General features: G+C 59.3%; 225 protein-coding genes, 9 tRNA genes, 3 rRNA genes, 8 pseudogenes and 1 riboswitch (1 of these 246 running past the window's edge). Of the genes and pseudogenes, 166 read left to right on the top strand and 79 right to left on the bottom strand.

Going from position 1 to position 222,997, the window contains the following annotated elements; genetic code table 11:
* Nucleotides 1–100: 100 nt before the first annotated feature.
* On the top strand, nucleotides 101–988 hold the full coding sequence (locus P3S72_RS21340) for a ParA family protein (RefSeq protein ID WP_276194117.1): 888 nt from the start codon (nucleotides 101–103) through the stop codon (nucleotides 986–988).
* A pseudogene (locus P3S72_RS21335) lies at nucleotides 985–1,597 on the top strand (DnaB-like helicase C-terminal domain-containing protein); the annotation flags it as partial. The gene P3S72_RS21340 and the pseudogene P3S72_RS21335, both read left to right, overlap by 4 nt.
* A 146-nt stretch (nucleotides 1,598–1,743) precedes the next feature.
* On the opposite strand, the pseudogene P3S72_RS21330 reads toward P3S72_RS21335, so the two are convergent.
* Nucleotides 1,744–3,369 (bottom strand): annotated as a pseudogene (locus P3S72_RS21330) (conjugative transfer ATPase); the annotation flags it as partial.
* Nucleotides 3,370–3,401: 32 nt separating this feature from the next.
* Here P3S72_RS21330 and P3S72_RS21325 point away from each other — a divergent pair.
* Nucleotides 3,402–3,812, top strand: coding sequence for a hypothetical protein (locus tag P3S72_RS21325; protein WP_276194116.1), 411 nt, complete (start codon nucleotides 3,402–3,404; stop codon nucleotides 3,810–3,812).
* A gap of 3 nt (nucleotides 3,813–3,815) precedes the next feature.
* On the opposite strand, the gene P3S72_RS21320 is transcribed toward P3S72_RS21325, so the two are convergent.
* Nucleotides 3,816–4,978 (bottom strand): IS3 family transposase gene (locus tag P3S72_RS21320; protein ID WP_276194115.1). Its coding sequence is split into 2 segments (ribosomal slippage): nucleotides 3,816–4,723 and nucleotides 4,723–4,978, totalling 1,164 coding nucleotides; the frame shifts between segments, so codons are not numbered across the junction.
* Between the two features lie 246 nt (nucleotides 4,979–5,224).
* Here P3S72_RS21320 and P3S72_RS21315 point away from each other — a divergent pair.
* The 7 genes and pseudogenes from P3S72_RS21315 to P3S72_RS21285 all read left to right on the top strand — a co-directional run bounded on the left by P3S72_RS21315 (nucleotide 5,225) and on the right by P3S72_RS21285 (nucleotide 11,538).
* Nucleotides 5,225–5,629, top strand: coding sequence for a hypothetical protein (locus P3S72_RS21315; RefSeq protein WP_017845876.1), 405 nt, complete (start codon nucleotides 5,225–5,227; stop codon nucleotides 5,627–5,629).
* Nucleotides 5,630–5,853: 224 nt separating this feature from the next.
* Complete coding sequence (locus tag P3S72_RS21310; protein WP_276194114.1) at nucleotides 5,854–7,113, top strand: IS256 family transposase; 1,260 nt, start codon at nucleotides 5,854–5,856, stop codon at nucleotides 7,111–7,113.
* Between the two features lie 478 nt (nucleotides 7,114–7,591).
* Nucleotides 7,592–8,569, top strand: coding sequence for an IS5 family transposase (locus P3S72_RS21305; protein ID WP_250690870.1), 978 nt, complete (start codon nucleotides 7,592–7,594; stop codon nucleotides 8,567–8,569).
* A gap of 228 nt (nucleotides 8,570–8,797) precedes the next feature.
* Nucleotides 8,798–8,926 (top strand): annotated as a pseudogene (locus tag P3S72_RS21300) (hypothetical protein); the annotation flags it as partial.
* A 200-nt stretch (nucleotides 8,927–9,126) separates the two neighbouring features.
* Complete coding sequence (locus P3S72_RS21295; RefSeq protein WP_276194113.1) at nucleotides 9,127–9,933, top strand: isocitrate lyase/phosphoenolpyruvate mutase family protein; 807 nt, start codon at nucleotides 9,127–9,129, stop codon at nucleotides 9,931–9,933.
* A 108-nt stretch (nucleotides 9,934–10,041) separates the two neighbouring features.
* Nucleotides 10,042–11,133: a trifunctional transcriptional activator/DNA repair protein Ada/methylated-DNA--[protein]-cysteine S-methyltransferase gene (locus P3S72_RS21290; protein ID WP_276194112.1), complete on the top strand. Its 1,092-nt coding sequence runs from the start codon at nucleotides 10,042–10,044 to the stop codon at nucleotides 11,131–11,133.
* Between the two features lie 219 nt (nucleotides 11,134–11,352).
* Entirely contained in the window at nucleotides 11,353–11,538 is a 186-nt protein-coding gene (locus P3S72_RS21285; protein WP_019694382.1) for a ribbon-helix-helix protein, CopG family, read from the top strand.
* Between the two features lie 69 nt (nucleotides 11,539–11,607).
* Here the strand turns inward: P3S72_RS21285 and P3S72_RS21280 are convergent, their stop codons facing one another.
* Nucleotides 11,608–13,263: a SulP family inorganic anion transporter gene (locus P3S72_RS21280; protein ID WP_276194111.1), complete on the bottom strand. Its 1,656-nt coding sequence runs from the start codon at nucleotides 13,261–13,263 to the stop codon at nucleotides 11,608–11,610.
* A 141-nt stretch (nucleotides 13,264–13,404) separates the two neighbouring features.
* Here P3S72_RS21280 and P3S72_RS21275 point away from each other — a divergent pair, with 141 nt between their 5' ends.
* From P3S72_RS21275 to P3S72_RS21265, 3 genes are all read left to right on the top strand, one after another.
* Complete coding sequence (locus P3S72_RS21275) at nucleotides 13,405–13,635, top strand: hypothetical protein (protein WP_198717600.1); 231 nt, start codon at nucleotides 13,405–13,407, stop codon at nucleotides 13,633–13,635.
* Nucleotides 13,636–14,152: 517 nt separating this feature from the next.
* A complete protein-coding gene (locus P3S72_RS21270; protein ID WP_276194110.1) occupies nucleotides 14,153–15,397 on the top strand; it encodes a malic enzyme-like NAD(P)-binding protein in 1,245 nt (414 codons plus the stop codon).
* Nucleotides 15,398–15,960: 563 nt separating this feature from the next.
* Nucleotides 15,961–16,974, top strand: coding sequence for an isocitrate dehydrogenase (locus P3S72_RS21265; RefSeq protein ID WP_247398167.1), 1,014 nt, complete (start codon nucleotides 15,961–15,963; stop codon nucleotides 16,972–16,974).
* A gap of 277 nt (nucleotides 16,975–17,251) precedes the next feature.
* On the opposite strand, the gene P3S72_RS21260 is transcribed toward P3S72_RS21265, so the two are convergent.
* Complete coding sequence (locus P3S72_RS21260) at nucleotides 17,252–17,449, bottom strand: hypothetical protein (protein ID WP_247398169.1); 198 nt, start codon at nucleotides 17,447–17,449, stop codon at nucleotides 17,252–17,254.
* Nucleotides 17,450–17,472: 23 nt separating this feature from the next.
* Nucleotides 17,473–17,703: a hypothetical protein gene (locus tag P3S72_RS21255; RefSeq protein WP_017845892.1), complete on the bottom strand. Its 231-nt coding sequence runs from the start codon at nucleotides 17,701–17,703 to the stop codon at nucleotides 17,473–17,475.
* 384 nt (nucleotides 17,704–18,087) lie between these two features.
* Here P3S72_RS21255 and P3S72_RS21250 point away from each other — a divergent pair, with 384 nt between their 5' ends.
* On the top strand, nucleotides 18,088–18,372 hold the full coding sequence (locus P3S72_RS21250) for a hypothetical protein (protein ID WP_276194109.1): 285 nt from the start codon (nucleotides 18,088–18,090) through the stop codon (nucleotides 18,370–18,372).
* Between the two features lie 270 nt (nucleotides 18,373–18,642).
* Here the strand turns inward: P3S72_RS21250 and arsA are convergent, their stop codons facing one another.
* Nucleotides 18,643–20,409, bottom strand: coding sequence for an arsenical pump-driving ATPase (gene arsA, locus P3S72_RS21245; protein WP_276194108.1), 1,767 nt, complete (start codon nucleotides 20,407–20,409; stop codon nucleotides 18,643–18,645).
* A gap of 258 nt (nucleotides 20,410–20,667) precedes the next feature.
* Here arsA and P3S72_RS21240 point away from each other — a divergent pair, with 258 nt between their 5' ends.
* Nucleotides 20,668–21,465, top strand: coding sequence for a DNA/RNA non-specific endonuclease (locus P3S72_RS21240; RefSeq protein WP_276194107.1), 798 nt, complete (start codon nucleotides 20,668–20,670; stop codon nucleotides 21,463–21,465).
* A 25-nt stretch (nucleotides 21,466–21,490) separates the two neighbouring features.
* Here the strand turns inward: P3S72_RS21240 and dmeF are convergent, their stop codons facing one another.
* Nucleotides 21,491–22,423 carry a CDF family Co(II)/Ni(II) efflux transporter DmeF gene (gene dmeF / locus P3S72_RS21235; protein ID WP_276194106.1) on the bottom strand — a complete coding sequence of 311 codons (933 nt, stop codon included), beginning with the start codon at nucleotides 22,421–22,423 and terminating at the stop codon, nucleotides 21,491–21,493.
* Complete coding sequence (locus P3S72_RS21230) at nucleotides 22,420–22,695, bottom strand: metal/formaldehyde-sensitive transcriptional repressor (RefSeq protein ID WP_046382607.1); 276 nt, start codon at nucleotides 22,693–22,695, stop codon at nucleotides 22,420–22,422. The genes dmeF and P3S72_RS21230 overlap by 4 nt, the downstream gene beginning before the upstream one ends.
* A gap of 155 nt (nucleotides 22,696–22,850) precedes the next feature.
* On the opposite strand from P3S72_RS21230, the gene P3S72_RS21225 reads away from it, so the two are divergent.
* Nucleotides 22,851–24,062 (top strand): YeeE/YedE family protein, encoded by a 1,212-nt coding sequence (locus P3S72_RS21225; protein ID WP_276194105.1) that lies wholly within the window; start codon nucleotides 22,851–22,853, stop codon nucleotides 24,060–24,062.
* Nucleotides 24,063–24,317: 255 nt separating this feature from the next.
* Here the strand turns inward: P3S72_RS21225 and P3S72_RS21220 are convergent, their stop codons facing one another.
* From P3S72_RS21220 to P3S72_RS21200, 5 genes are all read right to left on the bottom strand, one after another.
* Nucleotides 24,318–26,339, bottom strand: coding sequence for an FIST N-terminal domain-containing protein (locus tag P3S72_RS21220; RefSeq protein WP_276194104.1), 2,022 nt, complete (start codon nucleotides 26,337–26,339; stop codon nucleotides 24,318–24,320).
* 267 nt (nucleotides 26,340–26,606) lie between these two features.
* Entirely contained in the window at nucleotides 26,607–26,963 is a 357-nt protein-coding gene (locus tag P3S72_RS21215; protein ID WP_276194103.1) for a VOC family protein, read from the bottom strand.
* A gap of 75 nt (nucleotides 26,964–27,038) precedes the next feature.
* Nucleotides 27,039–28,289, bottom strand: a complete 1,251-nt coding sequence (locus P3S72_RS21210; RefSeq protein WP_276194102.1) for an NAD(P)/FAD-dependent oxidoreductase — start codon at nucleotides 28,287–28,289, stop codon at nucleotides 27,039–27,041.
* 71 nt (nucleotides 28,290–28,360) lie between these two features.
* Nucleotides 28,361–28,810: a type II 3-dehydroquinate dehydratase gene (locus P3S72_RS21205; RefSeq protein WP_276194101.1), complete on the bottom strand. Its 450-nt coding sequence runs from the start codon at nucleotides 28,808–28,810 to the stop codon at nucleotides 28,361–28,363.
* 54 nt (nucleotides 28,811–28,864) lie between these two features.
* Nucleotides 28,865–29,287, bottom strand: coding sequence for a RidA family protein (locus P3S72_RS21200; protein WP_276194100.1), 423 nt, complete (start codon nucleotides 29,285–29,287; stop codon nucleotides 28,865–28,867).
* Nucleotides 29,288–29,483: 196 nt separating this feature from the next.
* Here P3S72_RS21200 and P3S72_RS21195 point away from each other — a divergent pair, with 196 nt between their 5' ends.
* The 9 genes from P3S72_RS21195 (at nucleotide 29,484) to P3S72_RS21155 (ending at nucleotide 39,723) form a co-directional block, all read left to right on the top strand.
* Nucleotides 29,484–30,458, top strand: a complete 975-nt coding sequence (locus P3S72_RS21195) for a LysR family transcriptional regulator (RefSeq protein WP_276194099.1) — start codon at nucleotides 29,484–29,486, stop codon at nucleotides 30,456–30,458.
* Nucleotides 30,459–30,782: 324 nt separating this feature from the next.
* Nucleotides 30,783–32,300, top strand: coding sequence for an amino acid ABC transporter permease/ATP-binding protein (locus P3S72_RS21190; protein ID WP_276194098.1), 1,518 nt, complete (start codon nucleotides 30,783–30,785; stop codon nucleotides 32,298–32,300).
* Nucleotides 32,301–32,326: 26 nt separating this feature from the next.
* Nucleotides 32,327–33,199 carry a phytanoyl-CoA dioxygenase family protein gene (locus P3S72_RS21185; RefSeq protein ID WP_276194097.1) on the top strand — a complete coding sequence of 291 codons (873 nt, stop codon included), beginning with the start codon at nucleotides 32,327–32,329 and terminating at the stop codon, nucleotides 33,197–33,199.
* Nucleotides 33,200–33,227: 28 nt separating this feature from the next.
* On the top strand, nucleotides 33,228–34,058 hold the full coding sequence (locus tag P3S72_RS21180) for an ABC transporter substrate-binding protein (RefSeq protein ID WP_276194096.1): 831 nt from the start codon (nucleotides 33,228–33,230) through the stop codon (nucleotides 34,056–34,058).
* 50 nt (nucleotides 34,059–34,108) lie between these two features.
* A complete protein-coding gene (locus tag P3S72_RS21175; protein WP_276194095.1) occupies nucleotides 34,109–34,840 on the top strand; it encodes a class II aldolase and adducin N-terminal domain-containing protein in 732 nt (243 codons plus the stop codon).
* 9 nt (nucleotides 34,841–34,849) lie between these two features.
* Nucleotides 34,850–35,527 (top strand): DUF1028 domain-containing protein, encoded by a 678-nt coding sequence (locus tag P3S72_RS21170; protein WP_276194094.1) that lies wholly within the window; start codon nucleotides 34,850–34,852, stop codon nucleotides 35,525–35,527.
* A complete protein-coding gene (argE, locus tag P3S72_RS21165) occupies nucleotides 35,524–36,675 on the top strand; it encodes an acetylornithine deacetylase (protein ID WP_276194093.1) in 1,152 nt (383 codons plus the stop codon). The genes P3S72_RS21170 and argE overlap by 4 nt, the downstream gene beginning before the upstream one ends.
* Before the next feature lie 38 nt (nucleotides 36,676–36,713).
* Entirely contained in the window at nucleotides 36,714–37,409 is a 696-nt protein-coding gene (locus tag P3S72_RS21160; protein ID WP_276194092.1) for a tRNA (adenine(22)-N(1))-methyltransferase TrmK, read from the top strand.
* Between the two features lie 256 nt (nucleotides 37,410–37,665).
* Nucleotides 37,666–39,723, top strand: a complete 2,058-nt coding sequence (locus P3S72_RS21155) for a methyl-accepting chemotaxis protein (protein WP_276194091.1) — start codon at nucleotides 37,666–37,668, stop codon at nucleotides 39,721–39,723.
* 190 nt (nucleotides 39,724–39,913) lie between these two features.
* Here P3S72_RS21155 and P3S72_RS21150 read toward each other — a convergent pair whose 3' ends face one another.
* Nucleotides 39,914–40,540: a glutathione S-transferase gene (locus tag P3S72_RS21150; RefSeq protein ID WP_247408184.1), complete on the bottom strand. Its 627-nt coding sequence runs from the start codon at nucleotides 40,538–40,540 to the stop codon at nucleotides 39,914–39,916.
* Nucleotides 40,541–40,604: 64 nt separating this feature from the next.
* Nucleotides 40,605–40,772: a DUF2986 domain-containing protein gene (locus P3S72_RS21145; protein ID WP_247408186.1), complete on the bottom strand. Its 168-nt coding sequence runs from the start codon at nucleotides 40,770–40,772 to the stop codon at nucleotides 40,605–40,607.
* A 206-nt stretch (nucleotides 40,773–40,978) separates the two neighbouring features.
* Between P3S72_RS21145 and P3S72_RS21140 the strand changes: the two genes are divergently transcribed.
* The 5 genes from P3S72_RS21140 to P3S72_RS21120 all read left to right on the top strand — a co-directional run bounded on the left by P3S72_RS21140 (nucleotide 40,979) and on the right by P3S72_RS21120 (nucleotide 47,765).
* The gene (locus P3S72_RS21140) at nucleotides 40,979–41,899 is read left to right on the top strand and encodes a DHH family phosphoesterase (RefSeq protein WP_276197971.1); all 921 of its coding nucleotides are present in this window, start codon (nucleotides 40,979–40,981) and stop codon (nucleotides 41,897–41,899) included.
* A 410-nt stretch (nucleotides 41,900–42,309) separates the two neighbouring features.
* Nucleotides 42,310–43,846: ribosomal RNA gene (locus P3S72_RS21135) — 16S ribosomal RNA — on the top strand.
* Nucleotides 43,847–44,126: 280 nt separating this feature from the next.
* Nucleotides 44,127–47,018: ribosomal RNA gene (locus tag P3S72_RS21130) — 23S ribosomal RNA — on the top strand.
* A gap of 157 nt (nucleotides 47,019–47,175) precedes the next feature.
* Nucleotides 47,176–47,291, top strand: a 5S ribosomal RNA gene (rrf, locus tag P3S72_RS21125).
* The 16S, 23S and 5S rRNA genes sit together here, the layout of an rRNA operon.
* A 240-nt stretch (nucleotides 47,292–47,531) precedes the next feature.
* The gene (locus tag P3S72_RS21120) at nucleotides 47,532–47,765 is read left to right on the top strand and encodes a hypothetical protein (RefSeq protein WP_017847731.1); all 234 of its coding nucleotides are present in this window, start codon (nucleotides 47,532–47,534) and stop codon (nucleotides 47,763–47,765) included.
* A gap of 54 nt (nucleotides 47,766–47,819) precedes the next feature.
* On the opposite strand, the gene chrA is transcribed toward P3S72_RS21120, so the two are convergent.
* Nucleotides 47,820–49,028, bottom strand: a complete 1,209-nt coding sequence (chrA, locus tag P3S72_RS21115) for a chromate efflux transporter (protein ID WP_276194090.1) — start codon at nucleotides 49,026–49,028, stop codon at nucleotides 47,820–47,822.
* 153 nt (nucleotides 49,029–49,181) lie between these two features.
* On the opposite strand from chrA, the gene P3S72_RS21110 reads away from it, so the two are divergent.
* Nucleotides 49,182–49,742, top strand: a complete 561-nt coding sequence (locus tag P3S72_RS21110) for a nucleotidyltransferase family protein (protein ID WP_276194089.1) — start codon at nucleotides 49,182–49,184, stop codon at nucleotides 49,740–49,742.
* 93 nt (nucleotides 49,743–49,835) lie between these two features.
* Here the strand turns inward: P3S72_RS21110 and P3S72_RS21105 are convergent, their stop codons facing one another.
* The 4 genes from P3S72_RS21105 to P3S72_RS21090 form a co-directional block, all read right to left on the bottom strand.
* The gene (locus P3S72_RS21105; protein ID WP_276194088.1) at nucleotides 49,836–50,603 is read right to left on the bottom strand and encodes an ABC transporter ATP-binding protein; all 768 of its coding nucleotides are present in this window, start codon (nucleotides 50,601–50,603) and stop codon (nucleotides 49,836–49,838) included.
* The gene (locus P3S72_RS21100; protein ID WP_276197970.1) at nucleotides 50,600–51,604 is read right to left on the bottom strand and encodes an iron ABC transporter permease; all 1,005 of its coding nucleotides are present in this window, start codon (nucleotides 51,602–51,604) and stop codon (nucleotides 50,600–50,602) included. The genes P3S72_RS21105 and P3S72_RS21100 overlap by 4 nt, the downstream gene beginning before the upstream one ends.
* An 8-nt stretch (nucleotides 51,605–51,612) precedes the next feature.
* Entirely contained in the window at nucleotides 51,613–52,623 is a 1,011-nt protein-coding gene (locus tag P3S72_RS21095) for an ABC transporter substrate-binding protein (protein WP_276194087.1), read from the bottom strand.
* A 113-nt stretch (nucleotides 52,624–52,736) separates the two neighbouring features.
* Nucleotides 52,737–52,932, bottom strand: a riboswitch (cobalamin riboswitch).
* Between the two features lie 35 nt (nucleotides 52,933–52,967).
* Nucleotides 52,968–53,897 (bottom strand): DNA/RNA non-specific endonuclease, encoded by a 930-nt coding sequence (locus P3S72_RS21090; RefSeq protein WP_276194086.1) that lies wholly within the window; start codon nucleotides 53,895–53,897, stop codon nucleotides 52,968–52,970.
* Between the two features lie 134 nt (nucleotides 53,898–54,031).
* Here P3S72_RS21090 and P3S72_RS21085 point away from each other — a divergent pair, with 134 nt between their 5' ends.
* Both P3S72_RS21085 and P3S72_RS21080 read left to right on the top strand, forming a co-directional pair.
* On the top strand, nucleotides 54,032–55,093 hold the full coding sequence (locus P3S72_RS21085) for a M4 family metallopeptidase (protein ID WP_276194085.1): 1,062 nt from the start codon (nucleotides 54,032–54,034) through the stop codon (nucleotides 55,091–55,093).
* 28 nt (nucleotides 55,094–55,121) lie between these two features.
* The gene (locus P3S72_RS21080; RefSeq protein WP_276194084.1) at nucleotides 55,122–55,427 is read left to right on the top strand and encodes a protealysin inhibitor emfourin; all 306 of its coding nucleotides are present in this window, start codon (nucleotides 55,122–55,124) and stop codon (nucleotides 55,425–55,427) included.
* A gap of 55 nt (nucleotides 55,428–55,482) precedes the next feature.
* On the opposite strand, the gene P3S72_RS21075 is transcribed toward P3S72_RS21080, so the two are convergent.
* Entirely contained in the window at nucleotides 55,483–56,874 is a 1,392-nt protein-coding gene (locus P3S72_RS21075) for an aldehyde dehydrogenase family protein (RefSeq protein ID WP_276194083.1), read from the bottom strand.
* Nucleotides 56,875–56,977: 103 nt separating this feature from the next.
* On the opposite strand from P3S72_RS21075, the gene P3S72_RS21070 reads away from it, so the two are divergent.
* Nucleotides 56,978–57,850, top strand: coding sequence for a LysR family transcriptional regulator (locus P3S72_RS21070; RefSeq protein WP_276194082.1), 873 nt, complete (start codon nucleotides 56,978–56,980; stop codon nucleotides 57,848–57,850).
* A 107-nt stretch (nucleotides 57,851–57,957) separates the two neighbouring features.
* On the opposite strand, the gene P3S72_RS21065 is transcribed toward P3S72_RS21070, so the two are convergent.
* Entirely contained in the window at nucleotides 57,958–58,167 is a 210-nt protein-coding gene (locus tag P3S72_RS21065; RefSeq protein WP_276194081.1) for a hypothetical protein, read from the bottom strand.
* 111 nt (nucleotides 58,168–58,278) lie between these two features.
* Nucleotides 58,279–59,475 carry an amino acid aminotransferase gene (locus P3S72_RS21060; RefSeq protein WP_276194080.1) on the bottom strand — a complete coding sequence of 399 codons (1,197 nt, stop codon included), beginning with the start codon at nucleotides 59,473–59,475 and terminating at the stop codon, nucleotides 58,279–58,281.
* A 345-nt stretch (nucleotides 59,476–59,820) separates the two neighbouring features.
* Here P3S72_RS21060 and uvrB point away from each other — a divergent pair, with 345 nt between their 5' ends.
* The gene (gene uvrB / locus P3S72_RS21055; RefSeq protein ID WP_247403098.1) at nucleotides 59,821–61,836 is read left to right on the top strand and encodes an excinuclease ABC subunit UvrB; all 2,016 of its coding nucleotides are present in this window, start codon (nucleotides 59,821–59,823) and stop codon (nucleotides 61,834–61,836) included.
* A gap of 120 nt (nucleotides 61,837–61,956) precedes the next feature.
* Here the strand turns inward: uvrB and P3S72_RS21050 are convergent, their stop codons facing one another.
* Both P3S72_RS21050 and P3S72_RS21045 read right to left on the bottom strand, forming a co-directional pair.
* On the bottom strand, nucleotides 61,957–63,447 hold the full coding sequence (locus P3S72_RS21050; RefSeq protein ID WP_276197969.1) for an MDR family MFS transporter: 1,491 nt from the start codon (nucleotides 63,445–63,447) through the stop codon (nucleotides 61,957–61,959).
* Nucleotides 63,448–63,496: 49 nt separating this feature from the next.
* Nucleotides 63,497–64,543 (bottom strand): HlyD family secretion protein, encoded by a 1,047-nt coding sequence (locus P3S72_RS21045; protein WP_276194079.1) that lies wholly within the window; start codon nucleotides 64,541–64,543, stop codon nucleotides 63,497–63,499.
* Between the two features lie 196 nt (nucleotides 64,544–64,739).
* On the opposite strand from P3S72_RS21045, the gene gltX reads away from it, so the two are divergent.
* From gltX to P3S72_RS20985, 12 genes are all read left to right on the top strand, one after another.
* The gene (gltX, locus tag P3S72_RS21040; RefSeq protein ID WP_247403104.1) at nucleotides 64,740–66,221 is read left to right on the top strand and encodes a glutamate--tRNA ligase; all 1,482 of its coding nucleotides are present in this window, start codon (nucleotides 64,740–64,742) and stop codon (nucleotides 66,219–66,221) included.
* 147 nt (nucleotides 66,222–66,368) lie between these two features.
* A tRNA-Ala gene (locus P3S72_RS21035) sits at nucleotides 66,369–66,444 on the top strand.
* A gap of 77 nt (nucleotides 66,445–66,521) precedes the next feature.
* Nucleotides 66,522–66,597: transfer RNA gene (locus P3S72_RS21030), tRNA-Glu, on the top strand.
* 50 nt (nucleotides 66,598–66,647) lie between these two features.
* Nucleotides 66,648–66,723 (top strand) — tRNA-Ala (locus P3S72_RS21025).
* Nucleotides 66,724–66,801: 78 nt separating this feature from the next.
* Nucleotides 66,802–66,877 (top strand) — tRNA-Glu (locus P3S72_RS21020).
* A 183-nt stretch (nucleotides 66,878–67,060) separates the two neighbouring features.
* Entirely contained in the window at nucleotides 67,061–67,600 is a 540-nt protein-coding gene (locus P3S72_RS21015; RefSeq protein WP_276194078.1) for a TetR/AcrR family transcriptional regulator, read from the top strand.
* Nucleotides 67,601–67,613: 13 nt separating this feature from the next.
* On the top strand, nucleotides 67,614–68,447 hold the full coding sequence (locus P3S72_RS21010; RefSeq protein WP_276194077.1) for an alpha/beta fold hydrolase: 834 nt from the start codon (nucleotides 67,614–67,616) through the stop codon (nucleotides 68,445–68,447).
* A gap of 38 nt (nucleotides 68,448–68,485) precedes the next feature.
* Complete coding sequence (locus P3S72_RS21005) at nucleotides 68,486–68,920, top strand: thioesterase family protein (RefSeq protein ID WP_276194076.1); 435 nt, start codon at nucleotides 68,486–68,488, stop codon at nucleotides 68,918–68,920.
* A 55-nt stretch (nucleotides 68,921–68,975) separates the two neighbouring features.
* Nucleotides 68,976–69,941: a tRNA-dihydrouridine synthase family protein gene (locus P3S72_RS21000; protein ID WP_276194075.1), complete on the top strand. Its 966-nt coding sequence runs from the start codon at nucleotides 68,976–68,978 to the stop codon at nucleotides 69,939–69,941.
* A 429-nt stretch (nucleotides 69,942–70,370) separates the two neighbouring features.
* Nucleotides 70,371–71,177, top strand: a complete 807-nt coding sequence (locus P3S72_RS20995; protein WP_276194074.1) for a hypothetical protein — start codon at nucleotides 70,371–70,373, stop codon at nucleotides 71,175–71,177.
* A gap of 125 nt (nucleotides 71,178–71,302) precedes the next feature.
* The gene (locus tag P3S72_RS20990; protein ID WP_276194073.1) at nucleotides 71,303–72,223 is read left to right on the top strand and encodes a hypothetical protein; all 921 of its coding nucleotides are present in this window, start codon (nucleotides 71,303–71,305) and stop codon (nucleotides 72,221–72,223) included.
* A gap of 93 nt (nucleotides 72,224–72,316) precedes the next feature.
* On the top strand, nucleotides 72,317–73,597 hold the full coding sequence (locus P3S72_RS20985) for a hypothetical protein (protein WP_276194072.1): 1,281 nt from the start codon (nucleotides 72,317–72,319) through the stop codon (nucleotides 73,595–73,597).
* 3 nt (nucleotides 73,598–73,600) lie between these two features.
* On the opposite strand, the gene P3S72_RS20980 is transcribed toward P3S72_RS20985, so the two are convergent.
* Together P3S72_RS20980 and P3S72_RS20975 are read right to left on the bottom strand one after the other, a co-directional pair.
* The gene (locus P3S72_RS20980; RefSeq protein ID WP_276194071.1) at nucleotides 73,601–76,879 is read right to left on the bottom strand and encodes an EAL domain-containing protein; all 3,279 of its coding nucleotides are present in this window, start codon (nucleotides 76,877–76,879) and stop codon (nucleotides 73,601–73,603) included.
* Between the two features lie 66 nt (nucleotides 76,880–76,945).
* Nucleotides 76,946–77,836, bottom strand: a complete 891-nt coding sequence (locus P3S72_RS20975) for a LysR family transcriptional regulator (RefSeq protein WP_276194070.1) — start codon at nucleotides 77,834–77,836, stop codon at nucleotides 76,946–76,948.
* A gap of 147 nt (nucleotides 77,837–77,983) precedes the next feature.
* Between P3S72_RS20975 and leuC the strand changes: the two genes are divergently transcribed.
* The 19 genes from leuC to P3S72_RS20880 all read left to right on the top strand — a co-directional run bounded on the left by leuC (nucleotide 77,984) and on the right by P3S72_RS20880 (nucleotide 96,960).
* The gene (leuC, locus tag P3S72_RS20970) at nucleotides 77,984–79,402 is read left to right on the top strand and encodes a 3-isopropylmalate dehydratase large subunit (RefSeq protein ID WP_276194069.1); all 1,419 of its coding nucleotides are present in this window, start codon (nucleotides 77,984–77,986) and stop codon (nucleotides 79,400–79,402) included.
* Nucleotides 79,403–79,412: 10 nt separating this feature from the next.
* Entirely contained in the window at nucleotides 79,413–80,057 is a 645-nt protein-coding gene (leuD, locus tag P3S72_RS20965) for a 3-isopropylmalate dehydratase small subunit (protein ID WP_094953214.1), read from the top strand.
* Nucleotides 80,058–80,210: 153 nt separating this feature from the next.
* Nucleotides 80,211–80,975 (top strand): class I SAM-dependent methyltransferase, encoded by a 765-nt coding sequence (locus P3S72_RS20960; protein WP_276194068.1) that lies wholly within the window; start codon nucleotides 80,211–80,213, stop codon nucleotides 80,973–80,975.
* Nucleotides 80,976–81,027: 52 nt separating this feature from the next.
* Nucleotides 81,028–82,110 (top strand): 3-isopropylmalate dehydrogenase, encoded by a 1,083-nt coding sequence (gene leuB / locus P3S72_RS20955; protein ID WP_276194067.1) that lies wholly within the window; start codon nucleotides 81,028–81,030, stop codon nucleotides 82,108–82,110.
* A gap of 64 nt (nucleotides 82,111–82,174) precedes the next feature.
* Nucleotides 82,175–83,287 carry an aspartate-semialdehyde dehydrogenase gene (gene asd / locus P3S72_RS20950; RefSeq protein WP_095146332.1) on the top strand — a complete coding sequence of 371 codons (1,113 nt, stop codon included), beginning with the start codon at nucleotides 82,175–82,177 and terminating at the stop codon, nucleotides 83,285–83,287.
* A gap of 249 nt (nucleotides 83,288–83,536) precedes the next feature.
* On the top strand, nucleotides 83,537–84,547 hold the full coding sequence (locus tag P3S72_RS20945) for an aspartate-semialdehyde dehydrogenase (RefSeq protein WP_276194066.1): 1,011 nt from the start codon (nucleotides 83,537–83,539) through the stop codon (nucleotides 84,545–84,547).
* 162 nt (nucleotides 84,548–84,709) lie between these two features.
* A complete protein-coding gene (locus P3S72_RS20940; protein WP_276194065.1) occupies nucleotides 84,710–87,265 on the top strand; it encodes a FimV/HubP family polar landmark protein in 2,556 nt (851 codons plus the stop codon).
* A gap of 158 nt (nucleotides 87,266–87,423) precedes the next feature.
* Entirely contained in the window at nucleotides 87,424–88,248 is an 825-nt protein-coding gene (truA, locus tag P3S72_RS20935; protein ID WP_276197968.1) for a tRNA pseudouridine(38-40) synthase TruA, read from the top strand.
* 64 nt (nucleotides 88,249–88,312) lie between these two features.
* Nucleotides 88,313–88,945: a phosphoribosylanthranilate isomerase gene (locus tag P3S72_RS20930; protein ID WP_276194064.1), complete on the top strand. Its 633-nt coding sequence runs from the start codon at nucleotides 88,313–88,315 to the stop codon at nucleotides 88,943–88,945.
* Nucleotides 88,946–89,189: 244 nt separating this feature from the next.
* Entirely contained in the window at nucleotides 89,190–90,110 is a 921-nt protein-coding gene (accD, locus tag P3S72_RS20925) for an acetyl-CoA carboxylase, carboxyltransferase subunit beta (protein ID WP_276194063.1), read from the top strand.
* Nucleotides 90,107–91,414, top strand: coding sequence for a bifunctional tetrahydrofolate synthase/dihydrofolate synthase (folC, locus tag P3S72_RS20920; protein ID WP_276194062.1), 1,308 nt, complete (start codon nucleotides 90,107–90,109; stop codon nucleotides 91,412–91,414). The genes accD and folC overlap by 4 nt, the downstream gene beginning before the upstream one ends.
* Entirely contained in the window at nucleotides 91,398–92,048 is a 651-nt protein-coding gene (locus tag P3S72_RS20915) for an SPOR domain-containing protein (protein ID WP_276194061.1), read from the top strand. The genes folC and P3S72_RS20915 overlap by 17 nt, the downstream gene beginning before the upstream one ends.
* A gap of 257 nt (nucleotides 92,049–92,305) precedes the next feature.
* Nucleotides 92,306–92,863, top strand: a complete 558-nt coding sequence (locus tag P3S72_RS20910) for a CvpA family protein (protein WP_247403593.1) — start codon at nucleotides 92,306–92,308, stop codon at nucleotides 92,861–92,863.
* A 41-nt stretch (nucleotides 92,864–92,904) separates the two neighbouring features.
* A complete protein-coding gene (gene purF / locus P3S72_RS20905; protein ID WP_276194060.1) occupies nucleotides 92,905–94,410 on the top strand; it encodes an amidophosphoribosyltransferase in 1,506 nt (501 codons plus the stop codon).
* 65 nt (nucleotides 94,411–94,475) lie between these two features.
* Nucleotides 94,476–95,687 carry an O-succinylhomoserine sulfhydrylase gene (locus P3S72_RS20900; protein ID WP_276194059.1) on the top strand — a complete coding sequence of 404 codons (1,212 nt, stop codon included), beginning with the start codon at nucleotides 94,476–94,478 and terminating at the stop codon, nucleotides 95,685–95,687.
* Nucleotides 95,688–95,698: 11 nt separating this feature from the next.
* The gene (locus P3S72_RS20895; RefSeq protein ID WP_276197967.1) at nucleotides 95,699–96,463 is read left to right on the top strand and encodes an SDR family oxidoreductase; all 765 of its coding nucleotides are present in this window, start codon (nucleotides 95,699–95,701) and stop codon (nucleotides 96,461–96,463) included.
* Between the two features lie 107 nt (nucleotides 96,464–96,570).
* A tRNA-Val gene (locus P3S72_RS20890) sits at nucleotides 96,571–96,646 on the top strand.
* Nucleotides 96,647–96,701: 55 nt separating this feature from the next.
* A tRNA-Asp gene (locus P3S72_RS20885) sits at nucleotides 96,702–96,778 on the top strand.
* A gap of 105 nt (nucleotides 96,779–96,883) precedes the next feature.
* Nucleotides 96,884–96,960: transfer RNA gene (locus P3S72_RS20880), tRNA-Asp, on the top strand.
* 236 nt (nucleotides 96,961–97,196) lie between these two features.
* Here the strand turns inward: P3S72_RS20880 and P3S72_RS20875 are convergent.
* On the bottom strand, nucleotides 97,197–98,480 hold the full coding sequence (locus P3S72_RS20875; protein ID WP_276194058.1) for an FAD-binding oxidoreductase: 1,284 nt from the start codon (nucleotides 98,478–98,480) through the stop codon (nucleotides 97,197–97,199).
* A 184-nt stretch (nucleotides 98,481–98,664) separates the two neighbouring features.
* Here P3S72_RS20875 and P3S72_RS20870 point away from each other — a divergent pair.
* From P3S72_RS20870 to P3S72_RS20855, 4 genes are all read left to right on the top strand, one after another.
* Nucleotides 98,665–98,741 (top strand) — tRNA-Val (locus tag P3S72_RS20870).
* A gap of 552 nt (nucleotides 98,742–99,293) precedes the next feature.
* The gene (locus P3S72_RS20865) at nucleotides 99,294–100,010 is read left to right on the top strand and encodes a DUF969 domain-containing protein (RefSeq protein ID WP_276194057.1); all 717 of its coding nucleotides are present in this window, start codon (nucleotides 99,294–99,296) and stop codon (nucleotides 100,008–100,010) included.
* The gene (locus P3S72_RS20860) at nucleotides 100,007–100,957 is read left to right on the top strand and encodes a DUF979 domain-containing protein (protein WP_276194056.1); all 951 of its coding nucleotides are present in this window, start codon (nucleotides 100,007–100,009) and stop codon (nucleotides 100,955–100,957) included. Before P3S72_RS20865 ends, P3S72_RS20860 begins: the two co-directional genes overlap by 4 nt.
* Before the next feature lie 195 nt (nucleotides 100,958–101,152).
* Nucleotides 101,153–101,830: an HAD-IA family hydrolase gene (locus tag P3S72_RS20855; protein WP_276194055.1), complete on the top strand. Its 678-nt coding sequence runs from the start codon at nucleotides 101,153–101,155 to the stop codon at nucleotides 101,828–101,830.
* Between the two features lie 18 nt (nucleotides 101,831–101,848).
* Here the strand turns inward: P3S72_RS20855 and P3S72_RS20850 are convergent, their stop codons facing one another.
* The 3 genes from P3S72_RS20850 to csrA (P3S72_RS20840) form a co-directional block, all read right to left on the bottom strand.
* Nucleotides 101,849–102,145: a hypothetical protein gene (locus P3S72_RS20850; protein ID WP_276194054.1), complete on the bottom strand. Its 297-nt coding sequence runs from the start codon at nucleotides 102,143–102,145 to the stop codon at nucleotides 101,849–101,851.
* 95 nt (nucleotides 102,146–102,240) lie between these two features.
* Nucleotides 102,241–102,504 carry a hypothetical protein gene (locus P3S72_RS20845; RefSeq protein WP_276194053.1) on the bottom strand — a complete coding sequence of 88 codons (264 nt, stop codon included), beginning with the start codon at nucleotides 102,502–102,504 and terminating at the stop codon, nucleotides 102,241–102,243.
* Between the two features lie 210 nt (nucleotides 102,505–102,714).
* Nucleotides 102,715–102,909 (bottom strand): carbon storage regulator CsrA, encoded by a 195-nt coding sequence (gene csrA / locus P3S72_RS20840; protein ID WP_003192511.1) that lies wholly within the window; start codon nucleotides 102,907–102,909, stop codon nucleotides 102,715–102,717.
* Nucleotides 102,910–103,156: 247 nt separating this feature from the next.
* Here csrA (P3S72_RS20840) and P3S72_RS20835 point away from each other — a divergent pair, with 247 nt between their 5' ends.
* Entirely contained in the window at nucleotides 103,157–103,537 is a 381-nt protein-coding gene (locus tag P3S72_RS20835) for an SPOR domain-containing protein (RefSeq protein WP_276194052.1), read from the top strand.
* A 43-nt stretch (nucleotides 103,538–103,580) separates the two neighbouring features.
* On the opposite strand, the gene P3S72_RS20830 is transcribed toward P3S72_RS20835, so the two are convergent.
* The 3 genes from P3S72_RS20830 to P3S72_RS20820 all read right to left on the bottom strand — a co-directional run bounded on the left by P3S72_RS20830 (nucleotide 103,581) and on the right by P3S72_RS20820 (nucleotide 105,808).
* A complete protein-coding gene (locus P3S72_RS20830; RefSeq protein WP_253397505.1) occupies nucleotides 103,581–104,273 on the bottom strand; it encodes an endonuclease I family protein in 693 nt (230 codons plus the stop codon).
* Between the two features lie 4 nt (nucleotides 104,274–104,277).
* Nucleotides 104,278–104,529 (bottom strand): DUF1654 domain-containing protein, encoded by a 252-nt coding sequence (locus P3S72_RS20825; protein WP_276194051.1) that lies wholly within the window; start codon nucleotides 104,527–104,529, stop codon nucleotides 104,278–104,280.
* 190 nt (nucleotides 104,530–104,719) lie between these two features.
* Entirely contained in the window at nucleotides 104,720–105,808 is a 1,089-nt protein-coding gene (locus P3S72_RS20820) for an asparaginase (RefSeq protein WP_276194050.1), read from the bottom strand.
* Nucleotides 105,809–106,371: 563 nt separating this feature from the next.
* Between P3S72_RS20820 and P3S72_RS20815 the strand changes: the two genes are divergently transcribed.
* Genes P3S72_RS20815 through P3S72_RS20785 form a run of 7 tightly spaced genes read left to right on the top strand, consistent with a single transcriptional unit; the run spans nucleotide 106,372 to nucleotide 113,339 of the window.
* Nucleotides 106,372–107,331: a sugar ABC transporter substrate-binding protein gene (locus tag P3S72_RS20815; protein ID WP_276194049.1), complete on the top strand. Its 960-nt coding sequence runs from the start codon at nucleotides 106,372–106,374 to the stop codon at nucleotides 107,329–107,331.
* Between the two features lie 57 nt (nucleotides 107,332–107,388).
* Nucleotides 107,389–108,942, top strand: coding sequence for a sugar ABC transporter ATP-binding protein (locus P3S72_RS20810; protein WP_276194048.1), 1,554 nt, complete (start codon nucleotides 107,389–107,391; stop codon nucleotides 108,940–108,942).
* Nucleotides 108,939–109,916, top strand: a complete 978-nt coding sequence (locus P3S72_RS20805) for an ABC transporter permease (protein WP_276194047.1) — start codon at nucleotides 108,939–108,941, stop codon at nucleotides 109,914–109,916. Before P3S72_RS20810 ends, P3S72_RS20805 begins: the two co-directional genes overlap by 4 nt.
* Before the next feature lie 3 nt (nucleotides 109,917–109,919).
* Nucleotides 109,920–110,942: a LacI family DNA-binding transcriptional regulator gene (locus P3S72_RS20800; RefSeq protein ID WP_276194046.1), complete on the top strand. Its 1,023-nt coding sequence runs from the start codon at nucleotides 109,920–109,922 to the stop codon at nucleotides 110,940–110,942.
* 23 nt (nucleotides 110,943–110,965) lie between these two features.
* A complete protein-coding gene (gene rbsK, locus P3S72_RS20795; RefSeq protein WP_276194045.1) occupies nucleotides 110,966–111,883 on the top strand; it encodes a ribokinase in 918 nt (305 codons plus the stop codon).
* A complete protein-coding gene (rbsD, locus tag P3S72_RS20790) occupies nucleotides 111,880–112,284 on the top strand; it encodes a D-ribose pyranase (RefSeq protein ID WP_276194044.1) in 405 nt (134 codons plus the stop codon). The genes rbsK and rbsD overlap by 4 nt, the downstream gene beginning before the upstream one ends.
* Before the next feature lie 26 nt (nucleotides 112,285–112,310).
* Nucleotides 112,311–113,339, top strand: coding sequence for a nucleoside hydrolase (locus P3S72_RS20785; protein ID WP_276194043.1), 1,029 nt, complete (start codon nucleotides 112,311–112,313; stop codon nucleotides 113,337–113,339).
* Between the two features lie 33 nt (nucleotides 113,340–113,372).
* Here P3S72_RS20785 and P3S72_RS20780 read toward each other — a convergent pair whose 3' ends face one another.
* Nucleotides 113,373–113,585, bottom strand: a complete 213-nt coding sequence (locus tag P3S72_RS20780; protein ID WP_247395793.1) for a hypothetical protein — start codon at nucleotides 113,583–113,585, stop codon at nucleotides 113,373–113,375.
* 172 nt (nucleotides 113,586–113,757) lie between these two features.
* On the opposite strand from P3S72_RS20780, the gene P3S72_RS20775 reads away from it, so the two are divergent.
* Nucleotides 113,758–114,066 carry a hypothetical protein gene (locus P3S72_RS20775; protein ID WP_276194042.1) on the top strand — a complete coding sequence of 103 codons (309 nt, stop codon included), beginning with the start codon at nucleotides 113,758–113,760 and terminating at the stop codon, nucleotides 114,064–114,066.
* Nucleotides 114,067–114,210: 144 nt separating this feature from the next.
* Nucleotides 114,211–114,531, top strand: coding sequence for an I78 family peptidase inhibitor (locus tag P3S72_RS20770; RefSeq protein WP_017847669.1), 321 nt, complete (start codon nucleotides 114,211–114,213; stop codon nucleotides 114,529–114,531).
* 72 nt (nucleotides 114,532–114,603) lie between these two features.
* On the opposite strand, the gene P3S72_RS20765 is transcribed toward P3S72_RS20770, so the two are convergent.
* Nucleotides 114,604–114,816 carry a cold-shock protein gene (locus P3S72_RS20765; protein WP_003234260.1) on the bottom strand — a complete coding sequence of 71 codons (213 nt, stop codon included), beginning with the start codon at nucleotides 114,814–114,816 and terminating at the stop codon, nucleotides 114,604–114,606.
* Nucleotides 114,817–115,105: 289 nt separating this feature from the next.
* Nucleotides 115,106–115,420: a hypothetical protein gene (locus P3S72_RS20760; RefSeq protein WP_276194041.1), complete on the bottom strand. Its 315-nt coding sequence runs from the start codon at nucleotides 115,418–115,420 to the stop codon at nucleotides 115,106–115,108.
* Between the two features lie 367 nt (nucleotides 115,421–115,787).
* Between P3S72_RS20760 and thrS the strand changes: the two genes are divergently transcribed.
* The 9 genes from thrS (at nucleotide 115,788) to P3S72_RS20715 (ending at nucleotide 123,243) form a co-directional block, all read left to right on the top strand.
* Complete coding sequence (gene thrS, locus P3S72_RS20755) at nucleotides 115,788–117,710, top strand: threonine--tRNA ligase (protein ID WP_276194040.1); 1,923 nt, start codon at nucleotides 115,788–115,790, stop codon at nucleotides 117,708–117,710.
* Nucleotides 117,710–118,261 carry a translation initiation factor IF-3 gene (gene infC, locus P3S72_RS20750; RefSeq protein WP_247395830.1) on the top strand — a complete coding sequence of 184 codons (552 nt, stop codon included), beginning with the start codon at nucleotides 117,710–117,712 and terminating at the stop codon, nucleotides 118,259–118,261. Before thrS ends, infC begins: the two co-directional genes overlap by 1 nt.
* Nucleotides 118,262–118,321: 60 nt before the next feature.
* Nucleotides 118,322–118,516: a 50S ribosomal protein L35 gene (rpmI, locus tag P3S72_RS20745; protein ID WP_002553160.1), complete on the top strand. Its 195-nt coding sequence runs from the start codon at nucleotides 118,322–118,324 to the stop codon at nucleotides 118,514–118,516.
* Nucleotides 118,517–118,545: 29 nt separating this feature from the next.
* Nucleotides 118,546–118,902 carry a 50S ribosomal protein L20 gene (gene rplT, locus P3S72_RS20740; RefSeq protein ID WP_003219940.1) on the top strand — a complete coding sequence of 119 codons (357 nt, stop codon included), beginning with the start codon at nucleotides 118,546–118,548 and terminating at the stop codon, nucleotides 118,900–118,902.
* Between the two features lie 109 nt (nucleotides 118,903–119,011).
* Complete coding sequence (gene pheS / locus P3S72_RS20735) at nucleotides 119,012–120,028, top strand: phenylalanine--tRNA ligase subunit alpha (RefSeq protein WP_276194039.1); 1,017 nt, start codon at nucleotides 119,012–119,014, stop codon at nucleotides 120,026–120,028.
* Between the two features lie 26 nt (nucleotides 120,029–120,054).
* The gene (gene pheT / locus P3S72_RS20730; protein WP_276194038.1) at nucleotides 120,055–122,433 is read left to right on the top strand and encodes a phenylalanine--tRNA ligase subunit beta; all 2,379 of its coding nucleotides are present in this window, start codon (nucleotides 120,055–120,057) and stop codon (nucleotides 122,431–122,433) included.
* Nucleotides 122,434–122,436: 3 nt separating this feature from the next.
* Entirely contained in the window at nucleotides 122,437–122,739 is a 303-nt protein-coding gene (gene ihfA / locus P3S72_RS20725; RefSeq protein ID WP_002553164.1) for an integration host factor subunit alpha, read from the top strand.
* The gene (locus tag P3S72_RS20720) at nucleotides 122,720–123,076 is read left to right on the top strand and encodes a MerR family transcriptional regulator (RefSeq protein WP_276193867.1); all 357 of its coding nucleotides are present in this window, start codon (nucleotides 122,720–122,722) and stop codon (nucleotides 123,074–123,076) included. The genes ihfA and P3S72_RS20720 overlap by 20 nt, the downstream gene beginning before the upstream one ends.
* A 90-nt stretch (nucleotides 123,077–123,166) precedes the next feature.
* A tRNA-Pro gene (locus P3S72_RS20715) sits at nucleotides 123,167–123,243 on the top strand.
* Nucleotides 123,244–123,332: 89 nt separating this feature from the next.
* Here the strand turns inward: P3S72_RS20715 and P3S72_RS20710 are convergent.
* The 10 genes and pseudogenes from P3S72_RS20710 to P3S72_RS20665 all read right to left on the bottom strand — a co-directional run bounded on the left by P3S72_RS20710 (nucleotide 123,333) and on the right by P3S72_RS20665 (nucleotide 128,574).
* Entirely contained in the window at nucleotides 123,333–124,445 is a 1,113-nt protein-coding gene (locus tag P3S72_RS20710; protein WP_276197966.1) for a phage integrase Arm DNA-binding domain-containing protein, read from the bottom strand.
* Nucleotides 124,445–124,657 carry a hypothetical protein gene (locus tag P3S72_RS20705; RefSeq protein WP_276193866.1) on the bottom strand — a complete coding sequence of 71 codons (213 nt, stop codon included), beginning with the start codon at nucleotides 124,655–124,657 and terminating at the stop codon, nucleotides 124,445–124,447. The genes P3S72_RS20710 and P3S72_RS20705 overlap by 1 nt, the downstream gene beginning before the upstream one ends.
* Before the next feature lie 31 nt (nucleotides 124,658–124,688).
* Nucleotides 124,689–124,856, bottom strand: a complete 168-nt coding sequence (locus P3S72_RS20700) for a hypothetical protein (RefSeq protein WP_276193865.1) — start codon at nucleotides 124,854–124,856, stop codon at nucleotides 124,689–124,691.
* Nucleotides 124,853–125,131, bottom strand: coding sequence for a hypothetical protein (locus P3S72_RS20695; RefSeq protein ID WP_276193864.1), 279 nt, complete (start codon nucleotides 125,129–125,131; stop codon nucleotides 124,853–124,855). Before P3S72_RS20695 ends, P3S72_RS20700 begins: the two co-directional genes overlap by 4 nt.
* Nucleotides 125,119–125,775 (bottom strand): hypothetical protein, encoded by a 657-nt coding sequence (locus tag P3S72_RS20690; RefSeq protein WP_276193863.1) that lies wholly within the window; start codon nucleotides 125,773–125,775, stop codon nucleotides 125,119–125,121. Before P3S72_RS20690 ends, P3S72_RS20695 begins: the two co-directional genes overlap by 13 nt.
* A 151-nt stretch (nucleotides 125,776–125,926) precedes the next feature.
* A pseudogene (gene csrA / locus P3S72_RS20685) lies at nucleotides 125,927–126,067 on the bottom strand (carbon storage regulator CsrA); the annotation flags it as partial.
* A gap of 54 nt (nucleotides 126,068–126,121) precedes the next feature.
* Nucleotides 126,122–126,949: an SPFH domain-containing protein gene (locus P3S72_RS20680; protein ID WP_276193862.1), complete on the bottom strand. Its 828-nt coding sequence runs from the start codon at nucleotides 126,947–126,949 to the stop codon at nucleotides 126,122–126,124.
* On the bottom strand, nucleotides 126,946–127,194 hold the full coding sequence (locus tag P3S72_RS20675; protein WP_169884217.1) for a hypothetical protein: 249 nt from the start codon (nucleotides 127,192–127,194) through the stop codon (nucleotides 126,946–126,948). Before P3S72_RS20675 ends, P3S72_RS20680 begins: the two co-directional genes overlap by 4 nt.
* 64 nt (nucleotides 127,195–127,258) lie before the next feature.
* Nucleotides 127,259–127,636, bottom strand: a complete 378-nt coding sequence (locus tag P3S72_RS20670; protein ID WP_276193860.1) for a LuxR C-terminal-related transcriptional regulator — start codon at nucleotides 127,634–127,636, stop codon at nucleotides 127,259–127,261.
* Between the two features lie 158 nt (nucleotides 127,637–127,794).
* Nucleotides 127,795–128,574 (bottom strand): S24 family peptidase, encoded by a 780-nt coding sequence (locus P3S72_RS20665; RefSeq protein ID WP_276193859.1) that lies wholly within the window; start codon nucleotides 128,572–128,574, stop codon nucleotides 127,795–127,797.
* 86 nt (nucleotides 128,575–128,660) lie between these two features.
* Between P3S72_RS20665 and P3S72_RS29595 the strand changes: the two genes are divergently transcribed.
* The 39 genes from P3S72_RS29595 to P3S72_RS20470 all read left to right on the top strand — a co-directional run bounded on the left by P3S72_RS29595 (nucleotide 128,661) and on the right by P3S72_RS20470 (nucleotide 159,326).
* Nucleotides 128,661–128,987 carry a Cro/CI family transcriptional regulator gene (locus tag P3S72_RS29595; RefSeq protein ID WP_346429960.1) on the top strand — a complete coding sequence of 109 codons (327 nt, stop codon included), beginning with the start codon at nucleotides 128,661–128,663 and terminating at the stop codon, nucleotides 128,985–128,987.
* Between the two features lie 486 nt (nucleotides 128,988–129,473).
* Nucleotides 129,474–129,791 carry a hypothetical protein gene (locus tag P3S72_RS20655; RefSeq protein ID WP_276193858.1) on the top strand — a complete coding sequence of 106 codons (318 nt, stop codon included), beginning with the start codon at nucleotides 129,474–129,476 and terminating at the stop codon, nucleotides 129,789–129,791.
* Nucleotides 129,788–130,126, top strand: coding sequence for a hypothetical protein (locus tag P3S72_RS20650; protein WP_276193857.1), 339 nt, complete (start codon nucleotides 129,788–129,790; stop codon nucleotides 130,124–130,126). The genes P3S72_RS20655 and P3S72_RS20650 overlap by 4 nt, the downstream gene beginning before the upstream one ends.
* A complete protein-coding gene (locus P3S72_RS29590; RefSeq protein WP_346429959.1) occupies nucleotides 130,123–130,593 on the top strand; it encodes a Cro/CI family transcriptional regulator in 471 nt (156 codons plus the stop codon). The genes P3S72_RS20650 and P3S72_RS29590 overlap by 4 nt, the downstream gene beginning before the upstream one ends.
* Nucleotides 130,590–131,339 carry a Rha family transcriptional regulator gene (locus P3S72_RS20640; RefSeq protein ID WP_276193856.1) on the top strand — a complete coding sequence of 250 codons (750 nt, stop codon included), beginning with the start codon at nucleotides 130,590–130,592 and terminating at the stop codon, nucleotides 131,337–131,339. Before P3S72_RS29590 ends, P3S72_RS20640 begins: the two co-directional genes overlap by 4 nt.
* Complete coding sequence (locus tag P3S72_RS20635) at nucleotides 131,336–131,926, top strand: hypothetical protein (RefSeq protein ID WP_276193855.1); 591 nt, start codon at nucleotides 131,336–131,338, stop codon at nucleotides 131,924–131,926. The genes P3S72_RS20640 and P3S72_RS20635 overlap by 4 nt, the downstream gene beginning before the upstream one ends.
* The gene (locus P3S72_RS20630; RefSeq protein ID WP_276193854.1) at nucleotides 131,923–132,150 is read left to right on the top strand and encodes a hypothetical protein; all 228 of its coding nucleotides are present in this window, start codon (nucleotides 131,923–131,925) and stop codon (nucleotides 132,148–132,150) included. Before P3S72_RS20635 ends, P3S72_RS20630 begins: the two co-directional genes overlap by 4 nt.
* The gene (locus P3S72_RS20625; RefSeq protein WP_276193853.1) at nucleotides 132,147–132,893 is read left to right on the top strand and encodes a hypothetical protein; all 747 of its coding nucleotides are present in this window, start codon (nucleotides 132,147–132,149) and stop codon (nucleotides 132,891–132,893) included. The genes P3S72_RS20630 and P3S72_RS20625 overlap by 4 nt, the downstream gene beginning before the upstream one ends.
* A complete protein-coding gene (locus P3S72_RS20620; protein ID WP_276193852.1) occupies nucleotides 132,880–133,701 on the top strand; it encodes an ATP-binding protein in 822 nt (273 codons plus the stop codon). The genes P3S72_RS20625 and P3S72_RS20620 overlap by 14 nt, the downstream gene beginning before the upstream one ends.
* A complete protein-coding gene (locus P3S72_RS20615) occupies nucleotides 133,698–135,134 on the top strand; it encodes a replicative DNA helicase (protein ID WP_276193851.1) in 1,437 nt (478 codons plus the stop codon). The genes P3S72_RS20620 and P3S72_RS20615 overlap by 4 nt, the downstream gene beginning before the upstream one ends.
* Before the next feature lie 158 nt (nucleotides 135,135–135,292).
* On the top strand, nucleotides 135,293–135,592 hold the full coding sequence (locus P3S72_RS20610) for a hypothetical protein (protein ID WP_276193850.1): 300 nt from the start codon (nucleotides 135,293–135,295) through the stop codon (nucleotides 135,590–135,592).
* On the top strand, nucleotides 135,589–136,137 hold the full coding sequence (locus P3S72_RS20605) for a hypothetical protein (protein ID WP_276193848.1): 549 nt from the start codon (nucleotides 135,589–135,591) through the stop codon (nucleotides 136,135–136,137). The genes P3S72_RS20610 and P3S72_RS20605 overlap by 4 nt, the downstream gene beginning before the upstream one ends.
* A 165-nt stretch (nucleotides 136,138–136,302) precedes the next feature.
* Nucleotides 136,303–137,220, top strand: coding sequence for a hypothetical protein (locus P3S72_RS20600; RefSeq protein WP_276193847.1), 918 nt, complete (start codon nucleotides 136,303–136,305; stop codon nucleotides 137,218–137,220).
* Nucleotides 137,221–137,436: 216 nt separating this feature from the next.
* Entirely contained in the window at nucleotides 137,437–137,769 is a 333-nt protein-coding gene (locus tag P3S72_RS20595; protein WP_276193846.1) for a phage holin, lambda family, read from the top strand.
* 74 nt (nucleotides 137,770–137,843) lie between these two features.
* Entirely contained in the window at nucleotides 137,844–138,581 is a 738-nt protein-coding gene (locus tag P3S72_RS20590) for a hypothetical protein (protein ID WP_276193845.1), read from the top strand.
* A 194-nt stretch (nucleotides 138,582–138,775) separates the two neighbouring features.
* On the top strand, nucleotides 138,776–139,327 hold the full coding sequence (locus P3S72_RS20585; protein WP_276197964.1) for a terminase small subunit: 552 nt from the start codon (nucleotides 138,776–138,778) through the stop codon (nucleotides 139,325–139,327).
* On the top strand, nucleotides 139,290–141,344 hold the full coding sequence (locus P3S72_RS20580; protein ID WP_276193843.1) for a terminase gpA endonuclease subunit: 2,055 nt from the start codon (nucleotides 139,290–139,292) through the stop codon (nucleotides 141,342–141,344). Before P3S72_RS20585 ends, P3S72_RS20580 begins: the two co-directional genes overlap by 38 nt.
* On the top strand, nucleotides 141,335–141,541 hold the full coding sequence (locus tag P3S72_RS20575; RefSeq protein WP_017848176.1) for a hypothetical protein: 207 nt from the start codon (nucleotides 141,335–141,337) through the stop codon (nucleotides 141,539–141,541). Before P3S72_RS20580 ends, P3S72_RS20575 begins: the two co-directional genes overlap by 10 nt.
* Nucleotides 141,538–143,073, top strand: a complete 1,536-nt coding sequence (locus P3S72_RS20570; protein ID WP_017848175.1) for a phage portal protein — start codon at nucleotides 141,538–141,540, stop codon at nucleotides 143,071–143,073. Before P3S72_RS20575 ends, P3S72_RS20570 begins: the two co-directional genes overlap by 4 nt.
* A complete protein-coding gene (locus P3S72_RS20565) occupies nucleotides 143,012–145,084 on the top strand; it encodes a ClpP-like prohead protease/major capsid protein fusion protein (protein ID WP_276193842.1) in 2,073 nt (690 codons plus the stop codon). Before P3S72_RS20570 ends, P3S72_RS20565 begins: the two co-directional genes overlap by 62 nt.
* Nucleotides 145,085–145,149: 65 nt before the next feature.
* Nucleotides 145,150–145,464 carry a hypothetical protein gene (locus tag P3S72_RS20560; RefSeq protein WP_017848173.1) on the top strand — a complete coding sequence of 105 codons (315 nt, stop codon included), beginning with the start codon at nucleotides 145,150–145,152 and terminating at the stop codon, nucleotides 145,462–145,464.
* Nucleotides 145,464–145,847, top strand: coding sequence for a hypothetical protein (locus P3S72_RS20555; protein ID WP_276193841.1), 384 nt, complete (start codon nucleotides 145,464–145,466; stop codon nucleotides 145,845–145,847). The genes P3S72_RS20560 and P3S72_RS20555 overlap by 1 nt, the downstream gene beginning before the upstream one ends.
* Entirely contained in the window at nucleotides 145,822–146,334 is a 513-nt protein-coding gene (locus tag P3S72_RS20550; RefSeq protein ID WP_276193840.1) for a hypothetical protein, read from the top strand. The genes P3S72_RS20555 and P3S72_RS20550 overlap by 26 nt, the downstream gene beginning before the upstream one ends.
* Nucleotides 146,331–146,936, top strand: coding sequence for a phage baseplate assembly protein V (locus tag P3S72_RS20545; RefSeq protein ID WP_276193839.1), 606 nt, complete (start codon nucleotides 146,331–146,333; stop codon nucleotides 146,934–146,936). The genes P3S72_RS20550 and P3S72_RS20545 overlap by 4 nt, the downstream gene beginning before the upstream one ends.
* 53 nt (nucleotides 146,937–146,989) lie before the next feature.
* Nucleotides 146,990–147,211 (top strand): hypothetical protein, encoded by a 222-nt coding sequence (locus tag P3S72_RS20540; protein ID WP_276193838.1) that lies wholly within the window; start codon nucleotides 146,990–146,992, stop codon nucleotides 147,209–147,211.
* A gap of 5 nt (nucleotides 147,212–147,216) precedes the next feature.
* Complete coding sequence (locus P3S72_RS20535; RefSeq protein WP_276193837.1) at nucleotides 147,217–147,543, top strand: GPW/gp25 family protein; 327 nt, start codon at nucleotides 147,217–147,219, stop codon at nucleotides 147,541–147,543.
* Nucleotides 147,540–148,439, top strand: a complete 900-nt coding sequence (locus P3S72_RS20530; protein WP_276193836.1) for a baseplate J/gp47 family protein — start codon at nucleotides 147,540–147,542, stop codon at nucleotides 148,437–148,439. Before P3S72_RS20535 ends, P3S72_RS20530 begins: the two co-directional genes overlap by 4 nt.
* On the top strand, nucleotides 148,417–149,022 hold the full coding sequence (locus P3S72_RS20525; protein ID WP_276193835.1) for a phage tail protein I: 606 nt from the start codon (nucleotides 148,417–148,419) through the stop codon (nucleotides 149,020–149,022). Before P3S72_RS20530 ends, P3S72_RS20525 begins: the two co-directional genes overlap by 23 nt.
* Nucleotides 149,019–150,809 carry a phage tail protein gene (locus P3S72_RS20520; RefSeq protein WP_276193834.1) on the top strand — a complete coding sequence of 597 codons (1,791 nt, stop codon included), beginning with the start codon at nucleotides 149,019–149,021 and terminating at the stop codon, nucleotides 150,807–150,809. The genes P3S72_RS20525 and P3S72_RS20520 overlap by 4 nt, the downstream gene beginning before the upstream one ends.
* A 10-nt stretch (nucleotides 150,810–150,819) precedes the next feature.
* Entirely contained in the window at nucleotides 150,820–151,206 is a 387-nt protein-coding gene (locus P3S72_RS20515) for a hypothetical protein (RefSeq protein ID WP_276193626.1), read from the top strand.
* Nucleotides 151,207–151,410: 204 nt separating this feature from the next.
* Entirely contained in the window at nucleotides 151,411–152,577 is a 1,167-nt protein-coding gene (locus tag P3S72_RS20510; RefSeq protein ID WP_276193833.1) for a phage tail sheath family protein, read from the top strand.
* Nucleotides 152,578–152,589: 12 nt separating this feature from the next.
* Entirely contained in the window at nucleotides 152,590–153,093 is a 504-nt protein-coding gene (locus P3S72_RS20505; RefSeq protein WP_276193832.1) for a phage major tail tube protein, read from the top strand.
* Between the two features lie 11 nt (nucleotides 153,094–153,104).
* On the top strand, nucleotides 153,105–153,416 hold the full coding sequence (locus tag P3S72_RS20500; RefSeq protein ID WP_276193831.1) for a phage tail assembly protein: 312 nt from the start codon (nucleotides 153,105–153,107) through the stop codon (nucleotides 153,414–153,416).
* A 148-nt stretch (nucleotides 153,417–153,564) separates the two neighbouring features.
* Nucleotides 153,565–156,054: a phage tail tape measure protein gene (locus tag P3S72_RS20495; RefSeq protein WP_276193830.1), complete on the top strand. Its 2,490-nt coding sequence runs from the start codon at nucleotides 153,565–153,567 to the stop codon at nucleotides 156,052–156,054.
* 9 nt (nucleotides 156,055–156,063) lie between these two features.
* The gene (locus P3S72_RS20490; protein WP_276193829.1) at nucleotides 156,064–156,909 is read left to right on the top strand and encodes a phage tail protein; all 846 of its coding nucleotides are present in this window, start codon (nucleotides 156,064–156,066) and stop codon (nucleotides 156,907–156,909) included.
* Nucleotides 156,884–157,090 carry a tail protein X gene (locus tag P3S72_RS20485; protein WP_276193828.1) on the top strand — a complete coding sequence of 69 codons (207 nt, stop codon included), beginning with the start codon at nucleotides 156,884–156,886 and terminating at the stop codon, nucleotides 157,088–157,090. Before P3S72_RS20490 ends, P3S72_RS20485 begins: the two co-directional genes overlap by 26 nt.
* 95 nt (nucleotides 157,091–157,185) lie before the next feature.
* Complete coding sequence (locus P3S72_RS20480) at nucleotides 157,186–158,235, top strand: contractile injection system protein, VgrG/Pvc8 family (RefSeq protein WP_276193827.1); 1,050 nt, start codon at nucleotides 157,186–157,188, stop codon at nucleotides 158,233–158,235.
* Between the two features lie 54 nt (nucleotides 158,236–158,289).
* Nucleotides 158,290–158,823, top strand: coding sequence for a glycoside hydrolase family 19 protein (locus tag P3S72_RS20475; protein WP_276193826.1), 534 nt, complete (start codon nucleotides 158,290–158,292; stop codon nucleotides 158,821–158,823).
* Nucleotides 158,820–159,326, top strand: a complete 507-nt coding sequence (locus tag P3S72_RS20470; RefSeq protein ID WP_276193825.1) for a lysis system i-spanin subunit Rz — start codon at nucleotides 158,820–158,822, stop codon at nucleotides 159,324–159,326. The genes P3S72_RS20475 and P3S72_RS20470 overlap by 4 nt, the downstream gene beginning before the upstream one ends.
* A 115-nt stretch (nucleotides 159,327–159,441) precedes the next feature.
* On the opposite strand, the gene P3S72_RS20465 is transcribed toward P3S72_RS20470, so the two are convergent.
* Nucleotides 159,442–159,756: a DUF3892 domain-containing protein gene (locus tag P3S72_RS20465; protein ID WP_276193824.1), complete on the bottom strand. Its 315-nt coding sequence runs from the start codon at nucleotides 159,754–159,756 to the stop codon at nucleotides 159,442–159,444.
* Nucleotides 159,757–160,018: 262 nt separating this feature from the next.
* On the opposite strand from P3S72_RS20465, the pseudogene P3S72_RS20460 reads away from it, so the two are divergent.
* A pseudogene (locus P3S72_RS20460) lies at nucleotides 160,019–160,213 on the top strand (hypothetical protein); the annotation flags it as partial.
* A gap of 65 nt (nucleotides 160,214–160,278) precedes the next feature.
* On the opposite strand, the gene P3S72_RS20455 reads toward P3S72_RS20460, so the two are convergent.
* The 9 genes and pseudogenes from P3S72_RS20455 to P3S72_RS20415 all read right to left on the bottom strand — a co-directional run.
* Complete coding sequence (locus P3S72_RS20455; protein WP_276193823.1) at nucleotides 160,279–160,476, bottom strand: AlpA family transcriptional regulator; 198 nt, start codon at nucleotides 160,474–160,476, stop codon at nucleotides 160,279–160,281.
* A 582-nt stretch (nucleotides 160,477–161,058) separates the two neighbouring features.
* Entirely contained in the window at nucleotides 161,059–161,319 is a 261-nt protein-coding gene (locus P3S72_RS20450; RefSeq protein ID WP_276193822.1) for a hypothetical protein, read from the bottom strand.
* A gap of 17 nt (nucleotides 161,320–161,336) precedes the next feature.
* Nucleotides 161,337–161,552: a hypothetical protein gene (locus P3S72_RS20445; RefSeq protein ID WP_276193821.1), complete on the bottom strand. Its 216-nt coding sequence runs from the start codon at nucleotides 161,550–161,552 to the stop codon at nucleotides 161,337–161,339.
* Nucleotides 161,553–161,649: 97 nt separating this feature from the next.
* On the bottom strand, nucleotides 161,650–162,021 hold the full coding sequence (locus P3S72_RS20440; RefSeq protein WP_276193820.1) for a hypothetical protein: 372 nt from the start codon (nucleotides 162,019–162,021) through the stop codon (nucleotides 161,650–161,652).
* Nucleotides 162,018–162,335, bottom strand: a complete 318-nt coding sequence (locus P3S72_RS20435; RefSeq protein WP_276193819.1) for a hypothetical protein — start codon at nucleotides 162,333–162,335, stop codon at nucleotides 162,018–162,020. Before P3S72_RS20435 ends, P3S72_RS20440 begins: the two co-directional genes overlap by 4 nt.
* Nucleotides 162,336–162,389: 54 nt before the next feature.
* Nucleotides 162,390–162,617: a hypothetical protein gene (locus P3S72_RS20430; RefSeq protein ID WP_276193818.1), complete on the bottom strand. Its 228-nt coding sequence runs from the start codon at nucleotides 162,615–162,617 to the stop codon at nucleotides 162,390–162,392.
* A gap of 151 nt (nucleotides 162,618–162,768) precedes the next feature.
* Nucleotides 162,769–163,050, bottom strand: coding sequence for a hypothetical protein (locus P3S72_RS20425; protein ID WP_276193817.1), 282 nt, complete (start codon nucleotides 163,048–163,050; stop codon nucleotides 162,769–162,771).
* Between the two features lie 351 nt (nucleotides 163,051–163,401).
* Nucleotides 163,402–163,627 (bottom strand): annotated as a pseudogene (locus tag P3S72_RS20420) (integrase); the annotation flags it as partial.
* Nucleotides 163,627–163,947 (bottom strand): annotated as a pseudogene (locus tag P3S72_RS20415) (site-specific integrase); the annotation flags it as partial. The pseudogenes P3S72_RS20420 and P3S72_RS20415, both read right to left, overlap by 1 nt.
* A 121-nt stretch (nucleotides 163,948–164,068) precedes the next feature.
* On the opposite strand from P3S72_RS20415, the gene P3S72_RS20410 reads away from it, so the two are divergent.
* The 9 genes from P3S72_RS20410 (at nucleotide 164,069) to P3S72_RS20370 (ending at nucleotide 171,804) form a co-directional block, all read left to right on the top strand.
* The gene (locus P3S72_RS20410; protein ID WP_276193816.1) at nucleotides 164,069–164,998 is read left to right on the top strand and encodes a LysR family transcriptional regulator; all 930 of its coding nucleotides are present in this window, start codon (nucleotides 164,069–164,071) and stop codon (nucleotides 164,996–164,998) included.
* A gap of 128 nt (nucleotides 164,999–165,126) precedes the next feature.
* On the top strand, nucleotides 165,127–165,621 hold the full coding sequence (locus P3S72_RS20405; RefSeq protein ID WP_169881656.1) for a hydroxyquinol 1,2-dioxygenase: 495 nt from the start codon (nucleotides 165,127–165,129) through the stop codon (nucleotides 165,619–165,621).
* A 51-nt stretch (nucleotides 165,622–165,672) separates the two neighbouring features.
* Complete coding sequence (locus tag P3S72_RS20400) at nucleotides 165,673–166,692, top strand: hydroxyquinol 1,2-dioxygenase (protein WP_169881655.1); 1,020 nt, start codon at nucleotides 165,673–165,675, stop codon at nucleotides 166,690–166,692.
* 89 nt (nucleotides 166,693–166,781) lie between these two features.
* Nucleotides 166,782–168,245, top strand: coding sequence for an aldehyde dehydrogenase family protein (locus tag P3S72_RS20395; protein WP_169881654.1), 1,464 nt, complete (start codon nucleotides 166,782–166,784; stop codon nucleotides 168,243–168,245).
* Between the two features lie 8 nt (nucleotides 168,246–168,253).
* Nucleotides 168,254–169,321 (top strand): maleylacetate reductase, encoded by a 1,068-nt coding sequence (locus P3S72_RS20390; RefSeq protein WP_232565888.1) that lies wholly within the window; start codon nucleotides 168,254–168,256, stop codon nucleotides 169,319–169,321.
* Nucleotides 169,322–169,355: 34 nt separating this feature from the next.
* A complete protein-coding gene (locus P3S72_RS20385) occupies nucleotides 169,356–170,228 on the top strand; it encodes a dioxygenase (protein WP_276193815.1) in 873 nt (290 codons plus the stop codon).
* A 3-nt stretch (nucleotides 170,229–170,231) separates the two neighbouring features.
* Nucleotides 170,232–170,543, top strand: coding sequence for a YciI family protein (locus P3S72_RS20380; protein WP_276193814.1), 312 nt, complete (start codon nucleotides 170,232–170,234; stop codon nucleotides 170,541–170,543).
* A gap of 2 nt (nucleotides 170,544–170,545) precedes the next feature.
* Complete coding sequence (locus tag P3S72_RS20375; protein ID WP_253397229.1) at nucleotides 170,546–170,887, top strand: Rieske 2Fe-2S domain-containing protein; 342 nt, start codon at nucleotides 170,546–170,548, stop codon at nucleotides 170,885–170,887.
* A gap of 140 nt (nucleotides 170,888–171,027) precedes the next feature.
* On the top strand, nucleotides 171,028–171,804 hold the full coding sequence (locus tag P3S72_RS20370) for a helix-turn-helix domain-containing protein (RefSeq protein WP_169881649.1): 777 nt from the start codon (nucleotides 171,028–171,030) through the stop codon (nucleotides 171,802–171,804).
* A gap of 63 nt (nucleotides 171,805–171,867) precedes the next feature.
* Here P3S72_RS20370 and P3S72_RS20365 read toward each other — a convergent pair whose 3' ends face one another.
* The 3 genes from P3S72_RS20365 to P3S72_RS20355 form a co-directional block, all read right to left on the bottom strand.
* Nucleotides 171,868–173,130, bottom strand: coding sequence for an MFS transporter (locus P3S72_RS20365; protein WP_346429968.1), 1,263 nt, complete (start codon nucleotides 173,128–173,130; stop codon nucleotides 171,868–171,870).
* 355 nt (nucleotides 173,131–173,485) lie between these two features.
* The gene (locus tag P3S72_RS20360) at nucleotides 173,486–174,121 is read right to left on the bottom strand and encodes an NAD(P)-binding domain-containing protein (RefSeq protein WP_276193813.1); all 636 of its coding nucleotides are present in this window, start codon (nucleotides 174,119–174,121) and stop codon (nucleotides 173,486–173,488) included.
* Nucleotides 174,122–174,163: 42 nt separating this feature from the next.
* A complete protein-coding gene (locus P3S72_RS20355; protein ID WP_276193812.1) occupies nucleotides 174,164–175,015 on the bottom strand; it encodes a fumarylacetoacetate hydrolase family protein in 852 nt (283 codons plus the stop codon).
* A gap of 358 nt (nucleotides 175,016–175,373) precedes the next feature.
* Here P3S72_RS20355 and P3S72_RS20350 point away from each other — a divergent pair, with 358 nt between their 5' ends.
* Nucleotides 175,374–175,667, top strand: coding sequence for a hypothetical protein (locus P3S72_RS20350; RefSeq protein ID WP_276193811.1), 294 nt, complete (start codon nucleotides 175,374–175,376; stop codon nucleotides 175,665–175,667).
* Nucleotides 175,664–176,161: a flavin reductase gene (locus tag P3S72_RS20345; RefSeq protein ID WP_169881644.1), complete on the top strand. Its 498-nt coding sequence runs from the start codon at nucleotides 175,664–175,666 to the stop codon at nucleotides 176,159–176,161. The genes P3S72_RS20350 and P3S72_RS20345 overlap by 4 nt, the downstream gene beginning before the upstream one ends.
* A gap of 123 nt (nucleotides 176,162–176,284) precedes the next feature.
* Here P3S72_RS20345 and P3S72_RS20340 read toward each other — a convergent pair whose 3' ends face one another.
* From P3S72_RS20340 to P3S72_RS20330, 3 genes are all read right to left on the bottom strand, one after another.
* Nucleotides 176,285–176,815, bottom strand: coding sequence for a carboxymuconolactone decarboxylase family protein (locus tag P3S72_RS20340; protein WP_232565886.1), 531 nt, complete (start codon nucleotides 176,813–176,815; stop codon nucleotides 176,285–176,287).
* 79 nt (nucleotides 176,816–176,894) lie between these two features.
* Nucleotides 176,895–177,674, bottom strand: a complete 780-nt coding sequence (locus tag P3S72_RS20335; protein ID WP_276193810.1) for an IclR family transcriptional regulator — start codon at nucleotides 177,672–177,674, stop codon at nucleotides 176,895–176,897.
* A 123-nt stretch (nucleotides 177,675–177,797) separates the two neighbouring features.
* Nucleotides 177,798–178,730: a fumarylacetoacetate hydrolase family protein gene (locus P3S72_RS20330; RefSeq protein WP_276193809.1), complete on the bottom strand. Its 933-nt coding sequence runs from the start codon at nucleotides 178,728–178,730 to the stop codon at nucleotides 177,798–177,800.
* Nucleotides 178,731–179,162: 432 nt separating this feature from the next.
* Here P3S72_RS20330 and P3S72_RS20325 point away from each other — a divergent pair, with 432 nt between their 5' ends.
* The 3 genes from P3S72_RS20325 (at nucleotide 179,163) to P3S72_RS20315 (ending at nucleotide 182,862) form a co-directional block, all read left to right on the top strand.
* A complete protein-coding gene (locus P3S72_RS20325) occupies nucleotides 179,163–180,575 on the top strand; it encodes an MmgE/PrpD family protein (RefSeq protein ID WP_276193808.1) in 1,413 nt (470 codons plus the stop codon).
* 48 nt (nucleotides 180,576–180,623) lie between these two features.
* On the top strand, nucleotides 180,624–182,135 hold the full coding sequence (locus P3S72_RS20320) for a bifunctional 3-(3-hydroxy-phenyl)propionate/3-hydroxycinnamic acid hydroxylase (RefSeq protein ID WP_276193807.1): 1,512 nt from the start codon (nucleotides 180,624–180,626) through the stop codon (nucleotides 182,133–182,135).
* 67 nt (nucleotides 182,136–182,202) lie between these two features.
* On the top strand, nucleotides 182,203–182,862 hold the full coding sequence (locus P3S72_RS20315) for an arylmalonate decarboxylase (protein WP_276193806.1): 660 nt from the start codon (nucleotides 182,203–182,205) through the stop codon (nucleotides 182,860–182,862).
* Nucleotides 182,863–182,992: 130 nt separating this feature from the next.
* On the opposite strand, the gene P3S72_RS20310 is transcribed toward P3S72_RS20315, so the two are convergent.
* Nucleotides 182,993–184,534: a carbohydrate porin gene (locus tag P3S72_RS20310; RefSeq protein WP_276193805.1), complete on the bottom strand. Its 1,542-nt coding sequence runs from the start codon at nucleotides 184,532–184,534 to the stop codon at nucleotides 182,993–182,995.
* A 394-nt stretch (nucleotides 184,535–184,928) separates the two neighbouring features.
* On the opposite strand from P3S72_RS20310, the gene P3S72_RS20305 reads away from it, so the two are divergent.
* On the top strand, nucleotides 184,929–185,360 hold the full coding sequence (locus P3S72_RS20305; RefSeq protein WP_276193804.1) for an SRPBCC family protein: 432 nt from the start codon (nucleotides 184,929–184,931) through the stop codon (nucleotides 185,358–185,360).
* A 120-nt stretch (nucleotides 185,361–185,480) separates the two neighbouring features.
* Here P3S72_RS20305 and P3S72_RS20300 read toward each other — a convergent pair whose 3' ends face one another.
* Nucleotides 185,481–186,266 carry a helix-turn-helix domain-containing protein gene (locus P3S72_RS20300; protein WP_276193803.1) on the bottom strand — a complete coding sequence of 262 codons (786 nt, stop codon included), beginning with the start codon at nucleotides 186,264–186,266 and terminating at the stop codon, nucleotides 185,481–185,483.
* Nucleotides 186,267–186,651: 385 nt separating this feature from the next.
* Here P3S72_RS20300 and P3S72_RS20295 point away from each other — a divergent pair, with 385 nt between their 5' ends.
* From P3S72_RS20295 to P3S72_RS20235, 13 genes are all read left to right on the top strand, one after another.
* Entirely contained in the window at nucleotides 186,652–187,914 is a 1,263-nt protein-coding gene (locus P3S72_RS20295) for an acyl-CoA dehydrogenase family protein (RefSeq protein WP_276193802.1), read from the top strand.
* Nucleotides 187,911–189,164, top strand: coding sequence for an acyl-CoA dehydrogenase family protein (locus tag P3S72_RS20290; RefSeq protein WP_276193801.1), 1,254 nt, complete (start codon nucleotides 187,911–187,913; stop codon nucleotides 189,162–189,164). Before P3S72_RS20295 ends, P3S72_RS20290 begins: the two co-directional genes overlap by 4 nt.
* Before the next feature lie 11 nt (nucleotides 189,165–189,175).
* The gene (locus tag P3S72_RS20285; RefSeq protein WP_276193800.1) at nucleotides 189,176–189,925 is read left to right on the top strand and encodes a carboxymuconolactone decarboxylase family protein; all 750 of its coding nucleotides are present in this window, start codon (nucleotides 189,176–189,178) and stop codon (nucleotides 189,923–189,925) included.
* Complete coding sequence (locus P3S72_RS20280) at nucleotides 189,922–190,647, top strand: dienelactone hydrolase family protein (protein WP_276193799.1); 726 nt, start codon at nucleotides 189,922–189,924, stop codon at nucleotides 190,645–190,647. Before P3S72_RS20285 ends, P3S72_RS20280 begins: the two co-directional genes overlap by 4 nt.
* Complete coding sequence (locus tag P3S72_RS20275) at nucleotides 190,647–191,477, top strand: SDR family oxidoreductase (protein ID WP_276193798.1); 831 nt, start codon at nucleotides 190,647–190,649, stop codon at nucleotides 191,475–191,477. The genes P3S72_RS20280 and P3S72_RS20275 overlap by 1 nt, the downstream gene beginning before the upstream one ends.
* Nucleotides 191,478–191,479: 2 nt before the next feature.
* On the top strand, nucleotides 191,480–192,034 hold the full coding sequence (locus P3S72_RS20270; protein ID WP_276193797.1) for a carboxymuconolactone decarboxylase family protein: 555 nt from the start codon (nucleotides 191,480–191,482) through the stop codon (nucleotides 192,032–192,034).
* Nucleotides 192,035–192,070: 36 nt separating this feature from the next.
* Nucleotides 192,071–192,619, top strand: a complete 549-nt coding sequence (locus P3S72_RS20265; protein WP_276193796.1) for a VOC family protein — start codon at nucleotides 192,071–192,073, stop codon at nucleotides 192,617–192,619.
* Nucleotides 192,620–192,732: 113 nt separating this feature from the next.
* A complete protein-coding gene (locus P3S72_RS20260) occupies nucleotides 192,733–193,887 on the top strand; it encodes a thiolase domain-containing protein (RefSeq protein WP_276193795.1) in 1,155 nt (384 codons plus the stop codon).
* Nucleotides 193,884–194,303, top strand: coding sequence for a Zn-ribbon domain-containing OB-fold protein (locus P3S72_RS20255; RefSeq protein WP_253397201.1), 420 nt, complete (start codon nucleotides 193,884–193,886; stop codon nucleotides 194,301–194,303). The genes P3S72_RS20260 and P3S72_RS20255 overlap by 4 nt, the downstream gene beginning before the upstream one ends.
* 5 nt (nucleotides 194,304–194,308) lie before the next feature.
* The gene (locus tag P3S72_RS20250) at nucleotides 194,309–195,712 is read left to right on the top strand and encodes a 3-oxoacid CoA-transferase (protein WP_276193794.1); all 1,404 of its coding nucleotides are present in this window, start codon (nucleotides 194,309–194,311) and stop codon (nucleotides 195,710–195,712) included.
* Between the two features lie 111 nt (nucleotides 195,713–195,823).
* Entirely contained in the window at nucleotides 195,824–197,206 is a 1,383-nt protein-coding gene (mdtD, locus tag P3S72_RS20245; protein ID WP_276193793.1) for a multidrug transporter subunit MdtD, read from the top strand.
* Nucleotides 197,207–197,472: 266 nt separating this feature from the next.
* Complete coding sequence (locus P3S72_RS20240) at nucleotides 197,473–198,075, top strand: alpha/beta fold hydrolase (protein ID WP_276193792.1); 603 nt, start codon at nucleotides 197,473–197,475, stop codon at nucleotides 198,073–198,075.
* Nucleotides 198,076–198,259: 184 nt separating this feature from the next.
* The gene (locus tag P3S72_RS20235; protein ID WP_276193791.1) at nucleotides 198,260–199,714 is read left to right on the top strand and encodes an amino acid permease; all 1,455 of its coding nucleotides are present in this window, start codon (nucleotides 198,260–198,262) and stop codon (nucleotides 199,712–199,714) included.
* A 146-nt stretch (nucleotides 199,715–199,860) separates the two neighbouring features.
* Here the strand turns inward: P3S72_RS20235 and P3S72_RS20230 are convergent, their stop codons facing one another.
* Entirely contained in the window at nucleotides 199,861–200,898 is a 1,038-nt protein-coding gene (locus P3S72_RS20230) for a LacI family DNA-binding transcriptional regulator (protein WP_276193790.1), read from the bottom strand.
* Between the two features lie 209 nt (nucleotides 200,899–201,107).
* Between P3S72_RS20230 and P3S72_RS20225 the strand changes: the two genes are divergently transcribed.
* Both P3S72_RS20225 and P3S72_RS20220 read left to right on the top strand, forming a co-directional pair.
* Nucleotides 201,108–202,439, top strand: coding sequence for an MFS transporter (locus tag P3S72_RS20225; protein ID WP_276193789.1), 1,332 nt, complete (start codon nucleotides 201,108–201,110; stop codon nucleotides 202,437–202,439).
* 13 nt (nucleotides 202,440–202,452) lie between these two features.
* Nucleotides 202,453–203,835, top strand: a complete 1,383-nt coding sequence (locus P3S72_RS20220; protein WP_276193788.1) for an amidase — start codon at nucleotides 202,453–202,455, stop codon at nucleotides 203,833–203,835.
* Here the strand turns inward: P3S72_RS20220 and P3S72_RS20215 are convergent.
* From P3S72_RS20215 to P3S72_RS20190, 6 genes are all read right to left on the bottom strand, one after another.
* Nucleotides 203,832–204,623, bottom strand: a complete 792-nt coding sequence (locus P3S72_RS20215; protein ID WP_276193787.1) for an amino acid ABC transporter ATP-binding protein — start codon at nucleotides 204,621–204,623, stop codon at nucleotides 203,832–203,834. The two genes, P3S72_RS20220 and P3S72_RS20215, sit on opposite strands and share 4 nt — an antisense overlap.
* A 17-nt stretch (nucleotides 204,624–204,640) precedes the next feature.
* Nucleotides 204,641–205,882, bottom strand: a complete 1,242-nt coding sequence (locus tag P3S72_RS20210) for an FAD-dependent oxidoreductase (protein WP_276193786.1) — start codon at nucleotides 205,880–205,882, stop codon at nucleotides 204,641–204,643.
* Nucleotides 205,883–205,932: 50 nt separating this feature from the next.
* Nucleotides 205,933–206,643 carry an ABC transporter permease subunit gene (locus tag P3S72_RS20205; RefSeq protein ID WP_247404188.1) on the bottom strand — a complete coding sequence of 237 codons (711 nt, stop codon included), beginning with the start codon at nucleotides 206,641–206,643 and terminating at the stop codon, nucleotides 205,933–205,935.
* Nucleotides 206,640–207,359, bottom strand: coding sequence for an ABC transporter permease subunit (locus P3S72_RS20200; RefSeq protein ID WP_247404186.1), 720 nt, complete (start codon nucleotides 207,357–207,359; stop codon nucleotides 206,640–206,642). The genes P3S72_RS20205 and P3S72_RS20200 overlap by 4 nt, the downstream gene beginning before the upstream one ends.
* Before the next feature lie 110 nt (nucleotides 207,360–207,469).
* Nucleotides 207,470–208,228 (bottom strand): transporter substrate-binding domain-containing protein, encoded by a 759-nt coding sequence (locus P3S72_RS20195; RefSeq protein ID WP_276193785.1) that lies wholly within the window; start codon nucleotides 208,226–208,228, stop codon nucleotides 207,470–207,472.
* 22 nt (nucleotides 208,229–208,250) lie between these two features.
* Nucleotides 208,251–209,132, bottom strand: a complete 882-nt coding sequence (locus P3S72_RS20190; protein WP_276193784.1) for a MurR/RpiR family transcriptional regulator — start codon at nucleotides 209,130–209,132, stop codon at nucleotides 208,251–208,253.
* A 147-nt stretch (nucleotides 209,133–209,279) separates the two neighbouring features.
* Between P3S72_RS20190 and P3S72_RS20185 the strand changes: the two genes are divergently transcribed.
* Nucleotides 209,280–210,314 carry an Ldh family oxidoreductase gene (locus P3S72_RS20185; RefSeq protein WP_276193783.1) on the top strand — a complete coding sequence of 345 codons (1,035 nt, stop codon included), beginning with the start codon at nucleotides 209,280–209,282 and terminating at the stop codon, nucleotides 210,312–210,314.
* Nucleotides 210,315–210,413: 99 nt separating this feature from the next.
* Here the strand turns inward: P3S72_RS20185 and P3S72_RS20180 are convergent, their stop codons facing one another.
* The 5 genes and pseudogenes from P3S72_RS20180 to P3S72_RS20160 form a co-directional block, all read right to left on the bottom strand.
* Nucleotides 210,414–211,970 (bottom strand): methyl-accepting chemotaxis protein, encoded by a 1,557-nt coding sequence (locus P3S72_RS20180; RefSeq protein ID WP_276193782.1) that lies wholly within the window; start codon nucleotides 211,968–211,970, stop codon nucleotides 210,414–210,416.
* An 809-nt stretch (nucleotides 211,971–212,779) separates the two neighbouring features.
* Nucleotides 212,780–212,971 (bottom strand): annotated as a pseudogene (locus P3S72_RS20175) (DUF6691 family protein); the annotation flags it as partial.
* 11 nt (nucleotides 212,972–212,982) lie between these two features.
* Nucleotides 212,983–213,786 (bottom strand): sulfite exporter TauE/SafE family protein, encoded by an 804-nt coding sequence (locus P3S72_RS20170; RefSeq protein WP_276193781.1) that lies wholly within the window; start codon nucleotides 213,784–213,786, stop codon nucleotides 212,983–212,985.
* A gap of 28 nt (nucleotides 213,787–213,814) precedes the next feature.
* A complete protein-coding gene (locus P3S72_RS20165) occupies nucleotides 213,815–215,485 on the bottom strand; it encodes a bifunctional protein tyrosine phosphatase family protein/NAD(P)/FAD-dependent oxidoreductase (protein ID WP_276193780.1) in 1,671 nt (556 codons plus the stop codon).
* 57 nt (nucleotides 215,486–215,542) lie between these two features.
* Nucleotides 215,543–216,421: an MBL fold metallo-hydrolase gene (locus tag P3S72_RS20160; protein ID WP_276193779.1), complete on the bottom strand. Its 879-nt coding sequence runs from the start codon at nucleotides 216,419–216,421 to the stop codon at nucleotides 215,543–215,545.
* A 243-nt stretch (nucleotides 216,422–216,664) separates the two neighbouring features.
* On the opposite strand from P3S72_RS20160, the gene P3S72_RS20155 reads away from it, so the two are divergent.
* From P3S72_RS20155 to P3S72_RS20130, 6 genes are all read left to right on the top strand, one after another.
* The gene (locus P3S72_RS20155; protein WP_276193778.1) at nucleotides 216,665–218,005 is read left to right on the top strand and encodes a sigma 54-interacting transcriptional regulator; all 1,341 of its coding nucleotides are present in this window, start codon (nucleotides 216,665–216,667) and stop codon (nucleotides 218,003–218,005) included.
* Nucleotides 218,006–218,163: 158 nt separating this feature from the next.
* Nucleotides 218,164–218,340 carry a cytochrome oxidase putative small subunit CydP gene (gene cydP / locus P3S72_RS20150; protein ID WP_253397168.1) on the top strand — a complete coding sequence of 59 codons (177 nt, stop codon included), beginning with the start codon at nucleotides 218,164–218,166 and terminating at the stop codon, nucleotides 218,338–218,340.
* Entirely contained in the window at nucleotides 218,337–219,908 is a 1,572-nt protein-coding gene (locus P3S72_RS20145; RefSeq protein ID WP_276193777.1) for a cytochrome ubiquinol oxidase subunit I, read from the top strand. The genes cydP and P3S72_RS20145 overlap by 4 nt, the downstream gene beginning before the upstream one ends.
* Nucleotides 219,901–221,037, top strand: a complete 1,137-nt coding sequence (gene cydB, locus P3S72_RS20140; RefSeq protein WP_276193776.1) for a cytochrome d ubiquinol oxidase subunit II — start codon at nucleotides 219,901–219,903, stop codon at nucleotides 221,035–221,037. The genes P3S72_RS20145 and cydB overlap by 8 nt, the downstream gene beginning before the upstream one ends.
* A 22-nt stretch (nucleotides 221,038–221,059) precedes the next feature.
* Nucleotides 221,060–221,182, top strand: a complete 123-nt coding sequence (gene cydX / locus P3S72_RS20135) for a cytochrome bd-I oxidase subunit CydX (RefSeq protein WP_276193775.1) — start codon at nucleotides 221,060–221,062, stop codon at nucleotides 221,180–221,182.
* A complete protein-coding gene (locus P3S72_RS20130) occupies nucleotides 221,179–221,466 on the top strand; it encodes a cyd operon YbgE family protein (RefSeq protein WP_276193774.1) in 288 nt (95 codons plus the stop codon). The genes cydX and P3S72_RS20130 overlap by 4 nt, the downstream gene beginning before the upstream one ends.
* A 125-nt stretch (nucleotides 221,467–221,591) precedes the next feature.
* On the opposite strand, the gene P3S72_RS20125 is transcribed toward P3S72_RS20130, so the two are convergent.
* Both P3S72_RS20125 and bamA read right to left on the bottom strand, forming a co-directional pair.
* Nucleotides 221,592–222,437, bottom strand: coding sequence for a lipopolysaccharide biosynthesis protein (locus P3S72_RS20125; protein ID WP_276193773.1), 846 nt, complete (start codon nucleotides 222,435–222,437; stop codon nucleotides 221,592–221,594).
* 177 nt (nucleotides 222,438–222,614) lie between these two features.
* On the bottom strand, nucleotides 222,615–222,997 hold the end of the coding sequence (bamA, locus tag P3S72_RS20120) for an outer membrane protein assembly factor BamA (RefSeq protein WP_276193772.1). 1,984 nt of this gene lie beyond the right edge of the window; 383 of the gene's 2,367 nt are visible here — the last part of the coding sequence; the start codon falls outside the window, past its right edge; the stop codon is at nucleotides 222,615–222,617.

Here is a 222,997-nt window from a genome sequence, read left to right as displayed (position 1 = left end):
TGCAGGCTTTTTTTTGCCTTGGATTTTTCCGGGGTGATCAAAGCGCACAGCGTGACCAGCATGAATGCGTCTCTAATCCTACGATTCAGAGGTAAATATCATGAAAGTCGCTGCAGTCGTTTCAACCAAAGGCGGGCCGGGTAAAACCACGGTCGGCGTCAATCTGGGCGCGTTCTGCGCCGATGCAGGGATCCGCACCCTGCTCATTGATCTGGATAATCAGCCGTCTCTGTCCTCGTTCTATGCGCTATCGCATGAGGCGCCTGGTGGAACCTATCAACTGATCGCGAATAACGAGACTCGGGCCGACCAGGTCATTTCGCAGACCTGCATTCCTAATCTCTCATTGATCCATTCCAATGATCCGTTCAATCAGCTGGGAAATTTGTTGCTCCATGCTGCTGACGGGCGCCTTCGTCTCAAGAATCTGCTGCCGGCTTTCGAGCAGGACTTTGATCTGATTCTGATCGATACCCAAGGAGCTCGCTCCATCGTGCTGGAGATGGCCTTGCTTGGGGCACAAATGGCTATTTCGCCCATCACCCCGGATATGCTGACTGCACGAGAGTTTCAGCGTGGAATGCTCCAGCTCTATCGAGATCTTGAGCCGTTGGCAGCGCTGGGTGCAGAGACGCCAATGTTGAATGTCGTGATCAACAAGCTTGATGCAACCAACGATGCAAACCTGATCTATCACACGCTGACCGAAACCTTTGCTGATCATCCGAAGGTCCAGATGATCCAGACCACGATCCCGGCGGCAGTGAGTTTTCGTCGGGCTGCCACAGAAGGTATTCCTGCACACCGACTGGAGTATCGCCTCCCGACTCACCGCCGTTCACCCACAGCATTCAAAGTCATCAAAGACCTCTCAATCGAGCTCTTTCCCGAATGGCGCTCGAAATTTGAAGCGCTGAACGAAGAGCGTCTGAGTCAGAACATATCGTTGTTATCGAATAGGGTGGCCTTGGGGAGAGCTGCGGTATGAGTCTCCTTGATCTAGCACCACCTCATTCGGTTGAGGCCGAGCAAGGCGTGATCGGTGGCCTGATGCTCGACAACTCCACATGGGACCTCATCGCGGACGTCCTCTCTGCGGACGATTTCTTCAGACGTGATCACCGCCTGATTTACCAGGCAATTGAGCAGCTCGCTTCACGCAGTTCACCTATCGACGTTGTCACTGTCCTTGGAGGTGGTTGAAAGGATCGACTACCACTTCAATGAGGGCGACAGCGTTACCGGCATTCCCAGTGGTTTGGATGCGATGGACCAAGTCACGGGTGGTTTTCAAGATGCCGACTTGATCGTCATTGCGGCGCGTCCTTCCATGGGGAAAACCAGCCTGGCACTTAGTGTCGTGGATGCCGCACTTCAACAGAAGCCAACCAACACGGTCCAGATCTACAGCCAGGAGATGCCGGCTCACGCCCTGATGTTTCGTTTGATTGCCATCCTGGGCGAGCTCAACCTGGCGAATTTGATGCGCGGTCAGTTACGGGATGAGGATTGGCCCAAGGTCATCGCGGCTGTAGGCCGCATCAACGAATACGGTGAGCGGCTCATCATTGATGACACTGCCAGCCTGACACCTGCACAGTCGTTTTTCGGCTTAACCGGGAGCAAATGAGCAGCGGCGAGTTTCTCTATGCATTGGCCTGTCGTATCGAAGGCTGGAAGGGCGTCGAAGTGTTACAGGTTCAGATGCCTGATCAGTGTTATGAGGCAGCTACCAGAGGCTCTTAGCGCATCCCTAACATCTTCAGTCAGAACCGTTCTGCTCTGCTCAGAGCAGGCTGTCGCTGAGTTGATGATGCACTGACGAATCATGCTGCGATCGGCACGGGTTAAACGCTGTTCTTCTTTCTCTTCGCCACCTGTAATCATCAGGCGTGCAGTAATTTCCAACTCGCCCAGGACATCGCGCTCATCGTCTTCGGTGTGCTCAACGTCATCCAGCTCTTCCGTATCCAGGATTTTAACCTGCGTGGGCGAATCAATCAGGCGATGGGCATCAGCGAAAGGGGCCAGGCTGACACCTGAACCAGGTGCCAATTTGACTCGATTAACCGTTAAGCCCAGGCCTTTGGCGAAGTCTGCAAACAATCCAAAGCTATTTCCTGCTTCGACAACAAAGAAGCGCGGCCGGTACACCGCAGTGACTTGATTGAGGATGTTGTTCAGGGTGGCTGACTTGCCGGCACCGGTGGGGCCGAACAAAAACAGGTGGGCATTCATCTGCCTGTCAAGGCTGTTAAGGGGATCGATCGTGATCGTCCCGCCGCCGCGATTGAAGAGTGTGATTCCCGGATGGCCGGTACCTTCGCTCCGGCCCCATACCGGCGCGAGGTTGGCGAGGTGCTGCGCGAACATCAGTTGCGTGTACCACTCACTGTTTTGCATGCCCGGGTTAAACACACAGGGCAGCCAACGCAGATAGCTATTCAGCGGTGCCACCTCATGCTCGTCACGTACAGGCTGAAGACCTGCATTGAGCATCACGTTGTGAAGCTGCAGGGTCCGCTCATCTAACTGCGCTATGTCCTTTCCTCGCAAGTAGAAAGCGACAGCGCCTCGGTAGAGTTTATGGGCACTGCCAATGTGCGAGCGGGCCCGTTGTACGTCTTCGCGGGTTTGTTCGGAGGCTAAGGTGTCGCCGACAGACTTACTGGCCAGATTGTTGAGGTGCGCTTCGAGCATGTCCTGTGGGTTGATTACCAGAGTGATACAGAGGGTGGTGTCTTCTGGCATTTGATCGAAGAGAGCGTTGGTCGCATCACCGCCTTTGGAGGTTTCGCCTGTCAGGTGCCCGGTCACGGGTGGAGAGCGCAGCCGATCCAGCACGACCACACGGTGTGGCATCTCATCCAGGTACCAGAGCCCTTGGCTAGCATCGGACCGAGGTTGCTCGAAGAACAGGCGCTGCGCAAAGTCTCTTCCACTGGCTAGCTCCAGCTCATCGCAGGAGTCGTTCTCTGGCAATGCCGCCAGTTGGTAGAAGGTCTTGCGCGCTTCTGGTGTGTCGCCCAAGAGGCGAGGATTGGGGTTGAGCCATCGCAGCAGCCAGTTGTGAATGCTTCCCTCGTTCATACGGCATGACTTGACCCCTGCGTTGCCGAGGCCTGCGGTAAGTCGATCGCAGATGCTGTTGAGGGCTTGCTCGCTGGACTGGCCGCGCCGAGAGGGCGTGCTTTTGCTACGGCGATACACGACCAACCGTACTTTGCGTATCTGCCCGCGCCAGGGAAGCTCGGTCACTGCGGTGTCTTCGAACAAACCACCGGGCTTGGAAATGGCCTGCAGATGTTGTTCGAACATCTGCAGGTAATACTCGGTGAAGGCGGTGCCTTGAGCACGAGGCTGTATGTACGCCTTCAGCTTGCTTAGGTAAAACCAATTGGGTGGGCCAGCAAACCTCAATTACTGGTGTTCAAGCCGTAGATATTCGCACCGAAAATCACACGCAGATTGATGGTGCATTGATCGCTGCGGATAACGGCAACCTCAAACTGGATACGGGCACGCTTGGGTTTAGCGATATTGCCGGTAAAGACAAAGAGCACGGTTACTACTTGAATGTAGGGGGTACCTACAATGCTGGTAGTAGTGGCGGGACAGCTCAGGACGCCAGTCAGACAGGTAAAGGCAAGGAAGGCGAGAGTGGCTGGAGCGTCAATGGCTGGAATTACGAGAAAGACCGTGAGCAGGTCGTCAGGGCTACCGTAGGTTCTGGCGAAATTATTGTCCGCGATGATAAAAATACGGGTGGAGATTCTACGCTAGGGCTTAATCGCGATACGAACAAAGTGTAGTGGTCAACTAATCCCGGACACGACGTTAAGTTTTTCCTCGGCCCGCGCTGGTGCCAACCCCTCGTTGAATTGGTGAGGCCGAATCCAGTTGTAGCGATGCATCAAAAAATGGCTGATATCGCGCTGTGCTTCCTGCGCAGTTCGATAGCCCACGGTCGGTATCCATTCTGTTTTCAAGCTGCGAAATACGCGCTCCATCGGTGCGTTATCCCAGCAGTTTCCTCGTCGACTCATGCTCTGGCGCATGCGGTATCGCCACAACCGCTGGCGAAAGAGTCGGCTTGCATATTGCGATCCTTGGTCCGAGTGGAATAGCAGATCCGAAGGCCTGCCACGCTGCTCGTAGGCCATATCCAACGCTTTGATCACCAGCTCAGCGTCTGGCTTTTCCGACAGCGCCCAACCCACGATCCGACGCATACAAAGATCCAAGACGACAGCCAGGTAATGCCACTTTCCTTGCGCCCAAATGTAGGTGATATCGCCGCACCAGACTTGATTGGGCGCTGCCACATCGAACTCGCGGTTCAATGTGTTCGGGATATCGAGTCTTTCTACTGTTGCTCGTTTGTAGGCATGGGAGCCGGGTTGTTTGCTGACTAAATCAAGCTCGCGCATCAAGCTACGCACTTTGAATCGACCGAGTTGCTCACCGTCTTCACGCATCAGCGACAGAATGCTACGACTGCCCGCAGAGCTGCGACTTTGCGAGAACAGCTCACTGACGCGACTACGTAATCGAAGCCGTTCAACATCGGGCGTGCGGCGCCGCAGGCGCTGGGCGTAGTAACACGAGCGAGTGACGTCAAACACCTTGCACAGCCAATCAACCGGCTCATGGGCGCTCAACTGGTCAATCAGCGCGAACGCTCGTGATCTTCCGACATCAAGAGCGCGGTAGCCTTTTTTAGTATTGATTTCTCTCGCTCAAGCCGAGCAATCCGGGCTTCCAGCTCCTGAATTTTTTGCTGCTCCGACGTCAGTGCCTTGCTCTGCGGAGTGATGCCTTTATGTTCTTTCTGAATCTGGTCAACCCAGCGGCGCAATGCCGACTCACCAATGCCGAGTGAACGGCTGGCTTCGATGTAGCTGTAGTTTTGTTTGAGCACAAGGTCGGCAGCCTCGCGCTTGAATTCAGCGGAAAAGGAACGGCGTTGTTTGGTCATCTGACACCTCGATCTGGCGAGCATTCTCGCCTAAATGGGTGTCCGGTTTCATTAGACCACTACAGAGTGCTGTTCGGGCTACCGGAAATGGCCCGGCGCTCGCGACTAGATCCGATGGTGCCTCGTTGCATCAAACGACAGTTAACGGTGTTAAAGTTGAGGTGATCAAGGTGGGGGATCGCGTTACTGCTGGCTATCCTTGTGGCAGAGGATGCACGGATCCAACGAAATTTTGATAGGTGAAATATGTTTAAAGAGTATGAATTTTTGCTGGATTCGATAGGGTCAGAAGATTATTGGTCGGATGTAGGTATTGATATCGCAGCCTCCAAAATCTCTCAGTTTGATAGTTTGAGTTGGGGTGAACTTGAGTATGCGCTTTCAGTGAAGTCTGAAATGTGGCGAGGTCGGTGCGCGGAGTCCCTTGGGGACTCGAATGATGAGCGGGCTCTGCGTATTCTGTTAGCGCTTCTAAAGGCTGAGGAGGAATCGGTTGTCATTCATGCAATTGAATCAATCGAATCAATTTTTTTAGCTGGCTATATTTTCGATAGGTCGCAGGCCATACTCGCTCTAAATGAGGGTTTTAAGGAAGGGAATCGAACGTTAAAGCTAATGAAGACTACATTGGCTAAGAAGTTAAGTGAGTAGTAATTGTGGAGAAAGGAAGAACGAGGTAGATGACGCGCAAATCCTAGTGCCGGTGCTCTATCTAGCCCGGGCCGACAATCGCCTCGCGCCGAGGGGCGGGTTGATCGCCGGTAACAATCCGAACCTGATAGCCGGTGAAGATCTGCTTAACGCCGGCGCGCCGTGTGCTACGGGACTGTCATAAATTTTGTGTTCGGGCATAACATTGCAGAAGAGGTGCATATATGCCGACCAAAAAGAAACCGGCCCGTGAGGCCCCGCGTGATCTTCCAACCATTCCCAAAGAGCTGATCGACCAGTTCGTCAGCGGTCCGATGAGTGCCGAAGCCATTCAGGATGCGTCGATGGCGTTCAAAAAGGCGCTGATCGAGCGAGCCCTTGGTGCCGAACTGGGTCACCACCTTGGCTATCCTCAGGGCGCGGAGCGCCCTGAGGAGTCGAGTAACCAGCGCAATGGCAAGAGCGGCAAAACGGTGCTCACCGATGACGGCCCGCTTCGCCTGGACATCCCCAGAGATCGCGATGGAAGTTTTGCGCCGATCCTGATCCCAAAACACGAACGCCGATTTACGGGCTTTGATGACAAGATCATTGCGATGTATGCCCGAGGCATGACGGTCCGTGAGATCCGTGCATTTCTATCCGAACAGTACGGAACAGAGGTCTCTCACGATTTCATCAGCTCAGTGACCGATGCGGTTTTAGACGAAGTCACTGCCTGGCAACAACGACCGCTTGAGCCGATGTACCCGGTGATTTTCTTCGATGCGTTGCGAGTCAAAATTCGCGACGAAGGTTTGGTTCGCAACAAGGCAATCTACCTGGCGCTGGGTGTCTTGCCGGATGGAACCCGAGACATCTTGGGCATTTGGATTGAAACAACCGAAGGTGCGAAGTTTTGGATGAAGGTCTTCAACGACCTCAAAACCCGAGGTGTCGAGGACGTCTTGATCGCAGTAACTGATGGCCTCAAAGGTATGCCTGAAGCGCTGAGCGCGGTATTTCCCGAGACGACGTTGCAGACCTGCATTGTGCATTTGATCCGTAACAGTCTTGATTACGCGCCTTGGGATAAGCGCCGCGAGCTGGCGAAAGCGTTGAAGCCGATCTATCAGGCACTCAACGCTGACGCCGCTGAACAAGCGCTGTTAGCCTTCGAAACCGGCCCTTGGGGCAAGCAATATCCAACGGTCGCAAAGGCCTGGAAGCGTGCGTGGGATCGAGTTATCCCCTTCTTCGTGTTTCCTCCGGCCATACGTAAAGTGATCTACACAACGAACGCCATCGAGAGTATCAACGCTCAGTTGCGCAAGATCATCAAGACCAGAGGCCATTTCCCAACGGACGATGCCGCGACGAAGCTAATCTGGTTGGGCTTACGCAATATCACCGCAAACTGGGGCAAGCCGGCACACGACTGGAAGAGTGCGATGAATCAATTTGCGATCTTGTATGGAGATCGATTTATCAGGCCGACCTGGTAAAACTACGGCCTGCCTAACGGCAGGCCGTTAACGGCCCGCACACAAAAAATCTGACACTCTCTGTGCTACCAATAACCTGTCGGCGAATTCCAGCAACGACCTTTCCAACAGCGGCCTGATCGGAATTTAAATAAAACTGTCGCCTTTATTCGGTCCCCAGTCCTCTTTATTCCGAACTGCTGAGGCCTTGAAGTCCGCCATGTGGAACTCGACCCGGTCATACACGCACTCGAGGCTGCACGACAACTGACAGCGGGCGCCTCCTTTTCCTACAGATCATTGCTTTGCCACGCTTTGACAACCCAATTCAACCCGACTAACTTTCGTGGCGTGCTGCGCTCATGCGGCTCACGCTATGCAGCAACCCTATATCTCCACCACGTTCTTCAGTGGCCCCGTTGCACCTAAGGAAACTCTGAAAAAGACTTCCAACTCTGGTGAAATACGCCTGTCCCACGAACTGAACGGTTGAGCCCCGATGAAGCAAATGTCTTTCGCTGATGCCGAGTACGCAGGCAAACGTAAGCAGACCCGCCGCGAGCGTTTCCTGATTGAGATGGATCAGGTTGTGCCCTGGAAAGGTCTGATTGCGTTGATCGAGCCGTACTATCCGAAGGGCGAAGGCGGTCGTCCGGCGTATCCGTTGATGGCCATGCTTCGGGTTCATCTGATGCAAAACTGGTTCGGCTACAGCGACCCGGCGATGGAAGAGTCCCTCTACGAAACCACGATTCTGCGCCAGTTTGCCGGGCTGCATTTGGATCGGATTCCGGATGAAACCACGATCCTCAACTTCCGCCGGCTGTTGGAAAAGCATGAGCTGGCCGGTGGTATTTTGCAGGTCATCAACGGCTATTTGTGTGATCGTGGTTTGCTGCTGCGCCAAGGTACAGTGGTCGATGCGACGATCATTCATGCACCCAGTTCGACCAAGAACGAGGACGGTAAACGCGACCCTGAAATGCACCAGACCAAGAAAGGAAATCAGTACTTTTTTGGGATGAAATCGCACATCGGTGTCGATGCGGAATCCGGTTTGGTGCATAGCGTAGTGGGCACGGCGGCGAATGTGGCGGACGTGACCCAGGTCGACCAGTTGCTGCATGGCGAGGAAACTTACGTCTCTGGCGATGCCGGTTACACCGGTGTAGAAAAGCGTCCCGAGCATCAGGATCGCGAGATGATCTGGTCGATTGCCGCGCGCCCAAGCAGCTATAAGAAGCATGCAAAAAAGAGCCTGATCGGTCGTGTGCGCCGCAAAATCGAATACGCGAAAGCACAAGTACGAGCCAAGGTTGAGCATCCATTCCGGGTAATCAAGCGCCAGTTTGGTTATACGAAAGTCCGCTTCCGAGGCTTGGTTAAAAACACTGCGCAGCAGACCACACTGTTTGCCTTGTCGAACCTGTGGATGATGCGAAAACGGCTGTTGAATGCAGGCGAGGTGCGCCTGTGATGCGGACAATGAGCCTTGAAAAGGTGCTATCTCGCAAAAAAACGCGAACTGAGAGGAGGAAAGGCCTGATTTCCGAGCAAGTCGGCGTTTTTTGAACCTAAAACAGCGAGGCCGTTAAAAACGGCTGCTTACTTCAGACCTTCCCTAACAGCTAGCAAATGACTGTTAATCATTGGGTCCCTGGTTCGAGTCCAGGTCGTGGAGCCAGATAGGGAAAAGCCTGCAGCGATGCAGGCTTTTTTTTGCCTTGGATTTGACCCAGCAACCCAAGGCGGGTCGGGTAAGACCACGGTTGGCGCCAATCTGGGCGGATTTTGCGCCGATGCAGGCATCCGCACACGGCTCATCGATCTTGATACCTGATCCCCGCGATAAGTGGATGTGTACGGCAACATCGTGCAGCAGACTTTAGAGGTGGGTATTCCGCGCTCTCTAGCCAGCAAAAAATCGTATTCGCTAGCACTCAAATCACTGTCGATTTCTCGGTGGAGACGTCGTTGTAGTCAGCTTACGATAGCGTGATCTGCACCTGTCTTCTCTCGCCGGGGTACTACTGAATGACGCGACTAAGTACGGTTTTCCGTAACCTTCACCAGGATAATTTGTTGGTACTTGCCAACGTGGGTGATGCCGGCAGCGCACGTATTGTCGAGAGCGTGGGGAGTAAGGCGGTAGCGACCAGCAGCGCCGCTGTGGCTTGGGCGAATGGTTACCAAGATGGTAATCAGCTTCCCCTGAAATTGTTGACTACTACAGTGGAGTCAATGGTTCGTGTGCTGACAGTACCCCTCACAGTCGATGTCGAAGGTGGCTACTCCGACGATCTTGAATCGGTTGCCAAAGTCATTGATTGCGTGGTTAGGGCTGGGGCCGTTGGAATCAACATTGAAGACGGTGCGGGGAGCATCGATCTGATTTTGCGAAAAATCGAAGTGGCAAAGAAGGTGGCAAGCACACGCGGGATCGATCTGTTCGTGAACGTACGAACTGACGTGTATCTCAGATGTTTGGTAGCACCAGAACGACAACTGGTAGAAACCATTTCCCGTGCATCGTTGTTTGAGCAAGCCGGTGCTGACGGCTTTTTTGCAGCTGCAATGGTTGAGGAGTACGACATTGCCACGCTGTGCGAGGCAACTAGATTACCTGTCAACCTGCTTTCTTGGAGCGGCCAACCAGAGATACATGAATTGGCGAGACTAGGCGTCAAACGACTAAGCGCAGGTTCCAGCATTGCTGAGTTCTTATTGGGTGCAAACAACGCGCTCGCCAAGAGTTTCTTGCGCACGGGAAGGCTTTTTGAGCACCCATTGGACGCATTTACATACAGCGATCTGAATGGCCTTATGGCAAAAACCAACTGAGCCAAGATTAATCATTCACGTATTAATCTGTGATCCGCCTGAAAATTGCCACTGTTTCCCACGTCTAAAAATGATGTTCACGCCCAATGCAGGATGAGGCTACGGTCTATGAGATCTTACAACAACGATCTTCCGCCCAGAGGCGAGATGGTCAGCGCGATGCTGTGTAGCGACAGCGCCTATGAGGGCGTTTTTTTTACGGCTGTCAAAACTACAGGTATCTTTTGCCGCCCTACGTGTGGAGCACGCAAGCCAAAACCCGAGAATGTAGAGTTTTTTTCGCAGGCGAACGAAGCTATGGCAGCAGGCTATCGGCCGTGCTTACGATGCAAGCCGTTGGATCTCGCAGCTACCGCGCCAGATTGGGTCAAGGGTCTACTAGCCTCTATATCTGCATCGCCTGATGCTCGCTGGAGTGATGCTGAACTAACTAAGCGTGGTATCGACCCGCTACGGTTACGCAGGTGGTTCAAACAAAATTTTGGTATGACTTTTCATACATGGATGCGTTCCAGAAGGCTCGGTATTGCCTTAGGTCGCATTGCTGTGGGCGAAACGCTGGATAACACGGCTTTTGACTTAGGGTACGAGTCATTAAGTGGCTTTAGAGATGCCTTCAAAAAAACATTTCAAATTTCCCCTGGCAAGTCGGCCGAAACGTCGCTCCTGCTATATCGCCATCTGACTACGCCATTGGGGCCGATGATTGCTATGGCAGAGGAGCGAGGTTTGGTGCTCCTCGAATTTCTTGACCGCCCGGCGCTCACTGCTGAGTTAAATGAATTGCGTGGGCGTTATGGGTATTCAATTGCACCGGGCGAGCATCCCCACATCAAGCAGATCGAAGTGCAGCTGAAACTTTATTTTGATGGAACGCTAAAAAAGTTTTCAGTACCGCTGCACATGCCAGGCAGTTCTTTTGACAGGCTTGTGTGGGCAGCGCTTCTAAAAATCGACTATGGAACCATTTCAACCTACGGTGCCGTCGCTGGGAGCATCGGCAAGCCAGGTGCAAGCCAAGCGGTGGGCAATGCAAATGGACACAATCGCCTGTCCATTGTCGTCCCCTGTCACCGTGTCATAGCGACAAATGGTGCGCTCGCCGGATATGGCGGCGGACAGCCACGGAAAGAGTTTTTACTGCGTTTGGAAAAAACTGCTTTGCAGATGACGCAGCAGCATGAATTCCTATTGAATTAGTTGCTAATCAGAATAAACGCAGACACAGCTACGCCTCAGATTGTCTTTCTGTAAGCATTCGGGAGCACTCCTTGGCGAGCGTCTGGTTGACCCGGTAATCCAGGCGCCCAACGTGATTTGCAGGAAGCCGTCTCACGTCTGGAAGCTAACCGGTGACAAATGAATGTCCGACTATTATAATTTGATTATCATTGATCGATTTAGGGTACAGGCCATTCCATGGAAAATAAGACTGCACGATTAACGGTGCTCATTGATCCCGTCAAGAAAAAAGCCCTTGAGGAGCTTTGTGCGTCTCAGGATCTGACGCCTTCTCAGGTCGTTCGTCAGCTTATTAGGGACTACCTGGAGACGCATGGCGTGTCCTACGCGACCAAAAGCAAAATTGCGGCCAATGGCAAATAATTCATCCCTGCATGAGCGGGCAAGACAAATGCCTGCTCATCGCGCCTCATTCACGCCTGCCCCTCACGTCTAGTCCTGGGTCTCGTTAGTCGGGACATGGCTGACCAGTGCGCCGCTGAAGTCAGCATGATAATGCTGTGAACCAAGCGCCTGAAGAATCCCTGCCTTGTCGAGCTTGCCAAGCACTTTCTCGTTGGCTTCGCACAGCTTTACGACAATGTTGCGTTTTTGCAGTTGCTCTATCACTTCGAGCAGCGTTTGCAGGCCCGTGATATCCATAAACGGCACTCGCTTCAGGCGAATAATCAACGTCTCGGGATCGGTGTGCGTTTGCGCCAAAGCACGCTCAAGGGTTTCTGCTGCGCCAAAGAAAAGGGGGCCCTCAATGGTGTAAACCAAAACACCGGTAGGAAGATGTGTATGCCCATTCATGCGCAACTCCACCTCCAGCTCTTTTTCGACCATGAGCTGTACCTCCACGGAGGAAGCCATACGACGCATAAATTGCAGCATGGCGAGAATGACCCCGATGTTCACGGCGATCGTCAGGTCACTGAAAACGGTCAGGCCGAAGGTGATTAAAAGGATGGCAACGTCTGCTTTGGGGGCTCGTTTGACCATGCGCTTGAAGTGCTTCAGTTCGCTCATGTTGTAAGCGACCACGAACAAGATCGCCGCCAGCGCGCAAAGTGGGATATCCGAAGCCAAAGGAGCCAAGAAGAAGATCAGCAGAATCAACGTGAGGGCGTGCGTAAACCCCGCGATTGGGCTATTGCCGCCATTACGGACGTTGGTTGCTGTTCGAGCGATCGCGCCTGTCGCAGCAAAGCCACCAAACAGCGGGGTAACCAGGTTGGCAATGCCTTGGCCGATTAACTCCTGATTGGAGTCATGTTTGGTGCCGGCCATCCCATCGGCGACAACCGCCGACAACAGTGACTCGATGGCCCCCAGCATTGCGATCGCAAACGCCGGGCCGATCAACTCAATGACCTGTGGCAGCGTTATTTGAGGAAGGCCTATTTTGGGAAGCCCTTGGGGAATGCCCCCAAAGGCACTCCCGATCGTGGCCACGCCGTCGAATTGAAAATAGGCATGCAATGCCGTCACCACGACCATGGCGATCAGGGGGCCAGGAACGCGCTTTACGCCGGGCAGTCTAGGTGTGAGGACCACCAGTGCCAGGCTCAGCAGGGCTAACAGTGTCGTGGGTACATGAAGGTTGGGGAATGCTTGGATGAGGTGCCACAGCCGCTCATGGAAATGCTCGCCACTGATTTTCGGCAAGCCCAAAAAGTCTTTCCATTGTCCAACCCAAATGATCACCCCGATGCCGGCAGTGAATCCAACAATAACGGGATCAGGGATGAACTTGATGAGTGCGCCAAGTTTGGTGATACCGAGCAGTAATAGAATTGCCCCGGCCATCATTGTTGCGACCTGCAAGCCATCAACGCCGTACTTGGCTGTCACGCTGGCCAGAATGACGATGAACGCCCCTGTGGGGCCAGCAATCTGAAGCCGGCTTCCGCCGAACAGCGAAACCAGCAAGCCACCCACAATGGCCGTGTAGATCCCCTGTTCTGGCTTGACGCCGGAGGCGATGGCAAATGCCATGGCCAAGGGCAGCGCTACGACGCCGACGATGACCCCCGAGACGATATTTCTAAGCCAATGTTCGCGCCCTAACAAGCCCGCTTTCCAAGCTTCTCGTATCGCAATCATGACTAGCCTCGTTCTGGTGGCATGTGCATACTATTCACACGATGTGATAATAGCAAAGCAATTGGTCTAGCCTCGGCACACCACCTGCGACGCTCTAGATTCAGTGTTCAGAGAGCTGGACCCTATGCCCGGAGACCCCGCATGAAACGCGAAGATGTCAAAACCAATCACGGGGAAGGCATGCACTTCGACACGCATGTGATAGCCAATCCGGCCAACACGCACGAGTGGATCATTCTGTTCAAAAAGGATGCAGGGAGGAGCTATTTTCTGGTTAATGACAATGAGGAAGTGGAGTCATTTGGACGCCTCGATGATCTGATCCATGAGCTTCGCGAGCTGGGTATCAAGTCCGCTGAAGTTCATTTCTGACAGCTGCACTCAGGAAGGTTGATCATGTCTGTAAAGATTGAGCGGTGTTAAAGAAAGAATCGATGCCCCCATCCTTTCCGCGAATTCACCCTGCCTCGCCTAACACGGATCAACACTGATCCGAACCAATGAGCCACGCCGACGCCCTTATGTAACCGGGTCAAGCACTCGCACGAGTGTCGAAGCGCGTGGGTCAGCGTCCAAGACGCAATGAGAAAACCCTGAATCCAGATGTGCCGCGCTTAGGTCGTGGCCCATTGGGTATTCGTGCGCGCAAAAAAATGGCCACACAAGGTGGCCTAAAACGGGTTCAAGCATAGGAGGGCGCGATTGGCCAAAAAATACAGGCCCGCCCTGAAGTCTTAGGGCCAATAGCGTTGGTCTGGCGCTGATAAACCCCTTCATCAGCAGCATTCAAACCGGCAATTTGATCCTGGTCTGTGGCTCAGGACCTCATTGTCTTGCATTATAATAGTGTTAACATAAAATTATAATCAACGTCTAATTAGGGGCTCGCATGACTACCGACTTCAAAAAGGCTGCATTGGATTACCATGAATTCCCAACCCCAGGAAAAATCGGCATTGCGCTGACCAAGCCTGCCGACACCGCCGCCCAGCTCGCACTGGCGTACAGCCCAGGCGTAGCCGAGCCCGTTCGCGAAATCGCGAGGGACCCGGAGAACGCCTATCGCTTTACCGGAAAAGGCAATCTGGTGGCCGTGATCACAAACGGTACGGCCATTTTGGGCCTCGGCAATCTAGGCCCCTTGGCCAGTAAGCCGGTCATGGAAGGCAAAGCGTTGCTGTTCAAACGGTTTGCCGGCATCGACTCGATCGATATCGAAGTCAATGCTGAGAGTTCCCAGGCCTTTATCGACACAGTCGTGCGTATTGCTGACACCTTTGGTGGCATCAATCTGGAAGACATCAAAGCCCCTGAGTGCTTTGAAATCGAAGAAGCCCTGATCGAACTGTGCAGCATCCCGGTCTTCCATGACGACCAACACGGCACCGCCATCGTCACCGCGGCCGGTATGCTCAATGCGCTGGAAATTCAGGGTAAAACGCTGGAGAACGCGAGAATCGTTTGCCTCGGCGCGGGTGCCGCAGCCACGGCCTGCATGCGCCTGCTGCTCAGTCTTGGCGCGCAAAAAAGCAATCTGTACATGGTCGATCGCACCGGTGTCATCCACTCCGCCCGCAAAGACCTCAACCAATACAAAGCACAATTTGTCAACGACGGTGGCCCGCTTACGCTGATGGAAGCCATGAGCGGTGCCGACGTGTTTGTGGGGCTATCTGGAGCCAATCTTCTTCCTGCGCAAGCGCTGGCGGCGATGGCTCCCAAGCCGATCGTGTTTGCCTGCTCAAACCCCGACCCTGAAATCAGCTACGAACTGGCCATGGCCACACGTGATGACCTGATCATGGCGACCGGCCGTTCTGACTACCCGAACCAAGTAAATAACGTTCTGGGCTTTCCGTTCATCTTTCGCGGGACCCTGGATGTTCGGGCAACCCGGATCAACGAAGCGATGAAAATTGCGGCAGTGGAAGCACTGCGCCAACTGGCCAAAGAGCCAACCCCTGTGGCAGTGCTGCAAGCATTCAATGTCGATAAGCTTGAGTTTGGGCGCGATTACATTCTCCCCAAAGCACTCGATGCTCGCCTGCTCGGCGCAATCGCCGGCGCAGTGGCCAAGGCCGCTATCGACACCGGCGTTGCGAAGCTGCATTACCCAACGCACTACCCGCTGTAAGCTGAGATCAATCAGGCTGATGTGCGGCAGTTGCACGACCTTTTGCGCGGTTGGCAACTGTCGCACTCAGTGTGCATCCAGCCGCCGCAGCGCCTGAATATCGACAGCCCACCATTTGCAAGATCATCCGTTCTTGAATGATCCGAGCCACAACTCGTCTTCCTTTTATGCCTGCCTAAACGCGACCTCGCCCTGCCACGCACAGGCGTTCTAAGACCTTTGTCTCATCGGGAAAACGCCGCTTTCCACCACGTGGAATTAGCATTGTATGTTAATGTTATGCGCGTCATCGGTGGAGCAAATGACTGCACGCTTGATCCGGGCGCTCGCTCGTAGCAGCCGCGTTCATGCCCGTTTTGTGCGACGCGAGAGCTGACACCCACTCAGGTCGCTCGTCAATTGATCCGTGATGACCTGCGCAGTCACGGCGCGGAGGATGACACACGGCACTCTGCCGCGGTGAAAGCCGTCAGACAGTCAATGCCTATCAGCAGACTCGTGACACCAGTCTCAATGCCCCCATCAAAACAGCAGGCTGACAAAGCGCTGTTAAGGAAGAGACCATGAGCAAAACCATCGCAATCATCAAGGGTGACGGCATCGGCCCCGAGATCATGCAAGCGACGCTACGCGTACTCGATGCCCTTGACTGCAATCTTCAGTATGACTTCGTTGAGGCCGGTTTGGAGGCCTTGCAGCAGCATGGGCAACTGATGCCGCCCGTGTCCATCGAGACGATCGCCAAACACGGTGTCGCACTCAAAGGCCCTCTGACCACGCCGATTGGCCGCGGCTTCTCCTCGATCAACGTTCACCTTCGCCGCCATTTCGATCTCTACGCCAACGTCCGACCGGCGATCAGTTTCCCTGGTACTCGTTCACGCTTCGAAGATATCGATATCATCACGGTGCGCGAAAATACCGAAGGGGCGTACTTGCCAGAAGGGCAAAGTATTTCTGAGGACGGCGAAGTTGCTCTGGCGAGCATTCGCGTAACGCGCACAGCCTCCGAACGCATCGTGCGGTACGCGTTCGAGCTGGCTCGTAGCAAAGGCCGTAAAAAAGTGACCGCGGTGCACAAGGCCAACATCATCAAGTCTTGCTCCGGGTTGTTCCTTGAGGTGGCGCGTGAAGTTGCGGCGGATTATCCGGAAATCGAATTCCACGAGATGATCGTCGACAACGCCTGTATGCAGTTGGTGATGAATCCCCATCAATTTGATGTCATCGTCACCACCAACCTGTTTGGCGACATCCTTTCAGACTTGTGCGCAGGCCTGGTCGGTGGCTTGGGTTTGGCGCCGGGGTCCAACATCGGCGCCGATGCGGCCATCTTCGAAGCGGTCCATGGCTCGGCGCCGGACATCGCCGGCAAGAACATCGCGAACCCATGCGCATTGTTGTTGGCTGCCGCAGACATGCTTGATTACCTGGGCATGGTGGACAAGGGGACACGCGTGCGTACCGCTATCCGCGCTGTTCTGGAAAACTCCCGTGATCAAGTGACAGCCGACATGGGCGGGGCCGGCACCACTGAGTCGTTCGCTGACGCCTTGGTGGCCTACGTGCGTGGCTAAATAGCGCATCAGGAATCACGCGCGTCGTCCGATTCGCCAGCTCACTACGAGCTGGCGATTTTCTGCGTGTGTTCTACGCTGACCTACCCCGAGGGCAGCCTGCCGGGCTAAATCTTCTTATGCCCCACGGGCCGATCCGGCCATCCCTCAGCGTTCTTGCACCGTCGAGCGCTGTGCAACATGAAAATCAATTTGACTGACTAAGTTCCACGGCGCGCTACGGAAGTAGCAATACTGTGTTGTCGTAACGTTAGCGTTAATAGAAATTCATTAAATATTATTGTTTGCTGCTATCGCGCTTGTCGGCGGACGACAATGTGCGAGGGAATGAGTGCGGGGCTTCAATACGCTCTTTTAGCTTTTCTGCGTAATCTTTTGCACCCTGCTCATTGCGAAATTGAATGCGCCTGGCTCCAATGCACACAGACCATAGCGGTTCACTCTGGCTAGACAGCTGCTCGATTTTGACGGACATGACGACACTCCAAGGAAAACAATTCAAAAGTGAATTTCAGCAACCTTGATACCGATTTCTCGCAGTTCATGAATCAAATCATCAAGGTACCGGAAGGGTTCGATTTCTTCGTTGTCATTGACTAGGAAGAAGCTTCTTCCTGCATCCTTTTTAAAGAAGACGATCCACTCCTGGGTGTTGGCCGGGTTGGCAATCAAATGGGTATCAAACTGAATGCCTTCAGCGTATTTGGTTTTTACGTCCTCACGTTTCATACGGGTCTCCAAGCGCTCACGTATTGCTGTTCTCATGCATGTATTTACCGCCCCGCAATTGATTAAAAGACCTCGCCCCTGTCTGAAGCAGGGGCGAGTCGATTGCCTTTCTATTATCATTGCATGATAATATTATGCACATATGAGCCGCTGGAGGCTAGTCATGAGCAGGATTGTCGAGGCACCTGAGCCACGAGGGGCCGAGGAGGTCCGCCCAAGGCGTGGCTTTAAAGGTGCACGACCCTGCGGCCGGTTTTGCGTGATTGTTGAAGACCCCATAGGGCGTCATGCGCAAAGGCTCCAGATGAGCGCCTCGCAACAGCGGATCGCCCTTGCTTTTGATGCAACGCGTAAGGTTTTTGAATTTTAAGGACGGCAGTCATCATGCGCAAAACAGCAATTGAGAAGCGCCTTCCGCTGAATGCTCCGACCCTGGAACCAGGGCAACGAGTATTGGTTTGCCATGAGCAATGCGTCGTCGTTCAGCAGCGAGAAACAAGAATCTATCAAGTTGTATTCGACTGCAAATCACCCAAAACGATTCGAATTTTTTGGGCCGAATATGAGTGGATTTTCATCGGCAGGCTTAAGCAGCACGCCGAGAAAGATCCGTCATTGGAAAGCTTTGTATCAACGCTAAGAGCGGGTCTAAAGACTGTCTGGCGATAAATACGGTTCTGATCGATAACCCGCCGGGCCAAATCCAGCACAGACGGGCCTACGTCTTGCTGCTGCCGTGCTTTGCATAAAGTACGAACTTGATTGGGATAATCGTAGGGATATAAATCAGCAGGGTCTCATTGCAAAACAGATGCTTGTTTATCTATTCGAGTCAGGGGCGTGCCAGACAGAGAAAAGCCTGCAGCGATGCAGGCTTTTTGGGGCCTGGGATTTGCTCCAGCAATCCAGGCGCACAGCATGAGTTCGCCGAGTATCGTTTCAGTCCAGCAGGCGCTTCAACCCGGCGACGCCAACCGGCGGCTCCGCCGTCCAGGGCACCACGATGACGGCATGCTGGGTTTCGTCGGCCACCCTCGCCATTTGTTTGCGCTCGCTATCCAGGCGTGCTCGCAGCAGCGGGTCTGTCGTATCGGTGGCCAGTAACGACTTATTGACCACCCAGGCAAACGGTTCGATGTTGGCCCTGCGTAAGTCATCCTGCAGCGCCGCCGCCTGAGACACCGGTGTGGCTTCGGGCAGCGTCACGAGAATGATTTTGGTGTAGTCCGCATCTTGCAGGCGCATCAGTGGCGTGACGATGTGGTCCGAGGCTTTGCCTTTGAATTCGCGAACCATCTGGCGGTGATAGGCGCCTGTGGCGTCCATCAGTAGCAGGGAGTGTCCCGTGGGAGCGGTGTCCAATACCACAAATGCGCTTCTGGCTTGAGCAACCACGCGGGAGAACGCGTGGAACACCGCGACCTCTTCGGTGCAGGGGGATCGCAGATCCTCGATGAGCAAGGCTATTTCGTCTTCCGTCATACCTGGCGCGCGGGAAGCGATGATCTTGTTCACGTATTTTTGGGTCTCGACCTTAGGGTCGATGCGGCCGACGCTGAGTCCCTGCACCTCGGCGTTGAGGGTTACCGCCAGATGTGCGGCAGGGTCTGTTGTACTCAGGTGCACGGACTTGCCATGCTGCACGAGGCCCAATGCGATGGCGGCGGCAATGGTGGTTTTGCCAACACCGCCTTTGCCCATGACCATGATCAAGCCGTGCTGGTCGTGAGCTAACTCGGCAATCAACTCCGAGAGTGCGTGATATTCCAGGCGTGCCGGTGCCGGTGCCGGGGTTGCAGTGCTGGCTCGGCGAGCAAGCTCCGGGGTCAGCAGTGCGCGAAGCGCGGGCAGGCCGACGGAGTCGACTGCCTTGAGTGGGATGTAGTCGGCTGAAAGCTGGCGCAGTGACGCGGGCATCTCGTCGAGCGCCTGCTGGCCTACGGACTCAATCGCCGCTGCGATCGGGTCATGCAAATTGCTGCGTTTAAACACCGCATTCACCACCAGGCGCTGGTTTTTCAGGCCCAACTCACGGAGCTCATCGCTGGAGCGTGCCGCCTCGCCGAGCGCGCCTTTATCAGGGCGGGTCACCAGTACAACAGTGGTCAGGGCTGGATCGTTGAGCGCCGCCAATGCCTGATTGAATAGCTGCTCCTGCATTTTCAAGCCCGAGTGCGGCCCCAAACATGACGCACAACGATCATTGCCCTTCAAAAAACCGCTCCACGCTTTTGGCAGGCTCAACAGTCTGAGCGTGTGCCCCGTGGGCGCGGTATCGAACACGATGTGGTCGTAGGCCGCGCTGCCCTGCGACAGCAGGTGCGAGAATTCATCGAAGGTTGCGATTTCAGTCGTGCATGCCCCTGAGAGTTGCTCGCGCACAAGCGCAATGTCTTGATCGCTGGCCTGGGCGCCCATTTGCTCGACAACCCGGGCCCGATAGTCAATGGCTGCGGTCCCTGGGTCGATATTGAGCACGGACATTCCAGGCACGTGCGGCACCGCGACAGGCTGATTGCTTAACTCAACGCCGAGCATCTCATCAAGGTTCGAGGCGGCGTCTGTGCTGACCAGCAGCACGTTCTTGCCTGCGTCAGCCAGTGCGATTGACACCGCGGTGGAGACCGACGTTTTGCCGACGCCGCCCTTGCCGGTGAAGAACATATATCGGGTGGGTTGATCGAGCAGTTTGAGGGTGGACTGCATGGCACGCTGACTCCCTTGCGGAGCATGACTGGGTATCGGAGTTTAGACCGGTGTTCAGAATCGCCAAGGTGGTCATATCAATCAAACGCTGATTTTTGCCGTCCATTGAGCGCAATTGTCTGTGCAGGAGGGCTGCAACTCGCGGCCCAAGCATAGAGCAGGGGCCGCCCTGCGGCACTAACCTGGTTTTTCACGGTCAACAGCCCCCGCACCACCGTCGGTGGTCATCCGTTTACCCTTACCAAAAAGATCTAAAGCATGCACTTACGCAACATTGCAGTCGGGTTGTCGGCCCTTGTTTTGCTCTCGACCGGGGCCCACGCCCGCAGCCTGCCCAACCTCTATACCGCCACTGAGCAACGCGCGTCCTTTGATGGCTGTGCCGATCTTTTTCCCGCCGCGAAACCCATCAACACCGCCACCGTGCCTGCTGGCATGCGCCCCCTGGCCCTGTGCTCGGACAATTTCGCGGTGCTCTATTCGCAGACCAGCAAGACGCCGCTGGTGGTGGTCGAGCGCCTGAATGCCGCGCAGTTGCAGGATGCCAAAGGTGAGGAACGCACCAATCTGTTCTACCCCGACCCGCGCATCCCTAAGGGTGGGCGCGCGGAGTTGAGTGACTACCGCAGCCAGCATCCGGCCGTCGACCGTGGCCACCAATCCCCGGCCGCCGACGCACCGAACGCCCATGCCATGGCACAGTCGTTTGCGCTGTCGAACATGGTGCCGCAAGACCCTGTCAACAACCGTAAGATCTGGAGCAAGGTCGAGGCGGATGTGCGCAAGTTCGCCAAGCGCGCCGGCGGCGATGTGTTTGTGTTCACCGGCCCGTTGTTCGACCCAGGCTACGGCACCATCGGCGACAACAAGGTCTGGGTGCCGACGCGCCTGTTCAAGCTGGTGTACGACGCCTCGTCGCAACGCGCCTGGGCTTACGTGCTGCCCAACGCGCAGACGCGTATCCAACGGCCGATGGACTATGATGCGTTCGTGAAGAGTACCGGGCTGAAGTTGCTCGGTAATCTTCCGGTCTCCGGGTCAGTCGGACGCTCGTAAGGGGGCGAGTCGCCCGGCGTCGTCGCTACGCTGCATCGAGCGTGCGAAACTCGACGGTGAGGTGACTCACTTCATGCACCGGTTTGAGGCGTTCGCGAATGCTGTCGGCATCCGCTGTGGCGTGGCCGACGACGCTCACGATTGCCGCATGCACACCTGGCCCTACCTGCCAGACGTGCAAGTCGGTAATCGTCGCGTCGCCCGCTTGTTCCACCAGTTCCCGGATCTCCGCCGCAACATGCACGTCGGTCTGGTCGAGCAGGACGCCGGCGGTCACGCCCATCAGGCTCCATGCCCAGCGTGCAATCACGATGGCGCCGACGATGCCCATCGCCGGGTCCAGCCAGACCCAACCCAGATACCGCCCCGCCAGCAACGCAGCGATCGCCAGCACCGAGGTCAGCGCATCGGCGAGCACATGCACGTAGGCGGATCTCAGGTTGTTATCGTGGCCATGGTGGCCGTGGGCATGCTCGTGGTCGTGGTCATGCCCGTGGTTATGACCGTGGCCGAGCAACAGCGCACTGACGATATTGACCACCAGCCCTACGATAGCAATCAGGGTTGCCGTCCCAAACTGCACCTCGGTCGGCTGCAGCAGGCGCATGATCGACTCGATGCCAATGCCCAGGGACACCAGCGCCAGGATCAGCGCCGAGGCAAAACCGCCCAGATCGCCGACCTTGCCGGTACCGAAGCTGAAGCGCGGGCTGGATGCGTGGCGCCGGGCATAGGCGTAGGCTGCGGCGGCGATGCCCAACGCACCCGCATGGGTGGCCATATGAAAACCGTCGGCCAGCAGGGCCATCGAACCGGTCAGGGCGCCGGCGGCGATTTCCGCGACCATCATCACTACCGTCAGCATCACCACCCATAAGGTGCGCTTGGCGTTTTCTTCGTGGGCCGCGCCGAGGAAGACATGCTTGTGGGTGTGACCGTGCGTGTGATCGAGGGTCATTTTGAGTACCGCCGAATGGCTTCAAGCAGCTCTTCTACGCCCTGGTTACGTTCTTCCTCGCTAAGGGATGGGGCCGCCACATGCGCCCTGGCATGTTCTTCGATGATTTCTTCCATCAAGCCGTTGATGGCGCCGCGTGTGGCGGCGACCAGGTGCAGGGTCTTGGCGCAATCGCTGTCCGATTCCAGTGCTCTTTCCACCGCTTGAATCTGACCGGCAATGCGTTTGACACGCTTGATCAGACTGTCTTTGTTTGCCGCTATATGGCTCACAATATACCCCCCCTACCTATAATTCGCGGATCATCGCATACCCCATCCCCCTATACAATCCTTCAGCTCGGATGCCGATTCCTCCGGAGACCGACCCCTCGGTTTATACTCGATGGCTTCGTAATCAAACCCCTTCAAACGAATTGAGATACCTCATGAGCACCTCTCTTTCCACAACCTCTGCGCGCAAGCCTGTCGCGCCCCTGGTGGCTTTTGCGCTGCTGGTGCTGGGCGCTGTGTTCCTGCACAACCTCGTCGGCACGCGCCAGGTGCTGTTTTTGGTCGTCGGCGCCGCGCTGGGTTTGACCCTGTACCACGCGGCCTTTGGCTTTACCTCGGCCTGGCGTGTGTTTATCAATGACCGGCGCGGCGCCGGTTTGCGTGCGCAAATGGTGATGCTGGCGATAGCGGTGTTGCTGTTCTTCCCGGCGCTGGGGGCGGGCACGTTGTTCGGCCAGCCGGTGGTCGGGCTGGTAGCGCCGGCCGGGGTGTCGGTGGTGTTCGGAGCGTTCATTTTTGGCATTGGCATGCAGTTGGGCGGCGGCTGTGCGTCGGGCACCCTGTTCACCGTGGGCGGCGGTAATGCGCGCATGTTGGTGACGCTGTTCTTCTTTATCTGTGGTTCGTTGATCGCCACGCACCATGTGGGCTGGTGGTTTGCACTGCCGGCGTTGCCGGCGACGTCCATCGTCAAAAGTTTCGGGGTCATGCCCGCGTTGCTTTTGAACCTGGCAGTGTTCGGCCTCATCGCAGCCGTCAGCGTGCGCTTGGAAAAAGCCCGTCATGGTCAACTGGAAGCCGGGGTGACCAGCGAGCACCGAGGCGTGCGCCGTTTTCTGCGTGGGCCCTGGCCCTTGGTGTGGGGTGCGATTGGCCTGGCCCTGCTCAATTACGCGACCCTGGCACTGGCCGGGCGACCGTGGGGCATTACCTCGGCGTTCGCGCTGTGGGGCGCCAAGGTGGCGAGCGGCCTGGGCGTGGAGGTGGGCAATTGGGCGTTCTGGCAAATACCGGGCAATGCCAAGGCCCTGGCCGCGCCGGTGTGGGAAGACATCACCAGCGTCATGGACATCGGCATCGTCCTCGGTGCGCTCCTGGCTGCCGGCCTGGCCGGGCGTTTCGCCCCCAGCCTGAACATCCCTGCGCGCTCGCTGGTGGCGGCGGTGATCGGTGGCCTGCTGCTCGGTTATGGCTCGCGCCTGGCCTACGGCTGCAACATCGGCGCGTACTTCAGCGGCATCGCCTCCGGCAGCCTGCATGGCTGGGTGTGGCTGGTGGCGGCGTTCATCGGCAATAGCGTCGGCGTGCGTCTGCGCCCTTTGTTCTTTGCCGGCGAGCGCCCGCAGGTGGCGTTGAGCGGATGCTGAGCGATTGTTTCCGGTGATGTGCACCTTGCGCTGGGTCGCTTTTTAGCCCCGATCTGTGCATTGAATTGCCTTCCGTGGCGCCAATAATCGGGCCCTGCAATCCCCCGAATCTTGAACGCTATACGGAAGGCACTGATGAGCGCCGCATCATAGCGGATGCCCAGCCAGATACTCGCGATCATCCCTGCACGCGAGCCCTCTGGCTGAACACTCTGTTCCTGCTACTCGAACATCCGAAGTCGACCCCATGCGGGCCTACGCATGCGTAAGCCCAGTCAGCGTATCCGCAATCGTCTTGGTCCGTTGCGCAGTCCCCTCTGTCGCACGGCTTGACGCCTCCAGTGCATCAAGCATTTCGCGCAAGGCACCGACGCCGCTGGACTGGTCTTCAATCTGCTGGGCAACACGCTGGATTTCGCCGGATAACAGGTCGATATCCACGCCGATTTCTGCGGCATTCTTGCGGGTGATTTCCGCCAGCTTGCGCACTTCGTCCGCCACCACCGCAAAACCCCGGCCCAGGTCGCCTGCACGCGCGGCTTCGATCGCTGCGTTGAGCGCCAGCAGGTTGGTCTGGCCGGCGATTTGTTGAATCACCTGCACAATCGACTGGATGCGCAAACTCGAACCGGCCAAGGTCCGCGCGCCGACCACGGCATCATCTGCCTGGCTGGACAAGCCCTCGACCGTCGCACCGGCTTTCGCAGACACGGTGTTCTGCTGGTCGATGGTGCCAACCAGTTCATCCATCGAGGCGTGCAACTCGCCGGAGTAATGCTTGATCTGCGAGGAGATTTCCGCGTGTTGACGTTCGGCCTGGGCCAACACCTGGCCCAGGTCCGCCAGGCCCTCGAACACCGGCAAAATATTGCTGTCCAGCCCGCGGGGATTCAGGGCGCCGCTGAAGTCATTGTTTTTGAACGCCGCAATCTGCTTGACCACTACATGGTTCAAGCCCGCCAGTTTATTCACCTGGCGACGTAGGAAGAAGGCTTTGAACTCGCCGTAGTGCGCAATGAAATTGTCCGCGTACTCGTCGCTGAAGCTGGCGCCCTTGGCCACCCGAAAGAAGAAAATTGCGGTCAGTGTCTGGTTCAGGTTCAAGCCCAGGATTTCACCAAAAGTCGACAGCCCTGCCAGCGGCACATCGCCAAACGTCCCGGCCATGCTGCCCAACTCGGTGGCGTTGTTCAGCCTGCGCAAAATGCAGTCATTAAGAATGCCCGCCACCGGCTGCCCGCCCTTGCCGCGCAGAAACTGTTCGTAGTCCACGCGGGTGGCCTCACGCAACGGCGTGCGTCGCACCATCACCAACTCCTCGCCGGGTGCCACGTCGCAATACAGTTGGACGATCTGGTGTTCATAGTCGATGCGTGCGATGGAGCGCACGAACAACTCACCGCCCACGCGGATGGCAAACGAGTAATCCGCCAACTTCGGTTCCAGCGCCTGGGGCGTGCAATTGAAGGCGTCACACAGCGCCTGCACCATGCTCTTGATATTGCCCGCGCTGTCGATCACCTGGTCAATCGTGCGGTCCTCTTCGGAGGCGGTCAGCACGCTGAAGGTCAAATCCGCCGGTTTGAAGTTCTGGCTTTTAAATACGCCATAACGCACATTCGCGGCGGTCTTCAGGAACACGATTTGTGCGTGGTTCTGGTAACTGCGCTGGCCGTCATGGATCAGCGTTTTCTGGAAATCCAGCTTGCCCCCGGCCGACCCGCCGACAAACAGGCAGGTGAAACGCCCCGATTCATACAGCGCCTCCATGAAAAACGACTCCGACGCCGACAACCCGTCGAACACCACATAGGCCAGCGTGTCGCGATGGTCGATCGGTGTGTGTACCTGCACGCGCTTGATATTGTTCGTCAGCTTGGCAATCCGCTCCTTCATGCCCATGCGCTTGCCGCCGCTGCGGATGTCTTCACACTCCAGCGGCACCATCACCACTTCGGCGGAAGCGATCAGGCTGTCGTCAAACAGCTGCAGCACAATCCGGTCCCAGCGCTCGCCGGTGGTGCAATACAGCGAATTCGCCGCGTTGCACAACTCGCCAGCGGAGGTACACAGGCTGATGCTGGTTTGCGGGAAGCGGCGCTTGAGCTTCGCGGCGACCTGGTCGATGTCCAGATGAGGGGAAATGAAACCGGTGATCAGCACCGGCGCGATGCGCAGGTTAGCCAATGAAGACTCCAGCTCATTGGCGGTGCAGGTGAGGGTGGCGGTGCCTTGTCGATCGGCCCGAGCTTTTTTTAGGAAGTTGAGTGGGTTCATGGCGACGGGCTCGATCCAGTGAGGGGACGCATGCAATAGGCTTGCGGCTAATAAGGTTATCGGCCGATGTGGCGGAGACTGGAGGAGGAGAAGCGCGGAGGCGGAGAGTTGACGAGGTGCAGGGGGCCAATTTTTACCGGCATTTACATCCGAACGGGTGGGTATCTCTGCACAACCCTGCAAGCACAGAAACAGCATAAAAGTGGGGAAGGAAAGTTTGCGCATGTATAAAACCATGCGCTCGCTCAATCGATAAAAGCTCAGTCTTTACGGTTGCGCTGTCCACACGGCCAGTTCATAGCCGTCAGGATCAATGAAGTGGAACCTGCTTCCACCGGGGAACGAAAAGGTTTCGCGGGAGATCACCGCGCCCGCAGCCTTGAGCCGCTGCTGTGCGTCCTCGAGATTGTCCGAATACAAGATGACTAAAGGACCGCCCGGCCGCACCGGCTCCCCCTCGGTGAAGCCACCGGTCAGCCGGCCATCGCTGAATTCGGTATAGGTCGGGCCGTAGTCGACGAACGTCCATCCGAACGCGTGGCCGTAGAACGTTTTGCTGCGGGCAATGTCGCTGACATTGAATTCAATATTGTCGATCTGTCGATCTTGACCACGAACGCTCATGGCTGCCTCCTTGGCGAATGTCCAAAGTGGCGATTGTAACGGATCGGTCGTTGAAGTGGCGCGGGGAGCAAGGCGCTAAGCCTTGCCATACGCCATGTACTCGTTCTGCAACACGATGTGATCTGCCACGTACTTCGCATCATGCCAAACCCCGTAGATAAACGACGACGCCCGGTTCACCAGATTCGGCAGGCCCAGGAAGTAGATCCCGCTCTGTGCCGAAATCCCGCGTTTGTGGAACGGTTCGCCGTTCTCGTCGAACGCATCGACCTTCAACCAGTTGAAGTCGAACTTGAAACCGGTGGCCCACAGAATCGTGGTCACGCCGGCTTCGGCCAGGTCCAGGCTGAGGATCGGGTCAAGCAGGCATTGCGGGTCGGGCAGCAGTTCCCAGGCTTGCGGTTCTTCGGGGAACGGCAAGCCGTTTGCCTCGATATAGGCATCGGCGTCGCGCAGTACCTCGAAGTACGCTCGATCCCCCTCTGCCACGTTGGCGGCCAGGCCAGGGGCGAAGGTCATGACGCCTGCGTTCCAGTGTTCAGTGGCGCCCACCAGGGTGATCCCTTGGTGTGCGAGGCGGCGGAAGTCGACGGTCTTACCGCCTTCGTAGCCGCTGACGGCAAAGGCTACGTGTTTTTTCTTCGGCTGGATTTTGACTTCGTCCCACAGGCCCAGGGCGCCGAGCCACCAGCAATAGTCGCGGCCGCGGTAGGCGCGGGGAGGGCGGTAGTGTTCGCCGACCGAGAGGTACACGGTTTTGCCGGCCTTTTGCAGTTCTTCGGCGATCTGCGAGCCGGAGGCACCGGCGCCGACCACCAGCACAGCGCCTTCGGGCAGTTGGCCCGGATTCTTGTAGGCGCAGGAATGCAACTGATGCAGCGGCGCGCTGGTGGGGACGATGTCCGGGATCGAGGGGCGTTGGAACGGCCCGGTGGCGGCCACCACGTTAGCGGCCTCGATCACGCCCGCCGAGGTGGTCACCTTGAAGCCGGGGCGACCGACATGGCGCTCCACTTGCAACACTTCGACGCCGGTACGCACCGGGGCGTTGAGCATCTCGACATAGGCTTGGAAGTAATCGGCCATGCGCTCCTTGGGCGGGAAGGCTTCGGGGGAGATGCCCTCGAATTTCAGGCTAGGAAAGCGGTCGTGCCAGGCCGGGCCGTTGGCGACCAGCGAGTCCCAGCGCTCCGAACGCCAGCGCTCGGCGATGCGGCTGCGCTCCAGCACGATATGCGGCACGCCCATCAGCGACAGGTGCTCGCTCATGGCGACGCCGGCCTGGCCTGCGCCGACTACCAAGGTGTTGATTGTTTCGACGGACATAGGCGTTTCCTGAAAAGTTAGAGGTTTATCTGCAACACCGCAGAGCCGCATTTGATCGATGATCGGCCTGCTCACTGCTGCGGCTCTTTGAGCAGCTCGGCCAGCGCCGTGAGTGCGAGTCGGTAACCCAGCGCGCCCAACCCGGCGACCACGCCGGTGGCGGCTTTGGACACGTAGGAGTGATGCCGGAAGCTCTCGCGCTTCCAGATATTGCTCATGTGCGCTTCGATGATCGGGCCGTCGAACGCCAGTAGCGCATCGAGGATCGGCACCGAGCTGTAGCTCAGTCCGGCGGCGTTGATCACGATGGCGTCGGCGTTCAGGCGGGCCTCTTGAATCCAGTCCACCAGCACGCCTTCATGGTTGCTCTGGCGAAAGTCCAGGGTCAGGCCCAACTCAGCGGCGTGGTCCTGGCAACACGCTTCGATGCTGGCGAAGCTGGCGCTGCCGTAGGTGCCGTGCTTGTCCAGCCCGTAGAGGTTGGCGTTGGGGCCATTGAGGAAGTACACGGTGTGGGGCATGGGGTTCTCCGGCTTGTTCCGCGAGGTGCAACACGACTTCGGCGTCGGCCGCCTTCATACGGTCCAATCGTCCGGCACCACGGCGATCACATCGATCTCCATCAACCACTCGGGTTGGCCCAGGCCGGAAATCACCAGCCCGGTGGAAATCGGGAACACGCCCTTGAGCCATTTGCCGACCTCCTGATACACCGGCTCGCGGTAGCGCGGGTCGATCAAATAGGTGGTGGTCTTGACGATATGGGACAGGTCGGAACCCGCCTCCTCAAGCAGTTGCTTGACGTTTTTCATCGCTTGTTCGGCCTGGGCGCGCGGGTCGCCGAGGCCGACCAGGTTGCCGTCGAAATCAGTGCCGATCTGGCCGCGCACATAGATGGTGTTGCCGGCGCGCACGGCCTGGCACAGGTCGTTGTCCAGCGTCTGGTTGGGGTAGGTCTGCTTTGTGTTGAACATGCGGATGCGGGTGTGGGTGGGCATGGCTGGCGACTCGTCGGAAGCGGGATGCAATCAGCTTCACATCGCCTGTTGCCGGGCGAAACCAGCATTTGTGCGGGGTAGTGCTTAGGAAAAACCGAAGCCCGTGCTGGTCATCGCCCTGCGCAGGCCCCGCGCCTATCCCGGCATGAACCCTGCAACACGCTGGGCATACAGTCATTACCGAGGTACAGGCCTGATGCTCAGTCGTATTACTCAGCGCCAACTGGAATATTTTGTCGCGTCGGGCGAGGCCGGCAGCATCAGTGCCGCCGCTGAACGCATCCATGTCTCCTCGCCGTCGATCTCGGCGGCGATCACTCATATGGAGGCTGAGCTGGGCATCCAGCTGTTTATCCGGCATCACGCCCAGGGCATTTCCCTGACGGCAGTGGGGCGTCTGGTGATGCAAGAAGCCAAGCAGATCATGGAACAGATGAGCAACCTCTACACCATCGCCTCGGAGTCATTGAACACCGTGCGCGGGCCGCTGCGGGTGGGCTGCCTGGAGTCGCTGGCGCCGATGATCACCCCCGAGTTGGTGTTTGGCTTTGGTCGCGCGTTTCCGGGCGTGCGCGTGACCCAGGCCGAGGGTAACCACGAGGAACTGCTGGAAAAACTGCGCAGTGGCGAGCTGGACATCGCCCTGACCTACGACCTGGTGACCAGCCCCGACATCGACTTCCAACCCCTGGCACACCTGCCGCCGTATGTGATGGTCGGCGAGTACCACCCGCTGGCGAGTCTGTCGGCGGTCAGCATGCAGGACCTGGAGGCGTACCCGGTGGTGCTGCTCGACACGCCCTGGAGCCGCGACTATTTCCTCAGCCTGTTTATGCAGGCGGGCACCACGCCGAACATCATCATGCGCTCCACCAACCTCGAAACGGTGCGCGCCATGGTCGGCAACGGGATCGGTTATTCCTTCGCGAATGCGCGGCCCAAATCGAACCTGTCCCAGGACGGTAAACGCGTGATCCGCCTGCGCCTGGCGGGCACGCACCGACCGATGAAGCTGGGCTACGCCACGGCGAGCAACACCCAGCTGTCACGCGTGGTGTCGGCGTTTGCCGAGCGCTGCCGGATGTTTGTGTCTGACCAGTACATCCCCGGCATGGCACCGCCGAGTTTTTTTGACCCGCATGCGGTGCGCTCGCTCAGCAGTGTGAGCTGAATTTGCACCAAAAGGTCGCGTGTTCGGCGCGGTGAGTTCAGGCGCGCACCCTTTCGGTCAGGTCATGCGGCCTATCCAATGTGGGAGGGGGCTTGCCCCCGATTGCACTGGGTCAGCTTGCTGATGTGTTGCTGATGCGCCGCTATCGGGGGCAAGCCCCCTCCCACATTGATTTTTGGTGGTTTCGAGGGCGGCGGCGGGCTGCGTAGGTTCTGCCTACCCAGTGGACCGGGTTTTACGAATTGACCCCAAGGGCCCGTCCCCACGACTCTGATTTCATTGATGCAGATCAATTTCCTTCTTTTGGGGCAGGGCACCGCGACGATGACATTCGACTGGAATTACACGTTTGGTCTGCTGGGCGACGCCGAGTTCTGGCGCGCGACGTGGACGGTGATCAAGCTCAGCACCTTGACCTGGGTCTTGAGCATCGGTTTGGGCTTTCTGCTGGCGCTGGCCAAGCAATCCAGGCATGGGCTGCTCAGCGTTCCCGCGCGTGGCTATATCTGGCTGTTTCGCAGCCTGCCGCTGTTGGTGCTGTTGATCTTTATCTACAACCTGCCGCAAGCGCTGCCCGGCACTTCGGCGATTCTGGCCGACCCGTTCTGGTCCGGCTTGCTGGCCCTGGTGATTTGCGAAACGGCGTATGTGGCCGAGATCCATCGCGGCGGTTTGCTCTCGATCCCCAAAGGCCAAGGCGAGGCGGCGCGGGCGTTGGGCTTGAAGTTTTTCGGCACCCAATGGCGCGTGGTGATCCCCCAGGCATTGCGGGTGGCGCTGCCGTCCCTGGCCAACGAATACATCTCCATCGTCAAGCTCACCTCCCTGGTGTCGGTGATCTCGCTCACCGAAATCCTGATGGTCGGCCAGCGCCTGTATTCGCAGAACTTCCTGGTGATCGAAACCATGGCGGCGGTGGCGTTCTTCTACGTGTTTATCGTCACCGTGTTCGACTTCCTGCTCAAACGCCTGGAGCGCTTTCTCGACGTCAACCAGCGCAATGTGTCGCGGGTTCCCGATGCGGCGGTGCTGGCCCTGGCCACACAACAACGGGTCGCGCTGCAACGTCCGGCCACCAGCGGGGCCCCGGCGCTGCAAGCCACGCGGCTGCACAAGGCCTACAACGACATCGAGGTGCTGGGCTCGGTCAACCTGCAGGTCCTGCCCGGTGAAGTGGTGTCGGTGATCGGGCCGTCGGGGTCGGGCAAAACCACCTTGATTCGCCTGCTCAACGGCCTGGAGCAACTGGACAACGGCGAGATCAAGATCAACGGCCAGCCGTTCATTCACCTGAACAAAACCGGCGCGCAGAAACCGCAGTACATCGAGCACGCCGAGCATCGCTTGAACATCGGCATGGTGTTCCAGAGCTTCAACCTGTTCCCGCACTTGAGCGTGCTCGACAACCTGCTGATGGCGCCGAAATACCACGGCCTGGGGCGCACCGACGAGCTCAAGCAACAGGCCTACGCGCTATTGCACAAGGTCGGCATGCTCGACCACGCCTGGAAGTACCCGCACCAACTCTCCGGCGGCCAGCAGCAACGCGTGGCCATCGCCCGCGCCCTGATGATGCGCCCGCAGATCATGCTGTTCGACGAGCCCACCTCGGCGCTCGACCCGGAGAAAGTCAACGAAGTGCTGCAGGTCATCGAAGCCTTGGCCGAGGAGGGCATCACCATGGTGATCGTCACCCACGAGATGAATTTCGCGTTCAAGGTCTCCGATCGCATCGTGTTCATGGAGAAGGGGCGTGTGGTCTGCGACGACACGCCCGCGGTATTGCGCAGCGGCCAGAACCCACGCGTGGAGGCGTTCCTCAAGGACGTCTCGCTGGCGTGACCCCTCTAACGTTCAGGAAACATAAAATGATCGAGCAAGATGAAATCGAGCAGTTCCGGCGCGACGGATACCTGGTGGTGGAAGGCGTGTTGTCGATGGACGAAGTGGCCGCGCTGCAGCACGACTTCGACCAGTGGGTAGAAGAAAGTCGCGGCCATGATCAGGGCTGGGGCACGACCGTGGATGGCCGCGCACGCTTTGATCTGGAGGGCGACCATCGCGCCGATCACCCGTCGCTGCGCCGGGTCAGCTCGCCCACCGAAATTTCCCCAGTGTATGAACGCGTGGCGTTGCATTCACGCATGGCGGCGATTTCCGCGCAGTTGATCGGCGCCAGCGGCGCACGCTTTCACCACAGCAAGATCAATTCGAAGTTGCCCCACACCGCGACCCAGGTGAAGTGGCACCAGGACTTTTTGTTCACGCCCCACAGCAACGACGACATCATCACCGCCTTGCTGATGGTCAGCGAAGTGACCCCGCAAAACGGCCCGCTGAATGTGATCCCCGGCAGCCATAAAGGCCCGCTGTGGTCGCACTGGCAGAACCAGCGTTTCACCGGTGCGGTGGACGACGCAGTGGTCGCGGAACACTGCCGGCAACCGATCGCCTGCTACGGCCCGGCCGGTTCCGTATGCTTCATGCACACCCGCTTGCTGCACGCCTCCAGCCCTAACGAGACCGAACTGCCGCGCACCCTGTTCATCAGCGTCTACGCCGCTGAAGACGCGCTGCCATTCGGCGAAAACCCTCTGCCCAGCGCACATGCCGGCCTGCTGGTGGCCGGTGAAGAAAGTGGCTTGATACGTTCCACGGACAACCAACTGCGCTTGCCGCAGAAACCCCGTGGTGCGTCTTTCTTCGTGCAACAGGCCGGACAAGATTCTGCCACTGCCTAACCTCCCAACTCCCTTGCAGGTATTGACCATGACAGCGTTTCGTAAAAGTGTTCGTCCCCTTGCCTTGTGCCTGCTGGGCGCAGCGGTTGCGATGACCTCGTTGGCGGCTTCGGCGTTCCAGCAGGACGGCAAGATCATCGCCGGTTCCGATGTGACGTTCTTCCCCTATGAATACATGGATAACAACAAGCCGGCGGGCTTCGATATCGAGTTCATGGACGGCCTGGGCAAGGTCATGGGGCGCAAGGTCGAGACCCTCGACACGCGCTTTCCCAACTTGATCACCGGCTTGCAGGCCGGGCGTTTCGATGTGACCAACTCGTCGATGTATATCACCGCCGAGCGGGTCAAGGTCATCGACATGATTCCCTACCTGAAAAGCGGCGAGTCGATCCTGACCCTCAAGGACAGTGCCTTCCAACCCAAGACCCCGGAAGAGTTCTGCGGCCACAAGATCGGTTCCATGGGGGCTACCTCGTGGCTGGCGCAGATGAACAAACTGTCGGCCGAGTACTGCGTGGCCAAAGGGTTGAAGCCGATCCAGATCAGCGAGTACAGCACCGACCCGCAAACCACCCAGGCGCTGCTGGCCCATGCGGTCGAAGCGCAGATCACCGACGCGGCCGTGGCCCGTGGCGTGATCGACAAACTGGGCAGCCGCGTGGTGATTTCGTCCGACGCCTTGATCTACCCGGTGCTGAACGGCTTCGGCGTGAAGAAGGGCAATGACACGGTCAAGCAGGCCTTGCTCGACGGCCTGGAGAAGTACCGCGCCACGCCGGAATACGCGGCCTTGCTCAAGAAGTACAACTTCGAGGCGCCCACCGATGCCGACCTTGCGGCGCTGATGCCCAAGTAAGCCTATTGCGCGGCCGCAGCCTTGCGGTCGCGCCCTGCGGAGACCGATCCATGGCGTTATCCCTCGAAGAACAGACGCGCATCGACCTGGCGGCGACCTTTCGCATCGTTGCCCACCTGGGCATGCACGAAGCGGTGGCCAACCACTTCAGCGCTGCCGTGTCGGCCGATGGTAAACAGTTTTTGCTCAACCCGAAGTGGAAGCACTTCTCGCGCATTCGCGCCAGCGACCTGCTGCTATTGAACGCCGACGACCCTGCCTGTGCCGACCACCCGAACGTGGACGCCACCGCCTGGTCGATCCATGGGCAGATCCACCGACTGCTGCCACACACCCGCGCCGTGTTGCACCTGCACCCGGTCTACACCACGGCGGTGGCGTGCCTGGCCAAGCCGCACATCCCGGCGATCGACCAGAACACCGCGCGCTATTTCAACCGCGTGGCGGTGGACGAACTCTATGGCGGCATGGCCGACACCGAAGCCGAAGGCGCACGCCTGGCCGGCTTGCTCGACGGCAAGAGCCGCCTGTTGATGGGCAACCATGGCGTGATGGTGACCGCCTCGTCCATCGGTGAAGCGTTCGACGATATCTGGACCCTGGAGCGCGCCTGCCAGATCCTTGTCACGGCGTGGTCCACCGGGCAGCCGTTGCGGGTGTTGTCCGATGAAGTGGCGGAAAAAACCGCGCGGGGCTGGGAAGGCATCACCGATTTCTCGCGCCGGCATTTTGAAGAAATGAAGCAAATGATGATCGACGCCGATGCGTCGGTGCTCGACTGAGGACGCCCTATGACCTTTTCCGTTGTCGCCCGCTGTGCCGAGACGGGCCAGTTGGGGATCGCTATCAGCTCGTCGAGCATCGCCGTGGGCGCGCGTTGCCCGTGGCTGCGCCCCGGTGTGGGCGCGGTGGCGTCGCAGAACATCACCCTGCCGAGCCTGGGTCCGCAGATTCTCGACCTGCTGGAGCAGGGCATGGCGCCGAGTGAGGCCGTGGCGGCGGTGTTTGCCGGGCAGGACCACCGCGACTATCGGCAGGTGACGGTGATCGATCGCCTGGGCCGCACCGCACATTTCAGTGGCTCGCAAACCCTTGGCATTCATGCGGCGCTGAGTGGCGAGCAATGCGTGGCGGCCGGGAACATGCTGGCCAATCCCGATGTGATCGCTGCGATGGTCGGTGCGTTCGAGAACGCCTCCGGGCATCTGGCCGACCGGCTGCTCGCCGCGATGCACGCAGGCCAGGCCCACGGCGGCGAAGCGGGGCCGGTGCATTCGGCGGCCCTTATGGTGGTCGATGATCTGCTGTGGCCCATCGTCAATCTGCGCGTGGACTGGGCCGACGCCGACCCGATTGGCGCCCTCGATCAGCTCTGGCAGGCCTATCGCGGGCAACTGCAAGACTACCTCGACCGCGCCCTCAACCCGCACATCGCGCCGGGCTATGCGGTGCCGGGAGATGACCGATGAGCCACAGCCGTGACCTGCTGGCGCAATTAGTGCGCTTCGACACCACCAGCCGCGAATCCAACCTCGCGCTGATCGACTTCGTGCGCACGTATTTGCAGGGCCACGGCGTCGCCTGTGAACTGGTGTTCAACGAACACAAGAACAAGGCCAACCTGCTGGCGACCATCGGCCCGGCGGATGTGCCTGGCATCGTGCTGTCCGGGCATACCGATGGGGTGCCGGTGGACGGCCAGCGCTGGAGCGTGGCGCCGTTCGACCTCACCGAAAAAGACGGCAAGTTGTACGGGCGTGGTACCGCCGACATGAAGGGCTATATCGCCTGTGTGCTGGCCTGTGTGCCGGTGCTGGTGCGGGCGTCGTTGCGTATGCCGGTGCATATCGCGCTGTCCTATGACGAAGAGGTGGGTTGCCTGGGTGTGCGTTCGTTGATCGAAAGGTTTCACGCGCAGCCGGTCAAGCCGTTGTTGTGTGTGATCGGCGAGCCCACCGAGCTCAAGCCGGTGCTGGGGCACAAAGGCAAATTGGCCGTGCGTTGCGACGTGCAGGGCGCGGCGTGTCATTCGGCTTATGCACCGTCAGGCGTCAACGCCATCGAATACGCGGCCTGCTTGATCCGAGAACTGGTGCGGCTCGGTGAGGAACTCAAGGCGCCGCAACTCCAGAACGCGGCGTTCGATCCGCCGTTTGCCACGGTGCAAACCGGCGTGATGAGCGGCGGCAAGGCGCTGAATATCGTCCCGCAGCAGTGCAGCTTTGATTTCGAAGTGCGCTCGCTGCCGACCCAGGACCCGTGGCAGGTGGCGCACCAGTTACGGTTGTATGCCGAGCAAACCCTGCTGCCGGCGATGCAGGCGGTGAGTGCGCAGTGCGCGATCGGCTTCAGTGAGTTGTCCAGCTATCCGGGGTTGGCGACTTCGTCGCAAAGCCAGGCGGCTGAGTGGGTCGCGCAGTTTTGCGGCTCGCAGGACTTCGGCACCGTCGCCTTCGGCAGCGAAGGCGGGCTGTTCGATCAGGCGGGGATTCCCACCGTGGTGTGCGGCCCGGGCAGCATGGAACAGGGGCACAAGGCGGATGAGTTCATCAGTCTGCAGCAACTGGATGCGTGTGATCGAATGCTGGAGCGGGTGGTGGAGTTTGTGCGTCAATAGCCTTCGCACTGACACTCGTGGTGAAGAAGGAACCGCAGTTGAACGAACACACATTGTCCATGCGCCTGGAGCGCGTAGCCGCGCATGTGCCGGCTGGGGCGCGGTTGGCGGATATCGGCTCCGACCATGGCTACCTGCCGGTGGCGTTGCTGCGTCGTGGCCTGATCGCGGCGGCGGTGGCGGGGGAGGTGGCCGCGACGCCATTCCAGGCGGCCGAGCGCACCGTGCGTGAGAATGGCCTGGAGCAACACGTCAGCGTGCGCCTGGCCGATGGCCTGGCAGCCATCACGGCTGCCGACGCGATCACCGCGATCAGCGTCTGCGGCATGGGCGGCGAGACGATCCGCAACATCCTCGACAGCGGCAAGGCACACCTCACCGGCCAAGAGCGCTTGATCCTGCAACCCAACGGCGGCGAGCAACCGCTGCGCCAATGGCTGATGGACAACGGTTACCGCATCCTGGTCGAAGAGTTGTTGCGGGAAAACCGCTTCTACTACGAAATCATCGTCGCTGAGCGCGCCGAACCGGTGGCGTACAGTGCCGAAGAGTTGTACTTCGGTCCGCTGCAGTTGCAGGCCCGCAGCCCGGCCTTCCTGGCCAAGTGGCAGCGCCTGCTGCGGCAAAAGCAGAAAACCCTGGCCAGTTTCGAGCAGGCTCGCCAGGCGGTGCCCCAGGCCAAGGTGCAAGAGGTCGCCCGGCAGGTGCAGTGGATCACCGCGTTGCTGGCGTGAGCTGGCCTTTCATTGCCGCACCGGGTTGATCGAACCCACTCGCTACTCGGTCGTTCCCTTGATTGAGTGCTTTCGCCCCATTTTCGAGCACTGCGCGCGGTTTTTTGCGTGCCGCACCGCCTATTCAGGGGCTCGCTAGTGGCGGCTCGTATCTTGCTTGGGCCTTCCCAATCAATGACATGGCACTTTGCCGTGATTCATTTCAAGGCTTCGTCCATCGTTGCCTCGCGTGGGTTGTTTTGGGGAGTAGTCGGCCATGCACAGTCTGTTGTCACCCGGTATCCGCCTGCTCGGACGTTTCGGCTTCGCCCGCAAATTCCAGATCCTGTTCATTCTGTTCATGCTGCCCCTGGTCGGGAGCCTCTGGATGATCGGGCTGGACTATCGCGACAAACTTGCGGTGATTTCCAGCGAAAAGTCCGGCGTTTCTCAACTACTGGCCCTGGACGCGTTAGATGGCCAATTGATTGCCCAGCGCAACCTCGCCTCGCGCTGGAAAGCGCTGGACCTGCTGCGTGAACCGACGCCCGCAGCCAAGGCGGCGATGGACAAGCTGGATACGAACAACCCGCTTATCCTGCAAAGCCTGCAAGCTCTGGGCGATGCGCTCAAACAACAGGGCGCGAGCGTCGACACCCTGGCGCGCTTCGACGCGTTGCAGGCAATGGTCAAGGGGATGGATGTGCAATCCCTGCGCACCGTGGGCTGGTGGCCGGACGGCTACGATCGCTTCACCTCGGCGCTGACCGCCATGCAAACCCTGCGCGAACAGATCACCCTCGACGCCGGCCTGATCCTCGACCCCTGGCTGGAGACTTATCTGCTAATGCAGATTTCCACCCAGCACACGCCGGACCTGATCGAGCGTATCGGCCGCATGGCCAGTATTGGTCAGTCGTCCATCGCCTCGGGGCAGTTCACGTTGCAAAGCCGCTTGCAGATGCGCGACCTGCGCGGCCGTATCGGCGATGCGCGAGACCAGTTGGTCAAGGCCGCTGCGTCGCTCAAGGCCAAACCATACCTCGGCCTGGAGCCCTGGACCGCGCAGTACGATAACAGCCTGCAACAACTGGACAGCGAGCTTAAAGTGCTCGACGACGGCGTGTTCGGTGGCACCATCAAACTCGACCCTGCCGGTTTCGAGCGCAGTGTCGACACGATGCTCGGCAGCCTGGGCGCGCTGCGCAACCAGTCGCTCCGCTCGCTGGATGCACGCCTGACCTATTACCACGATCGCGCCTTGCAGCAATTCATCCCCGTCGCGGCCATCTTCAGCCTGCTGGCCCTGGCGGCGCTCTACCTGTTCATGTGTCTGCAAGCCTCGATCCGTCGCAGTGCCAGCGGCATCACCACGCTGGCCCAGTCCCTGCGCGACGGCAACCTGTGCGTGGAAGTGGCTGTTGACGGCCGCGATGAACTGGCTGCGATCAGCGCCGCGCTCAACGTGGCGGTGGTGCAACTGCGTACCAGCCTGCTGGGCGTAAATCACGAGACTCAGCAGCTTGGTTCGGCGGTGCTCACGCTCAACTCGCAATCGGGCAGCACCCTCACCGACGTCGAAGACCAGCAATACCAGATCAGCCAGATCGCCGCAGCGGCTACGCAACTGGCCGCCACTTCCATGGGCGTCGCCAAAAGCTGTGAACAAGCCTCCGGTAGCGCCCAGCACACTCGACGCATCGCCGAAGACAGCAGCCGCGATAGCCAGCGCACCACGGCCAGCATCCAGCAACTCAACCGGCGCCTGACCGACACCGCCAACGCCCTGGAACAAGTGAGCCAACAGGGCCAGCAGATTCAGTCGGTGGTCGACACCATTCGTGGCATCGCCGAGCAAACCAACCTGCTGGCACTTAACGCCGCCATCGAAGCCGCGCGCGCCGGCGAACAGGGCAGGGGCTTTGCGGTGGTCGCTGATGAAGTGCGCAGCCTGTCGCAACGCACCCAGGCCTCCACCGCGCAAATCGCTAGCACCGTGGACAGCTTGCGTGCCACGGTCAGCCAGGCGGTCACACTGATGAGCGCCGCCTGCGCTCAGGCCCTGACCGACGCCGAGTCCGTCACCGGGCTGGGCACGCGGCTGGGCGAGATCGCCGGGGCGGTGCAGAACGTCACCGACACCCTGGCGCACATCGCGGCGGCGGTGGAAGAGCAGGCGACGACGGCGGATGAAGTGAGCGGCAATATCCAGCAGGTGGACCAGGCGGCGGGGCGCTTGCTCGATGGCGCGCGGGCGGTGAACCGGGCTGCGGATACGCTGAGCAAGGGGAGCCGCGCGTTGAGTGACAACACCGCACGTTTCCGCCTGAGCTGAGTGGGCTGCCGAGAGAGCTTTGCCGGGGGTAAACCCGTCCAAATGTGGGAGCTGTCGAGCTTCAGCGAGGCTGCGACAGGATCACCTCGGTGTGCCTGCTAAACCTCAGCGCCTGCATCGCAGCCTCGCTAAAGCTCGGCGGTGCCTGCAGGACGCCGGTTCAAGCACTCGCCAAAGGCCTCATCGCCCGTCACTTCGCAAACGCATACTCCCCACCCTGTTCCAGCGCCTTGCGATACGCCGGTCGCGCCTGGAACCGCTGCACCCACGCCGCCAGGTTCGGATACGCCTGCAACTTGCCCTGTGCGTTGGCGATTTCGCCGATAAAACTCATCTGAATATCCGCGCCACTTAATTCGTCACCCACCAGATACGGCGTGTGCGCCAGCGCATCGTTGAGATAACCCAGGTAATTGGCCACCTCGGACTCGATTCGCGGATGCAACGGCGCGCCGGCGTCACCCAGGAACCCGACGTACAGGTTGAGCATCAACGGCAGCATCGCCGAGCCTTCGGCGAAGTGCAGCCATTGCACGTACTCATCAAAGGCGGCGGTGCTTGGGTCCGGTTGCAGGCGGCCCGCACCGTGGCGACGGATCAGGTAATCGATGATCGCGGCGGACTCGATCACCACGCGCGAGCCGTCTTCAATTACCGGGGACTTGCCCAGCGGATGAACCGCCTTGAGTTCCGGCGGCGCCAGGTTGGTCTTCGGGTCACGCTGGTAACGCTTGATCTCGTAAGGCAGGCCGAGCTCTTCGAGCAGCCAGAGAATGCGCTGCGAGCGCGAGTTGTTGAGGTGGTGGACAGTGATCATGGGAACTCCGCTGGGCGAGAAGGGGCGAGGAACAGACTGCTACGCCGCTATAGAGTGCCTTGAATCAGGTTTCGTTGTCTGGGGAACTGCTGGCGTCCTGATCGGACCCCTCCGCCAGTTTCAAGCGGTCCGCTTTACTGACGTATTTATCTTTGCTTTTAGGTGCCAATTTGGCACTGGCCTTCTTTGCGTTGGCCTTTAATAGCTGATTGATCTTTTTACGACGGTTCATGATTGCTACTCAGCAGGTGAATGCCGGAATGATATCAGCTTGAAACAGTGAGCCACTGCAACCCGATGGCGTTCGAGGCAGGCGCTGTCGCTTGGCGGTAACGGCATAGGGGCCTGGGTGTCATATTTTATTCATGAGTGCGTCGGACACTCATGCGCGGTTTTCATTTTGGACAATGGATTTTAAGGAAAGCAATGTCGCACATCATGCGGGTCGTGACCTCCGGCTCCGCCTATCTGGATATCGACGCCTTCGCCTGCTGTATCGCCTACGCCGAGCTGTTGAACCATCAAGGTATCAATGCTCGTGCAGTCAGCAGCGCACCGCTCAATTTCAGCATCCCCAACACCCTACTCGACTGGCCCTCTGCCCTGGACAACTACTTGCCCGGTCCAGACGATGAATTTGTCCTGGTGGATGTCTGCGACCCTCACCACTTTGACCCGCTGGTGGTACTCGACCAAGTGGTCGAGGTGATCGATCACCATCCGGGCTTTGAAACCTACTGGGCGCAGACCCTGGGTACTGCCGCCGACATTCGCCCTATAGGCGCGGCGGCGACCCTGGTTTTTCTGCGCTGGGAAGCGGCAGGCCTGTTGCCGATGATCAGCCAACACAGTGCTGCCTTGCTGGCCACGGCAATCCTGGACAACACCCTCTATTTCACCGGGCAACTGACCACGCCGCAGGACCGGCGCGCCTATGAGTGCCTCGCACGGTGCGCGCGGCTGGCTGCGAATTGGCCCGAGCAGTATTTCGCCGAATGCCAGGCTGCGATCGAGTCCGACCTGATCGCAGCCCTGGCGGCTGACCTGAAACGGATGACCGTCACTGACCAACTGCCACACCTGTTCGCGCAGATGACGGTGTGGGACGCCGGGGCGCTGATACGGCGGCATCGGCCGGCGATTGCGCGCTGGCTTGCGGGGCAGGGGGACGATTGGATGTTGAACGCAATCAGCATCCGGGAGAGCAAGGGGTACTGGTTGGCGGAGGCGGTGGCCAGCCAGCAGAAGCTGAGCCAGCTACTGTCTATAGAGTGGCAGGAAGGAATCGCGGTGATCGAGCCGTCGTTGCAGCGTAAGGACCTGCTGAAGTTGGCGTTGTCGGCGTCATCCTTTCAATAATGTGCTCTACGACCTTGGAAGTTTGCAGCCTGACAGCCCAGGCTCCTGGGTAAGGAAAAGAATTTTCAGGCGGGGGTTGACCACGTAATTTAATCCTGTATTATTTGCCTCCCGCTAACGAGCAGTTCACTGCTGGTCTGGCTTAAGTGGTTGATTTCCTTAGTGAAATTAAAAACTTTTAAGGTTGCTACTTCGGGGGGTGTGCTGTAGAGTGCGCTCCTCGGTTGAGACGAAAGATCTTAACCAACCGCTCTTTAACAACTGAATCAAGCAATTCGTGTGGGTGCTTGTGGAGTCAGACTGATAGTCAACAAGATTATCAGCATCACAAGTTACTCCGCGAGAAATCAAAGATGTAACCAACGATTGCTGAGCCAAGTTTAGGGTTTCTTAAAAACCCAAAGATGTTTGAACTGAAGAGTTTGATCATGGCTCAGATTGAACGCTGGCGGCAGGCCTAACACATGCAAGTCGAGCGGTAGAGAGAAGCTTGCTTCTCTTGAGAGCGGCGGACGGGTGAGTAATGCCTAGGAATCTGCCTGGTAGTGGGGGATAACGTTCGGAAACGGACGCTAATACCGCATACGTCCTACGGGAGAAAGCAGGGGACCTTCGGGCCTTGCGCTATCAGATGAGCCTAGGTCGGATTAGCTAGTTGGTGAGGTAATGGCTCACCAAGGCAACGATCCGTAACTGGTCTGAGAGGATGATCAGTCACACTGGAACTGAGACACGGTCCAGACTCCTACGGGAGGCAGCAGTGGGGAATATTGGACAATGGGCGAAAGCCTGATCCAGCCATGCCGCGTGTGTGAAGAAGGTCTTCGGATTGTAAAGCACTTTAAGTTGGGAGGAAGAGCAGTTACCTAATACGTGATTGTTTTGACGTTACCGACAGAATAAGCACCGGCTAACTCTGTGCCAGCAGCCGCGGTAATACAGAGGGTGCAAGCGTTAATCGGAATTACTGGGCGTAAAGCGCGCGTAGGTGGTTAGTTAAGTTGGATGTGAAATCCCCGGGCTCAACCTGGGAACTGCATTCAAAACTGACTGACTAGAGTATGGTAGAGGGTGGTGGAATTTCCTGTGTAGCGGTGAAATGCGTAGATATAGGAAGGAACACCAGTGGCGAAGGCGACCACCTGGACTGATACTGACACTGAGGTGCGAAAGCGTGGGGAGCAAACAGGATTAGATACCCTGGTAGTCCACGCCGTAAACGATGTCAACTAGCCGTTGGGAGCCTTGAGCTCTTAGTGGCGCAGCTAACGCATTAAGTTGACCGCCTGGGGAGTACGGCCGCAAGGTTAAAACTCAAATGAATTGACGGGGGCCCGCACAAGCGGTGGAGCATGTGGTTTAATTCGAAGCAACGCGAAGAACCTTACCAGGCCTTGACATCCAATGAACTTTCTAGAGATAGATTGGTGCCTTCGGGAACATTGAGACAGGTGCTGCATGGCTGTCGTCAGCTCGTGTCGTGAGATGTTGGGTTAAGTCCCGTAACGAGCGCAACCCTTGTCCTTAGTTACCAGCACGTAATGGTGGGCACTCTAAGGAGACTGCCGGTGACAAACCGGAGGAAGGTGGGGATGACGTCAAGTCATCATGGCCCTTACGGCCTGGGCTACACACGTGCTACAATGGTCGGTACAGAGGGTTGCCAAGCCGCGAGGTGGAGCTAATCCCAGAAAACCGATCGTAGTCCGGATCGCAGTCTGCAACTCGACTGCGTGAAGTCGGAATCGCTAGTAATCGCGAATCAGAATGTCGCGGTGAATACGTTCCCGGGCCTTGTACACACCGCCCGTCACACCATGGGAGTGGGTTGCACCAGAAGTAGCTAGTCTAACCTTCGGGAGGACGGTTACCACGGTGTGATTCATGACTGGGGTGAAGTCGTAACAAGGTAGCCGTAGGGGAACCTGCGGCTGGATCACCTCCTTAATCGACGACATCAGCTGCTCCATAAGTTCCCACACGAATTGCTTGATTCATGCGTTTGTCAAAGTGCAGAGCTAACTATTCGAATCGAATAATTAGCTCTGATCTTTTTCAGAACCGTTCTTTAAAAATTTGGGTATGTGATAGAAAGATAGACTGAACGTTACTTTCACTGGTAGCGGATCAGGCTAAGGTAAAATTTGTGAGTTGCTCTTAATTGAGTATTATCGAATTTTCGGCGAATGTCGTCTTCACAGTATAACCAGATTGCTTGGGGTTATATGGTCAAGTGAAGAAGCGCATACGGTGGATGCCTTGGCAGTCAGAGGCGATGAAAGACGTGGTAGCCTGCGAAAAGCTTCGGGGAGTCGGCAAACAGACTTTGATCCGGAGATGTCTGAATGGGGGAACCCAGCCATCATAAGATGGTTACCTTACACTGAATACATAGGTGTAAGGGGCGAACCAGGGGAACTGAAACATCTAAGTACCCTGAGGAAAAGAAATCAACCGAGATTCCCTTAGTAGTGGCGAGCGAACGGGGACTAGCCCTTAAGTGGCTTTGAGATTAGCGGAACGCTCTGGAAAGTGCGGCCATAGTGGGTGATAGCCCTGTACGCGAAAATCTCTTAGTCATGAAATCGAGTAGGACGGAGCACGAGAAACTTTGTCTGAATATGGGGGGACCATCCTCCAAGGCTAAATACTACTGACTGACCGATAGTGAACTAGTACCGTGAGGGAAAGGCGAAAAGAACCCCGGAGAGGGGAGTGAAATAGATCCTGAAACCGTATGCGTACAAGCAGTGGGAGCCTACTTTGTTAGGTGACTGCGTACCTTTTGTATAATGGGTCAGCGACTTATTTTCAGTGGCGAGCTTAACCGAATAGGGGAGGCGTAGCGAAAGCGAGTCTTAATAGGGCGTCTAGTCGCTGGGAATAGACCCGAAACCGGGCGATCTATCCATGGGCAGGTTGAAGGTTGGGTAACACTAACTGGAGGACCGAACCGACTACCGTTGAAAAGTTAGCGGATGACCTGTGGATCGGAGTGAAAGGCTAATCAAGCTCGGAGATAGCTGGTTCTCCTCGAAAGCTATTTAGGTAGCGCCTCATGTATCACTGTAGGGGGTAGAGCACTGTTTCGGCTAGGGGGTCATCCCGACTTACCAAACCGATGCAAACTCCGAATACCTACAAGTGCCGAGCATGGGAGACACACGGCGGGTGCTAACGTCCGTCGTGAAAAGGGAAACAACCCAGACCGTCAGCTAAGGTCCCAAAGTTATGGTTAAGTGGGAAACGATGTGGGAAGGCTTAGACAGCTAGGAGGTTGGCTTAGAAGCAGCCACCCTTTAAAGAAAGCGTAATAGCTCACTAGTCGAGTCGGCCTGCGCGGAAGATGTAACGGGGCTCAAACCATACACCGAAGCTACGGGTATCACTTAGGTGATGCGGTAGAGGAGCGTTCTGTAAGCCTGTGAAGGTGAGTTGAGAAGCTTGCTGGAGGTATCAGAAGTGCGAATGCTGACATGAGTAACGATAATGGGTGTGAAAAACACCCACGCCGAAAGACCAAGGTTTCCTGCGCAACGTTAATCGACGCAGGGTTAGTCGGTCCCTAAGGCGAGGCTGAAAAGCGTAGTCGATGGAAAACAGGTTAATATTCCTGTACTTCTGGTTATTGCGATGGAGGGACGGAGAAGGCTAGGCCAGCTTGGCGTTGGTTGTCCAAGTTTAAGGTGGTAGGCTGGAATCTTAGGTAAATCCGGGATTCTAAGGCCGAGAGCTGATGACGAGTTAACTTTTAGTTAACGAAGTGGTTGATGCCATGCTTCCAAGAAAAGCTTCTAAGCTTCAGGTAACCAGGAACCGTACCCCAAACCGACACAGGTGGTTGGGTAGAGAATACCAAGGCGCTTGAGAGAACTCGGGTGAAGGAACTAGGCAAAATGGCACCGTAACTTCGGGAGAAGGTGCGCCGGTGAGGGTGAAGGACTTGCTCCGTAAGCTCATGCCGGTCGAAGATACCAGGCCGCTGCGACTGTTTATTAAAAACACAGCACTCTGCAAACACGAAAGTGGACGTATAGGGTGTGACGCCTGCCCGGTGCCGGAAGGTTAATTGATGGGGTTAGCTAACGCGAAGCTCTTGATCGAAGCCCCGGTAAACGGCGGCCGTAACTATAACGGTCCTAAGGTAGCGAAATTCCTTGTCGGGTAAGTTCCGACCTGCACGAATGGCGTAACGATGGCGGCGCTGTCTCCACCCGAGACTCAGTGAAATTGAAATCGCTGTGAAGATGCAGTGTATCCGCGGCTAGACGGAAAGACCCCGTGAACCTTTACTATAGCTTTGCACTGGACTTTGAATTTGCTTGTGTAGGATAGGTGGGAGGCTTTGAAGCGTGGACGCTAGTTCGCGTGGAGCCAACCTTGAAATACCACCCTGGCAACTTTGAGGTTCTAACTCAGGTCCGTTATCCGGATCGAGGACAGTGTATGGTGGGTAGTTTGACTGGGGCGGTCTCCTCCTAAAGAGTAACGGAGGAGTACGAAGGTGCGCTCAGACCGGTCGGAAATCGGTCGTAGAGTATAAAGGCAAAAGCGCGCTTGACTGCGAGACAGACACGTCGAGCAGGTACGAAAGTAGGTCTTAGTGATCCGGTGGTTCTGTATGGAAGGGCCATCGCTCAACGGATAAAAGGTACTCCGGGGATAACAGGCTGATACCGCCCAAGAGTTCATATCGACGGCGGTGTTTGGCACCTCGATGTCGGCTCATCACATCCTGGGGCTGAAGCCGGTCCCAAGGGTATGGCTGTTCGCCATTTAAAGTGGTACGCGAGCTGGGTTTAGAACGTCGTGAGACAGTTCGGTCCCTATCTGCCGTGGACGTTTGAGATTTGAGAGGGGCTGCTCCTAGTACGAGAGGACCGGAGTGGACGAACCTCTGGTGTTCCGGTTGTCACGCCAGTGGCATTGCCGGGTAGCTATGTTCGGAATAGATAACCGCTGAAAGCATCTAAGCGGGAAACTAGCCTCAAGATGAGATCTCACTGGGACCTTGAGTCCCCTGAAGGGCCGTCGAAGACTACGACGTTGATAGGTTGGGTGTGTAAGCGCTGTGAGGCGTTGAGCTAACCAATACTAATTGCCCGTGAGGCTTGACCATATAACACCCAAGCAATTTGACTACTCGAAAGAGCATCAGATTGCGGTGTGTGAAGACGAAACGAACCGAAAGTTCGAATCTCACAAAACACCGAAAGCTATCACATACCCAATTTGCTGAAGCGAGGCCAGCTGGCCACGACTCAGTACCCGAATTTCTTGACGACCATAGAGCATTGGAACCACCTGATCCCATCCCGAACTCAGCAGTGAAACGATGCATCGCCGATGGTAGTGTGGGGTTTCCCCATGTGAGAGTAGGTCATCGTCAAGATTAAATTCCAGAACCCCTGTTTGCTTACGCAGACAGGGGTTTTGTTTGTCTGCGGGAAAATATTCTCAGACTGGTACGGAGTTCCCGCTAGGTTGGCGCCAGCCTGAATCGTCCTTAAATCTGTCGACACTTGATGCCCGGTTTTGGGCCGAAAGCAGCCCCTTTCTTTCCAAACAGGTCTACCATGCCAGCCCGGGAGTGGTCCACGCGCTACCGTCCATTTTTCATAAAGGTACAGCAATGACCATCGACCAAATTTCCCTTCCCAAAGGTGTAGGCCCTCACGCCTCCAAGCTTCTCGACGCCATCACCGGCGCCTCGACCCACGAAGAACTCAACCGCGCCGGCGGCAAAGCTGAAGGTTTTGTCTTGGGGCTCGAGTCCACCAAGGCCATCAAAAGTCAAATCGCCGAGTCGTTGTATGTGGCTTACGACGACGCGGCGAGCAATCGCGCGAGTGAGTTGAAAGGCTAATCGTCAGTCGCCGAGGTCTTCGGACAGGTCGAGCAGCAAGGCACGGTGGACGCGTTACAGCGTAAGACTTAATAACCATCCCGCCGCGCCGCTTCCGGCAACCACCAGCCACGGTGGCAGCTTCCATACCATCAGCGCCACCAGGCCGATCAGGGCCAGGCCGAAATCCCGTGCGCTAAAGATCGCACTGGTCCACACCGGCTGGTACAGCGCCGCCAGCAACAGGCCAACTACTGCGGCGTTCACGCCCGCGAGGGCGGCCTGGGTGCGCGGGCTGTGCCGCAGGCTTTCCCAGAAGGGCAGCGCGCCCATCACCAGCAAAAACGACGGGGCGAAGATCGCCAGCAGGCAGAGCGTGCCGCCGAGCCAGCCGTTCGGGGGCTGGGTCATCGAGGCGCCGAGGAAGGCGGCGAAAGTGAACAGCGGGCCGGGCATGGCTTGGGCGGCGCCGTAGCCAGCGAGGAATACGTCGTTGCTCACCCACCCGGTGGGTACGACTTCGGCCTGCAGCAGCGGCAGCACCACGTGGCCGCCGCCGAATACCAGCGAGCCGCTGCGGTAGAAGGCGTCGGTCAGCGCCAGGCTCTGGTTGGGGATCAATTGGGCCAGGACCGGCAGGCCGGCCAGCACCAGCACAAACAGCGATAACCACATCGCCCCGGCACGGCGGCTGAGCGTCACGGGCAACGTATCGTGCGCAGCGGGCGGCGTGGGCTTGAACAGCAGCAGGCCAGCCACCGCCGCCGCGCCGATCACTGCCACCTGGCCCCACGCCGAGGTTTGCAGCAGGGCCGCGCAGGCGGCGAGCAGCATCAAGGTGATGCGCGCTGCGTCGGTACACAGGTTGCGCGCCATACCCCATACCGCTTGGGCGACCACGGCGACGGCCACTACCTTAAGGCCATGCAGCGCGCCGGTAGGAAGGACTGTGCTGTGTTGGGCAATGCCCAAGGCGAACAGGATCAGCACAATGGCGGACGGCAGCGTAAACCCCAACCACGCCGCTAGCGCCCCACCGTAGCCGGCCCGCGACAGGCCCAGCGCGATGCCCACCTGGCTGCTGGCCGGGCCGGGCAGGAATTGGCACAGTGCGACCAAATCCCCATAGCTGCGCTCGCTCAGCCAGCGGCGCCGAGTGACAAATTCGTCGCGAAAGTAACCCAGGTGCGCGATGGGGCCGCCGAAGGAGGTGAGCCCCAGGCGCAGAAAAATCAGAAACACCGACCAGGCGCTGGCGGGGTGATCCGTGGGGGAGTGGGCCAAGGTGGGTGTCTCGGTGAGGGGAATAGGGGGCGGCGTGTCGAGGCACCTTAGCGAATTTTGATGACGTGAAGAAGGGGTCGTTACGTGAAAGCGTAACCCGCGTTGTTGTACTGTTGGCTGCCCAGGACCGGCGACCATTACAAAGGATTGAACATGACATTGACCGTCGAAACCTTTCTCAAGCTGGCCATGGCCAACCCCATCAACGCCGAGATCACCGCGCGCCTGCCCGCTCTTGGTTTGAGCCAGTGCATGCTGACGGCGGGCTGTCTGTTCCAGGCCGTTTGGAATCATCAGTCGAATCTGCCTGCTGATCAGGTGGTGAAGGACTACGACGTTTTTTACTTCGATTCGGACCTTTCCTGGGAGGCTGAAGACGCGGTCATTCGCGCAGCGCAGCGGCTGTTCGAGGATTTGGACGTTGAAATTGAGGTAAAGAATCAGGCGCGCGTTCACCTGTGGTATGGCCAGCGGTTTGGCCGACCGTATCCGCAGTTGCGCTCGGCTCGCGACGGGATTGATCGTTACCTGGTGGCCGGGACGTGCATCGGGCTGGATGTGGCGACGGGTGAGGTGTATGCGCCGTTTGGTTTGACTGATATGGAGCAGGGCTTTCTCAGGATCAACCCCATCAATCCGCAGCCGGGGTTGTTTGAGCACAAGGCGCGCAGCTATCAGGCGCGGTGGCCTTGGCTCAGGATTGTCGAGAGTTAGCGATGCGAGCGCGCTGGTTCGGCAGGTGATGCGCGGTGATCCCTTCGCCGCCTCGCCGGGCTCGACAGCGCCGACATTTGAACGGCGTTGTTTTTAACAGCGCAACCGCAGAATCTGCGCCCCATCGAACGGGTCCGTCAGATAGTGCGCCTGCACCCCGAACGTGTCCTGCAGCCGCTGCGGTGTCAGCACTTCCAGTGGCTTGCCCAGCGCCACCAAGCGCCCGCGCTCCAGCACGGCCAGGCGATCACAGGTCAGCGCCTGGTTGAGGTCGTGCAAGGCGATCAAGGTCGTGACGGGCAACGCCTGCACCCCCTTCAAAATCGCCAGTTGATGCTGGATATCCAGGTGATTGGTCGGTTCATCCAACAACAGAATCTGCGGCCGTTGCGCCAGGGCGCGGGCGATGTGTACGCGTTGGCGTTCACCGCCGGAGAGGCTGCGCCAGGCGCGGTTGCTCAAGTGGGTGGCGTCCACGTCGTGCAGTGCCTGGCGCACGATGCGCTCGTCTGCCTCGGACCACGGGCTCAGCGCAGACAGCCACGGTGTGCGGCCCAAGGCGACAGCGTCGAACACGCGAATGGCATCGTCGGTGTCGGCCTGTTGTTCCACCACGGCCAGACGTTGTGCGATGGTGCGGCGGGACAGTTCGCTCAGACGCTCGCCACCGAGGCGCACTTCGCCATGGGCAGGAGTACGCAAACCGGCCAACAGTTTGAGCAAGGTGGATTTACCGGAGCCGTTCGGTCCGACAATCCCGAGGGTTTCGCCTGACGCCACCTCCAGGTGGATATCCCGCAGCAACTCGGCGTCGCGCACCTTGAAGCCCAACCCGGTGCAGCTCAACACTGGCGCACTCATCGAGCGTTTCTCCGGCCGATCAGAATCAGCGCAAACACCGGCGCGCCGACCAGTGCCGTGACCACGCCGACCGGAATCACCTGGCCCTTGATCAAGGTGCGCGACAGCACATCCGCCGCGATCAGAAATAGCGCGCCGCCCAACGCGCTGGCCGGCAGCAGGCGTGAGTGCCCGGTGCCGAGCAGCAGACGCACTGCATGGGGGATCACCAGCCCGACAAACCCGATAGAGCCGACAATCGACACCATCACCGCCGTGACCAATGCGGCGCAGCCCACCAGCACAAACTGCACGCGGCGCACCGGGATGCCGAGGGAGGCCGCCGAGTCGCTGCCGAAGGTGAACGCATCCAGCGCACGGCGATGCCACAGGCACACCGCCAACCCGGCGACCGCCACCGGCACCGCCAGCCACACCGACGGCCAACGCACACCGCTGAGGTTGCCCAGCAGCCAGAACAAAATGCCGCGCGCCTGTTCGGAGCTGGCCGACTTGGTGATCAGGAACGCAGTCAGCGCGTTGAACAGTTGCGAGCCAGCGATGCCCGCGAGGATGATCTGCCCGGTGCCGCTGGACGAACCGCTGGCCCGTGCGAGCAATATCACCAGCGCAAACGCCGCCATCGCCCCGGCAAATGCGCCGACGGATAGCGAAATCAAACCACCGCCGACGCCCATCAGCACCACCAGGACTGCGCCGGTCGAAGCACCGGCGCTGATGCCCAGCAGGTAAGGATCGGCCAAGGGGTTGCGCAACAACGACTGCAAAATCACCCCGCAGGTGGCCAGCCCCGCCCCGCACGCAGCGGCGACCAGGGTGCGGGTCAGGCGGTAGTTCCACACCACGCCTTCATCGATCGGGTCCAGCACGTAGCCGGCCGCCCACAGCTTGTTGGCCAGCACTTGGAGCACCACGTGTGGCGTGATGGCGGTTTCGCCGATGGCCACGCCGGCGAGCACGGCGATCAGCAGCAACGCCAGGGCAAGCACGGTTCGTATCAGGCTGGCGCTCATTTCGGCAGGTCGTAGCCGTCGATGGCCGTGGCCAGTTGTTCAAGGCCCTCGAAGGTGCGCACGCTGGCCTGCAGGGCCATGGCGTCGAGGATGATGATGCGGTTGTGTTTAACCGCGTCCATGTTGCGCGTCACCGGGTCGCTGCGCAGGAAGGCCAGCTTCTGTTCATGATCGTCAGCCGGGTAGCGGCGGCGGTCCATACGCGCGATCACCAGCACGGTGGGGTTGGCCTTGGCGATGGTTTCCCAGCCGACGGCGGGCCATTCCTCATCGGACTGCACCACGTTGCGCAGGCCGAGGGTTTGCAGCATGAACTCAGGGACGCCCTTGTGGCCGGCCACGTAGGGATCGCTGGCCATCTCGGCGCTGGAGAACCACACCAACGCGCTGGCCTGCTTGAGCCCCTTGCTGTGCACCGTGGCGACGGACTTGGCCAGGCGTGTCTTGAGTTCATCGTTGAGTTGCCGGCCGCGATCTTGTACGTCGAAAATCTCGGCCAGTTGGCGGATGCTCTTGTAGATCGTGTCGACACGGAATGGCTCCAGCCGCGTGCCGTCGGCGCCCACCCGGTTGTCCTTGCCTTCGCAGTCGGAGGGCAACAGGTAGGTGGCGATCTTCAACTCATGAAACTGCTCGCGGGTGCCCACCACGCCTTGCGGGCCGACCACCCATTCCAGCTCGGCCGCCACCAGTTGCGGGCGTTTGGCGATCACCGACTCGAAACTCGGTTCGTTATTGGCCAGGCGTTCGATGTTGTCGTTCAGCGCCTTGAATGGCGGCAACACGTTGTTGAACCACAGCGACGTGCCGACTACTTTATCGCCCACGCCGAGGGCATAGAGCATTTCGGTGGCAGCCTGGCCGATGGTCACGCTGCGGGCGGGCGCTTGCGCGAAGGTCAGGGTGCTGCCGCAGTTCTCCACCGTCAGCGGGTACTGAGTGGGGTTGGCTTGGGCCAGGGCACACAAGCCCAGCCCGGTGAGCAGGGCGATAACGCGTGGCAGCATGGGGCAATCTCCTTGAAGCCGTACCTGGAGCTGGGGATGTACGGTTCGGAAATACGCCCTCGACCGCTGCGGTTGAGGCAGGCAAGGATGTCCTTCCCGGACACCCCGCCGGTTAGTGATTTTGCTGGGCCGGCAGGTCTCCTGACTGATGCGTCGTCGCCACGCTCCGGCCTTCCCGGACGTGGTCCAGTGGCAGTGGGGGAGCAGGCTCGGCATCTACAGTTGCGGGGGCAGTTCCGATTGGCGCGATGTACCGCGCTTCGGATTCCCTATTAGTCCCGTTTGGGAACCGGCGCGGTATGGTAGTCGATCACGGCGAGGCGATATAGCCTTAGGTCGCCCGGTCAGAGACGAATATCTTCAGGGCCCTGGATCAGCGCTTCAATTCGCGTCCCCGTGGCGCGCTCTTCGTTGCTGAAACCGTCGTAGTCGTCCAGGTTGCCGAAGCGAATACCGGTCAATCGCTCTATCTGAATCACGCTGCGTTGGTAGGTTCTGAGCTGGCCGAACATGAGGTCGAGCTGACCCAGTTCACGGCTTTGGTCGATCATGTAGGCGCTGGCGGAGGGCTCGCCGTCGTCGCTGAGGTAGGCGACCACTTTCCAGAATGCCTTGGGGATTTTAACGCCCCGGTAAACACGGTCGTCGTCAGCCAGCACCGGGCCGGTAAACACCGTGGCCCGGGCTTTCCAGCGTTGAGTGTTATCGAGAATGTAGTCCTCGAGCTCCAGCCAGGTCTTCTGGTTGAACCCGCTCATCTGCGGTGAGCAGTTGGTGAAGTGGAAGGTGTCGGCATTGGCCGTGTTGGCGGCGTCGCCCCAGTTGGGGTCTTGTCGGCGTACCAGGTGACCGCGGTCCAGGCCATTGTTGGTGTAGAGCGCGTCGCCCACCTGTGCGCTGATGGGCAGGCGACCGTCGTAGGCCCAGGCGTCGTTGCTGCGGATGATATCCACATGCTGTCCGCCATCGATATTGGCGCCCACGTAGAGCGCCAGTCGCCTCGAGCGGGACATGGTAACTGAGAAATGCGTGTAGTCCAGGCGCAGCGGTTGTACGTCAGCCGCCAGGGCCTCATCCACCGTGGGCCATGGCACCACGAAGCGGTCGAGAAACGCTTCAGCGTAGCCGCCCCGGTCCTGCAGGTCCTTGGCCGCGGTGACGCGCACAGTCGCCGCCCTGGCCTCCATGAGGCTGGGGCTGGCCGCGATCAACGGGCGCAGATCGGCGAGCCGGGGGCGGCGCGAAAGGTCGATTTTGGCGGTGCGTGGGGGCATCGTAAGTTCCTCGCAGTCCTTGGATAAACGCTACTGCAGCATAGCTTCATGACAATTTGGGCCAAGCCGTCGCAGCATGACTATCCTTGAACGGTTACCCGGACGTTCACCACCCGCCAAAATGGAGCCAGCCAATGTGTGTTCGCCAGCATCGCAATCCGATTTTCTGCCTGATCCCGCCGTACATGCTCGACCAGATCGCCCGCAATGGCGATAAAGCGCAACGCGACGTCGCGTTACGGACAGGCGCCAAAGACAGCACGTTCCGTTCGTTGCGCATGGTTGCCGTGCCCTCCAAAGGGGCCGCCCATATGGCCCTGGCTATGGGCGCCGACAAACGGCGTTCGATCTACAGCGCCGAGGGCGCCGATAGCCTGCCGGGCAAGCTGATCCGTGGCGAAGGGCAACCTGCCAGTGGTGATGTCGCGGTGGACGAGGCCTATGACGGGTTGGGCGCCACGTTCGATTTTTTTGATCAGGTCTTCGACCGCAATTCCATTGACGACGCCGGTATGGCACTGGACGCGACGGTTCATTTTGGCCAGAGCTACAACAATGCGTTCTGGAATTCGAGCCAGATGGTGTTTGGTGATGGCGATCAGCAGCTATTCAACCGGTTCACGATCGCCCTTGATGTCATTGGCCATGAGTTGGCCCACGGTGTGACCGAGGATGAGGCCAAGTTGATGTATTTCAATCAATCCGGTGCGTTGAACGAGTCGCTGTCTGACGTGTTCGGTTCACTCATCAAGCAGTACGCGCTGCAGCAAAAGGCGCAAGATGCGGATTGGTTGATCGGCAAAGGGTTGTTTACCAAGCAAATCAAAGGCACTGCTTTGCGCTCGATGAAAGCGCCAGGCACCGCGTTTGATGACAAGCTGCTGGGCAAGGACCCTCAGCCTTGGCATATGGACGATTTCGTGCAGACCTATGAGGACAACGGCGGGGTGCATATCAATTCCGGCATTCCCAACCATGCGTTCTATCAGGTGGCCACGAAGATCGGCGGGTTTGCCTGGGAGCGCGCCGGGCGTATCTGGTATGACGCGCTGCGCGACTCGCGGTTGCGGCCGAACGCGGGGTTTCTGCGTTTCGCGCGCATCACCTACGACATCGCCGGCCGGCTGTACGGTGCTGACAAGGCTGAGCAGAAGGCGGTGAAGGAAGGCTGGAAAGCCGTGGGCATTAACGTCTGACAACCCGCCTGGGCGGTGAGGAGCAGCCATGCAAATTTCGATCAAGGAAATCGGTGGTCCGGCGTTTTTTCCGGGCCTGGCCCGACCGAACACCGTGGAACTGGAGAAGCTGCCCGAGCCGGACCAGCAAGAGTTGCGGCAACTGATCGAGGCTTCGCACTTCTTTCAGTTACCGCAAAGCACCGCGCCGGAACCCGGTAATCCAGGCCAGGTGCATTACACCTTGACCGTGACGGAAGGTGAGCGCGAGCACACAGTCTGTGTGCTCGCACCGGTGAAGTCACAGGCGCTGGACGGGCTGGTGCAGTGCCTGCGGCGGCATATTCGCTGTTGAGCCTGTTGCGCAGCCCAGTGGGGTCACACTCCCTTGCCACAGGGGTTGCTTTGGCTTACTTACGATCCAGCCATACCGTCTGCGCATTGCAGAATTCCCGCACGCCAAAGTGCGACAACTCGCGCCCAAAGCCGCTTTTCTTCACGCCGCCAAACGCCACCCGAGGGTCGGACACGCTGAAGGCGTTGACGAAGATCCCGCCGGTTTCGAGTTGGTTGGCGATATCGCGCGCTTTCGCCGAATCGCGGGTGAAGATGCTCGCGGTCAGGCCAAACTCGCTGTCGTTGGCCAGGGCCACGGCGTGGTCAGCGTCGCGGGCGCTGATGATGGAGGCGACGGGGCCGAACAGCTCCTGTTTGAACGAGGTCATCTGGTCGGTGACATCGGCCAGTACGGTCGGCGCGTAGTAGTTGCCGGCGCCGGGCACTTTGTTGCCGCCCAGCAGCAGGGTCGCGCCTTCTGCCAGGGTGGCCTGGACCTGGCCGTGCAGTTCGTCGCGCAGGTCGAAGCGGGCCATCGGGCCGAGGTAGGTGCTGGTCGAGGTCGGGTCGCCCATCACCAGTTGGCGGCAGGCTTCGACGAACTTGGCGGTGAACGCGTCCACCACGCCGGCTTCGATGATCAGACGCTTGGCGGCAGCGCAGACTTGACCGCTGTTCTGGAAACGGCCGATCACGGCAGCCTGGACGGCGGCGTCGAGGTCGGCGTCGTTGAGCACGATGAACGGGTCGCAGCCGCCCAGTTCGAGCACGCATTTCTTCAGCGCGGCACCGGCCTGGGAGCCGATAGCCATGCCGGCGCGCACGCTGCCGGTGAGAGTGACGGCGGCGATGCGTGGGTCGGCGATGGCTTTGGACACACCGTCCTGGGTCACGTTGAGCACTTCGAACAGGCCTTGCGCAAAGCCGGCTTTGTGGAACGCCGCTTTCATCAGGTAGGCGCTGCCCATCACGTTCGGCGCGTGTTTGAGTACGTAGGTGTTGCCGGCGAGCAGCGTCGGCACGGCGCCGCGCAGGACTTGCCACACCGGGAAGTTCCATGGCATCACGGCGAGGATTGGCCCCAGCGGGCGGTATTCGATATGCGCGGTGCCGTTATCCACCAGCGTCGGTTCCGGGGCGAGCATGGCGGGGCCGTGGGCGGCGTACCACTCGCTGAGTTGCGCGCATTTCTCGATTTCGGCGCGGGCCTGAGCGATGGGTTTGCCCATTTCCAGGGTGATCATCTGCGCCATCTCCTCGGCTTGATCACGCAGGGCTCCGGCCAGTGCCAGCAAACGCTCTGCGCGCTGGCTGACCGGCTGACGGCGCCAGGTGCGGAAGGCAGCGGTGGCACGGTCGAGGGCGGCGTCCAGTTGGGCCTCGCTTTCATACGGGTAACTGCCGAGCGTTTCGCCGGTGGCAGGGTTGATCGAGAGGGCGTGGGTCTGGTGAGTGATAGCGTGCATGGCACCGTCCTGCTGAAAGTTTGGATTGGAATCAGCGTAAGGGGCTATGTCTTTTCTGGAAAGTGAATAATATTAAGCAATATGTTCACGATTGGAGAATGATTTGGACCTGGTGCAGCTGGAAATCTTCAAGGCCGTTGCCGAGCAAGGCAGCATCAGCGCCGCCGCGCAGTTGATTCATCGGGTGCCGTCCAACCTGACCACGCGCATCAAGCAACTGGAGCAGGATCTCGGCGTGGAGCTGTTTATCCGCGAGAAGAGCCGCCTGCGCTTGTCGCCAGCCGGGTGGAACTTCCTCGGCTATGCGCGGCGCATTCTCGACTTGGTGCAGGAAGCCCGCGCGACGGTGGCGGGGGAGGAGCCCCAGGGCGCGTTTGCCCTGGGTTCGCTGGAAAGCACCGCAGCGGTGCGCATTCCTGCGTTACTGGCGGCGTATAACCAGAAGCACACCAAGGTCGAGTTGGACCTGAGTACCGGGCCATCCGGCACGATGATCGAAGGCGTGCTGTCAGGGCGCCTGGCGGCAGCGTTTGTCGATGGGCCGGTGTTGCATGCCACCCTGGAGGGCGTGGCGGTGTTCGAGGAGGAGATGGTGGTGATTGCACCGTTGCACCACGCGCCGATCACCCGCGGGCAGGATGTGAACGGGGAAAGCATCTATACCTTTCGCTCCAACTGTTCGTACCGGCACCACTTCGAGCGCTGGTTCTCACAGGACGGCGCGGTGCCGGGGCGGATTTTTGAGATGGAGTCTTACCACGGCATGCTTGCCTGCGTCAGCGCTGGGGCCGGCCTGGCGCTGATGCCGCGCAGCATGCTGGAAAGCATGCCGGGGTTTACCACGGTGAGTGTGTGGCCGCTGACGGACAGTTTCCGCCTGTTGCACACCTGGCTGATCTGGCGCCGGGGCACGGTGTCGCAGAGCCTTAACAGTTTTGTGCGGTTGCTGGAGGAACGCGCCCTGGAAACCCCATAAAACCAATGTGGGAGGGGGCTTGCCCCCGAAAGCGGTGGGTCAGCCAATACACCCATCACTGATACACCGCCTTCGCAGGCAAGCCCCCTCCCTCCTTTCGATCTTCATCAGCCGCCGAATTGCAGGGTACCCATCGCCAATTTGGCCATGATGGCTGTCGCACCCAATTGCACCAGCCACAGGGCCAGGCCACCGAGGAATACGCCGAGGGCTACTTGCAATACCAGGCTTTTCTGGCGCTTGGCTTGAGGCGCACGCGGGGTGAAGTGGTCCAGTTCATCGCGGTCGGCATGCAGGTCCAGGTCGTCGTTTCTCATAGGGGTCTCATAGCAAAGGGGCAGTCGGGGTTCAGTCTAGGGGAGCAGGGCGTTTTCTGACAGGCATTAAAAAGGGAAGCCGTAGCTTCCCTTCGTACAGCGCCGCCAGGGTTATAGAACCTGAACAATCGCCTTTGTTACCGCACCGATGTTCGCCTGGTTCAACGCCGCCACACAGATACGCCCGGTATCCAGCGCATAGATCCCAAACTCGGTGCGCAGGCGGGTGACTTGCTCAACGGTCAGGCCGGAGTAGGAGAACATCCCACGCTGGCGACCGACAAAGCTGAAGTCGTGGCCCGGCGCAGCCTTGGCCAGTTCGGCGACCATCTGCTCGCGCATGCCACGGATGCGCAGGCGCATTTCGGCCAGCTCGGCTTCCCACTTGGCGCGCAGCTCTGGGTTGTTCAGCACCGCAGCCACGATCGCCGCGCCGTGGGTCGGCGGGTTCGAGTAGTTGGTGCGGATCACACGCTTGACCTGGGACAGGATGCGCGCACTTTCTTCCTTGGATTCGCTGACGATCGACAGCGCGCCGACGCGTTCGCCGTACAGGGAGAACGACTTGGAGAACGAGCTCGATACAAAGAACGTCAGGCCCGATTCCGCGAACAGGCGCACCGCCGCAGCGTCTTCGTGAATGCCATCGCCAAAACCCTGGTAGGCCATGTCGAGGAACGGCACCAGGTTTTTCGCCTTGACCACGTCCAGCACTTGTTGCCAGTCGGCAGGGCTCAGGTCGACGCCGGTCGGGTTGTGGCAGCAGGCGTGCAATACCACGATGGACTGTGGCGGCAGGGCGTTGAGGTCTTCGAGCAGACCGGCACGGTTCACGTCGTGGGTGGCGGCGTCGTAGTAGCGGTAGGTCTGCACCGGGAAGCCGGCTTTTTCGAACAGCGCCTGGTGGTTTTCCCAGCTCGGGTCGCTGATGGCAACCACGGCATTGGGCAGCAGTTGCTTGAGGAAGTCAGCGCCGATCTTCAGTGCGCCGGTGCCGCCGACCGCTTGTGCGGTGATCACGCGGCCTGCGCTCAGCAGGGGCGAGTCAGCGCCGAACAGCAGCTTTTGCACGGCCTGGTCGTAGGCCACGATGCCGTCGATCGGCAGGTAGCCCCGGGCGGCGTGTTGCGCCACGCGAATGGCTTCCGCTTCGGCAACGGCACGCAAGAGCGGAATCTTCCCCTCTTCGTTGCAGTAAACGCCCACGCCAAGGTTGACCTTGGTGGTTCGTGTATCGGCGTTGAATGCTTCGTTGAGGCCCAGGATTGGATCGCGTGGTGCCATTTCGACAGCGGAGAACAGGCTCATTTTTGCGGCAGCTCTTTGGGGGAAAGGAGGGACGTGTCGCGCTCCAGCCGAATGCACTAGAGCGGTGCACAAACGGGGAGCTAGTATAGAGGCCATCACGGTCAAGGGCGACAACCGAAACGGCTTTTCGGCCAACTTTTTCGGTTTATTTGCCGACCGTTAGTCTTGATCCAGCCTTGAGCGTAGACGGCAGGTCGGACGATTGCCTTGAAACCCGACACATTAGCCACCACTTCTACAGCTATCATGGTTTTTTCCTGCAACCTGCGATGAGAATTCGCGGGTCGCTGAGTTTTTTTCGTCCTTGGTGGAGTGCAGCCGGGGGTGACTTGAAAGAGGTACGTTATGTCGGATTTCCAGCTCGTCACCCGCTTTGAACCCGCCGGCGATCAACCCGAAGCGATTCGCCAGATGGTCGAAGGCATCGAAGCCGGCTTGTCGCACCAGACGCTGCTCGGGGTGACCGGTTCGGGCAAGACATTCAGCATCGCCAACGTGATCGCGCAGATCAACCGCCCGACCCTGGTACTGGCACCGAACAAGACCCTGGCCGCGCAGTTGTATGGCGAGTTCAAGGCGTTCTTCCCGAACAACGCGGTGGAGTACTTCGTTTCCTACTACGACTACTACCAGCCCGAAGCCTATGTGCCGTCCTCCGATACCTTTATCGAGAAGGACGCATCGATCAACGACCACATCGAGCAGATGCGTCTGTCGGCGACCAAGGCGCTGCTGGAACGCAAGGACGCGATCATCGTCACCACGGTGTCGTGCATCTATGGCCTGGGCAGCCCGGAAACCTATCTGAAGATGGTGCTGCACGTTGACCGTGGTGACAAACTCGACCAGCGCGAACTGCTGCGTCGGCTGACGAGCCTGCAATACACCCGCAACGACATGGACTTCGCCCGCGCCACCTTCCGCGTGCGCGGCGATGTGATCGACATCTACCCGGCGGAGTCCGACCTGGAAGCGATCCGCATCGAGTTGTTCGACGATGAAGTCGAGAGCCTGTCGGCCTTCGACCCGTTGACCGGCGAAGTGATCCGCAAACTGCCGCGTTTCACCTTCTACCCCAAAAGCCACTACGTCACGCCGCGTGAAACCCTGATGGGCGCCGTCGAGGGCATCAAGGTCGAACTGGCCGAGCGCCTGGAGTACCTGCGCGCCAACAACAAGCTGGTGGAAGCCCAGCGCCTGGAGCAACGCACCCGCTTCGACCTGGAGATGATCCTGGAGCTGGGCTACTGCAACGGCATCGAAAACTACTCACGCTACCTCTCGGGTCGTGAATCCGGTGCGCCGCCGCCGACGCTCTACGACTACTTGCCGGACGACGCGCTGCTGGTGATCGACGAATCCCACGTCAGCGTGCCGCAAGTCGGCGCGATGTATAAGGGCGACCGTTCGCGCAAGGAAACCCTGGTGGAATACGGCTTCCGCCTGCCGTCGGCGCTGGACAACCGGCCGATGCGCTTCGACGAATGGGAACGCATCAGCCCGCAGACCATCTTCGTCTCGGCGACGCCCGGCAATTACGAGGCTGAGCATGCGGGGCGCGTGATCGAGCAACTGGTACGCCCGACCGGCCTGGTCGATCCGCAAATCGAAATCCGCCCGGCGTTGACCCAGGTCGACGACCTGCTCTCGGAAATCGGCAAGCGCGTGGCCCTGGAAGAGCGGGTACTGGTCACCACGCTGACCAAGCGCATGTCCGAAGATTTGACCGACTACCTGGCCGACCACGGCGTGCGCGTGCGCTACCTGCACTCGGACATCGACACCGTGGAGCGCGTGGAAATCATCCGCGACCTGCGCCTGGGTACTTTTGATGTACTGGTGGGGATCAACCTGCTGCGCGAAGGCCTGGACATGCCGGAAGTCTCGCTGGTGGCGATCCTCGATGCGGACAAGGAGGGCTTCCTGCGCTCCGAACGTTCGCTGATCCAGACCATCGGCCGTGCAGCGCGTAACCTCAATGGCCGGGCAATTCTCTACGCCGATCGCATCACCGGCTCCATGGAGCGGGCGATTGGCGAGACCGATCGCCGTCGCGACAAACAGATCGCCTTCAACCTGGCAAACGGCATTACGCCCAAGGGCGTGTTCAAGGACGTCGCCGACATCATGGAAGGCGCCACCGTGCCTGGCTCGCGCAGCAAGAAGCGCAAAGGCATGGCCAAGGCCGCCGAGGAAAGTGCCAAGTACGAAAACGAACTGCGTTCGCCGAGCGAGATCACCAAGCGTATCCGGCAGTTGGAAGAGAAAATGTACCAGTTGGCGCGGGATCTGGAATTCGAAGCGGCGGCGCAGACGCGGGATGAGATTGGTAAGTTGCGTGAGCGCTTGCTGGCAGTCTGATTGGTAGTGGCTGTACTGGCCTCATCGGGGGCAAGCCCCCTCCCACATTTGACCGCATTTCAACGTTGGAACCCGGTCAAATGTGGGAGGGAGCTTGCTCCCGATAGGCGCGACACGGTCTCAATGACTCTCCCCAGCTTTAAGCCCCGCCGGCAACGCCTTGGTCAACAAAACCGCGACCATACTCACCCCCAACGCCAGCCCCACGCAGTGAAACGCATCGTTGTAGGCCATGATCTGCGCCTGCTGGTGCGCAATCTCACTGAGTTTGCCCAGCGCCGCCGTTTGGTTGCCCAATTGCTCCGTCAGCGTCGCCAGCCGCTCCGCGACTTGGGGATTGGTCGGCACGATCGCCTCGCGTAAATAATCGAAATAGACCTTGGTGCGCGCATCCAGCAGGGTCGCCAGTAGCGCAATGCCGATAGCGCCGCCGAGGTTGCGCAGGATGTTGAACAGGCTTGAAGCCGAGCCTGCGTCCTGCGGCAGGATGTAGGCCGTGGCGATCAGCGAGATGGTCACCATGATCAACGGCTGCCCGAGGGCGCGGATGAGTTGGATCTGGTTGAACTGGCTGCCGGCAAAGTCCGGGTTGAGCACGCCCGAGGAAAAACTCGCCAGGCCGAACAGGCCGAATCCTAAGGCGCACAGCCATTTCGGCGACACATACTTCATCAGTTTCGGCACCAGCGGGATCAGGAACAGCTGGGGAACGCCCATCCACATGATCACTTCGCCGATCTGCAGCGCGTTGTAGTTCTGGATCTGCGCCAGGTACAGCGGCAGTAAATAGATCGAACCGTACAACCCGACACCCATGCCCAGGCTGGAAATGCTCGACAAGCCGAAGTTGCGATTGGCCAGGATGCCGAGGTTGATCAGCGGGTTGGGTTTGGACAGTTGCACAATCACGAAGGTGATCAGGCTCAGCAAGGCGACGCTGCCCAGGCTGACGATCAGGTTCGACTCGAGCCAGTCCTTGCGGTGGCCTTCTTCCAAGAATACCTGCAAGCAGCCCAGGCCGATGGCCATGCTGACGATGCCGGCGTAGTCGGTGCTTTTCAGCAGCTCCCAATGGGGCGCCTTTTTTTCCAGGCCGTAGAGCAGTCCGGCGATCATCAGCAGCCCGGGGGGCACGTTGATATAGAAGATGTATTCCCAGCCCCAGTTTTCCGTGAGCCAGCCGCCGATGGTCGGGCCGATGGACGGCGCGAAGGTGGCGGTCATGGCAAACATCGCCATGCCTTTGGCGCGGTGATGCTCGGGCAGCTTGATCAGGGTCAGGGTAAACGCCAGCGGGATCAGCGCGCCGCCGGTGAAGCCTTGCAGGGCGCGGAACACGATCATGCTTTCCAGGCTCCAGGCCATGGAGCACATCAGCGAGGCGATCAGGAATCCTATCGACACCCACACCGCCAGCCGCCGTGCCGAAAGCAACTGCACCAGCCAGGCGGTGAGGGGGATCATGATGATTTCGGCCACAAGGTAGGAGGTGGAAATCCACGATCCTTCTTCCAGGGTGGCTGACAGCGCGCCTTGGATGTCCTTGAGGGACGAGTTGGTGATCTGGATGTCGAGCACCGCCATGAAGGCGCCGAGCATCACGCTCATCACCGCGATCCAGTCGCGCCGGGTCGGTTCGCCGACCGGGCGCAGCAGTGGGTCACCGGCCATCAGGCTGGTCTTTGATGTTCACTTTGACGGTGACGGACATGCCGGGGCGGATCTTGCCCTTTAGCGGGTTATCCGCAGCAAACGTGAGTTTCACCGGAATCCGTTGTACGACTTTGGTGAAGTTGCCGGTGGCATTGTCCGGCGGCAACAGGCTGAACTGCGCCCCGGAGGCGGCGAACAGGCTGTCGACCCGCGCCTCGATCGGTGTATCGCTATAAGCATCGAAGGTCAGTTCGGCCTTTTGCCCGGGCTGCATATGGCCGATTTGGGTTTCCTTGAAGTTGGCCTGAATCCAGATGTCCTGGTCGGGGACGATCGACAGCAGGTAGGCGCCGGCTTGCACGTATTGGCCATTGCGCGCGGCGCGCTGGCCGACCAGGCCACTGATGGGCGCGTGGATTTCGCTGCGGGTCAGGTTCAGCTCGGCCTGGGCCAGGTCGGTTCTGGCGTTGGCGATCAGCGCGTCGAGGCGCTTGAGCTCGGCATTCAGGGCGTTGACCTGCTGGCGCTGGCCCTGCAGGTCGGCCTGGGCCATGGTCACTTGGGAGCGGGCGATGTGGTTGTCGGCGGAGAGGGTGGTTACCCGTTCTTCCGAGACGTAGCCGGGTTTGCGCAGGGTCTGGGCGCGGGACAGGTCGATCTGCGAACGGCCCAGGCTGGCCTGGCTGGACGCCACTTTGGCTTCGCCGGCGGCGATCAGGCTGGCTTGCTGGGTGAGCTTGCTCTGCGCCTGGGTACGCTCGGCTTCACGCATGGCGAGGGCGGCGTTGGCGCGGTCCACGGCGAGGTGGAAGTCGTCGTCTTCAAGCCTCACCAGCAGTTGGCCTTGTTGCACGTGCTCGTTATCACCGACCAGCACCTCGACAATTCGCGCGCCGAGTTGGCTGGAGACCCGGGTGATCTCGCCCTGTACGTAGGCGTTATCGGTGCTTTCGTAGAAGCGGCCCCTGAAGAACCACTGGGCGAAGAAACCCAGGGCGATCAGGCTCACGATCAATGCGAATATAAGCAGGCGGCGTTTCAGTGGGGCAGGCATGGGCGTGGCGTCTGTAACAAGAGGTAATGGAATATAACCAGCCAGCCAGTTGGCAAATAGCTATAGCGAGACTCCAGACCCAAACTTGGCCTATATGCCATGCTCGGTACGGAGGACGCTGGAGCCTAAGTGCCCATGGCTGTTACCATTCGCCCCTTGTTTTAATTTCAGTTATATCGCCCATTCGAGACCTGCCATGACCACCGTCCGCACGCGCATCGCGCCATCGCCTACCGGGGACCCCCACGTCGGCACTGCTTACATCGCCTTGTTCAACTACTGCTTTGCCAAGCAGCACGGCGGTGAATTCATCCTGCGGATCGAAGACACCGATCAACTGCGTTCGACCCGCGAGTCCGAACAGCAGATTTTCGATGCCCTGCGCTGGTTGGGCATCACCTGGTCGGAAGGCCCGGACGTCGGCGGCCCGCACGGCCCGTATCGCCAGAGCGAGCGCAGCGACATCTACAAGCAGTACACCCAGCAGTTGGTCGACATGGGCCATGCATTCCCTTGCTTCTGCACCAGCGAGGAACTGGACCAGATGCGCGCCGAGCAACAGGCCCGTGGCGAAACCCCGCGCTACGACGGCCGTGCGCTGCTGCTGTCCAAAGAAGAAGTGGCCGCACGCCTGGCTGCCGGCGAGCCCCATGTGATCCGCATGAAGGTGCCGAGCGAAGGCGTGTGCGTGGTGCCGGACATGTTGCGCGGTGACGTCGAGATCCCGTGGGATCGCATGGACATGCAAGTGCTGATGAAGACCGACGGCCTGCCGACGTACTTCCTGGCCAACGTGGTCGACGACCACCTGATGGGCATCACTCACGTGTTGCGCGGTGAAGAATGGCTGCCGTCGGCGCCGAAGCTGATCCTGCTCTACGAGTACTTTGGCTGGGAACAACCGCAACTGTGCTACATGCCGCTGCTGCGTAACCCGGACAAGAGCAAGCTGTCCAAGCGCAAGAACCCGACCTCGGTGACGTTCTATGAGCGCATGGGTTTCATGCCCGAAGCAATGCTCAACTACCTGGGGCGCATGGGCTGGTCGATGCCGGACGAGCGCGAGAAGTTCTCGCTGCAGGAAATGGTCGACAATTTCGACCTGTCACGCGTCTCGCTGGGCGGGCCGATCTTCGATATCGAGAAGCTGTCGTGGCTCAATGGCCAGTGGCTGCGCGACCTGCCAGTGGAAGCGTTTGCCAGCCGCATGCAGCAGTGGGCGTTGAACCCCGAGTACATGATGAAGATCGCACCGCTGGTGCAGGGCAGGGTGGAGACGTTCAGCCAGGTCGCACCGTTGGCCAGTTTCTTCTTTGCCGGTGGCGTGAACCCGGATGCGAAGCTGTTTGAGTCGAAGAAACTCTCCGGCGACCAGGTTCGCCAGTTGATGCAGTTGATCCTGTGGAAGCTCGAAAGCCTGCGCCAGTGGGAGAAGGACGCCATTACCGCGACGATCCAGGCGGTGGTCGAATCCCTGGAGCTGAAATTGCGCGATGCCATGCCGCTGATGTTTGCCGCGATCACCGGGCAGGCCAGTTCGGTGTCGGTACTCGATGCGATGGAAATCCTCGGTCCGGACCTCACGCGTTTCCGTCTGCGCCAAGCCCTTGATTTGCTTGGTGGTGTGTCGAAGAAAGAAAACAAAGAGTGGGAGAAGCTGCTGGGCGCTATTGCCTGAGTCAGCGCTTGTAGCGGCCAAACCCCGGTTTTTCGGGGTTTGGTTGGTAAGTGATTGTTATCCCGGCAAAAAACTTTGGAAATTGTTTAAAATAAATTTGACACGTTTCCAAAGCGCCATTAAGATTCGCCCCGTCCTCACCGATGAGGGGCTATAGCTCAGCTGGGAGAGCGCTTGCATGGCATGCAAGAGGTCAACGGTTCGATCCCGTTTAGCTCCACCAATTTACAGGTTCAAGGTCTGGCCACGCAGTACTTGAATCGATCAGTCTCAGCCTGATCAGTTGTATAGAAGGTTTGTGTCCCCTTCGTCTAGTGGCCTAGGACACCGCCCTTTCACGGCGGTAACAGGGGTTCGAGTCCCCTAGGGGACGCCAGTTTCAACAAGCAGTTCGCAAGGTCTGCTGCGCCGCGAGGCGAAAAATCCGGGGCTATAGCTCAGCTGGGAGAGCGCTTGCATGGCATGCAAGAGGTCAACGGTTCGATCCCGTTTAGCTCCACCAATTTACAGGTTCAAGGTTCTGGCCACGCAGTACTTGAATCGATCAGTCTCAGCCTGATCAGTTGTATAGAAGGTTTGTGTCCCCTTCGTCTAGTGGCCTAGGACACCGCCCTTTCACGGCGGTAACAGGGGTTCGAGTCCCCTAGGGGACGCCACGATTACCCGCTCTGCGGGATTTTTAAGGGTCATTCAATTATTGAATGGCCCTTTTGTTTGTCTGGCGTTTGGCCAATTCTCCTTTCTCTTGCCCATGCGGGCTTCTGACCAGTGGTTATGCCACTCGCTTGCGAAATATTATTATGGTTATAATATTAAATCCATGAGAGTCGGAGGCAACGATGAGCGATAAAAAAGCGCAAACCCGCGAACGTATCCTGCAGGCCGCCAGCGCCGCGTTGATCCAGCGTGGCCCGGCCGAGCCGAGCGTCGGTGAAGTCATGGGCGCGGCGGGGCTGACCGTCGGCGGTTTCTACGCGCACTTTGAAAGCAAGGATGCGCTGATGCTCGAAGCCTTCAGCCAATTGTTGGCCCAGCGCCGTGCATCGATTGACGACATGGATGCGCAACTCACCGGCGAAGAACGCCGCGCCTTGGTTGCGGCGTTCTACCTGTCGCGCAAGCACCGTGACTCCACGGCCAAGGCCTGCCCGATTCCGGCAACCGTGGGCGAGATGGCCCGCCTGCCGGACGCGTTTCGCCAAGTACTCAATGAGCATGTGGAGTTGATGGCAGCGCAACTGGCCGCCAGCCCGGAAGACACCGACAAGGCCCTGTCGGACATGGCCTTGATGGTCGGTGGGCTGGCATTGGCGCGTGCCCTGGGGTCGGGTGAATTGTCGGATCGTGTGTTGCGTGCCGCGAAGTCGGCCATACGTTAAGAGGGTTTGCAGAATGGGCGCATTGACCTGGATTCGTAGCGTCAACGGCACCTTGGGGCGCCTGGCGCCGCACACGGTGGCCAACACCATGCGGCGGGTCTTCATGACCCCACGGGATCTGCCGCCGCGTGAGTGGGAGTTGCCGCTGTTGGCGCACGCAGAGCGCATCACCTTGCGTTTTGGTCTGTCGGCGTTGCGCTGGGGCCAAGGCCCGGCGGTGCTGCTGATGCACGGTTGGGAAGGGCGGCCCACCCAGTTCGCCAGCCTGATCACCGCGCTGGTGGAGAACGGCTATTCGGTGATTGCCCTGGATGGCCCGGCTCACGGCCGTTCGCCGGGGCGTGAAGCCCACGTGCTGCTGTTTGCCCGCGCCATGCTTGAAGCGGCGGCCGAGCTGCCGCCGCTGCATGCGGTGGTCGGCCACTCTATGGGTGGCGCGAGTGCGATGCTGGCGGTGCAGTTGGGGCTGCGCACCGAAGCGCTGGTGAGCATTGCTGCGCCATCGCGCTTCCTTGATGTGCTGTGTGGGTTCGCCGGCATGGTCGGGTTGCCGTCGCGGGCGCGCTCGGCGTTTATCCAGGAGGTCGAGCTGACCCTGGGCATGCCGCTCAAGCATTTGGATGTGGCCCATTACCAGATGAACCTCCCCGGTCTGATCGTGCATGCCGAAGACGATACCTTCGTGCCGGTCAGCGCGTCCCAGGTCATCCACGACGCCTGGTTCGACAGCCGCCTGTTGCGCCTGGAGCAGGGCGGACACCAGCGAGTGCTGGCCGATCCCCGGGTGGTCGACGCGGTGCTGGCCCTGCTGGCGGGCTGCCGTTTACAGGCGCGCCAAACTGCCTGATACACTGCCCTGCCGACATCAATCGACTGGAGCAAGGCATGGGCTGGGATTTGGCAACGCCGTTTATCATCGATCTGCAGGTCGCCGCTGAGGATATCGACGGCCTGGGGCACGCCAATAACGCGGTGTACGTGTCCTGGCTGGAACGTTGTGCCTGGCGCCATTCCCAGCGCCTGGGGCTGGACCTCACCGAGTACCGGCGACTGGACCGCGCCATGGCCGTGGTACGCCATGAGATCGACTACCTGGCAGCGGCCTATGAAAGCGACGAGCTGCAACTGGCGACCTGGATCGTCGACTGGGACCAGCGCCTGAAAATGACCCGTCGTTTCCAGTTGGTACGCCCTCGCGACGGCGCGACCTTACTGCGCGCGCAAACCACCTTCGTCTGCATCGAACTGTCCAGCGGCAAGCCCAAGCGCATGCCGGCGGAGTTTCTCGACGGCTACGGCCCCGCCCTGACAGGGGGTTAACGGTTGCGACGGGAAACCCAGTAAACTGCGCCACGATTTTTGTTGAGTGTTTTCCATGCAAATTGCTTTAGCGCCCATGGAGGGGTTGGTCGACAACATCCTGCGGGACGTGTTGACCCGCGTGGGCGGTATCGACTGGTGCGTGACCGAATTTATCCGCGTCAACGACCGCCTCCTCACCCCGGCGTATTTCCATAAGCTCGCCCCGGAACTGCTGCACGGTGCCCACACCGCCGCTGGCGTGCCGCTGCGTGTGCAGTTGCTCGGTTCCGACCCGGTGTGCCTGGCGGAAAACGCGGCGCTGGCTTGCGAGTTGGGCTCGCAAGTGATCGACCTGAACTTCGGCTGCCCGGCCAAGACCGTCAACAAGTCGCGCGGCGGTGCGGTGCTGCTCAAGGAGCCGGAGTTGCTCAACCGCATCGTCGAGCATGTGCGTCGCGCGGTGCCGGCGCATATCCCGGTGACCGCCAAGATGCGCCTGGGCTTCGACAGCCCGGATGGCGCGCTGGTCTGCGCGACGGCCCTGGCAGAGGGTGGTGCGGCGCATATCGTCGTGCATGCGCGGACCAAAACCGATGGCTACAAGCCGCCGGCCCACTGGGAGTGGATTCCACGCGTGCAGGATGTGGTCAAGGTGCCGGTGTTTGCCAATGGCGATATCTGGAGTGTCGAAGACTGGAAGCGTTGCCGCGAAGTCAGCGGCGCCGAAGACATCATGCTCGGGCGCGGGCTGGTTGCGCGTCCGGATCTTGCGCGGCAGATCGCGGCGGCGCGGGCCGGTGAAGAGGTTGTGGCAATGACCTGGGCGCAAATGCAGCCGATGCTCCAGGACTTCTGGACCCAGTCGGTGGCGCAACTGACCGAACGTCAGGCACCCGGTCGGCTGAAGCAGTGGTTGGCAATGTTGACGCGCAATTATCCCGAGGCGGTGGAGTTGTTTACCGCAATGCGCCGCGAGACCGATTTGAAGCAGGTGAGTCGATTGCTGGGGATGGCCCATTCTGGTGAACCTGAGTCATAAGCTATAACACTTGAATGCCTTTAAAGTGCATTGCAACAGTGGATGAATGGGTGGGGTTTTTCAATAAAATGCTTCGTATCGAAAGATGCGGGGCATTTTGCGTTTATGGGGGTTGGAATATCACACTCGGCGGCTGCGCAGTGTCTAGGGTTGTATCGGTAAGTTGCGCAGAACAGGGTTTATTAGCGTGTGTGTCCCGTTAATGTTCGGCAGGGGTACTTGGGGTGCGGGTTTTTCTAAATGGCCATGAGGCAAAATCCGAAAGTTTGATTTGGTTTCCTTATATAAGTCGCGATTTCTGGAACTCGATGGCCTCACCTTCCACGAAAGTACGGACTGTGAAGCAGCGTGAGTTGCTTTCAGCCAAGAAAAACTCTCGCGTCTTTGGCCAATTAACTGAGCCGGGGCGTGCCAATAAGGAACTCGCTGATGTCTCTAACGATTAACCATTCGCCCTTCCTCAATGTTGATACAACCGCCACGGGGCGGCAGCCGTCATCTGCGTCGACAGCCATCCACCAATCGGGTACTTCTGTGGGCAACGCGCTTGCCACTCCTGTGGCGTTACGTCATGACCATTTCAACGTGGCGAACAATGCAATGACGATTGACGTAGGTGGCTTCTCGCGGTTGATTGACATGCTGGAGCAAGTCTTCAAAACCATGCGCGAGATATTGTCGGGGAAGAATAGTGCGCCTGGTGCATTCCCCACTCAGTATAAGCCGCTCGCCGCTCCAGTCGATGCGCGCCAACTGCCGGGACACTCTACATTGACGCTTGACCCGCGAGGGCAGCACGCTTTGTCGGTGTTACCGCACGTGCACAAATCCGGCGTCTCCGTGACCAAGGATGCCAATGCCAATGTGCAGGTGAATGTAAACGTCGGCCACTGTCCTTGCCCTGATACCAAGGCGCTTGCGAACAGCGAAGTGGTGCCGAGGGTGATGCCGTCTTTACCCCACGTCCCGCCCCTGCCCGAGACACTTCGCAAGCTTAACGTGATGCCGGAGCGTCACATTCACTCCCATGTCAGGCCGACCCCAAGTCCTGGCGTGATGCCCAGCCATGCGCATGGCGTCACTCCGCAACCGACTGTCCCCGTGGTTCCGCCGATTACGCCGCCGCCGCCGCTGCCGGATACGCCCGCCCCGGATGTCACCAGCCCTGGGCCGGCGGAAAGTCGATTTGATTCGAGGGACTGGCGCATCAGCCCCCGGTCACTGCGCCGGTCCTGACGTTATCAACCTCTTTTAATAAGAACGAATAGGGCGCGCACTTCTTTGAAGTTTAATGTTTCGGGAAGTGCACGCCAGTGGAGGCATGTATGTCGTGTTGTTCAATTAATAATATTGCGCGTGTCGTGGGTGTGCGTCAGTTACTTTCGGTTGATTCCAAGAGTGCAAAAAATGAACAATTGCCTCAATTCGACAGGGTCGTAAATGATCCGGCCTCTGGAAATAATCCCCGGCCGATAAATGCGCAGGATAACCGCGCTGGCGTGGCGAATAACTCAGATGCAGTCGATAAGTTAGTGACACTGTTCACGTCTTTTTTTACTCAATTAATCAGCCTGGTGTCTGATAAGAAAGATAAAGCCGTGCCGGATATAGCCCCGCCCCGACCTGAGGTCGCGCCGCGCGTGATGCCAGAGCCGGCGGCACCACAACCTGCGCCTGCTGCGAACATTGCTGGCCTTTCGAGAAAACGCAATGGTGCGAAGCCCGACAACATCTGGAGCGGCTTTCGCCAAGGACCGGATGGCAACTGTGTGACGGTGTCGGCCATCAAGGCGGCGATGTACCGGTTTGGCCAAAGCCCTACGGATATTTTCAAGGAAGTGAAAAAAACCGAGCGTGGCTATGAGGTGGTCATGCGCGATGGTGTATCGGTCAACCTGACGGACCGGGAGCTCACCGAAGGCGCGCGGGGGGCAAAATTTGTCGGACGTGACAAAGAGATGCTCAAGGATGCGGAGTTTCTCTTTGCGGTCAGTGCCAAGCGTGCCCAGAACGAAAACAACGATGGCAGGGCGGCGCGCAGTTTTAACGCGGCGATTCGCAGTCTGAATGATGGCGAGGATGAGAGGGGGGCGGGGGAGGGTTTGAAGCGGCTGGGGTTGAGCAAGCACATGAAGAAGGTTTCTGTGCGCGAACTCGCCAATGGGCAGTTGGGCATGTGCAATCGGGCCCAGCATTCGGTGGCGGTTATCAACGGCCGCGAAGAGCTGTGGGGCCGACAGGGAAAAGCCCCCACGCAGGGTGATGCCATAGCCCTAATGTGACGACGGTTGTTTTCAGTTCAGCGAACAGTGCAGCCAGTCTGAATCTGGCTGTCTGTTCGACAAATGATTTTTAAGGTGTCAGGAACTCAGTGCATGAATATCTCCACGGGTGGCCGTTCAATGAATGCAACAGCCCAGCAACGCGATGCTTTGCGCGTATTTCCGGTGAGGCCTGCAGGTGAAAAACCGGCTGATATCGCTTTGGCGTTCAACGCAACCGAGCGGCGGTTTGGCGAGAACTTTGATTGCAGCACCCACGCGGCCGTGATCAAGTTGATGATGGTGACGTTCGGTCAGCGCCCAGCCGCGATGTTTAATGAGTTAGTACCTTCGGGGGACGGGTACGACGTCACGATGAAGGATGAATTCAAGCTGCACCTGTCCCGCCAGGAGTTGCAGCAGGCGTCGCAGGCTTCACGCTTCGCGGGGGCAGACAGCGACGTGGTCAAGGATGCCAACTTTGTGTTTGCAGCGTTTGTTAAGCGCAAGCAACTGACCCAGGGGTATGCCACGTTTGAAGCCGCCTTGTCGAAGACGCTCGAGGGCGAGACTCCCCAGCGTTGTCTGCAGGGTATGGGGGTGTTCGGCCTGTCTCAGTTTGTTTCGGTGAGCGATATGGCCGGCCAGGGGGCGGTCGGTGTACTGGAAACCCATAACCGCGGGGCGGCGCTGGTGCGCGAGGGGGTCAGGCATGACCGTGGCGCTCCGCAAAAGGTGGATCGGGGTTACGGGTACATTTTGTTCAACGATCAAGCGTCGCCCTCGAGCAATCGCGACGCCGTCCCTGTGGTCCCGAGCATCCGGCCTGCGGACATCTGGAGTGGATTTTACCAAGGGGTAGAAGGCAATTGCGTCACGGTATCGGCGATCAAGGCGGCGATGATCCGGTTCGGGCGGGACCCCGGGGGGATCTATAAGCAGGTTCAAATCACCCCGGCCGGATATGACGTGGTCATGCGAGATTCCTTCCGGCTGCAACTGACCCACGAGGAAGTGCGCCAGGCCGCCGCCGAGTCGAACTTTTATGGCCGTAATCGGCAGTTGCTGGATGCCGCCCACTTTTTGTACGCGGTCAGCGCCAAACGCGCGCAGATCGAGAACAACGATTTTCGTGCCCGCGAGAGTTACACGGCGGCTCTGCATACCCTCAACGATGGTGAGTTCCCAGGCGAAGCGCTGCGCCGCCTCGGGTTGTTTGGCTACTTGCGTGAAAGTACGGTCGCAGAGTTGGCCAAGGGTGCGATCGGCACCCTGGCGGACAATGGGCATTCGGTGGCGGTGATCGATGGGGTGCTGGATTTCTATGGAGAAAAGCACGACTTGGCCTCATCGCGTTGGATGAATTCGGGGTTTCGGGCCCTGAAGCTGGTCTGAGCCTTAATCCAGCAATAGCCTGAACCCTTCTATCGGTAATGGGCGGCTGTGCAAATAGCCCTGGAATAAGTGGCAGCCCAACTTTTGCAGGAACGCCAGTTGCTCCGGGGTTTCGACGCCTTCGGCGATCACCTCCAGGTTCAAGCTGCGGGCCATGGCCACAATGGCGCGGATGATTTCGGCGTCGTTGGGGTCGTGGGTGGCATCGCGCACGAAGGACTGGTCGATCTTCAGCGCATCCACCGGCAAGCGCTTGAGGTAGGTGAGCGATGAGTAACCGGTGCCGAAGTCGTCCATTGCAAAACTGACGCCGAGCTTTTTCAGGCGAAGCATTTTGCTGATGGTGTCATCGAGGTTCTGGATCACGATGCCTTCGGTGATTTCCAGTTTCAGCAGGCTGTAAGGCAATGAATGCTGTTTGAGGCTGCGCTCGATCCGTTCGACAAAGTCGTTCTGGCGAAACTGCCGGGGGCTGATGTTCACGCACAGGCTGAAATTCTGCGGGTCCACCTTGCCTTCTTTGATCAACTGCTCGAAGGCGGCGCACGCTTCATCGAGTATCCAGGTGCCAACTTCGAGGATCAGGCCGCTGTCTTCCAGCACCTTGATGAATTCGGACGGCGCCTGCGCGCCCAGTTGCGGATGCTGCCAGCGCACCAGCGCCTCGGCGCCGACGATCTTATTGCCGCGCGCGTCCACCTGGGGCTGGTAATGCACGCTGAATTCGCCGCGTGCCAGGGCCAGGCGCAGGTCGGTTTCCATGCGCAGTCGTTCGCTGGCGGTTTTCTGCATGCTGTTGTGGAACATCTGCGTGGCGTTGCGCCCCGAATCCTTGGCCCGGTACAACGCGATGTCAGCACGTTTGAGCAAGTCGGCTGGGGTCGAGCCATGATCGGGGATCAGCGCCACGCCAATGCTCGGCGTGACCTGCAGGCGTTGGCCGTCCAGGAACATCGGTTCGGACAGCAATTCACGCAGGGTATCGGCCAGTTCCTGAACCTGGGCGCTGACTTCGGTGCGCGTGCCCTCCAGGCCGCTGAGCAGCACCACGAACTCATCGCCACCCAGGCGCGCCACCGTGTCTTCCATGCGCACACTGGCTTCCAGGCGTGCGGTGACGATTTTCAGCACGGTATCGCCCACCGGGTGGCCGAGGGAATCGTTGATGTGCTTGAAGTGGTCGAGGTCGAGAAACAGCAATGCACCGCGCAGGTTATGGCGCTTAAGCAGAGCGATCTGCTGGCTCAGGCGGTCCATCAGCAGCGCCCGGTTGGGCAGGTTGGTCAGCGGGTCGTGGTAGGCCAGGTGGCGGATCTGCGCCTGGGCATTTTTCAACAGGCTTACATCCCGTGCGGTCAGCAGCAGGCAGGGGGTTTCATTGAGGGTGATCGGCTCGACTGAAACCTCCACCGCCAGCACATCGCCGCGCTTGTTGTGCCAGAGCATTTCCAAATGGCGGATACGGCCTTTGAGTTGCAGTTCGGCCAGCAGCACCGCGCGTTGGTTTTCATCGGCCCAGATGCCGACCTGGTACAGCGTCAGGCCAATGACGTCTTCGGCGCGAAAACCGGTCAGGCGGCAGAAGCCGTCGTTCACCTCCACATAGCGGCCGGTGTCGTGTTCGGTGATGGAAATCGCGTCGGGGCTGGAATGAAAGGCCTTGGCGAATTTTTCTTCGCTGGCCTTCAGCGCGGCCTCCGAACGTTGCTGCTGGGTAATGTCGCGCAGGGTAGTGACGATGCACGGCTGGTCGCCGACCTTGATCAGACGGCTGGAAATCACGCAGGTCAGGGCCTGGCCGCTTTTGTGGTGCGCAACGATGGCCACGTTACTCAGCGCCTGGTCGCGAATCACCTGTTCAATGCGTTGCAGGCGCTGGCTCGACTCGTCCCACAGACCGATCTGTTCGGCGTTCATGTTGATCACTTCGGCGGCCGTCCAGCCAAAGGTCTGGGTGAACGCTGGGTTGATCTCGATGAACTCGCCGCTGTCCAGGCAGGTGACGCAGATCGGGTCGGGGCTGGCCTGGAACAGGCTGGCGAACTTTTCTTCGGAGGCGCTCAGGCGTTGTTCGCGCTCGACCTGGTCGGTGATGTCCAGCAGGGTGCCGGCCATGCGCAGCGGCGCGCCTCGCTCGTCGCGGTACAGGCGTGCGCGGCTTTCCAGGTAGCGCGAGCTGCCGTCTTCCAGTGGTACGCGGTAAGTCAGCTGATAGTTGCCGGCTGGGCCTTCGCGCAGGGTGCGATAGGCATTACGCATATTCTCACGCTCTTCCTTGGGCATGCCCTCGAAAAACGCTTCGAACGATTCATGGAACGCCTCGGACGGCAGGCCGTGCAGTTGGGCAGCGCGTGCTGAGCCGTAGAGCATGCCGGTGGGAATGTGCCAGTCCCAGGTGCCCAATTGCGCCGAGTCCAGGGCCAGGTCCAGGCGCTCTTGGCTGTCCTTTAAGGCTTGTTCGGCGTTTTTACGCTCGGTGGTGTCGAGAAAGGTGCTGATCAGGTAAGCCTCGCCCTCCAGTTCGACCTTCTGTGCGCAGAGCGTGCCGTCGTGGATCTGCCCGTTGCTGGCACAGAACTGGACTTCCATGGTGATGGGTTCACCCTTGCGCTGGGTGGCCTTGACCAGTTGCGCGCGTTGTTCGGGGTGGCGCCACAGGCCGAGGTCCAAGGTGGTGCGACCGATGGCGTCGGCGACCGGCCAGCCGAAGAGGATCTCGAAATACTGGTTGGCTTCGCTGATCAATCCGTCGGACTGGCGGGTGAGCAGGACCATGTTCGGGCACAGGTGAAACAGCGTGGCGAAGCGTTTTTCGGAGTGGCTGAGGGCGTGTTCGCGTTCGCGTTGGCGGGTGGTCTCGCGGATCACCCCGATCATGCGGCGCCGGCCGGCTTTGTCCGGTGCCAGGCTGCCATTGATTTCCAGCCAGTGCTGGCTGCCATCCGGCCACTGGATATGATGGTGCATGGCCTGCTCGAATGGCTCGCCGGCGACTATTGCGTGAAACGCGCGGACCACCCGGGCGCGGTCTTCCGGCGCGAGCAGGTCCAGGTAATCCAGATCCTTGGGCAATGGTTGGCGCGGGTCAAAACCGAACAGCGCCTGGGTGCCCCGTGACCAACTGATACGCCCGGTATCGATTTCCCAACACCACGCACCCAGCCGCGCAGCGTTAAGCGCTGCCAGCAGTTGCGGGGCGCTGTCCCAGCTTTGTTCCGCCTCTTTAGGGTCAAGGGCGTAAATGCGGGGTAGGGATGGCATTGGGTCGACGGGATTGGGCATTATCAAAAAGCCTTGGCTCGATGGGCGTTCGGCGCGGTTTTGCTCAGGCCTTGAGGCCGCACAGTTTCATGCCGGTGTCCCTGGCAGATCGACCTGTGCATCCAAAAGGCTCATAAAAGCCCGCGCAGCGTTCGACAGCGTCCTTTCGGTATGCACGATATAGCCTAGCTGGCGACTGAGTTGTATGCCTGGCAAAGCGATACTTGCCACTTGATCATCGAGCATGGTGCGCGGTAATACGCTCCACGCCAAGCCGATGGACACCATCATCTTGATGGTTTCCAGATAGTTTGTGCTCATCGCGATGTTCGGCGTGAGGCCCTGGGCCTCGAACAGGCGTCTGACAATGTGATGGGTAAACGTGTTGCCACCGGGGAAAACCGCCGGGTGCCCGGCGATGTCCACCAGGCTGACCGAGCCGGTGTGGGTCAGGCTGTGCTCGGGCGCAACTACGAAATCCAGGGGGTCGTCCCACACCGGGGTGGCGCGCACCAGGTTGTGCGGCTCGGGCGCCAGGGTGATCACCGCCACTTCGGCGCGGCCATGCAGGATCTCTTCGTAGGCCACTTCCGAGTCGAGAAACTGAATATCCAGCGCAACGTTGGGGTATTGCCGGGTGAAGGTGCGCAGGATCGGCGGCAGGCGATGCAGGCCGATATGGTGGCTGGTGGCCAATGTGAGACGCCCGCTGACTTCGCCGGTGAGGTTGGTGAGGGCGCGCCGGGTGTCGTCCAATACGTTGAGAATCTGATAGGCGCGCGGCAACAAGGCACGCCCGGCTTCGGTCAAGCCGACTTCACGGCCCAGGCGATCGAACAAACGCACCTTTAATTGTTGCTCCAGGCCGGCAATGCGTTTGCTGATGGCCGGTTGGGTCAGGTGCAGGCGCTCGCCGGCGCCGGAGAAGCTGCCGGTCTCGGCGATGGCGATAAAGGCATTGAGGTTGGCCAGGTCCATTGTGGTATTCCAGTTGGTAATCCAAAGCATAAAAAATATGAATTTGAGTTATTTAATGTAGCGCCATACCATCAGCCTCACAAGCCAAAGGGTTATTGAATGTCTCAAGACCCGGGGCATAGAAAGACCGCTGATGAGGACCGACTGATGGCCGGCAAAACGCTTTACGACAAGCTTTGGGATTCCCATGAAGTGAAACGGCGCGACGATGGCTCGTCGCTGATCTATATCGACCGTCACATCATCCATGAAGTGACCTCGCCCCAAGCGTTCGAAGGCCTGCGACTGGCCGGGCGTAAGCCTTGGCGCGTCGACTCGATCATCGCCACCCCGGACCACAACGTGCCGACCACCCCGGAGCGCAAGGGCGGGATCGACGCCATTATCGACACGGTGTCGCGTTTGCAGGTGCAAACCCTCGACGACTACTGCGACGAATATGGCATCACCGAATTCAAGATGAATGACGTGCGTCAGGGCATCGTTCACGTGATTGGCCCGGAGCAGGGTGCCACCTTGCCCGGCATGACCGTGGTCTGCGGCGACTCCCACACTTCCACCCACGGCGCGTTCGGTGCCCTGGCCCACGGCATCGGCACGTCCGAGGTGGAACATGTGTTCGCCACCCAGTGCCTGGTCGCCAAGAAAATGAAGAACATGCTGGTACGCGTCGAAGGCCAATTGCCGTTTGGCGTGACCGCCAAGGACATCGTGCTCGCCGTGATCGGCAAGATCGGCACCGCCGGCGGTAACGGCCATGCCATCGAATTCGCCGGCAGCGCCATTCGCGACCTGTCCGTCGAAGGCCGCATGACCATCTGCAACATGTCCATCGAAGCCGGTGCCCGCGTGGGCATGGTGGCGGCGGATGAAAAAACCGTCGAATACGTAAAAGGCCGTCCATTCGCTCCGAAAGGCGCCGACTGGGATACCGCCGTTGAGGCCTGGAAAGACCTGGTCTCCGATGCCGATGCCGTGTTTGACACCGTGGTTGAACTCGACGCCAGCCAGATCAAGCCGCAAGTCAGCTGGGGCACCTCGCCGGAAATGGTCTTGGCCGTCGACCAGAACGTGCCGGACCCGGCCAAGGAAACCGACCTGGTCAAGCGCGGTTCGATCGAGCGTGCCTTGAAGTACATGGGCTTGAAAGCCAACCAGGCGATCACCGACATTCAGTTGGATCGCGTGTTCATCGGTTCCTGCACCAACTCGCGGATCGAAGACCTGCGCGCCGCGGCGTTGATCGCCAAGGGCCGCAAAGTCGCCTCGACCATCAAGCAGGCCATCGTGGTGCCGGGTTCGGGCCTGGTGAAAGCCCAGGCCGAAGCGGAAGGCCTGGACAAGATCTTCCTCGAAGCCGGTTTTGAATGGCGTGAGCCGGGCTGCTCCATGTGCCTGGCGATGAACCCGGACCGCTTGGAGTCCGGCGAGCATTGCGCGTCGACCTCCAACCGTAACTTCGAAGGGCGTCAGGGCGCCGGTGGGCGTACCCACCTGGTCAGCCCGGCCATGGCCGCCGCCGCTGCCGTCAACGGTCGTTTCATCGACGTTCGCGAATTGATCTGAGGAATACCCGATGAGAGCTTTTACCCAACACACAGGTCTTGTCGCGCCGTTGGACCGTGCCAACGTGGACACTGACCAGATCATCCCCAAGCAGTTCTTGAAGTCGATCAAGCGCACCGGTTTCGGCCCTAACCTGTTCGACGAGTGGCGCTACCTGGACGTGGGCTACGCCTACCAGGACAACTCCAAGCGCCCGCTGAACAAGGACTTCGTGCTCAACGCCGAACGTTATCAGGGCGCCAGCGTGCTGCTGGCGCGGGAAAACTTCGGCTGCGGTTCCAGCCGCGAACACGCGCCGTGGGCCCTGGAAGAATATGGCTTTCGCAGCATCATCGCGCCGAGCTACGCCGACATCTTCTTCAACAACAGCTTCAAGAACGGCTTGCTGCCGATCATCTTGAGCGATGCCGAAGTGGACGAGCTGTTCAAGCAAGTCGAAGCCGATGTCGGCTACCAACTGACGGTTGACTTGGCTGCACAGACGGTGACCCGTCCGGACGGCAAGGTGTATCACTTTGAAGTCGATGCTTTCCGTAAGCACTGCCTGATCAACGGCCTGGACGACATCGGCCTGACCTTGCAGGACGGCGATGCGATTGCCGCGTTTGAAACCAAGCATCGGGCCAGCCAGCCTTGGTTGTTTCGCGACGCTTGATGTGATGTAGGCAGGACCGCCGCCATCGGGAGCAAGCTTCCTCCCACATGTTGAATTGTGAGCACGTTCAAATGTGGGAGGGGCGGTGCGACGATTCGACTTGCCCCCGATGGGGCCAGAACAAACACCACAAGGTCCATTGAGGAAACTCCCATGACCAAAGCCGCCCACACCCAAGTCGTGCAAAAACAATTCGGCGAGCAGGCCTCGGCCTACCTGAGCAGTGCCGTACACGCCCAAGGCACTGAATTCGCGCTGCTCCAGGCCGAACTGGCCGGGCACGGCGCTGCGCGACTGCTGGATTTGGGCTGCGGTGCCGGTCATGTCAGTTTCCATGTGGCGCCGCTGGTAAAAGAAGTGGTGGCCTACGACCTGTCCCAGCAGATGCTTGACGTGGTCGCCGCCGCTGCCGTGGACCGTGGCTTGGGCAATATCCGCACGGTACACGGCGCCGCTGAGCGCTTGCCGTTCGCCGACGGCGAATTCGACTTCGTGTTCAGCCGCTATTCGGCGCACCATTGGAGCGACCTCGGCCTGGCCCTGCGCGAAGTGCGCCGGGTGCTTAAGCCGGGTGGCGTGGCGGCGTTTGTCGATGTCTTGTCACCGGGTAGCCCGCTGTTGGACACTTACCTGCAAACCGTCGAAGTGCTGCGCGACACCAGCCACGTGCGCGATTACTCCGCCGCCGAATGGATGCGCCAGCTCAGCGAAGCCGGTCTGCATGTGCGCAACAGCAGCCGCCAGCGCCTGCGCCTGGAATACACCTCGTGGGTCGAGCGCATGCGCACGCCGCCGGTCTTGTGCGCGGCGATCCTTGAGCTGCAACAGGCGGTGGGCCAGGAAGTCCGCGATTACTATGAAATTCAAGCCGACGGCACCTTCAGCACCGACGTGCTGGTGGTTTGGGCCGAACGCTGAGTATTTTTCCCGACCTGCCTCTGGGCGGGCCGCACGATGAAATGAGGAACGCATGAGCAAGCAGATTCTGATTCTTCCAGGCGACGGTATTGGTCCGGAAATCATGGCCGAAGCGGTCAAAGTCCTGGAGTTGGCCAACACCAAGTACAACCTGGGCTTCGAATTGAGCCACGACGTGATCGGCGGCGCGGCCATCGACAAGCACGGCGTGCCCCTGGCCGACGAGACCCTGGACCGCGCCCGTGCTGCCGACGCCGTGCTGCTCGGCGCCGTGGGTGGCCCGAAATGGGACAAGATCGACCGTGACATTCGCCCTGAGCGCGGCCTGCTGAAGATCCGCGCGCAACTGGGCCTGTTCGGCAACCTGCGCCCGGCGATCCTCTACCCGCAACTGGCCGACGCGTCGAGCCTCAAGCCGGAAGTGGTGGCGGGCCTGGATATCCTGATCGTGCGCGAGCTGACCGGCGGTATCTACTTCGGCTCGCCGCGCGGTGTGCGCGAACTGCCAAATGGCGAGCGCCAGGCCTACGACACCCTGCCGTACAGCGAAAGCGAAATTCGCCGTATCGCCCGGGTCGGTTTCGACATGGCCCGCGTGCGTAGCAAGAAGATCTGCTCGGTCGATAAGGCCAACGTCCTGGCCTCCAGCCAGTTGTGGCGTGAAATCGTCGAGGAAGTCGCCAAAGACTACCCGGACGTCGAACTCAGCCACATGTACGTCGATAACGCCGCCATGCAATTGGTGCGCGCGCCGAAGCAGTTCGACGTGATCGTCACCGACAACCTGTTCGGCGACATCCTGTCCGACCAGGCGTCGATGCTCACCGGTTCCATCGGCATGCTGCCGTCGGCGTCCTTGGACACCAACAACAAGGGCATGTACGAGCCGTGCCACGGTTCGGCGCCGGACATCGCCGGCCAGGGCATTGCCAACCCGTTGGCGACTATTTTGTCGGTGTCGATGATGCTGCGTTACAGCTTCAACCTGAGCGACGCGGCGGATGCCATCGAGAAGGCCGTGAGCCTGGTGCTGGACCAGGGCTTGCGCACCGGCGACATCTGGTCGAAGGGTTGCACCAAAGTCGGTACGCAAGAAATGGGCGACGCAGTAGTCGCCGCGCTGCGGAATCTGTAATCTCTCGGGCCCGCTTGCAGTTGTTGCTGCAAGGCGGCCCACTTTTTAACAAGGTGTAGTTGCGATGAAACGTGTAGGTCTGATCGGTTGGCGCGGTATGGTCGGTTCCGTGCTCATGCAGCGGATGCTGGAAGAGCAGGATTTCGATCTTATTGAGCCGGTGTTTTTCACCACTTCGAACGTGGGCGGCCAAGGGCCGTCCGTGGGCAAGGATATTGCTCCGCTCAAGGACGCCTACAGCATTGAAGAGCTGAAAACTCTCGATGTGATTCTGACCTGCCAGGGTGGCGACTACACCAGCGAAGTCTTCCCCAAGCTGCGCGAAGCCGGCTGGCAGGGTTATTGGATCGACGCTGCATCCAGCCTGCGCATGCAGGACGATGCGGTGATCGTTCTCGATCCGGTCAACCGCAAGGTCATCGACCAGCAGCTCGACGCTGGCACCAAGAACTACATCGGTGGCAACTGCACCGTCAGCCTGATGCTGATGGGTCTGGGCGGCCTCTTCGAAGCCGGCCTGGTCGAGTGGATGAGCGCCATGACCTATCAGGCGGCGTCCGGCGCCGGCGCGCAGAACATGCGCGAACTGATCAAGCAGATGGGCGCGACCCACGCGGCCGTCGCCGATCAACTGGCCGACCCAGCCAGCGCGATCCTCGATATCGACCGCCGTGTGGCCGAAGCCATGCGCAGCGACGCGTACCCGACCGAGAACTTCGGCGTACCGTTGGCCGGTAGCCTGATCCCGTGGATCGACAAGGAACTGCCGAACGGCCAGAGCCGTGAAGAGTGGAAGGCCCAGGCCGAGACCAACAAGATCCTCGGTCGTTTCAAGAGCCCGATCCCGGTGGACGGCATCTGCGTGCGCATCGGCGCCATGCGCTGCCACAGCCAGGCGCTGACCATCAAGCTGAACAAAGACGTGCCGATCGCCGATATCGAAGGGCTGATCAGCCAGCACAACCCATGGGTCAAGCTGGTGCCGAACAGCCGCGACATCAGCATGCAGGAGCTGAGCCCGACCAAGGTCACCGGCACCCTGAATGTACCGGTGGGGCGTCTGCGCAAGCTGAACATGGGCACCCAATACCTGGGCGCGTTCACCGTCGGCGACCAACTGCTGTGGGGCGCGGCCGAACCGCTGCGCCGCATGCTGCGGATTCTGCTGGAGCGTTGATCGCGTAAGGCACTAAGAAAAACCCGCGACTGGTGACAGACGCGGGTTTTTTATTGTTCTTTCGGGCGCTATCGGGGGCAAGCCCCCTCCCACATTCGACCGAATTCCAACGTTGAAAGGCTGTTCACTGTGGGAGGGGGCTTGCCCCCGATAGCGCCGTCAGCTACACCGCAAGCCCCGGGCTAATTGCCTCACCCCCAGCCACCCGGTAAAGTGCCGCTCCCCCCCGCAATGCCCGAGGCAGCCCCCATGACCCAGACCTTTGATATCGCCGTGATCGGCGCCACCGGCAGCGTCGGTGAAACCCTGGTGCAGATCCTCGAAGAGCTGGCTTTCCCGGTGGGCACCCTGTATCTGCTGGCGGGCAGTAACTCTGCGGGCGCATCGGTGCCGTTCCGTGGCAAGAACGTGCGTGTGCGGGAAGTCGATGAGTTTGATTTCAGCAAGGCGCAACTGGCGTTTTTCGCGGCCGGCCCGGCGGTGACCCTGAGCTTCGCCCCGCGTGCCACGGCAGCCGGCTGTTCGGTGATTGATTTATCGGGCGCATTGCCGGCCGCGCAGGCGCCTCAGGTGGTGCCGGAAGCCAATGCCCATGTGCTCGAAGGTTTGAAAAAGCCGTTCCAACTCGGTAGCCCGAGCCCGTCCGCGACCAACCTGGCGGTGGTCCTGGCGCCGCTGCGCGGCGTGCTGGATATCCAGCATGTCAGCGTTACCGCCAACCTGGCAGTGTCTGCTCAGGGCCGTGAAGCGGTCAGCGAGTTGGCGCGCCAAACCGCCGAGCTGCTGAATGTGCGCCCCCTGGAGCCCAAATTCTTTGATCGGCAGATGGCGTTCAACCTGCTGGCACAAGTCGGCACGCCGGACGCCCAGGGTCATACAGAGCTGGAGAAACGCCTCGTACACGAACTGCGCGCCGTGCTGGAAACTCCTTTACTAAAGATTTCCGCAACTTGCGTTCAAGCCCCGGTGTTTTTTGGCGATAGCTTGACTGTGTCTTTGCAATTGGGCTCGCCGGTCGACCTCGCCGTCGTCAACCGCGTTCTCGACGCTGCAGCGAGTATCGAGCGGGTGGAGGAGGGGGATTACCCGACTGCCGTGGGCGATGCCGTCGGCCAGGATGTAGTCTACGTCGGCCGAGTGCGTGCGGGAGTGGACGATCCGGCGGAACTAAATCTGTGGTTGACGTCAGATAACGTGCGTAAAGGCGCCGCACTGAATGCGGTGCAGCTGGCGCAGTTGTTGATAAAAGGCCTTGTGTAAAAGATACTTGGCGGCAATTTGTAGATTGATTCTAACCAGGCGCTATGCTTGGCCCCAAGCAGGAACAGTTGCGCGTCGGTAACCTATCGGCTCGCCGTGCCTTATGGCAGCGGTTACCAACCTTCTCGCAGGCCGGGGAGTGTTCAAACAAAGGATGAGGCTATGGTTCAAGTTCGCAAACTGGTGTTAGCAATAGCGGCCGCCTCGGCGCTGTCCTCCGGTATGGCGCAGGCGCTGCAGCTTGGGGAGATGACCCTCAAGTCGAAGTTGAACCAGCCATTGTCGGTGGACATCGAATTGCTCGACGTCGGCGGCCTCACGGCCGCCGAGATCACCCCGAGCCTGGCATCGTCCCAGGCGTTTGTGGATGCGGGGGTCGATCGCCAGGCGTTCCTCAATGACCTGACGTTTACGCCGGTGATCAACCCGGCCGGGCGCAGTGTGGTGCGTGTCACGTCGAGCAAGCCGCTGCCTGATTCCTACGTGCGTTTCCTGCTGCAAGTGCAATGGCCGAATGGCCGCCTGATGCGTGACTACAGCGTGTTGCTCGACCCGGCCAAGTTCGACCCATCGACGCCGACCAACACCGCGGCCACGCCTCGTTTGAGCGCACCCGCAGTGAGCGTGCCCGCCCAGCACACCACCACGGCCCATGACACGCTGTGGGAAATCGCCGAAAAGCATCGCAATGGCGCTTCGGTGCAGCAGACCATGCTGGCGATCCAGGCGCTCAACCCTCACGCTTTTGTCGATGGCAACATCAACCGTCTGAAAACCGGTCGCGTGCTGCGCCTGCCGGATACCGTACAAAGCACGGCGCTGCCACAAACCAAAGCCATTGCCGAAGTGACCGCGCAGAACGCTGCCTGGCGCCAGGGCCGTCGCGCCGCGACCAATCAAGCGGCTGGCAAGCAGCAGCTGGACGCGACTAAGCGCACCCAGGCAGGCAATGCGCCAGCTAGCACCAATGCCAAGGACAGCTTGAGCCTGGTTTCGGCCGAAGCGGCCAAGAAGGGTGCGAAGGGTAAGTCGGGTGATGGCCGGGCCCTGGGCGACAAACTGGCGATGGCCCAGGAGCAGCTCGACACGACGCGCCGTGACAACGAAGAACTGAAAAGCCGCGCAGCAGACCTGCAGAGCCAGTTGGACAAGCTGCAAAAGCTGATCCAGCTCAAGAACGATCAACTGGCCAGGTTGCAGTCTGAAAAAGGCGCTCCGGCAGCCCAGGCAGCAGCGGTCATGCCTGCGCAGTTGGCTGGTGAGCCGCCCGCCACTGTGGTCGTGCCCGTCGAAGCGGCAGCCACTGCGGCCCCGGCGTCCGAGCCGATCAAGCCTGACGCAGTGCCTGCGACCAGCGAAGACAAATTCAACGAGCTGCTGACCAACCCGATCGTCCTCGGCGTCATTGGCGGTGCGGCTGGTCTGGTGGTGGTGTTGCTCCTGCTGTTGTGGGCACGTCATCGCAATGGCCGTCGCGCAGAAGAAAAGCACGTGCGCATGGCCCGCGCCCTGGCTGAAGAGCCGGAATTTACCTCGAACATCGACCTTGATCTGCCACCGGACAGCTTCGCTGGCCTGGAAGTGCCGGCACCGAACGTCACGTTGGCTGCCGCGCCTACGCCTACGCCGGCGCCTGTCGTCGCACCGGCTGCGGCGCCGAGCGTAGCCTCGGTGCTTGCGCCCCTGGCTGTCGCCGTAGCGCCGGAAAACGCCAATGATGCGCTGGTGCAGGCGCAGTCCCATATCGACCGCGGTCACTTGAACCAGGCGGCCGATGTATTGGAGCAAGCCATCAAGTACGAAACAAAGCGCAGCGACTTGCGCTTGAAACTGATGGAAGTCTACGGCCTGCAAAACGACAAGGACGGTTTCATCACCCAGGAGCGTCAACTGGTGGCCAATGGTGAAAACCATGCCCAGGTCGAGCAGCTCAAGTCGCGCTTCCCGGCCATGGCCGTGTTGGCAGCGGGGGTGAGTGCCGCCGTGGCCGCCGCTGCGCTGGACGCTCAATTCGTCAAGGATCTGATGGAAGATAAGCCGGCTTCCGTGCCGGAAGCTGAAGCAGAGGCGTTCGACACTGATTTCGATCTGAGCCTGGACGAGCTGGAGGCAGCTTCACCGGCAGCGGTGGACAATGCCGATCAGCAGACCTTCGAGGCGCTGCTGCAGCAAGAGACCGAAGCCAAGCCAGCCTCGGAAGACCTGTCGGACTTTGATCTCGACCTGCAGTTGGAGCCGCCGTCTTCCCAGTCCGATGACGACTTCCTTTCGGGGCTCGAAGATCAGATGAAGGATGTGTCGCCGGTCGAACCGCCGACCCTGACCCCGGCCGCCCTGGACGACCTCGACTTGCCGGAAGACTTCGACCTGTCCCTGGCCGACGAGCCGGAGGCCCCGGCGGCCCCGGCGGCCAAGCCCGATGCGTTCTCCTCGGAACTGGATGACGTCAACGCCGAACTCGATCGTCTGTCCCAGAGCCTGGAAAGTCCACCGATCGAACCGTCTTTCACCGCCGAAGATGCGGCGTTGGGTGGTGATGAGCCGGAGTTCGACTTCCTCTCCGGCACCGATGAAGTCGCCACCAAGCTGGACCTCGCCCAGGCCTATATCGACATGGGCGATGCGGATGGCGCGCGGGATATCCTTTCCGAAGTGCTGACCGAGGGTAGCGAAACCCAGCGCGGCGAAGCCAAGGAAATGCTTGGCCGACTGGCGTAATCGCCAAGGGTTAACCCAGACGGCGGCCTTCGGGTCGCCGTTTTACGTTGCCGCCACCAAACACATGGCGTCTGGGGCGCAGCGCCTTATAATGCCCGCCTTTGCGCAACTCATCAGGCTCTCAGTTCTTGGCAAATATAGATAACCCGGCTGCCGAAATGGCGGCTGCAGGCTTTTACCGCATCGCCCTGGGCGTGGAATACAAAGGTTCGCGCTATTGCGGCTGGCAGCGCCAGGCGTCCGGCGTGCTGACGGTGCAGGAAACCCTGGAAAAGGCCCTGTCCAAAGTCGCTGACTCGCCGGTTTCGCTGATGTGCGCCGGGCGCACCGACGCGGGCGTACACGCCTGCGGCCAGGTGGTGCACTTCGATACTCAGGCCGAGCGCTCGATGAAGGCGTGGGTGATGGGCGCTAATATCAATTTGCCCCATGACGTCAGTGTCAGTTGGGCGAAGGTCATGCCGGCGCATTTTCATGCGCGCTTCAAGGCTATCGCCCGGCGTTACCGCTATGTGATCTACAACGATCAGATCCGCCCGGCGCACCTCAACCAAGAAATCACCTGGAACCACCGCCCGCTGGATGCCGAGCGCATGGCCGAAGCCGCGCAGCACCTGGTTGGCGTCCACGATTTCAGCGCGTTCCGCGCCGGCCAGTGCCAGGCCAAGTCGCCGATCAAGGAAGTCCATCACCTGCGGGTCACGCGTCACGGCAAGATGATCGTGCTGGATATCCGCGCCGGGGCGTTCCTGCACCATATGGTACGCAACATTGCCGGTGTGCTGATGACCATCGGCACCGGCGAACGCCCGGTGGAGTGGGCCAAGGAAGTGCTGGAGAGCCGCATTCGCCGTACCGGCGGTGTCACGGCGCATCCGTTTGGCCTGTATCTGGTGGAGGTGGAGTATCGCGACGAGTTCGAGCTACCGCAGCGCTTCGTCGGGCCACACTTCCTCACCGGTTTCAGCGAACTTGACGGCTGACGCCCGGAAAAGCTTTTGTTACCATCCGGGACTTTCTCGGTTCAACCCCTGAGGTTTCTACGACATGTCAGCCGTTCGCAGCAAGATTTGTGGGATTACCCGCATAGAAGACGCGCTGGCGGCAGTCGAAGCGGGGGCGCACGCCATCGGTTTCGTGTTTTATGCCAAGAGCCCGCGGGCGGTGAATGTGCTGCAGGCGCGGGCGATCATCGCTGCGCTGCCGCCGTTTGTGACCACCGTGGGCTTGTTCGTCAACGCCAGCCGTTGCGAACTCAACGAAACCCTGGATGCTGTGCAACTGGACATGGTGCAGTTTCACGGCGATGAAACCCCTGACGAGTGCGAAAGCTACCAGCGCCCGTATATCAAGGCGTTGAGGGTCAAGGCCGGGGATGATATCGCGGGCGCCTGCGCTGCCTACACCAGCGCGCGCGGGATTCTGCTGGACACCTACGTCGAAGGTGTACCCGGCGGCACCGGCGAAGCCTTCGATTGGTCGCTGATCCCCGAGGGGTTGAGCAAACCGATCATCCTGGCCGGCGGGCTCACCCCCGCCAATGTCGCGGCGGCGATCGAGCAGGTTCGACCGTATGCCGTGGATGTCAGCGGTGGAGTAGAGCAGGGCAAGGGCATCAAGGATCACAGCAAGATTCGCGCTTTCTTGCAGGCTGTGCGCAACAGCAACGGCGCGATGTGACGGCTGGCAGTCTGCCGCCGTCCATAACTATCACTGTGTAAAACGGCCCGGTGCCGCCTGCGGGAGGCCCGGAAATGAAGTGGCAACCCTGCGCTGGCAGGTTGTCTGGAAGGCTGAGGATGCATGCGGGAAATGGCCGGTCGAACGTCTGACCCCGTCCAGCATGTGTCATTGCCACATATGAATTTAGCTCAAGGGCATACGCGGGGCTGTGTTCAAGCCACCGGTACTGGAGAAAGAAAGCATGAGCAACTGGTTAGTAGACAAACTGATCCCTTCGATCATGCGTTCCGAGGTGAAGAAAAGCTCGGTTCCTGAAGGTCTGTGGCACAAGTGCCCATCCTGCGACGCGGTGCTGTACCGCCCGGAGCTGGAAAAGACCCTGGACGTTTGCCCCAAGTGCAACCACCACATGCGTATCGGCGCTCGCGCCCGCATCGACATTTTTCTCGACGCCGACGGCCGTAACGAGCTGGGCGCCGACCTGGAACCGGTTGACCGCCTCAAGTTCCGCGACGGCAAGAAGTACAAGGATCGCCTGACCGCTGCTCAGAAGCAGACCGGTGAGAAGGACGCGCTGATTTCGATCAGCGGCAAGCTGCTGGGCATGCCGGTGGTGGTGTCGGCGTTTGAATTCTCCTTCATGGGGGGTTCCATGGGCGCCATCGTCGGTGAGCGTTTTGTGCGCGCTGCCAACTACGCCCTGGAAAACCGTTGCCCGATGATCTGCTTCTCCGCCTCCGGTGGTGCGCGCATGCAGGAAGCCCTGATCTCCCTGATGCAAATGGCCAAGACCTCCGCGGTGCTGGCGCGTCTGCGGGAAGAGGGTATCCCGTTCATCTCCGTGCTGACCGACCCGGTGTACGGTGGTGTGTCTGCCAGCCTGGCGATGCTGGGCGACGTGATCGTCGGCGAGCCCAAGGCCCTGATCGGCTTTGCCGGCCCGCGCGTCATCGAGCAGACCGTTCGTGAAAAACTGCCGGAAGGCTTCCAGCGCAGCGAATTCCTGCTGGAGCACGGCGCGATCGACATGATCATTGCCCGTGCCGAGCTGCGTCCACGCCTGGGTAGCCTGCTCGCGCAAATGATGGGCCTGCCGACGCCAGTCTACGTCGCGCCGAAGGTTGAACCGATCGTCGTGCCGCCGGTGCCTGCAAACCTATGACCCAACGTACCCTGGGCGAATGGCTCGCCTACCTTGAGCAGTTGCATCCGTGCGCCATCGACATGGGTCTGGAGCGCTCGCAACAGGTAGCGGCACGCCTCGGGTTGGGCCGTCCGGCGCCGCGAGTGATCACGGTGACCGGCACCAACGGCAAAGGCTCGACCTGTGCCTTTGTCGCAGCGCTGCTGCAGGCCCAAGGGCTGAGGGTCGGCGTGTACAGCTCGCCGCACCTGTTGCGCTACAACGAGCGAGTGCAACTCAATGGCGTCGAAGCCACTGACGAGCAACTTTGCGAAGCCTTTGCCGCGCTCGATGCCGGGCGCGGCGAGATTTCCCTGACGTACTTCGAGATGGGCACCCTGGCGGCGTTCTGGCTGTTCGAACGGGCGCACTTGGATGTGGTCGTGCTTGAAGTGGGCCTGGGCGGGCGTCTGGACACGGTCAACGTGGTGGATGCCGACCTGGCGCTGGTCACCAGCATTGGCGTCGACCATGTCGACTATCTGGGTGATACCCGTGAGTCCGTGGCCTATGAAAAGGCCGGGATCTTCCGTCAGGGCAGGCCTGCGCTGTGCGGTGACCTGGACCCGCCGCAGACGTTGCTGGACAAGGTGCGGGAGCTGGATTGCCCGTTCTTTCTGCGTGGGCGCGAGTTCAATCTTGAAGTGGGCGCTGAGCATTGGCAGTGGCGCGGGCGTGATGCGCGCGGCCAACTCGTGGAGCTGCATGACCTGCCGCTGCTGAACCTGCCGATGGAAAACGCCGCGCTCGCCCTGCAGGCCTATCTGCTGCTGGGCCTGCCGTGGGACCCTGCGCAGATTGCTCGTACATTGCTGGCTACGCGGATCGTCGGGCGCCTGGACCGCCGTGCTTTCGACTGGCAGGGCAAGCGCCTCAACCTGCTGCTGGATGTGGGTCACAACCCCCACGCCGCCGAATACCTGGCGCAACGCCTGTCGCGTACAGCGCCGGTCGGTCGCCGCCTGGCGGTGTTGGGCTTGCTGGCCGACAAGGATCTGGAGGGCGTCGTTGCGCCGTTGCTGGCGAATGTCCAGGCCTGGGCGGTTGCGCCCCTGGACACGCCGCGCAGCCGGCCGGCCGCTGAGCTTGAGGTTGCCTTGCAGAACCTTGGTGCGCGCGTGACGTCATATGCAAGCGTCACTGCGGCCCTTGAAGCGCAGTGTGCGGTTGCCACGCCCGATGACGAGATTCTGTTGTTCGGGTCATTTTATTGTGTTGCCGAGGCGCTCGAATGGTTGGCCCGGCGCTCCACGGAGGAAGCTGCACATGGCATTACTGGATAGCGCATACAAGCAGCGAATGGTCGGCGCCCTGGTGCTGGTGGCCTTGGCGGTGATTTTCCTGCCGATGCTGTTTTCCCGTCAGGATGAGCAGCGCCAGGTGGTTGTCGAGGCTCCGGCATCGCCCCAGGCGCCGGCAGTGCCTCAGGTACAGGTTGAGCCGGTGGTGGTGCCTGAGCCGCAGGCATTGCCTGAAGAGCCGGTGCCGACCGATGAGGACCTGGCCGCGCAACCGGCTCCGTCGATGCCGGTGCAGCCGAGTGTGCCTGTGGCCAAGCCGGCGCCCGCTGTCGCCGCCAAGCCTGCCGCGCCAGCGCCTGCGCCCAAGCCGGTCGCGCCGCAACCTGCCGCGCCGGGCAAACCGGACGTGGGGCAGAGCCGTATCGACCCGAATGGCCTGCCGATCAGTTGGTCGATCCAGCTGGCCAGCCTGGCCAATCGCGAAAGCGCCGAGGCCCTGCAGAAAAAACTGCGCAGCCAAGGTTACAACGCCTACATCCGCAGCGCCGATGGCAAGAATCGCGTGTTTATCGGACCGCTGATCGAGCGTGCCGAGGCAGACCGCCTGCGCGACTTGCTGGGTCGCCAGCAGAATCTCAATGGCTTTGTGGTGCGTTTCCAGCCTGAGCGCGGCTGAGTTCACGCCGATCTAGGCTTGGAATGCAGTCAAGTGTGGGAGGGGGCTTGCCCCCGATGGCGGTCGATCAGTATCGGTTGTGCTGACTGATCCACCGCCATCGGGAGCAAGCCCTCTCCCACTTTGGTTTTGTGTGGGGCTTGAAATGGGCTTGAATCGTCACAAACTATTGATTTGCAAAGCACCCGCAATCACCGCTTACCGATAGCCCGGCGCTCTGCTAAAATGCGCCGCCTTATCTGTCCGTAGGCTGCACCGTGCCATTTACCTGGGTTGATTGGGCGATCGTCGCAATCGTCGCCATCTCCGCTTTGATCAGTCTAAGCCGCGGCTTCGTAAAAGAAGCACTGTCGTTGCTGACCTGGATCATCGCAGGAGTCGTCGCCTGGATGTTCGGCGGTTCGCTGTCGGTCTACCTGAGCGGATACATCGAGACACCTTCGGCTCGCGTCATCGCGGGCTGCGCCATCATGTTCATCGCCACGCTGCTGGTGGGAGCAATGGTCAATTATCTTATTGGCGAGTTGATACGTGTCACCGGCCTCTCCGGGACCGATCGATTTCTCGGCATGGCCTTCGGCGCTGCGCGTGGCGCGTTGCTGGTGGTCGTGGCGGTCGGGCTATTGAGCCTGGGGCCGGTACAGCAGGATTCGTGGTGGCAGGAGTCGGTACTCGTGCCAAAATTTCTATTGGTTGCAGATTGGTCCAAGAACCTCATATTGGGGTGGAGCAGTCAGTGGCTGGCCAGCGGGATCAGCATGCCCGCTGATCTTCCGTTCAAGGAGCACCTCTTACCGGCCAAAACGCCTCAGTAAGCAGTGTTCAGTCAAGATTCATTAAGTAGGGGTTGCGTCGCATGTGTGGCATCGTCGGTATCGTCGGTAAGTCGAACGTCAATCAGGCGCTGTATGACGCGCTAACCGTCCTCCAGCACCGCGGCCAGGACGCTGCCGGTATTGTGACCAGCCACGACGGCCGGTTATTCCTGCGCAAGGATAATGGCCTGGTACGTGATGTGTTCCATCAACGTCACATGCAGCGCCTCGTCGGGCACATGGGCATTGGCCATGTGCGTTACCCGACTGCCGGTAGCTCGACCTCGGCCGAAGCTCAACCGTTTTACGTCAACTCGCCTTACGGCATCACCCTGGCGCACAACGGTAACCTGACCAACGTTGAACAACTGGCCAAGGAGATTTACGAATCTGACCTGCGTCACGTCAACACCAATTCCGACTCGGAAGTGCTGCTCAACGTGTTCGCTCACGAACTGGCCCAGCGCGGCAAGCTGCAGCCGACCGAAGAAGACGTGTTTGCCGCCGTGACCGACGTGCATAACCGTTGCGTCGGTGGTTACGCGGTAGTGGCCATGGTCACCGGGTACGGCATCGTCGGTTTCCGCGACCCGCACGGCATCCGCCCGATCGTGTTCGGCCAGCGTCACACCGACGAAGGCGTCGAGTACATGATCGCCTCCGAAAGCGTGTCCCTGGACGTGCTGGGCTTCACCCTGATCCGCGACCTGGCGCCGGGCGAAGCGGTGTACATCACCGAAGATGGCAAGCTGCATACTCGCCAGTGCGCTGTGGCACCGAAACTCACCCCGTGCATCTTCGAACACGTCTACCTGGCGCGTCCGGATTCGATCATCGACGGTGTTTCGGTGTACAAGGCGCGTCTGCGCATGGGCGAGAAGCTGGCCGACAAGATCATGCGCGAGCGCCCTCAGCACGATATCGACGTGGTGATCCCGATCCCGGACACCAGCCGTACCGCCGCGCTGGAGCTGGCCAACCACCTGGGCGTCAAGTTCCGCGAAGGCTTCGTCAAGAACCGCTACATCGGTCGCACGTTCATCATGCCTGGCCAGGCGGCGCGCAAGAAGTCGGTACGCCAGAAGCTCAACGCCATCGAGCTGGAATTTCGCGGCAAGAATGTGATGCTGGTGGATGACTCCATCGTGCGTGGCACCACCTGCAAGCAAATCATCCAGATGGCTCGCGAAGCCGGCGCCAAGAACGTCTACTTCTGCTCCGCAGCGCCCGCCGTGCGTTACCCGAACGTGTACGGCATCGACATGCCGAGCGCCCACGAACTGATCGCCCACAACCGCACGACCCAGGACGTGGCCGACCTGATCGGCGCCGATTGGCTGATCTATCAGGACCTTTCCGACCTGATCGAAGCGGTCGGCGGTGGCAAGGTCAAGATCGAGCAGTTCGACTGCGCGGTGTTCGACGGTAAATACGTGACCGGTGATGTCGATGAGGCTTACCTGAACAAGATCGAGCAGGCGCGCAACGACTCGTCGAAGATCAAGACCCAGGCGGTCAGCGCGATCATCGATCTGTACAACAACTGAGTAAACACCGGCCCTGAGGGGCCGGTTTTGTATCTTAAATAAAGAATTGAGTAAGGAGTCGCAGCATGAGTCAGGAATGGGATGCCGGTCGGTTGGACAGCGACCTCGATGGCGTAGCTTTCGATACCCTGGCTGTGCGCGCCGGCCAGCACCGAACGCCGGAAGGTGAGCACGGTGATCCGATGTTCTTCACCTCCAGCTACGTGTTCCGCACTGCTGCTGACGCCGCTGCGCGTTTTGCCGGTGAGGTGCCGGGCAACGTCTATTCCCGTTACACCAACCCGACCGTGCGCGCGTTCGAAGAGCGTATCGCCGCACTGGAAGGCGCTGAGCAGGCGGTCGCCACGGCGACCGGCATGGCGGCGATCCTGGCGGTGGTGATGAGCCTGTGCAGCGCTGGCGACCATGTGCTGGTGTCGCGCAGCGTGTTCGGTTCAACCATCAGTCTGTTCGAAAAGTATTTCAAGCGCTTCGGTATCGAAGTGGACTACGTGCCTTTGGCGGATCTTTGCGGCTGGGATGCGGCAATCAAAGCCAATACCAAGCTGCTGTTCGTCGAGTCGCCGTCCAACCCGCTGGCCGAGTTGGTGGATATCGCCGCGCTCTCGCAAGTGGCGCATGCCAAAGGCGCCATGCTGGTGGTCGACAACTGCTTCTGCACCCCGGCGCTGCAACAGCCGTTGAAGCTGGGCGCGGACGTTGTCGTGCATTCGGCGACCAAGTTCATCGACGGCCAGGGCCGTTGCATGGGTGGGGTGGTGGCAGGTCGCAGCGAGCAGATGAAAGAAGTGGTGGGGTTCTTGCGTACTGCTGGCCCGACCCTGAGCCCGTTCAATGCGTGGATCTTCCTCAAGGGCCTGGAAACCCTCAGCCTGCGGATGAAGGCCCATTGCGCCAATGCCCAGGCGCTGGCCGAGTGGCTGGAACAGCAGGACGGTATCGAGAAGGTTCATTACGCCGGTCTTAAGAGCCATCCGCAGCACGCGTTGGCCCAGCGCCAGCAGCGTGGCTTCGGCGCCGTGGTGAGTTTTGAAGTGAAAGGCGGCAAAGAGGGCGCCTGGCGCTTTATCGATGCGACGCGCCTGATCTCCATCACGGCCAACCTGGGTGACAGCAAGACCACCATTACCCACCCGAGCACGACGTCCCACGGTCGCTTGGCGCCACAGGAGCGTGAAGCGGCGGGCATTCGTGACAGCTTGATCCGCGTCGCGGTAGGGCTCGAAGACGTGGCTGACTTGCAGGCTGACCTGGCTCGCGGGCTGGCAGCCTTGTGATCGAGTGGGCCATTGACGCTGCTGCGGCCGGTAACGGGCGCGTCGCGCTGGTGACGGGTGCCGCCCGGGGCATTGGCCTGGGCATCGCTGCATGGCTGATCAGCGAGGGCTGGCAGGTGGTGTTGGCCGACCTGGACCGCGAGCGCGGCTCCACGGTGTCCAAGGTGCTCGGTGAGAATGCCTGGTTTATCACCATGGACGTGGCCGACGAGAAGCAAGTCGCCCAAGGCGTCGCCGAAGTGCTTGGGCAGTTCGGACGCCTGGATGCGTTGGTGTGCAATGCTGCAGTGGCTGACCCGCGTAATATCACCTTGGAAAGCCTCGATCTGGCCTCCTGGAATCGCGTGCTGGCGGTGAACCTCACCGGCCCGATGTTGCTGGCCAAGCACTGTGCGCCGTACCTGCGTGCCCATGGCGGTGCGATCGTCAACCTGGCGTCGACCCGGGCTCGGCAGTCGGAGCCGGACACCGAAGCCTACGCTGCGAGCAAGGGCGGCGTGCTGGCCCTGACGCACGCCTTGGCGATGAGTCTTGGCCCGGAAGTACGGGTCAACGCCGTCAGCCCTGGCTGGATCGATGCGCGTGATCCGGCAGCCCGTCGCGCAGAGCCGTTGACTGCCGCCGATCACGCCCAGCATCCGGCGGGTAGGGTTGGCACGGTGGAGGACGTGGCGGCGCTGGTGGCATGGTTGCTGTCGCGCCAGGCCGGCTTCGTCACCGGGCAAGAGTTTGTCGTGGACGGTGGCATGAGCAAGAAGATGATTTACAGCGAGTAGGGTGGGTAGCCGTCTTGAAGCAATTTTGTCTTTTTCAGAAAAACTTCAAGCAGACTATTGACTTAGGTCCGCTATCTGCGTAAATTTCGCGGCCTCAACGAAGCAAAGGGTGATTAGCTCAGCTGGGAGAGCATCTGCCTTACAAGCAGAGGGTCGGCGGTTCGATCCCGTCATCACCCACCACTTCTTGAGAGTTTTGCCTTTGGGCAAGACGCAACGTTAAAGGTTGCACCGACGCGCAGCGGTAGTTCAGTCGGTTAGAATACCGGCCTGTCACGCCGGGGGTCGCGGGTTCGAGTCCCGTCCGCTGCGCCATATTTTCCAGGTTCGACGTGTCGAGCTTGAGATTGAACAGCCAAGGCTGATCAATCAGATGTTTAAAGACGGTTGAGGGTTTACGCTCAGCCGGTCAAGCGATACGCAGCGGTAGTTCAGTCGGTTAGAATACCGGCCTGTCACGCCGGGGGTCGCGGGTTCGAGTCCCGTCCGCTGCGCCATATCTGCTTCAAGGCCCACTGAACGCCTTGCAGCACAAAGAAAGCCTTTGGCTATCTTTGATCCGATAGCAAAGACCCTGGTCGAAAGACCGGGGTTTTTTGTGTCTGCGATTTGGCTCTGATCAGCAGGTTTCTGCAAGCCGCCTCGATCCCCGTGGGAGCTGGCTTGCCTGCGATGGCATCGACTCGACCTCTTCATGAGTCCGCCGTGTCGGCATCCCAGGCAAGCCGCCCAATCAGAACCCCAGCTTATCCCGCAGCCCGTAATACCAGGCGCCCATCGCGGCAAACGGCGTGCGCAATAGCTGTCCGCCCGGGAACGGGTAGTGCGGCAGGTCGGCAAACGCGTCAAAACGCTCTGCCTGGCCTCGAAGGGCCTCCGCCAGTACTTTGCCCGCCAGGTGTGTGTACGTTACGCCGTGGCCGCTGCAGCCTTGGGAGTAATAGATGTTGTCGCCCAGGCGACCGACTTGCGGTAAGCGCGACAGGGTCAGTAGGAAATTGCCTGTCCAGGCGTAATCGATCTTTACGTCCTTGAGTTGCGGGAAAGCCTTGAGCATTTTTGGGCGGATGATCGCTTCGATATTCGCCGGGTCCCGCGCGCCATACACCACGCCACCGCCGAAGATCAGGCGCTTGTCGCTGGTAAGGCGGTAGTAGTCGAGTAGGTAGTTGCAGTCTTCGACGCAGTAGTCTTGCGGCAATAGGGTCTTGGCCAGCTCATCCCCCAGCGGCGCGGTGGTGATCACTTGTGTGCCGCACGGCATCGACTTGGCCGCCAGTTCTGGCACGAGGTTACCCAGGTAGGCATTGCCGGCGACAATGATGAACTTCGCCCGGACCTTGCCCTCGGCGGTGTGGACCACCGGGTTGGCGCCGCGCTCGATGCGCACTGCCGCCGACTGCTCATAAATCGTACCGCCGAGGGACTCCACGGCTGCCGCTTCGCCCAGTGCCAGGTTAAGCGGGTGAATATGCCCGCCGCTCATGTCCAGCAGGCCGCCGATGTAATTGTCACAGGCCACCACCTCGAGGATGCGCCGCTCATCCAGCAACTCCAGTTGCGTATGGCCGTAACGCTCCCACAGGCGCTTCTGCGACTCCAGGTGGTCCATGTGCTTGCTGTTCAGTGCGGCAAATACCCCGCCGTCCTTCAGGTCGCACTGGATCTGATACTTGGCCACCCGCTCGCGAATGATCTTGCCGCCCTCGAACGCCATTTGCCCCAGCAGTTGCGCTTGCTTCGGCCCGACGCTGCGCTCGATCACATCGATATCGCGGCTGTAGCTGTTGACGATCTGCCCGCCATTGCGGCCTGACGCGCCAAACCCCACCTTTGCCGCCTCCAGGACCGTCACGCGAAAACCGTTCTCCAGCAGAAACAGCGCGCTTGAGAGGCCGGTGTAGCCGGCACCAATCACGCAAACATCTGTTTCGACTTCACCTTGCAGTACTGGGCGAGGCGGAACCGCATTCGCGGACGCGGCGTAATACGACTGGGGGTAGGGCGTGTTCGCCATCCTGGAGCCTCTGTTTTATATTTTTTACGAGTGCCCGGATCCTACCTGAGTTGAAAATTGCCTGCCAGCCGCCCGAAAAATACGGATGTACTGACCGAAAATAAAAAATTCGCATATTCATAGGGTTAGCTGCAAAAAAGATGTTGACAGCCCTCCGGAATTCCGTAGAATGCCGCCTCACAGCAGGCACGTAGCTCAGTTGGTTAGAGCACCACCTTGACATGGTGGGGGTCGTTGGTTCGAGTCCAATCGCGCCTACCAAACAAAATCCGCTCTGCTGGGCGGTCTAGAAGGGCTCACCGAAAGGTGGGCCCTTTTTTGTTGTCTGGAATTTTTGGCACAGCTTCGCCACACCCGTTCACGACGGACGATGAAGCGGGCGATCAGAAGAAAAGCTGAGCCACCGCTAGCAGGCAGATGATTTGGACGAACATTTGGCCGAGAATCTCGCCATTGAACGTTTCCATATGTGTTTGTCCGGCGTACATAGGGCCTTGCCTCCCTGTCGGTAACATTACCGTGAGCAGCGGTGCACGAACCGTGCAGCTACTTTGTTGAGTGTAGTGGCTGAATGAGAATCTTCACGCCGGGCCGACACAAGGCAATCACTCACAAAATTTATTGGTTTGCAGCAACAATTTTTCTTGTTGGACACCTCCCGCCCCCAGGCAGCAAAGTTGCCGCCATCGACGCTCGACCTTCCAGGTCAACAATAAAAAACCGAGCCGACTGCACGCCACTTCCTGCTGTGAACCCTTTGTTCACATCCTGCTGTCATTGGCGCCGCAGCGCGCGTTAAAGGACCTCACCGCCATGCAAACTGTTGTGAACTTATGGCCGCTGATCGGCGTGCTTGTGATCGTAGTTGGCTTTGTCTTGCGCTTCAATCCGCTCTTGGTGGTCACCGCCGCCGCCATCGCCACCGGGTTGGCTGCCCATTTCCCGCTGGAAAAAATCCTCGCGACCATGGGCAATGGCTTTCTTCAGACTCGCGCCCTGCAATTGATCCTGTTATTGCCCCTGGCGGTGATCGGCTTGCTGGAACGCCATGGCTTGCGCCTGCATGCGCAGAACTGGATCGCGCGTTTTGAACGTGCCACGGTCGGGCGCTTGCTGATTATTTACCTGTTTGTGCGCGAGTCGACGGCGGCCATGGGGCTGACCAGTCTCGGCGGGCATCCGCAGATGGTGCGACCGCTGCTGGCGCCAATGGCTGAAGGTGCGGCGGAAAAACGCTACGGCAAACTGCCTGACAAGCAGCGTCACAAGGTGTTGGCGATGTGTGCAGCCACCGATAACGTCGGGCTGTTTTTTGGCGAAGACATCTTTGTCGCGTTTGGTGCGATTGCGTTGATGCACACCTTCCTGCTGGGTTTGGGGATTGATGTGGAGCCGCTGCACATTGCGGTGTGGGGCATTCCTACGGCGATCTGCGCCTTCATTATTCACGCGGTCCGCCTGCATCGGTTCGATCGACGATTGACCCGTGAGATGACCGCCGTCGCCACGCCAGTGGAGGCTGCGCAATGATCATTTCCATTCAATACTTGTACTGGCTGGCCGGTGTGTTGTTGCTGATCACTGCGGGCATGATCCTGCTCGATCGCAGCCACCCCAAGCGCTGGTCCAGCGCGTTGTTCTGGCTGTTGTTCGCCATTCCGTTCCTGGCGGGGGAGCGCTTGCCGTCGGTGGTGATCGGCGCGGGCGTAGTGGTCATGGCGTTGATCGCCGGTTTGGGTGGCGTGGGGCGTGGCACCCATGCCCAATTGCACGACAAGGCGTCTCGAGCGAGTGCCGGTCGCCTGGGCCACAAGTTGTTTATCCCGGCGCTGGCGATTCCCCTGGCTACGGTGATTGGCTCGGTCTTGCTCAAGCACACCGAGATCGGCGGCGTACCGTTGCTGGACCCGAAAAACACCACGTTCGTCTCTCTGGGGATCGGCTGCCTGATTGCCCTGGGCCTGGCCTGCTGGCTGACTCGCGATACGCCGGTGCAAGCCTTGCGCGAATCCCGTCGCCTCACCGAGGCCCTGGGTTGGGCCATGGTGCTGCCGCAGATGCTGGCAATGCTCGGGCTGCTGTTCAACGAGGCCGGGGTCGGCACTGCGGTTGCCCACGTCACCACCACTTACATCAACCTGGATTTCAAGTTGGTGGCGGTGATGGTTTACGTGCTGGGCATGGCGCTGTTTACGGTAATCATGGGTAACGGCTTTGCCGCGTTTCCGGTGATGACTGGCGGCGTCGGCGTGCCGGTGCTGGTCGGCATCTACGGTGGCAACCCGGCGGTGATGGCGGCGATCGGTATGTTTTCCGGCTATTGCGGTACGCTGATGACCCCGATGGCGGCCAACTACAATATTGTGCCGGCAGCGTTGCTGGAACTGCCGGACAAAAACGCGGTGATCAAGGCGCAGTTGCCGACCGCGTTGATGATGCTGGTGGTCAATATTGTCCTGCTTTATCTGTTGATGTGAGGTCAGGATGCACACCTTACTGCTGGCGGATTCAAGCCCTTCGCTCAAGAGCTCGTGAACCTGTCGTGGGACGCTATGCGGCAGTTGGGTCGCGTGCGCTGTCCCGCCGCCGGAGCTCTGCTGGCGTTTACAAGCACCGAGGTGATCCGTAGATTGCATCGGGCCTATTTTTGTCGCCTACAAGGAAGCCACGCCGTGTCCATCCCCGGTCCTGCTGTATTTGCCCAGCGTTACCGCGCCTTCCTGTTCGATATGGACGGCACCTTGCTCAACTCCATTGCGGCTGCAGAACGGGTGTGGAGTATCTGGGCTGAACGTCATGGCCTGGATGTGGCGGCGTTCCTGACCACCATTCATGGCGCCCGCGCGATCGATACGATCAAGCGTCAGGCGCTGCCCGGAGTCGACCCTGAGGCTGAGGCGCAATGGATCACCGAGGCTGAGCTGAATGATGTCGAAGGGGTCGTGGCGATTCCCGGCGCCGTGGCGTTCTTGAGCGGTGTGCCCGGTGATCAATGGGGGTTGGTGACGTCCGCTCCCAGGGAGTTGGCGCTACGGCGCCTGCAGGCGGCGGGCATCAGTCCGCCGGCTGTGTGGGTGACGGCCGAAGATGTCGACAACGGCAAGCCCGACCCCACCTGCTATGTGCTCGCCGCGCAGCGTCTGGGTGTCGCGGCCCAGGACTGCCTGGTGTTTGAAGATGCAACGGTGGGGATTCGAGCGGGGGAGGCGGCGGGCGCGGACGTGATGGTTGTGACTTCGACGCACCTGACCCTCATGGTGACGGCACATGCTTCGATCGACGGGTATGAACAGTTTCAGGTGCAGCGCGACGCTGAAGGCTTGCTGCGCGTCGAGCGCCGAATGGATTGAGAGGAAAGGCTGCGCCCACTACCGGCCCTGGCCTTCTTCGCAAGTGCTTGGTGCGCCGGGCACCTGCAACGGATAACTTTTCACCCCCTGGCGCGATAGCACCATCTCCCTGAGTATCTCGTTGGCAAGTCGGGCAATCGCTTCTTCGCCGCCATAGTGCGCGCGCACGATGCCGGTGATTGTGAAGTGGTCGGTGTTCGGGCCGCTGAGAATGGTTGAAAGGGTGCCGTCAGTATGCAATGTGCAGGCGACCTTATAGCTGGGTAAGCGTGATGCCAGTGCAGATTCGATTTGGGATTTGCTCAGGGTGTCCATCGGCTTCAGCGCCTTTCAACTGACCGGGCAAGGGCAAGCATAGGTGCTGGGGTGGGACTGTAAATACCGACGATCCGATAGCGAGGCATTGGCGATCAACGTGCAGTTCTCCGGTGTCCCCCCAGAGCCGCGCGCTGGCACATTTTGCGCTGCACGGTTTTCTGGATTGGCTTGAGGCAGAATACAAACAGGTAGCCGCCGAGCAACAGCGTCAAGTCCAGCCACGAGGGTACATCGGTGACGTAGATGCCTTTGATTTCGAATCTCAAACCGCATTCCAACCCCGCAAAGACGAACCCGATGAGCAGGGCGATCATCCAGGAACGGGCGGCAAAGGGTCGCTTCGTGATAGGCCTCATCGATGTGCTCCTGAGTGCACTCGTATGGCGGAAGAGGGTTTCACGAGATTCGGCCGCGAATCATGCAACAAGTTCCGGGCGTGATGACAGTTTCATCTTTCAGCGACGATGAAGGGGCGGGACACGCTGAGCGCGAAAACAACGCGAGCAGGCTAAAAGGGTTTTCGCCAGCCGTTACAGTGAACGAAAAGGCTGGCTACTGAAGGCGCTTCAAGGCGTCTGGTTTTTATCTGGCGCCGTAAGGCCAGCCTGGATGCGCTGGTAAATCTCCTCGCGATGCACGGCAACATCCTTAGGTGCATTGATGCCGATTCTTACTTGCTGGCCGCTGACGCCCAGAATGGTGATCGTAATGTCATCACCGATGTTTATGCTTTCACCAACTTTACGGGTGAGTATCAGCATGGACTTCTCCTTGATTACCTTTAAGGACACATGATTCAGACAGGGCAGGTGTCGGATGTGTGTAGCTTACTGCTAAGCGCTTCCCTGTGACTGCCTCTTTTAGGACGCAGAGAGGCGACATTAATTCCCATGGCGTCATCATACAGGTCTGCGATACATGATTCGCATTGTTTAAGCCAACGTTTATGACCGCCAGAATAGGCAGTGGATGATAAAGTTGCCTCTTTATCCTTAAAGGAGCAGGGCAGTGCGTAAAGTAGCGATGGCAATGGCGGTGTTGGCATTGGCCGGTTGCGGTGAAGGCAAGCGTGTCGAAGAGCCCAAGGCGCCGCCGGCCGTGACTGAAAGCCAGCCTCAAATCGGTGCGATTGCCGCCCAGGAATGGGACGTGCGCGTCGGCTCGCCGGACCACAAGTTGCAGGCGATCACCGACCTGACCGCCTGGTTGCTGGAGCATGGTTTCAATTTTTATATCGTGAAGGAAGACGGCAAGGACGTGGTGCTGTTGGGGCCATTTCCTACCAAGGCCGAGGCTGAAGCCAAGCAGGCCCTGCTTACGGAAAAGCTGGCCCGCGCCAAGAAAAACGACACCGAGTCGCAGGTCATCGAACACAAGGTCGCGCAGTAACCGGCAGATTGAGCGGGGAAATGCCGATTTCCCCCGCTCGTTTTCAGCCGCAGGCTTTTAGATTCACCGGGCCGACGAACTCATTGCCGCGCCCCATCACACAGGCCACCGTCTGATTGCGCTGGCGCTCCCAGGCCTGCACCGGATAGGTCTTGTTCCAGGCTTCGTACAGCTGACGATCCTGTTTCGACAGGCGCAAGCCGTATTGTTTGCTCATGTAAAAATACGTCCGTGCGATCATCCCGCGAATGGACGGGCGCGGCATGACCTTCTTGGCCTTGAAGTCGACCTGGGTCAGGCATGAGCCGTACTGTCCACTTTGCACCGGCAGCCAGCCAAAACTGAAGTTGTTCCGGTCGCCATTGACCTCGCCGATGCTCGGCACGAGGTTGTGCAGGTCGGCTTCGGCGCGTTTGAACACGTCGTCATGCCGCGTACAGTTCTTACGCCCGCCATTCTGCCAGCACTGGCGCTGATGCCCGATCTGCCAGGCCGGCACGATATGTTCCCACTCGATGCGCGCGGCGCGGTTAGCGTTTTTGCGCGGGATGTAGCCGCAGGCTTTCAGGTCCACGCGGTTGCCCGTGTATTTGCAGCCGCAATAGAACTCGGTGGATTGCGGTGCGTAGAGCTTCCAGGCGATTTTCTTGGCTTCGCTGAACGTTCGGGGCGCTTGGGCATGGGCAGTGACGGCAAAAAACAGGCAAAAAAACACAGCAGTAAAACGGACACTCATTGAATCAATCTTCCTTCGGCACAACCCAGAAAATCTGCACGCCACCGTCGTCCCGGTGAGCGAGTGTGACGTTGTCGTTCTCTGCAATTTCTTCCAGCAAGCGTTGCCATTCGTCCTCCGGCTCATCCGGCAGACGGAAGATCAAGGCCGCCTTGGCTTTCTGGGCGTTGGTCGAATTGATGATTTTTTGCACGCGAAGGGCCAAGCGTTCATAGGCGCCAGGCGGGGTTGGCACTGCGGAAGAGGATTTTGCCACGGCGGATTCCTTAATAAGCTGTACGTGCATACAGTATTTGACTGTGGGCGATTTCGCAACTGCTTAAAACTCAGCACGCTCGTCTGACAGCGATTTAGGCAAATTGATGTAGGGCGGGGAGGTGGGTAGCGGGAGTTCTACGGGGAAGCAGGGGCGAGCGAATCCGCCCCTGCACAGGTGTCACCAGGAATCAGTATTCCCAGAACATCCGTTGCAGCTCTTTGCTGTCCTGAGTCTTGGTCAGGGCAACCATCGCCAGGATCCGCGCTTTCTGCGGGTTCAGGTCATGGGCAGCCACCCAGTCATACTTGTCGTCAGGCTGTTCGGCGTTGCGCAGTACGAAACCGCCGGCATTCACGTGGGAAGAGCGAATGATCTGCACGCCTTGCTTGCGCAGTTCCTGCAGAGCCGGGACGACCTTGGAGGACACCGAGCCGTTGCCAGTGCCTGCGTAGATGATTGCTTTGGCGCCGGCCTGGGCCAGGGCCTTGGCAGCAGTGTCGCTCACGTTGCCGTAACCGTAGGCGATTTCGACGTCAGGCAGGCTCTTGATGGTCTTGATGTCGAATTCAGAATCCATGGTGTGGCGCTTGGCCGGCAGGCGGAACCAGTAGGATTTGCCTTCAACCACCATGCCCAACGGGCCCCATGGGCTCTTGAACGCTTCGGTCTTGATGTTGATCATCTTGCTGACATCGCGACCCGACTGGATCTCGTCGTTCATGGTCACCAGCACGCCCTTGCCGCGGGCATCCTTGCTGCCGGCGACGGCTACGGCGTTGTACAGGTTGAGCATGCCGTCTGCCGACATGGCGGTGCCTGGGCGCATGGAACCGACTACAACGATGGGCTTGTCGGTTTTTTCCACGAGGTTCAGGAAGTAAGCGGTTTCTTCCAGGGTGTCGGTGCCGTGGGTGATCACGATGCCGTCGACGTCCTTGCTGTCAGCCAGTTCGGCGACGCGGCGACCCAGTTGCAGCAGGTTTTCGTTGTTGATGCTTTCGGACGCAATTTGCATCACTTGCTCGCCGCGCACATTGGCGATCTGGCTAAGCTCAGGAACACCGGCGATCAATTGCTCGATGCCGACTTTGGCCGCCTGGTAAGTGGCGCTGTTAGCTGCGCTGGCGCCGGCACCGGCAATGGTGCCACCCGTGGCGAGGATTACCACGTTGGAGAGTTTGGCTTTGGTTTCGACGTCTTTTGCCTGAGCGGCAGCGGGGAACAGCAGCAGAAGGGCTAGGGCGCCCGGAACAATGGTCTTCAATGCAGATTTCATTATTTTTCTCTCTGGTTTTTGATGAGTGCGGTAGCAAGTTCATCTAGAGCGCTCGGGCGGTTCTGAACGCCTCGAGGTGCTGGGAGGGAGCAGGATTTGTACCAGCCTGAAACTGCCGGTCGTTATTATGCAACCTACTGATTTAATTAGTATTTAATTGGCGTGTAGAGTGGTTTGTCTAAACGATTGTCCGGCTTTCCGAACAAAGGGCGGGTGTTGCGTTCGGTTGTCCGAAAATAATGACGAGATAGTCGCGCGCGGTTTATGTCATCGGCGTCATGGGCTGTCGTTTTAGAAAACGATCCGGCGGCGGCGATGTTTAATAACCCAGCGTGACGGACGAGAGAGTAGGGGCTAGAGGGCTTGTAGGGAGGGCGGTTTTCTTCCGTTGACAAATCTCGACAAGGTTCTCATAGTTTGACTAACGCAAACGTTTGCGAGATGTTTCACGGGTACGCCCTGAACCTCTTGAAAGCTCGTATCAGTCACCCGGGTGGGAGGGCTGCCGAAGTGTTCTTCGGTGCAAGCGTTGCTCACAATAATCATAAGATCGGAGTGAACCCATGAAGCTGCCATTCGCTGGACGTCTTCTTGCTGTCGCTGTGCTTGCCGCCGCATCTGCTGCGCTGCCTTTCTCTTCTGCATTCGCCGATGACGCCGCCGCCAAACCCAAGGTCGGCCTGGTGATGAAGTCCCTTGCCAATGAGTTTTTCGTCACCATGCAAGAGGGCGCGAAGGACTACCAGAAGACCCACGCCGCTGATTTCGACATGATCACCAACGGTATCAAGAACGAAACCGATACCAGCGCGCAGATCGATATCGTCAACCAGATGATCCTCGCCAAAGTGAACGCCATCGTCATCGCGCCGGCTGACTCCAAGGCACTGGTCACCGTGCTGAAAAAAGCCTCCGATGCCGGCATCAAGGTCGTCAATATCGACAACCGCCTGGACCCGGGCGTGCTGAAAAGCAAAAACCTCGATATTCCCTTCGTCGGCCCGGACAACCGCAAGGGCTCCAAGCTGGTGGGTGATTACCTGGCCAAGCAACTGGCTGCGGGTGACAAGGTCGGCATCATCGAAGGCGTACCGACCACCACCAACGCGCAGCAGCGCACTGCAGGCTACAAGGATGCGATGGACGCGGCTGGCATGAAGATCGTCTCCACTCAATCCGGCAACTGGGAAATCGACCAGGGTCAGAAGGTCGCCTCTGCGATGCTGAGCGAATATCCGGACCTCAAGGCACTGTTGGCCGGTAACGACAACATGGCCCTGGGCGCTGTCTCCGCAGTGCGCGCGGCAGGCAAGGCCGGCAAGGTGCTGGTCGTGGGCTACGACAACATCGAAGCGATCAAGCCGATGCTGCAGGACGGCCGTGTCCTGGCGACAGCCGACCAGGCCGCCGCACAGCAGGCCGTGTTTGGTATCCAGAACGCGCTCAAGCTGGTCAAGGGTGAGAAGGTAGACGCTCAAGACGGCGCGATTGAAACCCCGGTCGAACTCGTCCTCAAGAAGTAATCCTGGCTGCACCCAACAGCGTCCGCTCGCCCTGAGCGGACGCCTGGAGATTTTCCTATGTCATCTTCCGCCCCGAACGCTGTCCTCTCGGTCAGCGGTATCGGTAAGACCTATGCCCAGCCGGTTCTATCCGACATCACCCTGACGCTCAATCGCGGGGAGGTGCTGGCGCTGACCGGTGAAAACGGCGCAGGCAAAAGTACCTTGTCGAAGATCATCGGCGGGCTGGTCACACCGACCACCGGGCACATGCAATTCAACGGTCAGGACTACCGCCCCGGCAGCCGCACCCAGGCCGAAGAGCTGGGCGTGCGCATGGTCATGCAGGAACTCAACCTGCTGCCGACGCTGACCGTTGCCGAAAACCTGTTCCTGGACAACCTGCCCAGCCACTGTGGCTGGATCAGCCGCAAGCAACTGCGTAGTGCGGCGATCGAAGCGATGGCACGGGTTGGCCTGGAGGCGATCGACCCGGACACGCTGGTCGGCAGCCTGGGCATCGGCCATCAGCAAATGGTCGAGATCGCCCGTAACCTGATCGGCGACTGCCATGTGCTGATCCTCGATGAACCCACGGCGATGTTGACCGCCCGTGAAGTCGAGATGCTGTTTGAGCAAATCACCCGCCTGCAGGCCAGAGGCGTGGCGATCATTTATATTTCGCATCGGCTCGAAGAGTTGGCCCGTGTCGCCCAACGCATTGCGGTACTGCGTGACGGCAAACTGGTCTGCGTCGAGCCGATGGCCAATTACAACAGCGAGCAACTGGTGACCTTGATGGTCGGTCGCGAGCTGGGCGAACACATTGACCTGGGGCCACGTACCATCGGCGGCCCTGCCTTGACGGTAAAAGGACTGACCCGCGCCGACAAAGTCCGCGACGTCTCCTTTGAAGTGCGTGCGGGCGAGATCTACGGCATCTCCGGCCTGATCGGCGCCGGCCGCACGGAATTGCTGCGCCTGATCTTCGGTGCCGACTTGGCCGACAGTGGCACCGTTGCCCTGGGGTCGCCGGCCCAAGTGGTCAGCATTCGCTCGCCGGTCGACGCGGTGGGTCACGGCATCGCCTTGATCACCGAAGACCGCAAGGGCGAAGGCCTGCTGCTGACGCAATCCATCAGCGCGAATATCTCCTTGGGCAACATGCCGGAAATTTCCGGCGGCGGTGTGGTAAATAGTCGCGACGAAACCGCTCTGGCCAAGCGTCAGATCGATGCCATGCGCATCCGCAGTTCCAGCCCGGCGCAATTGGTGTCCGAGCTGTCCGGCGGCAACCAGCAGAAAGTCGTGATTGGGCGCTGGCTGGAGCGCGACTGCTCGGTGATGCTGTTCGATGAGCCGACCCGCGGCATCGACGTGGGTGCCAAGTTCGACATTTATACGTTGCTCGGTGAATTGACCCGTCAGGGCAAAGCGCTGGTGGTGGTGTCCAGCGACCTGCGTGAGCTGATGTTGATCTGTGACCGCATCGGCGTGCTGTCTGCCGGGCGGTTGATCGAGACCTTCGAGCGCGACAGCTGGACCCAGGATGAATTGCTCGCCGCCGCCTTTGCTGGCTATCAGAAACGTGATGCGCTGCTCAACGACGCAGTGCTTAGGGATACCCCATGAAAACAACAACTTCGCCCGGTAAAACGGGTGGCAACTTTTACGGCATGGGCACCTACCTGGGGCTGGCGGGTGCGTTGCTGGCGATGATTGCGCTGTTCTCGGTGCTCAGCGATCACTTCCTGTCCTACGACACCTTCAGCACCCTGGCCAACCAGATCCCGGACCTGATGGTGCTGGCGGTGGGCATGACCTTCATCCTGATCATCGGCGGTATCGACCTGTCGGTGGGCTCGGTGCTGGCCCTGGCGGCGTCGGCGGTCAGCGTGGCGATTCTCAGCTGGGGCTGGAGCGTGTTGCCGGCCGCCGTGCTCGGCATGGGTTGCGCCGCGTTGGCCGGCACCATCACCGGTTCGATCACCGTGGCCTGGCGAATCCCGTCGTTTATTGTGTCCCTTGGTGTGCTGGAAATGGCGCGCGGCGTGGCGTACCAGATGACCGGTTCGCGCACGGCCTATATCGGAGACTCCTTTGCCTGGCTGTCCAACCCGATTGCCTTCGGGATTTCGCCTTCGTTCATTATCGCTTTGCTGGTGATCGCCGCCGCCCAATTGGTGTTGACCCGTACTGTATTCGGCCGTTACTTGATCGGTATCGGTACGAATGAAGAGGCTGTGCGTCTGGCTGGGATCAATCCCAAGCCTTACAAGATCCTGGTGTTTAGCCTGATGGGCCTGCTGGCCGGTGTCGCGGCGCTGTTCCAGATCTCGCGCCTGGAAGCGGCGGACCCGAATGCCGGGTCTGGTCTGGAGCTGCAAGTGATCGCGGCAGTGGTGATCGGCGGCACCAGCCTGATGGGCGGACGCGGCTCGGTGATCAGCACGTTTTTCGGTGTGTTGATTATTTCGGTGCTGGCGGCTGGCCTTGCGCAGATCGGTGCTACGGAACCCACCAAACGCATCATCACCGGTGCCGTGATCGTGATTGCCGTGGTCCTCGATACCTACCGCAGCCAACGCGCAAGTCGGCGAGGCTGAACCATGGCGACGATTAAGGATGTGGCAGCGCTTGCAGGTATTTCCTACACCACCGTGTCTCATGTAGTGAACAAGACGCGCCCAGTCAGCGAGCCGGTACGCCTCAAGGTGGAAGCCGCGATCAAGCAATTGGACTATGTGCCCAGTGCCGTGGCGCGTTCGCTCAAGGCCAAGACCACCGCCACCATCGGCCTGCTGGTGCCCAACAGCCTCAACCCGTATTTCGCCGAGCTGGCCCGGGGTATCGAGGACTATTGCGAGCGCAATGGCTATTGCGTGATCCTCTGCAACTCCGACGACGACGCGGAAAAACAACGCAGTTACTTGCGGGTGTTGCTGGAAAAGCGCGTCGACGGTTTGATCGTGACCTCGGTGGGCGGCGACGACAGCGGCCTTGCCGCGGGCTTGAGCGCGGTGCGCACGCCGATGGTGATCGTCGACCGGGCGCTGGATGGTATTGATGTCGACCAGGTGCGCATTGATCATGAGCAGGGCGCCTACTTGGCGACCCGACATTTACTTGAACTGGGCCATCGTGATATCGCCTGCATCGGCGGTCCCTGCCATACCCGCGTGGCACAAATGCGTCTGGCTGGGTATCACCGCGCTTTGCGCGAGGCGGGCGTCGATGTGGCGGCCAATCGCACCCAGGAAAGTGACTTCACCAGCATCGGCGGTTATGCCGCTGCGGTGAAGTTGCTGTCGGAAAACCCGCCGAGCGCGATTTTCGCGAGCAACGACATGATCGGTTTCGGCGTATTGCGTGCAGCGGCCGAGCGCAACATCCGCGTGCCGGGTGAATTGTCGGTGATCGGCTTCGATGATATTCAAATGGGCCGTTACGTGTACCCGGCGCTGACCACGGTCGGGCAGTCGATCGTGCAATTGGGCGAGACGGCGGCCGAGTTGTTACTGCGACGAATTGCGACCCCCCAACTGCCGATCGATCAACGCATCGTGACGCCAAGTATTGTCTTGCGTGAGTCGACGGCGCCACTCGCCGGTGTGTTCGCCCAATACCGCTGAACCGAATTGATGAGTACTGATGTATGCCAGCAAAAGTAGTGGTAGTAGGCAGCTTGAATATGGACCTGGTGACCCGTGCCAGTCGGTTGCCCCGCGCCGGTGAAACCCTGATAGGCCAGTCGTTCTCCACCGTCCCCGGTGGCAAGGGCGCCAACCAGGCCGTCGCGTCGGCGCGGCTGGGGGCCGAGGTTGCGATGATCGGTTGCGTCGGCACTGACGCCTACGGCGGCCAGTTGCGCGATGCGTTGCTGGTGGAAGGCATCGATTGCCAGGCTGTGAGCCGCGTCGACGGTTCCAGCGGCGTGGCGTTGATTGTGGTGGATGACAGTAGCCAGAATGCGATCGTGATCGTTGCCGGCAGTAACGGTGAGCTGATGCCCGCTTCGTTGCAGGCGGCTGACGCGGTGTTGCAGGCCGCCGACGTAATCGTCTGTCAGCTTGAAGTGCCGCTGGAGACCGTCGGGTATGCGCTCAAGCGCGGGCGTGAACTGGGTAAGACGATGATCCTCAATCCGGCCCCGGCCAGCGGTCCTTTACCGGCGCAGTGGTACGCCTCGATCGATTATCTGATCCCCAATGAAAGCGAAGCCACCGCCCTGAGCGGCGTGACGGTGGACTCCCTGGACAGCGCCAAGCTCGCCGCGATGCAGTTGATCAAGGCTGGCGCCGGTAAAGTCATCATCACCCTAGGTGCTCAGGGCGCACTGTTCAGCGACGGCAAGCATTTTGAGCATTTGCCCGCGCCAAAGGTCAAGGCGGTGGATACCACGGCTGCCGGTGACACGTTTGTCGGCGGCTTTGCCGCAGCGCTGGCCGATGGCAAAAGCGAAGCAGAGGCTATTCGTTTTGGCCAGGTGGCTGCCGCGCTGTCAGTCACCCGCGCGGGTGCGCAACCCTCCATTCCTACGCTGCACGACGTTCAAGGTTTTGTGTCCTCATGAAAAAGACACCGCTGCTCAATATTGCCCTGTCACGCCTGATCGCCTCCCTTGGTCATGGCGACATCCTGGTTATCGGTGATGCGGGCCTGCCCGTGCCGCCGGGCGTCGAGTTGATCGACCTGGCACTGACCCAGGGCATTCCCGACTTCATCAGCACCTTGCGCGTTGTGCTCAGTGAAATGCAGGTGGAAAACCATGTGCTGGCCGAAGAAATCCTGCTCAAGCAACCGCCGGCACTCAGTGTGCTCAACGCCCTGACCGACCAGGCGGCGCTCGGCGAGCGGCGTCTGGTCAGCCACGAAGCTTTCAAGCAATTGAGTCGCGGTGCGCGTGCCATTGTCCGCACAGGCGAGTGCCAACCTTATTGCAATATCGCGCTGGTGTCCGGCGTAACGTTCTAGAGTTCCCCAACGACAAGGAGTGTTTTATGCACCGTCGTCTTCCAACCCTGAAAAATCTGTTCCGGAGTGTTCTGCTTTTGTCCGCACTCACCGCAGCGAGCGCCCAAGCGGCGGAAAAAATCGACCTGATCATCGACACTGACCCAGGTGCCGACGATGTAGTGGCCTTGCTGTTTGCGATGGCTTCCCCGGAGGAGTTGAACATTCGGGCGCTGACCACCGTCGCCGGCAATGTGCGCCTGGACAAGACTTCGCGTAACGCGCGCCTGGCCCGTGAGTGGGCAGGGCGTGAGGATATCCCGGTGTATGCGGGCGCGCCGAAGCCGCTGCTGCGCACGCCGATCTACGCCGAAAATATCCACGGCAAGGAGGGCATCTCCGGTGTCGCCGTACACGAGCCGAAAAAATGCCTGGCCGAAGGCAATGCCGTTGATTACCTGATCAAGACCCTGAGCACCGCCAAGCCCCACAGTATCACCATCGCCATGCTTGGCCCGCAGACCAACCTGGCGCTGGCGCTGACCCAGGCGCCTGAAATCACCCAAGGTATCAAGGAAGTGGTGGTGATGGGGGGCGCGCACTTCAATGGCGGCAATATCACACCGGTGGCCGAGTTCAACCTGTTCGCCGACCCGGTCGCAGCCGAAATTGTGCTCAAGAGCGGCGTCAAGCTGACCTATCTGCCGTTGGACGTGACCCACAAGGTGCTGACCAGTGAGGCGCGCCTGAAGAAAATCGCCGACATCAAGAACAATGCGAGCAAAGTCGTCGGCGATATTCTCAATGAATACGTAAAGGGCGATATGGAGCACTACGGCATTCCTGGCGGCCCGGTGCACGACGCTACGGTCATCGCGTACCTGCTCAAGCCGTCGTTGTTCAGTGGGCGTCAGACCAATATGGTGGTGGACAGCCGCGAAGGACCGACCTTTGGCCAGACCATCGTCGATTGGTATGACGGACTGAAGCAGGAAAAGAATGTGTTCTGGGTTGAGAATGGCGACGCCCAAGGCTTTTTCGATCTGCTGACCGAGCGCCTGGCGCGCCTGAAGTAAGGTGATTGCCGGTCGGCGCTCGCTGGCCGGTTCTTATTCGCGCCCGGGGTTGTGGGCGCCCATGTGATTGGCCGGGTATTTCTCGAAAACCTGGCCAATGAACGCTTGCGCGGCCTGGGTGCCCAACTCCTTGACCAGCAGGTCGATACCGATGATCGCCAATTCTTCCGGGCTTCCGGGGCTGTAGGAGCTCTGCCCTTGGGGCCACTTGGCTTTGATGTCGGCTTGGAGCGTTACGGTGGTCATGGGGGGACTCGCGAGCAGGAAGTACGGGGTAATGCGCTAAAACGCGGTTCTTACTCCGGCAGTTAACCATTTTGTACGGCATTTGGCACTGCTACTTATGCATGAGGTATTTCGGAATGGGGCCGGCCGTGTGCGACACTGTCAGCCTGTTTTAATTGCCGGGGAACACCGCGTGCAGATCGACTTGAACAACCCCGAGAACCTGACACTGACCGCCGTGCGCCAACTGCTCGCCAGTGCCAGCGACGATGAACACACCCAATTGCGAGTCACCAGGGCTGGTATTGCCTACATTTCCTCCGGCGAGGCTGTCGGGGGAGTCGATATCGATGGGTTGCTGTTTCGCCTGGAAACCTGGGCCAAGGGCTCCGGCTACGTCGGAAATGTGGCCGCCAGCGATGAGGTCTGGGTCACGCAGATTTTCAATGCTTTGAAACAGAATTGGCCAAAACCGCCGTTTGACTACATCGATATCTACTGAATTCGTTCATATCTGGTGACGATTGACCGGGCGAATGCTTGCCCTGAGTCAGGCAGACTTGCCAGCGAGCGATTTACGTCTTGAAACCAATCCGCCTGACTGCTGTCGCACGATCTCTGTCCATTTTTTATCATAGGAGGCTTCATGCCTTGGAAGCTCGCATCATTCGGTACTTTGTTGGCAGCACTCGCGTTGGCGGGTTGCAGCACCCCGGGTACCTCTGAGCCAGCCAAAGACGCCGCCGTGACCGATGCAGGTCATAGCCGCTGTGAGGCGAAGGCCGCTGAGTTCACGATCGGCCAGAAAGCCTCGCCGCAGTTGCTGGAGCAGGCGCGTACCCGTGCCGGTGCGCAGAACGCCCGAATTCTCAAGCCTAACGATATGATCACCCTGGAATACCGTTCCGACCGCCTGAACCTGAACACCGACGACAATCTGGTGATCACCCGGGTCAATTGCGGCTGATAGCCACAGGCTTTTGCAGCGCCCATAAAAAACCCCGTCACATGGACGGGGTTTTTTTAGCTCAGCGGAGAATTACTCGCCGCGAACCTGTGCAGCTTGCATACCCTTTTGGCCTTTCTCAGCCACGAAGGAAACGGTTTGGCCTTCTTTCAGGCTTTTGAAACCGTCGCTTTCGATAGCTTTGAAGTGTACGAACAGGTCGTCACCGCCACCTTGAGGAGTGATGAAGCCGAAGCCTTTTTCATCGTTGAACCATTTAACGGTGCCGGTTTGGCGATTAGACATGGTGTATCTCCAAGAAACATATATTTTCAGTAGTGCTGTGCTGCTCAGGCCAACTGGGCACACAGGGCTATCATAGTCGAAATGTTCGGCTTGGGAGCCCCCCCAAGGCACTGTTTGCTAATCAATAGCCTTGGGTTTAGTCCTTCGGTTGGCTGAAAGCCCCAATCTACGGGGCTTGTGCTCGAAATATCAACTGGTAAAAAAAGCCGTAAAAGCTGCGTAATTTGTGCGAAATGGCAGTTTTAAGAGGGTTTTTACTGAAAAACTGCCATCCGAATCGCGGCGATTCTTAGTTTTTCTTCACGACTTTGCAGGACGAAATAGCCGCAACCGCTTTGTTTTTTAGCGGCTGGCTCGCGTTCTGGTTCGTCATGAGTTCCTTGATTTCCGCGGTGCTCAATTCGGCATTGATTTTGTCGGCGCCGCATTCGCAGTGTTCTTTGGCGGTTTTGGCGTCCACGTTCTGGCTGGCGGCTGAGCTGCAGTCATTCACGAACGCGTCCCTGGCACCCGCAGGCCAGTTCGAAGGGGCCGCTGCGTGTGCGCCAAGGGAGATAAGGGTAAGGGATGCTGCAAGCGCAAAAGTTGAGGAAAAACGCATCATTAAATGCTCCAAAGTCGTGAGGACGAACGGCGATTCTCGATGGGTTTGAGGGCCGGCGTACAGCCCAAGTTCACTTTTCCCTCTATAAAGGCGGGAATTTGTTATTACCTGCGGCGCTGCGGGCGCGATGACCGTTCATCTGTGCTAGCATCTTGCGCTTGGCTATTTCCGGGCGCGCCAAATGCCGCCTTGCCATGTTCCTTTTTTTTCCACTCCAGTCACTCTGGTTCGATCATCGGTTGGCCGAAAGGCTCCTGCCGCTGTAAGGCAGGCGTTCATCACTGAACGGCCTGGTATTGGATCTTGTACTGGCTCATCCCAACCCACGTGACCTTTGGTAGGGGTCACCACTAGGAGAGGAGGCGCCATGCCAACTATTACTCTTCCCGACGGCAGTCAACGTTCATTCGATCATTCGGTTTCCGTAGCCGAGGTCGCCGCATCCATTGGTGCCGGCTTGGCCAAAGCCACCGTGGCCGGCAAGGTCGACGGCAAGCTGGTCGACGCCAGCGACCTGATCACCACTGATGCCAGCCTGCAAATCATCACGCCCAAGGATCAAGAGGGGCTGGAGATCATTCGCCACTCTTGCGCGCACCTGATTGGCCACGCGGTCAAGCAGCTGTACCCGACGGCGAAAATGGTGATCGGTCCGGTCATTGACGAAGGCTTCTATTACGACATCGCCTACGAGCGTCCTTTTACTCCGGACGACTTGGCTGCGATCGAACAGCGCATGCACGCGCTGATCGAAAAAGATTACGACGTGATCAAGAAAGTCACGCCGCGCGCTGAAGTGATCGACGTGTTCACCGCCCGTGGCGAAGACTACAAGCTGCGCCTGGTGGAAGACATGCCGGACGAGCAGGCCATGGGCCTGTACTACCACGAAGAATACGTCGACATGTGCCGTGGCCCGCACGTGCCGAACACGCGTTTCCTCAAGTCGTTCAAGTTGACCAAACTGTCCGGCGCCTATTGGCGTGGCGACGCTAAGAACGAGCAGTTGCAGCGCATCTACGGCACTGCCTGGGCTGACAAGAAGCAGTTGGCCGCCTACGTCCAGCGCATCGAAGAGGCCGAGAAGCGCGACCATCGCAAGATCGGTAAGCGTTTGAACCTGTTCCACCTCCAGGAAGAAGCGCCGGGCATGGTGTTCTGGCACCCGAACGGCTGGACCCTGTACCAAGTGCTTGAGCAGTACATGCGCAAGGTTCAGCGCGAAAACGGCTACCTAGAGATCAAGACTCCCCAGGTCGTTGACCGCGGCCTGTGGGAGAAATCCGGGCACTGGGCCAACTACGCTGACAACATGTTCACTACGCAGTCGGAAAACCGCGACTACGCCATCAAGCCGATGAACTGCCCATGCCACGTGCAGGTGTTCAACCAGGGCTTGAAGAGCTACCGCGAGTTGCCGATGCGCCTGGCCGAGTTCGGTGCCTGCCATCGTAACGAGCCGTCGGGTGCGCTGCACGGCATCATGCGCGTGCGTGGCTTCACTCAGGACGACGCCCACATCTTCTGCACCGAAGAGCAGATGCAGGCCGAATCCGCTGCGTTCATTAAGCTGACCATGGACGTTTATCGCGATTTCGGCTTTACCGAAGTCGAAATGAAGCTGTCCACTCGTCCGGAAAAACGCGTCGGTTCAGATGAGCTGTGGGATCGCGCCGAAGCGGCACTGGCCGCTGCGCTAGACAACGCGGGCCTTGCGTATGATCTGCAGCCGGGTGAGGGCGCCTTCTACGGCCCGAAAATCGAGTTCTCGCTGAAAGATTGTCTTGGTCGTGTCTGGCAATGTGGTACTTTGCAGCTCGATTTTAACCTGCCGATCCGTCTGGGAGCCGAATACGTCTCCGAAGACAACAGCCGTAAACACCCGGTTATGCTGCACCGGGCGATCCTCGGCTCATTCGAACGGTTCGTCGGTATCCTGATCGAGCACTACGAGGGCGCATTCCCCGCGTGGTTGGCTCCGACCCAGGCAGTGATCATGAATATCACTGATAAACAGGCCGATTTTGCTGCTGAAGTTGAAAAAACTCTCAACGAAAGCGGATTTCGTGCCAAGTCCGACTTGAGAAATGAAAAGATCGGCTTTAAAATCCGCGAGCATACTTTGCTCAAGGTTCCCTATCTTTTGGTTATCGGAGATCGGGAAGTCGAGATGCAGACTGTCGCTGTGCGTACTCGTGAAGGTGCTGACCTGGGCTCGATGCCCGTCGCCCAGTTCGCTGAGTTCCTCGCGCAAGCGGTTTCCCGGCGTGGTCGCCCAGATTCGGAGTAATTACTATTAAGCGTGAAATGAGACAAGATAAACGAGCTGCACCGAAAGCCCCGATCAACGAGAATATCTCGGCACGCGAGGTTCGGTTAATTGGGGCTGAGGGTGAGCAGCTTGGGATTGTGTCAATTGAAGACGCGCTTCTTAAGGCTGAAGAAGCCAAGCTCGATTTGGTGGAGATTTCCGCCGATGCTATACCGCCTGTCTGCAAGCTGATGGACTACGGCAAATCGATCTTCGAGAAGAAGAAGCAGGTTGCCGCTGCCAAGAAAAACCAGAAGCAGATCCAGGTTAAAGAAATCAAGTTTCGTCCAGGGACGGAGGAAGGGGATTACCAGGTAAAACTGCGCAACCTGGTACGTTTCCTGAGTGATGGGGACAGGGCCAAGGTATCCTTGCGATTCCGCGGCCGTGAGATGGCCCACCAGGAGCTGGGGATGGAACTCCTCAAGCGGGTTGAAGCTGACCTGCTCGAGTACGGTTCGGTCGAACAGCATCCTAAGATGGAAGGACGCCAACTGATCATGGTCATCGCCCCGAAAAAGAAGAAGTAATCAATAGGGCACGGCAGGCCTTCTGATTATGTTTATCAACTGAATGCGGAGTATCCGAACATGCCAAAGATGAAGACTAAAAGTGGTGCTGCTAAGCGGTTTCTGAAAACTGCTAACGGTATCAAGCACAAGCACGCTTTCAAGAGCCACATCCTGACCAAAATGTCGACCAAGCGTAAGCGTCAACTGCGCGGTAGCAGCTTGCTGCATCCGTCTGACGTGGCAAAAGTCGAGCGCATGCTGCGCCTTCGTTAATTTTGGATCAAGAATAGAGGAAGTAACTCATGGCTCGTGTTAAGCGTGGCGTCATGGCCCGTAAGCGTCACAAAAAAATTCTGAAACTTGCTAAAGGCTACTACGGCGCGCGTTCACGCGTATTCCGTGTTGCCAAACAAGCGGTAATCAAGGCAGGCCAATACGCCTACCGTGACCGCCGTCAGAAAAAACGTCAGTTCCGCGCTCTGTGGATCGCTCGTATCAACGCTGGTGCTCGTGTTAACGGTCTGTCCTACAGCCGTTTCATTGCTGGCCTGAAAAAAGCGTCCATTGAGATCGACCGTAAGGTTCTGGCTGATCTGGCAGTGAACGAAAAAGCGGCGTTTGCTGCGATTGTCGAGAAAGCTAAAGCCACCTTGGCTTAAGTACCCCCGACAGTCACCCTGGGCTACTCCTGTGGCCCAAGGTGTTAAACGTCATAAATAGGGGAAGAGCCTTCAAGCTCTTCCCCTATTTTGTATCTGGAGTCTGTACATGGAAAACCTGGACGCGCTCGTCGCTCAAGCTCTTGAGGCTGTGCAAAGCGCTGAAGATATCAATGCCCTGGAGCAAATCCGGGTTCACTACCTTGGCAAAAAGGGTGAATTGACTCAGGTGATGAAGACCCTGGGGAATTTGCCGGCTGAAGAGCGTCCGCAAGTCGGAGCGCTGATCAACGTCGCCAAGGAGCGTGTCACAGAGGTTCTCAATGCGCGAAAGGCGTCGCTCGAGGAGGCCGAACTTGCGGCCAGGCTCGCCGCCGAGTCCATTGACGTGACCTTGCCTGGCCGTGGCCAGGCCTCGGGCGGTCTGCATCCGATCACCCGGACTCTGGAGCGTATCGAGCAGTTCTTCACCCATATCGGCTACGGCATCGCCGAAGGCCCTGAGGTCGAAGACGACTATCACAACTTCGAGGCGCTCAACATCCCAGGCCATCACCCGGCCCGGTCGATGCACGACACCTTCTATTTCAACGCGAACATGTTGTTGCGCACCCATACCTCGCCGGTACAGGTCCGCACCATGGAAGCGAACAAGCCGCCGATCCGCATTGTCTGCCCAGGCCGTGTGTACCGCAGCGACTCCGATATTACCCACTCGCCGATGTTCCACCAGGTCGAAGGCCTGCTGGTCGATCGCGATATCAATTTCGCCGACCTCAAAGGCACCATCGAAGAGTTCCTGCGGGTGTTCTTCGAGAAAGAGCTGGCGGTGCGTTTCCGTCCATCGTTCTTCCCGTTCACCGAGCCTTCCGCTGAAGTCGACATGGAATGCGTGATGTGCAGCGGTAAAGGCTGCCGCGTCTGTAAGCAGACCGGCTGGCTGGAAGTGATGGGCTGCGGCATGGTTCACCCCAACGTGCTGCGCATGTCCGGGATCGACCCGGAAGAGTTCTCGGGCTTTGCCTTCGGCATGGGCGTTGAGCGTCTGGCCATGCTGCGTTACGGCGTGAACGACTTGCGTCTGTTCTTCGACAACGACTTGCGGTTCCTCGCGCAATTTCGCTAGTCGTAACGAATCTTTAGGAGAGCAGGATGAAATTCAGTGAACAATGGCTGCGTGGCTGGGTAAGCCCGCAGGTAAGCCGCGACGAGCTGGTTGCTCGTCTGTCGATGGCCGGTCTTGAGGTCGATAGCGTTACTCCGGCCGCCGGCGTATTCAGCGGTGTGGTCGTGGGCGAGGTGCTGAGCACCGAGCAGCACCCCGATGCCGATAAATTGCGTGTGTGCCAGGTCAGCAATGGCACGGAGACGTTCCAGGTCGTGTGCGGAGCGCCCAATGTGCGCCCGGGCCTGAAGATTCCGTTCGCCATGATCGGCGCAGAACTGCCGGGCGATTTCAAGATCAAGAAGGCCAAGCTGCGTGGCGTTGAGTCAAACGGCATGCTGTGCTCCCAGGCGGAGCTGCAGGTGGGCGAGGGTAACGACGGCCTAATGGAGCTGCCGGCAGACGCGCCCGTGGGCCAGGACATTCGTGTCTACCTGGAACTGGAAGACGCCAGCATCGAGGTCGACCTAACCCCGAACCGCGGCGACTGCCTGTCCCTGGCGGGCCTGGCTCGTGAAGTAGGCGCGCTGTACAACGCTCCCGTCACCCGGCCGGTGGTTGCCGCAGTCGCTGCGGTGCATGATGAAGTGCGCCCGGTCGAAGTGCTGGCACCCAACGCTTGCCCGCGTTACCTGGGGCGTGTGATCCGTAACGTCGACCTGTCCAAGCCAACGCCGCTGTGGATGGTTGAGCGCCTGCGTCGTGCCGACGTGCGCAGCATCGACGCTGCCGTCGATATCACCAACTATGTGATGATTGAACTCGGCCAGCCGTTGCACGCGTTCGATCTCGCCGAAATCAATGGCGGCATCCGTGTGCGTATGGCGGAAGAGGGCGAGAAGCTGGTTCTGCTCGACGGCCAGGAAGTCAGCCTGCGTGCCGACACCTTGGTGATTGCTGACCATTCCCGCGCCCTGGCAATTGCCGGTGTGATGGGTGGCGAACACAGCGGTGTGTCCGCAACCACGCGTGACATCTTCCTTGAGAGCGCGTTCTTCGACCAGATCGCCATCGCTGGCAAGGCTCGCTCCTACGGCCTGCACACCGATGCGTCGCACCGCTACGAGCGTGGCGTTGACTGGAAACTGGCGCGTGAAGCCATGGAGCGCGCCACTGGTCTGCTGCTGGAAATCACCGGTGGCGAGGCGGGCCCGATCACTGAAACCGTCAGCGAACAATACCTGCCGTCGATTGCACCGATCACCCTGCGCGCCAAAAGCGTTGAGCAGATGCTCGGTCTGGTGATCGAGCCGGCTGAAATCGAGCGTCTGCTTTCGGCCCTCGGCCTGGGTATTGCTGTGGGTGAAGCCGGGCAGTGGCGCGTTGAAGTGCCAAGCCATCGTTTCGATATCAGCCTCGAAGTCGACCTGATCGAAGAACTGGCCCGTCTCTACGGCTACAACCGTCTGCCGGTTCGCTACCCGCAAGCGCGCCTGGCGCCGCAACCCAAGGCTGAAGCGCGCGCGCACCTGCCTGAACTGCGTCGTCTGCTGGTTGTCCGTGGCTATCAGGAAGCGGTGACCTACAGCTTCATCGATCCGAAGCAGTTCGAACTGTTCAACCCAGGCGTCGAGCCGCTGTTGTTGGCCAACCCGATCTCCAACGACATGGCCGCCATGCGTTCGTCGTTGTGGCCAGGCTTGGTGAAAGCGCTTTCCCACAACCTGAACCGCCAGCAAGACCGCGTGCGCATGTTCGAAAGTGGCCTGCGTTTCGTCGGCCAACTGGATGGCTTGAAGCAAGAGCCGATGCTCGCCGGTGTTGTTTGCGGCAGCCGCTTGCCGGAAGGTTGGGCCCAAGGCCGCGATGCGGTGGACTTCTTCGACGTTAAAGCTGACGTGGAAGCCGTATTGGGTTTTGCCGGAGCACTGAACGACTTCACGTTCGTGCCGGGCAGCCACCCGGCGCTGCACCCTGGCCAGACGGCGCGTATCGAGCGCGAAGGTCGCCTGGTGGGCTTCGTCGGCGCTCTTCACCCGGAACTGTCGAAAACCCTCGGTCTCGACCGTCCGGTCTTCGTTTTCGAACTGGTCCTGGCCGAAGTCGCTTCGGGCAAGATGCCGAAATTCAGCGAGCTGTCGCGCTTCCCTGAAGTACGTCGCGACCTGGCGTTGATCGCTGATCGCGAAGTGTCCGCCACGGCTGTTCTGGATGTAATCCGTGAAAATGCAGGCGAATGGCTGACGGACCTCAGGCTATTTGACGTTTATCAGGGTAAAGGTATTGATCCGCATAGAAAAAGCCTTGCAGTTGGCTTGACCTGGCAGCATCCATCGCGCACTCTTAATGACGATGAGGTGAATACCACGACACAAAATATCCTCACATCGCTCGAACAAAGGTTAAACGCCACGTTAAGGAAGTGACGTATGGGGGCTTTGACGAAAGCTGAGATGGCGGAACGTCTGTACGAAGAGTTGGGTCTGAACAAGCGCGAGGCCAAGGAATTGGTCGAGCTGTTTTTTGAAGAAATCAGACACGCTCTGGAAGACAACGAACAGGTCAAATTGTCCGGTTTCGGCAATTTTGACCTGCGGGACAAACGCCAGCGGCCTGGCCGCAATCCAAAAACGGGAGAAGAAATCCCGATCACGGCTCGCCGTGTGGTCACCTTTCGTCCAGGGCAGAAGTTGAAGGCCCGAGTTGAGGCTTATGCTGGAACCAAGTCATAACGACGAGCTCCCCGTCATCCCAGGCAAACGTTACTTCACCATCGGTGAAGTCAGCGAGCTCTGTGCGGTAAAGCCGCACGTGCTGCGCTATTGGGAGCAGGAGTTTCCTCAACTCAACCCCGTCAAACGCACCGGGAACCGTCGGTATTATCAGCGCCAGGATGTGCTGATGATCCGACAGATCCGTGCATTGCTATACGACCAGGGGTTCACCATAAGCGGCGCGCGCCAGCGCATGTCCGGTGATGAAGCCAAAGACGACACCACCCAATACAGGCAACTGATCCGCCAGATGATCTCCGAACTCGAAGATGTGCTGGTGGTTCTGAAGAAATAATTCAGGCTTTTAAAATACTTCCACATTTCAAAAGCTTGCGGTATATTCCTGATCGCTTCGTTGCGAAGCGAACCCAGTAACACGCCTAGTCGGGGCGTAGCGCAGTCCGGTAGCGCACTAGCATGGGGTGCTAGGGGTCGAGTGTTCGAATCACTCCGTCCCGACCATTATTCCTGAGTAAAATCAGACACTTAAGCCGATCATACAGATCGGCTTTTTTGCGCCTGCGCAAAACCCGCGCAAAACTTGCGCAAAACTACCCTGTGATTTCACTGATATTCAGGTCCGGAATGGCCTCGGCCCATATGATTTCATCGTGGTCTCTCTGATAGTTTTTGGTCATGCCCTCACTCGCATGCCCCGCGATTTTCTGCCCATCCTTTCCGGCTTTCTTGTACAGGTGCAGCGACAGCGCTCGCACCTCATGGAAGCCCGGCATCTCTTCTTCCTTCCATCCCGCGTAGCAGTTCGCCGCCTCCCTGGCCTCCTTGAATGCCCGCGTCAAATACCGCTCCTCAACCTTCGTCCAGTGGTCCTTTGTCTGTGCCTGCTTCTGTTTCAGCCGATCCGGTTTGCGGTGCACCAGGTACGGCGAGACGACATCGTCACGGCATCGGCTTATGACTGATTGAAATTCTGGAGTCACTCGAAAGCGAATCCAGGCCGCATCACTAGCCTTGGCTGTCTTCTTCTGGACGACGTACAGAAAACCCTCCCGCACCCCATCGAAGCGCATATCAAGGATGTCGGTCCGCCGCTGTGCAGTGATCAGGGCCAGGTCAATTGCGTTCTGCAGCCAGACTGGAGACTTCTCTCGGATAGCCTTAAGCCCATCGACGGTGTGGCGCTTGCGCAGCTTCTTCTCGATGCGGTTGATCGTGCTCGCGGCCGGGTTGTCTGGGCATAGGCCCTTCGCCGCAGCGTGATTGAAAATGTCCGTCAGGAGAGCGCGGCACTGGTTCGCCGTGCGCGGCGTGAGAGCATCCAGCATTTCCGCGACCATGCGGATCGAGATCTGATCGACGGCCTTTCCCTCGAATTGTCTTCGGAAGCGCCGGAAGTGAACTGCGTACAAGCCGAGCGTGCCTTTAGCCAGCTCGCGCGGCGGTAGTACGTCACGCTCGTAGGTATCGAGGAAAGTGGCAAACGACGCTGACGAGGCAGAGAGCACGGCGCCGACGAGGTCAGCACCGCGCATAAATTCCAGATTCAGTTGCTTGGCGGCGTCGATTGCCTTGATACGGTCGCCACCGAACTGGAACCACTTGCCGTCCGTTGGCCGGCGATACCGATAGGTGCCGCGCCGCGCGTCGTAGTAAAGGTTCTGCGGAAGGCTCTTGTTCGCAGCGTTGCGCGGCCGTGGCGACATCATGCAGCTCCTTTTAATACCATTGCGACAAGGTCGTTTCCCTTGGACGAGTTGAACGCTGTCCAATCAACGTACCAGAGTTTTCCGATTTGCTCGCCCGGCACCATGCCGTTGCGGATGTGGTTGCGAATTGCCTGGGAGCAGGGCGGGGTGCCGTTCTCACCCCAGCGTCGGCGCTGGAACTCACTAATTTTGATGAGTTCTTTTCGCATGCCTACCTCCCTCCGTTTTGCGATCTCATTCTTACCCATGGTCAGCACCTCGTAGGAAGTGATCAGCCAGTACGCGGCGAGCATCGATGCCGCACGATGCCGACATTGCGTAGATCTGGCCGAACGTGGTTTCCCGGCGCTGCAGGGCGTTGAACAGCTCAATCAGGCGCTGGCCCTTCGTACCGTTGCGGCGGCTCATAGCTGGAACCTCTCGTCACCTGGGGCTGGGGTGGCCTGCAAAGGCTGGTTTTTCGATGCCGAACTGGCCTGAGAGGCCCGGCCCGCGACGTTCGATGAGGTGGCCTGCTGCTGGTGCTGAAACGAACTGTCCGGCAGGCAACTGATCCCGGTGTTGTTCACGATCCAGCAGGTGACGCCGCGCGGGCTGTCGTGTTGCACGCTGATGACCTGCTCGCCGGCGGCGGCGGCCTGGCCGATGATCAGCAGCAGGGCTATGGTGATCAGTCGGCGCATGGGTGCAACTCCTCCAGGCGGGCCAGGCGCAGGGCGTTATCAATCTCCCGATCAAGCTCATCGCCGTCGAAATACTGGTCTCCACGCACCACCATGATGTCGTTGTCGGCATCCTCAATGCAGGAACGTTCACGCAGCCACTCGTAGCGTTTTGCGTTCGCCGCCATCCGCACGCGGTCGTCGATATGCATCGAATCGGTAGTTGCGGGATTCTCCGCAATTAAGCTCGACGACCCGAAGACCTCGGCAGATTTAACCTTGTCGAGCAGATCCCAGATGGCTTCCATCGCTTCTCGTGACTCAGTCCACATCTGTTCGCTTGGCTCGATGCCGTGACCCAGCGCCGCATCCAGACCGCCGCACTTGGTGTTGATGCGCACCAGCAGGTCGAACATCTCCTGAGCGTGCGCAGCAAGGTGAGCGGGCGCGCCGAGCGCTTCCTGCTGCAACTGGGCTTGCGTCTGGCGATCGTCACGCTCCTGGCCCAGCACCATCTGCAGGTCTTCGTCGCTGGCGCCGGCTATCACCGCCAGACCGCGACCGATGGACACAGGTGCGCCGAGCTGAACGAACGGCATGACTTGCTCGAGGGTGTCGCCTTCTTTGGCGCGCAGCACCAGGGTGATTCGATCAGTTGCTTGCATGGTTGCCGGCCTCCGTGGATGGCTTGGATTTTGCCGATTGTTCGGCCGCCAGCAGTTCGCGCCATTCGGCCTCAGTGCGGTTGGCATACAGCGGCTTGTCAGCGGCAGGCGCTACGGCAGGCGCCCGGACTTCACCAGCTTTGCGTATCGCGATCTCTTCTCTGTCCACCGACACGCCTTTCGGGGCGTCGATGCCCAGACGAACTTGCTGGCCCTGAACGCTGAGGACGGTGACGGCAATGTCGTTGCCGATGCGGATTACTTCGCCTGGCTTGCGGGTGAGGATCAACATAGTCCTACTCCTTGTTGGTGATGGGGTGGCGCAGCACCACCCCACGCAGGTCGGTTACTTGCCGATGCCAATGAATGGGGTGGCGGTGCCGCTGGTCATGTACACGGGCAGCTTCCCGTCCCACTTCTCAATGGCGTTCAGTTCAACCACGCCCGGGTTCTTGCGCAGCGCCTCGCCACGGATGTTCAGTGATTCGGCTTCGCCCTGGGCTTTGAGGATGGCTGCGTCCTTGTCGCCCTGGGCGGCGGCGCGCACCTTGGCTGCTTCGGCTTCGGTCTGGCGCAACTCGTTCTCGCGCTGCTGGGCCTTTTGGGTGGCGGTGATGCTGTTGTTCAGAGCCTCGACAACCTGCGGCGGCAACACGATCTCGCCATTGAGGTAGAGCGACTCGACCACGATCCCCTTGCTGTCAAAGTGCTGCTGGACCTGGGTTTCGATAGCCTTCAGGAATGCCTCTTTGCCCGGGCCGTACACCTCGGATGCCTTGACCTTCGAGCCGGCGTTATTGAAGGCATTGCGCACCACCTGCGGCACGTTCACCTGGATGATCTCGTCCATCGACTTGCGGTAGGTCTGGAATAGCAGGGGAGCAGCCCCGGGCTTGGCCCGCAGCGTGATGCCGATCGGCGCACTGATCGTCATCCCGTCGCGGTCCTGGAACTTGACCTGCTGCAGGTTGAAGTTCTGGGCGAACGTCGGGAACAGGAACAGCTCCTCGTTCGGCGTCAGCCACTTGTAGCCGACGGTGGCCTCGGTGGGCGCCACGCCCTTGTCACTGCCCATCAGGTTGACGATCACGCCGGTGTAGCCGGCTGGCACTTTCGAGCAGCCCGCCGTGATGGCGAGCAGGCACAGCATTGCAATGGCGGCAATCCGCTTCATTGGTCTTTCTCCGTGGTTTTGGCCGATTGGCCAGGTTTGGGTGTGGTGATATGTAGGTACAGGCAGGCGCTGGCGATCAGCCAAACGGCGGTGCCGAAGAAGCCACCGACGACATCGAGGTCGGAGCTGCTGCTGATTAGGTCGCGGGCAGCGAATAGCAGCCAGCCGGCGGAGGCGCTGATATAGATCAGGATCGACATCAGCACCTTGAACAACTGGAACGGGGTGATCGGTTTACGAGACATTCACTTTCTCCAGGCCGAACGAATCCCGGCCGCGTTGTTGGCTTTCGCGAAATTCAGGTTTTGGTTAGGCGGTTTGTACGGCCTCAATACGGCGGGCGGCCACGCGGGTTTCGATGCGGCGCTCTCCTGGACGGCGGATACGGTTCATATGGTCGTCAGTGATAGCGGCGTGACCGGTGAGGATTGCGCAAATCAGCACCACCATGTGGCGGGCAATGCCTCGGCAAAACAACTCAGTGGGAATTGCCGAGCGGCTGCTTACGCCGAGCTTGTAGAAAACGCGCTCGATGGATTTTTTGACGGTTCCGGGAGCGCAACCCACGACGCGGGCGATTTCCTTGTTAGCCAGGCCGGCGCAGACGGCGAGCGCAGCACGCAGCTCTTGTTCAGCAAGGACGCCGGTTGTTCCCTGCAGCTTGCCGAAGTTGATTATCGTGCTCATTCCCATCCCCACTGATACATTGCAATGGGATAAAATATAAGTGGATTTATATTTTCGTGCAAGAAGTATTTTTATAATTTGGCTTCGGTGATATTTTGCTGTTAGTCGGGCAATAAAAAAGCCCAGCAATGCTGGGCTTTCGCGTGCAGAGCGAGCTTTCAGAAAAAAGTGGCGCCCCAGAAAACCCTGCCCACCACCAAAATCTGGGACTTAATCACTTCTTCGTAGGAGTAGAATTCATCCGGATGCTCGGAGGAGTTGTAACTCCTGACCCTGATCCCGCCCCCTGGGAGTCGGTAAAGAACACGAACCTTAATCAGCCCCATGTGCTCGAAAACGTACATGTTTCCGTCCGCGATAATGGTATCCCCCATATCGGCTGCGACAGTGCTTCCGTCATTCAGTACCGGGCTCATTGCGTTGCCAGAAATGGCCACTGCAATGCTTTTGGCGTGGTCGACGCCCTGTTTTTTGAGGATGTCTTCGCTCAGGTGAACACTCGCGGTAGCGCTTACTTCGGCCTTCGTGCGGCCGGGAGTTTCGGGGTCATCGAACTCAATTAGGTAAGGGACTTCCACGTTGAGTAGAGAGTTTGATGGTGCGTATCGGCTGGCTGTCTTCAGGGCCTCAATTCTCTCGCGCATAGCAAAGTTTCTATGCGCATCTTCATCATGCTCGCCGGTGAATATCTCGTTCAGCACGGCATGAGTTAGCGCCGCCTGGTCTTCTGGCGCTTCCATTTCACCCTCGCCCGATTGCAGCCATAGGCTATTAACAGCACAAGCCTGCGCGATCTGAATAAGGTACGAAGACCTAAGCGTTTTACCAGACTCGAGTTGGCTGATGGCGGTCTGTGCAATGCCTACCTTCTCGGCAAGCATGGACTGGGTAAGGCCTGCTTTTGAGCGAGCGAGCTTGAGGCGTTCTGATAGATTCATGAATTTATCCTATAAGAAGACTTATGGGGTTGCAAAGAAGTTTGCTTCTGTGCAGTCTATAAAAAGACTTATCAGAGGCCTTCTTCATGGCTGAAAAAATCAGTGCGCTAATAAATTACTTCGGCAACCAGTCGAAGACTGGCGAAGCTTTGGGTGTCTCCCAGGCTACGGTTTCTTACTGGTTGTCAGGATCGCAACGGGTCGGTCCTGAAAAAGCACTTCTTGCAGAGTCCGTCACTCAGGGCGCCATTAAAGCCTCTTCGCTCTGCGACCTTATCGCTCAGGTCGAAGCTCGCCACAAGGTAGGCAAATCATCCGCTGAATTCCCAATTTCCGCACCTGGGCCTGATGGCTCTGTGAATCCATCCAGTACCCAGAGCAGCCATCTATCTAGTGTCGAGCAGGGTGGATGAAAGTTTCAGCATGCGAAAATTTTAAGTATTCCGCGCATGCGCGGAATACTCGGATTTTTGTGCGCTGTTCACGCCAAATTATGTGTCGATCGTGCCAGATTTACCAAAGGCCAACTTTTCTTTCCTTATCGGGGGCAGCCGCCCAGCACTACATAGATAAAGGCAGAAAATTTTGGAGATCTCAAATGATGTCGCATACCTGCACACAGAAACTCGACCCTCCTAGGACCCTCGCTTAATGGGTACCTTCCGGACCTGCACGTTTGCACTGCAAAAGGAAGGCCCTCTCCAGGGCCTGGTCAGCGACTTCCAATGGTTGGCTTTTGCCTGCCCAATGAAAAGGAACACGGCATGAGCCAGCACGCACCATCCCAGTTTTTGCTGTCTGGCTAAATCGCAGGCAACAAAAAGGCCCGCATTCGCGAGCCTTCTTAACCAGTCCACGGCAATGGACTTTTTTGAATCTTCGTTCTGGAGAACGATTTCATGCACCCAAAAAATAGCACCACCCAACAAACAGTGCAACTCCCGAAGCTCACGCCGTTCTCTTTTGGCGATGCTGGTTGCGAGATGTTCACCATCAAAGAAGGGGCCGACCTGATCGAAGGCCTCAAGATCGCAGCCGATATCTCTGACGGTATCAACCAGCTCTGTGGGCGCTTGTACGCTCAAATTAACGACGGCGAAATTGCTTATGTATCCGAAGTGCGTGCGCTTGGCTTCCTTGGCGAAGTGGTTTGCGCGCTTACTCGTTCGGCACAGGTCAGCCTCCAAAAGCAGCAAGATGCCGGAGGTTCACAATGAAGCCTCCAATGTGGAACCAGTTGCTGGTCGACGTCGAGCGCGAATTTCCAGCTTGCTCAGCAAAGGGCGCGAAACTCACGCCTGATCAGGTTGAGCGGCTTCAGGCCGTGGAAAACACCAACGATAACTTCCAGATCAGCACCCTGCACGGGGTGGCAGCCATCGGCGAACTTATCGCGCATGCGGCGAACCACAACGAACTTACCGACGAACTCGCAATGAGCGCTGGATGGCTTATCAATTCGTTGGCTCTTCTGTCGATGTCCATGGCCGATACCGGCGCTGCAGCCGCATACAAATTGCAAAACATCCCTCACCAGGGAGCAACCAAATGAACAATCCATTGCCAACCATGCAACAGGCAGCTCAAGAGGCTGAGTTTCAACTGCTTGCAGCCAAAGATCTTCTCGAGTGGCAGCACGCATTGATCAAGGCTATCCACCTTGACCACCTGCACGACGGCGGAAAAGGTATTGGCACCTTGTTTGAGGTGGCGAAGTACTTCAGCGATACCGGCTTCGGCGGAGTGTACAGCGCCATCGACCAATTCAAAGAGCTTGGCGAGACAGAGCCCGCGCCACGTTTTGAGATCGTGGAAAACGTGGCGCGTATTCCTTTGGCTGAATTCGCCAAGGGACGTCAACACATTGCGGCGCGCGAGCTCGGCGTGCAACAGGCCGCAATCAGCAAGGCGCTTCGAGTCGGCAGGGAGATATTCGTAATCCGTCACGCCGATGGCACGGTCACCGCCACAGAGGTTCGCCCCTTCCCATGTCTCACAGTTGAAGGTGGTGCCAAATGACCATCGTCATCATCAAAGACGGCGATGCCGTCACCACGACCCTCGCGATTGCCGAGGGAACCCTTAACGATCACGCCAGTGTGATTACGCTCACCCGAAAGTACCAGGTCGACCTGGAGGACTTCGGCTTGGTCAGATTTGAAATCCGACCAAGAGAGGTCGGCCAGCACGGCGGTGGTGACACCGAGTACGCGATTCTCAACGAGCCTCAATCCACGCTGTTGCTGACCTTCATGCGTAACACGGACATTGTCCGGGCCTTCAAGAAGAAGCTGGTGCGCGAGTTTTGGGAGATGGTCCAACAGCGCAACCAGCGTGCCCCGGCATTGCCCGCTGACTACATCGGCGCACTGGAACACCTGCTGGCCTCGAAGCGTGCAGAGCAACTGGCTATCGAGGAGCGCGACAACGCCGTTGCAACGAAAGCAGAGATCGGTTCGCGTCGGGAAGCGACGGCCATGGCCACCGCTTCGGCGGCTGTTAGGCAGGTGCAAAAACTCAAGGATGACCTTGGTCTCGGCACCCGGCAGGCAGCAGTGCTCGCCGTAGAAAAGGCTGTCGGCCGCAAGTTCGGCGTGTCCGGGTATGTGCCCCTACGCCGCTGGTGCAAGGCCCGAGGCATCACCGCCCCGAAGGTATTCCATCCCACTTTCGGCTTTGTCCTCTGCTGGCCCGCTGGCGCCTGGATGGACGCTTACCAAATTGACCTGGGTGACCTGTTTGGCGCCGACGGAGAACAAGCATGAGCAAAGTAATCGACTTTCCAAAGACTCCAACCGTGGAGGTTATCAACGAGGCCCTCTTCGAAAAGAACAACGATGCCGCCCTGTTGTTGAAGTGCTTCGAAGTAGTCAAGGACGCGCTGGAGGTCATTAGCGAGCCCGAGTACACCATCGAGAAAGAGGATGAAACGCACATAGATCTGTTCCGTGCGTTCTATGCGTTGAAGGTGCTGTTCCGGCGGAGGACGGGCCACGATGCAGACCAGGTTGCCAAAGACCATTTTGACGCAATGAGTCGTCACTTGCTGGGGGGGGAGCCGCGCCCTGAAAACAAAATCCCCGTCGTCGTGTACCCGGCCGAGTGCCTGCCGGACGAAGCGTTTGACGGCCTGACCGACCAGCAATTGGCTTGCGCAGCGTTCAACTACAGCGATCGCGTTCGCATCCTGATCATGGATCACACGCCGCACGCTTTGGCGTTGGACGAGGCACGCACTTTCTCCATTGATTCCACCACCGCACTCCGCCTGCTGGTGTTACGTCTGTCTGGTGGCTCAGTGGAAGCCATGGGTGCCGGGATTGGCCGCAGGCCAGGGGAGACTCTGCAATGACCATCCTCAACCCTCATGCCCAGCCCCAGGAGGCCCGCACAGCTCCGGTAATCGTCGGACCATGGCCGAGCTATGCCGCGTTCGCCGATCTGCCAGAACAGAAGCGGTGGGTGATGTACAGCGGCGCGAAGGCCCACCGCGAGATGCTGGAGCAGGCGGGCTTCGTGATGAGTGAGACCTATGACGACTTCGTTCGCCGTGTGACGCGGGAGCTCAACGTATGAGCATCATTCGCGCCCCTCGCCCGGAGGGGAATTTCTACCTGCTTAACAAATCGATCAGCGAAGACCAGCGCCTGAGCTGGGGCGCCCGGGGAATGCTGGTATTCCTCCTGGGCAAACCTGATCACTGGGAGGTGTCCACGCACCACCTCATTGCCCAGACCAAGGACTGCTTGGGCAAGGCCGCCGGGCGCGACGCGGTCAGGGGCTTGATCCGTGAGCTGGAACAGGCTGGATATCTGCAGATCACTTTGGAGCGAGCAGGGGGCGGTGAGTTCGGCGGTCGCTCCTACACCGTGTCGGAATCACCGGCGACGGATTATCCGGGCCCGGTAGAACCGTCGCCGGTAAATCCCCCCCTAGTAAGTATTGAAGGTAAGCAAGTACTGAATAAAGCAGCAAGTACTGAAAAACCTTTGGTCGACAAGGACCTGGCCGAAGCCTTCGAAGTGTTCTGGAAGCTGTACCCGAACAAGAAGTCGAAAAAGGACGCCCGCAAGGCATGGGAGAAGCTCAAGCCAAGCGCAGAACTTCGCCTGACGCTGATGACCGCACTGGGCAATCACCGGATTTCCCGCGACTGGACCAAGGATGACGGGCAATACGTGCCAATGGCGTCGACGTGGCTAAACGGTGAGCGCTGGACTGACGTGCTCAAGCCAGCCAATGGGAACACCTCAGCTCAGAGCGCTGTCCTCAGCGTGCCAACCCACACCCAGGAGATGTACCCCCATGACCGTTTCTAAATTCATCCTGGCGCCGGAATTGGCTGAAACCCGTGAAAGGTCGTGCGGCACTCCAGGGCACAACGCGTTCAAGCAGTCCCTGGTAGAGCAATTCGACGGATCTTGGAGCCTCAACACCTGCCCGGCCTGCCGCTGGCAAGCGCTGTACAACACGCCGAAGGGTAGCGATGACCATTTGCAGGCCGTTACTCAGGTTGCAGCTGAACACCTCAACAGCGCGCTCATAGCAACCGGCATCACGCCACGCTTTCGCAAGTGCAGCCTGAGCAGCTATGTCACTGGCGACGACAAGGCCAAGCAGCGTGCTCTGAGTATCTGCCGCAAGTATGCCGAGGGCTTCGAGGATCACCTGGCCGCTGGTCGCGCCTTGATGCTGATGGGCGAGATCGGTACCGGCAAGACGCACCTGGCCTGCGCAATTCTGCAGTGCATTGTCCGAAACCAAGGATTTTCCGGCTTGATCGTCACCGCCGAGTCGATCACCCAGGCCGTGACCGACAGCTTCCGCAACAACTCGGGGCCGTCCAAGACGGACCTGGTCAACGAATTGGCCTCTGTCGACTTGCTGGTGATCGACGAGGTAGGCGTGCACTCCGTGCGGCCGGGTAAGGACTTCACGCCCAGCCTGCTGCATGAGGTGATCGACCGCCGTTACCAATTGGTCAAGCCGACGATCCTGGTGAGCAATCAGAAACCGGATGATCTGCACAGCTTCATCGGCCCGCGCGCCGCCGACCGACTGCGTGAGAACGGCGGTCTGTTGGCGCCGTTCACCTGGAAGTCGGCACGTTCGGGAGGTTCCGCATGATGGGTTTTCCGGATGTCGCCGATTCCCCAGCGCCGTACCAGGATGTTCCCGACTCGTCGCTCTACAGCCATGAGGCGGAATACGCTCTTATTGGCAGCATGATTCAGCACCCCGATCTGATCGATGATGCCGGTGGAAAACTTTCTGTTGGGGATTTCCACCACCCGGCCTGCGCAGAGCTGTTCGAGGTTGTCTCAGGGCTCCGCTCCAGGGGGCGCGCGGTGGACGTTGTAACGATTTGCGAAGCTCGCCCACAACTGGCTGACGGTCAGAGCTCGCTGGCGGTCGCGGGGATTCTTGTGCAGAACACCCCCAGCGCGGCGAACTTTGATGAATACGGGAGGATCGTCAAGCAGCGCTCTGTCGCCCGTCGGGTTATCGCTGCTGCGAGAATCATGAGTCAGCGCCTGATTGACGGCGAACCGCTTGACGAGGTGATGAGCCAGGGCCAGCAGGCTTGGGTCTCGCTTGAGGCGGAAGGGCTCGACTCGCGCCGCCGGTACCGGTTCATCAAGGACATCCTGCCCGAGGCGATAGATGGCGTTGATCGCCGGTTCAATCGGACGGCAAGCCTTGGATTTGATACGGGCCTGCCGTCGTTGGACGAATTCATCCCTGGCATCTGTCCTGGTCACGTCGTGGTGGTGGCGGGAACGCCCGGCAGCGGCAAGACCACGTTGGGCCTTGGCATTGCCGAGCGTGTCGCCCTGGTCAAGAACGAGCCGGCGCTGGTGTTCTCGCTGGAAATGACGGACGTGGAACTGACCAACCGCTCGCTGTCCTCGGTCGGTAGCGTCCAGCTCAAGCACATCAGCGAAGGTCACTCGATGACCGACGCGGACTGGCCTGGCCTTACCTCGGCGGTGAACAAGCTGATGGATGCCCCGCTGATCATGTGCGACGACTCATCATTGACCCTGCGTGACATTCGGCAGATCTGCCGGACGGTGAAGCGCGAGCACGGCCTTGCATTCGTCGCCCTGGATTACATCGGACTGGTCAACGGCGAAAACAAGTCGTCGAGCCGATATGAAACGGTCACCGAGATCAGCAAAGGATTGAAGCGACTGGCAAAAGAGCTGGCGGTGCCCATCGTGGTGCTTGCCCAGCTCAATCGAGGTCCAAGCAGCCGCCCCAACAAGCGCCCGACCAAAAGCGATCTGCGCGACTCAGGGCAGATCGAGGCTGACGCCGATGTGGTGATCCTGGTTCACCGCGACGGTGAGTCCGACGCAGGCAAAGCCGGGGTTACCGAGTTAATCGTAGACAAGAACCGCCACGGCCCGACCGGCTCATGCCGCGTTCAGCACCAGGGTGCGTACCACCGATTTGTCGAGCTGATCGGCAACCCATATCCGTCAGAAGAAGAGGTCGAGATGGGCCGCCCGCTCGCCAGTCGCTTCAAGGGGAGGAAGAACGATGAGAAGTTCTGATCTGTTAGACCGGATCGCCCAAAGCTCTGGCGCCGAGCAGACAGGCGTTAGATTCCAATATTCACGTTTTCCGCTACAGCCCACGGATTGCGGCGCCTGCACCCCGCATCCACAAATAGTGTTTATGGAGGTTTGTAAAAGCCTCGGGAGTGCCGCAAATGAGTAACGTCACGGCGGCATTGCCGCGCAAAAGCATGCTGGAACATGAGCGCAGGTTCCTGAAGATCGCCGGCGACGGTCTGATCAAGGAGAAGATCGGTGGCGCTGCCGCAATGGCGTGCCTGTTGGATATGGTCGCCAGTTGGCACGCCACCCGGGTCAGTATCGAGTTTGGGGATTACTGCAAGCGCTGGGTGGCCGAGGGCAATGCCAAGAGCAAGTCGGCCGACAAGCTTTTGCGGAATATCCTCGGCTTGGACGACAACCCACCGCCACGCCGCATTCGGAGAGCTGCATGACTGTCTACCGATCAGCCGAGCACGGCATCATGCGTGCAATGAACGTCGACTCGATATCGCTCCACAAGGGCGCCGGGTGGCAGAACAAGTACAAGCCGGACGCATGGGAGGCTGAGCGCGCCGACAACCCGTGCCCCATGGATCGGTTCGACCAATTGACCCAGGACAGCATGACTCGGTCTCTATTGCGCCGGGTGTTGGCTGCCCAGCAGTGGCATGTCCTGGTCGCGCACTTCATGGTCGATTTGGACGGATCAACCCAGCAGCATCGTATGGCCGCTATCGCGTTCTTGGCCCGGTCAGCGCCAGGTAAGTCGCATCACCTGTTCAGGACGAAGTGCGTGACGGCCTGGGCAACACCGCGACTTCCCGAGGCATTCATGGTGCTGCACACCTGGGACAACGCAGAGCCGCCAACACCGGAGAAGACGCTGTATCGGTGGCGGTCGGATCTGCGCAAGTGGCTGGAGAGTGAGCGCGACACTGCGATCGCCTCGGCATGGGTGGTTCTCAGTGAGGCGGGGCTGATAGCAGAAGCTGCTTGACTGTCTGAGAAAATGAGAATTTAATACGCCACATTGCGGTTCTGCGTCTTTAGGATGCGAACACGAAAAGCCCGACCACTGAGTCGGGCTTTTTGTTGTGTTATTGATAGCTAAAGGCCTTCAGCGTGATGTAGATTCTCCCGGAATATTCAATGGAGTTTCCCGGTGAAGGACCAGTTAACGCTCGATCTCCCTATTTCGTTCTACTTCGAATCGGATGATCCGATTCCAATTGATGAAATAGTGGCCTCGCTTCTTGGGCTGCAGAAGCTAGCATCTAAGGTGCCCTTACTGGTCGGCAATCTCTGTGACACGGAGTATGAGGTTGATCTCGATAGTTTGAAGGTTGCGAAGATCGAGTCTGGTAGCCTGCTTGAAGTACTGGTGCTGACCCTGCTTTTTAGCTCTGCGGTCGACAAGGAAAGATGTATCCAGTGGCTCAATGAGACCAAAATGGGAAAATATGCGAAGTATGGCCTAGGAGGCCTTTTACTGCTGCTGCTTGCCAGTGAGTCAATCACTCTTTATGACACCTTCAAAGGTAAAGGTGGAGAGGGTGAGACACCTAGCATTCAGGCCAACAACAACATCCTCATCAATATCGGTAGCGAGGCTACAGGTGCCAGTGCTGCTGAATTGCGGACTGCCATTGACGGCGCCCTAACCGGCGACCGAAAAAAAATGGTGAGGGCTGCGTTGGATTTTGTCAGGCCTGCATCGGGCGAGGGCCGCGGAGGATTGCATGCAGGAGAAGAGGCAACAGGCGTTGTTTTTTCTCATCAAGCTGCGACGGACGCACCGGCGACGCCTGATTTTCGCGTAAAAGATACTGAAGTTGCGTTCACCAATACGAGGCTCGAAATCCGAGCGTTAGATCGAGATAAGCTGAATAGTGGTTGGAGAGGGACGCTACCCCAAGCCACCGGCGAGAAAAGACTTCCGCTCTACTTCGCTGAAGGTTTGGATATCGCCAAGGCGGTTACCCAAGAGTCTGTGCAAGCAGATGTCGAGGTTGTTATGTCGACCGATTTCAATCGGGGGATATTGATTCCCAAGAGCATCACAGTAACTAAAATCTACTGAGTGCTTCTTCACCACAGCTGGGCCATAGCGCGAGGTTTGGTGCTTGGAAAACATGCTAGAGCCCCGCCACTGTGCGGGGCTTTTGCTTTCTACAGTTCATCGAGCCTCGGCATTTGCCGGGGCTTTTTCGTTTTCGGCTCCACCACACCCATCGCTCCGAGCTGGGAGTGCTGCTGGAGCCGGATCTATTCGCTCCCCGAAAGGGAGGAACCTGAGATGCCGAACATGCCAGACAAGCCAGACACCTGGGCGATTGTGCTTGCGTGGTTTAGCCAGCATTCGCCAATCCTCTATGCGGCTGCGCTGTCCTGCGCCATGGCCGTCCTGCGTATCACATACGGCGGCGGTACGCGGCGCCAGATGCTGGTGGAGGGCGCGATCTGTGGCGGCCTTACCTTGACGATCATCAGCGGTCTGGACTTCTTCGGTCTGCCCCAGAGCATGGCCACCTTCGCAGGTGGTTGGGTTGGCTTCCTGGGCGTAGAGAAGATCCGGTCGATTGCTGACAGGGTGACTGACTTCAAGTTGCCCAGTCGCAAGGTCGATTAATCCGCGCCACGTTTTCGAGCGAGCCAAGTCGTGGCGCGAACACGTAGCCGGCTCAATCATTCGAAGGTGTCCGCATGTTCAAGATCGATTTAGGGTTGGATTCTGCCCCGGTCACTGCGGGCATGTTGGAACTTGAAAAAAAGCACCTTCCTTTTGTGGTGGCCCTGACCGCGACCCGGCTGGCCCAGCGGGTCAAGGAAGGCACCATTACGGTGATGCGGAAGCGCCTGGATCGGCCAACCCCGACCACGCTGAATAGTCTGTTTGTGAAGATGGCTACCAAACAGCGTGCCGCTGAAGTCTATTTCAAAGACTCGTGGGCATCTGGCGTTCCTGCCGACACTTACCTGCAGCAGGCGGTAAGCGGTGGGATGCGGCCCCATAAGCGTTTCGAGAAGTCGCTGATAGCGCGGGGCATCATGCGCAGCGGCCAATACGCGGTGCCTACCACGGCTTTTATGAATCAGTACGGCAACGTGTCACGCGGCACGATGCTGAAGATCCTTTCTGGCCTGGGGGCTGCTGAGTCAGCGCGGGGCTATCAGGCCAATGCCAGTGGCAGCGCCCGAAGTCGCCGCAAGGGCAACGCCCATCGCTTCTTTTCTGGCGAGGTCGACGGTACGCAAGGTGTGTGGGAGCGCAAGTCGATGGGCATGGGGGATGCAGTGCGGCCGGTATTCATCTTCGCTGACTCGGCCCCGCGATATCGCACCATCTTCCCGTTCTTCAAGATCGCCGAGAACATCGTGAAGGCCAACCGGGAAGAGGTGTTCGCTGGTGCCTGGGCTGATGCCATGGCTGGTGCGCGGTGATGTGGGTCGTCCGGGCGGGATCGTCAAAAAAGGTGAAAAAAGCCGGCTTTTTGTCGTTTTCTTCGACTTTTTGGCTTGACAGCCCCCTTGGGGGCAGAAACCAAAAGGTACTCCCGGACCCCAGCCCCTAAGGGGGTAATTCGGGCCCCGCCTTATCGCTATGTATGACCCTTTTCCAGAGGTTGGTTGTTGTTATGTCTTCCAAGATCACCACGATCACGCGGCAGCCGGGTTGGCTGAACAAGAAGAACATGGCCGACAGCCTTGGTATTTCGGTGCAGGCCTTTGATAAATGGGACGTCACAGCAGTAGCGAAGATCGGCCGCGAGTCGTTTTATGACGTCCGGTCGGTGCTGGATAACCGCCTGCAACACCAGACCGGCAAGCAACAACCTGGCGCCGAAGAAGTTGATCCGCTGATTGGTTACAAGATCGATTGCGAGCGTTTGCGTCTGACCCGAGAGCAGGCCGACGCCCAGGCACGCAAAAACAAGATCGGCGACAAGGAGCTTGTTCCGGTCGGTTTCATGATTTTTGCGCTGTCCAGCCTGTCGGCGCAGTTGGCCTCAACCCTGAACACCATTCCCAAGAGCGTGAAACGCAAACACCCCGATATCGCAGTGCGTCACCTTGATGCAGTCGAAACCGAAATTGCTGTTACGCGTAACGCTGCTGTTGGGTTGGCTGACCGCATACCGGAGCTTTTAGATGAGTACATCGCCACCGTGGATGAGACCACTGGTTGACGCTGTCCGGCGCGGGCTGAAAAGCCTTCAGAAAGATGCTCCCCTGACGGCCGTCGAGTGGGCAGATAAGTATTTTTATATGTCCTCGGAATCGTCCTACGGCGAAGGCAAATGGACAACAGAGGCCTTCCAAGTGCCCTTGCTCAACGCAATGGGCAATGACCTTATCGAAGAACTGAACCTGCTGAAGTCGGCGCGGGTTGGCTATACCAAGATGTTGGTGGCGAACATCGCCTACAAGATCGAACACAAGAAGCGCAGCGTCTGCATGTGGAGCCCGACCGACGACGACGCTAAAGACATCATGAAAAAGCACGTCGATCCGATGATTCGCGACGTGCCGGTGATCAAGGCTCTGGCGCCCTGGTGCGGAAAGAAACACGGCGACAACACCCAAGAATCCAAGGTGTTCGAAAACCGCAAGGTGCTTTGGTGGCTGGGCGGTACGGCCGGCGGTAACTACCGGGAGAAAAGCCCGGACGAGGTCGGCTATGACGAGCTGTCGAACTTTGATGAGGATATCGACGGCGAGGGTTCGCCGACCTTTCTGGGCGACAAGCGTCTAGAAGGGGCGACCTACCCAAAGTCAATTCGCGGTTCCACGCCAAAGCTGGCGGGCACCTGCCAGATCACCCGGGCGGCCGAGGAATCGGCGTACCTGATGCGCTTTCACATTCGCTGCCCGCACTGCCGAACTGAGCAGACGCTTAAGTGGGGCGGGCCGGATGAGCCGCTTGGCATCAAGTGGCTGAAGGACGATCGCGGCGAAGTCGTCAAGGCCTGGTATCTGTGCGAGTCCGGGCACGGCTGCACGTTCGAACATCACGAGATGATCGAGGCGTCACGTTCGGGCCGCTACATCTGCGAGAAAACCGGCATTTGGACGCGCGACAGCATGGAGTGGTTCGAGGCGGACGATACGCCGATCCGCACGCCGCGCCGTCTGACGTTCCATATCTGGACGGTGTACTCGACGTTTACGACCTGGGTAAAGATCGCCGACGAGCGGGTCAAGGCTGGCAAGGATCGGGGCAAGCTCAAGACGTTTACCAACACCACGCTGGGCGAGACGTGGGAAGAAGACCAGACCGAGAAAGTCGACTGGGAGCTGCTGCACGCGCGGCGTGAGGTTTACGCCGCCCAGGTGCCGCCGCGCGTTGTCGTGCTTACCGGTTCGATCGATACCCAAGATGACCGTTATGAGCTGCGTGTGTGGGGTTGGGGTGCCGGCGAAGAAGCGTGGTTGATTGACCGCGAAATTCTGTATGGCGATCCATCGAGCGCGGTTCTCAAGCGCAAAGTGGGGCGTGAGCTGCACCGCATGTATACACGTGCAGACGGTGCGGTCATGCGCGTCGAGCGTTGGTGCTGGGACTCCGGCGGCCACCACTCGGAAGCTGTTCGGGCTGAGAGCCGCAAGCATGGCGTGCATTGGGTGATCCCGATTTTCGGGGCCAGTACCTACGGCAAGCCAATTGCGAGCTTCCCGCGCCGCAAGGAAAAGAAGTCGAAAACCTACCTCACGGAAATCGGGACCGACAACGCCAAAGAGGTGATCTACAACCGCCTCAAGCTACAACCGGACGGCAATCGTCCGGTGCCGGGTCTGGTGCACTTTCCAGCAGATGACCTGATCTGTGACGGCGACGAGCTGAAGCAGCTCACCAGCGAAACTAAGAAATGGATCATGGCCCGAGGACGTCGCGTGCTTCGCTGGGATGCCAGCAAGAAGCGCAACGAGGCGCTCGACTGCTTTGTGTACGCCCTGGCGGCGTTGCGCATCTGCCAAGAGAAATTCGGCCTCGATCTGGAGTATCTGGCGCGTCAGAACTCGGCTTTGAGCGATGAGGGCGAGCCAGAGGATCAAGACGAGCAGGACGAGCCAGACGAAGCGATCGACCTTGACGAGCCACAAGCTCCGGCCCCCGAGCCGTCACCCGTGCCGATCCAACCTCAACCAGACCACCAGCCTGCCGCCGGCGGCTGGATTGAAACAGGAGCGAACGCATGGCTGTGACAGCGCAGGAAATGCTTGATAAGTACATGCAAGCTGAGGCGGACGTGCTGGCCGGCAAGGACGTGCAGTTCAACGGCCGACGTGTCGTCATGGCGGATCTGCCGCAAATCAGGCAAGGCCGGATGGAGTGGGAGCGGCGAGTGGCCCAGGTGCAGCGCGGAGGGCGCCCGGGGTTTTCTCTGGCGGCGTTTGAATGAACCTGCTGGATAAGGCCCTTGCGCCGCTGTTCCCGGGTTTCGTCGCTGAGCGGTTGCGCGCGCGTAACGTGATCATGGCGTTTGAAGCCGCCACGGTGACGCGCACGCACAGGGCCAAGAAGCAAACCAAAAGCGCTGATGCCTCGCTGAACAAAACGCTGAAATCGTTGCGTGAGCAGTGCCGCAAGCTGGACGAAGACCACGACATTGTCACGGGGCTTTTTGATCGTCTGGAAGAGCGAGTGGTGGGTGGTCCGGGTATTGCGGTGGAGCCGATTCCGCTGAGGTACGACGGCGCGATCCACACCGCGTTCGCGGCATCGGTTAAAGCGCTATGGGGTGAATGGTCGCTCACGCCAGAGACGTCCGGGGAATTGACCCGGCCGCAAATGGAACGATTGATGTGTCGCACCTGGCTGCGGGATGGCGAGGGATTGGCGCAGATGCTGATGGGCAAGGTGCCCGGCTACGACCACCTGCACGGCGTGCCGTTTGCGCTGGAGCTGCTGGAGCCGGATTACCTGCCCATTGAGTACACCGATCTGTCCAAGGGTATTGTGCAGGGCGTCGAGCGCAATGCATGGCGTCGCAAGCGGGCTTACCACCTGTTCAAAGGGCATCCGGGGGATCAGCGCGGAATCTTTGCGCAGAACACCAAACGCGTGCCGGCCGAGCAGATGATTCACATCGCGCACCGTAAGCGCATTGGTCAGAACCGTGGCCAGCCGCTGCTACACGCGGTGTTGATCCGCCTGGCGGATATCAAGGATTACGAGGAAAGCGAGCGGGTCGCGGCGCGAATCAGTGCGGCGTTGGCCATGTACATCAAGAAGGGGCTTCCTGACGATTACATTCCGCCGGCCGAGGGTCAGGTGCGCGCAGAGCGAACCTTTCCGATCGCGCCGGGCATCGTGATCGACACGCTGCTGCCCGGCGAAGACGTCGGGATGATCGAAAGCAACCGCCCGAATCCCTTCCTTGAAGGGTTCCGCAATGGCCAGCTCAAGGCTGTCGCGGCGGGTACGCGCGGCACATATTCCAGTGTCGCGCGCAGCTATGACGGCACCTATTCGGCGCAGCGTCAGGAGTTGGTCGAAGGCCAGTTGGGTTACGACCTGCTGCAACACGAATTCATCGACTACTGGTGCCGGCCGGTTTACCGGAAATGGCTCGAAATGGCGATCCTGAGCGGCCAGTTGGTCGTGCCTGCTGATGTCGATCCGCGAACGATCTACGGCGCGTTTTATCAAGGCCCGGTGATGCCCTGGATCAATCCGGTGCATGAGGCCACGGCGTGGAAAATTCTGGTTGAGGCCGGCTTTGCAGACGAGGCCGAGGTGGCCCGATCGCGGCAGCGCAACCCTTCAGAACTCAAGGCGTCGCGCACGGCAGAAGTCGCCGCGAACCGCGAGAGCGGGCTGGTGTTCAGCTCGGACTTTTACCACCAAATCTACGGGAAGAATCAGCCCAATGATGACGAAAAACAACGAGCCGCTGATGCGGCCACGGGCGTCGATAAGCCCGACGAATAAGCCCGAGGAAAGTTGGTACTCCATTCGCGCCGCGTCGCGGGGTGTGGCCGAAGTCATGCTCTATGACGATATCGGCGCCTGGGGAATCTCGGCTCGCCAGTTCGCTCGCGATCTGGCGGCGCTCGGTGACGTGTCACAGATCAATCTACGGATTCATTCCGGCGGCGGTGACGTGATGGACGGCACGGCGATGTACAACATTCTGCGCGGGCATTCGGCGCGCGTAGAGGTGTACATCGACGGCATGGCCGCTTCGATGGCCAGCGTGGTCGCGATGGCGGGCGATGTGATCTATATGCCGGCCAACTCCATGATGATGATCCACAAGCCATGGGGCGGGCAGATCGGGGATGCCGATGATCTGCGCGAATATGCCGATCTGCTCGACAAGGTTGAGGGCACGCTGGTGCAGGCGTATGCGCGCAAGACGGGCAAGTCTGCGGAGGAAATCGCGGCAATGCTCAAGGTAACGACGTGGATGGATGGAAACGAAGCGGTGGCGGCCGGCTTCGCGGATCAGGTGTTAGAGCCTATCAAGGCCGCCGCACAACTCAATTCGAAACGCCTGGAGGAATACACCAGCATGCCTCAGACAATGCACACCTTGATGAATCCACGCGGCTCTGTTCCAGCGCCTGCCCCGGCTCCAGCTCCAGCTCCAGCCCCCGCTCCAGCGCCAGCGCCGGCGCCGGCGTCCGCTAGTCTGACGGCCGACCAGATCCGCGCTCAGGCGCTGGCGGATGATGTGGCCCGTCGTACCGGCATCGTCGCGGCATTCGGCGCGTTCGGCGAGCCCCATGCACAATTGCTGCGCACCTGCCAGGATGATGTCAATTGCACGGTCGCACAGGCTCGCGAGCAACTGCTGGCCGCCATGGGCGCGGCAACCACCCCGACCGCGAACGTTCGCCATCCTGGTCATGTTTCCAACGGCAATCTGGTGGGTGATTCGGTTCGGGCTTCGTTGTTTGGTCGTCTCGGCATCGAAGAAAACCAAGCGGACAACGCTTACAACCACATGACCCTGCGTGAACTGGCCCGGGCATCCCTGGCTGATCGCAGCATTGGTGTCGCGACGCTGCGGCCGATGGATATGGTCGGTCTGGCCTTTACCCACGATGCCAGCGACTTCGGCAACATTCTGCTCGATGCCTCGCACCGTTCGTTGTTGGCGGGCTGGGAGGATGCCGAGGAAACTTATCACCTGTGGACGCGCCAAGGCCGCTTGAGCGATTTCAAGGTGGCCAACCGCGTCGGTCTGGGTGCAATGTCGACGCTGCGTGAAGTGCGCCCAGGCGCTGAATACAAGTACATCACCCTCGGCGACACCGGCGAGACGATTCGCTTGGCCACCTACGGCGAGATCTTCAGCATCAACCGTCAAGCCATCATCAACGATGACCTCGACGCCCTGAGTGCGATTCCGCGGCTGATGGGGGCGGCGGCTCGCGCAACCATTGGTGATCTGGTGTACGACACTCTGATCAATAACGGCAAGATGAAGGATGGCAAGCCACTGTTCGAGGCCTCGCGCAAGAACCTGTTCACCGGTGCCGGCTCGGCGCTGTCGATCGCGGCAATGAGTGCGGCCAAAACCGCCATGGCGCTGCAGAAGGGCAAGCCGGCCAAGGAGGGCGAAAAGACCCGCACGCTGAACGTCCGCCCTGCGTTCCTGTTGTGCCCGGTCGCGCTGGAAGACCAAGCCAATCAGTTGATTCGCTCGACGTCGGTGCCGACCGCCCAGGTCAATGCCGGCGTGGTCAACCCGATTCAGAACTTCGCCCAGGTGATCGGCGAACCGCGTCTGGACGACAATTCGTCGACGTCGTGGTATTTGGCTGCGAAGCAAGGTAGCGACACGATCGAAGTGGCCTATCTCGACGGTGTTGATGTTCCGTACATCGACCAGATGGAAGGCTTCACCAGCGACGGCATCGCGACCAAGGTTCGCATCGACGCCGGCGTTTCTGCGCTTGATGCGCGCGGCCTGAACAAGTCCGCCGGCGCCTAACGCGTCGCCCATCCCATGACCCCGCCCAGTGCGGGGTTTGTTGTTTCTGAAGAGGGAAAAAGTCTATGTCCACCAACTATGTAAGCAATGGCGAAACCGTCACCTTGCCAGCCCCCACCGGCGGCTCTGTCGCGGGCGTGCCCCAGGTGATCAATGATCTGGCCGTGATGCCGCTGCAGGGCGGCCCCAAGGGCACGGTGATCGTCTACCGCACCGGCGGCAACTGGAGCGTGCCGGCCGATGCCGCGCTGAAGGCGGGCATGAAAGCCAGCGTCAAGGCGGGCGCCCTGGTCGCGTCGGGCACGGCGGACTCGGCCCCCTACGGCAAGCTGTTGACCGATTCGGTCGGCGGTTATGCCGAAGTGCTGATCGTTCAGTAATGGCCGGTGCCCGTTTCAGAGACGTGGCTGACCGCGTGGACGCGTTACTGGTGAGTCGTTTGGGCGATCCGGTCACCCTCGCAGACGGGCGCGACATATCAGGGGCCTTTACTTCCCCCTTTGTCGGCGCAGAGATTGGCGGCGGCAAGAGCGGCGCCGCACGCCTGGGCGGGGCAATCAATGCCGACGAGGTATTAGAACCCACCCTGACCGTGCGAGTGGTTGACGTACAAGGCGTCAAAAAGGGCGACTTTCTTACCATTGAGCTACCGCCCTTGCTGGGGGGTGGCCGCTACAAGGTCGTGCGCTTGAAGCCTGACGGCTCGGGCATGGTTGACCTGGTGCTGAGCGTGCCCAATGAGCGAACTGACGACATTACATGAAGCGATCACTCGCATTATCAGCGAGCGCATGCCCCGCGTGCTGCACGTCGAGCAGTTTCCGGAGCTGGATGCCGAGGTGAAGACTCCGGCGTTGCTGTACGGCATCACTGATATGACCCTTGGTATTGACCGGGGGGAGGGCAAGACGGCGCTCATTGGCCGCTTTCAGTCCTGTATTTTGATCGAGGCTGACCGGCCTAAGGCATCGCTACAGGCCGCTATCCTTGCGGCCCAAATGACGACAGTGCTCAAGAATCAGTTTTGGGATTTGGATTTTGTCACCGGCCCGCCGGAGCAGGTCCACGCCCAGCCTGAAGCCCCGACTGCGGAGCTTGAGCAGTTCGTCATGTGGTCGGTGCAGTGGATCCAGCCTTTCGAGGTCGGGGAATTGGCGTGGCCATGGCCCGATGAGTCGCCTGGCTCACTGATGTTCGGGTTCAACGATGACACAAAAGACCAGTTTTTCCCGCCCGAGGAACTGCCGTGAGCTACGCAAGTGCGGAACATGACCGCATGATTGCCGCCATGCTGATGCCCTGTGTGGTGGTCGGTGTTGATCTGGCGGCACCGGCGGTGCGCGTCAGCAATGGCGAATGGACGAGCGCCTGGGTGCGCTGGCATAGCCTGGCGGCCGGTAAGGCGCGGCACTGGCGCGCGCCCAGCCTGGGCGAGCAGGGGGTGTTGTTCAGTCCCAGCGGCCAGGCGGGCATGGGCACGTTTATCCCAGGGTTGTACGGCGATGCCGGCGGCCCGCCGGATAACCGCGATCATGTCGAAGTCTGGCGTTTTGACGATGGCGGCTCGCTGGTTTACGACTGGGCGGCCAAAACCTACACCATCACCCTGCCGACTGGTACCGTCACTATCAAAGTGGGCAGCACCGTTGTGACCGTTACGGATAACGCGGTGAATGCGACGGTTGGCGGTACCGAGTTCGACCTGGCGCCCGGTTGGGCGGCGATTAAATCGCCTCAGATAGCGTTGATCGGTGCGGTAGAAATTGACGGCCCGTTACACGTAACGCAAAGCATCACCGGTGCCGCCGACATCCTAGCGGCCGGTAATAGCGACAACCACCACAAGCACTAATCAAATTCACCTACAGCCCGCCGCGTGCGGGCTTTTTCATGCCCGGAGAAATCATGGCCAAGACCATCGAGACGCCCGCAACCGAAGAACAAGCCACTACCGTGCCGGCGTCTTTGACGTTCCGCGATCTGGTCTACACGTCGCGCACGTTGGTTGTGCCTGGTACCGATCGTACTTACCCGGTTGCCAAGCATCTGGTGGTGGTGCCGGAGTCCGATAAAGAGGCTGTGGCCTTCCTGAAGGCTAATAGCGAATACGCCGCCCAGGAGGGCTAAGCCAGATGATCGGAATGGATCGCCACACCGGGCAACCCATATCCGGCATCGAGCATTTGCGACAGTCCATCGCGGACATCTTAAGTACGCCCCTGGGCAGTCGCCGGCACCGGCCGGAGTACGGCAGCAAGCTACGCCTGTTTGTTGACTTGCCAATCAATGCCGGCTGGAAAAGTGCGGTTCAGGCCGAAGCGGCCCATGCCCTCGGCCGTAATGAGCCGCGCCTAAAGCTTGAGCGCGTGACGGCGCTGTCGCTGCTGGACGGGAAAATCAATATGAGCGTTGCCGGCAATTACCTGGGCGACAGCTTTGTCTTGGAGGTAAGCGTATGAGCATCGTGGACTTGTCGGCCTTGCCGGCGCCGGAGGTGCTTGAGCCGCTGGACTTCGAAGAGGTCTACGACGAAGGGCTGTCGGCGTTTCGCGCCTATATGGGCGACAACTGGAATGCCGCGCTCGAAAGTGATCCGGTTTCCAAATTGCTGGAGGTCGGGGCTTATAACAAGGTTGGTAACCGTGCCCGGGTTAACGATGCATGCAAGGCGCTGCTGTTGGCTCACGCCATCAAGGGTGACCTTGATCAGTTGGGCGCAAACGTCAACCTGCCACGCCTGGTTATTCAGGCCGAGAATCTGCTGGCGGTTCCACCGATGGCCGAAGTCCTTGAGGATGATGATCCTTATCGCGAGCGCATCCAGTTGGCCTATGAGGGCTTGACCACGGCCGGTCCGCGTAACAGCTACATCCTGCACGCACGTAACGCATCCGGCCTCGTGCGGGATGCCACGGCGGAAAGTCCGTCGCCGGCAAGCGTGACCGTAACGGTGCTGAGTACCGAGGGGGATGGTACGCCCACGCCGGAACTGTTGGCCACGGTGGCTACAGCTTTGAATGATGAGGACGTGCGGCCATTGGGTGACCGGGTAAAAGTCCAGGGTGCCCAAATTCTGAAGTACCGAATTGACGCCATCCTGCACATGAACAGCGCCGGACCAGAAGGTGACGCCGCCTTGGCCGAAGCCAAAGCCCGCCTTTCGAAATGGATCAACCCCCGTAAGCGCCTCGGCATTGAGGTGGCGCGCTCTGCTGTGGACGCCCAGGTGCATGTTGCCGGCGTTTCTCGTGTTGAGCTGGTCGGGTGGGTAGACCTGTCACCTACAAAGGCCCAGGCCGCGTACTGCACCGGTTACGACGTGAGGTTGGCGGATGAAAAGCCTGCTGCCCAGTAATAGCACCCAGCTAGAGCGGGCCATTGAGGCGGCGTTCTACGAAAAAACCATTGTTCCGTTGCGCACGCTCTACAACGCCGATACGTGTCCGGCCCATTTGCTGCTGCATCTGGCGTGGGCTTGGTCGGTCGACCGCTGGGATTACCGGTGGAGCGAGGCGACCAAGCGGGCCGCCATCAGGGCCTCGTACTACATCCACAAGCACAAAGGCACGATTGGCGCGTTGCGCCGCGTGGTCGAGCCGCTGGGCTACCTGATCGAAGTCATGGAGTGGTGGCAGACGGTGCCGGAGGGCGTGCCGGGAACTTTCGCGCTGAAGGTCGGCGTGCTGGACACCGGCATTACCGAAGAAATGTACGAAGAGCTGACCCGGCTCATTGATGACGCCAAACCTGTCAGTCGGCATATGACCGGTCTGGCGATCAGCCTGGAATCCACCGGCTACATCGGCATTGGCGCCTGTGTAAGCGAGGGTGAAGTGATCGACGTTTACCCTCCAACCCCCCGCGATATCGAGGTGACCGGCTCTTATGGCCTGGTCATGTGTATTGATGAAGTTGACACCCTGGACGTGTATCCATGATTGATCAGAACAGTCAGTTCTTCGCCATCCTCACTGCTGTGGGTGAGGCGAAACAGGCAAACGCAACGGCGCTCGGCGTTTCTTGGACATTTACTCAGATGGGAGTAGGTGACGCCAATAACACGGACCCTATCCCGAGCCGAACCCAAACTAAGCTGATCAACGAGTGGCGCCGGGCGCCAGTCAATCAGGTTCGACCGGATCCGGTTAACCCGAACATCATCATCACAGAGCAGGTAATACCTGCCGACGTGGGGGGTAAGTGGATCCGTGAACTTGCTCTGTATGACGCTGATGGCGACATGGTTGCTGTGGCCAACTGTGCGCCCAGCTTCAAGCCTTTGTTGGTCCAGGGTACCGGCAAGACCCAAGTTATTCGTATGAACTTCATCGTTACAAGCACCGCGAATATTGTTCTGAAGATTGATCCGGCGGTAGTTTTGGCGACCCGTGAATACGTGGACACGCAGATTATTGAAGCGTTGGCGAAGTTGGACTTCAAGCACTCGGTGTTGGTGGCTACTACGGCCAACATTGCTCTGAACGGCTTGCAGACCATCGACGGTGTGCTGTTGCCAGCGGATGCACGCGTGCTTGTGAAGAACCAAACAGCAGCCAAGGAAAACGGCTTGTATGTGGTTTCCTCGTCAGGCGTGTGGAAGCGAACCCAGGACGCTGACAGTAGCGTCGAGGTGACGCCGGGCCTATTCGTTAGTGTCGAAACGGGTGCCGCCAACGGCGACAGCGTTTGGCAATTGGTGACTGACGCGCCGATTGTGCTGGGCACTACTGCGCTAGTCTTTGAGATGGCGGCGGGGCGCACAGGCATTGCTGCTGGCACCTATAGAAATGTCACCGTAGACAAGTGCGGGAGGGTGATCGCGGGGACCAACCCTACGACGCTGGCCAGTAGTGGGATCACTGACGCATTGCCGCTGACTGGTGGCACGCTCACAGGTTCTTTAAATCTGACTGACGCAAAAAGCGTCTATATCCGCCCTGTTCAGTCGCCTTCCTGGGCCGCCGGACTCATCGCAGGGCAATTTGATGGAGAAAAGGCAGGTATTGGCTATCTCGGAAGTAACGACAATGTAAATGTCGTTTTCATGGGGTTAGGTGCAACGCCCTGGGTCAATGGTTACGGTATCCGAGTATCGACCGGTGGCGTTGAAATTGCGGGTCCTATCAGTGGTGATGGGTCCGGCCTGACTGGCCTCAAGTTTTCTGCCCTAACAGGGCTACCCAATTCACTATCTGCCTACGGTGTCCCATTTGCGAGTCAGGTCGAGGCTGAAACCGGAGCCGACACCAACAAGCCAATGAACGCATTGCGCACTTTTCAGGCTATCGCGGCCAAAGTGATCCAGGCCACCGAGAGCAAGCTCGGTACTGCACAGATTGCCTCTAAAGTTCTGGTCGACGCTGGTGACGATGACAGCACCATCGTGACGCCGAAAAAACAACGCTGGGGCTTTCGAATTCTGATCGGTCGGGCGGGCTATATCGTGTTCCCAACGTGGTTGAAAGGTTGGATTGTTCAATGGAACGTTGGGGTTTCGCTAACAGGTTCAGCAATTAATACCTCCTATTTCCCCATCCCTTTCCCGACCGATGTCGGTGCGGTGGTAGTCGGGGCATATAACAACAGCGGGTCAGGTTCCTACACCGTGTGCCTGAGCGATGGCACGGGTGGTTCCAAAGGCGCTGTTTTTGCCGACCGTTTTACAACTTATAACAATGGTGTCACTGGCTCGGCGGGTATGAGCTATATCGCCGTCGGTACTTGAGGGCCGTTCTATGTACTACGCAACGTTTCATTCAGACGGAACGCTTTACCAGCGTTTGATCAAGGGAACCCATGCAATCCCGGAAGGGGCTGTGGGGGTCGATGCTGTCCTTTGGTCGAGACTTATCAACGAGGTCGACGGTATTTGGACGCTCCGCGCAGAGGGCGAGATCGTGAAACTACCGCTGCCTCCTGTTCTCCTGACTCTGCAGGACGTTGAGCGTCTGCGTATTACGGCCTATGCCGACCCCTTGAAAGGTTCGGACCGTTACTTCGCGGAGGCTAATCGCATGCAGGCTATGGGCGAATCTGGCTGGGAAGTTGTACGGGATGCAGGTATCGCGCGCTACAAGGAAATTCAGTCGCTGTACCCCTGGCCAGAAGAAGTCACGCAATAAAAAAGAGGGCGGTCAGCAGATGTTGCCTGCAAGTCAGCCAAGGCCCTCCCACTCCCGTGAGCGAGCAGGCCAATTCAAGGTCAACCCCTGGAAGTCTATTTAAGCGCCGCCGGCATTCCAGCCTAGGCGTCGTGCTTTACACGCAACACGAACAACCACGGCCTCGCTTATGCGGGGCTTTTTCGTTTCTGGAGATTGAGCCTTATGAGTTTCTTTCACGGCATCACCACCTCGCTGATCGACACCGGCGCGCGCACCATCACGCTCCCGTCGTCCTCGATCATCGGCCTATGCGACACCTTCACCCCGGGCATTCTTGGCGGCGGTAATGCCAAGGCCGGCGAGCTGAAGCTGATCACGTCCGAGCGTGAAGCCATTGCAGCGTTCGGAGCGGACTCGGCGATTACCCGCGCTTGCCAGGCGATCTATGTACGGGCGAAGGCTGTAATCGTCGCCATTGGCGTTCCTAAGCTCGCTGACGCCGCGCTTCAAACGTCCGCCATTATTGGTGGTGTTCTGGCGGATGGGCAGCGCACCGGCCTTCAGGCGCTGCTGGACGGCAAGAGCCGACACAACGCCCAGCCCAAGCTGTTGATCGCTCCGGGGCACTCGGCCACGCAGGCGGTGGCCACCGCTATGGATGCGCTGGCCGGCAAGCTGCGCGCGCTTGCAATCATTGATGGCCCGAACACCACCGATGAGGCCGCTATGGCCTACGCGTTGAACTTCGGCAGTAAGCGGATCTATCTGGTGGATCCGGGCGTGCAGTTCTGGAGCACCGTCGACAGCGCGACCGTGGATGCCCCGGCCTCGGCCTGGGTGGCGGGTCTGTTTGCCTGGACTGATGCCGAGTACGGCTACTGGGCGTCGCCATCGAACAAAGAGTTCGTAGGCATCACCGGTACCACCCGGCCGGTGGAGTACTTGGATGGCGACGCAACGTGCCGGGCAAACCTGCTCAATAACGCGAACATCACCACGATCATCCGTGACGGCGGCTACCGCCTGTGGGGTAACCGCACTTGTTCGGCTGATGCCAAGTGGTCGTTCGTCACCCGCGTGCGTACCTGCGACATCCTCATGGATGCGATCCAGGCGGGGCACAAATGGGCCGTTGACCGCTCGATCACGAAAACCTACGTCTCGGACGTTACCGCCGGGCTTCAGTCCTTCATGCGCGACCAGAAGAACTCTGGCGCGGTGATCAACTTCGAGGTCTACGCCGACACCGAGCTGAACACGGCCTCCCAGTTGGAGCAGGGCAAAGTCTTCTGGCGCATTCGCTTTACCGACGTGCCGCCGGCTGAGAACCCGAATTTCCTGATCGAGGTCACCAACGAGTGGCTGACCGAAGTACTTGAAGCAGCCTAAGGGGGCCGAGCAATGATTCCTGAAATGTTGACCAACTGCGTCATGTTCGTTGATGGCGTGAGCTTTTCCGGTGACGTGCCGTCCATGACGCTGCCCAAGCTGTCGATCAAATCCGAGGAATACCGGGGCGGCGGTATGAGCGGCCCTGTCGACCTGCCTACCGGCTTGGAAAAGCTGGAGGCAGCATTCACCACCAACGGCGTGCGTCGTGAGGCGTTGAAGTTCTTCGGCCTGGCGGATCAGACGGCGTGCAACGCTGTTTTCCGTGGATCGTTCAAGGGCCAGAAAGGCACCGTCAAGGCGGTAACTGTGACGCTGCGCGGGTCGCTCAAAGAAGTGGACATGGGCGATTGGAAGCCAGGCGACAAGGCCGAAATCAAGCACGCCATGGCCGTTACCTACTACAAGCTCGAAATCGACGGGCGTGTGATGTTCGAAATCGACTTTGCCAACATGGTGCAGGTGATCAACGGTGTTGATCAGTTGGCCGCTGAGCGTTCGGCCCTGGGCCTTTAAGGATTGATGACATGACCAACGTATCTCTCGCTGCACCGCTCCCGTCCTGGCTGATCCTGAGTGACGATGGCGTTACCGTAACGCTCAAGCACAAGGCCAATCTCAATGGCGTTTTGACCGACAAACTGATGATGCGCGCACCCAGCGTAAAAGACGTTATGGCCGCCAAAATCGCCGGCAATGGTGACCATGAAAAGGTGGAGTTGAACCTGTTTTGCAGTCTGCTCACGGCTACCGAGGCAGAGCTCACCAGCCTCAAATACAAGGACTACATGCGCCTTCAGGCGGGCTATTTTCGCCTGGTTGAAGAAGACGACGTGTAACGAGGGCACGCTTAAGGTGCTGGCCAAGCGATTGGCAAAAGAGACGGGTTTCTCGGCTGCCGAGATCCTGGCCATGCCCTTTAACGTGATGGTGTGGTGGCTCACGGATTGAGCCGCTGTTGATCTTCCCGACGTATAGGGCGCGCACATGGCAAACAAACTTGCTCTCGGCCTGGTCATTGGCGGGGCTGTCAGCTCGACGGTAGGGGCGGCGTTCAAGGACGTCAGCAACAAAATCAAGAAGCTGGAGGAACAAGGTTCCCGGGCGCGGGTGCTGGAAAAAACCATTGGCGAAACCATGCGCCTTCGCGATGAATGGCGCAAAGCGCACATGGCCGGCGACAAGGGCGCCGAAGCGCTACGGCGAAAGCTGGAGAACAATCTGGATGGCCTGCGTAAGCAGGGCGTGGAAGTGCGCAACCTGACCAAGGCTTACGCGGCCATGGGGCTGGTGGCAACTAAGGCTGAGCTTAAAGCCAAGGGCCATAAGCAGCTCGATGCTGGTAAGCAGCAGATGAAAAGCAGCATTGGCCAGGCGGCGGCCGCCACAGCAGCAATGGCCATTCCGACGAAAGTGAGCGCGGACTTTGGCGCGATTATTCGTGACATTGCGATCAAGGCGAACATTGCCAACAAGCCCGAAGAAGCGCAGATGTCGAAAACGATCATCGGCACTTCGCGTGATACCGGCATGGCGCGCAATCAGGTGGCCGAGGTGGTCAACGCCCTGGTGGGTGCCGGCATGGAGCTGGATAAGGCTCTGTCATACGCGCCGGTGGCGGCCAAGTTTGCAATTGGCCAGGGTTCGGACGGCGGCGAAACGGCCCGTATGATCAACGCCCTGGGGCAGAACGCCAAAATCTCTGACCCGGACGTGATGCAAAAGGCGCTGGAGGCCATCGCCTATCAGGGCCAAGCAGGCAGTTTTGAAGCGGCCGACATGGCGCGTTGGTTCCCTGAGTTGTTGGCGGGTATGGGCAAGATCGGCATTACCGGCATGGATGCCGTGACGCAACTGGGCTCAATGCTTCAGGTGCAAATGAAGACCGCCGGCGGTGCTGATGAGGCGGCCAACAACCTCAAGAACTGGATGGAGAAAATCGGTTCTGGCGATACGGTCAAGGCCTACAAGGATGCCGGGATTGACTACCAAGGGTCGATGAATACCGGCCTGCAGAATGGTAAATCCACCCTTGAATCCAGCTTTGAGCTGGCACAGAAGTACATTGCGGCAACGGATCCGAAGAAGGCCGCCGCCATGGCGGCCGCTACGGCGAAGATCAGTAAGGAGACTGACCCCGAGAAAGCCAAGGCCATGATTGCGTCCCTGGAGCAGGCTTTGCGGACCGGGGATCTGTTCGCGGACATGCAGGTTAAGGGCGCTTTGACGGCCTATATGCAGAACAAAGAACTGTATGCCCAGCTCAAGAAAGACTCGGCCAGTGCCACCGGGATCCTTGATAAGAACCTTGAGGAGCGCCGGCAGGCGTCAGCGCAGAAATGGTCGGAAATGGCCCAGGGCATGGACGAAGCCATGCGCGCCATTGGTGACGCATTCCGACCGGTCACTGACAAAGTGGCGGATGGGTTGGCCTATGTCACCCAGGGGATGGCCAAGCTGTCGGACGAGTCGCCCCGGGTTGTGACGGGGATTGGTGCCGCCGTGGCGGCTGTGATCGCGTTCCAGACCGCTATGAGCGGATTCAAGATCGCCAAGGGGCTGCTCAACATTGGGCGCGGCTCGCTGATGGGCAATCCGAACATCCCGCAAAAAGTCATTGTCACCAACATGCCCACGGGCGGATCTGGTGGCATGGATTTGGGCGGCGTCGATGACGCTGGCGGCAAGGATGGAAAAGGTAAGGGCAAGGGCGGTGGCCGTGGTGGCCGAAGCCCCGGGCGTGGCATTGGGGCAGGCATGAAGGGGCCGGCAGTATTGGCCGTGATAGAAGCCGGTTTTAAGGTCAAAGAAACTTACGACAACGCTGAAACCCAGGACGAAAAAGCCGAAGGCTATGGCGCGGCGGCTGGCGGACTGGCTGGCACGCTCGCGGGTGCGGCGGCTGGTGCTGCCATCGGTTCGGCGGTGCCGGTAATTGGCACCATCCTGGGCGGCCTGATTGGTGGCTATCTGGGGAGCTTGGGTGGTGATGCCCTGGGCGGTGCCATCGGCAAGTCGATGTTTGGCTCTGACGAAAGCAAGAAGGTCATGCCCGTGGCCGGTCCGTTGATGATGAAGGATGCCGGCAAGGACATTCCCCCAGTGCTGGGGGATATCGCCAAGTCGCTTGCGCCTTCGCGCACCGGGCCGCTGATGTTGACCAATCCAGGCCAGGGCGCTTTGCCGGCAACGCCTGGCACTGTTAACCCGGGTGATGTTGCGCGGTCCATGATGATGCCACAAGCCAATGCCGACGCGGTTGCGGCGCCACTTGCGGCGGCCGTGGTTGCGAAGGTGCAACCGGCGAAGTTCGAGACCAAGGTGGATATTCACGCGCCTATCACGCTGACGGTGCAGGGCGATGTGAAGGATCCAAACGAGATCATTGCCCAGTTGCGTCCTCTGATGGAGCAGCAGCAACGGGAAATCGCCCAGCAGCTCGAAAACCGCAAGCTCTACGACGCGCCGCATGTCTAAGGGGGAAATATGGAATCACTGGCACAGCTACAGTCCGGCCTGAAGTATCTGGCCTCGGCCGGTGAAGCGGGCCGGCGCAGTATCGATGGCATGATGGGACCGGTAAATGGTGCCATCAGCGAAATCACCGGCGCTGCCAATGAACTGGAGGATCTGCCGTTTATTGGTCCTGCGGTGGGGGCGAAGCTACAGCGAGTCATGCGCGGGATTTCTACGGCCCAGGCCAAGGTTGGAAAGGTTATCGCAACCTACAATCGTGCTTCCCGCGCCTTGTCGCAGATTGATGAGCGCATGGGCACGCTAAAAGAGCAGGCAGGGAGGGCAGCAACCGCTGTCAACAAGATCGCCGGAATGATTGACCCGTCACTGGCCAACATCATTCCCACCGGTGCATTCGCCACGGATGCAACTCCGGCGAAAGAGGCGGTGAAGCCTTTCCCCCATCTGCTGATCATTCAGCCGCTGGACCCGAAGGCGCAGCCGTATTACTTCAACCTTGATACGGCGGCCTTTGATTCGCTGCGCCGCTCGACGGCATACCGCTGGGCCTCACAAGAGCGCCTGACGCGCCGGTCGGCCCAGCAGGCCGTGGGTATGGGTGACGAGAAAATCACGCTCAAGGGCGATATTTTCCCGGGCTACCGTGGCGGGCTGGAACAGCTCAACACGCTGCGCTCGATAGGCTCCCAGCTCAAGCCGGTGACCCTGACCACGGGGTATGGCTTTGTGCTGGGCACCTGGTGCCTAACGAACATTGACGAAGACCAAAGCGCGCTGATGCAGGGTGGTATCCCTCGCAAACAGGCCTTTACCTTGGAGTTTGTGCGTTATGGCGACGACATGCAGAACATCTGACGGGGATCTGCTCGATACCATTTGCCATAACTTCTATGGCCATCTGGTGGGCAGTGTTGAGGCTGTGCTGGCGGCCAATCAGGGCCTGGCGGATGAGGATCAGCCTTACCGTGCCGGCGTGCAGATTGTCTTGCCGGATCTGCCAGGCCCTGTGGATGAACAGGTGGCCCTGTGGGATTGATTCAGTTCTATCGGCTGCGCCCTTGTTCCGTTATGCGGAACGCCCCTTTTCCCTAAAGCCCGCCCAGTGCGGGTTTTTTTATTGGCCAATGCCCTATGACTCCCCAATTTAGAATCGTCGCGAACGGTTCCGACATCACGTCGCTGATTAACGATCGGCTTTTGCTGTTGCGCACCACCGACAAGCCCGGCATGGAGTCGGACGAGTTTGAGTTGCGCATTGATGACCGCGACGGCCTGGTAACGCTGCCCAAGCGTGGCGCCGGGATTGAGGTCTACCTGGGCTATGCCGAAACCTCGCTGGTGCGCCTGGGTCGCTATGTGGTCGACGAGATCGAGGTATCCGGTCCACCGGACACCATCGTTATTCGGGGCAAGGCCAGCGATATGCGCGGCACCGGTAAATCGATCCGCAGCGGCAGCTGGGAAGACGTGCCGCTGTCGAAAATCGTTTCCGATATCGCGGCGCGCAATGGCTGGATGCCGGCCTGCACTATCGCCACGAAGGTCGCCCGGGCTGACCAGCTCCACGAATCTGACTTCAGCTTTGTCACGCGGCTGGCCAAGCAATATGACTGCACCGCCAAGGTGGGCGACGGCAAGTTGATGGTTATGCAGCGCCAAGCGGGCCTGAGTGCCAGCGGCAAGGCTATTGGCGCGATAACCCTAACGCGCAGCGACGTAAGCCGCTGGCAGTTTCGCTTAGGCGACCGCAACGCGCACAAGACCGTGGCGGCAAAGCATCAAGACAAGAAGACGGGCAAGTTGTCAGTGGTCTCCCTGGAGAATGACGACGTGCCTGACGGCCTGCCGGCAGTACACACCGACCGACATATTCACCCGAACAAGACTGCTGCCGAATCCGCAGCTAAGGCGCGCTTGGCTGCGTTCAACCGCTCGACGGCTGGCGTGCGTCTGGAAATGGACGGGCGCACGGACCTATTCGCGGAGCGCTCAATTAATGCCCAGGGCTTCAAGGTGGGGCTCGATGGCGAGTACTTGGTGGATTCGGTGGAACAGACATTCACTCAAGCGGGCTGGTCCACCACCGTTGAGTGCAACGGCGGCAAAAAGGGCAAGGCCAAAGCCAAAGGCAAGAAAACGAAGAAAGCCGCTAAGCCCGTCAAAGTCGTCAGCCTGGCGTAGCGGTCGCGCACCACAACCCCCGCCAAGTGCGGGCTACTCATGTTAGGAGCTTGTATGCCCATCACTCAGCAGCAGTTGCTGCAGATCCTCCCGAACGCCGGCCGCCAAGCCGGCGTTTTCGTTCCTGCTCTGAACACGGCCATGAACCGTTACGGTATTGTCGGCACGCTGCGCGCCGCGGCATTCATCGCCCAGGTCGGGCACGAGTCGGGCCAGTTCCGCTGGCTGAAAGAGCTGTGGGGGCCGACCACGCAACAGGCTGGCTATGAAGGTCGCGCAGACCTTGGCAATACCGTCGCGGGCGACGGCTCCAAGTACCGTGGCCGTGGCCTGATCCAGATCACCGGCCGGGCCAACTACGCTGCGTGCGGTGAAGCCTTGGGCCTAGACCTGCTCAGTAAGCCAGAGCTGCTCGAGCTGCCACAGCACGCCGCGATGTCGGCGGCTTGGTTCTGGTCTATGAAAGGCCTGAACACGCTGGCGGACCAGGGCGACTTCGTGAAGATCACCCGCCGCATCAACGGTGGGATCAACGGCCTGGACGATCGCCTGCAGTTGTGGGGCAAGGCGAAAAAGGTGCTGGCATGACGCCCGGGCAGATTCTGGGCGCGATGCTGCTGACGATGGTCATCAGCGCCGCCGGCACCTGGCAGGTGCAGGACTGGCGCTATGGCGGAAGGTTGGCGGATCAAGCTGGCCAATTCCAGGCGGATCTCGGCCTGGTCAGTGCTGCAGCAGCCAAACAGGCGAGCGACGAGGCCGACAAGCGCCTGGCCCTGGAGCAGCAGCTCGCCGGCCAGGACCAACAACACACCAGGGAATTATCCGATGCTCAACGCAACCAGGCTGTTCTGCGCGATCGCCTTGCCACTTCTGATGTCAGGCTGTCAGTCCTTCTCGACGCCGCCGATTCAGCCAGTGGCTGCAACGTGCCTGCCGCCCCCGGCGCCGTCGGCGTGGTTCATGGAGCCGCGCGAGCCCAACTTGACCCAGCGCATGCTCAACGAATTCTCGGAATCACCGGTGACGGAGACCAAGGACTGATTGCGCTGCGGGCGTGCCAGGCTTATGTCAAGACGATCAATCGCTGACCTACATTCGTGGTCGAGAAAATTAACATGACCTCAATTGGGAAAACGGAGCAGGGCGCTGCTGACTTGGCGCCGGCAGCGGATCTGGAGCGAGATGACGCATGAGAATGCTGTATCAGCTTGCGAGTAATGCGCTTTTGATCAGCGGCAGACTTCCGAGATTGTCCCGCTTGCTGTTGTTTCGGTCTGTCGAAAGGTAATGATCTTCGACTACGTGAACGTCGGCGCCTTTTTTGAAGGTCTCCTGGACCTGGTCCCAGACTCGCGTGATGAACGACGCACGGCCTAATCGAATAAGAGACGCAACGAAGGCGCGCTGGACGAGTCGTTCAGTCCCGACCGTTTTCTCGAGCTCTTCACGTACTGCGAGCCATTCGATGTGCTGGCCGTCAGAACTGTACTTTACTTTCGTTATGCAAAAATCTGCCATGGTCATCTCCTGCCTAGGTGTCGCCTCAGAATTGAGGTGATGACTAAATAGTGGCCACGGGCGTGCATTTCAAGCTGAAGCCTCTTTCAAACACGTAAGCACATATTTCAGCCCCGCCGCCAAGGGTTTTGCTGTCTAAAACTGCCTCGACCTATGCCGGTTTCATTGGGCTAAACAGGCGCTATCTCGTCTACCAGTTTTAGACGGATGATCGTCGTAAGCCGCGCAGTCAGCGGCGTGCGACCTTCTCCAGCCCATACTGCTGCAGTATGGGCGTGTCGAGGTTCCTGTGCAGGTGCTATGCCGCGCGTCGGAGGTTGCGGTGCCGCCCTGGGCCGCTGCTGGCTTGCGCAAGGCCGATAGCTTGGAAGTTAAGGTGCTTGCTTTGTTGGCAGAGCGACGGCAGCGTATTGGCTATGAGCGGCAATTGGTTGCAGCGGTCAATGCGTGTCAGTAGAGGTGAGATTACTCTCCATCAGCAACCGCTCCACTTGATCTGGCGGGCACGCTGATTGTTGCGTGTTAATCGTGCGGATACGGGTTTAGCATCCACTTATCTATTTCTGATTGCCGCCAAGCCACTGAGTTTGGCCCGAGTCTAATTTGCCCTGGGAAGGTTCCTTCTCTGATCCTTCGATATATCGTATTGCGACCCAAACCAGTGACGTGTAGCGCCTCGGCGAGACGAAGGAATCGATCAATGGTGTGTGTCATGGTCATGTTTTGTCTCCACCGAGGTAGACGACAGTAGTCGGTAATAAACGATCTTTATTTTTTCGCAGGCATACACTTGCGATCATTCTTTGCCGCAGGCTTACCCCGAATGCTTTCCAGCACTCTATAGAATTCGTCTGAGGTTTGCTGCCTATGGGCGGATACGCTTTCGTTCAAACCGGTCGTAATTGGGCCCCGTTTTTTGCGCTTTGATTGCTGATTGTCGATTGGAGGCGGCGGGGATTCTGTATTTGTTCTCTTGTGGACCGAATACGCTGCGATGTGCGTATCTGCCCATTGGTCGAGCTCTATGCGATCGAAGCCAACGCCCTGCTTACCTATCGGAAATTCATGTACATAGGGTCGCACGGTCTTGTTAAAGACGTCCCGGCACATTCCCAGATAACCAGGTGCTTGATGAGCTCTGAGAAATCGTGGCTGGATTGTAAGTTTGCTCATTCGCTCCGTATCCAAAGGTGAGGCGCGACCTCGTCGATGTGCGCAGCGAGCGCCATGTCGGCTATTTGGAAAGAGGTCGCGCCAGAGTTAAATCCTAGCATCGCCTTGGTGGACGAGATGGCCAGCCGATCAACGGCCGATACTTTTCAAGGTTGGCGGCACCCGCCGCTTCCTTCCAGGCCTTTTAGGCTTGGTCTGGATATTGCCATCCCTGCAATCGACTAGGAACTGCATGACATCGGATTTAAGCCAGCAAATTCTATTCCCCATTTTGAAGTTCTTAGGAATCCAGGCAGCTCCTCCCTGAAGCCCCGATCGGATTGAGGATTCACTTCGGCCAAGCATTTTCGCTATATCTGGTACGTAGAGAATTTCGCTTTGATCATTCATACAGCCTCCTGAATTTTCTATCTGTTAACGTTCGCCCGTAGTCGTGCAAGACCCTGCTTGATATGCCCTGCGTTCTCTCCGATTGCCTCAATGGCGCCGCGCACGTTCTGGCCGGCATCCGTATGGCCTTGGCTTTCGACGAGCAGCGTCAACTCCATCAGCGCAGCCTCAAGGGCAAGCTGGTTCTCGTAGATTCGTTCCAAGGTATCGGTGAGGGAGTAGGGCGCGGTCATGCTTGTGGCTCCAAGGGAAGGGAGCCAGAAGCGTAGCAGGGAGGGCAGAAACAAGAAGCCCGGCGCAGGGCCGGGCTGATCATTATGGCAGAAAAGATTAGTGCGGCAGCGCCTTTAAAAGCGGTGCGAGGTATTGCTGAACGATCCACCAACCGCCGCCGATGACAGGGAGCAGTGTTAGAAGAGCGTACAGCGACAGTTGGCCCTTGGTGATCATGTGCTTATCAATGTGATCAAGTTTGGTTCCGGCACTCGACGACGCGATTTTTAATGAGACTACATCAGCCGCCATAGCCCTCACGTCCGACCGAAGATCAGATATGTCTCGGCGCATGTACTCTACATGGCTTTCGAGTTTTGCTACGCGAGCTTCCATTTGGTCGCCTCCGGGTGGATTTCCACTTCCAGTATTGCCGGGGCCGCCACTTTTGTCACCTATGGAGGGAAACTGCCGGATATTGGTTGTCATTTAGCAGTTTCCTTATTTGGGCCGAAGTAGTGCTCCCATACTCTGCCCGCCTCCAGAAACCGAGTATTTGCGCAATTATTGCAGCTCATGAAGAAAAACCAGCTCGCCGTATTTGGGCTCCGGACGTTCGATGAGGTTGTGATCGTGGGGCCTGCATCATCCTGCGCGTAGTACCAATCTTTGGCGCCGCAAGCCTCGCACGGGCTATCCGATCCCTTGGCAGCAATGAAATCAAGCAATTGCTCAACCGTGAGTGAAAGCGTCTGCTCTCCAAGCGTTTTTCGCTGGATGATTGTGTTATCGGCTTCAGTCATTATCGTCCCCGCTCAAATTCAAGTTACAGCATTCCGCCGCGCCGCACGATGCGCCTACTCGGGCTTGCTTCGATTTATCTGCCCCGCCTTCACCTCATCCGCATACCCCACCAGCCTGTCTGCTTCCTCATAGAGCGTGCCCACCAACCCCATTAGGGCTATGGCATCGGCATCGCTGAGTTTTTCCGCCAGCTTTCCCAGGTCGATACAGGACTGCTCAAGGTTGAAGGCGATGGCCTTGAGGTCGCGGCGCAGTTGCTGGTTTGGCTTGGTGAGTGCCATTAGGCTTCCTTAAAGTCACATTGCTACTTTGCGAGTATGAGCAGACACCTAGGATGAACTCAAGAGTGCAGATACTCAAAAAATTGTCGCCATCCCCAAAGACGGCGATAACGGACAGATAGGCCTGCCATCAAACCAGGCAGGCCACACATCACTGTGGCTTGAGGTCGATGAGGTAGCTCGCAATGTCTTCAGCGCGCTGGGCAAAGCCCTCGATATCTTCGGCGAACGCTTTGACGTCTCCGGGCCGGTAGTCGCTCAGGCCTAGAGCGATAGCCTGTCGAAAGTCATCAGAGCTGATGTGTACGCCTTGTTCATCAAACGAAGCCTTGAGTGCCCTGTGGAATCGCTTGTCATCTTGGGGGTGCCCGGTGTGCCATGTTTCGGGCGCAAGCCATGGTTTTAATGAGCTCGTTAGTTTTTGAATGTCCATCTAGTCTCCTTAATTTGAGGCTCGTAATGGCCTGCCGCCATACGGTGTCTTTTTAGGAAAATCATAGCAAGGACGAGATGGTTCAAAGTTTTCACTGGTCGGCGCAAAACCTCCCCTGGAGTCAGCGTTGTTCCGTTTGTATAAGCACAAAAAAACGCATTTTTTGCAGACGCTTTAAGTGGTTTTACTCTTTAAAAAACAATAGGTTATGTGGACTCAGCCCCCAGCATGGGGTGCTAGGGGTCGAGTGTTCGAATCACTCCGTCCCGACCATTATTCCTGAGTAAAATCAGACACTTAAGCCGATCAGATAGATCGGCTTTTTTGCGTCTGCGCAAAACCCGCGCAAAACTACCCAGTTATTTCACTGATATTCAGGTCCGGAATTGCCTCGGCCCAGATGATTTCATCGTGGTCTCGCTGATAGTTTTTTGTCATGCCTCACTCGCGTGCCCCGCGATTTTCTGCCCATCCTTTCCGGCTTTCTTGTACAGGTGCAGCGACAGCGCTCGCACCTCATGGAAGCCCGGCATCTTTTCTTCCTTCCCGCGTAGCAGTTCGCCGCCTCCCTGGCTTCAGCGCCCAAAGATCGTACTCGGCAACATTCTTCACCGCTGTCCTGTCGAGTGCTGGCAAAAGGTCCATGTTAAAGCGCCGTTGCAACTCGGTATTGCCTCCTTTACGTGCGACGTCATCCAACAGCCAGGCCTTGACCCGATCCTGGACGATCAGTGTTTGCAGCTTCGTCGAATTTTCCTGTTCGGCTTTTGCGTTCGTCGCGGCATCAGCCTGTGCCTTGGCGGTTTTCTTGTGTTCGTTGGGATTGATCGGCTCATCAATGAGCGCCCGGGCCTGGTAGCGCGATTTGCGGATGTCCGTCAGGGATTTGCGCGGCCATGCAACAGCGGTTTTCGGTTCAGAGACACACGTCGCGCTCCTTCACGGTTGTGGAGAGCCAACTGCCGACAGGCTAACCTGCTGCTCCTACAAGAACATAAACTCCAGAGAGCCTGCCCCCATGGATCGTTTACTCAGTGTCGAAGCCTTTGTCCGTGTTGCCGAGACCGGAAACTTCGCCAAGGCGGCTCAGCAATTGGGCGTCACCCGCTCGGTAATCACTCACCGCATTCAACAACTGGAACAGTTCATCAACGCGCCGCTATTCCACCGCAGCACTCGTCATGTGCGGCTGTCCGAGGTGGGAGAGACGTACTACAAGGAGTGCGCAGACATGGTCGCGAGTTTCAACTCGCTGACTGAGCATATGCGCGAGTTGCGCGCCAAACCCACCGGCAAATTGCGCGTGCAGATGCTGCCGGGTTTTGCCATTGGCCACTTCGGCAGGATGCTGGCTGAGTTCACGCGGCTTTATCCGGACATTGAGGTCGACGTCATCGTCAATGATCGGGTGGTGGACCCTATCGAAGAAGGCTTTGATGTGGCGTTCCAGATGTTCCCGCCACTGGCCGAAACCCTGATCGAGCGCCGGTTGTTCAGTGTGCGCCGGTTGTTCTGCATGTCGCCCGATTATGCCGCCGAGTTCGGCATGCCCACGCACCCGCAGGAACTGTTGCAACACAAGATTGCGTTGTACGAAGGCTATCCCTCACGCAACCGTTGGATCTTCACTGGGGCAGACGAACAGGTCGAGTTGAGCCTGCCAGGGCATGTACGATCAAACTCGGTGCATTTACTGCGCGACTACGCGTCGACCGGGGTCTGCATTGTCTGCCTGCCGACCCTGGTCGCCAGTGATGATCTGCTCAGCGGCCGGCTGATTCCTGTCCTGCCTGAGTATGCGCTGTCCTCCTTCAGCTTTTCTGCGGTGTACCCCGCAACCCAGCGGCGGGCCTTGAAAGTACGCACCCTGATTGATTTTCTTGTGGAAAGTTTTGGCGATGAGCCATGTTGGGATAAGCCCTTGCTGGAGCGCGGCTGGATCCGCTGATCAGGGCGTTGCCAGCGTATTGTTTGCGTTTTGCAAACACTGTTGTCGCCAGCACTCTCATTGTTCCTGAAGAAAGCACGACGTACTGTGGGGCCACTGTTACTACAACAACAAAACGGTGAAAAACCATGAGCAGCGCTGCAATCGAAACGGTCTTCGGCTCGCTGGACAACTACAGCAAAGGGTCGGTTGAAATCATCAGCGGCCAGGCCAGCCATTACGCCTTTTCAAATGTCTTCGAGGTCGCGGAAAAATCCCTTCCCTACGAAAAAGTCGTCGTCGGCCTCAACCTGGGCTACGTCATTGAAACCCTGCGCGCGGAAGGTCAGTCGCCTTGGTACACGGCGGCGCACGATGAGTTCGCTATTGTCATGGACGGCGAAGTGCGCGTGGATTTCCTCAAGCTCGATACGCCTTTGACCGACGGCGAGGGCACACGGTTGGCGGGTGAAATCCCCGCAGGCAAACCGATGGGCTACGTGCTGCTTAAGCGCGGCCATCAATGCCTGTTGCCGCATGGCGCCGCCTATCGCTTCGAATCCAGCCGTCCTGGCGTGTTATTGCAGCAGACAATTAAAGGCCCGTTGTCGGTCGAGAAGTGGGCAGACATCTGCTTCAAGTGATCACCGCCGTTTTCCACTCAGAATAATCAGAAAAACTTGAGGAATCCTGTCATGGCCATGCTTGAAAACGCTGTCGATAACGCCATTTTTGCCGAGGACGAAGTCCAGGTCAGCCTGCCCCATGCCGTCACCGGCTACTGTGCTTTCAAGCTCGGCGCTTTCGAGCTATCGCGCGACGAGTATTTTGCCCGTATCACCTGGCCCGCCAAAGGTCAGACGCGCTCGCACCTGATTCCGATCGATGCCTTTCTGCGTGCGATGATGCGCGACGTGGCCTGGGGCTTTTTCTACGGTTGGGTCAACTTCGACCATGTTATCGGCACGCGTAATTACTACGGCAAAGTCGACCTGTATGCAGGCACCTTCAACGGCACGCTGAAAGCCGCAGGCGTCAACTACACCGAAAACTTTGAAACACCGCTGATCATGGCAACCTTCAAAGCCATTCTGCGGGACTGGACCAACGCCACCTTCGACCCGTTCGCGGCGCCGGAAGAGACCGGCACGGCGTTCGGCCGCAAAAATGGCAATAACATCGAAGCCATTGAGCGCTTCCGCATTGCCACCAAACGCATGCCTGGCCTGGCGGATGATTCGCCGTTGCGTGACGATCTGCCGGTCAATCGCCAGTTCACCGATGTTTCTCAGGGCGAACCGGAAGTACACGCCGCCGAAGGCTTTGAAGGTGAGCTGCATGCCTTCAGCCTGTTCAAATACTTGTCGCGCTCTGACGTGACGTGGAACCCGTCGGTCACCTCGGTGTGCAAGGCCAGCCTGTTCTGCCCGACCACCGAAGAATTCATTCTGCCGGTGTTCCACGGCAATGACCGGGTCGAGTGGTTCCTGCAGTTGTCCGATGAAATCCTCTGGGATGTCGGTGACAAGGATGACGGCAGCCCGCGCGCGCGCATCACCATGCGTGCTGGCGATATCTGCGCCATGCCGGCGGACATTCGCCACCAAGGCTATTCGACCAAGCGCTCGATGCTGCTGGTGTGGGAAAACGCCACGCCGAACCTGCCGCAACGCTATGAAAGCGGCGAACTCACGCCTTATCCGATCGCGTTCTAAGCCCCTTCTTCGGCCCGGCGCTCGCCGGGCGATGTATCCGGATCAAATCGTCAGACACTGCGCCATTGGCGCGGTGCGAGGAAAATATTATGCAAAATCAGCTGTATATAGATGGACGATTTGTTGATGCGGTCGCTGGCGGCACGATTGACGTCATTTCACCCCATGACGGTTCGTTGATCACTCGAGTTGCCGCCGCTGAAGCGGCTGACATCGACCTTGCTGTTGCCGCCGCCAAACGCGCTTTTCCTGCCTGGTCCGGCCTTGGCGCCGCCGAACGCGGACGCTTGTTGCTGAAGCTGGCGGACAGAATCGAAGCCTGCAGCGAAGAACTGGCGCAGCTTGAATCCCTCAATACCGGCCACCCAATTCGTGACTCCCGCGGCCTCGACGTTCCACGCACGGCCGCTTGTTTCCGGTATTTCGGCGGCATGGCGGACAAGATCGAAGGGTCGGTGATTCCGGTCGAAGCCGGGTTTCTCAATTACGTGCAGCGCAAGCCGATCGGTGTGGTCGGGCAAATCGTGCCGTGGAATTTTCCGCTGATGTTCACCAGTTGGAAAATGGGCCCGGCGCTGGCCGCAGGTAACACCATCGTGATCAAACCGTCGGAAATCACGCCGCTGTCGACCTTGCGCATTGTCGAGTTGATGACCGAAGTTGGCATCCCCAAAGGCGTGGTCAACGTGGTGCCGGGTTATGGGCATACCGCCGGGCAGGCGCTGGCCGAGCATCCTGACGTCGGCAAGATCGCCTTCACCGGCTCGACGGCGACCGGTCGCCGGATTGTTGAAGCCTCGACCGGCAACCTCAAGCGCATTCAGTTGGAACTGGGCGGGAAGGGCGCGAACATCGTGTTCGAGGACGCCAATCTTGAAGCGGCCGTCAACGGCGCGGCGTGGGCGATCTTTCACAATCAGGGCCAGGCCTGCATCGCGGGGTCGCGTTTGATCCTGCATAAAGACATTGCTGAGCGCTTCCTCGAACGGTTTGTCGCGTTAGCCAAGTCCATACGCCTTGGCGACCCGATGGATCCCGAGACTGAAATGGGGCCGTTGACCTCGGCACTGCACCGCGACCGTGTGCTGGCCTATATCGATATCGCCATCGAGCAGGGCGGCCGGGTTCTCGCTGGGGGCAAGGCGCCGGACGATCAGGCATTGGCAGGTGGCTTTTATGTTGAGCCGACGATTGTCGAAGCCTCGCCCGAGGATCGTGTGTGCCAGGAAGAAGTCTTTGGTCCATTCGTCACCGTGGTGCGATTCAGTACCGACGAAGAAGCCCTGGCCATCGCCAACAGCACGCAGTACGGGCTGGGCAGTGGCCTGTGGACGCAGAACCTGACCCGCGCGCACAAAATGGCCAACGCCATTCATGCGGGAATGTGCTGGGTCAACTGCTACAAACGCGTCAGCCCCGGTAGCCCGTTTGGTGGCGTTGGGCAGTCTGGCTATGGCCGCGAGATGGGGTTTGAGGCGATCCATGACTACACCGAAGCGCGCTCGGTATGGGTCAATGTCGACGCCAAAATTGCTCCGCACTTCAAACGTTGAGGCCTGCCATGAATCCTTTTGTGTACCAAAGTTTGCCTACCCGCGTGGTCTTTGGCTGGGGCAAGCTCTCGGCGCTGGCCGATGAGATCGAACGCCTCGGCGCCAGGCGCGCGCTGATTCTCACCACGCCTGAGCAACAGGCATTGGGTGAACAGGTCGCGGCTTTGCTCGGCGATCGTGCGGCGGGCGTCTATCCCCAGGCCGTGATGCATGTGCCGCTGGAGGTGGCGCAAGCGGCGCGTATCGAAGCGGCTCGGCTTGATGCCGATTGCTGTGTGGCCGTGGGCGGCGGTTCGACGATAGGCCTGGGCAAGGCGATTGCGATGGATTCGGGCCTGCCGATCGTGGCGGTTCCGACCACCTATGCCGGTTCGGAAATGACCCCGATCTACGGGCTCACGGAAAACCGCCTGAAGAAAACCGGGCGCGATCCGAGGGTTTTGCCCAAGACCGTGATCTACGACCCGCAACTGACGCTGACCTTGCCGGCGCAGATCTCCGCCTGCTCGGGGATGAACGCCATGGCGCACGCGATTGAAGCGCTGTATGCCGAGGACGCCAATCCGATCATCGGGTTGATGGCCGAGGAGTCGATTCGCGCACTGGCGCTGGCGCTGCCGGGCGTAGTCAATGATCCAAACGATCCGCAAGCCCGCAGCCAGGCGCAGTATGGCGCGTGGCTGGCGGGGATTTGCCTCGGATCGGTGGGCATGGCCCTGCACCACAAGCTTTGCCACACCTTGGGCGGAACGTTCAACCTGCCGCACGCCCAGGCCCATGCGATCGTGCTGCCGCACGCCGCGCACTACAATCGCGAAGCGGCGGCCGGCCCTTTGCAACGCGCTGCCCGCGCGCTCGGTGGCAGCGAAGCGAACGAGGTGGGCGCCTTGTTGTATGCACTGAACCAGAAGTTGGGTATTCCGTTGGCGCTGGCCGACATCGGGCTGCCTGAAAATGGGGCGGCCGAGGCGGCGAAAATTGCCTGTGCCAGCCCGTATTACAACCCGCGGCCCTTTGAACAAGGCCCGATCGAAGCGCTGTTGACCCGCGCCATGCATGGCCTCGCGCCGGCCTGATCCTTCGGTGTCTATCCTCGTCGGAATAACAATAATGACCGATCAAGACAACGTCATAGAGTCACTGATCTCCGAACAGACGGTGAACAGCTTCAACGGCGCTCCCGATGCGCGTTACAAGCAGATCATGCAAAGCCTGGTGCGTCATCTGCATGCCTTTGTCAGCGACGTCGAACTGACCGAGCGGGAGTGGTTTGAGGGCATTCGCTTTTTGACCGAAACCGGCCAGACCTGCGATGGCCTGGTGCGCCAGGAATTCATTCTGCTGTCGGACACCTTGGGTGTGTCGATGCTGGTCGATGCAATCAATCATCGACACAGTGCAAACGCCACCGAGACCACGGTGTTCGGTCCGTTCTATATCGAAGGGATGCCGGATCGCGAGTATGGCGAAAACATGGCGTTCACCGCAGGTGAGGCTGCCCTGGTGCGAGGACGTGTGGTCAATACCCACGGCGACGCACTGGCAGGCGCTGTGCTGGATGTCTGGCAGACCGCTGAAAACGGCATGTATTCGGGTCAGGACAGCACGCAGCCGTTCGGCAACTTGCGCGGTCGCTATCGCACCGATGCCGATGGCTATTTTGCGATTCGCACGATTGTCCCGGTGTGCTACCCGATCCCCACCGACGGTCCGGTGGGGCGCATGCTCAATACCGCCAATCGGCATCCCTGGCGGCCCGCACACCTGCATTTCATGATCCAAAGACCAGGTTATCGCAAACTGGTCACCCACCTGTTCAATCACGATGATCCTTACCTGGACTCCGATGCGGTATTTGGCGTCAAACAGTCGTTGCAAGTGATCTATGAACACCGCGTCACACACGACGACTTATCCGAGAGCCTTGGCCTCGAATTGCCGTTCAAGCGGGCGTGTTACGAGTTCGTCATGGAGGCCGAGTGAATCATGGGGCATTTTTTTGCGGTATTCGCAACGGACCGTCCGGACTCACTGGCCTTGCGCCAGCGCTTGCGCCCCAGTCACCAGGCTCACTTGCGCGCTCCCGAGATGCATCGGGTGATTGTCTGGCTTGGCGGTCCGACGCTCGATGATGCGGGGTCGGCGATGAATGGCACCTTGCTGGTGATCGAGGCGGGCAGTTTGCCGGAGGTCGAGGCGTTCATTCAGGAAGACCCCTATGTCCGGGCCGGGCTGTTTGCCACGATTCAGATCCGGCCGTGGCATTGGAGCCTTGGCAACCCACAATTGCGCGGCTGATCGTGAACGTCATTACGTTGTGCCGATTGGATGATATTGCCGATGGCGGTGCCCTGGGGCTGCCCGAACAGCAGCAACTGCACCCTGGCGGGCTGGTGGCGGTGCGCCAAGGCGAACAGGTGCGGGTGTACGTCAACCGATGCCCGCATTTTTCCGTGCCTCTGGATTATCGTCCGCAAGCGTTCTGCACCTATCGCGGCAAGATCCTGATGTGCGCTCACCACAGCGCGATGTTTCGTTTTGAAGACGGGCATTGCATCGATGGGCCGTGCAAGGGCGCGCGCTTGGAGCCTGTGCCGGTGCGTTGGGTCGAAGATCGATTGGTGCTGGATCTCGAACGCTAGCCTTAGCCCCCCTGTTTTGCCGCGCAATCCTGCGCCTCCTTCCTCCGACCCGATAGAGCCTTTGCTCACGCATCGGGTGGGCTTGCGAGGCACGATGGGTGAGCGTAGGTTGATCTGTGTAACCTGATTGGAGTGGCCGAATGATAACGCGACTGCGAACCCTTGATCGTGGCCTGGACGTTCTGGGGTATCTCAATAAAGTACGGTCCGCCTCGGCGCAAAATATCGCCAAGGCGCTGAAGTTACCCTTGCCAACTGTCTATCGAATCATTGAAACGCTTTCTCAAGGTGGTTTTGTCGAGCGAGTGAACCCCGATGAAAATACCTATCACCTGACCATCGCAGTTCGTCGCCTGAGCGGTGGGATGACCTGTGAATCGGTGTTCGTCTCGGTGGCCACGCCGGTGCTTTTTGGGCGTCGACAACAACTGAAGTGGCCCAGCGCAGTGTCGACGTTCGAGGACGATGGCATCGTCGTGCGTGAGAGCACCGACCGCTTCACCCCGCAGTCGATTGGATTGAGTGCGGTCGGCAGGCGGATTCCGCTGTTGTCCACCCCGCTGGGTTGGGCTTACCTGGCGTTCGCACGTGACGAGCAGCGCCGTGAAATTCTCGCGCATCTGCGCAAATCCCAGGCGCCGGAAGACCAGGCAGCCCGTGACTCACACCGCATCGTTCATATGATCCGCTCGGTCCAGGTGAAGGGCTACTGTACGTCCGATGATGTTCCCTACAAGCGATGCAACAGCATTGCGCTGGCGGTGTTGTGCCAGGGTCGGGTGTTCGGCTGCATCAGCACCGTGTGGCCTTCTACGCTGATCAGTCCGGATGCTGCCATCGCGCGCTGCCTACCGGTATTGCGTGAGGCCAAGGCGGAAATAGAACATAACCTCGAAACCGCGGGTATCGAATGGTAGGTCACGCACCGAACGGTTGAAAAAAAGGCGGGGAGCTTGATGCTCCCCGCCTTTTTTCGGGTTTCAGGCGTTTGGCTTGGAGGCGTGTTCCATACGTTCAGGGGAGGAGGGCAGGCCCCATCCTTGCACGCCACTGGCCTTCGGCGGGCCGATCACGCGGAGCAAGACCATCGCGACCACCGTCATGATCACAATCACGAGGATGACCGGCTGGTAGCGACCGGAGCTGTCGAAATACACGCCCGCCGCGATAGGGCTGACGGCGGCGCCGGCGGTCTGGATCAGCAGCCCGAGCGCGGTCAGCATCGGGAACACCTGGACACCCCAGTAACCGCTCAGCAGCACCATGGGACCGACCTGCGCGGCGCCGAAACCGAGCCCGTACAGGATCGCGTAGCCGTACAGACCGACTGAGCCGGTCGCGTAGATCAAGGTAAAAAGGCCGACCCCAAACAACACCAGGGCACCGAAGTAGGCGCGGCGTGGGCCAAGACGCTGCGCCACCGAGCCGATACCAAAGTTGCCGACGACCATCGCTGCGGAAATGATCGAAATGGTCGCGGCAGCCAGCACCGGTGAGTGCCCGATATCGCGCAAATGTGCCTGCGCATGCGCAATGACGAACGCCGAGCCGCAGGTTGTCGCAAACATGCTGAAGTAGATCGCCCACAAGGCCGGTGAGCAAAGTACTTTGCGCAGCCCCTGATCAAGGTTGAGCGGCGCGGGGGGCGGAGCGAACGGTCGTGCGGCCAGTCGGTGGCTGTCAGCAAGCTCCCACGCGTCGAATTGATCGGCGTCGGGCTTATTGCGGACCAACAGCAGGGTGACCACCAGGCCGATAACCGAAAAACCGAAGAACACCCAGCAGCCCATTCGGTAGCCGATAGTTGAGCCTTGGATTGCCCACGTCATCAACCACACGAAGATGAAACCGCCGATGCCCATGGCCGCATAGAGCAATGACAACGCAAACGGGCGCCGGTGGCCGAACCAGGCGGTGACGGCCGTTTGACAGGGGATGATACTGGCGAATGTTGCAGCCACGCCAATCGCCCCGAATGTCACCGCCGCTTGCCACGGCGCGGTGACCCAGGTTGCCAGCGCAATCGAGGCTGCCGCCATGAGGATACAGCCGATGATCAGGCACCCGCGCACGCCGATTTTCGTTGTCAGTGCGGCGACCAGTGGCGCACACAGGCCATTGGCGGCCATGTTGGCAGCGATCAGTAGCCCCAGGGTGCTGCGTTCCCAGTGGAGCTCTGCAGTCATATAGGTGCCGAGCACGCTGCCGCCGTAGATGGGCAGCGCCATGCTGACGCACATCATGAACGCGAGTGCGCCCAGTACAACCCAACGCGAGTGCAAATAGGTGTTTGTTTTTATTGTTGTCATGAGGATCTGCCAATCAGAACTGAGGTCTGTCCAATCACTCGGCGTGGGCCGAGTGAGTTCTTGGGTGAGACGGCAACGCAAGAAATATCGCCGAACAAACGCAAGCCGTGCGCCCTTGCTGCATACAGCCGAGGTGAAGAGACACTGGCTGCCACCCGCCAGGTAGCGATGGCGCGGCCGAGATGGTGAGATTTTCGGCAGGCAAATCCGTGGCCAGTATCCGCTTTCGCGAACCGGTTCACTCATCTCGTTTGCGCACCGCGATCAGGCGGGCTTATCGCTGTTGAATCTAACGAAGGGTACTCAGCAGTGCCTTCGCTTCCTTGGGCGAAAGCAATTTCAACTTGAGCGACAACGGGCCGCCCATGCCGTGCAATTTCCCGCCTTCAACCAGCGAGCCCGCATCTATCGGCTCGCCCCCCAGATCGCGAATCAACTGCGCGACTGCGGCCTTGGCCTGGGTGTCATCGCCGGAGAAGAAGATTGCACCGCTGTCGCCTTCTGCGGGCAGGCCTGCGGCAAACACCGGAATCGGCTCGTAGTTGAAGGTTTTCACCACATGAGCCCCCGGAATCATCTGTGCGACGACTTCACTGGAGCCTTTGCCGCCGATATCAATCAGGTCTTCAGGGCGTGGGCCACGGCGGTTGTTGGTCGCGTCGATCACCACCTTTCCAGCCCAGGAGCCTGCGGCCGCGATGGCGGCAGGGGTTTTTTCCCAAGGCGTGGCCAGAATCACCACGTCGGCCTCAGCAAGCATCTGCTCCGGCGTCGCCGCGCTCACGCCACTCCCCAATTGCTGGATCAGCGGCTGCAGGGACTCGGGGCCCCTTGAGTTACTGATGAGGACGTGATGCCCGCCCGACACGAGTTTGGGGACAAGCATTTGTGCCATTTTTCCTGCACCCAGAATTCCGATTGCCATGATGTCTAATCCTTCATTGGTTTAGGTTGGGATGAGCGGTGCTTACGCTTCATTTGCAATCACATTGCGCAGCACGCCGATTTCCGCGATTTCCACTTCGACCACGTCACCGTCCTTCATGAACAGTTGCGGGTTGCGACGTGCGCCTACGCCGCCGGGGGTGCCGGTAACGATCACATCGCCTGGTTCGAGTTGGGTGAATGTGGAGCAATAGGTCACGAGTTCAGCAATCGAAAAGATCATTTGCCGACTGGTGGCGCGCTGCACTTCCAGGCCGTTCAAGCGGGTGCTCAGATGCAGCTCGGGATCGCTGCCGAATTCGTCAGCGGTGCTCATCCACGGCCCGAACCCGCCGGTATGCAAAAAGTTTTTCCCGGGCGTCCACTGATGGGTATGGCCTTGCCAATCGCGAACCGAAGCGTCGTTGTAGGGCGCGTAACCGGCGATGTGCTCCCAGACTTGATCGGAAGAAATACGGCGTCCGGCCTTGCCGATAATGACCGCGATTTCACCCTCATAGTCGAGCTTCACCGATTCTGGCGGCAGCGGAATCACGCCCAGGTGGCCCACTTGCGAGTTGCTGAAGCGCCCGAAAACCGGCGGTTTGAGCGTAGGCTCACGGCCGATCTCAGAACGGTGTTCTTCATAGTTGACGCCAATGCAGATGATTTTTGGCGGCGAGGGAATTACCGGCAGAAACGTGATTTGCTCAAGGGTGAAGTCGGGTTCAGCGCCCTCCAGAGCCTCGGCAACGTTGGGGAGTGCGCCCGCTTGCAGCACGCTCAGCAGATCAGGAAATTTACCGGCCAGGCGTTGCGTCAAATCGACGACCCCGCCGTTGACCCAGGCACCGAATTTCGGTGAACCATCAACTTCAAAACTCAGGAGCTTCATCGTCTCTTCTCTCTATCAGGGTGTCGGCAATCGTCCCTTGGGCCAGAGGCACGTGATGCAGCGCATCAGGCAGGCCTTGCCCGGGTCGATGAAGACTAGTCCCGCGCTGAAGCGGCGAACAAGCACGCCACCTGTTCTGTCCGGTGTGTGTATCAGGGGGGCGATTGATTCGGACGGTTGAAATCGACGGTTGCCGATCAACGTGCCGGACTGGGGTTTGATACACAGAACGGACAGAACAGGTGGCGTGCTTGTTTGGTGGGCCGCGTGGGCACTAGTCTGATTTTGCCCGAGTGGGCTTGGCCGATGCGTTGCATCGCAGCTATTGCTGAAACCCTAATAAGAGAGAGACGAGACGATGAAGCTCCTGAGTTTTGACGTTGGAGGTCCGCAGAGGTTCGGTGTCTGGATCGCGCGCGCAGTCGCCACACTGACATTGCGTCTGGGCGGTAAAGCGCCGCAGTCGCTGTTCAACGATGAGCCGCTTTCTTTTTTTGCCGCAAGCCTTTCGGTGGAGGATGACAGTGGTGTGATCTTCTTTTCGCGTGAGGATGTTCCAGCCAGGGCGAAAGCGCCGCTCGATACGGATCGTTACGTTTTCAATAACGAACCTTTCCTGTGTTCCTATCCAGCATTGCGGGGCTCCAAATGATTGATCCACTCAGCTTTCGTGACGGCATGTCTCGCCTCATCGGCGCAGTCACCGTCATTACCACGGATGGTCCCGCCGGCCAGGGCGGTTTCACGGCATCCGCCGTCTGCAGCGTGACGGACGACCCACCGATGCTGCTGGTGTGCATGAACCGCAACAGTCGGCAGCACAACGTTTTTAGCGGCAATGGGGTCCTGTGCGTCAATGTGCTCACAGCCGACCAGGAGACTATCTCCAGGACTTTTTCAGGCGCGGCGACGGTGCACGAGCGCTTCCAGATCGACCGTTGGAGCGTGCTGGAAACGGGCGCACCCGCGCTGGAGAACGCGTTGGTCAACTTCGATGCGCGCATCGTCCAGACCATCGAGGCTGGCACTCACAGCATTTTCCTGTGCGGCATAGTGTCGGTGCGGGTAGAGCCGGAAGTCCACTCGGGTCTGGCTTATTACGCTCGCAAGTACCACCCGGTCGCGGCACACCGGCCAGAGGAGTGAGTGGGCCCGGGCGCTTGCACACTCAGTGCAGGCGACCTGCAACCCCGCCCAAAAAAACATCGCGAGACGTCCCCCTTCATCACCCTGCAAGTGAGCGGCGAAATCACTTTCGCCGCAAGCAGATCAATGGGCAATCGCAAGTGCCACGAGGAATCGGGAGACCATGTTGTAGGCGGCAATCGTCGCGACCAACTCCACGACTTCCTGTGGGTTGAACCGCGCGTTCATGCGCGCCATCAATGCATCCGGCACGGCCACTTCTTGCGTCATCCTGTCCGTGAGTTCGAGCACGAGGGCCTGGTGTTCGTTGAACAGCTTCGCGTCGAACACATCGGGGGTGCGCAGGCTTTCGATGGCTTGCTCACACACGCCAGCGCTGAGGGCGTGCGGCACGTGCGCCTCGAATTCATAGGTGGCTCGGTTAAGCACGGCGACTCGCAGAATCGCGAGCTCGCGCAAGTCTGCCGGGATCGAGCTGTGATTGCGTACCGCCGACAACATTTGTTCCCAGCCGCTGGCAATCGGGGCGCTATTGAGCAGTACCTGGTAGAGCAAGGAGATGTTGCCGCCACGTTGCTTTTTGATTCTGTCCTCAAGCTCGGCGAGCTCGGGCCTTGTACCTGGCGTGACAACGGGAACTCGAATCTGACTCATGAGAAGCCTCTGTTTGGTCGGCGAAGCGCCGAACATAGGGGTGCAGTTGTCTGGAGTATCGGTATTCGTCAGCGCCTGTTTATTGCACGGGGTGATGCTGGCTCACGAGGCCTGCTGCGCTGTCGCGTGACGATGCAAGTTCAATCTGTCGGGCGCTGTTCTTCATCAACTCGATCAATCTGGCTTGATCGGTGAGCGCGAAGCGCGAGCGGGTCGTCACCAGAATCAACGCCGCCGGTTCCAGCGATGTGCCTGTGTACAGCGGAACGGCGGCGCCGGCGGCGTCGGGATCCAGTTGGCCGACCGAGATCACATGCCCCTCGTGCTGAATCTTGAGCATTTGGGCGCGGAACGCTTTCCAGGTGTCGCCAAGGCCCGCCTCGGCGATTTCTGCCGCGTAGCTTTCATAGAGTCGCTTATGCCTGGCAGGCGAGAGCGCAGCGAGGATGACTTTCGATCCGCCGCCGCGAAAGAGAGGCATGGGGCGGCCCCGCCCGTATGCGACGGGGCACGCCAGTTCTCCCTGCTCCTGGTGAACGGCAAGAATGCGCACGCCATAGATGCTGGCGAGCAAAATGTTGCAACCGGTCTCCTGCGCCAATCGGCTCATCACCGGTTGGCAGGCGATCAACAGCCTGTCGCTTTGACGGATGTAGTAGTCCATCTCGATGATTCGCGGCCCCAGCGAATAACCGTTCTCCGCGCGTCGAAGAAGGCCTGAATCGCACAGTTCCTTGAGGTAGCGGTAGCCCGTCGGCCGGGACAGGCCGGTTTCGGCGATCAAATCCTCGGGCGACCAGGTGGCCTTGTCGATCGAGAAAAAGTCGAGCATCGACAGCATCTTAGTTAGGCTGGACATTGAGCGCTTCAGAGGAAAGTTAGGACGCCGGCATGGTAGTCAGCGCAGGTTGAGCGTGCAAGCAAACGCCGCAGCGCCCGCAGGCTCCCACCTTGGAGCCTGAGAGCCTGCAATGCACGCGTTCTATTGGCTGGCCGCATATTTGCCGGTCAGCTGCGGGGAGAGCGCGTTCAGTCCCTGGGTTTGCCTTTGCAGGCGCGTTTCGTTCGACCAGGTTCGACGCAGGTCGTCTTTGACGTTGACCGATAGCGTGCCGAGGCCCTCGACCGAGAGTTCGAGCACGTCGCCGTCCTGAATGGCGCCAAGGCCGCGATGGTTGGTGCCCGTCGCGATAATGTCGCCGGGTTCGAGCGGGTGGATATGGCTTAGCCACTCAATGCTGTTTGCGATGCTGTGGGCCATGTCATTGGTATTGAAGCGCTGCCGGGGTTGGCCATTGAGGTTCATGGCGATGTCCAGGTTCTGCGGGTCGGCGATCTCGTCCGCGGTGACGATCCATGGGCCCATCGGGGCGAAGGTGTTCCTCGACTTTGCCTGGAAGAAACTGTTCTTTTCCGGCTTCATTCCCCGGGCCGAACCGTCCATGAAATTGCTGTATCCGAACACATAGTCCCGCCAGTCCGCCGCCGCGACCTTGTCGGCCCGGCGTCCGATAATGATCGCGAGTTCCGCTTCCGCTTCGAAAACGATCGCCGGGATATCTGGAAGCACCAGGGTGTCTCCCGGGCCGATCACACAGGAGGACGCCTTGTGAAATGCATTGATCAGTGGCGGCTCCGCCAGGGTGCCGTCTTCCATGTAATTGACCGCCATGCAGACGATGTTGCCCGGCTTGGGCAGCGGTGCTCGCAGCCGAACGCCAGACAGGTTGATCCGTTGCCCCAGGCGTTGCGCCTTCTCCAGTGCGTCCTTGTATTCATCGAACTTCTCAATCAGATGAATCATTGCATCGTTGGGGTTTGCGTAGGGAAATCCACTGATCAATGACGAAATGTCCACGATCGAGTCGTCGACGATCAGGCCGAGTCTGTAGGAGTCGAAGAACGCAAGTTTCATTGGCGGCAGTCTCTTGTTGATGAGGCATTGGACACGGGACCCGCAAAGGCTTGAGGTTTGGAGGCTGGTTGAGCGTCGGTGTGATCACGTGGATCTCGTCGGCCGCCAAGCGGGCTGCTGCGGTTTTATATCGAGTAAATCTATCACTGTGAGATTTGATCGTAAAATATAAATTCTGAATCATTGTCTGTTTTATCGCTATTTATGAAAATAAATTCATATTTATCAGGTTGTTATAGTATTTTTAATGATGAATATAAATTTATGCCAATTCTCACAATTCAAGATTGAATTGATATTTTTATGTTGTGTGTGCTAGGTTTTTGTCCAGCGCGCCGTGCGCACGTGCGGCGCCGCGACAGGCAGAAGAGGCAACTGCGCCGCAGGCCTCAGTGACCGCAGGCGTCTACGCCGGCCCAGGAACGTTTCTCGATGACCCTCATTGATACGCTTGCTCAAAGGATGACCGCGGAGCCTTCCATCGACGCAATGGAATCTGCCGCGCAAACGCTCTCGGTGCATGTGCTCGATACCGTGGGCGCCTGGATCGCCGGGCGCGCAACCCGCGAGGGACGGCTTCTCAACGGGCTGCGAGGCGAGCATGCACCGTTCAATTCGTCGACGCTCGATGCGGTAGGGCTGTTTACGGCCACGGCAAGATTGACCGAGGTCGACGATATCCACATGGCGTCGTGCACCACGCCCGGCGCGCTGGTGGTCATGACCGCGTTGACCCTGGCTGCGAACCTGCCGCGCGGTTTGCTTGGCCAGGCGCGTTTCGCCGAAGCGGTTCACGTTGGCTATGAAGTGATGACCGGACTGGGGGAGGCGGTGTCGGGCCCGAAAATATTGCACCAGGGCGTTTGGCCGAGCCTCCTGCTCGCGCCGGTCACGGCGGCGGCCGTCACGGCGAAGCTCCTCAACCTGGACGCGGAGCGCACGGCCCACGCGCTGGCGATTGCGCTGACCTCATCCAATGGCCGACCGGGGGGCAATGCGAGTGCCGGGGTTGCATCGGTGCGAGGAACCTCAGCCAGATGGCTGCTGTTCGGGATGGCCGCCCGAACCGGTTGCGCCGCTGCCATGAGCGCTGCTGCGGGCTTCACCGGCGATCGGGGCCTGCTTGAAAATGATCAGGCGTCGCCGATGCGCGGGCTGACCCTCTGCCACGAGCGCATTGCGCGTATCTTGCAGGGCCGTCCCGCGATCCTGGGGGCGAGCATCAAGCCTTACTGCGCGGCGAAGCACAACATCGCCGCGATGTTCGGGTTCCGGCAGTTGCTTGACCAGGGTATCGACCACGAGTCGCTGACGGCGGTGCGCGTTCGCTTACCGCCTTCACACGCGAACATGGTGGCGCATTACGACGTGGAGATCAGCCGGCTGTCCCGTGTGACCAGTTGCGCCTACAACCTCGCGCTGGTGGGCGTCATGCCCGATGCGCTGCTGGATGTCGAGCGTGCGCAGGCCCATCGCGGGGTTGAGATGACGCGTCTTGCCGACAAGGTTGAAGTGCTGGCCGACGAGCATCTGCAAGCGGCGACACCGCACGCCTATCCGGCGGTGGTAGAGCTGCTCATCGGCGAGCGGATCATCGCCAGCCAGACAATCATTCATGCCTGGGGCGATCCGCAACGGCCCTTTCAAATCGACGAGGCGAGACAAAAGTTTCGCCGGTTGTCCAGGGACCTGCTCGAGCCGAGCGCAGCCTTGGAGATCGAGAACCTCTGCCTGGAGGTTGCGGGCTCGGCGCACGCTCGCGCCAGCGTGTGGAATCACCTCGTGGACATCGACCGACGCGAGTCGGAACGGGATTCGCTGCAATTGACTCACCCTCGCAACTAACGGGGCGCGCTTTACAGGAGCGCTAAGCCCTCTGGATCAACCCCCATCATGAGCATTGTCATGAGTAATTATTCAGACGTCATTATTGTTGGACTCGGGCCTACGGGAGCCACGCTCGCCAATCTGCTCGGGACCTTTGGGCTGTCGGTGACGGTGATAGAAGCCATCGACGAGACTTTTCCACTGCCGCGCGCGACGCATTTCGATGGTGAAATCATGCGCGTGTTGCAGTCGATCGGGCTGGCCGAAGAGGCGCTGCCGTTCACCCATGTGAACCCCGGCATGACCTTTGTGAACCTCAATCGCGAGGTGATTTTGAGTTGGCCCAGGCCGGACACCGTTGGCCCGCACAACTGGCACCCCAGCTATCGGTTTCACCAGCCCGCCCTGGAAGCCGTGTTGCGCAAAGGGCTCGATCGTTTTGCGCACGTGAGCCTCAGGACCGGATGCGAACTGCTGTCCGTGGTGCAATCGGAAGACGGGGTGCAGGCGCAATTCATCGCTCGAGGCAAGACCACGCCAGAGGTCGTCAACGGGCAGTATCTGATCGGCTGCGATGGCGGTAGATCGCCGGTGCGCGGCATCCTCGACGTGCCTCTGGAGGACTTGGGCAGCCACGAAAAATGGCTGGTGGTCGACGTGATCATGAATCGCGAAGTCGCGGGCCTCACCGACGGTACCGTTCAATTCTGCGATCCCCAGCGCCCCACGACCTACATGCGATGCGTTGGCCTGCGGCGACGCTGGGAATTCATGGTCATGCCGGGCGATGACCTCGAGGCACTTACCTCGCCTGAAGGCGTCTGGGGGTTGTTGTCACCGTGGCTGGTTCCCGACGACGCGCAAATCGAACGCGCCGTGACCTATATGTTCCATGGGGTTATTGCCCACCCGTGGCGTCGTTCGCGGGTAATGCTGGCCGGGGACGCCGCTCACCAGATGCCTCCTTTCCTCGGTCAAGGGTTGTGTGCAGGTCTGCGGGACGCCGCCAACCTGGCCTGGAAACTGGACTGGGTGATCAAGGGGCGCGCATCGGCGGACCTGCTCGACACCTATGAACAGGAGCGCTCTGCACACGTTCGCGCGACCATCGAACACGCAATCGAAGTCGGCGAGATCATCCAGACAATCGACCCCGAACAAGCCCGCGAAAGGGACGCCAAGCTCGGCCAGGGGCCTCGAAAAATGAGCTCCCTCGTGCCTCGGCTCGGGGCGGGGCTGCACCGGGCCGAGGACGCTTGCGCAGGGTTTATCTTCGCGCAACCCATACTCGAATCCGGCGTGCCCCTCGATGAGTTCGTGGGTTCGAACTTCGCGGTCATCGGTGATCGCCAGTTGCTGGATTCGGTTTCGCCGGCGACCAGGATGCTGTGGGACCTCAATGGCGTCATACGCCTGCCGGACGAGGCGCAGCAGTGCCTGGACGAACTGAATGCCAGGGCGGTAATCATTCGCCCCGATCGGTACATCTTGGCGGTTGCCAATAGTGTCGAGGCGTTGGATCGCGTATCAACCTATCTCCCCGGAGGAAACGAAAATGAGCACTCACGCCGTACATGAAATATCAGCGGTAGCCGACCTGGCGCGGCCGCTGAAAATTGGCATGCTGTTGCCCTCGAGTAACGCCATGGCCGAACCCGAGATTCAACGAATGCTGCCGCCGGGCGTGAACATATTGACGACCCGCTTGAAACTGGCCGGCTCGTCAAAGGCCGCGCTGCTGGGCATGACCGAGAAGATCGAAGAAGCCAGCAGCCTGCTGGCCGACGCTGCCGTGGACTTGATCGTGTTCAACTGCACGGCGGTCTCGACGTTTGATCCGAGCATGGGTGAACAGCTGTCTTCGCGGATTGCTGACGCCAGCGGTTGTCCGGCGACGGCGACATCGGATGCGTTGCTGGCCGCCTTCAAGGCGCTGCGGGCCAAGCGCATCGTACTGATCACACCCTATATCGAGGAGGTGAATCTGCGTGAAGTCGAGTATCTCAAGCATTTTGGATTTGAGGTGCTCAGCCAGGTTGGATTAGGCCTGCTGGAAGGCACGAGCATGGCCGCGGTACCACCTGCCAAATGGCTTGAACTCGCGCGAAGCTATCGAGACGACTCCACCGATATTTACTTTCTCAGCTGCACGGCAATCAACGTGTCTTCGATCATCGACACATTGGAGGCTGAATTGGGGCGGCCGGTCGTTACGAGCAATCAGGCGATGTTGTGGCACTGCCTGCGCCTGCTGGGGCGAACTGAGCCTGTGCACGGGTTTGGCAAGCTATTCGAAATGGCCTGACGGTCTGAAACGCGCTCGGGCCAATGAGGCCCGGCGCGACAATCAATGGGTTCAACTGTTTATCAGCCGATGATCGATCGGCCCGAACGCCGGCGCACGCACGTGCTGCCGGAGTCAGCGTCGGCGGTTTTTATCGGGACAGACCACTGATGCGGCCAATGTCGATGACAAACGTCAGGGCGAACAACCAGCCGCTTTGAGTCGGTCCTACCAGCGCGTTTGGACCTTGCCTGTTTGGATTCAGAAAGTACTGGGCCGAGGCGTTGGCCAACACGCCGGGGGCGACGCCGTACTGACCGTGCACGTCAAACGTGAACGTGTCTCGGTGAACCTTATCGTCGCCCCAGCCGCTCGCCGCACTGGTCTGTTGCTCGTTTAAAGCGCGTCCCTTGCTCAGCTGTAGATAACGCACAGTCGAGCCCACCAGTGCCGCCGGGTTGCCTTTGATAAAGCCACCATATTCGCTACCTGCGTACAGTTCGAGGGGAAATGACTGACCGGAGCCTGGGGTGACAAATGCGCCCCCGTACACCGCAACGTTAGGTGGAACGATGCTGTCCGCGTCGGCTTTGGTCCAGAGCACCTTTCTTGCCTGGCCGTAAAAGCCCGAGGTGCCGCTGTCATGTGTAACTGCGGTGCCAAAGGGATTTTGCGACTGAGTCGATCCGTCCTTGTTGTACAGGTCATCCGTGTACGGACTTGTGTTGTGGTACACACCGACTTCGGCGTTCAGCGGATATCGGCTGTCGGAGAAGTCGCTGGTGTACGTCATATTCCCCAGCCATATCCAGCCTTTCCTGGTGTCAGAGATCCAATCCCATCCGGATGACTGGCTGAAAAGGCCGTAATTGTCTTCGGTCACGCCCAATCCCAGGCGAGTATGGGGCGACAGTTTGTAGGAGGCTCGTGCTCCCCAAAGTGATTTATCGAAGGGCGGCACGCCCACGGTGATCAGCGGGGTCGATGTGATGCATCCGGCGCACATTGTCGCGACCATGAAATCGTCGCCCAGATTCATGCGGCCATATTCAAGGTGAAGCTGTTTATCGAAGACGTCGTGCGACAGTGTCAGCTTGACCAGGTTCGAACTCGTGGTTGTCGCGGGAAAGGGCGCAAGGGAGGAACCGACTTTATAGGAGTAATCGCCGTTGTTTTGAGACAGCGGCTCCCACGCCTCCGTGATGTGCAGTTGTGTATTGGGAACCCCTAGGAGCTTGGTCAGATCGGCGTTGGCCGACATGAACAATGCCGGGGAGTCCATGGAACTGCCGGGTTTGATACCCGCCGTAGGGTTTGTGAAATAGCCATTGGTAAAGAACAGACCGAACGTGAAGCCCTGCTTTTCCAGTTCATCGCCTAACTCGCTAAGTGGCCCCTTTCGGGTGGGCGGGGGAATATCGGCCGGAGGTCTTACGCTGACGCTCGCGACACCGGGTGGGTTCTGCCCGGTTTCAGTCTGGGCTTGCAGGAAGACGCCTCTGATGAGCTTTTTAGTGGGATCGATTGAGCTGTTGGCGGCGACTGCAGCGCTCGCATCCAGTGGGTTATTTGTTGCATCAGTCGAAGCTATTGGCGTCTGCTGACCGGAGTCGGCAGCTGTCGCGGTAAGGGCTGAGAATCCCAGTGCGAAGACAATTGTTTTGGCACGCGTGACATTGATGAAGCGTTTCATGTGTTTCCTCCATTGTATTTATTGTTGAGTCAACGCGCTGAAGCATAACGAGCGACCCTATGGAGTTAACCCAACACCTGGTTGCTGTCCGCTGGGTGTACGGGCGCGGACTGGCAAGCGGCTGAAGACACATTGGGGAGGGCGATTGCCAATAGAGGAGGGGGCGTGCGATGGGTTTTGAACCTGGCGCCGAATACGGCAATCGGGTGGTCGGTACACCCAGCGGACACTCGCCAGAACATACGATCACGCGCGCGTGGCACACGATAGACTTCGAGACGTCTTGCATGTTTAGAAGGTCTACGGCAGTCGCCTAAGCTCAACCACCCTAGCGACTGCCCAATAGCGTATGCGGCTGCCTGCCGCAGTCTGTCCACCGAGAGAGGAAGTAGCGATGACGATTGTCACAGTGAGCAAGAGTGTCAAATTGAAAGCTGGCGCGTCGGATGTCTGGGAATTCGTTAAGGACTTTGCCGGCTTCGCCGCCTGGCAGCCCCACATCAATTCGGTAGAGATGCTGCCCAATGGTGATCGCAAGGTGTTATTCAAGCGTGGCAACACCATGCTCGATCGCATCAAGCATCTGAGCGATGAGTCGAAGACGTTGACCTACGAACTCGTTCCCGGCCAGGAAACCCCGCCAGGTGCACCACCGATCAAGAGCCTGGATGCAACCTTTGTAGTGGTCGCTGACGGCTCGGGCTCCGAGGTCACCTACACCATTGAAGCGGATGTTCCTGCGCCTATGGTGGAGTTGGCGCCCAAGGGTATCGGCGCAGATATCGATGGCGCACTGGAAGGTCTGAAGACGCAATTCGGCAACTGAAAAAACGCACGCACGGAGTGACGGTCCGTCCCCGCGAACGTCCATGTGTTCGCGGGTGGATCAAGGCTCATATCGGGTCGATGTGACGGTACTTCCGCTGTGTTGCGGTGGAACTCGCGGTTAACCCCGCGAGCGCTCGAACCCCATCTTTATCAGGCCGGCTTCCATGTCGAGCTTGGTCTGCAAGAGGTCAGGCAGGTAACGGCTGACCACCTCGTCGTAATCAATCGTCGCGGCCACCCAAACAATGTTGATACAGGCGATCACGTTCTGTTGGTACATGATGGGAACGGCGATGCTCGCGCACTTGGGATGCTCCAGATCGCGGCAGTTGCTGTAGCCATTGGCGTGCGAGCTGCTGATCATTTTTTGCAGGAACGCTTCGTCACGGCTCAAGGCGTTGTCCGGATCCTGCGAGCCGCGCAGTGAGGCGAGAATGTCCTCACGTTCGTCCTCGGGACAAAACGCGAGATACGCGCGCCCAAGCGGACTTTTCAGCAGATGGCGTTTGCGTCCGATCATCCCCACGTCGACTGAAAAGGGGCTGAAGCTATGGGTGCTTTCCCGAATGATCATCGCATCGCGCTCGAAGGTCGCCAGATCGGTTGGCCACAATACCTTCTCGCCCAGGCGCTGCAGCAGCGGCGCCCCGAGGGTGCGAATCCACTCTTCATCGGTGAACCCTGCGCTCAACTGGCGCACCGCGTCGGTCAAGCGAAATACGCTGTCGGACACACTGCGATAGAGCAGCCCACGGTCTTCCAGGGTTTCCAGGATGCGATACACGGTGGGGCGTGGAAGTTGGAGTTCCAGAGCGATCTCGTGCACGGTGGAGGCGCGAACCGTATTGAGGTACTCAAGCACTCTGAGCCCTCGGTCCAACGAACAAATCGTCTTATAAGTCATGAGCGTTTCCCGGCGTTCGTTATGGTCGATTTTTTGTGTGCGGGATGAAGTAGCCATTGAAGAGGGGCGGGCGCAGCGTGCCGTGATTCACCCTCCTCAACGATCAAGGTTATACACCAAACTTGCCCGGGTAAATCGACGCTCTGCCCGGCGGCCTGGGTGATTTGCGCGCGCAAGATGCCTCGCCATGGAGTCGGGGGGGGGCGTGCCGGCGCCACGCCGCCTGGCGCGCCCGCCTGCCTCCTGGCCGACATGGCGCTTGCCGATTTCGGCCTCAGATACACAGGCCGGACAGCCATCAACCGCGCCTTGTTCCGCCTGATCCGGGAGGACTACTGTGGCTTCTCATAGTAGCTATCCATAGAAGATTGCTAAGGAGATACCGATGGTCAGTACGCTTAAGAAAAACATGGCCGGTTACATGGCGCCGCCTGAGCCAGGCTTGACTGCCGAAACTTTGATTGCGCGGGCGGTGGCAATGCGTCCTGCGTTGCTGGAGGGGCAGGCTGCTGCGGAGGAGCGCGGAACCTACTCGCCGCAAATGCATAAGGCGTTTGAGGAGGCGGGCTTTTATCGGACCTTGCAGCCGCAACGTTATGGCGGATACGAGTTCGACGTGCCGACGTTCGCGCGCATGGTCATGGAGGTTGCACGCGGCTGTCCGGGGAGTGCCTGGTGCCTGGCGTTGTCGGCGGGGCACGCGCTGAATGTGGCGCAACTGTTTGGCGAGAGCGCGCAGACCGAGGCTTTTGGGGTTGATGGGCACTTCGCCGCAGCGGCACGCGCCATTCCGTCAGGTACCGCCACCCGTGCCGATGGTGGCTGGCGCCTGGAAGGCACCTGGGATTATTGCTCCGGGGTGCCGTACTCAACCCACGTGATGGTCGGTGTCAGAATCATCGAGGAAGGCGCCGCGCCGCAGGCAGCGGTGGCGTTGGTACCGCGCTCGGAGTGGAAGATGCTCGACAACTGGGGCGACTTCATCGGCATGCGCGCCAGTGGTTCCAACAGCGTGGAGATGCACAGCGCCTGGATTCCGGAACACTTCCTGGTGCGCGAGGATTTCTTCGCGCCGAATATCTCTCAAGGCACCGAAGGTGCACGGTTGCATGGCAACCCGATGTACGCCGGCGGCACGTTGGGTTTTTTTCAGACCGAGATCAGCTCGATCATGGTGGGCGTTGGCTTTGCCGCGCTGGATGAGTACGAGAACATCATCCGTGCCCGCAAGGCTTTCGGCCCTAACGCAGTGCTGCAATCGGAACACCCTGATTACCAGCGCCCTTATGGGATTGCCCTCGGCAAACTTGAAGCGGCGCGTCACGCAGTGGTTGGCGCAGCGCAGGAATATATGGACCTGGCACGCCTGAGCATGGAAGGCAAACGCACCTACCTGCGCTCCGATGACCAGCGTCTGCAAGCGGGGCTGCAGCATGCGGCGCAGTTGTCTTTCGAGGCTGTCGACATGCTGTACCGCGCCTCGGCGACCAGCGCCGCAGCGAAGAATGGAACGCGCATGCAGCGCTACTTCCGCGATATCTCCATGGCTCGCACCAACCCAGGTTTGCAGTTCGAGCTCAAAGCCGCCGACCTGGCTCGACAATTGTTCGCAGAACGCGACCAACGCCAAGGGAGCAAGCAGCCGTGATCGACGCTGAACAAGCCCGTGATCGGCAGAGATCACAACCGGCGTCGACGGCTGGCGGCGCCATCCCGGTTCCCGAGGTCAACTTGACGCCGCAGGAGATGATCCGCCGTGCCACGGCGATGCGTCATACCTTGCGCGACCGGCAGGCGGCCACCGAGGCAGAGGGTCGCCTGCTGGCGCAAACCAACGAGGAATTCATCAATGCGGGCTTTTACCGCGTGGTGCAGCCGCGTCGGTTCGGCGGTTACGAATTCGATCTGACCACCTATGTCCGGGTGATGAGCGAAGTCGCACGCGGCTGTCCTTCAAGCGGCTGGGTGCTGGCGTTGACCTCGGGTCACCCCATCATCCTGGCCGATCATTCCGAACAGGCTCAGATCGAAGCCTACGGCAACGACGGCGAATACCGTTGCCCGTCCCTGGGCTCACCGATACCGGTGCAGCCTGTGCCGGGTGGGTACAGGGTTTCGGGGTTCTGGGATTTTGCCTCTGGCTGCGACATTGCAACCCACATCATGGCGAGCGGCTTGATTGCGCAGGAAGGCGCCGCGCCCAAGCCGGTCCTGATGCTGATTGATCGCCAGGATTATTCGATCGTCGATAACTGGAACATGCTCGGCATGCAGGGCACCGGCTCGCGCCGGGTGGTGGTGGAAAACCTGTTTGTGCCCGAGCACCGCGTCGCACCGCTGGCGATGTGGGTGGGGGCCGCTGGCGACAAAGTGCATCCCAATCCGATGTACAACGGGCGCAAGGCCGGGTTCTTCATGATCGAGGGCGGGGCCGTGTTGATGGGCACCGCGCGGGGCATGCTCGATCTCTACGACGAACTGCTGCGCAACAAACCCATGCGCTTCGCGCCAAAGACCAAGCTCATGGAACATCACGAGTTTCAGCATTACTTCGGTGTGGCGCAGGCGCTGATGGACAACGCCGACGCCGCGCTTCTCAAAGCGGCGCAGGATTACATGGATGCCTGCACGGCACAGTCGGAACAGGGTATCGAATTCTCGGAGGAGGAAGACCGGCGCATATTCCTGATGGTCCAGCAGGCGACACGCCTGGCCTTCGAAGCCGCCGACCGGCTCTTCACCACCGCAGGCACCCAGACTGGCCAAAGCACATCGATGTTTGGGCGCTACTACCGTGACCTGGCGATTCAACGCACGCACTTCACCCAGCAGATGGACCGAACTGCGGTGAACTTTGCGCGCATTCACTTCGGCTTCGCGCCCTTGTCACCGTTCTAAGGAAAGCGACCATGCCCTCTGAAGCGACGGCCTCCCGCATCCGGGAGAGTTTCAAACAGCGACGCGGTTATTGGAACGATGATTGGGAGCGGCTGATGCACAGCAACCCGGCTTATGTGGCGGCGTACCTGGAGTTGTCCGCCTACACGTCGGAGCGCGGCAGCCTTTCGCCGAAGATGCGGGAGTTGATCTATGTAGCGACCAATTGTTCGCCCACGCACTTCTTCGAGCGCGGCGTGCGGCAGCATGCGCGTTTCGCCCGGCAATACGGGGCCTCGCTTGAGGAACTGATCGCGGTGGCGATGATTGTCAGTACGGTCGGCGTTCAGACCTATCTGCTCGGGGCGGCCGCGCTGGAGGAGCTTGTGCCGGGCGCACTGACCTCAAGCGACCATCAGGCGCATGTCAAGGCAGTACACAGCCGGCATCTCCAATTGCTGGGCGCAGCCCTGCCTGAGGTGAATGCTGCCATCAATGTCGATCCAGCGTTCTATGAGGTCTGGTTGAATTTTGCCGAGGCCGCGATGGGTGCCAACGGGCTGCTCTCGCCCAAGGACAGTCATCTGATCGCCTTGGCCGCTTATGCGCAATGCACGCAACTGTCGGGCCCTGGCGTGCGACAACACATGCGGGCGGCGCTGGCGAACGGTGCAACTCCAAACGAAATCATCGACGTGTGCAAGCTGATCACCAGCATGGGGGTGCACGCAGTGGTGCACCCCGTTCCAGTGCTGATCGACGAATGGGAGCAACTGTCTTGAGTACAACGCCGCTTCGCTATAGCGCCGATGACCTGAGCTTCTGCGGTCAACTGGCCTGCCCGGATGTGCAAGGCAAGGTGCCCGGCATCCTGATCTTTCCGGAGGCGCCAGGCGTCGGGCCGCATGTGATCCGCCGCGCCGCCGCCCTTGCACGGATGAACTACGTCGCCCTCGCCGCAGACGTCCACGGAGAGGGCGTGCTGTTCGACGATCCCACGACCATGCGCGCGAATATCGACCAACTCAAAAGCCAACCCGAGCGACTGGCCCGGCGTCTGCAAGCGAGCCTCCAAGCGCTCGCGCAGGTCCCCCAGGTGGACCCCCAGCGCATGCTGGTGATCGGTTACTGCTTTGGCGGCTGGTGTGCGTTGGAACTGGCGCGCACCGGCGCACCGCTGCTGGGCGTCGGGGTGTTCCATGGCGCCTTGATTCCGACGCAGGCCAATACCGCCAACCAGATCCAGGGCAAGGTGTTGGTCTGCTCGGGTGCATCCGACCCCCTGGTGCCTACGGAACAAATCACCGCGTTCACGCAGGAGATGTCTGCGGCGGGGGTTGATTGGCAAGTCCACTTGTATGGCGGCACCGGCCATGGGTTCACCAGCCCCGAGGCCGGCAGCAACCCGCGCCCCGGCTTCGGTTACTCGGCAGCGTCCGATCATCGTGCCTGGGCGGCGCTGGGCGTATTTCTGAATGAGACCTTTGACATGGGAAAAGACTGATGGAATTTGCGAATAAAACCGTCCTGATTACCGGCGCGGCAACCGGTATCGGCCGCATGACCGCCAAGAAACTGGCCCTGCTGGGCAGCCGCGTCGTCATCGCCGATCTCAACGGCGAAAAAGCCGAGGAAGCCGCGAAGTCGATTCAACTCGAAGGTGGTGATGCGATAGGCGTGCGCTGCGACGTGACCCAGGATGCGGACGTCGCTGCGTTGATAGCCACGGTTGTCGCCACCTACGGCCCGGTCGACGTGCTGATCAACAATGCATCGATGCCGCCCATTGCCGGGCGCATCGAGGACATTCCTTTTGTTGCCTGGGAAACCGCGCTGCAAGTCAACGTGCTGGGCTACGTGCGCATGATCAGCGCCGTGTTGCCCGCCATGATGGAGCGGGGCAGCGGTTACCTGGTCAATACCGCGTCGTCACTGGCCATCCTGCCCGATCCCCCCACGCGCTTTCAGATTCCGTACACGACCACCAAGGGCGCGCAGTTGGCCATGAGTTACGGCCTGGCGCACGCGCTGAAACCCCATGGCGTGCGCGTGTCGGTGTTCTGTCCAGGCATCACGGCTACGTCCGATCGCCCTGGCGGTCAAAGCCTGACCACCTCGGGCACCGCGATCCCGAGCATGGCCGAGTTTCTTGACGGCGTTGACCCTCGGCGCGGCAAGCCTGCGACGGCGGAGTTCGCGGCGTCTACGTTGATCGAGGGGCTGCTGCAAGAGAAGTTCTTGATCAGTTCGCAAGTGGGTTACGAAGAGCAGATCGTGGAGTTTGCGCGGGCCGGCCTTGGCCCTTTGGCGTTGATCGTCGGCGAGGGCGTCTGATCATGGCCCGTGTACGCTATCTCGACCGGGAAGACCTGGCACCTGAATTCCAGGACATGCCGCGCATGAAATCCAATATCACCCGTGCGCTCGCCAACAGCCCACGCGGCGCCCGGCATGTTGCCGGCACCGGCATGTACCTGCGGCACGAGAGCACGCTCAATGCGCGCCTGCGTGAGCTGGCCATTTTGCAGGTGGGCTACTCGACCGGCAGCGAATACGAGTATGCGCACCACGTCGATGTCGCGTTGTCGTTCGGTGTCAGTGAAGCCGACATCCTGGCCATCGCCGCCGACAGCGCCGGACAGCCAACCACACTCGAACCGCTGGCCCGTGCGGTGTTGCAGGCCGCCCGCGAGATGACCGAGCGGCTGAGCTTAAGTGATGCGACGTTCGCGGTATTGAGTGAAGCACTGGACGCCGAATCGCTCATCGATCTACTCATCGCCATCGGCGAATACAACGGCATGGTTCGCATCATGGCGGCGCTTCATATCGATCTGGAACCGGAATTCGTGACCTACCTGGAGCGGTTTCCGCTGCCTGTGCGTCACTGACGAACCGCGTTACTCCAACTGAAAAGGTTAAAGACTATGGACTTGGGACATGTGGGGATTCATGTGCGCGATTTCGACGCCATGCTGGGGTTTTATCAGCGCGTGTTCGGCTTCGTGATCAGCGATATCAAGCGCGGCCCGGAGCGGTCGATTGTGTTTCTGACTTCGGAGCCCGAGGTCCATCACCAGTTCGTCATCGCTAACGGCAGGGCGGCCGACGACCACTCGCGCGTCATCAATCAGATCTCGTTTCGCGTGTCGAACCTGGCTGAATTGAAACGCATCGGCAGCGCGCTCAGGGACGAGCAGGTCGAAGACCTCGACATCATCACCCATGGCACGGCGTGGTCGATTTACTTTCGCGACCCCGAAGGCAATCGGGCCGAGGCGTTTGTCGATACGCCGTGGTATGTCGACCAGCCGTTTCGCGCACCGATCGATCTGGACCAACCCGAAGACGTATTGCGTCGCGAAACGCAAGCGTTGTGCCGCACGCAGCCCGGGTTTCAAGGGATCGAGCAGTGGCGGCTCAAGCTGGCTCAACGCTTCGAAGCGGCCAGGGCACAGGCCTCTTCGGCGGAGTGAAGCGAAGGCCGATTACGTGCGGATTCACACTGCGGACACTAGCGCGCTGCGCCTGGCAGCCCGGTACCAGGGCCATTAACGTGTAGTGATCGCAATGTGTCTTGGAGTACTACGTGAGCTTAAATGCAAAGGCGGTAATTGTGGGTGCTTATGAGCACCCGGGCCGAGACCTACCGGATCGCTCGGCACAGCAGATTCACGCGGAGGTGGCGTTTGGCGCGCTCGCCGATGCGGGGCTGGGGCTGCAGGATATCGATGGTTTTTTCTGCACCGGCCAACTCGGCTTCGGCGCCATCTCGCTGGCGGAATACATAGGTCTTAAACGACTGCGTTACACCGACTCTACGTTTACGGGCGGGTCTTCCTATCTGTGTCATGTTGGCCACGCCGCGCTTGCCGTGGCGAGCGGCAAGTGCCGTATCGCCTTGGTGACACAAGGCGCACGGGTTCGCGGCATAGTCCGCGGCCCGAAGCTGGCGCCGGACACGCCCGAGTACGCCTTCGAGGCGCCCTACGGCGAAACCAACCTGGGGATCTACGCACTGGCCGCGCGGCGGCACATGCACGAATACGGAACGACTGCGCGGCAAATGGCTGAAGTGAAGGCGGCTGCGTCGTTTCACGCACAGTTCAACCCCAACGCGATGCTGCGAAAACCCGTCACCCTCGAGGAGGTGCTCGCGTCGCCCTTCGTTGCCGATCCGCTGCGGCGCATGGATTGCTGTGTGGTCACCGATGGCGGCGGTGCCGTGATCGTCACGACGCCGGAAATAGCCGCCGGATTGCAGCGTCAATCGGTCGACATCCTGGGGCATGGCGAAGCGATCAAGCACACCATGGGTGGGCGTCTGGACATGACCTACACCGCCGCCGTGTGGTCGGGACCCGCAGCGTTCGAGGAGGCTGCGGTGACACCGGCCGACATCGATTACGCCTCCATTTACGACTCTTTCACCATCACGGTGCTGATGACCCTGGAGGATCTGGGGTTTTGCAAGAAGGGGCAGGGCGGCGCGTTCGCGGCGGACGGGGCGTTGCGTGTGGGTGGGCGGCTTCCGGTTAACACCGATGGTGGCGGCCTGTGCAACAACCACCCCGGCTATCAAGGCGGCATGATCAAAATCATTGAAGCCGTTCGCCAGCTTCGCGGCGAGGCCCATCCCGAAGTGCAGGTCGACAATTGCCGACTGGCCTTGGCCCATGGCACGGGCGGCGGGATTTCACGCCTGTGCAGCGCGACATTAATTCTTGGTCGAGGTGATGCATGAGTGGTTCTGAACTGCCGGCGCCAACCCCACTGGTTGTCCCGGAAACCCAGCCCTTCTGGGAGGGGACAAAGGCCGGTCGGCTGATGTTGCCGCGCTGTCTGCGGTGCAGCTTTGTGATTTGGTATCCGCGCCAGTTCTGCCCGGAATGTGGACACGATTGCGTCGAATGGTTTGAAGCGAGCGGACGCGGTTCGATCTACAGCTTCACCATCGTGCGCCGTGGCGAAGGCGCGTACCGCGAAACGCCGTCTTATGTGCTTGCCTTCGTCGACCTTCACGAAGGCCCGCGCGTGATGACAAACATCATCGACTGCGACCCCACGCAACTTCAGATCGGTCAGCCCGTGAGCGCTGTGTTCTGCGATGCGGGAGACAGCGCTGCGTTGTTGCGATTCCGTCCACTCCTGACTGAGTAAGCCCCATGACAAAAATATGTTCTTCTCCCGAGGCCGCTGTCGCCGATATTCCCGACGGTGCATCCGTTGCCATTGCCGGCTTTGGCGTGGGCCATAGCTATCCGAACAGCCTGGTAATCGCCCTCAAGGAGCAGGGCGCACGCGACCTCTGCGTGGTTGCCAACTCGCTGGGGGCTGGTGAATACCGGCCGGAACTGCTGCTTGAAAATGGGCAGGTCAGTAAGGTGATTTTGTCGTTCTCCGCGCGGCCCGGCCTTGCGTCTCTGGTGGAGCAACGCGCCGCCGCCGGCGACGTGCAGCTGGAGATGGTGCCGCAAGGGATTCTGGTGGAGCGCTTGCGTGCAGCCGGCGCCGGCTTGCCAGCGTTCTACAGCCCGGTGACCGTGGGCACGCGCCTGGCCGAGGGCAAGGAGCTGCGCGAGTTTGATGGCAAGGAATATGTGCTTGAGCGCGCGCTGCCGGTCGACTATGCGCTGGTGCGAGGTTTCCGCGCGGATGCGAGTGGCAACGTCGAGTTTCGCGGCAGCAGCATGCATTTTCATCCGAGCTTCGCCAAGGGCGCGCGGGTCGCCATCGTTGAAGTTGATGAAATTGTCGAGGTAGGCGCTATCCCGCCGGAAAGAGTCGGCTTGCCTGGCGTGTTTGTGGCGCGGGTGGTGCTTGCCACCAAGAAAATCGCAATCCCCAAAGGCGCGCTGGGGCGCCGGGCGCCAGACACCCGGCGCGAGTATTTCGGCAAACCGGCGCTCTCGCGGCTGGAGTTTGCGCAACGCGCTGCGGCGTTGTTGCCGGAGCATGGTTACGTCAACCTGGGTTCCGGCTTGCCAACGTTAGTCGCCTCGCATGTCAGCGGGCGCAGCATCACGCTGCATGCCGAGAACGGGGCACTGGGCTATGAATTGCTTGGCGATACCGGTGTACCCGATCCTGACTTTTTCGATGCCGCTGGCGGTTTCATCGACATGCGCCCGGGTGGCGCCTTGTTCGATAGCGTGGTGTCGTTCGAAGTGGCCCGCTCGGGAAAACTCTCGGCCGTGTTGCTGGGCGCATACCAAGTGGCGCAGAACGGCGACCTCGCCAATTGGAGCGTGCCGGGCCAGGTCGGCGGTGGCATCGGTGGGGCAATGGATCTGATCGCCGGCGCCAGCAAGCTCATCATCGTGATGGAACACAGCGACAGCAAGGGGCGCTCCAAACTCGTGCGTGAATGCCAGTACCCGCTCACCGCTCCGCAGTGTGTCGATGTGATCGTGACTGATCTGGCATTGCTGGTGCGCCGAGGAAACCGGTTCGTCCTTGAAGAAATCGCTCCAGGCTTTTCCGTAGAGGAGATCCTGGAACTGACCGATATGGAACTGCTGATCGCCGATGACGTTCGCGTGATGCAGCCCGACGCTGCGCCCGTGTGATGTAGCCCTTGCGCGTTACCCCCCTGTCCCCGCTGCGCAGGTCACGCAACTTCAATGCTGCGTGGCCTGTTTCGCTTGGATCGACGATCACAATCCACGCAAAGGTGATGTGTGACCATACAGGCTGTGCTTGACCCTCGCACTGCACGCTTATTGCCTTGGTTGGTGGCAGTGGCGTTTTTCATGCAAACCTTGGATGGCACCATCCTCAACACGGCATTGCCGGCAATGGCCATCGACCTGGGAGAAAGCCCGCTGCGCATGCATGGTGTGTTGATCGCCTACCTCATTACCGTCGCCACCCTGATCCCAGCTTCCGGGTGGTTGGCCGACCGCTTTGGTACCCGCAGGACTTTTTACACGGCGATCATGTTGTTTTGCTCCGGTTCGTTGCTGTGCACCCAGGTCAACACCCTCGACTCGCTGATCATCGCACGTGTCATCCAGGCGCTGGGCGGTGCCCTGATGATGCCCGTCGGACGGCTGGTGGTGCTGCGCGCCTATCCGCGCAGCGACCTGGTGCGGGTCATGAGCTTTGTCACATTCCCCGGACTGGTCGGCCAACTGATGGGTCCAACCCTTGGCGGATGGCTGGTGGAGTACGCCAGTTGGCGCTGGATTTTCGCGATCAACCTGCCGATTGGATTACTTGGCGGTTACGCTGCTCATCAGTTGATGCCCGATTTTCGCCCCGCCATACGCACACGTTTTGACGTGGTTGGTTTTGGCTTGTTCGGCGCATTTACCCTGTCAATCATCCTGGGCCTGCAAAGTCTGTCCCAGGACTCGCTGCACGCCTCGGGTGGGTTCTTTGGCATCGCGGTGAGCGCGCTGGTGCTGTATTGGCTACACGCCTCCCGCAGCCAATACCCGTTGTTTGCGCTGTCGCTGTTTCGTCTGCGCAGCTTTTCAGTCGGCATCATTGGTAGCCTGATGTCGCGCTTGGGCAGTGGGGCAATGCCATTCCTCACACCGTTGATGATGCAAGTGGGGCTTGGCCATTCACCCTCAGTCGCGGGGATGAGCATGATCCCGCTGACCGTGTCCGGAATGGCCACCAAGCCGTTTATCGGCGCAGTGATACGGCGTTTCGGATATCGTGCGGTGCTCGGTTGCAACACACTGGCTCAAGGCGTGCTGATTTGCAGCATGGCACTTGTCGAAGCGAAAACACCGTTGTGGCTGATTATCCCGTTGCTGTCGCTGATCGGCGTCGCCAACTACATCCAGTTTACCGCCATGGGCACAGTGACACTGATCGAACTGAATGATCATCAGGCAAGCGCAGGCACCAGTTTGATGTCGGTGACTACCCAACTGTCGACTGGCCTGGCCGTTTCGGCGGCGGGGGCCTTGCTGGTGCTATTCAATCCGAATGAGGGCGTGTTGCGCCTGTCGGGCGTCATGGATGTTTTCTCCAAGGTTTATCTCAGTCTGGGGGCGCTGACCATTGTGTCCGCGCTGCTGTTTCTGCGTTTACCGCGTAAGGATTAGGCGGCGCCTAATTCTCGCTCGTTGGGGGTGGAGCACGTGACGTTGGCTCGCCGGATAGCGGCCCTTGAAGCCTTTTGGACATGACGCGGGTAGATCGTAGGGGGATGTGTCTACCCACTGACCGAGGAGGGTGTGAGGGTAGGTGGTGACTCGCGTTGCTGGGAATTGTCCAGAGCGCTCAATTCTCAGCCGTGACATCCGCGCCGGCCGACAGCAGAAAGGGTAGTATCAGCGGCCGATCAATTCGCTGATTTCTGATATCCAATATGCACTCAGTCAACAGAGTATCGAGCCGCTATGACGGTAAACACATTGTAATTGTGCATGGTTACACGGCCTCGCCCAATGCGAACTGGTTTCCTTGGTTGGCGCAGGTGCTACGGGCGCAAGGCGCGCGAGTTAGCATTCCAGCCATGCCTGATTCGTTCAATCCTGATCCAATAAAGTGGGCATTGGCGTTGGAGCAATCACTGCCAGCAGCCGACACAGACACAATCCTCATAGGGCATAGTCTTGGATGCATCACTGCTCTACGGCATTTGTTGTCCTTACCCGCACACACCCTGGCTGGCGGAGTCTTGCTGGTCTCCGGCTTCGATAGAACGGTGTCTACGTTGCCAGAACTACACGCCTTTACAGATGCACCGCTAGACCACGCGGAGGTTTGCCGTCGTACACAGAAAATCATCTCGCTGTTTTCCGACAACGATTCAATTGTTGAGCCGGCCGCGTCGATCGAACTTTCTCGCAATCTCAACGCGGAGCAACACGTCGTGAGTGGCGGTGGACATTTTCTCGATCGCGAGGGATTTGTACAGTTTCCAGAAGTACATACGGCTATTGCGAGGCTTCTTGAGCACGCGATATAGGTTTATGGAAAGCTTTTTTGGGTGAGTTGAAATCTGAATTCTTTTATCTGAATAAATTCGAAAGTCTAGACACAGGGCGCCCCCTTCGTTGCCTTGCGCCAGATCAAGTCCCGTTCCTGTTTTCACACTCTAATGGTGCCTGTGCAGCGGCACCCATTGAAGTTTGAAAACGGAGCAACTCAAGATGAGGCTTTTTCATCACGCCAAGGCTGGCGATGTCGGCGATGGCAAGGTCGGCCTATTCGGCCTGACCGCACTCATTGTCGGCAGTGCAATCGGTTCGGGGATTTTTGCTCTGCCGGCCACTCTGACAGGCGGCGCAGGAACACTGGGCATTCTGTGCGGCTGGGGCATTGTTGTGTTTGGCATGCTTTCGCTGGTGTCGGTGTACCGCAACCTGACGCTGCGCCAACCGGACATCGATGATGGCATCTACGGTTGGTCCAAGGCCGGCTTCGGTCACATCGGCGGTTTTATCGCGGCTTACGGGCATGGCGCCGGGGATGCCATCGGTAACGCCTCTTATCTGGTGGTGATTTTCAGCGCCCTGGGGGCGTTCGGGGTATTTTCCTTCTTTGGTGAAGGCACCACCTGGACCGCTATCCTTGCCGCCTCGGCCTTGTTATGGGGCGTTAATCTGTTGGTGCTACGGGGGGTCAAGACCAGTACCACGTTGAACAGCATCGCCACCGTCGCCAAGGTGGTGCCCATCGTGCTGTTTATTGGTTTTGCTCTCTATCACTTCGACAGCCGGGTGTTCATGGAGGATTTCCGTGGCGAACGCCATGCCACCTCCATCTTCGATCAAAGCAAGACGGTATTGTTGGCCGCCATGTGGACGTTGATCGGGCTGGAGTCGGGAACCATTTACGCCACGCGGGCGCGCAAGCTGTCGGATGTGGCCAAAGCCTCGACATTGGGGGCGATCATTGTCTCGCTGCTGTTAGTGGGCACCTCGGTATTGGCGCTTGGCATCATGCCGGCCGCGCAAATAACCACCTTGCACCAGCCGTCCATGGCGGGGTTGATGGCCTCGATGGTCGGCCCGTGGGGGGGATTGCTGATTAACCTGTGCCTGATCGTCTCGGTCGTCGGGGCGTTAATTGCCTGGGTGGCCCTGAGCGCCGAAGAGGTGATGCTCGCAGGGCGGGGCAAGAGTGCCACTCAATGGCTGGGCCGACTCAACAAAAACGGTGCGCCGCGCAATGCCATGTGGCTGACCACGGGCATCGCCCAAGCGATGATCCTGGTGGCGGGCTTCAGTAACGCCGGTTACCTGGCGCTGCTGTCGTTCTCTACCTCGTTGGCGCTGTTTCCGTATTTGCTCTCGTCAATGTACTCGTTCAAGTGCGGCCTTAATGGGCGAGGCTACGAGCCTGAAAAGGCGCCCGGGCGTTACTGGGAAATGGCCTTGGCAGGCTTTGCGGTGTGCTTTGTGTTGTTCATGCTTTACGGCGCTGGCTTGAAGTACGTGTTATTGGCGGCCGTGGTGTGGATGGTCGGTCTACCGCTGTTTATCCTTGGCAAGCGGGAGCAGCGGCAAAAACTCAGCGCCGTGGAATGGGTCGTGTGTCTGGGGGTGGTAGCGATGGCGTGTGCGGGGCTGCTGGGCTTGTTCTCGGGCTACTTGAGTCTGTAGTTTCGATTACGCAGGCTCGATTTCCCCGATGTGACCAGCGGTAAGACCTACCCCGCAGTACCGATGGTCGCGGTGGGTGCTCGTTGGGCCGGTAATGGCGTCGGCGCCGAACGCTGGCCGGCACAGACGTCTAGGCGGGTCACCCTTCAATCCGTGCGCCGCAACAGCGAGGAGCTAGCCCGCACCTGTAACTGTGGCGCCAGGATGATCGACTCGGCAGGTTCGCCCAGAATGCGCTTGTGCAGCAACTGCACCGCATGCAGGCCCATCTGCGCCAGCGGGAGGCGCACACTGGTCAGCGGCACGAAAAGTTCTTTGGCCAGTGGGGTGTCGTTGAAACCGACCACTGCAATGTCCTTGCCCGGCGCCAATCCCTTATCGCGCGCCGCCCCCATCAGGCCGATGGCAAGGAAGTCGTTGACCGCGAAAAACGCCTGCGGGGCAGGGTTGAGTCCCAACAGATACTCGCCTTGCTTGTGCCCGGTGAGGCTGTCAAAAGGGCCATTGAGGGTCCACTCCGGGCGCAGTGTTATGCCTTGCTCGCGGTAATAGCGGATGAACCCACGGGTCCGATCTGCCCCGGTGGACGCATGCCGTTCACCCGCCAGTATCGCCACATCGCGGCAGCCCTGTTGGTACAGGTGTTCGGCCGCCAACCAGCCGCCCATTTCGTCGTCGCTGCCCGCCGTCAGGTGCCCGCCAATCTGGCGGCTGACGAGTACGTAGGGCATGTGTTTGCGTTGAAGCAAGTCAAGCAATGGCTGGGTTTCACCCACGTGAGAGTCACCGACGATCAGCCCGGCCACCGAGCGGCGCAAAGCGTGCTCGGCACGTGCCATTTGGCGTGCCTGCTGGTCGTCGGTGTTGGCGACGAATGTGAGATAGCCCGCTTGCTCGGCCGCGCTGTCGATGCTGTCGTAAATGGTCGCCATCACCAGGTCGGTGAGGCGTGGCATGAGCACGCAGATCTCCTGGCTTTTACGCAATTTCAGGTTGGATGCCTGCGTGTTCGGCCGATAATCCAGCTCTTTGGCCAATGCACGAATACGCGCCACGACCTCCGTCGAAGCCGCTCGCTCGACCCCGGCCGGGTCGCCATTGAGCACCCGCGACACCGTCGAGACGTGTACCCCGAGAGCAGTCGCCATGGACTTCAGTGTGGCGGGGCGAGATTGATTCGGCATGTCTGAGAGGCTTCCAAGCATCTATTTCCAGCGCGCGATTCTATCTCAATCGACGCGCCCGCCCGCGAAATAAATCTTTACCCAAACGATTGACTAACACTTTTCCACTCTCTACATTTTGCCAACCCAAACGTTTGGGTAAAACAATAAAAAAACGCCGGACGCGGCCGATTTTTTGACTTCTGCCATCATTTGAAGAGTCAGATCCTATGAACAGTCCCGCTATCCCACGTTTCCGCTACCAGATTTTCTTCCTGATCATGCTGATGGCATTGCTCAACTACATCGACCGTGGCGCGATTTCTTATGCCTCGGCGAGCATCCTTCCGGAGTACGGCTTCGACAAGGCTGACTGGGGCAATGTGTTGGGGTTCTTCGGCTACGGCTACATTCTCGGGGCGTTGATCGGCGGCATTCTGGCCGACCGCTTTGGCGCCAAGCGCATCTGGCTGATTGCCGGGGCCACCTGGTCGATCTTTGAGATCGCCACCGCGTTTGCAGGCGACTTTGGGCTCGCGTTCATGGGCGGCTCGGCCATGGCCGGTTTCGCCACCATTCGCGTTCTGTTTGGCTTTGCCGAAGGCCCGGCGTATTCGGTGATCAACAAGAGCGTCGCTAACTGGGCGACGCCCAAGGAGCGAGGCTTCGTGGTTTCGGTCGGCCTGCTGAGCACCCCGCTCGGTGCGCTGCTCACGGCACCGGTGGCGGTGGGCCTGCAAACCCTGACTGGCGACTGGCGTAGCATGTTCGTGGTGCTGGGCGTGGTCAGCCTGGCGCTGCTGATTTTCTTTATGACACGCTTCACCAACACCCCTGATGAGAACCCTCGGATGTCCAAGGCCGAGCTCGACTTCCTGCGTCAGGAGCGTGCCACGGCAGCCCATGCCTCGCCCCCTGACACAAGCGTCACGCCGGTGTGGCATTTCTTCAAGAACAAGGACCTGCTGCTCAACGCTGTCGGTTACTTCTCGTTCGTGTATGTGACGTTCCTACTGCTGACCTGGACCCCCAAGTACCTGCAGGACGAGTTTCACTACAACCTCTCGTCGCTGTGGTACATGGGCATGATCCCCTGGACCGGCGCCTGCTTCACCGTGTTGCTGGGCGGCAAGCTATCCGACTGGCTGCTACGCCGCACCGGCAACCTGAAGGTGGCGCGCAGTTGGCTGGCCGCGACCTGCCTGCTGTTGACCACGCTGTGCTTCATCTTGGTCTCGCAGGCCCAGACGGTGTGGGGTGTGATTGCCCTGATGACCGTGGCCAACGCCCTCAATGCGCTACCGAACTCTGTTTACTGGGCCGTGGTGATCGATACCGCGCCGTCGAACCGCGTGGGCGCCTACAGCGGCATGACGCATTTCATTGCCAACACCGCCTCGTTCATCGCACCGATGCTGACCGGCTACTTGACCGTTCGCTACGGCTACTCGTCGATGTTCGTCGCGGCGGCGGTGGCCACTGCGCTGGGCATGGGCGCGATGTTGATGGTGCGCCCTGGCAGTCGGCACGTTGCCCCGTCCCCTTTACCCGCCGTGGTTTGATGGAGCTGTTTGTATGAACATGACGAAGCCTACCCATGCTGGCTATTTTTTTGCTCAATCGGTCACTGATTTGGCCCAGCGCCTTCGTGCGGGCAGCCTGACCAGTGTCGAGCTGACGCAGGCTGCCCTTGACAGCATCAAGCGGCTGAATCCGATCTTGAACGCCTTCGTGTGCGTCGATGCAAGCGTGGCGCTGGCGCAGGCGCGCAAGGCTGATGAACTGTTCGAACAGGGCCTGGACCTGGGGCCGTTGCAGGGTATTCCAGTGGCGGTCAAAGACAACATCGATACGTTCGACTATGTCACCACCTACGGTTCGGCGCATTTTGCAGGTTTTAAACCCGAGCACGATGCGGTGTGCGTGAAGCGTTTGCGCGAGGCGGGCGCGGTGATCGTGGGCAAGACCCTGACGCATGAATTCGCCTACGGGCCGACGGGCGACCGCTCGCTGCAGGGCGCCGCGCGCAATCCTTGGAACGCCGACTGCATCACCGGCGGCTCGAGTGCCGGCAGCGCCGCCGCAGTCGCCAGCGGCATGGTGCCGCTGGCGCTGGGTACCGATACCGGTGGCTCGATCCGTATTCCTGCGGCGTTGTGCGGTGTGGTCGGCTTCAAGCCATCATTTGCCAGCGTGCCGCTGGACGGCGTGTTCCCGCTTGCGTCGAGTCTCGACCATGTGGGCCCGATCGCCAACCACGTCGAGGATGCGCGTCTGTTGTTCGAGGTGATCGCCGGGCGCACGTGTGCGCCGTTGGCTAACCCCAGACCGTTGCGGATTGGCTGGATCAGGTCCGGCAGCTTCGGCCCGGTAGACGCGGAGCTGGATAGCCAGGTGTACCAGGCGGCGCAACAGCTCTTTGGCGAGGGGCTACAAGAGGTCGACGAACTGGCGCAACTGTCGGCCGACATGAAAGCGACCTTGCAGGTGTTACAACGCGCCGAGGCTTTCAATGTTCACGCCGAGCGCATGCAGAGTGCGCCGCACATGTTCGAGGCCGAGGTGCGCGAACGCCTCGAGTTGTCGTGTGAAGTCAGGGGTTGGCAATACATCCGCGCGCAGTCCAGCCAGGCACGCCTCAAGGCTGCGATGGCGCAGGTGTTCAAGCGCTATGACTTGCTGGTCTCGCCCAGCGTGCCGATCACGGCGACGGTGGTTGATGCGCGTGAGGTGCAGGTTGGCGCGCAGGACATTGATGTGCGCGCCGCCTTGCTCAGTCATACCAGTGCCTGGAACCTCACCGGGTTACCTGCAATCAGCCTGCCGGTGGGGCTGGTGAGAGGGATGCCGGTGGGGCTGCAGGTCATTGGCGCAGCAGGGGAGGATGATCAATTGTTGAGGGTAATGGCGCAGCGATTCGCAGGGCATGCAGTGGCTTCGGAGCCCACTGAACGCTAATGCAGGATCTGCGCAAGAAAGCTCTGCGCCCTGGGGCTTTGCGGGTTATTGAAGAAAGCCTCTGGTGGGCTGTCTTCAATGATCCGGCCGCCGTCGAGAAACAGCACCCGCTCTGCGACCTGCCGGGCGAAACCCATTTCATGGGTGACACAGAGCATGGTCATGCCGGTGTCGGCGAGTTTGACCAACACATCCAGCACCTCGGCAACCATCTCCGGGTCGAGGGCTGAAGTCGGCTCATCAAACAGCATGATCTTGGGTTTCATGCACAACGCCCGGGCAATGGCCACGCGCTGCTGTTGCCCGCCGGACAACTGGCTGGGGAACTTGTCGGCCTGGTTCTCGATACCGACTTTGTTCAAGTAGAAACGCCCCAGTTCTTGCGCTTCCTTGCGCGACAGGCCCCGCACCGACATCGGCGCCAGCATGCAGTTTTGCAGCACGCTCATGTGCGGGAACAGGTTGAAGTGTTGGAACACCATGCCGATCTCGCTACGCACCTGAGCCGCTTGGCGGGTGTCCAGCGCCAGGTCGGTGTCGTTCACCCGGATATGGCCTTTCTCGGCGATTTCCAGGCGGTTGATACAGCGGATCAGTGTTGATTTCCCCGAACCTGAAGGCCCACACAGCACGATACGTTCGCCTTCGCGCACGTTCAGCTCGATGTCATGCAAGACATGGTAGGCGCCGTAAAACTTGTTCAGCCCTTCAATGCTGACCACGACATTGCGTGTGTCCGGCAACGCAGCGTTGCCGGGCAGGTGACGTTGGGTGTTTGTCGCTGGCATGGCGGTTACTCCGCAAATCAGTGGAAACGTTCTGCGCTGTAAGGCGCCGGGTCAGTAAAGGTCGGGGCGCCGGTGAGCATCTCGGCGAGCAGGCGCCCGCTGACTGGGCCGAGGGTCAGGCCGTGGTGGGCATGGCCGAAGTTGAACCACAGGCCCGGGTGATGCACCGCCGGGCCGATCACCGGGCGCATGTCCGGCAGGCACGGACGCAGACCCAGCCACGGTTCGGGGTCCAGACGCTCGCCGAGTGGGTAGAACTTGCGCGCCAGGGCTTCACAGCGACTGAGCTGAATGTCATTGGCCTGATCGCTGCTCTCGGCAAACTCGATGCCCGTGGTCAACCGGATACCCTGAGCCATCGGTGCCAGGACATAGCCGCCCTGGGCATCGCAAATGGAATGCTGCAACTGTGCATCGTGCAAAGAGCTGTAGTGCATGTGGTAGCCGCGCTTGATTGCCAGCGGAATGCGATAGCCCAGTGGCTTGAACAGCTCGGGCGCCTGTGGGCCGAGCGCGATCACCGCCTGTTCGGCACTCACCGGGCCTTGTTCGGTCTGAACCTGCCAGCCGCCGTCGAGCTGTTTGAGCGTCAGCGCATCGCCCTGAATGAACTGCCCGCCGCGCTTGATAAACAGCGCGGCGTAGCCACGGGTCAGGGCCCCGGGATCGCTGACGGTTTTCGGATCAAGCCAGTGAATGCCGCCCACCGCCTGTTCGTTCAGCGACGGTTCACGCTCGCGCAATTGCTCGCCGTCCAGCACTTCATAACGCAAGCCATAAGGCTGCAAGGCATGGGCATCGGCTTGGGCCTTGATAAAGGCCGGTTGATTGCGAAACACCTCGATCCAGCCATTGGCTTTGATCAGGTCGCCCATGCCGGCGGCCTCGATCAGCACATCGTGCTCATCCACGCAGCGCTGCACCAACGGCAGCATGGCGCGGGCGGCCTGGTTCAACCTGGGCGGCGACGAGTTCTGCCAGTAGGTGAATAGCCAAGGCGCGACCTTGGGCAGGTAGCGCCAGCTATACCGCACATCGGATTGCTGGTTGAGGCCGTAACGCACCAGGCTCGACAGCTCTCGCGGGAACGCATAGGGAATCACACTGGAGCGCTCGATCAACCCGGCATTGCCATGGCTGGTGCCGTTGCCGGGTTGCTGGCGGTCGATCAGGATGACCTGAACACCACGCGCTTGCAGGTGCAGTGCGGTACAGACGCCGACAATCCCGGCGCCCAGAACGATGGTTTGGCAGTGCATGAAAAAATTCCTTGTAACGCGCCGTGCAGGCGTGGGGTAAACGACAGGCATCAGAGCAGATGGCGACCCAGTCGGGCTTCAACGCGCTTGAGCACGCGGCGGATAATTTCGACGATCAGCAGATAAAGAACGGCTGCCCACAGGTAAATCTGGAAATCGAGGCTGCGCGAGAAGGCCAGCTTGCTAACGCCCATCAGGTCGTAAATGGTCACCAGCGAAGCGATGGCGCTGGCCTTGATCATCAGAATCAGCTCGTTGCCCAGCGGGCCGATGGCGACCACCAGCGATTGCGGCAGGATGACTTTGAAGAATGTCGTTGAGCGTTTCAGGCTCAAGGCCTTGGCCGCCTCATGCTGCCCCTGGGACACCGAGAGCAGGCTGCCGCGGAAAATCTCTGCCTGATACGCCGCCGTATTCAAGGTGAAGGCCAGCAGCGTGCAAAACCACGCGTCGCGGAAAAACCACCACAGCCCGACGTCTTGCCAGAACCCCTTGAACGACCCGAGGCCGTAATACAGCAGGAACAACTGCGCCAGTAATGGCGAGCCCCGAAAGCAGTAGACGTACAGGGCGCTCAAGCGCTGCAACAGCAGGCTGTTGGACACCCGAGCCAAGGCAATCAGCAGGCCGAGCAGGGCGCCGAGGGTGAATGAAATCGCCACCAGCTTGCCCGTTACCAGCAAGCCTTCGAGCATGCGCGGGCCATAGCGCTGCAACAGGTCGAGGTCGATGAAAAACTGCGCAAAACTCTCGAGCGTCATGGTCGTGCGCTCCGCAGATGCCGATTGAAGTGCTGCTCGATAAACGCGAACACGCGCCCCGACAGGGCCGAGAAGAACAGGTAACCGAAGCAGGCCACGGCATAGAAGAACAACGGCTCCTTGGTCACGCTCACCGCCAGGTTGGTCTGGCGCATCAGATCGACCAGTGAAATAGTCGAGACCAGCGACGTGTCCTTGAGCAGCGATAACCAGTTATTCGACAGCCCGGGCAGGGCGATGCGCACCAGTTGCGGAAACACCACTTTGCGAAAGGTCGTCGCCTTGCTCAGGCCGAGGGCCGCAGACGCCTCGTATTGACCCTTGGCGACAGTCTTGAACGCAGCGAGCCAGATCTCGCTGGAGAACGCTGCAAAGACGAAACTGAAGGCGACCATGGCGGCCAGAAAGGTATTGATGGTGACCTGGGTTTCGTAGCCCATGGCCGCGAGTATTTTTTGTGCCGCAATCTGGCAGCCATAGTAAATGATCAGCAGCGTCAGCAACTCGGGCAAGCCACGGAACACCGTGGAAAACAGCGTGGAAAATGATCGCAGCCAAGGCTTTTTCGAGCGCGCGGCCAAGGCCAGTCCAAGCCCCAGGGGCAAGCCGATCGGCAAGCAGGCCAGCGCCAGTCCCAGGGTCACCAGCGCCCCGGCCAGCAGCGCTTGCCCCCAGCCGCCGCTGGCAAACGACAACAGCGATAGATGTTCGATCATGCTCGAACCCTCGTGAAAGGACATCGTGAAATGAACACCGGCCAACCTGCGTCCGGCCAGGGCCGGGCTCAGGCAGCGGGTGGACAGTCAGTGCTCGGAGCGGCGACGAATCAGTGGTAGATGTCGAAAGCAAAGTACTTGCTGGAGATCTTCTGATACGTGCCGTCGGCAACAATTTCATCGAGGGCCTTGTTGAAGCGTTCGCGCAGCGCGTTGTCTTCCTTGCGCACCGCAATCGAGGCATCCGCCTGGGTGCCATTGACGTCGCCGAGCATTTTGCAGCAGCTCTTGCCGGCCTTGTCGATCCAGTCGGCGAGCGGGAATTTGTCGGCAATCACACCGTCGAGCCGACCCGACGCCAGGTCGCTGTTGGCCTCGTCCAGCGTCGGGTAGAGCTTCACGTTGGCGCCGGCTTTGCCATACACGTCTTCGGCATAAATTGACTGGGTGGAAGAGGATTGTGCGCCGACGGTTTTACCTTTGAAGTGGGTCTGCGCGTCGCTGATGTCCGAGTCGCTGGGAACCGCAACCGACAGTGGGGTTTTGTAGTAGTGACGGGTGAAGCTGATTTTCTTGCGGCGCTCTTCGGTGTCGATCATCGACGCCACGACCGCGTCATATTTCTTGGCCATCAAGGCCGGAATGATGCCGTCCCAGTCTTGTGCCACAAGGGTGCATTGGGCCTGCATGCGCTCGCACAGGGCGAGGGCAATATCGACGTCAAAGCCATGGAGTTTGTTATCCGAATCGACATAGTTAAACGGCGGGTAAGCACCTTCAGTGGCGATTTTCAAGACGTCGGCCTGAGCGACACCGACACTGGCGGCGAATACCGCACACACACTTGCAAAGCGAATGAATCGTTTCATCGTTGCCTCTCAATCTGCTGGCCTATTGCTCTTGTTTGCTCGCGAGTGACGATGTGTAACCCACGAATTCGTTGTGTAGCGCGGCAGTTGCTTCCAAGCGTTTCTCTACATCGGGGCCGAGTTTCTTACAGACCTCGTTGACCATCAGGTGCACCAGCGACAGCATCGTCGCCGTCGATTCCCAGAAAAGATTGAATTCGGTAGGCAGGCGAAAGACCTCGTCGGCGTGCAATTCGGCCCAATCGCAAAAGGTGTCAGTGATCAGCGTCACCGGGATGCCGGCCGCCCGGGCCTTGCGGCACAGGGTCAGGGCGTGGCGCGAATAGCGGCGCGCCTCGAACACCACCAGCGCGGTGTGTTCGGGGTTGCTCAGCAACACGTCGCCGAAATGCCCGGCAGCGCCGTCCACCACCTGCACGCCATCGCGCAGGTACTGCAACAGGTGCACCATCGAGAGGGCGATGCCGCGTTCGGTCTGAAAGCCGGCAACGAAGATTTTTGGGGTGTTTGCCAAGCGTTCGCTGACGGTATTCCACGCGGGCGTCTGGCTGTGTTCGTAGACGCGTACCAGCGCGGCGACTTCCAGTTCCAGGCTGCGTGAAGGGCCTTGCGGGTTGTGGCTCTGCTGCTGACGAAATTCTTGCAACCGGTCGCCCACCAGCCACGGGCCATCGCCGAGGTCATCTTTCAGGTCGTTTTTCAGATCCTTGAAATGGCTGTAACCGAGTGAGCGACAAAAGCGCCCCACGCTCGATTCGCTGACCCCGAGTTTCTGGGCGATATCGGCGGCGGTCTGAAAGGGCAGCTCATGTAGGTTGGCGAGCATGTACGTGGCAATCGTCCGACCGGAAGCGGCAGCTGTCGACAGACTGTTTTCAAGGCGTTGCTTGATCGGTTGGCTCACGGTACGACTCACTGTATTTTTTGCTTGCGACAGAAAATGAATGTTTTCTGTCATCAAGTCAACATTTGACAGTTTGCTGTCATGACTAGATAGTCGAATGCCTGCAACGGCCCTGGCTTTGCCCTACCTCGATCCGGGAGTTTTTACATGCCTTCACCTGCACATTCTGCTGTAGAGCCTATTGCTTTCAGCGATTTGGTCGTGTTGCTGCGCGCTATTTTCGAGCGCCATGGCACGTCGGCTGAAGTCGCTGCGGTACTGGCCCATAACTGCGCCAGCGCCCAGCGCGACGGCGCTCACAGCCACGGGGTGTTCCGGATTCCCGGCTACGTTTCGACCCTGGCCAGTGGCTGGGTCGATGGCCGGGCGGTGCCGGTGGTGGAAGATGTCGCCTCGGGTTATGTCCGGGTCGATGCGCGCAACGGTTTCGCCCAACCGGCCCTGGCCGCTGCCCGCGAGTTATTGCTGGAAAAAGCCCGCAGTGCCGGGATTGCGGTCCTGGCGATTCACAACTCCCACCATTTCGCGGCGCTCTGGCCAGATGTTGAACCCTTCGCCGAGGAAGGGCTGGTGGCCTTGAGTGTGGTCAATAGCATGACCTGCGTGGTGCCCCATGGCGCTCAACGCCCCCTGTTTGGCACCAACCCGATTGCCTTCGCGGCGCCTTGTGCGGGAAGCGATCCGATCGTTTTCGACATGGCGACCAGTGCCATGGCCCATGGCGATGTGCAGATCGCTGCGCGGGCGGGTGAGACCTTGCCGCCGGGCATTGGTGTCGATAGCCAGGGGCTGGCGACACAGGACCCAAACGCGATTCTCAATGGCGGCGCATTGTTGCCGTTTGGCGGGCACAAGGGCTCGGCCCTGTCGATGATGGTGGAGTTGCTGGCGGCCGCGCTGACCGGCGGCAACTTCTCTTTTGAGTTCGACTGGCATCAGCACCCCGGGGCGAAAACGCCGTGGACCGGGCAATTGATTATCGTGATCGATCCGCGCAAGTCCGTTGGCGAGCGTTTTGCCCAGCGTGCCCAGACCTTGGTGGCGCATATGCATCAAGCCGGCTTGCAACGTATGCCGGGCGAGCGTCGTTACCGCGAACGCGAACATTGCGCGCAGCACGGCGTGGCAATCGCGGAGCAGGAGTTGGCGCAGCTGCGGGCGATGGCGGACACAATCGTGTGATTGCATGCGGATAGGCCCGACTGCAAAAGGCCGTCCTGGCTGCGTGGCGCGTCATCCCTCACACACTGCTGCCGGAAACCGGCAGCAGCCCTGCCACACCTAAACCTTGAAACGCTCCACGAGCTTTTCCAGCTCATGCCCCAGCCGCGCCAGTTCGTTACTCGACGCGGCGGTTTCTTCGCAGGTGTTTGCCGTCTGGTCGGAGATGTCGCGAACGTTGATCACGCTGCGATTGATCTCCTCGGTGACGGCGCTTTGCTGTTCCGCCGCCGTGGCAATCTGCTGATTCATCGCCTGAATGATCGAGACCTTGCTGGTGATGTTTTCCAGCGCGCTGACGACGCGGTGGGTGTATTCCACGCTGCTTTCGCTCAGCAACAGGCTGCTTTCCATGCCGGTGGCCACGGCTTGGGTGCCGCTTTGTACGCCGGCGACCAGGATTTCAATTTCTTCGGTGGAGCGCTGGGTGCGCAGGGCGAGGTTGCGCACCTCGTCAGCCACGACCGCAAAACCGCGACCGGCCTCTCCGGCGCGGGCGGCTTCAATCGCAGCGTTCAGCGCCAGCAGGTTGGTTTGCTGGGCGACGGCCTTGATCACATCCAGTACGCCGCCGATTTTATCGCTTTGTTCCTGCAGGTGGCGGACGGCGTCTGCCGATTGGTTGAGTTCTGCCGCCAGGCGCTGGATCTGCGCGATGGCTTCCCCCACGATCTGCTCGCCCTCGCAGGCTTGCTGATCTGCGGCGGACGCGGCGGCGGAGGCCTCCTCGGCGTTGCGGGCGACGTTGTGCACAGTGGCGGTCATCTCGTTCATTGAGGTGGCGACATGATCCGTTTCGGCTTTCTGGTTGCTGATGCCGGAATTCGTTTGCTCGGTGACCGCCGACAGCTGTTCGGCAGCGCTGGCAACCTGGATGACGCCGGATCGAATGCCGTCGATCAGCTCATGCAGGTTGAGCATCATCTGTTGGAGGCCTGACTGCAGTTGGCCCAGTTCATCACGCCGGGTCACCGCCACATGCTCGGTCAAATCGCCTCGGGCAATGCGGTTCACCGCCTGGAGCGTGTGCTGCAGTGGATTGACGATTTGCCGTGTGATGCCCCATGCGGCGAGTGCGCCGAGCAGCAGGGCCAGGGTCGCGACGAGTCCGAGCGAGGTCTTGGCGGACGCGGCATCGGTATCGCGTTTGGCATTTTGCGATTCAATCAGTTTTTGCGTGGTGTCGAGCAGCACGTCACCCAACTGTCCCATTCGTTTAAACAGGGACGCCTGGTCAACGTTGGGCATGGCCAGGTCATGCAGCAGTTGCCCGTACTCTTTGGCCGCATTTCCCTGCTGTTGAATCAGGTCTTGATCCCGTGGGTCGATGAATTTTCCCTTGATACTGTCCAGGTGGGCCGCCAGGCGGTCCAGGGTTTGCTGCAGCGGTTGATAGGCATCCGGTTGGGTATTCTTACCGATGCGTAAACGAATGATGCGCAAGTCTTTGGTGTAATCGCTGATCTGCGCAATTTCCTCAACCTTGAGCCCGCGATCGGTCAATGTCACCACGGCGTACCAGCCGGTGGCGGCCAGTAGCAATGTAAGCCCCAGTACCAGGCCGAATCCCAAACTTAATTTAGCACTGACGCGGATATTGCTGATCCAGCCGAACATATGGACTCCAGGTTGTAACGCAGGTTGAGTGATCCTTGATTCCCTGAATGTCGACCATCCATTCCAATGCTTTAGTTTTAGTCTGACGGTCGCGCTGTTCCGAAGGACAATTCGCGGCGTGTCTAAAAACTTTGGAATGTGCGAGACATTGTGGGGCGGTGGGACTGTAAGGTTACAGCCCACGTCTGTAGGGCGTTGGAGAAGAGGCAGGCTCTTCAACTAAGGGGGCGTTTACGAGCGTAACAGTGCGGCCTTGTACTTTAGTCGAATATTCAGACGGTCCGGGTTCTGGCGGGCCCGTATTCAGGGCGCCAACGCCCGAAAAGAGTGCAGGGTCGTCATTAGGGATTTAGATCTTGATCGCTTTTTTTAGATAGGAAAACAATTGGTCCTGGCAGGCCCTGTATTGGTTTTCAAGGCTCTCCACCTCAAACATGCGAGCCAGCCATACCTCATCACAGGCCGCCTCTAAATGATTGACAGTTGTCATCCAGAGCGTTTGGGCGTTCGCCGTCGCTCGGAGTAATTGCAACAGTTCCTCATTTATCTGAAGGGTGTTGGGTGAGGCGTGTATGGGCGACATTAAAAGTACCGAGAGTCGATTTTAATCGTGGTTGGTTTTTCTATCGCGCACTATAAAGCCCTGCTCGTGAGGGGCAGTATTCGACTAATGGCTAACGAGGAGGCGGAGTAAAATTGGATTTTTTTGGGTGCGGATATTCACCAAGCTTATAATGTTGCCCGCGCAGCTAGAGTGGTTTGTCGTATTAAGCAGATGATTCGATTCAGCTGATAAGTTGAGTCTGCCTTTAACCGTTATTCAATAAAATGCTGCGGCGGTAGTTGCGTCTTAGATGCAAAAACACGATGGCTTGCCAGTGTCCCTTCAGCAGGATGGCCACCGCCGGGCCAGGGCAAATCCTGGCAATGTCCCAACCGATGCCAAATAACAGGCTGCCGCCAACCTGGCGTCGGCCCAGTTCAGGCACGCCTGGAAGTCGCTAGTCTAGGCTCATGATCCAATCGCTTTGACCAGTAGGGCCACCGCAACCAGCATCGACACGGCGGCAAACCCGCGTTGCAAGTGCGGGCCTGCCAGCCGCGCTGCGATCAGGCGCCCGCAGGCCATTCCAAACAATGCACCTATGGAGAACGGCAGGGCAATCGCCCACTGCAGATGCCCGGCCGCAGAGCTGGCGGCAACGCCGGACATCGACACCAGTGCAATCACCGCCAGGGACGTTGCCAGCACCGACTGCGCGGTCAAATTGGTGTATCGCTGTAGCGCCGGCACCATCACAAAGCCGCCGCCCACGCCGAGCAGGCCTGAAAGCCCGCCCGCAACCACGCCAGACACTGTGAGCGCCCAGGCGCACGGCGCCGTCCAGTTCAGCTTGCCTCGTTGGGCGTCCAATACGCAGGGCGGCGGCTTGGTCGCAGTCGCCTTCGACGTGGGGGAGGGCGGCAACGACCGTTTGAATACCCGGAACGCCACATACATCAGCACGCAGGCAAACAGGATCGTCAACGGACGATTCGGCGTGCGCTGCGCCAACCAAAGGCCCAGGGGCGAACAGATGATGCCTGCGGTGGCAATTAACAGCGCTGCCTTGTAGCGGACGGTGCCGTTTTTCAGGCCCATCACCGCGCCCAGGGTCGCGGCCAGGCCGACGGCCAGCAGGCCAATGGGCCCGGCCTCGGCCATGCTCAAGCCCGCCCCGAACACCAGCAACGGCACCGCGAGTATTCCACCGCCGGCGCCGGTCAGCGCCAGAATCACGCCCACTGTCAGCCCGAGCAGTAAGACGATGATCATTTCAGTCTCCTTGCGTTCAGCCCTGATTTCATTGGTCGGTCAACTCGGGTTTCGCCAGCCATTCGCGGCCCTTGAGCATGCCCTTCCAATACAGCGGTGGAAGAATCCGCTCTTTGAGCAGCCAGGCCAGTCGGGAGGGGCGGGTGCCGTCGATCAGCCATGACGGGAAGCTGGGGGCGACCTTGCCGCCATAGGTGAACTCCGCCAGGACGATCTTGCCGCGTTCCACCGTCAGCGGGCAGGAGCCATAACCGTCGTACTGGGCGCAACCGTTCGCCTTACCCATGGCCGCCAACACGTTATGGGCCACCACCGGCGCCTGCTTGCGGGCGGCGGCAGCGGTCTTGGCGTTGCTCGAATTGGCCGCGTCGCCCAGCGCATGAATGTTTGCCCAGGTTTTATGCCGCAGCGTGGCGGGGTCGATATCAATCCAGCCGGCCGCGTCAGCCAACGGGCTGACCCGAATGAAATCCGGCGCGACCTGCGGTGGTACCACATGCAGCAAATCAAACTCACGGGTCACCACACGGGGGCTGCCATCCGGGTTCACGCCGCTGAACGTGGCCGTCCGTGCCGGGCCGTCGACGCGGGTGAGGGTGTTGCCGAAATTCAGGTCGATACCGTAAGCCGTGACGTATTCCATCAGCGCCGGCACATAATCGGGAACCCCAAACAGCACTGCACCGGTGCTGTAGAACTCGATCTCGATGGCATCCAGTACGCCGCTGCGTTTCCAATGATCGGCCGATAGGTACATGGCTTTTTGCGGTGCCCCGGCACATTTGATCGGCATCGGCGGCTGCGTGAAAATCGCCCGGCCACCGCGCAGTTGCTGCACCCTTTCCCAGGTATAAGGCGCCAGGTGATACAGGTAGTTGGAGGTCACGCCGTTGCGGCCCAGGGTCTCCGACAACCCTTCGACGGCGTGCCAATCGAGCTTCAGGCCGGGGCACACGATCAGTTGCTCGTATTTGACGACCCGGCAGCCATCCAGAATGACCGCATTTCGCTCGGGCTCGAAAGCCGCCACCGCCGCCTTGATCCAATGCACGCCGCGGGGCAGGGTGGTGCCCATCGTGTGAGCCGTTTGGCGCGCGTCGAACACACCCGCGCCCACCAGCGTCCAGCCAGGCTGGTAGTAATGCACATCGGCCGGGTCGACGATCGCAATGTCGAGCCCCGGCGCGCGGGCCAGCAGGCTGGAGGCGGTGGCGATACCCGCCGCGCCCGCGCCGATGATGACCACGGTGTGCTGCGCCTCAGCCACTTCGACCGGCGTGCGACCCTGGTTCGCAATCCGCCGAATCACGCCTTTCATGTCGAAGCCGGCTTTTTTGGCGCTTTCGACGATGTGCGGCAGGTCGTGTTGACCCGCTTGTGACAGCGCCCACATCGTTGTCGAGCGCATACCGGAGCGGCAATAGGCCAATACCGGCTTGGGCAGCGTTTCCAGCAGCGTGCCGAAGGCGACCCCTTGCTCGTCGGTGACTTTGCCCGATTCGGCGGGAAGGTAGTGCGCCTCGATGCCGACCGCATCGGCGGCGCGTTTGATTTCGGCAAACAACGGTTGGTCGCTGCCTTCGCCATCGGGGCGGTTACAGATGATGGCGCGAAAGCCGGCGGCTTTCAGTTCAGCCAGTTGGCTGGGGAGAATCTGTTCTGATACCGATAAAGCAGGTGCAAGGCGGCGGATATCCATAAGTGTCTCCGTTATGGGTATTTTTTCTTATATGTTTTTTTGGGGGGGGGATGAGTGTCAGGCGACGTTGAGCGGGATTTTCAGATAGCGGGTCCCGTTCGATTCAGGCTCGGGCAAATGCCCGGCTCGCATGTTGACCTGGACCGAGGGCAGGATCAGTGTCGGCATGTCCATCGAGGCATCCCGCTTGGTACGCATCGCCACGAACTCCTCCTCACTGATGCCGTTACGCACATGCACGTTGTGCTCGCGTTGTTCGGCAACGGTGCTGACGAATTGCAGCTCGCGGCCGCCTGGCTGGTAGTCGTGGCACATATACAGCAACGTATCTGCGGGCAGGCTCAACACTTTGTTGATTGACTGGAACAGCGTGCGCGCATTACCGCCGGGGAAGTCGCAGCGGGCGGTGCCGTAGTCGGGCATGAACAGCGTATCGCCGACGAAGGCCGCCGTTTCGCTGCCCTTGCTGATCAGGTAAGTCATACAGGCCGGCGTATGGCCGGGTGTATGCAGCGCGGTGCAGTGCAGCGTGCCGATGCTGAACGATTCGTCGTTGACGAACAGGTGATCGAACTGGCTGCCGTCGCGGGGCATCTCACTACCGGTATTGAACAGCGTGCCGAAGACCTTTTGCACCGTCGAGATCTGGCTGCCGATGCCTATTTTTCCACCGAGCTTTTCTTTCAGGTAGGGCGCGGCGGTCAGGTGGTCGGCGTGGACGTGGGTCTCGAGAATCCACTCGACCTTTGCGTTCAGCTCGTTCACCCGTGCTATCAGACGGTCGGCGGAGGTGGCGGCGGTGTAGCCTGATTTAGGGTCGTAATCCAATACGCTGTCGATAATCGCGCAGTGGAGGGTGGCCTCATCGAGCACCAGATAGCTGACGGTGTGGGTAGCAGAATCGAAGAAGCCTTCGACGTGAAGTTTGACGCGCATGAACTGTCTCCTTAGGGGGGGGCTTTTTTTTCGAGCCGCTTAGACTAAGGACTGTCGATGCAATAAGTTTGCCAGGCCATGGCTGTAGCGAAATAGCCTAATATCCAATTGATTTTATTGGGCTTTGTGTTTTTGTATGGGGGTGTTCCGGCCTGAATCTGGTGGAGTCCTCTGCCATTGGCAGTGCCTTGACAGAGGTGGCAGTGCCACAACAGGATGGAAGAATGGATACCAGGAGCCGTGATGAAGACTTTTCTGCCTACCCCACCCGACGCCGTCCCACGCCCGGATCAAGTGCAGTCGCTTGTTTCGTTTCTGGAACACGAACCCCATCCAATGATCGTGCTCGATCCGGACTACAACATCCTGGCGGCCAATACGGCCTATCAGCGCCAGTTCGGCAGCGCTGACAAACCGTTTATCGGCCATAAGTGTTATCAGGTCTCACACCATTACGACGTCCCCTGTGACCAGGCGGGTGAGAATTGCCCGATGAAAAAGGCCCAGGAAATGCGCGGGCCGGATCGTGTCTTGCACATCCACCACACACCGCGTGGGCCTGAGCACGTCGATGTCGAATTGCGCCCGATCCTCGACGAGCATGGTGCGATCACCGCTTATGTGGAGCGCCTGACGCTGGTGCGCAGCGCCTCCGCGCGCCCGAGCAACGATGGCTTGGTCGGCTGTTCACCGGCCTTCAACCTCGCCCTGTCGGAACTGCAGCGGGTGGCGCCCTCCATGCTGCCGGTGCTGCTTCTGGGCGAGTCGGGCACGGGCAAAGAGCTGTTCGCGCGCGCCGTCCATGAAACCAGCGAGCGGGCCAGCGGGCCGTTTGTCGTGGTGGATTGTTCAGGCTTGACCGAGACACTCTTTGAGAGCGAGTTGTTCGGCCATGAAAAAGGTGCCTTCACCGGCGCTGTCACGCGCAAGCCCGGCTTGGTTGAAACGGCCCAGGGCGGCACGTTGTTTCTAGATGAGATTGGCGATGTGCCGTTGTCCATGCAGGTCAAACTGTTGCGCCTGATCGAATCGGGCACCTATCGCCGGGTCGGCAGTGTCGAGACTTTCCACGCCAATTTCAGATTGATTGCCGCCACCCACAAACCGCTGGAAAAAATGATGGAAAAAGGCGAGTTCAGGCAGGACCTGTACTACCGCATCAGCGCTTTTCCCATTCACTTGCCCCCTTTGCGCAACCGGGTAGAAGACATCGGCTTGCTGGTGAATTCATTTCTGCAACGTCGCGGTGCCGGCAAACGTCGGCTGACCATCGACGCCGAAGCCCTGGCAAGACTTCAACAGTATCCGTGGCCTGGCAATATCCGTGAGTTACGCAATGCCCTGGAAAGAGCGAGTCTGTTCGCTGACGATGGCGTCATCCGTGCCATCCATTTACCCCAGGCGTCCGTGGCGCTGCCGCTTCAGGCTGCTGCTGATGCTTCTGCTGCTTCGACGTCGTTCGATGACAGCACGCTGGCGCAGGCACTGGCGACATTCAAAGGCACCCGTAGCGAGTTGGCCAAGCACCTGGGGATCAGCGACCGCACCTTGTACCGGCGCCTGAAAGAACAGGGCCTGGCCTAGTCATCGACGACTGCCAATGACTGCCATGCTGGCAGATTGGCAGCGAATTGATCTGCGGCGGTGCGCTAAATCTGTCGCAATAAAATGTTAACTGTCTGTTTTTAAAAGATAAAAATAGAGATTTTGCCTTTGGCATGTCCTGTGCTTACTGCATAGGCATGACCATTTCCGACAAACGCCTCCTACGCCATCTGATTACAGCGGTGCTGATCAAGCTCCTGCTGTTGAGCGTGCTGTGGTGGCTGTTCATCCGGGATTCGCACGTCAGTGTCGACCCGAACATTGTCGGCAACCGTTTCGGTGTACCCACCTCGACTCAAGGGGCAAGCAAGTGATATCAGAACAACTGGTGGATTTGTCACGGCTGCAGTTCGCAGCCACTGCGCTTTACCACTTTCTATTCGTACCGCTGACGGTTGGCATGGTGTGGCTGCTCGTCATCATGGAAAGCGTCTATGTGATGACCGGGAATGTCATCTGGAAGGACATGACGCGCTTCTGGGGCAAGTTATTCGGCATTAACTTCGCCCTGGGGGTGACAACCGGTATCACCCTGGAATTCCAGTTCGGCACCAACTGGGCGTACTACTCGCACTACGTGGGCGACATCTTCGGTGCGCCGCTGGCCATCGAGGGCTTGATGGCGTTCTTCCTCGAATCGACCATGATCGGTCTGTTCTTCTTTGGCTGGGATCGCCTGAAGAAAGAGCACCACTTGCTGGTCACGCTGCTGATGGCCGTCGGTACCAACCTGTCGGCGCTGTGGATCCTGATCGCCAATGGCTGGATGCAGAACCCGGTGGGCTCGGAATTCAGCTACATCACCATGCGCATGGAGATGGTCGATTTCTGGGCGGTGGTGTTCAACCCGGTCGCCCAGGCCAAGTTTGTGCACACGGTGTCGGCCGGTTATGTCACCGGTTCGATGTTCGTGTTGTCGATCTCCAGCTGGTACTTGCTCAAGAACCGTGATGTCGAGTTCGCCAAACGCAGCTTCCGGGTGGCGGCGGCGTTCGGTCTGGCCTCGGTGCTGAGCGTGATCGTGCTGGGGGATGAATCGGGTTACACCGTGGGTGAGGCGCAGCAAACCAAGCTGGCGGCCATGGAAGCCATGTGGGAAACCAAGCCCGCGCCGGCGGGCCTGACCTTGCTGGCCAGCATCAACGAAGCCGAGTCCAAGAATAACTGGGAAGTCGATGTGCCCTGGGTGATGGGCTTGATCGGCACACGCTCGGTGAGCAAGCAGATTCCTGGCATTCACGACATCAAAGCGAAGAACCGCGCGCGCATCCTGCGTGGCATTACCGCCGTCAATGCGCTTGAAGCCCTGCGGGCCGATCGCACCGATAAGGCGGCGTTCGATACCTTCGAAGAGTACAAAGCGGACCTCGGCTTTGGCCTGCTGCTGAAAAAGTACGTTGAAGACGTCAACCAGGCCACGCCGGAGATCATCGACAAGGCGATGAACGACACCGTACCGCACGTGACCCCGATGTTCTGGGCGTTCCGGATCATGGTCGCGCTGGGTTTCGCCATGCTCCTGCTGTTCGGGCTGGCCTTCTGGAGCACCTTGCAGTCGGTCTGCACACGCCGCCGCTGGTTGCTGCGTTGGGCCCTGTGCATGCTGCCTGCGCCTTGGCTGGCCTGTGAGCTGGGCTGGTTCGTCGCTGAATATGGTCGTCAACCCTGGACCATCTACGGCGTGCTGCCCACTCACATGAGTGTCTCCACCCTTAGCGTCAATAACCTCTATGGCTCGCTGGCAGGCTTCGTCGCTTTCTACACCGTGCTGCTGGTGGTTGAAATGTTCCTGATGGTCAAGTTCGCCCGCCAAGGGCCGGGCAGCCTCGGAACCGGTCGTTATGCTTACGATGCCAACATGAAGGAACTCCATCATGCTTGATTACTTCACCCTGAAAATTATCTGGTGGGCACTGGTCGGCGTACTGCTGATCGGCTTCGCCATCATGGACGGTCACGACATGGGGGTCGGCACCTTGCTGCCCTTCGTCGGCCGCTCGGACGTGGAACGCCGCGTCGCAATCAACACCGTAGGGCCGCACTGGGACGGCAACCAGGTGTGGTTCATCACCGCGGGCGGCGCACTGTTCGCCGCGTGGCCGGTGGTGTATGCCACCGCGTTCAGCGGGTTCTACTGGGCGATGATTCTGGTCCTGTGGGCGCTGTTCTTCCGCCCGGTGGGGTTTGACTATCGCAGCAAGATTCACAACGCCAAATGGCGCAGCACCTGGGACTGGGGGCTGTTTGTCGGCGGGGCCGTGCCGCCGCTGGTATTCGGCATCGCGTTCGGCAACCTGTTGCAAGGCGTACCGTTCCACTTCAATAACATGCTGGTATCGACGTACACCGGGAGTTTCTGGCAACTGCTGAACCCCTTCGCGCTGCTGACCGGTGTGGTGAGCAGTGCAATGATCACCCTGCAAGGCGGGACCTATCTGGCGCACCGCACTGAAGGCGTGATCCAGGCCCGTGCGATCAAGGGCGGGGTTGGCGCGGCGCTGGTGCTGCTGTGCACATTCGTCATTGCCGGCGTGTGGTTGCAATGGATCGACGGCTATCGCATTACCTCGGTGGTGGATACCGCCGGGCTGCCGGACATTCTCAACAAGACCGTGGTGCGCGAAGCGGGGGCCTGGATGGCCAACTATGGTCATTATCCTGTGTTGTGGCTGCTGCCCGCGCTGGGCTTGGTTGGCGCAGCCGGCGCCGCGTTGTTGATGCTGATGCGCCGCACACTGGTCGCGTTTGTCGCGTCGTCGCTCGCGGTGATCGGGGTGATTAGCACGGCCGGTGTCTCGATGTTTCCCTTCGTCATGCCGTCCTCAACCGTGCCTGCGGCCAGCCTGACCGTGTGGGACAGTGTGTCCAGTCATCTGAGCCTGTCCATCATGTTCTGGGCCACGTTGATCTTCATGCCGCTGATCGTGATCTACACCTCGTGGGCCTATCGCGTCATGCGCGGCAAGGTCACCGTGGCACAGATCGAAGCCAACGAACATTCGGCCTACTAACGCCATCAGAGGAGCAAAGACTATGTGGTATTTCGCCTGGATGCTGGGAGTCGGTTTTGCCTTGCTGCTGGCCATATTAAATGCGATGTGGGGCGAGAACGAAGCCGCTCGCGCCCTGAGCGACCGTGAGGAGCCGCGGCCATGATGCCGCGTGTCGCCGACGCCCCGGCACCCTCACGCCTTCACCCGCTGAGCTTGCTTATCGCGGTAGGGATCATGCTCGTGTGTACGCTCTATCCGCCCCTGATGGCCGCCCCGGACGGGAAAGCTGATCATGGGCTGGCAATGGCCTTGTTCACGGCGATGAGTGTGGCCTTTGTGCGGGGCGTGGGCTTCGTGCCGCGCGCGCGCGTGTGGCGTTGTTTGTTCTCGGGCTGGACCTGCTTTGGCGCGCTGGCACTGGCTGGCGGGTTGAAGTTCCTGCACTGAAAGCCGACGATCCCGGCGCCACGCTGGCGGCTCTGCGGGGCGGCGGGATCGTCAATCCATACAGTTTTTGGCTAGGTCTGCTCCGGGAAGCGTCGCGCGAGTCTGTCCCGGCGCATGCAATACGACTAAATCAGCGTCTCGGCCTGCGCAAGCGTGATGCGCGGTATAACGCTCTCCGGAATTCTTGAACAGTCGGATAAGTTGTAGACCCTAAAATCATCGCCGATGATTTTCTGCGACATCAGCTCTAGCGATGGAAGTATGCGAGTGTGGTAGTGCTGATCGAGTCCGCAGGGTGAGTTTATGGAATCATGATTTTCATAAAATCGTCCCGAGTTCTCTTTCAGATCCACGCCCACAAGAAACACCTTGGAGAACCCGACGTGGAACGCCAGTTGAATGGCCAGATACGCCACCGTCCGGGCATCAAAAAACCCCTCGCGCATGTCTTTGCTGAAACCAATGTGTCCTTTCCCGCAAGCCCGTAAGGGGGGATGGGTGACCAGCGGCGTGTGTCGTCCCAATACGCAGTGGAACCAGGACGGTTTTTTAGCCTTGGACAACGCATAGAGTTGCCCGCTGGGACAAATACCCGAAGTACGCGCGTGGTCTTCCCACAGCGCGACTCTTTGGCTGACCGTCATGGCGTAGTTGAATAAATGCGGCTGCTGTTCGGAAAAACTTCTATCCGAGCAGACATAAAAAAACGGTTTTACGTCGGTGTTCAAAAACATCGAAATAGCGCCGTTCATTGTGATCATCGGAACGTGCGCAAATTTTTCGATGGGGAACGATTTCGCCGACAGGCCGGATGCAAGAATAAAAACCGCGCCTGATTCGATATTCCGACAGCTATCAAAATCGTGCACGGTCAACTCGCGTTGGTTTGAATGTGTGGCTACCGACTCTGGGTCATGCAGAGCCTGCTCAGTGTTCTCACCGTACTGGTCCTTGAGGGACACCTGTTTCATCTGACCTACTCGTACTGCTAATAAGTGAAAAAGATATACACGTCCTCAAGCCGGGTGTCTTCAGGAGAGTTGATTTATAAATAATAATTTATAAACGGACGTCAGATTAGTCTCTATAGAGAGTAGGAATCATCTCTATTTAGGGGCGGGATCAGTCGCCTTAACGCGCTGAAACAATCAGAACGTCTGCCCCATGGAAAACTGGAATATTTGCTTTTCGGCGTTCTCGGGTGTGCGAATCGGATAGGCCAGGTTGACACTCAATGGCCCCAGCGGGCTGTACCACGTCACACCCACCCCTACCGAACTGGCCATCTGGCTCAGGTCCACACCGTCGCAGCTTTGGGTGGTGCTCAGGTAGCACTTGTCCGAATACACCGTGCCCATATCCCAGAACACCGAGGTGCGCACGGATTTGTTGTCCTTGATGAACGGCACGGGGAACAAGTACTCCGCGCCACCGGTAATCAGGATATTACCGCCCAGCGCGTCCGTGCTCCGGTCCGAATAGTACGCCTGACCCTCACTGGCATAAGCCCCGGTCGCCGGCGTGCTGCGTG

This window comes from Pseudomonas sp. D3 (assembly GCF_029320995.1).
GTDB classification, from domain to species: Bacteria; Pseudomonadota; Gammaproteobacteria; order Pseudomonadales; family Pseudomonadaceae; genus Aquipseudomonas; species Aquipseudomonas paraveronii.
The sequence above is the reverse complement of the archived record's forward strand: the minus strand, read 5'-3'. Positions and strand labels throughout refer to the sequence as shown.

Bases quoted from the DNA above. Each gene is read 5' to 3' on its own strand.
- P3S72_RS21340 (WP_276194117.1), top strand. From the start codon at position 101: ATGAAAGTCGCTGCAGTCGTTTCAACCAAAGGCGGGCCGGGTAAAACC.
- P3S72_RS21315 (WP_017845876.1), top strand. From the start codon at position 5,225: ATGTTTAAAGAGTATGAATTTTTGCTGGATTCGATAGGGTCAGAAGAT.
- P3S72_RS21310 (WP_276194114.1), top strand. From the start codon at position 5,854: ATGCCGACCAAAAAGAAACCGGCCCGTGAGGCCCCGCGTGATCTTCCA.
- P3S72_RS21305 (WP_250690870.1), top strand. From the start codon at position 7,592: ATGAAGCAAATGTCTTTCGCTGATGCCGAGTACGCAGGCAAACGTAAG.
- P3S72_RS21295 (WP_276194113.1), top strand. From the start codon at position 9,127: ATGACGCGACTAAGTACGGTTTTCCGTAACCTTCACCAGGATAATTTG.
- P3S72_RS21290 (WP_276194112.1), top strand. From the start codon at position 10,042: ATGAGATCTTACAACAACGATCTTCCGCCCAGAGGCGAGATGGTCAGC.
- P3S72_RS21285 (WP_019694382.1), top strand. From the start codon at position 11,353: ATGGAAAATAAGACTGCACGATTAACGGTGCTCATTGATCCCGTCAAG.
- P3S72_RS21280 (WP_276194111.1), bottom strand. From the start codon at position 13,263: ATGATTGCGATACGAGAAGCTTGGAAAGCGGGCTTGTTAGGGCGCGAA.
- P3S72_RS21275 (WP_198717600.1), top strand. From the start codon at position 13,405: ATGAAACGCGAAGATGTCAAAACCAATCACGGGGAAGGCATGCACTTC.
- P3S72_RS21270 (WP_276194110.1), top strand. From the start codon at position 14,153: ATGACTACCGACTTCAAAAAGGCTGCATTGGATTACCATGAATTCCCA.
- P3S72_RS21265 (WP_247398167.1), top strand. From the start codon at position 15,961: ATGAGCAAAACCATCGCAATCATCAAGGGTGACGGCATCGGCCCCGAG.
- P3S72_RS21260 (WP_247398169.1), bottom strand. From the start codon at position 17,449: ATGTCCGTCAAAATCGAGCAGCTGTCTAGCCAGAGTGAACCGCTATGG.
- P3S72_RS21255 (WP_017845892.1), bottom strand. From the start codon at position 17,703: ATGAAACGTGAGGACGTAAAAACCAAATACGCTGAAGGCATTCAGTTT.
- P3S72_RS21250 (WP_276194109.1), top strand. From the start codon at position 18,088: ATGCGCAAAACAGCAATTGAGAAGCGCCTTCCGCTGAATGCTCCGACC.
- arsA (WP_276194108.1), bottom strand. From the start codon at position 20,409: ATGCAGTCCACCCTCAAACTGCTCGATCAACCCACCCGATATATGTTC.
- P3S72_RS21240 (WP_276194107.1), top strand. From the start codon at position 20,668: ATGCACTTACGCAACATTGCAGTCGGGTTGTCGGCCCTTGTTTTGCTC.
- dmeF (WP_276194106.1), bottom strand. From the start codon at position 22,423: ATGACCCTCGATCACACGCACGGTCACACCCACAAGCATGTCTTCCTC.
- P3S72_RS21225 (WP_276194105.1), top strand. From the start codon at position 22,851: ATGAGCACCTCTCTTTCCACAACCTCTGCGCGCAAGCCTGTCGCGCCC.
- P3S72_RS21220 (WP_276194104.1), bottom strand. From the start codon at position 26,339: ATGAACCCACTCAACTTCCTAAAAAAAGCTCGGGCCGATCGACAAGGC.
- P3S72_RS21215 (WP_276194103.1), bottom strand. From the start codon at position 26,963: ATGAGCGTTCGTGGTCAAGATCGACAGATCGACAATATTGAATTCAAT.
- P3S72_RS21210 (WP_276194102.1), bottom strand. From the start codon at position 28,289: ATGTCCGTCGAAACAATCAACACCTTGGTAGTCGGCGCAGGCCAGGCC.
- P3S72_RS21205 (WP_276194101.1), bottom strand. From the start codon at position 28,810: ATGCCCCACACCGTGTACTTCCTCAATGGCCCCAACGCCAACCTCTAC.
- P3S72_RS21200 (WP_276194100.1), bottom strand. From the start codon at position 29,287: ATGCCCACCCACACCCGCATCCGCATGTTCAACACAAAGCAGACCTAC.
- P3S72_RS21195 (WP_276194099.1), top strand. From the start codon at position 29,484: ATGCTCAGTCGTATTACTCAGCGCCAACTGGAATATTTTGTCGCGTCG.
- P3S72_RS21190 (WP_276194098.1), top strand. From the start codon at position 30,783: ATGACATTCGACTGGAATTACACGTTTGGTCTGCTGGGCGACGCCGAG.
- P3S72_RS21185 (WP_276194097.1), top strand. From the start codon at position 32,327: ATGATCGAGCAAGATGAAATCGAGCAGTTCCGGCGCGACGGATACCTG.
- P3S72_RS21180 (WP_276194096.1), top strand. From the start codon at position 33,228: ATGACAGCGTTTCGTAAAAGTGTTCGTCCCCTTGCCTTGTGCCTGCTG.
- P3S72_RS21175 (WP_276194095.1), top strand. From the start codon at position 34,109: ATGGCGTTATCCCTCGAAGAACAGACGCGCATCGACCTGGCGGCGACC.
- P3S72_RS21170 (WP_276194094.1), top strand. From the start codon at position 34,850: ATGACCTTTTCCGTTGTCGCCCGCTGTGCCGAGACGGGCCAGTTGGGG.
- argE (WP_276194093.1), top strand. From the start codon at position 35,524: ATGAGCCACAGCCGTGACCTGCTGGCGCAATTAGTGCGCTTCGACACC.
- P3S72_RS21155 (WP_276194091.1), top strand. From the start codon at position 37,666: ATGCACAGTCTGTTGTCACCCGGTATCCGCCTGCTCGGACGTTTCGGC.
- P3S72_RS21150 (WP_247408184.1), bottom strand. From the start codon at position 40,540: ATGATCACTGTCCACCACCTCAACAACTCGCGCTCGCAGCGCATTCTC.
- P3S72_RS21145 (WP_247408186.1), bottom strand. From the start codon at position 40,772: ATGAACCGTCGTAAAAAGATCAATCAGCTATTAAAGGCCAACGCAAAG.
- P3S72_RS21140 (WP_276197971.1), top strand. From the start codon at position 40,979: ATGCGGGTCGTGACCTCCGGCTCCGCCTATCTGGATATCGACGCCTTC.
- P3S72_RS21120 (WP_017847731.1), top strand. From the start codon at position 47,532: ATGACCATCGACCAAATTTCCCTTCCCAAAGGTGTAGGCCCTCACGCC.
- P3S72_RS21110 (WP_276194089.1), top strand. From the start codon at position 49,182: ATGACATTGACCGTCGAAACCTTTCTCAAGCTGGCCATGGCCAACCCC.
- P3S72_RS21105 (WP_276194088.1), bottom strand. From the start codon at position 50,603: ATGAGTGCGCCAGTGTTGAGCTGCACCGGGTTGGGCTTCAAGGTGCGC.
- P3S72_RS21095 (WP_276194087.1), bottom strand. From the start codon at position 52,623: ATGCTGCCACGCGTTATCGCCCTGCTCACCGGGCTGGGCTTGTGTGCC.
- P3S72_RS21090 (WP_276194086.1), bottom strand. From the start codon at position 53,897: ATGCCCCCACGCACCGCCAAAATCGACCTTTCGCGCCGCCCCCGGCTC.
- P3S72_RS21085 (WP_276194085.1), top strand. From the start codon at position 54,032: ATGTGTGTTCGCCAGCATCGCAATCCGATTTTCTGCCTGATCCCGCCG.
- P3S72_RS21080 (WP_276194084.1), top strand. From the start codon at position 55,122: ATGCAAATTTCGATCAAGGAAATCGGTGGTCCGGCGTTTTTTCCGGGC.
- P3S72_RS21075 (WP_276194083.1), bottom strand. From the start codon at position 56,874: ATGCACGCTATCACTCACCAGACCCACGCCCTCTCGATCAACCCTGCC.
- P3S72_RS21065 (WP_276194081.1), bottom strand. From the start codon at position 58,167: ATGAGAAACGACGACCTGGACCTGCATGCCGACCGCGATGAACTGGAC.
- P3S72_RS21060 (WP_276194080.1), bottom strand. From the start codon at position 59,475: ATGAGCCTGTTCTCCGCTGTCGAAATGGCACCACGCGATCCAATCCTG.
- uvrB (WP_247403098.1), top strand. From the start codon at position 59,821: ATGTCGGATTTCCAGCTCGTCACCCGCTTTGAACCCGCCGGCGATCAA.
- P3S72_RS21045 (WP_276194079.1), bottom strand. From the start codon at position 64,543: ATGCCTGCCCCACTGAAACGCCGCCTGCTTATATTCGCATTGATCGTG.
- gltX (WP_247403104.1), top strand. From the start codon at position 64,740: ATGACCACCGTCCGCACGCGCATCGCGCCATCGCCTACCGGGGACCCC.
- P3S72_RS21015 (WP_276194078.1), top strand. From the start codon at position 67,061: ATGAGCGATAAAAAAGCGCAAACCCGCGAACGTATCCTGCAGGCCGCC.
- P3S72_RS21010 (WP_276194077.1), top strand. From the start codon at position 67,614: ATGGGCGCATTGACCTGGATTCGTAGCGTCAACGGCACCTTGGGGCGC.
- P3S72_RS21005 (WP_276194076.1), top strand. From the start codon at position 68,486: ATGGGCTGGGATTTGGCAACGCCGTTTATCATCGATCTGCAGGTCGCC.
- P3S72_RS21000 (WP_276194075.1), top strand. From the start codon at position 68,976: ATGCAAATTGCTTTAGCGCCCATGGAGGGGTTGGTCGACAACATCCTG.
- P3S72_RS20995 (WP_276194074.1), top strand. From the start codon at position 70,371: ATGTCTCTAACGATTAACCATTCGCCCTTCCTCAATGTTGATACAACC.
- P3S72_RS20985 (WP_276194072.1), top strand. From the start codon at position 72,317: ATGAATATCTCCACGGGTGGCCGTTCAATGAATGCAACAGCCCAGCAA.
- P3S72_RS20980 (WP_276194071.1), bottom strand. From the start codon at position 76,879: ATGCCCAATCCCGTCGACCCAATGCCATCCCTACCCCGCATTTACGCC.
- P3S72_RS20975 (WP_276194070.1), bottom strand. From the start codon at position 77,836: ATGGACCTGGCCAACCTCAATGCCTTTATCGCCATCGCCGAGACCGGC.
- leuC (WP_276194069.1), top strand. From the start codon at position 77,984: ATGGCCGGCAAAACGCTTTACGACAAGCTTTGGGATTCCCATGAAGTG.
- leuD (WP_094953214.1), top strand. From the start codon at position 79,413: ATGAGAGCTTTTACCCAACACACAGGTCTTGTCGCGCCGTTGGACCGT.
- P3S72_RS20960 (WP_276194068.1), top strand. From the start codon at position 80,211: ATGACCAAAGCCGCCCACACCCAAGTCGTGCAAAAACAATTCGGCGAG.
- leuB (WP_276194067.1), top strand. From the start codon at position 81,028: ATGAGCAAGCAGATTCTGATTCTTCCAGGCGACGGTATTGGTCCGGAA.
- asd (WP_095146332.1), top strand. From the start codon at position 82,175: ATGAAACGTGTAGGTCTGATCGGTTGGCGCGGTATGGTCGGTTCCGTG.
- P3S72_RS20945 (WP_276194066.1), top strand. From the start codon at position 83,537: ATGACCCAGACCTTTGATATCGCCGTGATCGGCGCCACCGGCAGCGTC.
- P3S72_RS20940 (WP_276194065.1), top strand. From the start codon at position 84,710: ATGGTTCAAGTTCGCAAACTGGTGTTAGCAATAGCGGCCGCCTCGGCG.
- truA (WP_276197968.1), top strand. From the start codon at position 87,424: ATGGCGGCTGCAGGCTTTTACCGCATCGCCCTGGGCGTGGAATACAAA.
- P3S72_RS20930 (WP_276194064.1), top strand. From the start codon at position 88,313: ATGTCAGCCGTTCGCAGCAAGATTTGTGGGATTACCCGCATAGAAGAC.
- accD (WP_276194063.1), top strand. From the start codon at position 89,190: ATGAGCAACTGGTTAGTAGACAAACTGATCCCTTCGATCATGCGTTCC.
- folC (WP_276194062.1), top strand. From the start codon at position 90,107: ATGACCCAACGTACCCTGGGCGAATGGCTCGCCTACCTTGAGCAGTTG.
- P3S72_RS20915 (WP_276194061.1), top strand. From the start codon at position 91,398: ATGGCATTACTGGATAGCGCATACAAGCAGCGAATGGTCGGCGCCCTG.
- purF (WP_276194060.1), top strand. From the start codon at position 92,905: ATGTGTGGCATCGTCGGTATCGTCGGTAAGTCGAACGTCAATCAGGCG.
- P3S72_RS20900 (WP_276194059.1), top strand. From the start codon at position 94,476: ATGAGTCAGGAATGGGATGCCGGTCGGTTGGACAGCGACCTCGATGGC.
- P3S72_RS20875 (WP_276194058.1), bottom strand. From the start codon at position 98,480: ATGGCGAACACGCCCTACCCCCAGTCGTATTACGCCGCGTCCGCGAAT.
- P3S72_RS20865 (WP_276194057.1), top strand. From the start codon at position 99,294: ATGCAAACTGTTGTGAACTTATGGCCGCTGATCGGCGTGCTTGTGATC.
- P3S72_RS20860 (WP_276194056.1), top strand. From the start codon at position 100,007: ATGATCATTTCCATTCAATACTTGTACTGGCTGGCCGGTGTGTTGTTG.
- P3S72_RS20850 (WP_276194054.1), bottom strand. From the start codon at position 102,145: ATGGACACCCTGAGCAAATCCCAAATCGAATCTGCACTGGCATCACGC.
- P3S72_RS20845 (WP_276194053.1), bottom strand. From the start codon at position 102,504: ATGAGGCCTATCACGAAGCGACCCTTTGCCGCCCGTTCCTGGATGATC.
- csrA (WP_003192511.1), bottom strand. From the start codon at position 102,909: ATGCTGATACTCACCCGTAAAGTTGGTGAAAGCATAAACATCGGTGAT.
- P3S72_RS20830 (WP_253397505.1), bottom strand. From the start codon at position 104,273: ATGAGTGTCCGTTTTACTGCTGTGTTTTTTTGCCTGTTTTTTGCCGTC.
- P3S72_RS20820 (WP_276194050.1), bottom strand. From the start codon at position 105,808: ATGAAATCTGCATTGAAGACCATTGTTCCGGGCGCCCTAGCCCTTCTG.
- P3S72_RS20815 (WP_276194049.1), top strand. From the start codon at position 106,372: ATGAAGCTGCCATTCGCTGGACGTCTTCTTGCTGTCGCTGTGCTTGCC.
- P3S72_RS20810 (WP_276194048.1), top strand. From the start codon at position 107,389: ATGTCATCTTCCGCCCCGAACGCTGTCCTCTCGGTCAGCGGTATCGGT.
- P3S72_RS20805 (WP_276194047.1), top strand. From the start codon at position 108,939: ATGAAAACAACAACTTCGCCCGGTAAAACGGGTGGCAACTTTTACGGC.
- P3S72_RS20800 (WP_276194046.1), top strand. From the start codon at position 109,920: ATGGCGACGATTAAGGATGTGGCAGCGCTTGCAGGTATTTCCTACACC.
- rbsK (WP_276194045.1), top strand. From the start codon at position 110,966: ATGCCAGCAAAAGTAGTGGTAGTAGGCAGCTTGAATATGGACCTGGTG.
- rbsD (WP_276194044.1), top strand. From the start codon at position 111,880: ATGAAAAAGACACCGCTGCTCAATATTGCCCTGTCACGCCTGATCGCC.
- P3S72_RS20785 (WP_276194043.1), top strand. From the start codon at position 112,311: ATGCACCGTCGTCTTCCAACCCTGAAAAATCTGTTCCGGAGTGTTCTG.
- P3S72_RS20780 (WP_247395793.1), bottom strand. From the start codon at position 113,585: ATGACCACCGTAACGCTCCAAGCCGACATCAAAGCCAAGTGGCCCCAA.
- P3S72_RS20770 (WP_017847669.1), top strand. From the start codon at position 114,211: ATGCCTTGGAAGCTCGCATCATTCGGTACTTTGTTGGCAGCACTCGCG.
- P3S72_RS20765 (WP_003234260.1), bottom strand. From the start codon at position 114,816: ATGTCTAATCGCCAAACCGGCACCGTTAAATGGTTCAACGATGAAAAA.
- P3S72_RS20760 (WP_276194041.1), bottom strand. From the start codon at position 115,420: ATGATGCGTTTTTCCTCAACTTTTGCGCTTGCAGCATCCCTTACCCTT.
- thrS (WP_276194040.1), top strand. From the start codon at position 115,788: ATGCCAACTATTACTCTTCCCGACGGCAGTCAACGTTCATTCGATCAT.
- rpmI (WP_002553160.1), top strand. From the start codon at position 118,322: ATGCCAAAGATGAAGACTAAAAGTGGTGCTGCTAAGCGGTTTCTGAAA.
- rplT (WP_003219940.1), top strand. From the start codon at position 118,546: ATGGCTCGTGTTAAGCGTGGCGTCATGGCCCGTAAGCGTCACAAAAAA.
- pheS (WP_276194039.1), top strand. From the start codon at position 119,012: ATGGAAAACCTGGACGCGCTCGTCGCTCAAGCTCTTGAGGCTGTGCAA.
- pheT (WP_276194038.1), top strand. From the start codon at position 120,055: ATGAAATTCAGTGAACAATGGCTGCGTGGCTGGGTAAGCCCGCAGGTA.
- ihfA (WP_002553164.1), top strand. From the start codon at position 122,437: ATGGGGGCTTTGACGAAAGCTGAGATGGCGGAACGTCTGTACGAAGAG.
- P3S72_RS20720 (WP_276193867.1), top strand. From the start codon at position 122,720: ATGCTGGAACCAAGTCATAACGACGAGCTCCCCGTCATCCCAGGCAAA.
- P3S72_RS20710 (WP_276197966.1), bottom strand. From the start codon at position 124,445: ATGTCGCCACGGCCGCGCAACGCTGCGAACAAGAGCCTTCCGCAGAAC.
- P3S72_RS20705 (WP_276193866.1), bottom strand. From the start codon at position 124,657: ATGCGAAAAGAACTCATCAAAATTAGTGAGTTCCAGCGCCGACGCTGG.
- P3S72_RS20700 (WP_276193865.1), bottom strand. From the start codon at position 124,856: ATGAGCCGCCGCAACGGTACGAAGGGCCAGCGCCTGATTGAGCTGTTC.
- P3S72_RS20695 (WP_276193864.1), bottom strand. From the start codon at position 125,131: ATGCGCCGACTGATCACCATAGCCCTGCTGCTGATCATCGGCCAGGCC.
- P3S72_RS20690 (WP_276193863.1), bottom strand. From the start codon at position 125,775: ATGCAAGCAACTGATCGAATCACCCTGGTGCTGCGCGCCAAAGAAGGC.
- P3S72_RS20680 (WP_276193862.1), bottom strand. From the start codon at position 126,949: ATGAAGCGGATTGCCGCCATTGCAATGCTGTGCCTGCTCGCCATCACG.
- P3S72_RS20675 (WP_169884217.1), bottom strand. From the start codon at position 127,194: ATGTCTCGTAAACCGATCACCCCGTTCCAGTTGTTCAAGGTGCTGATG.
- P3S72_RS20670 (WP_276193860.1), bottom strand. From the start codon at position 127,636: ATGAGCACGATAATCAACTTCGGCAAGCTGCAGGGAACAACCGGCGTC.
- P3S72_RS20665 (WP_276193859.1), bottom strand. From the start codon at position 128,574: ATGAATCTATCAGAACGCCTCAAGCTCGCTCGCTCAAAAGCAGGCCTT.
- P3S72_RS29595 (WP_346429960.1), top strand. From the start codon at position 128,661: ATGGCTGAAAAAATCAGTGCGCTAATAAATTACTTCGGCAACCAGTCG.
- P3S72_RS20655 (WP_276193858.1), top strand. From the start codon at position 129,474: ATGCACCCAAAAAATAGCACCACCCAACAAACAGTGCAACTCCCGAAG.
- P3S72_RS20650 (WP_276193857.1), top strand. From the start codon at position 129,788: ATGAAGCCTCCAATGTGGAACCAGTTGCTGGTCGACGTCGAGCGCGAA.
- P3S72_RS29590 (WP_346429959.1), top strand. From the start codon at position 130,123: ATGAACAATCCATTGCCAACCATGCAACAGGCAGCTCAAGAGGCTGAG.
- P3S72_RS20640 (WP_276193856.1), top strand. From the start codon at position 130,590: ATGACCATCGTCATCATCAAAGACGGCGATGCCGTCACCACGACCCTC.
- P3S72_RS20635 (WP_276193855.1), top strand. From the start codon at position 131,336: ATGAGCAAAGTAATCGACTTTCCAAAGACTCCAACCGTGGAGGTTATC.
- P3S72_RS20630 (WP_276193854.1), top strand. From the start codon at position 131,923: ATGACCATCCTCAACCCTCATGCCCAGCCCCAGGAGGCCCGCACAGCT.
- P3S72_RS20625 (WP_276193853.1), top strand. From the start codon at position 132,147: ATGAGCATCATTCGCGCCCCTCGCCCGGAGGGGAATTTCTACCTGCTT.
- P3S72_RS20620 (WP_276193852.1), top strand. From the start codon at position 132,880: ATGACCGTTTCTAAATTCATCCTGGCGCCGGAATTGGCTGAAACCCGT.
- P3S72_RS20615 (WP_276193851.1), top strand. From the start codon at position 133,698: ATGATGGGTTTTCCGGATGTCGCCGATTCCCCAGCGCCGTACCAGGAT.
- P3S72_RS20610 (WP_276193850.1), top strand. From the start codon at position 135,293: ATGAGTAACGTCACGGCGGCATTGCCGCGCAAAAGCATGCTGGAACAT.
- P3S72_RS20605 (WP_276193848.1), top strand. From the start codon at position 135,589: ATGACTGTCTACCGATCAGCCGAGCACGGCATCATGCGTGCAATGAAC.
- P3S72_RS20595 (WP_276193846.1), top strand. From the start codon at position 137,437: ATGCCGAACATGCCAGACAAGCCAGACACCTGGGCGATTGTGCTTGCG.
- P3S72_RS20590 (WP_276193845.1), top strand. From the start codon at position 137,844: ATGTTCAAGATCGATTTAGGGTTGGATTCTGCCCCGGTCACTGCGGGC.
- P3S72_RS20585 (WP_276197964.1), top strand. From the start codon at position 138,776: ATGTCTTCCAAGATCACCACGATCACGCGGCAGCCGGGTTGGCTGAAC.
- P3S72_RS20580 (WP_276193843.1), top strand. From the start codon at position 139,290: ATGAGTACATCGCCACCGTGGATGAGACCACTGGTTGACGCTGTCCGG.
- P3S72_RS20575 (WP_017848176.1), top strand. From the start codon at position 141,335: ATGGCTGTGACAGCGCAGGAAATGCTTGATAAGTACATGCAAGCTGAG.
- P3S72_RS20570 (WP_017848175.1), top strand. From the start codon at position 141,538: ATGAACCTGCTGGATAAGGCCCTTGCGCCGCTGTTCCCGGGTTTCGTC.
- P3S72_RS20565 (WP_276193842.1), top strand. From the start codon at position 143,012: ATGATGACGAAAAACAACGAGCCGCTGATGCGGCCACGGGCGTCGATA.
- P3S72_RS20560 (WP_017848173.1), top strand. From the start codon at position 145,150: ATGTCCACCAACTATGTAAGCAATGGCGAAACCGTCACCTTGCCAGCC.
- P3S72_RS20555 (WP_276193841.1), top strand. From the start codon at position 145,464: ATGGCCGGTGCCCGTTTCAGAGACGTGGCTGACCGCGTGGACGCGTTA.
- P3S72_RS20550 (WP_276193840.1), top strand. From the start codon at position 145,822: ATGAGCGAACTGACGACATTACATGAAGCGATCACTCGCATTATCAGC.
- P3S72_RS20540 (WP_276193838.1), top strand. From the start codon at position 146,990: ATGGCCAAGACCATCGAGACGCCCGCAACCGAAGAACAAGCCACTACC.
- P3S72_RS20535 (WP_276193837.1), top strand. From the start codon at position 147,217: ATGATCGGAATGGATCGCCACACCGGGCAACCCATATCCGGCATCGAG.
- P3S72_RS20530 (WP_276193836.1), top strand. From the start codon at position 147,540: ATGAGCATCGTGGACTTGTCGGCCTTGCCGGCGCCGGAGGTGCTTGAG.
- P3S72_RS20525 (WP_276193835.1), top strand. From the start codon at position 148,417: ATGAAAAGCCTGCTGCCCAGTAATAGCACCCAGCTAGAGCGGGCCATT.
- P3S72_RS20520 (WP_276193834.1), top strand. From the start codon at position 149,019: ATGATTGATCAGAACAGTCAGTTCTTCGCCATCCTCACTGCTGTGGGT.
- P3S72_RS20515 (WP_276193626.1), top strand. From the start codon at position 150,820: ATGTACTACGCAACGTTTCATTCAGACGGAACGCTTTACCAGCGTTTG.
- P3S72_RS20510 (WP_276193833.1), top strand. From the start codon at position 151,411: ATGAGTTTCTTTCACGGCATCACCACCTCGCTGATCGACACCGGCGCG.
- P3S72_RS20505 (WP_276193832.1), top strand. From the start codon at position 152,590: ATGATTCCTGAAATGTTGACCAACTGCGTCATGTTCGTTGATGGCGTG.
- P3S72_RS20500 (WP_276193831.1), top strand. From the start codon at position 153,105: ATGACCAACGTATCTCTCGCTGCACCGCTCCCGTCCTGGCTGATCCTG.
- P3S72_RS20495 (WP_276193830.1), top strand. From the start codon at position 153,565: ATGGCAAACAAACTTGCTCTCGGCCTGGTCATTGGCGGGGCTGTCAGC.
- P3S72_RS20490 (WP_276193829.1), top strand. From the start codon at position 156,064: ATGGAATCACTGGCACAGCTACAGTCCGGCCTGAAGTATCTGGCCTCG.
- P3S72_RS20485 (WP_276193828.1), top strand. From the start codon at position 156,884: ATGGCGACGACATGCAGAACATCTGACGGGGATCTGCTCGATACCATT.
- P3S72_RS20480 (WP_276193827.1), top strand. From the start codon at position 157,186: ATGACTCCCCAATTTAGAATCGTCGCGAACGGTTCCGACATCACGTCG.
- P3S72_RS20475 (WP_276193826.1), top strand. From the start codon at position 158,290: ATGCCCATCACTCAGCAGCAGTTGCTGCAGATCCTCCCGAACGCCGGC.
- P3S72_RS20470 (WP_276193825.1), top strand. From the start codon at position 158,820: ATGACGCCCGGGCAGATTCTGGGCGCGATGCTGCTGACGATGGTCATC.
- P3S72_RS20465 (WP_276193824.1), bottom strand. From the start codon at position 159,756: ATGGCAGATTTTTGCATAACGAAAGTAAAGTACAGTTCTGACGGCCAG.
- P3S72_RS20455 (WP_276193823.1), bottom strand. From the start codon at position 160,476: ATGACCATGACACACACCATTGATCGATTCCTTCGTCTCGCCGAGGCG.
- P3S72_RS20450 (WP_276193822.1), bottom strand. From the start codon at position 161,319: ATGAATGATCAAAGCGAAATTCTCTACGTACCAGATATAGCGAAAATG.
- P3S72_RS20445 (WP_276193821.1), bottom strand. From the start codon at position 161,552: ATGACCGCGCCCTACTCCCTCACCGATACCTTGGAACGAATCTACGAG.
- P3S72_RS20440 (WP_276193820.1), bottom strand. From the start codon at position 162,021: ATGACAACCAATATCCGGCAGTTTCCCTCCATAGGTGACAAAAGTGGC.
- P3S72_RS20435 (WP_276193819.1), bottom strand. From the start codon at position 162,335: ATGACTGAAGCCGATAACACAATCATCCAGCGAAAAACGCTTGGAGAG.
- P3S72_RS20430 (WP_276193818.1), bottom strand. From the start codon at position 162,617: ATGGCACTCACCAAGCCAAACCAGCAACTGCGCCGCGACCTCAAGGCC.
- P3S72_RS20425 (WP_276193817.1), bottom strand. From the start codon at position 163,050: ATGGACATTCAAAAACTAACGAGCTCATTAAAACCATGGCTTGCGCCC.
- P3S72_RS20410 (WP_276193816.1), top strand. From the start codon at position 164,069: ATGGATCGTTTACTCAGTGTCGAAGCCTTTGTCCGTGTTGCCGAGACC.
- P3S72_RS20405 (WP_169881656.1), top strand. From the start codon at position 165,127: ATGAGCAGCGCTGCAATCGAAACGGTCTTCGGCTCGCTGGACAACTAC.
- P3S72_RS20400 (WP_169881655.1), top strand. From the start codon at position 165,673: ATGGCCATGCTTGAAAACGCTGTCGATAACGCCATTTTTGCCGAGGAC.
- P3S72_RS20395 (WP_169881654.1), top strand. From the start codon at position 166,782: ATGCAAAATCAGCTGTATATAGATGGACGATTTGTTGATGCGGTCGCT.
- P3S72_RS20390 (WP_232565888.1), top strand. From the start codon at position 168,254: ATGAATCCTTTTGTGTACCAAAGTTTGCCTACCCGCGTGGTCTTTGGC.
- P3S72_RS20385 (WP_276193815.1), top strand. From the start codon at position 169,356: ATGACCGATCAAGACAACGTCATAGAGTCACTGATCTCCGAACAGACG.
- P3S72_RS20380 (WP_276193814.1), top strand. From the start codon at position 170,232: ATGGGGCATTTTTTTGCGGTATTCGCAACGGACCGTCCGGACTCACTG.
- P3S72_RS20370 (WP_169881649.1), top strand. From the start codon at position 171,028: ATGATAACGCGACTGCGAACCCTTGATCGTGGCCTGGACGTTCTGGGG.
- P3S72_RS20365 (WP_346429968.1), bottom strand. From the start codon at position 173,130: ATGATGTGCGTCAGCATGGCGCTGCCCATCTACGGCGGCAGCGTGCTC.
- P3S72_RS20360 (WP_276193813.1), bottom strand. From the start codon at position 174,121: ATGGCAATCGGAATTCTGGGTGCAGGAAAAATGGCACAAATGCTTGTC.
- P3S72_RS20355 (WP_276193812.1), bottom strand. From the start codon at position 175,015: ATGAAGCTCCTGAGTTTTGAAGTTGATGGTTCACCGAAATTCGGTGCC.
- P3S72_RS20350 (WP_276193811.1), top strand. From the start codon at position 175,374: ATGAAGCTCCTGAGTTTTGACGTTGGAGGTCCGCAGAGGTTCGGTGTC.
- P3S72_RS20345 (WP_169881644.1), top strand. From the start codon at position 175,664: ATGATTGATCCACTCAGCTTTCGTGACGGCATGTCTCGCCTCATCGGC.
- P3S72_RS20340 (WP_232565886.1), bottom strand. From the start codon at position 176,815: ATGAGTCAGATTCGAGTTCCCGTTGTCACGCCAGGTACAAGGCCCGAG.
- P3S72_RS20335 (WP_276193810.1), bottom strand. From the start codon at position 177,674: ATGTCCAGCCTAACTAAGATGCTGTCGATGCTCGACTTTTTCTCGATC.
- P3S72_RS20330 (WP_276193809.1), bottom strand. From the start codon at position 178,730: ATGAAACTTGCGTTCTTCGACTCCTACAGACTCGGCCTGATCGTCGAC.
- P3S72_RS20325 (WP_276193808.1), top strand. From the start codon at position 179,163: ATGACCCTCATTGATACGCTTGCTCAAAGGATGACCGCGGAGCCTTCC.
- P3S72_RS20320 (WP_276193807.1), top strand. From the start codon at position 180,624: ATGAGCATTGTCATGAGTAATTATTCAGACGTCATTATTGTTGGACTC.
- P3S72_RS20315 (WP_276193806.1), top strand. From the start codon at position 182,203: ATGGCCGAACCCGAGATTCAACGAATGCTGCCGCCGGGCGTGAACATA.
- P3S72_RS20310 (WP_276193805.1), bottom strand. From the start codon at position 184,534: ATGAAACGCTTCATCAATGTCACGCGTGCCAAAACAATTGTCTTCGCA.
- P3S72_RS20305 (WP_276193804.1), top strand. From the start codon at position 184,929: ATGACGATTGTCACAGTGAGCAAGAGTGTCAAATTGAAAGCTGGCGCG.
- P3S72_RS20300 (WP_276193803.1), bottom strand. From the start codon at position 186,266: ATGACTTATAAGACGATTTGTTCGTTGGACCGAGGGCTCAGAGTGCTT.
- P3S72_RS20295 (WP_276193802.1), top strand. From the start codon at position 186,652: ATGGTCAGTACGCTTAAGAAAAACATGGCCGGTTACATGGCGCCGCCT.
- P3S72_RS20285 (WP_276193800.1), top strand. From the start codon at position 189,176: ATGCCCTCTGAAGCGACGGCCTCCCGCATCCGGGAGAGTTTCAAACAG.
- P3S72_RS20275 (WP_276193798.1), top strand. From the start codon at position 190,647: ATGGAATTTGCGAATAAAACCGTCCTGATTACCGGCGCGGCAACCGGT.
- P3S72_RS20270 (WP_276193797.1), top strand. From the start codon at position 191,480: ATGGCCCGTGTACGCTATCTCGACCGGGAAGACCTGGCACCTGAATTC.
- P3S72_RS20265 (WP_276193796.1), top strand. From the start codon at position 192,071: ATGGACTTGGGACATGTGGGGATTCATGTGCGCGATTTCGACGCCATG.
- P3S72_RS20255 (WP_253397201.1), top strand. From the start codon at position 193,884: ATGAGTGGTTCTGAACTGCCGGCGCCAACCCCACTGGTTGTCCCGGAA.
- P3S72_RS20250 (WP_276193794.1), top strand. From the start codon at position 194,309: ATGACAAAAATATGTTCTTCTCCCGAGGCCGCTGTCGCCGATATTCCC.
- P3S72_RS20240 (WP_276193792.1), top strand. From the start codon at position 197,473: ATGCACTCAGTCAACAGAGTATCGAGCCGCTATGACGGTAAACACATT.
- P3S72_RS20235 (WP_276193791.1), top strand. From the start codon at position 198,260: ATGAGGCTTTTTCATCACGCCAAGGCTGGCGATGTCGGCGATGGCAAG.
- P3S72_RS20230 (WP_276193790.1), bottom strand. From the start codon at position 200,898: ATGCCGAATCAATCTCGCCCCGCCACACTGAAGTCCATGGCGACTGCT.
- P3S72_RS20225 (WP_276193789.1), top strand. From the start codon at position 201,108: ATGAACAGTCCCGCTATCCCACGTTTCCGCTACCAGATTTTCTTCCTG.
- P3S72_RS20220 (WP_276193788.1), top strand. From the start codon at position 202,453: ATGAACATGACGAAGCCTACCCATGCTGGCTATTTTTTTGCTCAATCG.
- P3S72_RS20215 (WP_276193787.1), bottom strand. From the start codon at position 204,623: ATGCCAGCGACAAACACCCAACGTCACCTGCCCGGCAACGCTGCGTTG.
- P3S72_RS20210 (WP_276193786.1), bottom strand. From the start codon at position 205,882: ATGCACTGCCAAACCATCGTTCTGGGCGCCGGGATTGTCGGCGTCTGT.
- P3S72_RS20205 (WP_247404188.1), bottom strand. From the start codon at position 206,643: ATGACGCTCGAGAGTTTTGCGCAGTTTTTCATCGACCTCGACCTGTTG.
- P3S72_RS20200 (WP_247404186.1), bottom strand. From the start codon at position 207,359: ATGATCGAACATCTATCGCTGTTGTCGTTTGCCAGCGGCGGCTGGGGG.
- P3S72_RS20195 (WP_276193785.1), bottom strand. From the start codon at position 208,228: ATGAAACGATTCATTCGCTTTGCAAGTGTGTGTGCGGTATTCGCCGCC.
- P3S72_RS20185 (WP_276193783.1), top strand. From the start codon at position 209,280: ATGCCTTCACCTGCACATTCTGCTGTAGAGCCTATTGCTTTCAGCGAT.
- P3S72_RS20180 (WP_276193782.1), bottom strand. From the start codon at position 211,970: ATGTTCGGCTGGATCAGCAATATCCGCGTCAGTGCTAAATTAAGTTTG.
- P3S72_RS20170 (WP_276193781.1), bottom strand. From the start codon at position 213,786: ATGATCATCGTCTTACTGCTCGGGCTGACAGTGGGCGTGATTCTGGCG.
- P3S72_RS20165 (WP_276193780.1), bottom strand. From the start codon at position 215,485: ATGGATATCCGCCGCCTTGCACCTGCTTTATCGGTATCAGAACAGATT.
- P3S72_RS20160 (WP_276193779.1), bottom strand. From the start codon at position 216,421: ATGCGCGTCAAACTTCACGTCGAAGGCTTCTTCGATTCTGCTACCCAC.
- P3S72_RS20155 (WP_276193778.1), top strand. From the start codon at position 216,665: ATGAAGACTTTTCTGCCTACCCCACCCGACGCCGTCCCACGCCCGGAT.
- cydP (WP_253397168.1), top strand. From the start codon at position 218,164: ATGACCATTTCCGACAAACGCCTCCTACGCCATCTGATTACAGCGGTG.
- cydB (WP_276193776.1), top strand. From the start codon at position 219,901: ATGCTTGATTACTTCACCCTGAAAATTATCTGGTGGGCACTGGTCGGC.
- cydX (WP_276193775.1), top strand. From the start codon at position 221,060: ATGTGGTATTTCGCCTGGATGCTGGGAGTCGGTTTTGCCTTGCTGCTG.
- P3S72_RS20130 (WP_276193774.1), top strand. From the start codon at position 221,179: ATGATGCCGCGTGTCGCCGACGCCCCGGCACCCTCACGCCTTCACCCG.
- P3S72_RS20125 (WP_276193773.1), bottom strand. From the start codon at position 222,437: ATGAAACAGGTGTCCCTCAAGGACCAGTACGGTGAGAACACTGAGCAG.